At 59.9% G+C, this 227,600-nt stretch carries 218 protein-coding genes and 5 pseudogenes (2 of these 223 cut by a window edge); 106 read left to right on the plus strand and 117 right to left on the minus strand.

Features of this window, described 5'->3' with window-relative positions; genetic code table 11:
* Both AC07VV_RS06630 and ptrR read right to left on the minus strand, forming a co-directional pair.
* A protein-coding gene (locus tag AC07VV_RS06630) for a M24 family metallopeptidase (protein ID WP_119427389.1) crosses the window boundary here: on the minus strand, window positions 1–256 show its 5' end (the start). Its footprint begins 407 nt before the window's first position; the window shows 256 of its 663 coding nt (coding positions 1–256); it begins with the start codon at window positions 254–256; its stop codon lies beyond the left edge, outside the window.
* A gap of 95 nt (window positions 257–351) precedes the next feature.
* Window positions 352–1,233, minus strand: coding sequence for a putrescine utilization regulator PtrR (gene ptrR / locus AC07VV_RS06635; RefSeq protein WP_085711607.1), 882 nt, complete (start codon window positions 1,231–1,233; stop codon window positions 352–354).
* A gap of 103 nt (window positions 1,234–1,336) precedes the next feature.
* Here ptrR and AC07VV_RS06640 point away from each other — a divergent pair, with 103 nt between their 5' ends.
* On the plus strand, window positions 1,337–2,728 hold the full coding sequence (locus tag AC07VV_RS06640; RefSeq protein WP_495035731.1) for an aldehyde dehydrogenase family protein: 1,392 nt from the start codon (window positions 1,337–1,339) through the stop codon (window positions 2,726–2,728).
* 49 nt (window positions 2,729–2,777) lie between these two features.
* Here AC07VV_RS06640 and AC07VV_RS06645 read toward each other — a convergent pair whose 3' ends face one another.
* Window positions 2,778–4,310, minus strand: coding sequence for an MFS transporter (locus AC07VV_RS06645; protein WP_495035732.1), 1,533 nt, complete (start codon window positions 4,308–4,310; stop codon window positions 2,778–2,780).
* 73 nt (window positions 4,311–4,383) lie between these two features.
* A complete protein-coding gene (locus AC07VV_RS06650; protein WP_495035733.1) occupies window positions 4,384–5,214 on the minus strand; it encodes an oxidoreductase in 831 nt (276 codons plus the stop codon).
* A 130-nt stretch (window positions 5,215–5,344) separates the two neighbouring features.
* Here AC07VV_RS06650 and AC07VV_RS06655 point away from each other — a divergent pair, with 130 nt between their 5' ends.
* A complete protein-coding gene (locus tag AC07VV_RS06655; RefSeq protein ID WP_495035734.1) occupies window positions 5,345–6,250 on the plus strand; it encodes a LysR family transcriptional regulator in 906 nt (301 codons plus the stop codon).
* On the opposite strand, the gene AC07VV_RS06660 is transcribed toward AC07VV_RS06655, so the two are convergent.
* Together AC07VV_RS06660 and ydiJ are read right to left on the minus strand one after the other, a co-directional pair.
* On the minus strand, window positions 6,251–7,420 hold the full coding sequence (locus tag AC07VV_RS06660; RefSeq protein ID WP_495035735.1) for an acetyltransferase domain-containing protein: 1,170 nt from the start codon (window positions 7,418–7,420) through the stop codon (window positions 6,251–6,253).
* Between the two features lie 105 nt (window positions 7,421–7,525).
* Complete coding sequence (ydiJ, locus tag AC07VV_RS06665) at window positions 7,526–10,555, minus strand: D-2-hydroxyglutarate dehydrogenase YdiJ (protein ID WP_495035944.1); 3,030 nt, start codon at window positions 10,553–10,555, stop codon at window positions 7,526–7,528.
* 159 nt (window positions 10,556–10,714) lie between these two features.
* Between ydiJ and AC07VV_RS06670 the strand changes: the two genes are divergently transcribed.
* A complete protein-coding gene (locus AC07VV_RS06670) occupies window positions 10,715–11,599 on the plus strand; it encodes a LysR substrate-binding domain-containing protein (protein WP_096820109.1) in 885 nt (294 codons plus the stop codon).
* 81 nt (window positions 11,600–11,680) lie between these two features.
* Here the strand turns inward: AC07VV_RS06670 and AC07VV_RS06675 are convergent, their stop codons facing one another.
* The 5 genes from AC07VV_RS06675 to AC07VV_RS06695 form a co-directional block, all read right to left on the minus strand.
* Entirely contained in the window at window positions 11,681–13,294 is a 1,614-nt protein-coding gene (locus AC07VV_RS06675) for a GMC family oxidoreductase (protein WP_495035736.1), read from the minus strand.
* A 60-nt stretch (window positions 13,295–13,354) separates the two neighbouring features.
* Window positions 13,355–14,572, minus strand: coding sequence for a mandelate racemase/muconate lactonizing enzyme family protein (locus tag AC07VV_RS06680; protein WP_085731929.1), 1,218 nt, complete (start codon window positions 14,570–14,572; stop codon window positions 13,355–13,357).
* Window position 14,573: 1 nt separating this feature from the next.
* Window positions 14,574–15,908: an MFS transporter gene (locus AC07VV_RS06685; protein ID WP_495035737.1), complete on the minus strand. Its 1,335-nt coding sequence runs from the start codon at window positions 15,906–15,908 to the stop codon at window positions 14,574–14,576.
* Between the two features lie 82 nt (window positions 15,909–15,990).
* The gene (aldA, locus tag AC07VV_RS06690) at window positions 15,991–17,415 is read right to left on the minus strand and encodes an aldehyde dehydrogenase (protein ID WP_495035945.1); all 1,425 of its coding nucleotides are present in this window, start codon (window positions 17,413–17,415) and stop codon (window positions 15,991–15,993) included.
* 107 nt (window positions 17,416–17,522) lie between these two features.
* Entirely contained in the window at window positions 17,523–18,455 is a 933-nt protein-coding gene (locus AC07VV_RS06695; RefSeq protein ID WP_085711383.1) for a LysR substrate-binding domain-containing protein, read from the minus strand.
* 185 nt (window positions 18,456–18,640) lie between these two features.
* On the opposite strand from AC07VV_RS06695, the gene AC07VV_RS06700 reads away from it, so the two are divergent.
* The 3 genes and pseudogenes from AC07VV_RS06700 to AC07VV_RS06710 form a co-directional block, all read left to right on the plus strand.
* Window positions 18,641–19,819, plus strand: a complete 1,179-nt coding sequence (locus AC07VV_RS06700; RefSeq protein ID WP_495035738.1) for a hypothetical protein — start codon at window positions 18,641–18,643, stop codon at window positions 19,817–19,819.
* 139 nt (window positions 19,820–19,958) lie between these two features.
* Window positions 19,959–20,864 carry a LysR substrate-binding domain-containing protein gene (locus AC07VV_RS06705; protein WP_495035739.1) on the plus strand — a complete coding sequence of 302 codons (906 nt, stop codon included), beginning with the start codon at window positions 19,959–19,961 and terminating at the stop codon, window positions 20,862–20,864.
* Between the two features lie 70 nt (window positions 20,865–20,934).
* A pseudogene (locus AC07VV_RS06710) lies at window positions 20,935–21,184 on the plus strand (IS5/IS1182 family transposase); the annotation flags it as partial.
* On the opposite strand, the gene AC07VV_RS06715 reads toward AC07VV_RS06710, so the two are convergent.
* The 7 genes and pseudogenes from AC07VV_RS06715 to AC07VV_RS06745 all read right to left on the minus strand — a co-directional run.
* Window positions 21,119–22,390, minus strand: a complete 1,272-nt coding sequence (locus AC07VV_RS06715) for an MFS transporter (protein WP_495035740.1) — start codon at window positions 22,388–22,390, stop codon at window positions 21,119–21,121. The pseudogene AC07VV_RS06710 and the gene AC07VV_RS06715 sit on opposite strands and share 66 nt — an antisense overlap.
* Before the next feature lie 2 nt (window positions 22,391–22,392).
* A complete protein-coding gene (locus AC07VV_RS06720; protein ID WP_495035741.1) occupies window positions 22,393–23,373 on the minus strand; it encodes a HesA/MoeB/ThiF family protein in 981 nt (326 codons plus the stop codon).
* Window positions 23,366–24,799 (minus strand): ATP-binding cassette domain-containing protein, encoded by a 1,434-nt coding sequence (locus AC07VV_RS06725; protein WP_495035742.1) that lies wholly within the window; start codon window positions 24,797–24,799, stop codon window positions 23,366–23,368. Before AC07VV_RS06725 ends, AC07VV_RS06720 begins: the two co-directional genes overlap by 8 nt.
* Before the next feature lie 45 nt (window positions 24,800–24,844).
* Window positions 24,845–26,071: a hypothetical protein gene (locus tag AC07VV_RS06730; protein WP_495035743.1), complete on the minus strand. Its 1,227-nt coding sequence runs from the start codon at window positions 26,069–26,071 to the stop codon at window positions 24,845–24,847.
* A 180-nt stretch (window positions 26,072–26,251) separates the two neighbouring features.
* Complete coding sequence (locus AC07VV_RS06735; RefSeq protein ID WP_495035744.1) at window positions 26,252–27,223, minus strand: cupin-like domain-containing protein; 972 nt, start codon at window positions 27,221–27,223, stop codon at window positions 26,252–26,254.
* 91 nt (window positions 27,224–27,314) lie between these two features.
* Window positions 27,315–27,461: a hypothetical protein gene (locus tag AC07VV_RS06740; protein WP_495035745.1), complete on the minus strand. Its 147-nt coding sequence runs from the start codon at window positions 27,459–27,461 to the stop codon at window positions 27,315–27,317.
* 505 nt (window positions 27,462–27,966) lie between these two features.
* Window positions 27,967–28,462: pseudogene (locus AC07VV_RS06745) on the minus strand (IS5 family transposase); the annotation flags it as partial.
* 188 nt (window positions 28,463–28,650) lie between these two features.
* On the opposite strand from AC07VV_RS06745, the gene AC07VV_RS06750 reads away from it, so the two are divergent.
* The 3 genes and pseudogenes from AC07VV_RS06750 to AC07VV_RS06760 form a co-directional block, all read left to right on the plus strand.
* Window positions 28,651–30,381: an ABC-F family ATP-binding cassette domain-containing protein gene (locus AC07VV_RS06750; protein WP_495035746.1), complete on the plus strand. Its 1,731-nt coding sequence runs from the start codon at window positions 28,651–28,653 to the stop codon at window positions 30,379–30,381.
* Window positions 30,382–30,389: 8 nt separating this feature from the next.
* Window positions 30,390–30,567: pseudogene (locus AC07VV_RS06755) on the plus strand (IS5/IS1182 family transposase); the annotation flags it as partial.
* Window positions 30,543–30,674 (plus strand): annotated as a pseudogene (locus AC07VV_RS06760) (IS5/IS1182 family transposase); the annotation flags it as partial. The pseudogenes AC07VV_RS06755 and AC07VV_RS06760, both read left to right, overlap by 25 nt.
* A 50-nt stretch (window positions 30,675–30,724) precedes the next feature.
* Here the strand turns inward: AC07VV_RS06760 and AC07VV_RS06765 are convergent.
* The 5 genes from AC07VV_RS06765 to AC07VV_RS06785 form a co-directional block, all read right to left on the minus strand.
* On the minus strand, window positions 30,725–32,089 hold the full coding sequence (locus AC07VV_RS06765) for an MFS transporter (protein ID WP_495035747.1): 1,365 nt from the start codon (window positions 32,087–32,089) through the stop codon (window positions 30,725–30,727).
* 89 nt (window positions 32,090–32,178) lie between these two features.
* Window positions 32,179–33,612, minus strand: a complete 1,434-nt coding sequence (locus AC07VV_RS06770; RefSeq protein WP_495035748.1) for an NAD-dependent succinate-semialdehyde dehydrogenase — start codon at window positions 33,610–33,612, stop codon at window positions 32,179–32,181.
* On the minus strand, window positions 33,609–34,643 hold the full coding sequence (locus tag AC07VV_RS06775; protein ID WP_085731936.1) for an aldo/keto reductase: 1,035 nt from the start codon (window positions 34,641–34,643) through the stop codon (window positions 33,609–33,611). Before AC07VV_RS06775 ends, AC07VV_RS06770 begins: the two co-directional genes overlap by 4 nt.
* Before the next feature lie 10 nt (window positions 34,644–34,653).
* Window positions 34,654–35,166, minus strand: coding sequence for a formaldehyde-activating enzyme (fae, locus tag AC07VV_RS06780; protein WP_007950493.1), 513 nt, complete (start codon window positions 35,164–35,166; stop codon window positions 34,654–34,656).
* 304 nt (window positions 35,167–35,470) lie between these two features.
* A complete protein-coding gene (locus tag AC07VV_RS06785; protein ID WP_495035749.1) occupies window positions 35,471–36,676 on the minus strand; it encodes an NAD(P)/FAD-dependent oxidoreductase in 1,206 nt (401 codons plus the stop codon).
* Window positions 36,677–37,013: 337 nt separating this feature from the next.
* On the opposite strand from AC07VV_RS06785, the gene AC07VV_RS06790 reads away from it, so the two are divergent.
* Window positions 37,014–37,562, plus strand: coding sequence for an RrF2 family transcriptional regulator (locus AC07VV_RS06790; RefSeq protein ID WP_273538999.1), 549 nt, complete (start codon window positions 37,014–37,016; stop codon window positions 37,560–37,562).
* A gap of 79 nt (window positions 37,563–37,641) precedes the next feature.
* Here AC07VV_RS06790 and AC07VV_RS06795 read toward each other — a convergent pair whose 3' ends face one another.
* Complete coding sequence (locus AC07VV_RS06795) at window positions 37,642–37,977, minus strand: hypothetical protein (RefSeq protein ID WP_495035750.1); 336 nt, start codon at window positions 37,975–37,977, stop codon at window positions 37,642–37,644.
* Between the two features lie 228 nt (window positions 37,978–38,205).
* On the opposite strand from AC07VV_RS06795, the gene AC07VV_RS06800 reads away from it, so the two are divergent.
* Window positions 38,206–38,445, plus strand: coding sequence for a hypothetical protein (locus AC07VV_RS06800; RefSeq protein ID WP_065259780.1), 240 nt, complete (start codon window positions 38,206–38,208; stop codon window positions 38,443–38,445).
* Between the two features lie 52 nt (window positions 38,446–38,497).
* Here AC07VV_RS06800 and AC07VV_RS06805 read toward each other — a convergent pair whose 3' ends face one another.
* Window positions 38,498–38,686 (minus strand): DUF2188 domain-containing protein, encoded by a 189-nt coding sequence (locus AC07VV_RS06805; RefSeq protein WP_495035751.1) that lies wholly within the window; start codon window positions 38,684–38,686, stop codon window positions 38,498–38,500.
* A 220-nt stretch (window positions 38,687–38,906) separates the two neighbouring features.
* Here AC07VV_RS06805 and AC07VV_RS06810 point away from each other — a divergent pair, with 220 nt between their 5' ends.
* The gene (locus AC07VV_RS06810; RefSeq protein ID WP_495035752.1) at window positions 38,907–39,269 is read left to right on the plus strand and encodes an NUDIX hydrolase; all 363 of its coding nucleotides are present in this window, start codon (window positions 38,907–38,909) and stop codon (window positions 39,267–39,269) included.
* A gap of 1 nt (window position 39,270) precedes the next feature.
* Here AC07VV_RS06810 and AC07VV_RS06815 read toward each other — a convergent pair whose 3' ends face one another.
* The 3 genes from AC07VV_RS06815 to AC07VV_RS06825 all read right to left on the minus strand — a co-directional run bounded on the left by AC07VV_RS06815 (window position 39,271) and on the right by AC07VV_RS06825 (window position 41,617).
* The gene (locus AC07VV_RS06815; RefSeq protein WP_096820123.1) at window positions 39,271–39,513 is read right to left on the minus strand and encodes a DUF1652 domain-containing protein; all 243 of its coding nucleotides are present in this window, start codon (window positions 39,511–39,513) and stop codon (window positions 39,271–39,273) included.
* 123 nt (window positions 39,514–39,636) lie between these two features.
* Entirely contained in the window at window positions 39,637–40,536 is a 900-nt protein-coding gene (locus AC07VV_RS06820; RefSeq protein WP_495035753.1) for a polysaccharide deacetylase family protein, read from the minus strand.
* 133 nt (window positions 40,537–40,669) lie between these two features.
* Entirely contained in the window at window positions 40,670–41,617 is a 948-nt protein-coding gene (locus tag AC07VV_RS06825; RefSeq protein ID WP_495035754.1) for an ABC transporter substrate-binding protein, read from the minus strand.
* Between the two features lie 294 nt (window positions 41,618–41,911).
* Here AC07VV_RS06825 and AC07VV_RS06830 point away from each other — a divergent pair, with 294 nt between their 5' ends.
* From AC07VV_RS06830 to AC07VV_RS06845, 4 genes are all read left to right on the plus strand, one after another.
* Complete coding sequence (locus tag AC07VV_RS06830; protein WP_495035755.1) at window positions 41,912–42,895, plus strand: aliphatic sulfonate ABC transporter substrate-binding protein; 984 nt, start codon at window positions 41,912–41,914, stop codon at window positions 42,893–42,895.
* Between the two features lie 61 nt (window positions 42,896–42,956).
* Window positions 42,957–43,796, plus strand: coding sequence for an ABC transporter permease (locus tag AC07VV_RS06835; protein WP_495035756.1), 840 nt, complete (start codon window positions 42,957–42,959; stop codon window positions 43,794–43,796).
* 51 nt (window positions 43,797–43,847) lie between these two features.
* The gene (locus AC07VV_RS06840; protein ID WP_495035757.1) at window positions 43,848–44,528 is read left to right on the plus strand and encodes an SOS response-associated peptidase family protein; all 681 of its coding nucleotides are present in this window, start codon (window positions 43,848–43,850) and stop codon (window positions 44,526–44,528) included.
* Between the two features lie 290 nt (window positions 44,529–44,818).
* Window positions 44,819–45,091, plus strand: coding sequence for a hypothetical protein (locus AC07VV_RS06845; protein ID WP_085731946.1), 273 nt, complete (start codon window positions 44,819–44,821; stop codon window positions 45,089–45,091).
* A 46-nt stretch (window positions 45,092–45,137) separates the two neighbouring features.
* Here the strand turns inward: AC07VV_RS06845 and AC07VV_RS06850 are convergent, their stop codons facing one another.
* From AC07VV_RS06850 to AC07VV_RS06860, 3 genes are all read right to left on the minus strand, one after another.
* Window positions 45,138–45,284, minus strand: coding sequence for a hypothetical protein (locus tag AC07VV_RS06850; protein ID WP_169430743.1), 147 nt, complete (start codon window positions 45,282–45,284; stop codon window positions 45,138–45,140).
* Window positions 45,285–45,348: 64 nt separating this feature from the next.
* The gene (locus AC07VV_RS06855; protein ID WP_164872179.1) at window positions 45,349–45,660 is read right to left on the minus strand and encodes an AzlD domain-containing protein; all 312 of its coding nucleotides are present in this window, start codon (window positions 45,658–45,660) and stop codon (window positions 45,349–45,351) included.
* The gene (locus AC07VV_RS06860; RefSeq protein ID WP_045121617.1) at window positions 45,660–46,358 is read right to left on the minus strand and encodes an AzlC family ABC transporter permease; all 699 of its coding nucleotides are present in this window, start codon (window positions 46,356–46,358) and stop codon (window positions 45,660–45,662) included. Before AC07VV_RS06860 ends, AC07VV_RS06855 begins: the two co-directional genes overlap by 1 nt.
* A 154-nt stretch (window positions 46,359–46,512) precedes the next feature.
* On the opposite strand from AC07VV_RS06860, the gene AC07VV_RS06865 reads away from it, so the two are divergent.
* A complete protein-coding gene (locus tag AC07VV_RS06865) occupies window positions 46,513–46,899 on the plus strand; it encodes a DUF2784 domain-containing protein (RefSeq protein WP_096820132.1) in 387 nt (128 codons plus the stop codon).
* On the opposite strand, the gene AC07VV_RS06870 is transcribed toward AC07VV_RS06865, so the two are convergent.
* Window positions 46,896–47,417, minus strand: a complete 522-nt coding sequence (locus AC07VV_RS06870) for a DUF3087 domain-containing protein (RefSeq protein WP_495035758.1) — start codon at window positions 47,415–47,417, stop codon at window positions 46,896–46,898. The genes AC07VV_RS06865 and AC07VV_RS06870 overlap by 4 nt on opposite strands.
* A 211-nt stretch (window positions 47,418–47,628) precedes the next feature.
* Here AC07VV_RS06870 and ppnN point away from each other — a divergent pair, with 211 nt between their 5' ends.
* The 3 genes from ppnN (at window position 47,629) to AC07VV_RS06885 (ending at window position 50,230) form a co-directional block, all read left to right on the plus strand.
* Window positions 47,629–49,002 carry a nucleotide 5'-monophosphate nucleosidase PpnN gene (gene ppnN, locus AC07VV_RS06875; RefSeq protein WP_064597381.1) on the plus strand — a complete coding sequence of 458 codons (1,374 nt, stop codon included), beginning with the start codon at window positions 47,629–47,631 and terminating at the stop codon, window positions 49,000–49,002.
* Window positions 49,003–49,166: 164 nt separating this feature from the next.
* On the plus strand, window positions 49,167–49,901 hold the full coding sequence (locus AC07VV_RS06880; RefSeq protein ID WP_495035759.1) for a substrate-binding periplasmic protein: 735 nt from the start codon (window positions 49,167–49,169) through the stop codon (window positions 49,899–49,901).
* 107 nt (window positions 49,902–50,008) lie between these two features.
* Window positions 50,009–50,230, plus strand: coding sequence for a hypothetical protein (locus AC07VV_RS06885; RefSeq protein WP_096820138.1), 222 nt, complete (start codon window positions 50,009–50,011; stop codon window positions 50,228–50,230).
* Here the strand turns inward: AC07VV_RS06885 and AC07VV_RS06890 are convergent.
* The 3 genes from AC07VV_RS06890 to AC07VV_RS06900 form a co-directional block, all read right to left on the minus strand.
* Window positions 50,224–51,627 (minus strand): FAD/NAD(P)-binding protein, encoded by a 1,404-nt coding sequence (locus AC07VV_RS06890; protein WP_495035760.1) that lies wholly within the window; start codon window positions 51,625–51,627, stop codon window positions 50,224–50,226. The genes AC07VV_RS06885 and AC07VV_RS06890 overlap by 7 nt on opposite strands.
* A gap of 59 nt (window positions 51,628–51,686) precedes the next feature.
* Window positions 51,687–53,090 carry an LLM class flavin-dependent oxidoreductase gene (locus AC07VV_RS06895; protein WP_495035761.1) on the minus strand — a complete coding sequence of 468 codons (1,404 nt, stop codon included), beginning with the start codon at window positions 53,088–53,090 and terminating at the stop codon, window positions 51,687–51,689.
* Window positions 53,091–53,306: 216 nt separating this feature from the next.
* Window positions 53,307–53,870: a helix-turn-helix domain-containing protein gene (locus AC07VV_RS06900; RefSeq protein ID WP_096820141.1), complete on the minus strand. Its 564-nt coding sequence runs from the start codon at window positions 53,868–53,870 to the stop codon at window positions 53,307–53,309.
* 85 nt (window positions 53,871–53,955) lie between these two features.
* On the opposite strand from AC07VV_RS06900, the gene AC07VV_RS06905 reads away from it, so the two are divergent.
* The 7 genes from AC07VV_RS06905 to AC07VV_RS06935 all read left to right on the plus strand — a co-directional run bounded on the left by AC07VV_RS06905 (window position 53,956) and on the right by AC07VV_RS06935 (window position 61,096).
* Complete coding sequence (locus tag AC07VV_RS06905) at window positions 53,956–54,894, plus strand: DMT family transporter (RefSeq protein WP_495035762.1); 939 nt, start codon at window positions 53,956–53,958, stop codon at window positions 54,892–54,894.
* Between the two features lie 162 nt (window positions 54,895–55,056).
* On the plus strand, window positions 55,057–57,957 hold the full coding sequence (locus tag AC07VV_RS06910) for a monovalent cation/H+ antiporter subunit A (RefSeq protein WP_102620904.1): 2,901 nt from the start codon (window positions 55,057–55,059) through the stop codon (window positions 57,955–57,957).
* Window positions 57,957–58,301: a Na+/H+ antiporter subunit C gene (locus AC07VV_RS06915; RefSeq protein ID WP_096820144.1), complete on the plus strand. Its 345-nt coding sequence runs from the start codon at window positions 57,957–57,959 to the stop codon at window positions 58,299–58,301. Before AC07VV_RS06910 ends, AC07VV_RS06915 begins: the two co-directional genes overlap by 1 nt.
* Window positions 58,298–59,977: a monovalent cation/H+ antiporter subunit D gene (locus tag AC07VV_RS06920; RefSeq protein ID WP_495035763.1), complete on the plus strand. Its 1,680-nt coding sequence runs from the start codon at window positions 58,298–58,300 to the stop codon at window positions 59,975–59,977. Before AC07VV_RS06915 ends, AC07VV_RS06920 begins: the two co-directional genes overlap by 4 nt.
* On the plus strand, window positions 59,974–60,462 hold the full coding sequence (locus tag AC07VV_RS06925) for a Na+/H+ antiporter subunit E (protein WP_493072310.1): 489 nt from the start codon (window positions 59,974–59,976) through the stop codon (window positions 60,460–60,462). Before AC07VV_RS06920 ends, AC07VV_RS06925 begins: the two co-directional genes overlap by 4 nt.
* Entirely contained in the window at window positions 60,459–60,737 is a 279-nt protein-coding gene (locus tag AC07VV_RS06930; RefSeq protein ID WP_003225959.1) for a K+/H+ antiporter subunit F, read from the plus strand. Before AC07VV_RS06925 ends, AC07VV_RS06930 begins: the two co-directional genes overlap by 4 nt.
* Entirely contained in the window at window positions 60,734–61,096 is a 363-nt protein-coding gene (locus AC07VV_RS06935; protein WP_096820147.1) for a Na+/H+ antiporter subunit G, read from the plus strand. The genes AC07VV_RS06930 and AC07VV_RS06935 overlap by 4 nt, the downstream gene beginning before the upstream one ends.
* Here AC07VV_RS06935 and AC07VV_RS06940 read toward each other — a convergent pair.
* Window positions 61,093–61,533: a DUF3995 domain-containing protein gene (locus AC07VV_RS06940; protein WP_495035764.1), complete on the minus strand. Its 441-nt coding sequence runs from the start codon at window positions 61,531–61,533 to the stop codon at window positions 61,093–61,095. The genes AC07VV_RS06935 and AC07VV_RS06940 overlap by 4 nt on opposite strands.
* Before the next feature lie 94 nt (window positions 61,534–61,627).
* Between AC07VV_RS06940 and AC07VV_RS06945 the strand changes: the two genes are divergently transcribed.
* Window positions 61,628–62,014, plus strand: coding sequence for a DUF2946 domain-containing protein (locus AC07VV_RS06945; protein WP_273539971.1), 387 nt, complete (start codon window positions 61,628–61,630; stop codon window positions 62,012–62,014).
* A 93-nt stretch (window positions 62,015–62,107) separates the two neighbouring features.
* Window positions 62,108–64,240, plus strand: coding sequence for a TonB-dependent receptor (locus AC07VV_RS06950; RefSeq protein WP_495035765.1), 2,133 nt, complete (start codon window positions 62,108–62,110; stop codon window positions 64,238–64,240).
* Window positions 64,241–64,278: 38 nt separating this feature from the next.
* On the opposite strand, the gene AC07VV_RS06955 is transcribed toward AC07VV_RS06950, so the two are convergent.
* The 3 genes from AC07VV_RS06955 to AC07VV_RS06965 all read right to left on the minus strand — a co-directional run bounded on the left by AC07VV_RS06955 (window position 64,279) and on the right by AC07VV_RS06965 (window position 66,082).
* Entirely contained in the window at window positions 64,279–65,292 is a 1,014-nt protein-coding gene (locus AC07VV_RS06955) for an ABC transporter substrate-binding protein (protein ID WP_495035766.1), read from the minus strand.
* A gap of 116 nt (window positions 65,293–65,408) precedes the next feature.
* On the minus strand, window positions 65,409–65,606 hold the full coding sequence (locus AC07VV_RS06960) for a hypothetical protein (RefSeq protein WP_085731966.1): 198 nt from the start codon (window positions 65,604–65,606) through the stop codon (window positions 65,409–65,411).
* Window positions 65,607–65,611: 5 nt separating this feature from the next.
* On the minus strand, window positions 65,612–66,082 hold the full coding sequence (locus AC07VV_RS06965; RefSeq protein WP_495035767.1) for a hypothetical protein: 471 nt from the start codon (window positions 66,080–66,082) through the stop codon (window positions 65,612–65,614).
* 406 nt (window positions 66,083–66,488) lie between these two features.
* Here AC07VV_RS06965 and AC07VV_RS06970 point away from each other — a divergent pair, with 406 nt between their 5' ends.
* Entirely contained in the window at window positions 66,489–66,737 is a 249-nt protein-coding gene (locus AC07VV_RS06970; RefSeq protein WP_495035768.1) for a hypothetical protein, read from the plus strand.
* 6 nt (window positions 66,738–66,743) lie between these two features.
* On the opposite strand, the gene AC07VV_RS06975 is transcribed toward AC07VV_RS06970, so the two are convergent.
* The 4 genes from AC07VV_RS06975 to AC07VV_RS06990 all read right to left on the minus strand — a co-directional run bounded on the left by AC07VV_RS06975 (window position 66,744) and on the right by AC07VV_RS06990 (window position 71,009).
* A complete protein-coding gene (locus tag AC07VV_RS06975) occupies window positions 66,744–66,947 on the minus strand; it encodes a hypothetical protein (protein ID WP_096820153.1) in 204 nt (67 codons plus the stop codon).
* Between the two features lie 113 nt (window positions 66,948–67,060).
* Window positions 67,061–68,665, minus strand: coding sequence for a methyl-accepting chemotaxis protein (locus AC07VV_RS06980; RefSeq protein ID WP_495035769.1), 1,605 nt, complete (start codon window positions 68,663–68,665; stop codon window positions 67,061–67,063).
* A 228-nt stretch (window positions 68,666–68,893) separates the two neighbouring features.
* Window positions 68,894–69,298 (minus strand): TraR/DksA family transcriptional regulator, encoded by a 405-nt coding sequence (locus AC07VV_RS06985; RefSeq protein WP_007907888.1) that lies wholly within the window; start codon window positions 69,296–69,298, stop codon window positions 68,894–68,896.
* Window positions 69,299–69,752: 454 nt separating this feature from the next.
* Window positions 69,753–71,009, minus strand: coding sequence for a hypothetical protein (locus AC07VV_RS06990; protein WP_495035770.1), 1,257 nt, complete (start codon window positions 71,007–71,009; stop codon window positions 69,753–69,755).
* 354 nt (window positions 71,010–71,363) lie between these two features.
* Here AC07VV_RS06990 and AC07VV_RS06995 point away from each other — a divergent pair, with 354 nt between their 5' ends.
* Together AC07VV_RS06995 and AC07VV_RS07000 are read left to right on the plus strand one after the other, a co-directional pair.
* A complete protein-coding gene (locus AC07VV_RS06995) occupies window positions 71,364–71,969 on the plus strand; it encodes a glutathione S-transferase (RefSeq protein WP_495035771.1) in 606 nt (201 codons plus the stop codon).
* A gap of 2 nt (window positions 71,970–71,971) precedes the next feature.
* Window positions 71,972–73,162 carry a DNA alkylation repair protein gene (locus tag AC07VV_RS07000; RefSeq protein ID WP_495035772.1) on the plus strand — a complete coding sequence of 397 codons (1,191 nt, stop codon included), beginning with the start codon at window positions 71,972–71,974 and terminating at the stop codon, window positions 73,160–73,162.
* A 118-nt stretch (window positions 73,163–73,280) separates the two neighbouring features.
* On the opposite strand, the gene AC07VV_RS07005 is transcribed toward AC07VV_RS07000, so the two are convergent.
* The 5 genes from AC07VV_RS07005 to AC07VV_RS07025 form a co-directional block, all read right to left on the minus strand.
* Window positions 73,281–73,718, minus strand: coding sequence for a hypothetical protein (locus tag AC07VV_RS07005; protein ID WP_495035773.1), 438 nt, complete (start codon window positions 73,716–73,718; stop codon window positions 73,281–73,283).
* Between the two features lie 139 nt (window positions 73,719–73,857).
* Window positions 73,858–74,799, minus strand: a complete 942-nt coding sequence (locus tag AC07VV_RS07010; RefSeq protein WP_495035774.1) for an eCIS core domain-containing protein — start codon at window positions 74,797–74,799, stop codon at window positions 73,858–73,860.
* Window positions 74,800–75,117: 318 nt separating this feature from the next.
* The gene (locus tag AC07VV_RS07015) at window positions 75,118–75,774 is read right to left on the minus strand and encodes a DUF2931 family protein (RefSeq protein ID WP_495035946.1); all 657 of its coding nucleotides are present in this window, start codon (window positions 75,772–75,774) and stop codon (window positions 75,118–75,120) included.
* 10 nt (window positions 75,775–75,784) lie between these two features.
* The gene (locus AC07VV_RS07020; RefSeq protein ID WP_495035775.1) at window positions 75,785–76,441 is read right to left on the minus strand and encodes a DUF2931 family protein; all 657 of its coding nucleotides are present in this window, start codon (window positions 76,439–76,441) and stop codon (window positions 75,785–75,787) included.
* Window positions 76,441–77,970 (minus strand): phospholipase effector Tle1 domain-containing protein, encoded by a 1,530-nt coding sequence (locus AC07VV_RS07025; RefSeq protein WP_495035776.1) that lies wholly within the window; start codon window positions 77,968–77,970, stop codon window positions 76,441–76,443. The genes AC07VV_RS07020 and AC07VV_RS07025 overlap by 1 nt, the downstream gene beginning before the upstream one ends.
* A 118-nt stretch (window positions 77,971–78,088) precedes the next feature.
* Between AC07VV_RS07025 and AC07VV_RS07030 the strand changes: the two genes are divergently transcribed.
* Complete coding sequence (locus AC07VV_RS07030; RefSeq protein ID WP_495035777.1) at window positions 78,089–78,490, plus strand: hypothetical protein; 402 nt, start codon at window positions 78,089–78,091, stop codon at window positions 78,488–78,490.
* 66 nt (window positions 78,491–78,556) lie between these two features.
* On the opposite strand, the gene AC07VV_RS07035 is transcribed toward AC07VV_RS07030, so the two are convergent.
* Entirely contained in the window at window positions 78,557–78,919 is a 363-nt protein-coding gene (locus AC07VV_RS07035) for a DUF6124 family protein (RefSeq protein WP_192551939.1), read from the minus strand.
* Window positions 78,920–79,430: 511 nt separating this feature from the next.
* Between AC07VV_RS07035 and AC07VV_RS07040 the strand changes: the two genes are divergently transcribed.
* The 3 genes from AC07VV_RS07040 to AC07VV_RS07050 all read left to right on the plus strand — a co-directional run bounded on the left by AC07VV_RS07040 (window position 79,431) and on the right by AC07VV_RS07050 (window position 81,843).
* Window positions 79,431–80,009, plus strand: a complete 579-nt coding sequence (locus AC07VV_RS07040) for a DUF4337 domain-containing protein (protein WP_495035778.1) — start codon at window positions 79,431–79,433, stop codon at window positions 80,007–80,009.
* Between the two features lie 157 nt (window positions 80,010–80,166).
* Entirely contained in the window at window positions 80,167–81,270 is a 1,104-nt protein-coding gene (locus AC07VV_RS07045) for a hypothetical protein (protein WP_495035779.1), read from the plus strand.
* Between the two features lie 3 nt (window positions 81,271–81,273).
* A complete protein-coding gene (locus AC07VV_RS07050) occupies window positions 81,274–81,843 on the plus strand; it encodes a LemA family protein (protein ID WP_102622049.1) in 570 nt (189 codons plus the stop codon).
* A 120-nt stretch (window positions 81,844–81,963) separates the two neighbouring features.
* On the opposite strand, the gene AC07VV_RS07055 is transcribed toward AC07VV_RS07050, so the two are convergent.
* From AC07VV_RS07055 to AC07VV_RS07085, 7 genes are all read right to left on the minus strand, one after another.
* Window positions 81,964–83,202, minus strand: a complete 1,239-nt coding sequence (locus AC07VV_RS07055) for a DUF2599 domain-containing protein (protein ID WP_495035780.1) — start codon at window positions 83,200–83,202, stop codon at window positions 81,964–81,966.
* Between the two features lie 66 nt (window positions 83,203–83,268).
* The gene (locus AC07VV_RS07060; protein WP_495035781.1) at window positions 83,269–84,957 is read right to left on the minus strand and encodes a DUF2599 domain-containing protein; all 1,689 of its coding nucleotides are present in this window, start codon (window positions 84,955–84,957) and stop codon (window positions 83,269–83,271) included.
* A 155-nt stretch (window positions 84,958–85,112) separates the two neighbouring features.
* Entirely contained in the window at window positions 85,113–85,598 is a 486-nt protein-coding gene (locus tag AC07VV_RS07065) for a GNAT family N-acetyltransferase (protein ID WP_495035947.1), read from the minus strand.
* Window positions 85,599–85,611: 13 nt separating this feature from the next.
* Window positions 85,612–85,827 carry a DUF4287 domain-containing protein gene (locus tag AC07VV_RS07070; RefSeq protein WP_495035782.1) on the minus strand — a complete coding sequence of 72 codons (216 nt, stop codon included), beginning with the start codon at window positions 85,825–85,827 and terminating at the stop codon, window positions 85,612–85,614.
* A 104-nt stretch (window positions 85,828–85,931) separates the two neighbouring features.
* Window positions 85,932–86,801 (minus strand): tetratricopeptide repeat protein, encoded by an 870-nt coding sequence (locus AC07VV_RS07075; RefSeq protein WP_495035783.1) that lies wholly within the window; start codon window positions 86,799–86,801, stop codon window positions 85,932–85,934.
* A gap of 70 nt (window positions 86,802–86,871) precedes the next feature.
* The gene (locus tag AC07VV_RS07080; protein WP_495035784.1) at window positions 86,872–88,122 is read right to left on the minus strand and encodes an MFS transporter; all 1,251 of its coding nucleotides are present in this window, start codon (window positions 88,120–88,122) and stop codon (window positions 86,872–86,874) included.
* Window positions 88,123–88,221: 99 nt separating this feature from the next.
* Window positions 88,222–89,109, minus strand: coding sequence for a LysR family transcriptional regulator (locus tag AC07VV_RS07085; RefSeq protein WP_192558286.1), 888 nt, complete (start codon window positions 89,107–89,109; stop codon window positions 88,222–88,224).
* Between the two features lie 133 nt (window positions 89,110–89,242).
* On the opposite strand from AC07VV_RS07085, the gene AC07VV_RS07090 reads away from it, so the two are divergent.
* Window positions 89,243–90,892 carry a GMC family oxidoreductase gene (locus AC07VV_RS07090; RefSeq protein ID WP_495035785.1) on the plus strand — a complete coding sequence of 550 codons (1,650 nt, stop codon included), beginning with the start codon at window positions 89,243–89,245 and terminating at the stop codon, window positions 90,890–90,892.
* An 80-nt stretch (window positions 90,893–90,972) separates the two neighbouring features.
* Complete coding sequence (locus AC07VV_RS07095) at window positions 90,973–92,595, plus strand: MFS transporter (RefSeq protein WP_495035786.1); 1,623 nt, start codon at window positions 90,973–90,975, stop codon at window positions 92,593–92,595.
* Between the two features lie 50 nt (window positions 92,596–92,645).
* Here the strand turns inward: AC07VV_RS07095 and AC07VV_RS07100 are convergent, their stop codons facing one another.
* Together AC07VV_RS07100 and AC07VV_RS07105 are read right to left on the minus strand one after the other, a co-directional pair.
* The gene (locus AC07VV_RS07100) at window positions 92,646–93,014 is read right to left on the minus strand and encodes a DUF427 domain-containing protein (RefSeq protein WP_096820174.1); all 369 of its coding nucleotides are present in this window, start codon (window positions 93,012–93,014) and stop codon (window positions 92,646–92,648) included.
* A 154-nt stretch (window positions 93,015–93,168) separates the two neighbouring features.
* On the minus strand, window positions 93,169–94,575 hold the full coding sequence (locus AC07VV_RS07105; RefSeq protein ID WP_495035787.1) for a serralysin family metalloprotease: 1,407 nt from the start codon (window positions 94,573–94,575) through the stop codon (window positions 93,169–93,171).
* A gap of 279 nt (window positions 94,576–94,854) precedes the next feature.
* Between AC07VV_RS07105 and AC07VV_RS07110 the strand changes: the two genes are divergently transcribed.
* The 4 genes from AC07VV_RS07110 (at window position 94,855) to AC07VV_RS07125 (ending at window position 98,190) form a co-directional block, all read left to right on the plus strand.
* Window positions 94,855–96,798, plus strand: coding sequence for a DNA topoisomerase III (locus AC07VV_RS07110; protein ID WP_495035788.1), 1,944 nt, complete (start codon window positions 94,855–94,857; stop codon window positions 96,796–96,798).
* A 47-nt stretch (window positions 96,799–96,845) separates the two neighbouring features.
* A complete protein-coding gene (locus tag AC07VV_RS07115; protein ID WP_495035789.1) occupies window positions 96,846–97,349 on the plus strand; it encodes a GNAT family N-acetyltransferase in 504 nt (167 codons plus the stop codon).
* A gap of 45 nt (window positions 97,350–97,394) precedes the next feature.
* Window positions 97,395–97,685, plus strand: coding sequence for a hypothetical protein (locus AC07VV_RS07120; protein WP_176504837.1), 291 nt, complete (start codon window positions 97,395–97,397; stop codon window positions 97,683–97,685).
* A gap of 175 nt (window positions 97,686–97,860) precedes the next feature.
* Window positions 97,861–98,190, plus strand: a complete 330-nt coding sequence (locus AC07VV_RS07125) for a hypothetical protein (protein WP_339450143.1) — start codon at window positions 97,861–97,863, stop codon at window positions 98,188–98,190.
* Window positions 98,191–98,264: 74 nt separating this feature from the next.
* Here AC07VV_RS07125 and cynR read toward each other — a convergent pair whose 3' ends face one another.
* The gene (gene cynR / locus AC07VV_RS07130) at window positions 98,265–99,143 is read right to left on the minus strand and encodes a transcriptional regulator CynR (protein WP_495035790.1); all 879 of its coding nucleotides are present in this window, start codon (window positions 99,141–99,143) and stop codon (window positions 98,265–98,267) included.
* Window positions 99,144–99,263: 120 nt separating this feature from the next.
* Between cynR and cynS the strand changes: the two genes are divergently transcribed.
* The 4 genes from cynS to AC07VV_RS07150 all read left to right on the plus strand — a co-directional run bounded on the left by cynS (window position 99,264) and on the right by AC07VV_RS07150 (window position 101,665).
* The gene (gene cynS / locus AC07VV_RS07135; RefSeq protein WP_085731993.1) at window positions 99,264–99,728 is read left to right on the plus strand and encodes a cyanase; all 465 of its coding nucleotides are present in this window, start codon (window positions 99,264–99,266) and stop codon (window positions 99,726–99,728) included.
* Window positions 99,729–99,812: 84 nt separating this feature from the next.
* The gene (locus tag AC07VV_RS07140; protein WP_273538972.1) at window positions 99,813–100,049 is read left to right on the plus strand and encodes a DUF2790 domain-containing protein; all 237 of its coding nucleotides are present in this window, start codon (window positions 99,813–99,815) and stop codon (window positions 100,047–100,049) included.
* A gap of 11 nt (window positions 100,050–100,060) precedes the next feature.
* Window positions 100,061–100,720 (plus strand): carbonic anhydrase, encoded by a 660-nt coding sequence (locus tag AC07VV_RS07145; protein ID WP_495035791.1) that lies wholly within the window; start codon window positions 100,061–100,063, stop codon window positions 100,718–100,720.
* A gap of 171 nt (window positions 100,721–100,891) precedes the next feature.
* The gene (locus AC07VV_RS07150) at window positions 100,892–101,665 is read left to right on the plus strand and encodes an alpha/beta fold hydrolase (protein WP_495035792.1); all 774 of its coding nucleotides are present in this window, start codon (window positions 100,892–100,894) and stop codon (window positions 101,663–101,665) included.
* A gap of 47 nt (window positions 101,666–101,712) precedes the next feature.
* Here AC07VV_RS07150 and AC07VV_RS07155 read toward each other — a convergent pair whose 3' ends face one another.
* Window positions 101,713–103,215 carry an aldehyde dehydrogenase family protein gene (locus AC07VV_RS07155; protein WP_495035793.1) on the minus strand — a complete coding sequence of 501 codons (1,503 nt, stop codon included), beginning with the start codon at window positions 103,213–103,215 and terminating at the stop codon, window positions 101,713–101,715.
* A gap of 69 nt (window positions 103,216–103,284) precedes the next feature.
* On the minus strand, window positions 103,285–104,193 hold the full coding sequence (gene glsB, locus AC07VV_RS07160; RefSeq protein ID WP_096820185.1) for a glutaminase B: 909 nt from the start codon (window positions 104,191–104,193) through the stop codon (window positions 103,285–103,287).
* Between the two features lie 241 nt (window positions 104,194–104,434).
* Between glsB and AC07VV_RS07165 the strand changes: the two genes are divergently transcribed.
* Window positions 104,435–104,638, plus strand: a complete 204-nt coding sequence (locus AC07VV_RS07165) for an HvfA family oxazolone/thioamide-modified RiPP metallophore (RefSeq protein ID WP_085711459.1) — start codon at window positions 104,435–104,437, stop codon at window positions 104,636–104,638.
* A 57-nt stretch (window positions 104,639–104,695) separates the two neighbouring features.
* Window positions 104,696–105,211 (plus strand): HvfX family Cu-binding RiPP maturation protein, encoded by a 516-nt coding sequence (locus tag AC07VV_RS07170; RefSeq protein WP_495035794.1) that lies wholly within the window; start codon window positions 104,696–104,698, stop codon window positions 105,209–105,211.
* A 3-nt stretch (window positions 105,212–105,214) separates the two neighbouring features.
* Here AC07VV_RS07170 and AC07VV_RS07175 read toward each other — a convergent pair whose 3' ends face one another.
* On the minus strand, window positions 105,215–106,819 hold the full coding sequence (locus AC07VV_RS07175) for a L,D-transpeptidase family protein (protein ID WP_495035795.1): 1,605 nt from the start codon (window positions 106,817–106,819) through the stop codon (window positions 105,215–105,217).
* Window positions 106,820–106,971: 152 nt separating this feature from the next.
* Here AC07VV_RS07175 and AC07VV_RS07180 point away from each other — a divergent pair, with 152 nt between their 5' ends.
* The 4 genes from AC07VV_RS07180 to AC07VV_RS07195 all read left to right on the plus strand — a co-directional run bounded on the left by AC07VV_RS07180 (window position 106,972) and on the right by AC07VV_RS07195 (window position 110,207).
* A complete protein-coding gene (locus AC07VV_RS07180) occupies window positions 106,972–107,685 on the plus strand; it encodes a murein L,D-transpeptidase catalytic domain family protein (RefSeq protein WP_096820189.1) in 714 nt (237 codons plus the stop codon).
* A 167-nt stretch (window positions 107,686–107,852) separates the two neighbouring features.
* Entirely contained in the window at window positions 107,853–108,104 is a 252-nt protein-coding gene (locus AC07VV_RS07185; protein WP_085711463.1) for a DUF2790 domain-containing protein, read from the plus strand.
* A gap of 19 nt (window positions 108,105–108,123) precedes the next feature.
* Entirely contained in the window at window positions 108,124–108,795 is a 672-nt protein-coding gene (locus tag AC07VV_RS07190) for a heavy metal response regulator transcription factor (RefSeq protein WP_085732003.1), read from the plus strand.
* The gene (locus tag AC07VV_RS07195) at window positions 108,792–110,207 is read left to right on the plus strand and encodes a heavy metal sensor histidine kinase (protein ID WP_495035796.1); all 1,416 of its coding nucleotides are present in this window, start codon (window positions 108,792–108,794) and stop codon (window positions 110,205–110,207) included. The genes AC07VV_RS07190 and AC07VV_RS07195 overlap by 4 nt, the downstream gene beginning before the upstream one ends.
* Here the strand turns inward: AC07VV_RS07195 and AC07VV_RS07200 are convergent.
* Window positions 110,152–111,552 carry an MFS transporter gene (locus AC07VV_RS07200; protein WP_495035797.1) on the minus strand — a complete coding sequence of 467 codons (1,401 nt, stop codon included), beginning with the start codon at window positions 111,550–111,552 and terminating at the stop codon, window positions 110,152–110,154. The genes AC07VV_RS07195 and AC07VV_RS07200 overlap by 56 nt on opposite strands.
* Window positions 111,553–111,655: 103 nt before the next feature.
* Here AC07VV_RS07200 and AC07VV_RS07205 point away from each other — a divergent pair, with 103 nt between their 5' ends.
* Window positions 111,656–112,543, plus strand: a complete 888-nt coding sequence (locus AC07VV_RS07205; protein ID WP_495035798.1) for a LysR family transcriptional regulator — start codon at window positions 111,656–111,658, stop codon at window positions 112,541–112,543.
* Here AC07VV_RS07205 and AC07VV_RS07210 read toward each other — a convergent pair.
* Window positions 112,540–113,160 (minus strand): cell wall hydrolase, encoded by a 621-nt coding sequence (locus tag AC07VV_RS07210; RefSeq protein ID WP_495035799.1) that lies wholly within the window; start codon window positions 113,158–113,160, stop codon window positions 112,540–112,542. The two genes, AC07VV_RS07205 and AC07VV_RS07210, sit on opposite strands and share 4 nt — an antisense overlap.
* A gap of 201 nt (window positions 113,161–113,361) precedes the next feature.
* Between AC07VV_RS07210 and AC07VV_RS07215 the strand changes: the two genes are divergently transcribed.
* Complete coding sequence (locus AC07VV_RS07215; RefSeq protein WP_495035800.1) at window positions 113,362–114,213, plus strand: CAP domain-containing protein; 852 nt, start codon at window positions 113,362–113,364, stop codon at window positions 114,211–114,213.
* A 65-nt stretch (window positions 114,214–114,278) separates the two neighbouring features.
* Here the strand turns inward: AC07VV_RS07215 and AC07VV_RS07220 are convergent, their stop codons facing one another.
* From AC07VV_RS07220 to AC07VV_RS07235, 4 genes are all read right to left on the minus strand, one after another.
* Window positions 114,279–114,431, minus strand: a complete 153-nt coding sequence (locus AC07VV_RS07220; RefSeq protein WP_082302443.1) for a DUF2474 domain-containing protein — start codon at window positions 114,429–114,431, stop codon at window positions 114,279–114,281.
* Entirely contained in the window at window positions 114,418–115,434 is a 1,017-nt protein-coding gene (gene cydB / locus AC07VV_RS07225; protein WP_495035801.1) for a cytochrome d ubiquinol oxidase subunit II, read from the minus strand. The genes AC07VV_RS07220 and cydB overlap by 14 nt, the downstream gene beginning before the upstream one ends.
* Window positions 115,435–115,451: 17 nt before the next feature.
* The gene (locus AC07VV_RS07230) at window positions 115,452–116,867 is read right to left on the minus strand and encodes a cytochrome ubiquinol oxidase subunit I (protein WP_495035802.1); all 1,416 of its coding nucleotides are present in this window, start codon (window positions 116,865–116,867) and stop codon (window positions 115,452–115,454) included.
* Between the two features lie 109 nt (window positions 116,868–116,976).
* The gene (locus AC07VV_RS07235; RefSeq protein ID WP_495035803.1) at window positions 116,977–119,301 is read right to left on the minus strand and encodes an FdhF/YdeP family oxidoreductase; all 2,325 of its coding nucleotides are present in this window, start codon (window positions 119,299–119,301) and stop codon (window positions 116,977–116,979) included.
* Between the two features lie 356 nt (window positions 119,302–119,657).
* Here AC07VV_RS07235 and moaA point away from each other — a divergent pair, with 356 nt between their 5' ends.
* Window positions 119,658–120,656 carry a GTP 3',8-cyclase MoaA gene (moaA, locus tag AC07VV_RS07240; protein WP_495035804.1) on the plus strand — a complete coding sequence of 333 codons (999 nt, stop codon included), beginning with the start codon at window positions 119,658–119,660 and terminating at the stop codon, window positions 120,654–120,656.
* A 27-nt stretch (window positions 120,657–120,683) separates the two neighbouring features.
* Entirely contained in the window at window positions 120,684–121,583 is a 900-nt protein-coding gene (locus tag AC07VV_RS07245) for a bestrophin family protein (RefSeq protein WP_495035805.1), read from the plus strand.
* Window positions 121,584–121,616: 33 nt separating this feature from the next.
* On the opposite strand, the gene AC07VV_RS07250 is transcribed toward AC07VV_RS07245, so the two are convergent.
* From AC07VV_RS07250 to AC07VV_RS07260, 3 genes are all read right to left on the minus strand, one after another.
* Entirely contained in the window at window positions 121,617–122,903 is a 1,287-nt protein-coding gene (locus tag AC07VV_RS07250) for an ATP-binding protein (protein WP_495035806.1), read from the minus strand.
* Entirely contained in the window at window positions 122,904–123,611 is a 708-nt protein-coding gene (locus tag AC07VV_RS07255) for a response regulator (RefSeq protein ID WP_096820200.1), read from the minus strand.
* A gap of 139 nt (window positions 123,612–123,750) precedes the next feature.
* Entirely contained in the window at window positions 123,751–124,359 is a 609-nt protein-coding gene (locus AC07VV_RS07260) for a MiaE family protein (RefSeq protein WP_064597504.1), read from the minus strand.
* Between the two features lie 161 nt (window positions 124,360–124,520).
* Here AC07VV_RS07260 and AC07VV_RS07265 point away from each other — a divergent pair, with 161 nt between their 5' ends.
* Window positions 124,521–125,384, plus strand: coding sequence for a universal stress protein (locus AC07VV_RS07265; RefSeq protein WP_495035807.1), 864 nt, complete (start codon window positions 124,521–124,523; stop codon window positions 125,382–125,384).
* A 45-nt stretch (window positions 125,385–125,429) separates the two neighbouring features.
* Here the strand turns inward: AC07VV_RS07265 and AC07VV_RS07270 are convergent, their stop codons facing one another.
* Window positions 125,430–125,900, minus strand: coding sequence for a DUF1289 domain-containing protein (locus AC07VV_RS07270; RefSeq protein WP_192558304.1), 471 nt, complete (start codon window positions 125,898–125,900; stop codon window positions 125,430–125,432).
* 469 nt (window positions 125,901–126,369) lie between these two features.
* Between AC07VV_RS07270 and acnB the strand changes: the two genes are divergently transcribed.
* Entirely contained in the window at window positions 126,370–128,979 is a 2,610-nt protein-coding gene (acnB, locus tag AC07VV_RS07275; RefSeq protein WP_096820202.1) for a bifunctional aconitate hydratase 2/2-methylisocitrate dehydratase, read from the plus strand.
* Between the two features lie 67 nt (window positions 128,980–129,046).
* Here acnB and AC07VV_RS07280 read toward each other — a convergent pair whose 3' ends face one another.
* From AC07VV_RS07280 to AC07VV_RS07300, 5 genes are all read right to left on the minus strand, one after another.
* A complete protein-coding gene (locus AC07VV_RS07280) occupies window positions 129,047–130,699 on the minus strand; it encodes a SulP family inorganic anion transporter (RefSeq protein WP_495035948.1) in 1,653 nt (550 codons plus the stop codon).
* The gene (locus tag AC07VV_RS07285) at window positions 130,695–131,312 is read right to left on the minus strand and encodes a ParB-like protein (protein WP_096820203.1); all 618 of its coding nucleotides are present in this window, start codon (window positions 131,310–131,312) and stop codon (window positions 130,695–130,697) included. Before AC07VV_RS07285 ends, AC07VV_RS07280 begins: the two co-directional genes overlap by 5 nt.
* Before the next feature lie 136 nt (window positions 131,313–131,448).
* On the minus strand, window positions 131,449–132,729 hold the full coding sequence (locus AC07VV_RS07290) for an HAAAP family serine/threonine permease (protein WP_495035808.1): 1,281 nt from the start codon (window positions 132,727–132,729) through the stop codon (window positions 131,449–131,451).
* Window positions 132,730–132,984: 255 nt separating this feature from the next.
* The gene (locus AC07VV_RS07295; RefSeq protein WP_167443778.1) at window positions 132,985–133,155 is read right to left on the minus strand and encodes a hypothetical protein; all 171 of its coding nucleotides are present in this window, start codon (window positions 133,153–133,155) and stop codon (window positions 132,985–132,987) included.
* Window positions 133,156–133,203: 48 nt separating this feature from the next.
* Window positions 133,204–133,398, minus strand: coding sequence for a hypothetical protein (locus tag AC07VV_RS07300; RefSeq protein WP_064597508.1), 195 nt, complete (start codon window positions 133,396–133,398; stop codon window positions 133,204–133,206).
* Window positions 133,399–133,671: 273 nt separating this feature from the next.
* On the opposite strand from AC07VV_RS07300, the gene AC07VV_RS07305 reads away from it, so the two are divergent.
* From AC07VV_RS07305 to AC07VV_RS07315, 3 genes are all read left to right on the plus strand, one after another.
* A complete protein-coding gene (locus AC07VV_RS07305; RefSeq protein ID WP_495035809.1) occupies window positions 133,672–134,055 on the plus strand; it encodes a tautomerase family protein in 384 nt (127 codons plus the stop codon).
* A gap of 219 nt (window positions 134,056–134,274) precedes the next feature.
* Window positions 134,275–134,799 (plus strand): cysteine hydrolase family protein, encoded by a 525-nt coding sequence (locus tag AC07VV_RS07310; RefSeq protein WP_495035810.1) that lies wholly within the window; start codon window positions 134,275–134,277, stop codon window positions 134,797–134,799.
* A 139-nt stretch (window positions 134,800–134,938) separates the two neighbouring features.
* Window positions 134,939–135,907 carry a 2-hydroxyacid dehydrogenase gene (locus AC07VV_RS07315; protein ID WP_495035811.1) on the plus strand — a complete coding sequence of 323 codons (969 nt, stop codon included), beginning with the start codon at window positions 134,939–134,941 and terminating at the stop codon, window positions 135,905–135,907.
* On the opposite strand, the gene tssA is transcribed toward AC07VV_RS07315, so the two are convergent.
* The 5 genes from tssA to AC07VV_RS07340 are packed head-to-tail and all read right to left on the minus strand — an operon-like array spanning window position 135,904 to window position 143,408.
* Window positions 135,904–136,986: a type VI secretion system protein TssA gene (tssA, locus tag AC07VV_RS07320; RefSeq protein ID WP_495035812.1), complete on the minus strand. Its 1,083-nt coding sequence runs from the start codon at window positions 136,984–136,986 to the stop codon at window positions 135,904–135,906. The genes AC07VV_RS07315 and tssA overlap by 4 nt on opposite strands.
* Window positions 136,983–140,804, minus strand: a complete 3,822-nt coding sequence (locus AC07VV_RS07325; protein ID WP_495035813.1) for a type VI secretion system protein — start codon at window positions 140,802–140,804, stop codon at window positions 136,983–136,985. The genes tssA and AC07VV_RS07325 overlap by 4 nt, the downstream gene beginning before the upstream one ends.
* On the minus strand, window positions 140,801–141,565 hold the full coding sequence (locus tag AC07VV_RS07330) for a DotU/TssL family secretion system protein (RefSeq protein WP_495035814.1): 765 nt from the start codon (window positions 141,563–141,565) through the stop codon (window positions 140,801–140,803). The genes AC07VV_RS07325 and AC07VV_RS07330 overlap by 4 nt, the downstream gene beginning before the upstream one ends.
* Window positions 141,566–141,583: 18 nt before the next feature.
* Window positions 141,584–142,915, minus strand: a complete 1,332-nt coding sequence (tssK, locus tag AC07VV_RS07335; protein WP_495035815.1) for a type VI secretion system baseplate subunit TssK — start codon at window positions 142,913–142,915, stop codon at window positions 141,584–141,586.
* Between the two features lie 46 nt (window positions 142,916–142,961).
* Window positions 142,962–143,408: a type VI secretion protein gene (locus AC07VV_RS07340; RefSeq protein WP_495035816.1), complete on the minus strand. Its 447-nt coding sequence runs from the start codon at window positions 143,406–143,408 to the stop codon at window positions 142,962–142,964.
* Between the two features lie 228 nt (window positions 143,409–143,636).
* On the opposite strand from AC07VV_RS07340, the gene tssB reads away from it, so the two are divergent.
* The 11 genes from tssB to AC07VV_RS07395 all read left to right on the plus strand — a co-directional run bounded on the left by tssB (window position 143,637) and on the right by AC07VV_RS07395 (window position 157,067).
* Entirely contained in the window at window positions 143,637–144,179 is a 543-nt protein-coding gene (gene tssB, locus AC07VV_RS07345; protein ID WP_064117633.1) for a type VI secretion system contractile sheath small subunit, read from the plus strand.
* Window positions 144,180–144,208: 29 nt separating this feature from the next.
* Window positions 144,209–145,693 carry a type VI secretion system contractile sheath large subunit gene (tssC, locus tag AC07VV_RS07350; RefSeq protein ID WP_039767165.1) on the plus strand — a complete coding sequence of 495 codons (1,485 nt, stop codon included), beginning with the start codon at window positions 144,209–144,211 and terminating at the stop codon, window positions 145,691–145,693.
* 77 nt (window positions 145,694–145,770) lie between these two features.
* Entirely contained in the window at window positions 145,771–146,268 is a 498-nt protein-coding gene (locus tag AC07VV_RS07355) for an Hcp family type VI secretion system effector (protein WP_102622083.1), read from the plus strand.
* Between the two features lie 15 nt (window positions 146,269–146,283).
* A complete protein-coding gene (tssE, locus tag AC07VV_RS07360; RefSeq protein WP_495035817.1) occupies window positions 146,284–146,727 on the plus strand; it encodes a type VI secretion system baseplate subunit TssE in 444 nt (147 codons plus the stop codon).
* On the plus strand, window positions 146,711–148,504 hold the full coding sequence (gene tssF, locus AC07VV_RS07365) for a type VI secretion system baseplate subunit TssF (RefSeq protein ID WP_495035818.1): 1,794 nt from the start codon (window positions 146,711–146,713) through the stop codon (window positions 148,502–148,504). Before tssE ends, tssF begins: the two co-directional genes overlap by 17 nt.
* Window positions 148,468–149,493: a type VI secretion system baseplate subunit TssG gene (tssG, locus tag AC07VV_RS07370; protein WP_495035819.1), complete on the plus strand. Its 1,026-nt coding sequence runs from the start codon at window positions 148,468–148,470 to the stop codon at window positions 149,491–149,493. Before tssF ends, tssG begins: the two co-directional genes overlap by 37 nt.
* A 1-nt stretch (window position 149,494) precedes the next feature.
* Complete coding sequence (gene tssH, locus AC07VV_RS07375; RefSeq protein WP_495035820.1) at window positions 149,495–152,035, plus strand: type VI secretion system ATPase TssH; 2,541 nt, start codon at window positions 149,495–149,497, stop codon at window positions 152,033–152,035.
* Window positions 152,036–152,113: 78 nt separating this feature from the next.
* On the plus strand, window positions 152,114–153,301 hold the full coding sequence (locus tag AC07VV_RS07380; protein ID WP_495035821.1) for a hypothetical protein: 1,188 nt from the start codon (window positions 152,114–152,116) through the stop codon (window positions 153,299–153,301).
* Window positions 153,302–153,455: 154 nt separating this feature from the next.
* The gene (locus AC07VV_RS07385) at window positions 153,456–154,448 is read left to right on the plus strand and encodes a hypothetical protein (RefSeq protein ID WP_495035822.1); all 993 of its coding nucleotides are present in this window, start codon (window positions 153,456–153,458) and stop codon (window positions 154,446–154,448) included.
* Window positions 154,449–154,502: 54 nt separating this feature from the next.
* Window positions 154,503–156,512, plus strand: coding sequence for a type VI secretion system tip protein TssI/VgrG (tssI, locus tag AC07VV_RS07390; RefSeq protein ID WP_495035823.1), 2,010 nt, complete (start codon window positions 154,503–154,505; stop codon window positions 156,510–156,512).
* Window positions 156,513–156,524: 12 nt separating this feature from the next.
* Entirely contained in the window at window positions 156,525–157,067 is a 543-nt protein-coding gene (locus tag AC07VV_RS07395; RefSeq protein ID WP_102622090.1) for a toxin-antitoxin system YwqK family antitoxin, read from the plus strand.
* A gap of 1 nt (window position 157,068) precedes the next feature.
* Here the strand turns inward: AC07VV_RS07395 and AC07VV_RS07400 are convergent, their stop codons facing one another.
* The gene (locus AC07VV_RS07400; RefSeq protein WP_085732036.1) at window positions 157,069–157,464 is read right to left on the minus strand and encodes a DUF4280 domain-containing protein; all 396 of its coding nucleotides are present in this window, start codon (window positions 157,462–157,464) and stop codon (window positions 157,069–157,071) included.
* A gap of 190 nt (window positions 157,465–157,654) precedes the next feature.
* Here AC07VV_RS07400 and AC07VV_RS07405 point away from each other — a divergent pair, with 190 nt between their 5' ends.
* Window positions 157,655–158,722: a phosphotransferase family protein gene (locus AC07VV_RS07405; protein ID WP_096820222.1), complete on the plus strand. Its 1,068-nt coding sequence runs from the start codon at window positions 157,655–157,657 to the stop codon at window positions 158,720–158,722.
* Window positions 158,723–158,760: 38 nt separating this feature from the next.
* Entirely contained in the window at window positions 158,761–159,528 is a 768-nt protein-coding gene (locus tag AC07VV_RS07410) for an SDR family oxidoreductase (protein ID WP_085687598.1), read from the plus strand.
* Between the two features lie 45 nt (window positions 159,529–159,573).
* On the opposite strand, the gene AC07VV_RS07415 is transcribed toward AC07VV_RS07410, so the two are convergent.
* The 6 genes from AC07VV_RS07415 to AC07VV_RS07440 all read right to left on the minus strand — a co-directional run bounded on the left by AC07VV_RS07415 (window position 159,574) and on the right by AC07VV_RS07440 (window position 166,661).
* The gene (locus AC07VV_RS07415; RefSeq protein WP_495035824.1) at window positions 159,574–160,227 is read right to left on the minus strand and encodes a trimeric intracellular cation channel family protein; all 654 of its coding nucleotides are present in this window, start codon (window positions 160,225–160,227) and stop codon (window positions 159,574–159,576) included.
* Between the two features lie 876 nt (window positions 160,228–161,103).
* Window positions 161,104–161,346 carry a DUF1652 domain-containing protein gene (locus tag AC07VV_RS07420; RefSeq protein WP_192558318.1) on the minus strand — a complete coding sequence of 81 codons (243 nt, stop codon included), beginning with the start codon at window positions 161,344–161,346 and terminating at the stop codon, window positions 161,104–161,106.
* A 178-nt stretch (window positions 161,347–161,524) separates the two neighbouring features.
* Window positions 161,525–163,015 carry a helix-turn-helix transcriptional regulator gene (locus AC07VV_RS07425; RefSeq protein WP_495035825.1) on the minus strand — a complete coding sequence of 497 codons (1,491 nt, stop codon included), beginning with the start codon at window positions 163,013–163,015 and terminating at the stop codon, window positions 161,525–161,527.
* A gap of 77 nt (window positions 163,016–163,092) precedes the next feature.
* Window positions 163,093–163,983, minus strand: a complete 891-nt coding sequence (locus AC07VV_RS07430) for a LysR family transcriptional regulator (RefSeq protein WP_085711502.1) — start codon at window positions 163,981–163,983, stop codon at window positions 163,093–163,095.
* Between the two features lie 6 nt (window positions 163,984–163,989).
* On the minus strand, window positions 163,990–166,197 hold the full coding sequence (locus AC07VV_RS07435) for a xanthine dehydrogenase family protein molybdopterin-binding subunit (protein ID WP_495035826.1): 2,208 nt from the start codon (window positions 166,195–166,197) through the stop codon (window positions 163,990–163,992).
* Complete coding sequence (locus tag AC07VV_RS07440) at window positions 166,197–166,661, minus strand: (2Fe-2S)-binding protein (RefSeq protein WP_011334796.1); 465 nt, start codon at window positions 166,659–166,661, stop codon at window positions 166,197–166,199. Before AC07VV_RS07440 ends, AC07VV_RS07435 begins: the two co-directional genes overlap by 1 nt.
* A 118-nt stretch (window positions 166,662–166,779) precedes the next feature.
* Between AC07VV_RS07440 and AC07VV_RS07445 the strand changes: the two genes are divergently transcribed.
* The 9 genes from AC07VV_RS07445 to AC07VV_RS07485 all read left to right on the plus strand — a co-directional run bounded on the left by AC07VV_RS07445 (window position 166,780) and on the right by AC07VV_RS07485 (window position 176,161).
* Entirely contained in the window at window positions 166,780–167,670 is an 891-nt protein-coding gene (locus AC07VV_RS07445) for a LysR substrate-binding domain-containing protein (protein WP_495035827.1), read from the plus strand.
* A 229-nt stretch (window positions 167,671–167,899) separates the two neighbouring features.
* Complete coding sequence (locus AC07VV_RS07450) at window positions 167,900–168,829, plus strand: amidohydrolase family protein (RefSeq protein WP_007952852.1); 930 nt, start codon at window positions 167,900–167,902, stop codon at window positions 168,827–168,829.
* Window positions 168,830–168,833: 4 nt separating this feature from the next.
* Complete coding sequence (locus tag AC07VV_RS07455) at window positions 168,834–169,739, plus strand: amidohydrolase family protein (RefSeq protein ID WP_007952854.1); 906 nt, start codon at window positions 168,834–168,836, stop codon at window positions 169,737–169,739.
* A gap of 146 nt (window positions 169,740–169,885) precedes the next feature.
* A complete protein-coding gene (locus AC07VV_RS07460) occupies window positions 169,886–171,271 on the plus strand; it encodes a UbiD family decarboxylase (RefSeq protein ID WP_495035828.1) in 1,386 nt (461 codons plus the stop codon).
* Window positions 171,272–171,282: 11 nt separating this feature from the next.
* Window positions 171,283–171,906: a UbiX family flavin prenyltransferase gene (locus AC07VV_RS07465; protein ID WP_495035949.1), complete on the plus strand. Its 624-nt coding sequence runs from the start codon at window positions 171,283–171,285 to the stop codon at window positions 171,904–171,906.
* The gene (locus tag AC07VV_RS07470; protein ID WP_495035829.1) at window positions 171,903–172,952 is read left to right on the plus strand and encodes a CobW family GTP-binding protein; all 1,050 of its coding nucleotides are present in this window, start codon (window positions 171,903–171,905) and stop codon (window positions 172,950–172,952) included. Before AC07VV_RS07465 ends, AC07VV_RS07470 begins: the two co-directional genes overlap by 4 nt.
* 91 nt (window positions 172,953–173,043) lie before the next feature.
* Entirely contained in the window at window positions 173,044–174,399 is a 1,356-nt protein-coding gene (locus AC07VV_RS07475) for a nucleobase:cation symporter-2 family protein (RefSeq protein ID WP_249486727.1), read from the plus strand.
* Window positions 174,400–174,411: 12 nt separating this feature from the next.
* Entirely contained in the window at window positions 174,412–175,800 is a 1,389-nt protein-coding gene (locus AC07VV_RS07480) for an amidohydrolase family protein (protein WP_495035830.1), read from the plus strand.
* A gap of 151 nt (window positions 175,801–175,951) precedes the next feature.
* On the plus strand, window positions 175,952–176,161 hold the full coding sequence (locus AC07VV_RS07485; protein WP_096822539.1) for a hypothetical protein: 210 nt from the start codon (window positions 175,952–175,954) through the stop codon (window positions 176,159–176,161).
* Window positions 176,162–176,166: 5 nt separating this feature from the next.
* Here the strand turns inward: AC07VV_RS07485 and AC07VV_RS07490 are convergent, their stop codons facing one another.
* The 3 genes from AC07VV_RS07490 to AC07VV_RS07500 form a co-directional block, all read right to left on the minus strand.
* On the minus strand, window positions 176,167–177,087 hold the full coding sequence (locus tag AC07VV_RS07490; protein ID WP_495035950.1) for a DHH family phosphoesterase: 921 nt from the start codon (window positions 177,085–177,087) through the stop codon (window positions 176,167–176,169).
* A gap of 71 nt (window positions 177,088–177,158) precedes the next feature.
* Window positions 177,159–178,448 carry a Zn-dependent hydrolase gene (locus tag AC07VV_RS07495; RefSeq protein ID WP_495035831.1) on the minus strand — a complete coding sequence of 430 codons (1,290 nt, stop codon included), beginning with the start codon at window positions 178,446–178,448 and terminating at the stop codon, window positions 177,159–177,161.
* 30 nt (window positions 178,449–178,478) lie between these two features.
* Entirely contained in the window at window positions 178,479–179,963 is a 1,485-nt protein-coding gene (locus AC07VV_RS07500) for an NCS1 family nucleobase:cation symporter-1 (RefSeq protein ID WP_495035832.1), read from the minus strand.
* 620 nt (window positions 179,964–180,583) lie between these two features.
* On the opposite strand from AC07VV_RS07500, the gene hydA reads away from it, so the two are divergent.
* The 3 genes from hydA to preA all read left to right on the plus strand — a co-directional run bounded on the left by hydA (window position 180,584) and on the right by preA (window position 184,869).
* Window positions 180,584–182,023 (plus strand): dihydropyrimidinase, encoded by a 1,440-nt coding sequence (hydA, locus tag AC07VV_RS07505; RefSeq protein ID WP_495035833.1) that lies wholly within the window; start codon window positions 180,584–180,586, stop codon window positions 182,021–182,023.
* A 203-nt stretch (window positions 182,024–182,226) separates the two neighbouring features.
* On the plus strand, window positions 182,227–183,594 hold the full coding sequence (locus AC07VV_RS07510) for an NAD(P)-dependent oxidoreductase (RefSeq protein ID WP_495035834.1): 1,368 nt from the start codon (window positions 182,227–182,229) through the stop codon (window positions 183,592–183,594).
* Window positions 183,595–184,869, plus strand: a complete 1,275-nt coding sequence (gene preA, locus AC07VV_RS07515; protein ID WP_495035835.1) for an NAD-dependent dihydropyrimidine dehydrogenase subunit PreA — start codon at window positions 183,595–183,597, stop codon at window positions 184,867–184,869. It begins immediately after the preceding gene.
* A gap of 130 nt (window positions 184,870–184,999) precedes the next feature.
* Here preA and AC07VV_RS07520 read toward each other — a convergent pair whose 3' ends face one another.
* The gene (locus tag AC07VV_RS07520; RefSeq protein ID WP_495035836.1) at window positions 185,000–185,620 is read right to left on the minus strand and encodes a TetR/AcrR family transcriptional regulator; all 621 of its coding nucleotides are present in this window, start codon (window positions 185,618–185,620) and stop codon (window positions 185,000–185,002) included.
* Between the two features lie 194 nt (window positions 185,621–185,814).
* Here AC07VV_RS07520 and copC point away from each other — a divergent pair, with 194 nt between their 5' ends.
* On the plus strand, window positions 185,815–186,177 hold the full coding sequence (copC, locus tag AC07VV_RS07525; RefSeq protein ID WP_495035837.1) for a copper homeostasis periplasmic binding protein CopC: 363 nt from the start codon (window positions 185,815–185,817) through the stop codon (window positions 186,175–186,177).
* Window positions 186,178–186,180: 3 nt separating this feature from the next.
* Window positions 186,181–187,038, plus strand: coding sequence for a copper homeostasis membrane protein CopD (gene copD / locus AC07VV_RS07530; protein WP_495035838.1), 858 nt, complete (start codon window positions 186,181–186,183; stop codon window positions 187,036–187,038).
* Between the two features lie 2 nt (window positions 187,039–187,040).
* Here copD and AC07VV_RS07535 read toward each other — a convergent pair whose 3' ends face one another.
* Complete coding sequence (locus AC07VV_RS07535) at window positions 187,041–188,183, minus strand: HlyD family secretion protein (protein ID WP_495035839.1); 1,143 nt, start codon at window positions 188,181–188,183, stop codon at window positions 187,041–187,043.
* Complete coding sequence (locus AC07VV_RS07540) at window positions 188,180–189,835, minus strand: MFS transporter (protein WP_495035840.1); 1,656 nt, start codon at window positions 189,833–189,835, stop codon at window positions 188,180–188,182. The genes AC07VV_RS07535 and AC07VV_RS07540 overlap by 4 nt, the downstream gene beginning before the upstream one ends.
* A 150-nt stretch (window positions 189,836–189,985) precedes the next feature.
* On the opposite strand from AC07VV_RS07540, the gene AC07VV_RS07545 reads away from it, so the two are divergent.
* Window positions 189,986–190,936: a polysaccharide deacetylase family protein gene (locus AC07VV_RS07545; protein ID WP_495035841.1), complete on the plus strand. Its 951-nt coding sequence runs from the start codon at window positions 189,986–189,988 to the stop codon at window positions 190,934–190,936.
* Window positions 190,937–190,982: 46 nt separating this feature from the next.
* Here AC07VV_RS07545 and AC07VV_RS07550 read toward each other — a convergent pair whose 3' ends face one another.
* The 3 genes from AC07VV_RS07550 to AC07VV_RS07560 are packed head-to-tail and all read right to left on the minus strand — an operon-like array spanning window position 190,983 to window position 193,414.
* On the minus strand, window positions 190,983–191,783 hold the full coding sequence (locus AC07VV_RS07550) for a sulfite exporter TauE/SafE family protein (protein ID WP_495035842.1): 801 nt from the start codon (window positions 191,781–191,783) through the stop codon (window positions 190,983–190,985).
* Between the two features lie 9 nt (window positions 191,784–191,792).
* Window positions 191,793–193,037, minus strand: a complete 1,245-nt coding sequence (locus AC07VV_RS07555) for an NAD(P)/FAD-dependent oxidoreductase (RefSeq protein ID WP_495035843.1) — start codon at window positions 193,035–193,037, stop codon at window positions 191,793–191,795.
* 38 nt (window positions 193,038–193,075) lie between these two features.
* Window positions 193,076–193,414: an ArsR/SmtB family transcription factor gene (locus tag AC07VV_RS07560; protein WP_007952897.1), complete on the minus strand. Its 339-nt coding sequence runs from the start codon at window positions 193,412–193,414 to the stop codon at window positions 193,076–193,078.
* Between the two features lie 99 nt (window positions 193,415–193,513).
* On the opposite strand from AC07VV_RS07560, the gene AC07VV_RS07565 reads away from it, so the two are divergent.
* The gene (locus AC07VV_RS07565; RefSeq protein ID WP_495035844.1) at window positions 193,514–194,377 is read left to right on the plus strand and encodes an MBL fold metallo-hydrolase; all 864 of its coding nucleotides are present in this window, start codon (window positions 193,514–193,516) and stop codon (window positions 194,375–194,377) included.
* A 126-nt stretch (window positions 194,378–194,503) separates the two neighbouring features.
* Window positions 194,504–195,349, plus strand: a complete 846-nt coding sequence (locus AC07VV_RS07570) for a tyrosinase family protein (RefSeq protein ID WP_495035845.1) — start codon at window positions 194,504–194,506, stop codon at window positions 195,347–195,349.
* Between the two features lie 12 nt (window positions 195,350–195,361).
* Here AC07VV_RS07570 and bkdR read toward each other — a convergent pair whose 3' ends face one another.
* Window positions 195,362–195,850, minus strand: a complete 489-nt coding sequence (bkdR, locus tag AC07VV_RS07575) for a Bkd operon transcriptional regulator BkdR (RefSeq protein WP_007915088.1) — start codon at window positions 195,848–195,850, stop codon at window positions 195,362–195,364.
* A 185-nt stretch (window positions 195,851–196,035) separates the two neighbouring features.
* Between bkdR and AC07VV_RS07580 the strand changes: the two genes are divergently transcribed.
* The 5 genes from AC07VV_RS07580 (at window position 196,036) to AC07VV_RS07600 (ending at window position 202,243) form a co-directional block, all read left to right on the plus strand.
* Window positions 196,036–197,271, plus strand: coding sequence for a 3-methyl-2-oxobutanoate dehydrogenase (2-methylpropanoyl-transferring) subunit alpha (locus AC07VV_RS07580; RefSeq protein WP_007965287.1), 1,236 nt, complete (start codon window positions 196,036–196,038; stop codon window positions 197,269–197,271).
* A gap of 1 nt (window position 197,272) precedes the next feature.
* Window positions 197,273–198,331: an alpha-ketoacid dehydrogenase subunit beta gene (locus AC07VV_RS07585; RefSeq protein ID WP_007952909.1), complete on the plus strand. Its 1,059-nt coding sequence runs from the start codon at window positions 197,273–197,275 to the stop codon at window positions 198,329–198,331.
* On the plus strand, window positions 198,332–199,609 hold the full coding sequence (locus tag AC07VV_RS07590) for a dihydrolipoamide acetyltransferase family protein (protein WP_495035846.1): 1,278 nt from the start codon (window positions 198,332–198,334) through the stop codon (window positions 199,607–199,609).
* Window positions 199,610–199,613: 4 nt separating this feature from the next.
* Window positions 199,614–200,987: a dihydrolipoyl dehydrogenase gene (gene lpdA, locus AC07VV_RS07595; RefSeq protein WP_495035847.1), complete on the plus strand. Its 1,374-nt coding sequence runs from the start codon at window positions 199,614–199,616 to the stop codon at window positions 200,985–200,987.
* A gap of 236 nt (window positions 200,988–201,223) precedes the next feature.
* Entirely contained in the window at window positions 201,224–202,243 is a 1,020-nt protein-coding gene (locus tag AC07VV_RS07600; protein WP_096822558.1) for a branched-chain amino acid aminotransferase, read from the plus strand.
* Between the two features lie 52 nt (window positions 202,244–202,295).
* Here the strand turns inward: AC07VV_RS07600 and AC07VV_RS07605 are convergent, their stop codons facing one another.
* Entirely contained in the window at window positions 202,296–203,174 is an 879-nt protein-coding gene (locus AC07VV_RS07605; RefSeq protein WP_495035848.1) for a LysR substrate-binding domain-containing protein, read from the minus strand.
* Between the two features lie 106 nt (window positions 203,175–203,280).
* On the opposite strand from AC07VV_RS07605, the gene AC07VV_RS07610 reads away from it, so the two are divergent.
* Window positions 203,281–203,889 carry a LysE family translocator gene (locus tag AC07VV_RS07610; protein WP_495035849.1) on the plus strand — a complete coding sequence of 203 codons (609 nt, stop codon included), beginning with the start codon at window positions 203,281–203,283 and terminating at the stop codon, window positions 203,887–203,889.
* Between the two features lie 29 nt (window positions 203,890–203,918).
* Here AC07VV_RS07610 and AC07VV_RS07615 read toward each other — a convergent pair.
* The 3 genes and pseudogenes from AC07VV_RS07615 to AC07VV_RS07625 all read right to left on the minus strand — a co-directional run.
* Window positions 203,919–204,731: pseudogene (locus AC07VV_RS07615) on the minus strand (TIGR03915 family putative DNA repair protein); the annotation flags it as partial.
* A complete protein-coding gene (locus tag AC07VV_RS07620) occupies window positions 204,728–205,948 on the minus strand; it encodes a putative DNA modification/repair radical SAM protein (protein ID WP_495035850.1) in 1,221 nt (406 codons plus the stop codon). The gene AC07VV_RS07620 and the pseudogene AC07VV_RS07615, both read right to left, overlap by 4 nt.
* 88 nt (window positions 205,949–206,036) lie before the next feature.
* Window positions 206,037–206,792: an ArsR/SmtB family transcription factor gene (locus AC07VV_RS07625; protein ID WP_495035851.1), complete on the minus strand. Its 756-nt coding sequence runs from the start codon at window positions 206,790–206,792 to the stop codon at window positions 206,037–206,039.
* Between the two features lie 79 nt (window positions 206,793–206,871).
* On the opposite strand from AC07VV_RS07625, the gene AC07VV_RS07630 reads away from it, so the two are divergent.
* A complete protein-coding gene (locus AC07VV_RS07630) occupies window positions 206,872–207,972 on the plus strand; it encodes a cytochrome P450 (protein ID WP_495035852.1) in 1,101 nt (366 codons plus the stop codon).
* On the opposite strand, the gene dmeF is transcribed toward AC07VV_RS07630, so the two are convergent.
* The 4 genes from dmeF to AC07VV_RS07650 form a co-directional block, all read right to left on the minus strand.
* Window positions 207,969–208,895 (minus strand): CDF family Co(II)/Ni(II) efflux transporter DmeF, encoded by a 927-nt coding sequence (dmeF, locus tag AC07VV_RS07635; RefSeq protein WP_119427132.1) that lies wholly within the window; start codon window positions 208,893–208,895, stop codon window positions 207,969–207,971. The genes AC07VV_RS07630 and dmeF overlap by 4 nt on opposite strands.
* 11 nt (window positions 208,896–208,906) lie before the next feature.
* Entirely contained in the window at window positions 208,907–209,182 is a 276-nt protein-coding gene (locus AC07VV_RS07640) for a metal/formaldehyde-sensitive transcriptional repressor (RefSeq protein WP_102621998.1), read from the minus strand.
* A gap of 181 nt (window positions 209,183–209,363) precedes the next feature.
* On the minus strand, window positions 209,364–209,675 hold the full coding sequence (locus AC07VV_RS07645; RefSeq protein ID WP_495035853.1) for a helix-turn-helix domain-containing protein: 312 nt from the start codon (window positions 209,673–209,675) through the stop codon (window positions 209,364–209,366).
* A 3-nt stretch (window positions 209,676–209,678) separates the two neighbouring features.
* Complete coding sequence (locus tag AC07VV_RS07650; RefSeq protein ID WP_065258430.1) at window positions 209,679–210,002, minus strand: type II toxin-antitoxin system RelE/ParE family toxin; 324 nt, start codon at window positions 210,000–210,002, stop codon at window positions 209,679–209,681.
* Window positions 210,003–210,587: 585 nt separating this feature from the next.
* Between AC07VV_RS07650 and AC07VV_RS07655 the strand changes: the two genes are divergently transcribed.
* A complete protein-coding gene (locus AC07VV_RS07655; RefSeq protein ID WP_495035854.1) occupies window positions 210,588–210,959 on the plus strand; it encodes a DUF6124 family protein in 372 nt (123 codons plus the stop codon).
* Window positions 210,960–210,969: 10 nt separating this feature from the next.
* A complete protein-coding gene (locus AC07VV_RS07660) occupies window positions 210,970–211,251 on the plus strand; it encodes a hypothetical protein (protein ID WP_495035855.1) in 282 nt (93 codons plus the stop codon).
* Between the two features lie 87 nt (window positions 211,252–211,338).
* Here the strand turns inward: AC07VV_RS07660 and AC07VV_RS07665 are convergent, their stop codons facing one another.
* Window positions 211,339–211,677, minus strand: coding sequence for an FKBP-type peptidyl-prolyl cis-trans isomerase (locus AC07VV_RS07665; RefSeq protein ID WP_495035856.1), 339 nt, complete (start codon window positions 211,675–211,677; stop codon window positions 211,339–211,341).
* 160 nt (window positions 211,678–211,837) lie between these two features.
* Here AC07VV_RS07665 and AC07VV_RS07670 point away from each other — a divergent pair, with 160 nt between their 5' ends.
* Entirely contained in the window at window positions 211,838–212,914 is a 1,077-nt protein-coding gene (locus AC07VV_RS07670; RefSeq protein ID WP_495035857.1) for a diguanylate cyclase domain-containing protein, read from the plus strand.
* Between the two features lie 3 nt (window positions 212,915–212,917).
* On the opposite strand, the gene AC07VV_RS07675 is transcribed toward AC07VV_RS07670, so the two are convergent.
* The 3 genes from AC07VV_RS07675 to AC07VV_RS07685 form a co-directional block, all read right to left on the minus strand.
* Window positions 212,918–213,382: a hypothetical protein gene (locus AC07VV_RS07675; RefSeq protein ID WP_495035858.1), complete on the minus strand. Its 465-nt coding sequence runs from the start codon at window positions 213,380–213,382 to the stop codon at window positions 212,918–212,920.
* A 67-nt stretch (window positions 213,383–213,449) separates the two neighbouring features.
* Window positions 213,450–215,168, minus strand: a complete 1,719-nt coding sequence (locus tag AC07VV_RS07680; protein ID WP_495035859.1) for an ATP-dependent nuclease — start codon at window positions 215,166–215,168, stop codon at window positions 213,450–213,452.
* Between the two features lie 159 nt (window positions 215,169–215,327).
* Window positions 215,328–215,636: an RcnB family protein gene (locus AC07VV_RS07685; RefSeq protein ID WP_495035860.1), complete on the minus strand. Its 309-nt coding sequence runs from the start codon at window positions 215,634–215,636 to the stop codon at window positions 215,328–215,330.
* A 249-nt stretch (window positions 215,637–215,885) separates the two neighbouring features.
* Between AC07VV_RS07685 and AC07VV_RS07690 the strand changes: the two genes are divergently transcribed.
* Both AC07VV_RS07690 and AC07VV_RS07695 read left to right on the plus strand, forming a co-directional pair.
* Window positions 215,886–217,178, plus strand: coding sequence for an MFS transporter (locus AC07VV_RS07690; RefSeq protein WP_495035861.1), 1,293 nt, complete (start codon window positions 215,886–215,888; stop codon window positions 217,176–217,178).
* A 13-nt stretch (window positions 217,179–217,191) separates the two neighbouring features.
* Window positions 217,192–217,959, plus strand: coding sequence for a substrate-binding domain-containing protein (locus tag AC07VV_RS07695; RefSeq protein ID WP_495035862.1), 768 nt, complete (start codon window positions 217,192–217,194; stop codon window positions 217,957–217,959).
* On the opposite strand, the gene AC07VV_RS07700 is transcribed toward AC07VV_RS07695, so the two are convergent.
* Window positions 217,949–218,863 carry a LysR family transcriptional regulator gene (locus AC07VV_RS07700; RefSeq protein WP_495035863.1) on the minus strand — a complete coding sequence of 305 codons (915 nt, stop codon included), beginning with the start codon at window positions 218,861–218,863 and terminating at the stop codon, window positions 217,949–217,951. The two genes, AC07VV_RS07695 and AC07VV_RS07700, sit on opposite strands and share 11 nt — an antisense overlap.
* 164 nt (window positions 218,864–219,027) lie before the next feature.
* Between AC07VV_RS07700 and AC07VV_RS07705 the strand changes: the two genes are divergently transcribed.
* The gene (locus AC07VV_RS07705) at window positions 219,028–220,836 is read left to right on the plus strand and encodes a monovalent cation:proton antiporter-2 (CPA2) family protein (protein WP_495035864.1); all 1,809 of its coding nucleotides are present in this window, start codon (window positions 219,028–219,030) and stop codon (window positions 220,834–220,836) included.
* A gap of 139 nt (window positions 220,837–220,975) precedes the next feature.
* Here the strand turns inward: AC07VV_RS07705 and hcnC are convergent, their stop codons facing one another.
* The 5 genes from hcnC to AC07VV_RS07730 all read right to left on the minus strand — a co-directional run bounded on the left by hcnC (window position 220,976) and on the right by AC07VV_RS07730 (window position 225,895).
* Window positions 220,976–222,235 (minus strand): cyanide-forming glycine dehydrogenase subunit HcnC, encoded by a 1,260-nt coding sequence (gene hcnC / locus AC07VV_RS07710; RefSeq protein ID WP_495035865.1) that lies wholly within the window; start codon window positions 222,233–222,235, stop codon window positions 220,976–220,978.
* On the minus strand, window positions 222,228–223,637 hold the full coding sequence (hcnB, locus tag AC07VV_RS07715; protein WP_495035866.1) for a cyanide-forming glycine dehydrogenase subunit HcnB: 1,410 nt from the start codon (window positions 223,635–223,637) through the stop codon (window positions 222,228–222,230). Before hcnB ends, hcnC begins: the two co-directional genes overlap by 8 nt.
* Window positions 223,634–223,948 carry a cyanide-forming glycine dehydrogenase subunit HcnA gene (gene hcnA / locus AC07VV_RS07720; protein WP_096822653.1) on the minus strand — a complete coding sequence of 105 codons (315 nt, stop codon included), beginning with the start codon at window positions 223,946–223,948 and terminating at the stop codon, window positions 223,634–223,636. The genes hcnB and hcnA overlap by 4 nt, the downstream gene beginning before the upstream one ends.
* Before the next feature lie 245 nt (window positions 223,949–224,193).
* Entirely contained in the window at window positions 224,194–224,733 is a 540-nt protein-coding gene (locus AC07VV_RS07725; RefSeq protein WP_102622013.1) for a hypothetical protein, read from the minus strand.
* Between the two features lie 223 nt (window positions 224,734–224,956).
* On the minus strand, window positions 224,957–225,895 hold the full coding sequence (locus AC07VV_RS07730; protein ID WP_192558358.1) for a hypothetical protein: 939 nt from the start codon (window positions 225,893–225,895) through the stop codon (window positions 224,957–224,959).
* Between the two features lie 298 nt (window positions 225,896–226,193).
* Between AC07VV_RS07730 and AC07VV_RS07735 the strand changes: the two genes are divergently transcribed.
* Window positions 226,194–226,877: a response regulator transcription factor gene (locus AC07VV_RS07735; RefSeq protein WP_096822590.1), complete on the plus strand. Its 684-nt coding sequence runs from the start codon at window positions 226,194–226,196 to the stop codon at window positions 226,875–226,877.
* Window positions 226,855–227,600 carry the 5' portion of a sensor histidine kinase gene (locus AC07VV_RS07740; protein ID WP_495035867.1) on the plus strand. The gene runs 649 nt beyond the window's last position, so 746 of the gene's 1,395 nt are visible here — the first part of the coding sequence; its start codon is at window positions 226,855–226,857; its stop codon lies off the right edge, out of view. The genes AC07VV_RS07735 and AC07VV_RS07740 overlap by 23 nt, the downstream gene beginning before the upstream one ends.

The following is a 227,600-nucleotide window of genomic DNA, read 5'->3' on the forward strand; positions in this document are numbered from 1 at the left end:
CGCCTTCGGAGCGCTCCTTGAAGGTCTTCAGTGTGTTGGCACCGAAGCGGATCAACAGCGGATGCCAGATCCGGTCCATGCCCAGTTCAACGAGGATCTCTTTGCCACGGGCATGGGCTTCCGATTCGCGCATGCCGGGCTTGATCACCTTGGCGATCTCGTCCACGGCCTTCCAGGTCAACTGCTGGGCGTGGCGCATGGTTTCCAGCACAAAACGCTCACCTACTGCTTCTTTGCCGCTCAGGGCTGTGGTCATCGCTGATTCCTTCTGGCTAATCGCGCATCGCTTGCGCTGTATAGTTTTTTATATTGCGAAACAGGACGCCTAAGATACAACCATGACACAAAGTGTCAATTCTCTTCTGCACGCACCACGCCGCGCTCCTCGAGCAAGCGCACAAACATGCTCAGACTGCGAGACACCGTGCCCCGGCGCCACACCAGCCACGTGGTCAGATAGCGAAAATCCGCCGCCAGCGGCCAGACACTCACCGTCGCGCAACCGGGCATGCTCTGCAACATGCTGCGCGGCATCAGGGCCAGACCGGCGCCCGCACTGACGCAGGCGAGCATGCCGTGATAGGACTCCATTTCGAAGATCTTGCCGGGTACGGCAGCGTCGGTGCTGAACCATTTTTCGAAGTGATGGCGATAGGAACAGTTCGAGCGGAATGCATAGATGTTCTCACCATTCACGTCCGCAGCGCGTTTGATCGGCCCGTGATGAAGCGGCGAGATGATGACCATTTCCTCTTCGAACGCCGGGATGCCTTCCAGCGCCGGGTGCAACACCGGGCCGTCGACGAACGCTGCCGCCAGGCGCCCGGAAAGCACACCGTCGATCATTGTCCCGGACGGCCCGGTCGAAAGGTCCAGATCGACCTTTGGATGTTGCTGGTTATACGTCGCCAGCAAACCGGGAATGCGTACCGCCGCCGTACTTTCCAGTGAGCCCAGCGGGAACGCGCCTTGCGGTTCCTCGCCAGCCACCGTGGCTCGCGCTTCCTGCACCAGATCGAGAATGCGCCGTGCGTACTCGAGAAAACTCCAGCCGGCTGGCGACAGGCGCAAGCGGCTTTTCTCGCGGATGAACAGGTCGACGCCCAGATCCTCCTCCAACTGCTTGATGCGCGTCGTCAGGTTCGACGGCACGCGATGGATCTGCGCCGCCGCCGCACTGATGCTGCCGTGCTCGGCAACAGCCTTGAAGATTTCCAGTTGCACGAGATCCACAGTCATTCTCCAATCGTGAAAGAAACGATCTTTATTATTCAGTTTCCAGAAATCAAACGCCACCCTACTCTGAGCGCATCCACTGACCTCGCAGGACGATGCCATGAGCCCGATTTCCAGCCAGACCCACGCCATCTCGATCAACCCCGCCACTGGCGAGCAGATCGGTCACTACGCCTTCGAATCCGCCGAGGCCCTCGATGCCGCGCTGACCCGTGCCGCGTTCGGTTTCGGCAAATGGAAACGCAAGCCGCTGCAAGACCGCTCCCGCGCCCTGACCGCACTGGCCGGCGCCCTGCGTGACAGCAGCGAAGCGATGGCGACCATGATCACCCAGGAAATGGGCAAGCCGATCGCCCAGGCCCGTGGCGAAATCGAGAAGTGCGCCAAGCTTTGCGAGTGGTACGCCGAACACGGCCCGGCCATGCTCAACGCCGAAGCAACGCTGGTCGAAGGCGGCAAGGCGCGCATCGAATACCGTCCGCTGGGGCCGATCCTCGCCGTGATGCCGTGGAACTTCCCGATCTGGCAGGTCCTGCGCGGTGCAGTCCCGGCGCTGATTGCCGGCAACACCTACGTGCTCAAGCATGCGCCGAACGTAATGGGCAGCGCCTATCTGTTGCGCGACGCATTCACTCGCGCCGGTTTTGCCGATGGCGTGTTTGAAGTGATCAACGTCACCCCGGAAGGCGTGTCCACTGCCATCGCCGACCCGCGCATTGCCGCCGTGACCCTGACCGGCAGCGTCCGCGCCGGCATGGCCATCGGCGCGCAGGCCGGTGCTGCACTGAAGAAATGCGTACTGGAACTGGGTGGTTCCGATCCATTCATCGTGCTCAACGACGCCGATATCGATGAAGCCGTACAAGCAGCAGTGATCGGTCGTTACCAGAACTCCGGCCAGGTCTGCGCCGCCGCCAAACGCCTGATCATCGAAGAAGGCGTGGTTGAAGAGTTCACCCGCAAATTCGTCGAAGCCACCCGCCAGTTGAAGATGGGCGATCCGTTGTCTGCCGAGAACTACATCGGCCCGATGGCCCGCTTCGATCTGCGTGACGAACTGGATCAACAAGTGCGCGACACCCTGGAAGAAGGCGCCACCCTGCTGCTCGGCGGCGGCAAAGTAGAGGGTTCGGGCAACTACTACGAGCCGACCGTATTGGCCGACGTCACCGACCGCATGACCTCGTTCAAACAGGAATTGTTCGGCCCGGTAGCCTCGATCATCACCGCTCGCGACTGCGCTCACGCTGTGGCCCTGGCCAACGACAGCGAGTTCGGCTTGACCGCCACGATCTACACCGCCAACGTCGCCCTGGCCCAGCAGCTGACCAGCGAGCTGGAAACCGGTGGTGTGTTCATCAACGGCTACTCCGCCAGCGACCCGCGCGTGACCTTCGGCGGCGTGAAGAAAAGCGGTTTCGGCCGCGAGCTGTCGCACTTCGGCGTGCGCGAGTTCTGCAATGCGCAGACCGTGTGGCTGGATCGCCACTGATCCGCTGAAAAAAAGCCCGGAAGCGTTTTGCGCTTCCGGGCTTTTTCATTTACGCCGCAGCCTGTTGTGGTTCCGATACCGTCCGTTCCTTGCTCAACAGCCCTAACACCACGGCTGCCGACGCGAGGGTGATGATCGTCAGGATGTGCAGCAGATACTGGAACGCCGAGGCGTAACCCTGCACCAGCCGGTCGTTAGCCAACCCCGGAACTGTGTTGATCGCATGGGCCATGTCACCGGTCGTCACCCGGTGTGCAGTCTCGGCAATCAGCGCGGCGTCTGCTCCGCTGACCACTCCCTGCAAATCGGTATGCAGCAGCGAGGCAAGAATCGCCGCCACGCTGGCCAGTGCAATCCCCTCACCCGCCACCCGCACCGTGTTGAAGATCCCGGCCGCCATGCCGGCGCGCTCTTTCGGCACCACGCTGACCGACAATCCATCCATCAATCCCCACGGCAGACCCGCGCCAATCCCGATCAACACCATCGACACCACCAGCGCGAACTTCGGCTCGCCGACGTTGTACAAGCTCAGCCAGTGCAGCCCCACGGCGGCAATCAAGAAACCCACGCCCGACAAAATACCGGCCGAAACAAAACGGGCCATCGAAGCCGCAAGCATCGGCACCACCAGCATCGGCGCCGACAACGCCAGCAACAACAGGCCTGCATCGATTTCACTCAAGCCTTCGACGCCGATAAACCGCAGCGGCAGCATGACCACCAGCACGATGTAGCAAAAGCAGGTGCCAATCGGCAGCATCTGCACACCGATGAAGCGCGGAAAACGGAACAGGGTCAGATCGAGCATCGGGCGTTTGACACGCATTTCGATGATGACGAACAGCGCCAGCAACAACGCCGAAACACCCAACAGACCCACCACCAACGGACTGCCCCAACCGCTTTCGGGGGCCTGGATTACACCGAACGTGAACAGCGCCAGCATCGAACTGAACGTCACACTACCCGGCCAGTCGAGACCGGCGGCGTCGGGGTCGCGGGTCTCACGCATGCGCGGCAGACCGAAGACCATCGCAATCACACCGATCAACGCCGTGAAGACAAAGATCGCACGCCAGTTGAACGCCTCGATCAACGCCCCGGCCACCAACGGCCCGAACGCCAGGCCGATGCCAAACGTAGTACCGAGCATGCTGTAGGCACGGGTGCGCGCATGACCTTCGAATTCCTGCGCCAGCGCTGCCGAACCACTGGCCAGCGCCGCCGCCCCGGCCACGCCCTGAATCGCTCGTAAAACGTCGAGCCAGAACACCGAAGGCGCCAGACTCTGGGCAATCGACGCCCCGGTGAACAACAGCATGCCGGCGGTGAACAGGCGCTTGCGCCCATAGACATCAGCCAACGCCCCCGCCGCCATCAGCAGACTGCCGAACGACAACATGAACGCATTGGTGATCCAGGTCAGCGCCACCGGGCTACCGCCCAGGTCACGGCCGATGGCCGGCGTCGCCACCGCGCCACCGGTAAAACTTAACGGAAGGACCAGTGCCGACAGGCAAATGGCTGCGAGGATCAGCAGTTTGTCGCCCTCGCCATGGGGCTGGGAGATGGTTGTCATGATTTCATCCAATGAAAAGAGAATGAGGCTGCGATCAACAGAGCGCAGCCTGCGATGGCTTCAACGGGGGGAGTCAGTCCTTGAAGTCCGTGGACAGCGCCAGCGCATTCCACTCCGCCAGTTCCTGTGCCACCAATCGATTCTTCGCTTCGATCCGCGCGACGGTGTCGCTGCCCAATGCCAACCGTTGCGGCGGGTTCGGCGCATTGACCAGCGCCAGCATGGCTTCGGCAAACTTCACCGGATCGCCCGGCTGCGCATGGTTGGCGGCTTCGGCGAAAGTGCGCATCTTGCCGACGGTTTCGTCGTAGTCCGGCAGCACCAGCGCGGTCTTGACCAGCGATTGTTCATCGAGGAAGTCCGTGCGGAAGAAGCCCGGCTCGACCACCGTGACATTGATGCCCAATGGCGCCAGTTCCTGATGCAGCGCTTCGCTGATGCCTTCCACCGCGAACTTGGTGGAGCCGTAGACACCCCAGCCCATGTAGGCCTGATAGCCGCCGATGGACGAGATGTTGATCACCCGCCCGCTGCGCTGGGCGCGCATGTGCGGCAGTACGGCGCGAGTCACGTTGAGCAGGCCGAAGACGTTGGTGGCGAACAGGCGCTCGGTTTCGCTGGCGCTGGTTTCCTCCACCGCGCCCAGTACGCCGAAGCCGGCATTGTTGATCAGCACATCAATGCGGCCGAAACGCTTGATGCCTTCCGCCACCGCTTGGTGTGCCTCTTCTTCGCGAGTGACCTCCAGGCGCACCGCCAGCAGGTTCGGGTGCTCGCCGAGGCGGTCGGTGATGTCTTGCGGATTGCGGGCGGTGGCAATCACGGCGGCACCGGCACGCAGGGCATGTTCTGCGATGAGGGTGCCAAAACCACGGGAAGCTCCGGTAATCAGCCAGGTACGCATAGCAACTCCTCCTGTCAGTGACCCTGGCGTTATTGCCGGGCCTTCTCAATGAGTTGATGCGACTTTAAAGCCGTGCTACTGATGTGATAATCCCAACAAAATTACATGACTTTATGAAAGGCATTCATCAATGAAAAACCCGTCCACGGCGGATCTGTCGATCTTTCTGAGCATCGCCCAGCATCTGAATTTAAGTCGTGCTGCGGTGGATCTGGGCCTGACACCTTCGGCGCTGAGTCACTCGTTGCGTGCTCTGGAAAACCGCCTCGGCGTGAGGCTGTTCAATCGCACCACCCGCAGCGTTGCCCTGACCGAGGCCGGTGAGCGTCTTTACGCCCGGTTGAAACCGGCGTTTCGCGATATCGAAGATGCGCTTGAAGACCTCAACCATTTTCGCGACAAGCCTTCGGGCAATCTGCGCATTACCTGCGGGCGCCAGGCGTGCGAGCTGGTGCTGCTGCCGATTGCCAGCGAGTTCCTGCAGGCTTATCCGGACATTCGTCTGGAAGTGGTCGAAAGCGATGCGCTGCTGGATATCGTTGCCGCTGGATTCGATGCCGGCGTGCGTTTCGGCAATCGGCTGGAGGCGGACATGGTGTCTTTGCCCATCGGACCGAACATGCGTTCGGTGGTAGTGGGTTCGCCGGCGTTTTTCCAGCGGCATCCCGCGCCACAGAAACCGGAAGACCTGCATGCCCTGCCCTGCATCCGTCACCGGTTCCCGAGCGGTTCGATGTACCGCTGGGAATTCGAACGTGGTGGCATTGAACAGGAAATCGAAGTCAACGGGCCGCTGACCCTGGGCGATGTCAGCCTGATGGTCGGCCCGGCGCTGCAAGGCCTGGGACTGGCCTATGTGTTCGAAGACATGGTCAGCGAGCACCTCGCGGCCGGGCGTCTGGTGCAAGTGTTGGCGGACTGGTGCCCGTACTATCCGGGGCTGCATCTGTATTACCCGAGCCGGCGCCATGTACCGGCGCCGCTCAAGGCTTTCATCGACTTTGCCCGCAACGTTCGCGACGGTAAAACGGGATAGCTACAGATACTTCAACCAGGCGATGTCCCGTCGCCGAGCCTTCAATGCCGAGAACCAGCGCACGGCCGGAAACAACCCGACCGCCAGCACCATCGCCGCCAGCCACACCGCCGCCACCGTCGAGAAACCGAAATAACTGCCCTGATTGAGCCCGACCAATGCCACGCCAATCAGGTACAGCACCTTCAGCGCATACAGGTGCAGCAGATAGAAAAACATCGGCGCCGAACCGAACACCGTCAGCCAGCGAATCCAGCGTCGATCCTGCGCACGCTCGAACACCAGCAACAGCAGCAGCCCGACGCTCACCGTCAGCGTGATGAACAACAGCGACGGCGGGTACTTGGTGATGTTGAAAAAACTCATCAGGGTTTGCAGGCTGCTGTCATTGAGCGACCACGGTTTCTCGCCGTAACCGTTGACCAGCCGCAGCGCCACGAAACCCATCAGCCCGGCGATGCCAACGATCAGCAAACGCCGCTGGCGCACACCCGCATCGGCCATTCGGGCAAACCATGGCCCCAGCGCGTAACCCAGACCGATCACACCGATCCACGGCAGTAGCGGGTACGAAGTACGCAGGCGCAAAGATTCGCTGACTTCGATCCAGCCCCGGTCATGCAGGATTGCCCAAGGCACGTGCAGCGCCGACTCCGTTCCGAAGTGCAGACCGTCGAGCAGGTTGTGTCCGGCGATGATCGCCAGGCTCAGCGTCAACAATAGCCAGCGAGGCAGCCAGACCAGCAGCGACAGCGCGATCATGCTCAGGCCGATCGCCCAGATCACTTGCAGGTAGATCACGCTCGGCGGCAGCTGGAACGTCCAGGCGAAATTCACCAGGGTGAATTCGAGCACCACCAGGAACAAACCACGCTTGAACAGAAAGGCACTGACGTCAGCCTTGCCGTCGTACTTCTCCCCGAACAGCCACGCCGACAACCCGGTCAGCAGCACGAACACCGGCGCGCAGAGATGCGCCAGGGTGCGACTGAAAAACAGCGCCGGCTCGGTGCTGGCGATGTCCATCGGATCGGACACCTGACGATGCAGCAGAAAGGTTTCGCGCACGTGATCCAGCAACATGAACAGAATGACCAGGCCGCGCAGCGCATCAATGGACAGCAGCCGGCCAGTCGCCGGCGGGACGTTTCGGGGAACAGCAAGGGTCATGAAGGGTTCGCAATCGAGTGAAGAGTTCGACCGGGCCGTGTGCAAACGGCCCGACTATTTGCGTTACCTTATAACATGAAAAGTCGCTTCAATTGCTAACGGTTCTCAAGCCGTTTGCAGTTGCTCAAGCAGCACCTGCAACGGATGACGCACCGCCCGGTCGGCCTGGCGCTTGACTTGGCTGCGGCACGAATAGCCGGTCGCCAGTGCTTCGCCCCGCTCTGCCGGTGCCTCGATCTGCTTCGCCCAGGACTGCTCGTAAATCACCGCCGAGGTGTCGCGATTGCGCGCTTCGTGCCCGTAGGTGCCGGACATCCCGCAGCAACCGGTGGCCTGGGTTGTCAGCTTCAAGCCGACGCGTTCGAACACTTGCTCCCATTGCCGGGTGGCGGCGGGCGCGTTGGTCTTCTCGGTGCAATGCGCGAGCAGGCGGAAGCTTTCGCCATTCTGTGAATCCGTCCGTTGCGGCATGACTTTCAGCAGCCACTCCTGCACCAGCGCCACTTCCGGGCATTGCTCCATCCCCGGCACCTTGAGGTACTCCTGGCGATAAACCAGGGTCATCGCCGGGTCGAGCCCCACCAGCGGCACGCCGATCTCGGCCAGAGCACGCAATTGCCCGGCATTGCGCAACGCCGCGCGATTGAACGCCGAGAGGAAACCCTGCACATGCAGCGGCTTGCCGTTGGCGCTGAACGGCGCCAGATAAACCTGATAACCCAGTCGCGAAATCAGTTCGATCAGATCCGCCAGCAATGGCGCCTCGAAATACCGGGTGAACGCGTCCTGCACCAGCACCACACTGCGTTCGCGTTGCGCCTGAGTCAGCGCCGAAAGCACCTCGACCGACGCCGGTTGGACCTGCCAGCGACGCATGGCTGCGTGGAAATCGAAACGGCTGAGCAACGGCACATCGACCATGCCACCAAGGCGCTCGATCAAGCGACGGCTGAACGAAGCCCCCATCAAACCGTTGTAGAGAAACGGAATCCGCGCCATATACGGAATCGTGTATTCCAGCGAGGCAATCAGATAATCCCGCGCGGGCCGCAGGTAACGGGTGTGGTACAGCTCGAGAAACCGCGAACGGAAATCCGGCACGTTGACCTTCACCGGGCACTGCCCCGCGCAGGACTTGCACGCCAGGCAGCCGGCCATGGCGTCGTACACCTCGTGGGAGAAGTCTTTTTCCTGCGCACGGCTGTTGCGCCAGCGCTGCAGCAATGTGCTGAAAAACGGCGGACGACGACTGGCATCAGACAACACATCAACACCCGCCTCGCCCTGCAAACGCAGCCATTCACGAATCAGCGAGGCACGGCCCTTGGGCGATTGCGCACGCTGTCGAGTGGCTTTCCACGACGGGCACATCGCATCGTCGGGATCGAAGTTGTAGCAGGCGCCATTGCCGTTGCAGTGCATGGCCGCGCCGTAATCCTGCCAGACTTTCTCGTCGATCTGCCGGTCCAGTTCGCCGCGCAGAGTCACTTCGTCGATCTTCAGCAATGCCGCGCCGGGAATATTCGGCGTGGCAATCTTGCCCGGATTGAACTGGTTGAACGGATCGAACGCCGCCTTCAAGGCTTGCAACGCCGGGTACAGCTCACCGAAGAAGGCCGGCGCGTATTCCGAGCGCAGGCCCTTGCCGTGCTCGCCCCACAGCAGACCGCCATATCGCTGGGTCAGCGCAGCGACGCCGTCGGACACCGGTCGCACCAGTGCCGCTTGTTGCGGGTCCTTCATGTCGAGAATCGGCCGCACGTGCAGCACGCCGGCATCGACGTGGCCGAACATGCCGTATTGCAGATTGTGGCTGTCGAGCAGTTCGCGCAGCTCGGCGATGTACTCCGCCAGATGTTGTGGCGGCACGGCGGTGTCTTCAACAAATGGTTGCGGCCGCGCTTCACCGGCAACGTTGCCGAGCAAACCCACCGCTCGCTTGCGCATGCCGTAGACCCGATTCACCGCCGCGTGACCGACGGCCAGCGTATGGCCCAAGCGCTCGACTGTGGCGTCGGAGCCCAGGTGGCGGACAAAATCCTCGACCCGGCCTTGCAGTTCCTCGGGATCGTCGCCGCAGAACTCCACCAGATTGATCCCCAGCGTTGGCCGCTCGGCGCTTTCCGGGAAATACTCGGCGACGCCATGCCAGACGATGTCCTGCATCGCCAGCAACAGCACTTTGGAGTCGACGGTTTCGATCGACAGCGGCTTGAGCGCCATCAACGCCCGCGCATCGCGCAAGGCATCCATGAAGCCGGCGTAGCGGATGTTCACCAGCATCGTGTGCTTGGGGATCGGCAACACGTTGAGCTTGGCCTCGACCACAAACCCCAGCGAACCTTCGGCACCGCACAGCACGCTGTTGAGGTTGAAACGGTTGTCGGCCTCGCGCAGGTGCGCCAGGTCGTAGCCGGTCAGGCAGCGGTTGAGGTCGGGGAAGGTTTGTCGGATCAGTTCGCCCTGCTCATCGATGATCTGCCGCGCGCAACGGTACACCTCGCCGGCCCGCCCCTCACGGGCGCATTCCGCCGCCAGCTCACTTTCTTCCAGCGGACGGCCGTGCAATCGCTCGCCACCGCGCAGGACCATGTGCAATTCCAGAACATGGTCACGGGTCTTGCCGTAGGTGCAACTGCCCTGGCCGCTGGCGTCGGTGTTGATCATGCCGCCAACGGTGGCGCGGTTCGACGTCGACAGTTCCGGGGCGAAAAACAGCCCGGCGGATTTCAGTGCCGCGTTGAGTTGATCCTTCACCACACCGGCCTGCACCCGCACCCAACGCTGTTCAACGTTGATTTCGAGGATGCGGTTCATGTGGCGCGACAGGTCGACGACGATGCCATCGGTCAGCGATTGCCCGTTGGTGCCGGTGCCGCCGCCGCGAGGCGTAATCACGACTTTCTGGTAAGCCGGTTCGGCGATCAGGCGTGCCAGCAGCGCCACGTCATCGGCGTCGCGCGGGAATACCGCCGCTTGCGGCAAGCGCTGATAGATCGAGTTGTCGGTGGCCAGCACCACGCGGCTGGCGTAGTCAGCGCTGATTTCGCCACGAAAACCGTTGGTTTCAAGGGCTTTGAGAAAGTGTTGGTAATCGGTGTTCAACGCGGTGGAAGGCGACAGCTGGGCAATCATCGGGCGTGCAATCTCGGTCAAAAACGGGCCGTGTGGCGGTGAACAGTTGTGCGCAATGAATGATTGCGTCACGCTCCCGCCATCTCATAGGCCTTATGTTCATTGCAGAGCGATGCCGGGACAACCGTAAAATCGACCCGCAATCCATGACTAAAACGAATGAATCCGCGAACCCTCACCCCCTCGATGTCGTTGCTGCTGGCGTTTGAAGCCGCCGCACGCCATGAAAGCTACACCCGCGCCGCCCACGAACTGTCGCTGACCCAGAGTGCAGTCAGTCGTCAGGTGCAGATTCTGGAAAAGATGCTCGGCATGCGCCTGTTCAGCCGTGAAGGCCGCCGGGTGATCCTCACCGACGTGGGGCGCATGTATCAGCGCGAACTGTCCGAAGCCCTCGGGCAGATCCGCAGCGCGACGTTGCAGGCCATGGCGTTTGGCTCGGGGATTCACAGCCTGCGCCTGGCGACCTTGCCGACTTTCGGCTCGAAATGGCTGCTGCCGCGCCTGAAGGATTTCTACACCGCGCACCCGGGCATGACCGTGCACCTGCATTCGCGCATCGAAGCCATCGACTTCGACACCAGCGAAATCGACGCGGCGATTTGTGTCGGCGGCGGTGACTGGCCGGGGCTGACCGCCCACCGCCTGCACACCGAAGAACTGGTGGTGATCGCCAGTGCGCAATTGTCCGACGCCGAACGTCTCGCGGCCAACAAGGATATCGCCGGGCAGCTTCTTCTCAATGTCAGCAGCAATGCTCAGGCGTGGTCCGAGTGGTTCAGCCATCACGCCCTGCCCCATCGCAGCATGCGCATCGGGCCGAGCTTCGAGATGACCTCGCACTTGATCCAGGCCGTGCGCGCCAATATCGGCATCGGGCTGGTGCCGAGGATTCTGGTGGAGGATGAATTGCACAACGGTGAGTTGCTGCAACTGGGTGAACCGATCAGCAGCCGGCGCAGCTATTACCTGGTGTACCCGGCGCGTAATGAATCATTGGCGTCGTTGAAGGCGTTTCGGGATTGGCTGGTGCAGACGCTTTGAGAGGATGCCGGCCCGTAATGGGCCGGCATTCAAAGCCTAGTGCATGCTGGAAAGTGGCTTGCGATCAACTGTCACTGGGCATTACGCATCCTGCAGAATCAGATCCGCACCCTTCTCCGCCACCATCAGCACCGCCGCATGGGTGTTGCCCGACGTCACGTTGGGAAAGATCGACGCATCGACAATTCGCAGCCCGTCAAGGCCATGCACCTTGAGGCGCTTGTCGACCACCGAACTCTGCTCGTCCGCACCCATCGCGCAGGAGCCGCACAGGTGATAGATCGAGCCACAGTTGTCACGGAAGTACTGGAGCATCTGCTCGTCGGTTTCCACTGCCGGCCCCGGCAAAACTTCATCGACCGTGATGCCCCTCAATGACGGAGCGCCCATGATCTTGCGCATCAGGCGACTGCCCTGGATCACCTCGTCGATGTCCTTTTGCGTGCTCAGGTAGTTCGGGTCGATCAACGCCGCATCACGGGGATTCTTCGAAGCAATCGTGATGTGACCACGACTGGTCGGGCGGCACGGGTTAAAGCACAGCAGGAAACCTGAATACGGCTCGGGCTTGAGGCTGGCCTTGTTGTTTTTCGGAATCTGGTACGACAGCGGATTGAAATACAGCTGCAGGTTCGGATGGCTCTGCTCCGCGTTGCCACGGAAGAATCCGCCAGCCTGATTGACGCTCATCGCCAGCGCGCCCTTGCGGGTCAACAGGTACTTCACGCCGAGTTTGAACTGGCCGAACAGCGAGCTCAGCTCATCGTTCAGGGTCGGGATATTGGCCTTGTAGTAGTAGCTGACGCACAGGTGATCCTGCAGGTTCTGCCCTACCGCCGGCAGGTGTTTCACCACCGGAATCTGATGTTTCGCCAGCAAGGCACGATCCGCCACGCCGGACAGTTGCAGGATCTTCGGCGTATCGACCGCACCAGCGCACAGGATCACTTCCTTGCGCGCCGTGAAGGTCCTCACCACGCCATGCTGGGTGATGGAAATGCCGGTGGCGCGCTGCTGGCTTTCATCGAACAGGACACGGTCGACCAACGCGTAATGCTCGACCGTCAGGTTCGGCCGGCTCAGCGCCGGGTGCAAATGGGCGAAGCTGCTGGAGCTGCGCTGACCGTTGCGAGTGTTGACGTCATAGATGCCCGCGCCTTCGAATTTCGGCCCGTTGAAATCGTCGCTGCGTGGATAGCCGAGCTCATCGCAACCCTTGAGAAACACGTCGCAGATCGGGTGGGTCTGGCCGGCCATCGGGGTGATGCTGATCGGGCCGCTGCCGCCGTGGTATTCGCTGTCGCCCAGCGGATGGTTTTCCAGTTTGCGGAAGTACGGCAGCACATCCTTGAAGCCCCAGCCATCGTTGCCGTTGGCCGCCCAGTCGTTGAAGTCATGGGCCTGACCACGCACGTAGATCATCGCGTTGATCGAACCCGACCCGCCCTGGACCTTGCCGCGCGGGGCGTAGATTTCGCGATTGCCCAACTGCTTCTGCGGCTGGCTGTAGTACATCCAGTTGAAGGTCGGGTTGTAATACATTTTGGCGAAGCCGACCGGGATCTTGAACCACAGGGAACTGTCCTTGCCGCCCGCCTCCAGCAGCAGCACCGTGTGTTGGCCCGAGGCCGAGAGCCGATTGGCCAGCACGCAGCCAGCGGCGCCTGCGCCAGCGATGATGTAGTCGTATGTCATGCACGGTTACCGCGTAAGTCTTTTTATCGAACCCGCCCGTAGCCGGGCGGGGAAATCCCGTCAGCCCTTGGCCGGCGATGTGTCTTTGACGTCGGCCGGGGTCGGGGCCATTTGCAGGTGCAGGCGCTCGCCGGTGTACGGCGAATGCTTGCGCACCACGTCCATGTTCAGCTCCACGCCCAGGCCCGGCTCGGTGGACGGAATGATGTAGCCGTCCTCCCACTGCAACGGTTTTTTCAGGACCTCGGCGTGGAAGCCGCCCCAGGTCTCGATGCTTTCCTGGATCAGGAAATTCGGCGTACAAGCCGCGAGCTGGAAACTCGCTGCAGCACCAATCGGCCCGTTGTACAGATGCGGGGCGATTTGCGCGTAATAGGCTTCGGCCATGCTGGCGATCTTCTTGCCTTCGAGCAGGCCGCCGCAGCGCGCCACGTTCATCTGCAGAATCGACGCACCGCCGGCCTGCAACAGCTTGAAGAACTCGTACTTGGTGGTCAGGCGCTCACCAGTGGCAATCGGAATGCTGGTCTTGGCCGCGACTTGCGCCATGGCTTCTTCCTGGCCCGGCGGCACTGGCTCTTCGAACCACAGCGGGTCGTACTTCTCCAGGCGTTTGGCCAGGCGAATTGCCGAGGACGGAACCATTTGCCCGTGGGTGCCGAACAGCAGATCGCATTTGTTGCCCACCGCTTCGCGAATCTTGCGGCAGAAGGTTTCGCAGCGCTCCAGCACTTCCAGCGAGATCTGGTGCCCGGAGTACGCGGTGTACGGCCCGGCCGGGTCGAACTTCACGGCGGTAAAGCCCTTGTTCATGTTGTCGATGGCGCATTCGGCGGCCAGGTCCGGATCGTCGTAGTCGTACTCGCCACGGCTGTTGACCGGATACAGGTAGGTGTAGGAACGCAGGCGTTCGTGGACCTTGCCGCCGAGCAGTTCGTAGACCGGTTTGTTCGCGGCCTTGCCGATGATGTCCCAGCAAGCCATTTCCAGGCCGCTGACCACGCCCATCATGGTCAGGTCGGGACGCTGGGTGAAACCGCTCGAATAAGCCTGACGGAAGAAACGTTCGATGTGGTGCGGGTCCTGATTCAGCAGGTAGCGTTCGAACACGTCTTCGATGATCGGCAGCATGGCTTTGGGGCCGAAGGTTGCAGCGTAGATCTCGCCGACGCCTTCGATGCCGCAGTCGGTCTTGAGCTTGACGAACAGCCAGTACATGCCGCCGATGTGCGGTGGCGGTACAGCAACGATATGGGTTTCAAGGGCGACGATTTTCATCTCAGGCACCTGTCTTGTTCAAAGAGGTCTTGTTCAAGGATTTGCGATTGATCCGGGCACGCAGGGTCACGGCAGCCAGGGTGCCGATCAGACCGATAGCGGCGATGTAGCCGAAGTACAGCTGGTAGCCGAGGGCACCGGGGAAATGTTCAGTGAGGTAGCCGTTGATCAACGGGATAAAAGCATCCGGCATGTAACCGACCACCGAGACGATGCCGATGGCCAGTCCGGTGATGCGCAGCGGAATGTTGCAGCTGTCGAGGATCGCCCAGTACAGACCGCGAATCGCGTAGGTCATCAGGCCGATGAAAATCACTGTCGCGATCAGCAACCCCATGCTGTTGAGCGCCGGGAACACGATCAGCCCGACAATCGCCAGACTCGCCAGCAACAGCGCGACGATCAGTACCGAGATGTTCGAAAACTTGTCTCCCAGCCAGCCGCCACCGATGCCGCCGATCGGGCGCATCCACAGTTTGATGGTGGTGATGGTCCCGGCCATCACGGCGGTCAGGCCGCTGCCTTGCAGGTAGTCCGAGAAGCTGTAGGTGGCCCAGAAGATGTGATAACCGCAGAACACGATCGCGGTGACCAGCCACAGCTCAGGGATCTTCACCAAAGTCGCCAGATCAGTGAACAGGTTGAACTTACCCTTCTCCACCGGCGGCGTGTCCTCCATCGACTTCGGGTCCTTGATCAGCACCAGCACACAGCCGATGGCAATACAGGTGAAGGCGTAGAGGTAAACCACGTGCTTGAAACCTTCGGCGGTGGACTCGCCACGGGTTTCGGTGGCGTAGGCGAACAGCCCCAGCGCGACCGTCGCCAGCAATGCCTCGACCAACCCACGCCCGCCATCGAGGATGCCGAAGAATCGGCCCTGCTCGGTGTGATGGGCAATCATCTTCACGCGCTTGAGCACCGAGGCCCAGAACGTCAGGCCGGTGGTCAGACCCCAGCAACCGAAGATGATCATCAGCCCGGTCATCGACGGCGCCGTCGAGTACCACAGCCCCAGCACGCCGGTGGCCACCAGCGAGAAGAAAATCAGGAAACGCGGCGCGATACGGTCGGCCAGCCAACCGCTCGGCAAGTAGCTGAGGAGAAAGATCGTGCCAAGCATCGAGTACAGATAACCCAGCTCGCTGTGGTTGATCTGGAACACCTCGAGCATGGTGGTCTGGTAGACCTGGCGCAGGTACAGAATCGGATAGATCGCACCGGCGGCGAGCACCAGCAACATCAGTTGGAAATAGCGACTTCCCTTGTCGCTCTGGCTTTTCGAAGCCGAGTTGGAACCCTGAACAGCGGCAGCAGAGGATGCATGCTTGGACATTGAAGTGACCTCGGGCGACCCGTGCTCCGGGCGCCCCTGATAATTGTTTTTATAGGTGTAGCGTGAGGCGTGATGCGGTGGATCAGTACTTCATGACCACGAGTCGGGTCTGGGTGAATTCGAGCATGCCGTGCTTGCCGTCATCGCCGCCCAGGCCCGAGCGTTTCCAGCCGGCGTGGTAGCCCTGGTACGGATCGGCCGGGGTGCGATTGACGTACAACTCGCCGGCTTCGATGGCGTTGGCGACTTTCTGCGCGGTGCGGTAGTTCTCGGTGTACAGCACCGACGACAGGCCGAACTGGTGGTCGTTGGCCATGGCCAGCGCTTCGTCGATGTCGCGGTACTTGAGCACCGGCAGCACCGGGCCGAAGATTTCTTCCTGGACGATTTCCATGTCCTGACGGCAGCCGCTGAGCAGCGTCGGCGGGTAGAAATGCCCCGGGCCTTCAGGCAGCACGCCGCCGCTTTCGAGAACGGCGCCGTCGGCAATCGCGCGCTCGACCATGGCGTGGATGTTCTTCTGCGAACTGGCGTTGACCAGCGGGCCCATCAGGCTGGCGTCTGTGGCGCGGTCGCCGAACTTCACGGCAGCGATTTTCGCTTTGAGCAGCGCGAGGAAGCGGTCGTGAACGCTTTCCTGCACGTAGACCCGCTCCACCGCCGTGCACAACTGGCCGCAATGGGTGGTCTTGGAGGCGATGATTGCGCTCGCGGCGGCTTCAAGATCAGCGTCGGCCTCGATGATTGCCGGGGTCTTGCCGCCCAGTTCCAGCGACGGCTTGGCGATGTTGGTCTTGCAGTAATCGAGGACGATGCGCCCAGCGTTGACGCTACCGGTCAGGGTGATCAGGCCCACGGCTTTATGCGTGCAAACGGCTGCGGCGGTGGCGTGATCCATGGTCAGGATGTTGATCACACCGGCCGGCATGCCCGATTGCACCACGGCTTTGGCGATTTCGAATGCCGAGGTCGGGGTGTTGTTGCTCGGACGCACCACCACGGTGTTGCCAGCAATCAGCGCCGGAGCGATTTTGCGCAGCAAGGTGTAGACCGGGTAGTTGAACGGAATCAGGCACGCGACGACACCAATCGGCTCGCGGTGCAGGAACAGGTTTTCGTCGGGACTGTCGCTGGGAATGATCTCGCCTTCGATACGGCGCGCCCATTCGGCGTGGTAACGGGTGATCTGCGCGGCATAGCGGGCTTCGTTGCTGGCGTCGCTCAGGCTTTTGCCGGATTCGGCGGCCAGTGCGGCGCCGATGGCTTCGGCGCGATCTTCAAGGGCCGCAGCGAACGCTCGCAGGTGCTCGGCACGCTCGATGCTGGTGAGTTTGCCCCAGGTCTTCTGCGCCTTGGCGGCGGCATCGACTGCTGCCGTGGCTTCTTCGGCAGTGGCGGCCGACACCTGGCCGATCAACGCTTCGGTGGCCGGGTTGTAGACCGCGATCAGCGCCGCGCTGGCCGGCTCGATGAAGTGGCCGTTAACAAAATTTCGCTCGACTCGCATGTGCATCGCCCATCGTTTGTTTTTATCGATGCCGCCAGTCTTGTCATCGACAGCGGGTTCAACAAACGATTTATCCGGCGATCAAACATTCGAAAAAGGCACGTTACTCAGAAAATCGCCTTCGAAGGCTCAAGCTGGCGCTGCGCCAGCCAGATCTCTTCCTGCAACCACTGACTGAACGCCTGCAATTGCGGCATCTGCGTCTGTTCCGGGCGGGTCACCAGCCAGTAGGACTGGTGGCCTTCCACATGCACGTTGTGCACTTGGGTCAACTGCCCGCTGGCCAGCTCCGAGGCGACCATGTGCCAGTCGGCAATGGTGATTCCCAGACCATCGACCGCCGCCTGAATCGCCAAATCCAGCAGGTCGAATTCATAACCGCCCTGGGTATCGACACCGCTGATGCGCGCCGCGTCGAGCCAGTGTTTCCAGGTCAGGTAGCGCTGGTCCTCCCGGGCCAGCACATGCAACAGCGTCAGGCGATTGAGGTCGATGCCCTGATCGCCGCCCTCCCGCGCATACAGGGTCGGCGCGCACACCGCGATGTGCCGTTCCTGAATCAGCAGTGAACTGTCGAGCCCGTCCCACTCGCCGTCGCCAAAACGGATCGCGCAATCGAGGGTGCTGGTTTCCGCGAGACTGTCCTGCAAGCGGGTGGTGATGCTCAGCTCCAGCTCCGGATGCTGCTCGCGCAAACGCCCCAGGCGCGGCATCAACCAGCGGCTGGTGAAGGTTGGCGGTGCGTTGATGTGCAAGCGATTGGCGTGGGTTTTCTGCTGAATGCTGCGCACGGTCAGCTCGATCTTGTCGAACGACTGATGTAGCGCCCGCAGCAGAATCTTGCCGGCACCGGTCAATTCGAGATGGTGATGGCGGCGCTCCAGCAGACTCTCGCCGAGCTGCTCTTCCAGTTGCCGCACCTGACGGCTGACCGCGCTCTGGGTGACGTTGAGCAACTCGGCGGCGCGGGTGAAGCTGCCGGTGCTGCCGGCCACTTCGAATGCTTTGAGTGCATTCAGGCCGGGCATTTTGCGTTTCATACAAGGCACTCGAAAACCACTGACAAGGCGCAAAGCATCCCACGACATTGGCGAATTGTCCTACAGGATTTTCTGAGTAACATGCATTCGATGCAGGTTTCCCCACCGTTTTTATCGTTTGTTCAACAACCCGCAGATGGCAAAACTGCGCGGCATCTCTAATAAAAACAATCGAGAGCCGCTCCATGCCCTTCCCAGCCTCTTTGCGCCTGCGCACAACCTCAATCGCTCTGTTCTGCAGCTTTGCCGCCCCGGCCATGGCGGTCCAAGTCACCGACAATCTCGACCTTGGCGGCGCCATTCGTGCCCGCTGGGACGTGGACCCGGATCGCGACATCCAGAAGTTCGGCCTCGACACGGTGTTCCTCAGCGCCAAGTACAACTCCGATTCGTGGATCGGTGAGGCGCAGTACCGCTTCTACGGTCGCTCCTACCCGTACCAGTACACCAAGAACTACGGCGACATCCGTTTCGCCAAGTTCGCGTGGGTCGGCTACAAGTTCAATCCCGACCAGCAAGTGCAAGTGGGCCTGAACACCGTACCGTTCGGCTTGCAGCCGTACTTCGGCAGCACTTTCTACGAAACCCTGGGCAACGTCATCGGCCTGGAAGACGTGCAACAGATCGGCACCAAATACATCCAGCAAAGCGGCGACTGGAACATCCAGGCCGGTTACTACCTGCGTCCGGCCTGGCAAGGCAAAGGCACCAGCAAAGGCGTGACGTATTCGAGCGTGGTGTCCGAAGCCGACAGCTACGTGGCCGACGGCAGCAACAACCAGGAACGCAACACCGTGGTGCTGCGAGTAGCCAGGTCGCTGGATCTGGGGCCGTGGAAATCCGAGGTCGGGATCTCCGGCCTGACCTCGAGCATCGAGAACAAGGACACCAACAATGACGGCCGGCGCAACGCCGTGGCCGTGCACTACATGGGCAAGAACGGCCCCTGGGGTGTGCAGTTGCAGGCGGCGCGGCAGCAGATGTCGCCGCGCAACCCTGGCAGCGATGAAGTGGTGACCCTCGGTGGCTACGACGGCACTTACAACGTCGCCAGTCGCGGCAATCTGTACGTGGCTGATCTGAGTTACGACGTGGGCGGCAAATACTTGTTTGACCAGATCAGCGGGATCAAGCTCTACGCCAACTACAGCGCCTTCGACAAGTCTGCCAGCGGCTTCAAAACCTCCGAGCGGATGATCCTTGGCACCTCGTTCTCGGTCAGCAAGTTGTGGGTCGCGACCGAATGGCTGTTCGGCAAAAACGATCCGTACATAGGAGGCAGCAGCTACACCCAGAGCCTTGGCGCGGGGGGGCTGGATCAGTGGGAGAATCAGTTATATGTGAACGTCGGGTATTACTTCTGACGTTCGAAAAAATCGCAGCCAGGGCTGCGATTTTTTTTGCCTGCCCGTTGCGAATTCACCTTGCATCCGCGCCGCCCCGATAGTCAGATAGCCCTCACCCCAAAACTACAAAAACCGCCCGATCCGGAGTCCCGCCTCCATGCGTCAACTGCCCTCGCTCAACACCCTGCGTGTGTTCGAAGAAGTCGCCCGCCATCGCAGTTTCAGTCAGGCCGCCATCGGGCTGAACGTCACCCAGGGCGCGGTCAGTCGCCAGATCAAACAGCTTGAAGACTACCTCGGCGTGGCGCTGTTCGTGCGCACGCCTCAAGGGCTGTCGCTGACCGAAGCCGGCAGCAATCTTTCCCCGCATCTGGCCGAGGCCTTCGACCACATCGAGCGCGCCTTGCAAGCGGTGCGTGTGCCGAATCTGCGCCAGCGTTTGAAAGTGCTCGCACCGCCGACATGGGCCACACGCTGGCTGTCGCCGCACCTGCGCGCGTTCTGTCAGCGCTACCCGGACATCAACCTCAGCGTGACCAACCAGATCGGCCACGACAGCCTCACGGAAGTCGACTGCCACATCCGCTTCGGCCTCGCGGCAGCGCCCCACTGCGCCAGCCAATTGCTGGTGATGGAACGGCACATCGCAGTGGCCAGCCCGGAGCTGTTCAACGGCGATCAGCCGCCGGATCTGCGGGAATTTCCATTGCTGCACATCCTGCACGACGGCAAGCGCTTGAAGGTCTGGGAGAACTGGCTGGCAGCCATGGGCCGGGATGACATCGATGCCGGGCAAGGGCTGGAATTCAGCACCCTGGACCAGGTGATCCACACCACGCTGGCCGGCGGCGGCCTGGCGGTAATCGACCGACAGATGATCGAAAAGGAACTGGCCAACGGCAGCCTGCTGCCGATCACCCCGATTGAGGTGATCGGCCCTTATGGGTATTGGCTGGATGTGGCGAATGACAAGCAGGGGTTGTCGAAGGTGAAGCTGTTTACCGAGTGGCTTGATTCTGTACGAAATCCCTTGAAAAACACTCAGTGGACTCCCGAGAGTTGAGATTCCTTAGAGTTCGCAGCCATCGAAGAAAGGAATTCATTGATGGCAGAGCGGTATGAACTCTCCGATACTGCAACCGGTAATCCCACTGCGCAGCATGAAGTTGCAAGCCCAAACCGGGTTCACCCAGAATGTTTGACCGCCCCAAGTATCGGCAGCGCAACATCATCGAGCGAATGCTCGGCTGGCTGAAGGAAAACCGCCGTATCCTTACGCGCTTCGACAAACTCGCAACAAGTTCAGCGGCGATGGTCTTACTGGCTTGTGCCATGCGGTGTTTGAGCTTCTTGTTTTTTCAAATGAATTTTTTGCCCACCTAACAGCAATGTTGTCCCTACGCCAAATAAGCCAACAAAACACGTAGCTGCAACTATAATCAAAGTCAATGAGAAACCGTATAGATCCAATAGCCCACCAAAAACAGTATAGGAAATGCCGATAATAACGGAGTTAACTAAGTTTGCAACAGAGAGGCAAGATGCACGGATGCGCGACTCAACATTATCATGAATATAGGTTTCATATGAGGTCTCATAGATGGCAGGGAGCGACATAATTAGTAGAAATATTACAACTGAAGCGATTGTTCCGATGTCCAATGACAAAATAAAAAGAAGAAAAGTAACAATAACAGTAGTAGTGAACGCAATGATGCCGAGAGAGAACCTGGAACAAATAAAGCCGGCAGCCACGAACATGCCCGCCGATATAGCTTCAACGGCAGCATAAATACCAGCAATGACAGGAACTTCCAAGCCCTGCATAGAAAAAAATGGCTGACCATAGATAAACAAAGGGATTGTTGAAAGCTCGAACAAAGCATATCCAATAAATAAAGGCATAAGAAGAGCGCCTTTTTTAGAGCGAAAAAAACCAATTAACAAAGTGAAAATCCCCTCTGTTTTTTTGTCGCTCATAACGTTTGCTTTATTGGTACTCAGTGAAATAGACGGGAGCTTGATTTCGGGAATGAGTGTTACAACAATAGCGCCAAAAAGCTTTGATATCGCAAAGAAAATATATACGCTATTCCAAGACCAAGTGTCTTGCAATACGCCACCCAGCAGCATGGACAACCCTAATGATACTGCTCCAATGGCACGGGCACGCGATAGTATTTTAGGATACTCTTCAGCTCGATTTTCAGCTAGTAAGTTATCATACAATAACGCCCTGTCTGAACCGGAGCCCATAGCGATACTCGCGCCGAATAGGCAAAATATAATTGCGAAAGGAATAAAAGATGAAAACAGCAAAAAACCAATACCACTTATACATAACCCTAAGAAACCGATCATAAGAGAAACTTTGCGGCCATATCGATCTGCGAGCAAACCAGATGGAATTTCCAACGCTACGGAAGAAAAGAATAAAAAAGATTGAAGAACACCTATCTCCCCCTGTGTAATACCAAGTTGCAGCAAGTAAAGCACGAACAAACTTCTCTGAACATCCATGTTCATAAAAATTGACAAGGAATAATATAAATTATCATTTTTGTTTTTGAAATTACTTAATGCGCCCATTTTTATTCAAATACCTGTTTTTTTGTAAATTCAAAAGAGTTGAAATTTAAATTTAATGTGCATGCATCTGTTTTTGAAGGCCCCAATTTTGCCAAATACTGAAAAGCTTCCCACGCGATAAAGTTGGCAACAATCGAATTTGTTATTCCATTGGACGGAAACCGTGCAGGAACAATTGTTTTTTTACAAACGCTGCGCACCTCTCTTATCCAGCGTAAATAGGCCTGAAATGAAGATCTCTTTTTGAGAAGCGGCCCAAGGATACCGTTGTTAATACCAACGGCACCGAACAACGCCGATGTGCCTGCTTTTACTGCTGCGTTAGCGACGTAACTCTGAATAGCCCCTTTAGGCTCATCAGCGCAACAGATTATTAAATCCGCACCCTTCGCCAACTTCGCCAACTGTCTGCTGGACGTTATCTCAGCTATAACGGATGTTGCATCGATTACTTTTTGATTTTTCATTAATCGCTGAGCAAGTATGTCTGCTTTATATTGACCAATATCGTCTGAACCAAAAACAAATTGGCGATTAAGATTGTTCATGCTCACTGTGTCGAAATCAATTAAAACAAAAGATCCCACACCCGAACCGGCAAGACTTTGTGCGACTAAAGCTCCTGTACCACCGCATCCAACAACTACTATTGATGAGTTTTTTAGCATCTGGCTCATTTCTTGATTTGGTGCAACAGCCTCATTCCACGACCACTGCATAGTCTGTAACGGCGTCATCCCACAAGGCGGGGCAGTATGAATGAGATTAGCATCTCTTAGTTTTCGAAGAAGGCTTCCTTCTGGTTCATTACCAAACTCTGCTGCTACGCCCACTGTACTCAACAGATGAAGTAGATTAGCAGTCTCAGGACTAGGGGAATTGATACTTTTTATGCCATTCTCTGTGATCAATTTAAGTTGATTGCCATCACTAAGAACAACGACGTCACCACGCAACACCCATAGACTTTCTTTCTTAAGCAAGGTGGGAGTCCTCTTTTATATTCGTATCAGCTATATTTTTAACAAACATAGCCATAGGTCTATAAACCGTTTCAGCCAACATCATGGGCAAGACTTCATTGCTGGACTTGGAGTAAAGTTTTAGAAAAATGGATTTAATAAAGCTAATCGACTCAGCGGAGGTATCCAAGCCAGATATTTTTCTTTGAAAGAGCGCCAGACGCAAACTTTTTTCACTGGCTGCATCTACAATCAGCGCCTTCAATATTTTCTTTTCTTCATCTGTGAGTTCTTGCCAGAGTTGACTGCACTCCACATTCAGGTGAAGTGACTTTTTTTTATTTTTCTGTCGTGGCTCAACGAATGCTTGAAGCAAGGTCTCTGCGTGGCTCATTGTTTCAAACGGGCTATTTAACCGTTGATAATTTGCAAGAACAGGGAAAGAGTAATATGAAGAAAACGCAGACCATGATAATAGTATTTTTGTATTGGCGTTAGGAATGACATCTAATGCCTTGGTTAGTCCAATGCCGCGATACTGTGGATGTACAATAACCCGGAATGATTGCAATACATACTTATTAATGTCTGAAAACACAGGAAATATGTCAAACGCTTTTGGCCACGGGCGAATACATAAATTAACACCCACCAACTCTCCTTTAGAGTAAGCGGTGACAACATGATCAACTAAAGGCGCTAACATATCAATGTCATTCGGGTTGTCATTTTCATAATGATAGCGAGAAAGTTTTTTATAATCGTCCAAAGTGCCTTTTTTAATTTCTATTTCCAGGCGATTTAATATATTCGTGTTTTTTGGTTTTTTATTAACAACACGATGCTCTCCATTAGAAAGAAGTTTGATATGAATATCAGGATTCAAGAAGTCGACAATGTCATCATGGCAACTTGCAATAAAAGCGCTTTGCTTATTGGAGCGAAGGATTTTCCCTAAATTCATGGCAACAATTAGAGCTGTGCGCCTGTCCAAACGAGTAGTAAATTCGTCAAGGATAAGTGGCCCTGTTCCCTGGAGTAGGGCTAACGCAATAAGAAAGCGTTCTTTTTGTCCATCAGATAGGTGAGAAAATGGGCCAATCAATATACGTGGTTCTCCCAACCCAAATTTTGAAAGATAGCGGATGACCTCACCTGCATCTCCACACGATATAATTTCCGCGATAGATTTCTCTTTATCAATGTCGCTTTGTATTTCTCTAACGCTTGAAAAATGTCGAGAAATATCTTTTAAAAGCAAACTTTTACCAACGCCACTTTCCCCTGTTATTATAACAATTCCGCCTGTAGGAATATCTAACCTTGATAGCGGCTCCATCCACCCGTCTTCGGACAGGCCAAAAGTTCTAATTATATCTTCGCAAACCTTGCTCGAACCATTTAGCGGGGGAATATGTAAATCCACTTTTGCATGTATCATATTCATAACGTCGCCCTCATTAGCTGCATAGTTGCAATGGGTATAGCAATTTTAAAAATCAACATTACTCAAGCAAATGCTTGGAATCGCACCAACTATCACGCCCGGGCATAATTCATCCAATAAATCATCAAGCAGTTGCCTATGCGCATTGCTAAATACAGATGACTTTAATGTATTAACATATAATTGCTGTGCTTGTGATTCACTTCGCCAGGCCGGACACAATATTAATGATGCATATCTACCCCAAGCATCATCAGTTGGTCCAGAAACTATCATTAGTCGCATAGCAGCTTTAACTTTAGGCGCTGAATAGCTGTCAGAAATGGGGGTGCACGATATACCATTTTTATGAAGAGTCGTCGCAATAGACCAAGCTACTGTTGCATTGGGATAATAATCGGAAAAAGCCAGAGTAAGACCATTTCTCGATGCTATCGGCGACCATTCTAAAGGTGTTAAATTTCTTAGCGGCACTGGATCATCAGATAGTGTGGAGGCTCTTGCCCAACCTACGTGCTCTCCGCAGTTGGTGTTTTCTAGAATATTTTTAATTTCTTTGCGAAGTAATTTCTTGTCATCTCCAATAAGCTCGCCTGAGAAAACAAGAATAGCTCTAAGAGATGTTTTCTTAACGATACGCTGTCCATTTGCTGAAGGCATGGAGTTAAATGGAGTAGCGGTGTCTGCTGTCTGATTAATAATTCCTTTTTCATAAAGAGTGATATTCTCTTCAGGATTGCGAACAACTTCTATGAGAATAGGAGGGATGCTGTCGTGAGGGCAAAAAGCCTCCCATCTATTAGGGGCAATTTCACAAACTTGTCGGGCCCCTGGCCATCTATTAGTACGAAACGGTATCCAAGCAGGAGAGGATAGCAATCCTTCAAAGGCTGGAACTTTTTCCTGAAACCTGATAATGGCACTTCCATCTTGCGCTAACCCTAACGTTGCTTTACTCATGATTAGATGACGGACAATGACATCGTGGCTAGCGAGATGATTAAGCCCATTCAGATAGTCTTTTCCTGAAATATTACCCAGGTGACGACTGCTATTAACATTGGGAGAAAGGATATAGGTATGCCCCTCATCTTTAGTATTTATATCACAGCCGCCTTCTATACTCACGTTTGGGAGTGGCGTATATAATGGCGCTCTTGGAGGAAGCGCTCCCAAACTCGCTAGTTGTAGCGCCCCATAGTTTCGAGGAGACTTTAATGACCCAGGAGGCGCGTCCACAGCAATTCTGATTAATTTATTTTTGTCCGTCACACAGCCGCCTTGCTTAGTGCCAGTTTGTCAGGAATGTCGGGGGTATTATTTTTTTGTGGAGCGCGTTGCTTAAGAGGCTCTGAATAACATTTGTCGCAAGAACAGCGAGCAAAAGATTATTTGGTTAATTCGTTGTCAATCTTGATATTTTTAATCTGCCGCCCCTTAACCACTAGAACTCTACTGATGATAACCACTTAGGTAATCTTCAGATTTTTTTGCTGACTTCTTAAGAAACACAATATAATTTTTTTCATGCTCAACAAACCCCCCGATCTTATGAGATAAGGGTGGGGGTAGTGTCTTTTCTGCTTTATATAATTCTTCCCTGGCCGCCCTTCCCAAGTCTTCGATTTTACTTAATAAGGGTAGAACGAATCCTCGCATTTGTTGTTCAAAAAGTGGAAATCTATAGGTGTCCACATGTAAATTTTGAACAGCAATAGTAAATCCACAGTTGATTACGTTATGCCACCAACCAGGGGGAATATATAATGCATCACCTGCCGATATTGCACCTTCAAAAATATCGGCACCGTGCTTAAGTACTTCATTAGCAACGCAAGGATTAAATAAATCTTGTCCATTCGAAACTGCAAACGTGTGAGAGGGCGATACCAAGCGAGCTTTTTTTTCACCCACAATCACTGTCAACACAGAATTAACAAAAAAAGAATCTGTATGGAGAGGGCTTGATACATGTTGATAGCCAATAAGCAAATTTGTCGGCGGTATTGAAATCGAAGGTGGAAGTTTGTATAACCAATTATCAGGAAAACAAGGCAGTTTCATGTCTATATCATCTAGAAGTTCAGGAAATTCTTTATGATATATCCACCCACCCAAATAGGGTAACTCGCCATCATTATCAAAAGGATTATTTTTTTCTGCTAAACATATATACTCCCCCAGAGGCATTTTAGTTTGGTCTTTATAAAGCTCTTGTCGTTTAGTCTTGTAATAACAGACAGGCACTTTAATGTGCCCATATGTATTTTTGAAAAAATCGGCAGACCAGCGCCTAATGGCAGGCCAATCACTAGCCATTCCTTTTAGAATGACTGGCCTTTCATTCATAAGGTAATTTTTTTGGAAAAAAACCGCATTACTAGCATCAATGCTTTCAAGAAGAGTTATATTTTTATTTTTCAAAGGAACAATCCTTGTTCAATACATTGTGTTGGCTTTTAAAAAAGGTCAAACATAATGAATGACCTTTTTTTATCATAGTCCTAGCGAACTATTAACAGCGGCCGAAAACGGCTTGAAGCATCAGTTCATCATCTGCTAAATCCATGAAGAAAGAGACATCTTCATTTTCGCTCGCGGCAGAAAAAGCATTAGGGTTGTCCGATTCCAATACATACTCGATCACTTCTTCATTTTTCATTTTGTATTCTCATTAGTTAAAAGATGAGGTAGTAACAGTTTTAGATTAAGCAGCCACTGATTAGTTTTGATTTTCGGTCAGAAATCAAGCAGGAGGCCCTATTTTCTGAGGGAGAAGCTGCGCAATTTCCGAACTAGTCAGCGCCTTGCTGAATAAAGACCATATTCCAGTATTGCGCAAATGCACACTTTGTAAATGCATGTGTCAGTCGATCCTAGATAGGAGAAATAGCTGCTGCAATTCGCCCGTTGCGGTAAAAAGATGGCAGCCGCAGAGAGTTGGTGCTGCGCCTGCCCTTTCCGATACGGTGCTGCGCCATTTCTCGTCACGAACTAAGCGCGGAAGAGCGCGGCACCATTTGCGTCATGATATTCAGGGGCTGAGCGTCGGATTACATGGATCAACTGGGAGTTGAACCGCAACTGAAAGGTCTGTGGTTGTTACTTGGTTTTCGTGGGGTGCTGGAAGGCTCCATCCTCAATGAGGTTGAGCTGGCAGAGTATCGTCGGTGCAAAGAGGCGATGTCGCTGGCTTGCACACCTGACAGTAGAGAATTCAGCGTTGCGCCAAGGGCATCGCACAGCATGTGGATCTTCGTCGTCAACCCGCCCCGGCTGCGCCCGAGCGCATGATCCTGCGGTTCTTCAGACCCCTTTTTTCTCAGTACCGGTAGAGGGTCGAGTTGCCCGTACTGCCGTGGAGTCGATCATCCAGGTTTCCAGATCGATCAACCCTTGCTCGTTCAACCTGATGTGAAGCCGCTTGAGCATCAGGTTGAATGCCCCGCAATTTCGCCAATCTCGAAACCGCTGATAGACCGTTGACCATGGGCCAAAGCACTCGGGCATATCGCGCCACGCAGCCCCCGAGCAGAGTACCCAGAGCACGCCGTCGAGCATCAGCCGATCAGCTACGCGAGGTCGGCCGGTCCGACGTTTTTCCACAAAGAGATCAGCGACCAGATCCCAGGCCGCATCGGAGAGTTCATACCGCTTTGCCATCAATGGATTCCTTTCTTCAATGGCTGCGAACTCTAAGGAGTCTCAGCTCTCGGGAGTTCACTGTGTGTTTTTCAAAAGATTTCGTACAGAGCCTAGAAAACCCGGAGTGATTCATTATCGACTATCGTCAGTATTTTTGACGCTCGGTATTTCTATTTCCACGTTTGTAAACTTGAGCAAACCTGATAATGACTACCCTACTTTCTTCACAATCTATCAGTCACGATAATACCTTTGGCCCTTTGTTTGCCGATATTTCCTTCGGCCTTAAAAAAGGTGACCGTATCGGCCTGATTGGTCATAACGGTTGTGGCAAAAGTACCCTGCTGAGAATCCTCAGCGGCGAACTCACTGCAACTTCGGGCACCATTACCCTGTCAAGCCAATGCCGGATGGCACGGGTTGAACAGCATTTGCCCCCCGACCTGAACGCTTACACTCTCCTCGAGGCGGTGATCAATCATGCTCCAGACAGTTTGCATCAATACGAACGCTGGCAGGTCGAAGCGCTGCTGGCCAGTTTGGGGTTTGATGAAGCTACTTGGAAACTGACTGCCGGAACGCTCAGCGGAGGGCAGCACACGCGCCTTCTGCTGGCCCGTGCACTGATCCAACAGCCGGACTTATTGTTGTTGGACGAACCCAGTAACCATTTAGACTTGCCCACGTTACTTTGGCTTGAGCACTTCCTGAAAACATGGGGGGGCAGCTTTGTCTTGGTATCCCATGACCGCAGCCTTTTAGATAACGTCACCAACTGCACATGGGTATTGCGCGACAAGACCCTGCAATTTATTCGACTACCCTGCACGCAGGCGCGTGAAGCTCTAGCAGAGAAAGATATAGCAGATGCCCACCGCCGTCAGGCCGAGCAAAAAGAGATTGACCGAGTTGCAAAAAGCGCTAAACGGCTGGCAATCTGGGGCAGCGTCTACGATAGCGAGAAGCTGGCGCGCAAAGCTAAACAAATGGAGAAACAGGTCGACCGGATGAAGGATGACCAGACTCAGGTCACTGCCGGTACTCAGTGGCAGTTGCGTCTTAATGGTGAAGCGTTAACAGCCGACCGTTTGTTAGAGCTATCTCATTTGCAGGTTCGGCCTGCGTTAGATGCGCCAGTGCTGTTCGAACTGGACGAAGTCCGGGTTAAATGCGGTGACCGGATTGCACTGGTCGGCCGCAATGGCTGTGGTAAATCTTCTCTCCTGCATACCTTATGGCGAGCCTTCTGCTGTCCAGAGACAATGAAGGATGGGGTGGTGTTCCACCCTAAAGTACGCGTCGGTTACTATGATCAGAACCTGCAGCAGCTGCGTGATGATGACACCTTAAACGAAGCACTTGTCCCTTTTTCGTCGCTTACAGAGGACCAGAGGAAAATGGCACTAATTAGTGCCGGTTTCCCCTACCTGCGCCATCAACAAAAGGTGAGTACCCTGAGCGGCGGCGAGCGTTCACGGTTGTTGTTTATCGGTCTCACACTGGCAAACTATTCGTTGTTGTTGCTTGATGAGCCGACTAACCACCTGGATATGGAAGGCAAAGAGGAACTGGCGGAAACGCTGAAGATGTTCAGCGGCGCTGTATTGCTGGTTTCTCACGACCGCACACTGATTGAGCAAAGCTGTAACCGTTTCTGGTTAATAGATAAACATAGGCTGAAAGACTGGCACGCTCTAGCGCCAGTGTATGCCAATCTGGCAGATGCTCATGTACCCGCCACATTAGCCGCGCCGTTACAGGGTGAACAATCGTTTGTATTGCCAGAAACAGAAGAGCTCCTATTGGCGACTCTGTTGGATCTGGAAAGTAAACTAGAGGAGGATCTAGCGCGTAAAGCCAAGCACCAAAAGCCTGAGTTACAGCGCGAGTGGCAGCAAAAGATTGCTCAGCTCGGCGCTCTGCTAGATTTAGGGTAGAGCGTGGAGCACGGCCAAGCAGCTTTAAACATCAGGACAAAGGCAGCGAGCTGTTCAGGGTCAGGCGCAATCCGAATACGCCAAGGCGCAACCGCATGCCACGTCGAGCATCTCTTCCAGGTGATCAAGGCTCGCTTCAATCACCGTAACTTTGGTCACCACGGGCTGCCAGCATCATCGAGCGAATGCTCGGCTGGCTGAAGGAGATCCGCCGCATCGTTACGCGCTTTGACAAACTCGCAACAAGTTATGCGGCGATGGTCTCACTGGCTTTTGACATGCGGTGTTTATGACATTTCCGAATAGAGCCTAGGGGTTGTCAGCAACCCCTGACCTGCACTCATCAGACGGGGGTAGCGACTTTCCCGACCGCCCCTACCCCGACTTCCACCGGACTCTGCGCCTTGCACGCCTGACTCAACGTCAACGACTTGGTCTCCGGCGCCCAAGCCCACGACAGCAACGCACCGATCGCCAGGATCGCCGCAAGAATCCCCATGGTCGGGCTCAACCCGATCCCCGCCACACTCACCGGCAACAGGAACGTACTGACCGCCGAACCCAAACGACTCACCGCCGTCGCCAGACCAATTCCGCTGGCCCGCACCTCCGTCGGGAAGCTCTCCGCCGGGAACACGCCCACCAGGTTGCTGACCGCCGACAACACCAGCGTGAACAAGCCGAACACCAGCACCATCAGCCACGCCGCGCTGCCCGGCAATACCGCCAGCAGAAACAACGCCACCGCGAGGATGATGAACGAGTTGATCAGGAACCCGCGCCGGGTGAATTTGATCGTGCACCAGATGCCGATCAACGCGCCGAGGATCAGCAGCATGTTGAGCATCAGTTCAGTGCCGAAGCCTTCGGCCAGGCCCATCTTCTGCAGGATCGACGGCAGAAAAGTGTAGATGGCGAAGTACGGCATGACGATGCAGACGAAGAACAGGCAGTTGAACGCCGTGCGCTTACGGTACTCGGGGCTGAACAGCACCGCGTAGCCCGAGCGGGTTTCCGTGGATTGGGTCTCGTCCAGCTCGACGTTGTCGCCCAGGTGTTTTTTGACGATCGCACGGGCCTCGGCCACGCGGCCCTGATTGACCAGCCAACGCGGTGATTCCGGCGTACCGATCCGCGCGATCAGAATCAACGCGGCGGGGATCGCCGACGACGCCAGCATCCAGCGCCAGGCATCGTCCCCGAGGCTGAGCATCGCGGTGCCAACAAAGGTTGCCGCGACGTAGCCGAAGGTCCAGATCACGCTGAACGAACCCAGCAACACGCCGCGATGCTTCTTCGGTGCAAACTCGGCGAGCATCGCGTGGCCGACACTGAAATCGCCACCCAGGCCGATGCCGATCAGCACCCGACACAGGAACAGGCTCATGGCGGTTTCAACGTAGAACTGCATCACCGACGCGATAGTGATCAGCACGAAACTGACCAGGAAGATTTTCTGCCGACCGACCTTGTCCGAGATCCAGCCGAAAAACAGACTGCCGAGAAACAGCCCGATCAGCGCCGACGCACCGATCAGGCCCTGCCAGAATGCATCGAGTTGCATCTGTGGACTGAGCAAGGTGAACGCGATGCCGATCAGGCCAAGGATGTAGCCGTCGGTGAAGTGCGCGCCGAAGGTCAGGCCGGCGATCTTGAGGTGGAAGCGCCCGATGGGCAAGTCATCGATCTTTACGGGTTGAGCGGACATATTCGTCTCCAATTGTTGTTATTGACGGAGAAACGGAAAGCTCTTGGAGGAACCTTGCGGGAGTCAGCGCCCGCAAGGTTCGGGGAGGTCTAGAGACCGCCCATCAACAGGTATTTGATCTCCAGATAGTCATCCAGACCGTACTTCGAACCTTCACGCCCAAGGCCCGATTCCTTGATGCCACCGAACGGCGCCACCTCCGTGGAGATGATCCCTTCGTTGATGCCGACCATCCCGGCCTCCAGCCCTTCGGCCATTCGCCAGACGCGGCCGATGTCGCGGCTGTAGAAGTACGCCGACAGACCGAATGGCGTGTCGTTGGCGCGCGCCAGCACTTCGGCTTCGTCCTTGAAGCGGAAGCACGCCGCCACCGGGCCGAAGGTTTCGTCCTGGGCGATCAGCATGTCGCCGTTGGCTTCGGTGAGGATGGTCGGCTCGTAGAACGTGCCGCCCAGCGCATGACGACGACCGCCGCACAACAGCGTGGCGCCCCTCTCCAACGCATCACTGACGTGGGCTTCGACCTTGGCCAGTGCGGCGGCGTTGATCAGCGGACCTTGCTCGGTGTCACCGTCCAGCGCACTGCCCACGCGCATCGCCGCCACGGCTTCGGCGAGTTTGCCGGTGAAGGCTTCGTAGACGCCGTCCTGAATGAAGAAGCGGTTGACGCACACGCAGGTCTGCCCGGTGTTGCGGAATTTCGAGGCCATCGCGCCTTTGACGGCGGCATCGATGTCGGCGTCGTCGAAGACAATGAACGGCGCGTTGCCGCCCAGTTCCAGCGAGACCTTTTTCAGTGTGTCGGCGGCCTGGCGCATCAGCAGTTTGCCGGTGCGGGTGGAACCGGTGAACGACAGCTTGCGCACCACGCTTGAAGCTTGCAGCGCACCGCCGATGGCCACTGCATCGCCGGAGACGATGTTGAACACGCCCGCCGGAATCCCGGCCTGCTCGGCCAGTACCGCCAAAGCGAATGCCGACAGCGGGGTTTCTTCCGACGGTTTGAGAATCATCGTGCAACCCGCCGCCAGCGCCGGGCCGACCTTGCGGGTGACCATCGCCAGCGGGAAGTTCCACGGGGTGATGGCCGCGACCACGCCAATGGCTTCCTTGGTCACGATGATCCGCGCATCGGCCTTGTGGCTCGGGATCACATCGCCGTAGGCACGCTTGGCTTCCTCACCGAACCACTCGAGAAAACTCGCGGCGTAGACCACCTCGCCTTTAGCCTCGGCCAACGGTTTGCCTTGTTCGCGGCTGAGCAAGGTCGCCAGTTCCTGCTGGTTGGCGAGCATTAGATCGCTCCAGCGCTTCAGGCGCTGACTGCGCTCCTTGGCGGTGAGTTTGCGCCACGCCGGCAAGGCGCGGTTGGCGGCTTCAATGGCAAGATTGGTTTCCTCGGCACCGGCCTTCTGCACCTCGGTGATCAACTCACCATTGGCCGGGTTGCGCACCGGATAGGTTGCGCCGCCCTGGCCCCACTGACCGTCGATGAAGTTGCCTTGACGAATCAACCCGCTCATGCCACCGCTCCCTGCAACGTGAAGCGTTCATGCCCCGGACGGGCCGTGCGCAGGATGCGTTTGCCGGCGGTGTAATCGTTGATCACGTCGCACGGGGTGTAGTTGCGCTCCAGTTCGTGAAGCTCTTCGGCATCGAGTTTGGTCTCCAGCGCGGCCAGTGCGCTGTCGAACTGTGCGGTGGTGTCGGCGCCGACCAGCATGCAATCCACACCCGGGTGATTGGCGACCCAGGCCTGGGCGATCTGCGCGTTCGACACGCCACGGGCACGGGCCACGCGCTGCACCGAATGAGCGATCTCGAACGAGGCTTCGTCGCTGTACATCTGCTGGGTGAAGAAGTCGGTCTGGTTGCGGGTCGATTGCACATCACCGGTCAACAGGCCACGGGCCAGCGGGCTGAACACCGACACGCCGATGCCCTGATCGCGGCAGAACGGAATCATCTCGCGCTCTTCTTCGCGGTAGGCGCAGTTCAGCTGCAGCTGCATGTTGATCGGCTTGACCCAACCGTTGCGCTCGCAGGCCATGAGGATTTTCGCCAGTTGACCGGTGAGCATGGTCGAGACACCGATGTAACGCGCCTTGCCGGAACGCACGATGTCGTTCAGTGCGCCCATGGTTTCTTCGACCGGGGTGTTCACATCGAAGTAATGCAGCATGAACACATCGACGTAGTCCATATCCAGACGCTTCAGCGAGGCATCGATGCTGTCCATGATGTGCTTGCGCGAATGGCCGCTGGCATTGATTGCATTGCGGGTGCCGTAGCCGACCTTGGTGGTGATCACCAGGTCTTCGCGACGGGCCAGGCGCTTGACGATGCGTCCCACCACTTCCTCGCCGACACCGGCGGAATAGAAGTCCGCCAGGTCGATGAAGTTCACGCCGTTGTTCAGGGCGTGGGCGACGATCGGTTCGCTTTGTTTTTCATTGAAGATCCACGGTTTCCAGTCCGGGGTGCCCATGTTCATGGTGCCCAGGCACAGGCGGGAGACTTGCAGGCCGGAGTTGCCCAAACGGATGTATTGCATGGCGCGGACCTCAGGCTTTTGGCGTGTAGAAAGGGTTGCTGATGTGGTTGACCACATCCTTGAGCTGCGCGGTTTCCGGCTTGCCGGTCAGGGCGGCGCGGATCGCGGTGCGGCAGGCGTTGTAGTTGTTCAGGTAGACCGCATCGAGGTCATCGCAGGCCGGGTTGACCCAGTTGGCGGTGACGATCGCCCATTCGTCTTCGGCTTCCGGCGGCAGCGTGCCGTCGAGCAACGCTTCGAGCACAGCCTTGGCGATGCCGGCCTGGGAAGCGCCCCACGTCGCGTTGCCGTGCAGATCGCTGCTGATGGCGGCCTTGTTGACGTACAGGGTCATCGGCTTGACGGGGATGTTCGGCTGGGCGATCACCATGAACGGGCAATGGCCCTGGCTCGGCGATGCCAGGCTGTTGGCGAACGCCTGCCCCGCCGGGCCGTTGCGCGGGCCGATCAGGATGTTGATGTGCGCGGCGTTCACGCCCGGGCCTTCGAAACCTTCACCGATGTACAGGTCGAGTTCTTTCATCAGTCATTACTCTTTGCGATGCAGAGGGATTTTTTGGGGTGATCGACAGCTCACGCCGGCCGAATGGCCAACGGGATCAATAACGGACGTGGGGAGACGCGGAGGGAGAATCGGGACATGGCTGCAAACGCTCTCTGGTTGTTATTGATGAGCTGTGTTTGCGATTTTTTAACACCGGGTATCGGGGCACCCGTAACCATTAAAAATCATGGGGCAATGACTTTTAGTCATAGCCTTGATGCAGGTAAAAAAGTGCGGGCGAAAAAAATCCCGCTCGGGAGCGGGATTTTTCAGACTGCGCGGATTACGCGACGACAGGAATCATCGGATCTGCAGCCGCCAGCGCGATGGCACGGTCAGCCGCCGGTGGATAGATCCACTGGGTGTTGATCTGGGTCTTGAGCGACTTGCCCTCCTCCTTCACCAGTTTCACCTGACGATCCCAACCCTCGGTGTACACCGCGCCCCAGGCGCCGAGATCGAGGCAGGTCACGTATTTCGGCTGGCTGTACGGCGTCGGATCGACACCCAGAATCTGCGCCGCGACGTTGTTGCCGGCGTGACGACCGAGGGAAATCGCGTGCTGGCAGGTCATCAAGGCGAAGTTGCCGATATCGTCGGTGGCCGCATACGCCACGTCGCCCGTGGCAAAGATGTCGTCCTGGCCGATGACTTTCAGGTGTGCATCGACATGCAGGCGACCCTGGCGATCACGCTCGGCAGGAATCTGCTCAGTCAGGGTGCTGGCGCGCACGCCAGTGGTCCAGACCACGGTTTTTGCCTCGATGCGCTGACCGTCCGACAGGGTCACGCCGTTTTCGTCGACCGAGAGCACCGACACGCCCAGTCGCCATTCAACGCCCAACTCCGTGCTCGCTTCAGCAATCGACACGCTGATGGCCTCGCCCATGGCCGCACCGACTTTCTGCCCACGGTCGACGATGATCACCTGTACATCAGCCTGCTCGCCCAGCACTTCCCGCAGACGCGCCGGCATTTCGGTTGCGGTTTCGATGCCGGTAAAACCGCCGCCGGCGACCACCACGGTGTTGCGCGCCGGGCTGGCAGGCTGATCGGCCAGCGACTTGAGGTGGTTTTCCAGGCGAATCGCCGCCTCGATCTGGTCAACGTCAAAGGCGTGTTCTGCTACGCCAGGGGTGTCCGGCAGAGCCAGGCCACTGCCGGAAGCCAGTACCAGTTTGTCGTAGTGGAAAACCTGAGCGGTGCCGTTGGCATCGGTGTAGCCCACGGTTTTGGCGTTCACGTCGATGTTGTTCGCGGCGCCCTTGATGAAGTTGACACCCACCGCGTCGAACAGATCGCCCAGCGGCGCGGCCAGTGTGTGGGCATTCGGCTCATAGAAACGTGGACGCACGCGCAGTTCCGCCTGCGGCGCCAGTACGGTTACATCGATGTTGTCCCGATTGTGAATGTCCACCAGACGTGTGGCGCTCAATGCCGTCCACATGCCACCGAAACCTGCGCCGATTACCAGAATGTGCTGTTTCATTGTTGTCTCCAGGCCCGAAGCCAAGTCGTAGAAAGAGGATCAAGAATTCACGTTTATCGGGAGTCGGCACGCTTGTGGTTTCTGAAAGCGCTGAACGCTGCTCACCGGATAACGGCGACTCTATTGGTCGCCGTTACATCCAACAAGTCAGATTATCCGATCATTCGAATCGAGATTATCGATAACTAACAGGGCCTCTTCTGACGACACAAAAACCATAAAAATCGCCAGACACCGAGAATCAAAGGGCTTGGAGGCAAAGATTCACGCGCTCATCACATTTGTCCGCCACGAATTACCCTGTTAACATCTGCGACAATTACAGTCGGAGATAGCTATGTCGCTTTACAGTGCGGGCGTCGAGTACGGCATCCATTGCCTGGCGTTTCTGGTGGGCAGCGGCGGTGACAGTCGCGAAGCGAGCGTGCGCGACCTGGCGGACTTGCAAGGGGTGCCGCTGGATTACCTGGCGAAGATCTTCACCAAGCTGGCCAAGGGCAAACTGGTAGTGGCGACCGGCGGCGTACGCGGCGGCTTTACGCTGGCGCGCCCGGCGGATGAGATCACCCTGCTCGATATCGTCAACGCCATCGACGGCCCGAAGAACATTTTCGAATGCCGCGACATCCGTGGGCGCTGCGCGCTGTTCGACGGCTCACCCCCGGAATGGGCCGTGGACGGAACGTGCTCGATCCACGGGGCAATGATGGTTGCGCAAAAGCGCATGGAAGAAGCCCTCGCCCAGCAGACCATTCTCGACATCGCCAGAAAGGTCGGGCGCAAGGCACCGGCAGAGTTCAACAGTCAGGTGGAAAACTGGATGCAGGATCGTCGCGACAAGAAGACCGGCGGCTCGGGCATCCCGCTCACCGACATCACCGACTGAGCCATTCCGGCAGGCAGGCGAAAAAAAAGCAGAAACCGATCACACGGTTTCTGCTTTTTTCATTTCGGCCGTTCTGCCCTCAGAGGCAATCACGCACCGATTTGCGCAACGAGCCGGACTTGGCCCACGGCGGCCCCTGGTACAGCGACACGCGGCTGCCGTCCTTGTACTTGACGATATCGAGAATCTCGTCGGCGGTGACGATACTCGGCGCCTTGATCCGGTAACCGTTGGAAATCGCGACCTGCGAGGTCTTGGGAATATCCTGCTGCCACAGCGGCAACACACATGCGGCGTAGTCCTTGGGAGCCTTGCCACTGACCTTGCTGAAGTTCGGTTCGCCCGGCACCAGTGATGCCGGCAGTGAACAACCGGCCAACGTTGCCATCAGCAGGCCCCCGATCAACATCCGCATATTGAATCCTTCATTTTAAAAAAAGCGAATTTACCTTTTAACTGTTCGAACATCCATCGTGGCGCAATGCTTTGACCCCGAAAACCGGGCTCTGCGGCGCCGCAGCAGACTATTACTCCGACCAACGGCAGCTTGTTCACGCCCGTTCAGCTCACTGACCAGAACCACTTGCCCTGCTCCCGGAAAATGCGGCTACTATTTTCTACCGAGAATGCTCCGGAGGTGATCATGCGGCTCAATGAATACGAACACGAACTTCAACGTGACCTGCAAAGCGTGGCGTCGGATCTGAGATGGTCGGCCGTCGACCTCAAGCGCATTGCCGAGCAGTTGCGCAAATCCGGCAACGAAGCGGATGCGCAAACCGTGCTCAGGTCCTGCGAGGTGCTGCAAAGCGATGAAGAACGTTTGCAACTCTATGCCAGGGAAGTGAAGGCCCGCGCCATCAGCCGAACGAAAGTCCACTGACACACCACAACAAAAAGCCCCGGACAACCCGGGGCTTTTTCATTGCAGGCCTTCAGCCTGTCTTGCGGCCGCGCGTGCGGCTCTTGTAACCCGGAAGTGCAGCGGCATACGCCAGTGCCTCCTCCCGGCTGGCGAAAGACGCCAGTCGATCACCCTGCGTGCAGACCCTCCACGGGCCGTTGTTCACACTGAGTACGTCGTAGCCGTTCATGTGCATTCTGTTCAGTATCGCCATGCTCATAGGCACCTCCTGTCGACTATCGATAGTCCAACTGCACGTTTTTACCTTACACCGGGTACAACGCCGTGTGCCGACCAGACGTCGCCCCACGTCGGCGTCAAGTGTCTGGCACTTTTGCGCCTTTCGACCACTCAGACATTACGAGCGCGTCTAAACCACGGCACGGCTTGAATATTGCATTTTCATGACCGATTTATGACAACCGGCAATCGGGTAACAAATGAAAGTACGTGCAACCATCATCTGCGAGCAGGATCGACACATTCTCCTGGTGCGCAAACCCCGATGCCGCTGGAATTTGCCGGGGGGCAAAGTCGAACTCGGGGAGACCAGGGCCGACGCCGCGACGCGTGAACTTGAGGAAGAAACCGGCCTGCTCGCCGATGGCATGCTGTATCTGATGGAGTTGGAGGCAGGCGGCACGCGCCACCATGTCTACGAGGCGTCGGTGCTAAATATTGATGAAGTACGGCCACAGAACGAGATCATCGATTGCATCTGGCACCCGCTGAACGCGGTACAGAACCTGAGTGTCAGTGAGGCGACCCTGCAAATCGTCCGCGCCTTTCAGCGCCGGCTCTGAGTCAACCGGCGAACGCCCGGCGCCCGGCACTCATTTCAGTGCGCAACTCACCGATGAAGTTGGAGATGTCACGAATGGTGACCAGATGCTCCGGTGACACGCCGTTGAGCAGCAAATCGACACGCCCGCTGTCCGGTTCGTAAACCTTGATCTGCAACAAGCCCTGCCCCGTTTCCGTGCAGTCACAGTAAAGGGGCGAAAAGCCGGATTCGACGATGCGGCAAATGTCGGCAATGGCAAGCATGGGCGGACGCCTCGCAGGCGATGGATCGGTCGATCGATTGAGCATAGATGAGCTTTTTCGACCCTGCGCGAGCACCCAGCCGCAGAAAATGCCAACCGCTTCACATCTTTCGCGCGATACCGATCAGTTGGCGTCGCGGCCCCAGATCCAGTTCCAGATCCCCGGCAGGCGCACCGGATCCGAGCTTTTCTGAACCGTTCGCGCCAGCGCTGCTTTCTCCAGTTGCGCGTGATCGTCGTAGAACGGTTTATCGGCCAGATGCACCCCTGTGGCAGCGGCACTGTCGAGCAGGATCTGCAGATACTCGCGGGCATGCCGCGCTGTGTAGCGGTTGAGGTCATGGAACGTCACCACCACCGGGATCACCCCGTCCACCGTCGGCAGTTCGCCGAGGGCGATCCGCTCGCGCACCTCCGACAGCTGACGCAGCATGTTGGCGCGGCGCCTGGGGCTGCCATTGAAGCCCCAGATCTTGCCGTCATTGGCGCTCAGATCCGTAAGCAATACATGCAGGCCGTGTAACTGATAGGCCGCGAACGTACGTTTGTCGTAATTCCAGAATGGCGGGCGCAACAGCACCGGTGGCGCGCCGGTGATCGCGGCGATGTCCGCCGTGCCGTTGGTCAGTGACGTTTCGAGTTCCTGCGGATCGAGCGATCGGTGATTGGTGTGCCAGTGGGTGGCGGTGTGAAAACCCAGAATGTGCCCTTCATCGTGTTCGCGATGCATGATCCGCCGGCCGATCTCGCTGTTGCCGGCCCTCGGCGCACGAGTCTGGACGAAAAACACGGCTTTGATGTTGGGCTGCAACGGGTTGTCTTTCAGGCTGTCGAGCACGGTTTCGGTGGGGTTGTAGAAACTCGAAGCACTGGGGCCGTCATCAAAGGTCAGCAGAAACCTGACCGGTGCCTGCGCATCCAGCCGTGATCGGGTTTGCGCGGTCATTTCGATGGGAGCAGCAATGCAGCCGGCCAGCCCGGTGATGAGGGTCACAGCGCAGAAGAGCTTGAACCAGTGTTTCATGTTTTGCCTTGAGCCCGACCGTCGCGGTCACGTTGTCGATTGGCAAAACTCCCTCGCCGCTACTGCCTCCCTGCGGCCCACCGAAATGGGCCGAGGTTGGATAAAGATAACAGGGTTTGGTTCCGGCGCTCGCTCAGCGCGCCAGTGCCTGCTGGAACGAGGTATCGATGATGCCTGCCGTGACCAGCGGAGCCGGCAGCGCCTTGACCTTGAACAGGAAATCCGCGGTGCCTTGCAGGTCGGCAGCGGCTTGCTGATCAACCGGGCCGACGGTCATGTGCGCCTGGCGCAACCAGTGCCGCGACACTTCCTGATCGAGATTGGCCTTCTTCGCCCACAGATCCGCGTACTCGTCGGTGTGGCTGTCGACCCAGGCCCGAGCCAGTTTCAGGCGCCCGAGAAAGTCGGCGATCGCCTCGCGCTTGCTATCGATGGATGGCGCGGAAGCCGCGATGGCGCTCAAACCCGGCATCAGGTTTTTCACGGTCAGAATCGGTCGCGCACCGGAAAACACGATCTGCTGGGAAATGTACGGTTCCCACACCGGGAAGGCATCGATGCTGCCCTGAGGCAAAGCAGCCGCGGCGTCGATCGGCATCAATTTGACGAAGTCGACGTAGTTTTCCGGCAGGCCGCCCTGCTCCAGCGCTCGCAGGGTCAACTGCTGGCTCCAGGCGCCCGGCCAGTAGGCGACTTTCTTGCCTTTCAAATCCTCGATGGTTTTTACCGGCGAATCCTTGGGCACCAGCAGCGCGATAGTGTCCGGGTTCTGCCGTGACACGCCGATCAGTTTCACCGGCGCCTGTTTGGCGGCGAGGAACAGAAAGCCCGAGTCGCCGAGAAAGCCCAGGTCCAGCGAGCCGGTCTGCAATGCCTCGGCCAATGGTGCCGCAGCCTGGAAGTGTTTCCAGTCGACGGTGTAAGGCGCGTCCTTCAGCACGCCGGATGCTTCCACCGAGGCGCGGATGTTGTAGTAATTCTGGTCACCGACGTGCAGGACCACAGGTTCGGCTGCGTAAGTCAGAGGCGATGTAATCATGGCGCTGGTCAACGCGGCGCGTAGGAAACGGGAGAGCTTCATGGCGAGTCCTGCAAAGGGGATTTTTTATAGACCATAACGCTCTTACAAATCGGATTTGAAATTCGATTAGCGCATAAGCTCAGCACTGTCGATGAGCGCTGTTTGTCTGGCAACAGTGGCGCGGCACAGTGTTTTCCCTGCAACAGTTCAAAACACACAAACCCTCTCAAAACCCCATAAACACAGGGTTTTGGGCACATGGCACAGAGCCTGCAATATTCCATTCATGCAGGAAGCATTCGATAAAAATATCTTTTTGGACATAAGAATCTGTTGCTTTGCCGGAGCGTGCCCATGAAATCCCGCTTACCGTTTTCCCGCGTCAAAACGCTGCTCGCGGCCTGCGCTGTGGCCCTGAGCCTGCAACCGCTCGCCCACGCGGCGGAAACCCCGCCCGCCGAAGTGCATCTGGACTACGCCTATTACTCGCCGGTCAGCCTGGCGCTCAAGCACTTGGGTTATCTGGAAAAAGCCCTGCCCCAGAGCAAGGTCAGTTGGGTGCTGAGCCAAGGCAGCAACCGCTCGCTGGAATACCTCAATAGCGGTGGCGTGGACTTCGCGTCATCAGCCAGCCTCGCGGCGGTGCTGAGCCGTGCCAACGGCAGCCCGATCAAATCGGTGTACGTCTACAGCCGCGCCGAGTGGACCGCGCTGGTGGTGCGTAAAGACTCGCCGTACCAGACCGTCGCCGACCTCAAGGGCAAGAAAATCGCCGCCACCAAAGGCACCGATCCGTACCTGTTCTCCCTGCGCAGCCTGCAACAGGCCGGGCTGAAAAAGGACGACGTGGAGCTCGTGCACCTGCAACACCCGGACGGCCGCACCGCTTTGGAGAAAGGTGATGTCGACGCCTGGGCCGGCCTCGATCCGCACATGGCCGCCAGCCAGGTGCAGGCCGGTTCACGCCTGCTGTATCGCAATCGCGACTTCAACAGCTACGGCGTGGTCAGCGTCACCGAGCAATACGCCAAGGAACACCCACAAACCATCGAAACGGTGATCAAGGCCTACGAACAGGCCCGCGAGTGGTCGGTGAAAAACCCGGACGAACTGGCCCGACTGCTAGCCAGCGAATCCGGCCTGCCGCTGGATGTGGCCAAGCTGCAACTGTCGCGCACCGACCTGAGCAGCCCGCAACTCACCGCCAAGGACGTGCTCGCCTCGAAAGCCGCGGCGCCGATTCTGGTCTCCGAAGAACTGGTGCGCCGTGGGGTAAATGTCGATCAGGTGATCGATCAATTGATCGACACCGGTTTCCAGCAAGTCGCCGCCCAGTAACCAATCGGGCTCACAACAAGTCCGCGCCCGTCGCGGATTTGTCGTGAGCGGAGAACCGTCCATGAGCAATGACCTGCCCGCCCGCCTGGCCGCGCCGCTGCCGCGCCGACAAACCCTGCCGTTGAATCCGCTCTGGCGGCGGCGCCTCAAAGGGCTGGCCCTGCCGCTGCTGATCGTGATCGCCCTGGAGATCATCGTGCGCGTCGGCTGGCTGCCGTCCTATCAGATGCCTGCGCCGAGCGAAGTCGCGCTGACCCTGACTGATCTGGCCGAAGGCGCACTGTGGAAACACATCGGTGCCAGCCTGATCCGCGTGCTGATCGGGTTTGCCATCGGCGCAAGTCTGGCGCTGGTGTTTGCCGCGTGGGTCGGTCTCAGCCGGGAGGCCGAGGCTTATCTCGAACCGACCTTCGCCGCGCTGCGCTCGATACCGAGCCTGGCGTGGGTACCGCTGTTGCTGTTGTGGCTGGGCATCGACGAGACCTCGAAAATCGTCCTGATCGCTATCGGCGCGTTCTTCCCGGTGTACGTCAACGTGGTCGCGGCGATCCGCAATATCGACCGCAAACTGGTGGAAGTCGGCCACATCTATGGCTTCAGTCGACTGCAACTGGTGCGCCGGATTCTGCTGCCCGCCGCCCTGCCCGGCCTGTTCACCGGGCTGCGCAGCGGCATGAGCCTGGCGTGGATGTTTCTGGTGGCGGCCGAACTGATCGCGGCAACCAAAGGCCTGGGTTACCTGTTGAGTGACGGGCGTGAAACCTCGCGCCCGGACATCGTGTTGGCGGCAATTATCGTATTGGCGCTGCTGGGCAAACTCAGCGATGGCTTGCTCGCCGCCCTCGAACGCCGCTGGCTGGTCTGGCGCGACACCTTCACCGGTCAGGGCAGCAAGGACTGATCCGCACAACTAAGCTGAACCTTCAGGCAGTGTTCGTCGGAGGTTCGGCCGATGTGCGGAAGACTTTCGCAATACCGCGGCATCCACGATTTCGTTGCAGTGCTGAGCATTCCCGATGCGCTGATAAATCACGTCGGCGATGCACCGCTGGCACACTACAACGCGGCGCCCACCACTGCGCTGGCTATTCTTCATCAACATGAACAACGCCTTTACGCCGACAACTTGCGCTGGGGCTGGCGGCCGCACTGGGCCAAGGATCGCGCGGCGCCGATCAATGCGAGAGTGGAGAAAGTAGTCCACGGTCCGTTCTTTCGAGCGATCTGGCGTCATCGCCTGATTGTGCCGGTCGACAACTGGTTCGAGTGGGTCGACGGGCCGGACAAGAGCCGTCAACCCTGGCTGATCCATCGCGTCGATCATCAACCGGTTTTCTGCGCCGCCATCGGCCAGTTTCCGACACCCGATGCGCAATCGAGGGAAGACGACGGTTTCGTGATCATTACCGCCGACAGCGAAGGCGGCCTGCTCGATCTGCATGATCGCCGGCCCATCGTATTGTCCGCCGAGGGGGCGCGGGAATGGCTCGATCCCGCCACGCCTGTGGAGCGCGCTGAGCAAATGTTGCTGTTCGAAGGGTTGGGCAGCGAGGCCTTCGAATGGCACAAAGTCGGCAAAGCTGTCGGCAACTCACGCAATCAGGGCGCGGAATTGATTGAAGTGGTGACCTAAATATTGTCCGGGGTGACACGTCTATCAAATAGTCGGAAGGTGCGAATCAGATTGATGCCACAGTGCAAGTGAAAACCGTTCGTTACAGTCAGTGTTTCAATCTCGAAACATTCATTGAATCAGTCGTTTGATTAAAACCAACCGCCTGTCTGACATTTCAATCGTCATACATACATTTAGTAACACTACAGATAGCATGCGCGCCGCATTTCCTATTGGCATACCAGTTGACCAAAGAGTCAACAAACCGGGAATACCCTACAAACTTACAAGCCTTGCAGAGAACTAAGTTGCGCGACGATTTTGCAATCAAACAGGCCAACGGCCTGGAGTGTATTTATCTGTCCATGACAGAACGCTTTCAACTCGACTGTTTTATCGCCCACTACATAAAGACTCGAAACCTGCGTGACGTACCCGAGATCGACCGCATCCTGCGCGCCACTCTCCAAAACTATCCCTGCCACCCGCCGGTGATGGTCAACGAGCTGAATGCCTGGATCGACAAGACCTTGGGTTATCGGGCTTCACACCCCGATTTCACACAGCTGGACGATCTTTGATGAAACGAAAAAGCCCCGCAATCGCGGGGCTTTTTCGTGGTAGCGCTTAAGGTTTGAGCGGGCGTTCCTGGTCGCGATCAGACAACTCGCGGCTGTCGTCATGTTTCCAGGTCTGCTCCTTGTGTTTCTCCCGCTCGATCTCTTCTTCGCTCGGTTCTTCATCTTCTTCGGGACGTTTCTGCTCGGTTGCCATGTTCACCTCGCTGCCATAAGTCGTCAGTCATCCTTACAGCGTAGAACAGATTCAGACAGGCAACTTACAACCACCAGCGCAACAGAAAGAAGAACGCCATACTCAATAGCATGCTAAGCAACGTATTACGCGTGTAGATCACTAGTCCGATGGCGACTAAAGAACTCAGCAAATAGGGATTGTCCCACTGCAAATTCAGCTGTTTATCCGGCATGAACACGATTGGTCCGCAAATCGCGGTCAACATCCCCGGTACGGCGAAACCCAGAAATTGCCGTGCGTTACTGCTCAAACGCACCGGCAAGCGCGGTTCGAGAAATACGTAGCGGTTGAGGAACACCAGAATCCCCATGCCGAAAATCACTGCCCAGACCATCATGTGCGCTCCCGATACAGCTTGTTGCAGATAAACCCTGCGGTCATTCCCGCCAGCCCCGACAGCACCAGCGCCGACCCCCACTGCCAATAACTGAACAGCACCGAGCAGAACAGCGACACAGCCACGCAAACCACGGTCGGCACGTTGCGCACCACCGGGGTGATCAGGGCGATGAAGGTCGCGGCAATCGAGAAGTCCAGCCCCAGATGCTCAAGCCCCGGAATGCTGCTGCCGAGCACGATGCCGGCCAGGGTGAAGAGGTTCCAGGCAATATAGAACGTCAGGCCGACGCCGAGGGCATACCAGCGGTTGAACTGCTGGCGATCGTGCTGACTGGTCAGGGCGAACAGCTCGTCGGTGAGCAGAAAGCCCAGGCCGATGCGCCAGCGACCCGGCAACGGCGAAATCACATGGCGCATGCTCATGCCGTAAAGCAAATGCTGCGACGTCAGCAGCAGCGTGGTCAGCAGAATCGAGAAAATCCCGGCTCCGCCCTTGAGCATGCCGATCGCCACCAGTTGCGCAGCACCAGCGAACACGATGCTCGACAAGCCCTGCCCTTGCAGCGGCGTGAGGTTGGCTTCGATCGCCATGGAGCCGGCCAGCAGCCCCCACGGCGCGGTCGCCAGGGATAACGGCATGATCGCCGCGGCTCCGCGAAGAAAGGCACTGCGCGGCATTAATGAGTCAGACATAACGCTCTTCAACCGTGAGACAAGACTCCGGACTCTGCCAGCAAAGGCGCTTTGCTGGCTTGAACAATCTTGCGCAGTTGTCAGAAATCTCCCAGCCGCGAGCCGCCGACCGGCGTACCATTGCAGCCATTCACATTTGCGTCAGGGAGACGACATGTTGTATCGAATTGCCGCCGACGGGCTGGTGCTGTTTCACCTATCGTTCATTCTGTTCGTGCTGTTTGGCGGGCTATTGGTGCTCAAGTGGCACCGAGTGGCGTGGCTGCATCTGCCGGCCGCAACCTGGGGCGTGATGGTCGAGGTGTTGCACCTGACCTGCCCGCTGACCTACTGGGAAAACCTGATGCGCCACGCTGCCGGGCAAACCGAGTATGCCGGCGGCTTCATCGAGCATTACGTCTGGCCGATCATCTACCCGGCGGGGCTGACCCCGCAGATTCAGTTGGCGCTGGGCAGCGTGGTGCTGGCGATCAACCTGCTGGTATACGGGCGTCTGATCCGTCAGTGGAAACTGCGTCGCGCCGCCCGCATTCCGTTTTAACGCGTTTTCAAGGTTTCCAGCCAGGCCGGATCGAGGCGCGTCTGATCGGTGTCCAGACCGAGCGCCTCCATCCGAGCCTTGTGCGCCTCGACTTCCCGATGCAATTGCGCATGATCGCTGGAGTTGCCGTCCAATTCGTGCATCTGGGTCAGGCCAAGGTGATAGAAACGCAGTACTTTCATCGCCGTCGGATCCCCCTTCTCGACCGCCGCCGTCACCTGATGCATGACGTTGGTGACGCTCATCAAACTGCGCTTGAGCCGCCAGCCGTACACCGCCGGGGCCATCCAGGTCTGATTCCAGAAACGCCCGCGCAACAACCCCGCCGTCAGCAGAAATGCGCCGAACACCCCGCCGACATTGAACCGCAGGTTATCCCCGCCCGGCTCGCCGAACAGCGCCACCGCCACGGTCGAAAACGCCATTGCCAGCACCAGGAACAGCACCGCGATGATCAACGTGCTGCGCCGGGTCTGCTGGCGATAAGTGATGGCATCGATCGGTTGAATCTCGAACATCGCGACAGGCTTCCATGGCTTGAAATAAAAAGAGGCCGGCGCATTATCGCCTCTGAGGCGGATTTAGCTATGCTGGAGCTCCTTTTCATCTTTTCAAAGTCCAACGGGGACATGGCGATACCACGCAGATCGTGCCATCTTCATTCATGGATACACACTATTCGGATGCCATTGGCCAGGCCGGCAATGACATCGTTTTAAGGATCACTGCATGACCCAACGACACGTAATCAATGCCTCGGTCAGCCCAAAAGGCAGCCTGGAAACCCTTTCCCAACGTGAAGTTCAGCAACTGAGCCAGGCCGGAACCGGCAGCACCTACACCCTCTTCCGCCAGTGCGCCCTGGCAATCCTCAATACTGGCGCCCATGTCGACAACGCGAAAACCATTCTGGAAGCCTACAAGGACTTCGAAATCCGCATCCACCAGCAGGATCGCGGCGTGCGCCTGGAACTGCTGAACGCCCCGGCCGATGCCTTCGTCGACGGCGAAATGATCGCCAGCACCCGGGAAATGCTGTTCAGCGCCCTGCGCGACATCGTCTACACCGAGAACGAACTCGATGCCCTGAGCATCGACCTCAGCACCTCGCAGGGCATCAGCGACTACGTCTTCCACCTGCTGCGCAACGCGCGCACCCTGCGTCCGGGCGTCGAGCCGAAGATCGTCGTGTGCTGGGGCGGCCACTCGATCAACACCGAAGAATACAAATACACCAAGAAAGTCGGCCACGAACTGGGCCTGCGCAGTCTCGACATCTGCACCGGTTGCGGCCCCGGCGTGATGAAAGGCCCGATGAAAGGCGCAACCATCGCCCATGCCAAACAACGCATCCACGGCGGCCGCTATCTGGGCCTGACCGAACCGGGCATCATCGCCGCCGAAGCGCCGAACCCGATCGTCAATGAGCTGGTGATCCTGCCGGACATCGAAAAACGCCTGGAAGCCTTCGTCCGCGTCGGCCACGGCATCATCATCTTCCCGGGCGGCGCCGGCACCGCCGAAGAGTTCCTGTACCTGCTGGGCATCCTGATGCACCCGGACAACGCCGGCCTGCCGTTCCCGGTGATCCTGACCGGGCCGAAACATGCCGCGCCGTACCTGGAGCAACTCGACGCTTTTGTCACCGCCACCCTCGGCGAAGCAGCGAAACAGCACTACGAAATCATCATCGACGACCCGGCCGAAGTGGCGCGGCAGATGACGGCTGGCCTCAAAGCCGTGAAGCAGTTCCGCCGCGAACGCAACGACGCGTTCCACTTCAACTGGCTGCTGAAGATCGACGAAGGCTTCCAGCGTCCGTTCGACCCGACCCACGAAAACATGGCCAACCTCAAGCTGCACCGCGACCAGCCGCCCCACGAACTGGCGGCCAACCTGCGCCGCGCGTTTTCCGGGATCGTCGCCGGCAACGTCAAGGACAAGGGCATTCGCCTGATCGAGGAACACGGGCCGTATCAGATCCGTGGCGACGCCGCGATCATGCAGCCGCTCGATCTACTGCTCAAAGCCTTCGTCGCCCAACACCGGATGAAACTGCCGGGCGGCGCGGCGTATGTGCCGTGCTATCGCGTGGTTTCCTGACCGCAATCGATGCAGTTTAACCATGAGGGAGTGAGCTCGCTCCCTCATGGCTCATCGACACTACCGATCCGCCCTGCTCTCTGACACAAAAGCCCCGCTGATTCCCCACGACAGCCGTCATGTGGGCGTACTAAGCTGGGCGATTGTTTTTTCAGGGACGATCCATGAAACGTTTTGCCGCCTGCCTGCTGTCTCTTCTGGCCCTGACGGCCAATGCGGCAGATCTGCAACTGCTCACCGACAACCATCCTCCACTGCATTTCCTTCAAGGCGACCAACTGGTGGGCTTCGGCGTGGATGTGGTTCAGGCCCTGGCCGCGCAGACCGGCGATCGCATTCACTTGCAACAAGTACCGCTGCTGCGCGCCCTGCGCATGGCCAGCGATACCCCGGACACCGGGGTATTTACCGTCCTGCGCACCGACGCACGCGACGACCGCTACCAATGGGTCGGACCGCTGATCGAAGTCGAAACCGCGCTCTATGCCCACGACAATTTTCACCCACCGGTACGCAGCCTGCGCGAGGCCGATCACCTGGGCCGAATCACCGTGCCACGCAAATGGCTGGTCTACAGCTATTTGCAGGAACAGGACCTGACCAACCTCTACGGCGTGGAAACCCCGGAACAAATGATGCGTCTGTTCAGTCTCGGGCGAACCGACTTCGTGGTCTCGGACACGCTGTCCAGTGCATCCCTCGCCCGCGAGCAAGGCATGGAGCCAGGTCGCTTGCAGTACCAGATGCCGTTGATGAAACAGGACACCTACATCGCGTTCTCGCGACAGACTGATCCGAAGCAGGTCGCACGCTGGCAACAGGCGCTGGATACGCTGCGCGCCGACGGTCGCCTGGAGAAAATGCGCCAGCGCTGGCTGAGCAATACCCTGCCGCGCTGATCACGCATCAACGCCTTTGATAACAACTATCTGAAAAGGTGTTTTTTCTTCTGGCGCCCGTGGCCATAAAGTGGCGGTCATCTTCTTCCCGTTTTCTGGTGCACCCCATGAAAGACTTCATTGCCCTCGGGTTCATCGTCGCGCTGATCGGCGCCACTTCAGCGATTGCCAACGCCCACGGCAACGGGCACGTCGTTGCCATGACCAGTGTCGGTCAGTCCGGCACGTTGAACGTCGATACCGTCGGCCTTGGCAGCGAAGCCACGGGCAGCCTGGAACAGACGCTCTACGTTGCGCAGAACGCCTCCGAGTACGGTTACGACTATTGAGCCACCAGCCGCGCCGCCAAGGCCTTGGCCTGCGACGCGACATCGGTCACTGCCGTACTTTCCCACCACATCCCCCTCAGTGGCGGGCCCATCGCGAACAGTCTTTGTGACACCTTTCCCTGCGCATCCAGCACCGCGCCGTCCACCGTCGCCGCAATCCCCAGCGCCAATGGCCCCGGTTGCACCAGCCCACGGGCCAGCAACTGCTGCGGCAAGGGCCGGTCTACCCGGCGCCAGTCATACTCGATACCACTGGAATTGATCAGCGCCGCGCCTTGTACTACGCGTGTTTCATTTTCGCCCCGACGACGGATGCGAATGCCAACACCACCGCCCGACACTGGCTCAAGAACTTTATAGGACGCGGCGTGAATACGCAGACGCCCCTCTTTACGTAGACGCTCGACCAGCTCCGCACTCAGCGGCGGCGAACGATGGTGATGGCTTTCCCACCACGGCCGCACATGCCGCACGAATTGCCGGCGTTGCACATCGCTTGCCTGGCTCCACAGTCGACCGATATGCGCGCGCACCGTATCCAGCGGTGCCTGCCAGTCGATGCCTTGGGCGGTTGCGTCCTGGCAATGCCGGCGCAATTCGCGCAGTAACTGCCGGGGCGTACGGAGGTTGTGGTCCTCGGCGAGAAAGTCCACCCACGCCGGCGGCTGTCGACGCACATGGGGCAGCAGCCCGTGCCGGGAAAACACCTCGATCGGCCCGCGATGCCCGGCCTGCTCCAGCGAGACCACGGCATCGACCATGGTCAGGCCGGAGCCGATGATCAGCACCGTGGATTGCGGATCGAGCTGGCGCATGGCGCCCACATCCCACGGGTCGAGCGCGGCGGCATTGAGGCCGCTGGACTGCTTTTGCGGCGTACGGGCGGCGGGGAACATGCCGGTGGGGAGCACTGCAAAAGCGCCTTGCAGTCGCTGGCCGTCGCTCAAGGTGAACTGCACCGAATCAACTGAAGCCTGTACATCAATCACCTCTGCGCGCACGTGCTCAACCGTCGAACCATGCTGCGCGCCCACCTGCTGCGCTTCGGCCAGACGCTGCTGCACATAGACACCGAACAGTCCCCGTGGCGGAAACAGTTCGCTGACCGGCACATGTTGCTGATCCGACTCGGGCCAACCGCCACCGGCAATGTGATCGGTCAGCCATTGGGTCAGGTCATCGGCATTGTCCGGATCAACGCTCATCCGTGCGGCATTGCCATTGAGCGTGTGGCCCAGTTCAACCGCGCTGTACGCTTCACCCCGGCCCAATTCGGCCCGAGGCTCGATCACCAGAATCCGTCGCCGCCCCGGCAGGCGCAGCAATTGCACCGCCAGCATCGTGCCGCTGAGGCCGCCGCCGACAATCAGGATGTCGGCCTTATCGGTTTGAGTCATGCCGTTCTCGCAGCAGAGGGTTTGCTCAAGTCAGTGTCGTGCAGACGCCGCGAGCGAGTCTAGACAGACGCAACCTTTTTCTCCTGCCGATGCAGCTCGCCGAGGTTTCGATAGCCGCTGCCCGGATGGATCTGCGGCAACCTCGGCCCTTCGCCAAACAGCTTCTCGCGTAACGTCCCCGGCGCGTATTCGGTCTTGTAGACGCCGCGCTTCTGCAGTTCCGGAACCAGCAACTCCACGGCGTCGATGAAGGTTTCGTGGGTCAGTGCGTAGGCCAGGTTGAAGCCATCGACGTCGGTTTCGTCGACCCATTCCTGCAACAGGTCAGCGACGGTTTCCGGGCTGCCGACGAACAACGGGCCGAAACCGCCGATCCCGACCCAGTCGGCCAGTTCGTTCGGCGTCCAGACCTTGTTCGGATCCGCCGTGGAAAACGCCTCGACTGCTGATTGAATGGCGTTGGTGTGTACGTGTTTGAGCGGTTCGTCCGGTTTGAAGCGGCTAAAGTCGATACCCGTCCAGCCGGAAATCAGCGCCATCGCGCCCTCGTAACTGACCCAGGATTTGTATTCTTCGAACTTGGCTTTGGCCTTGGCGTCGGTCTCGCCGAGGATCACGGTTTGCAGGTTGAAAATCAGGATCTTCGACGGATCGCGCCCGGCCTCGGCGGCGCGGCGGCGAATGTCGGCCACGGTTTTCTTGAGCAGCACTTTCGACGGCGCAGCGACGAAAACGCACTCGGCATGCTCGGCGGCAAACTGCTTGCCCCGGCTGGAAGCGCCCGCCTGATAGAGAACCGGCGTGCGCTGCGGCGACGGTTCGCAGAGGTGAATGCCCGGCACCTGGAAGTGTTTCCCGTGGTGGCGGATCTCGTGGATCTTGTTCGGGTCACTGAAAATCCGCCGTTCGCGATCCCGCAGGATCGCGCCCTCTTCCCAACTGCCTTCCCAGAGCTTGTAGCAGACCTCCAGGTATTCCTCGGCGAAGTCGTAGCGCGCGTCGTGTTCAGTCTGGGCTTGCTGGCCGATGTTCTTTGCACCGCTCTCCAGATAAGACGTGACGATGTTCCAGCCGGCGCGGCCCTTAGTCAGGTGATCGAGGGTCGACAGGCGTCGGGCGAATGGATACGGATGTTCGAAGGACAACGAAGCGGTCAGACCGAAACCCAGGTGCTCGGTCACCAGTGCCATCGGCGGGATCAGTTGCAACGGATCGTTGACCGGCACCTGCGCCGCCTGCCGGATGGCCGCCTCGCCGTTGCCGTTGTACACGTCGTAGATGCCCAGCACGTCGGCGATGAACAAGCCGTCGAACTTGCCGCGCTCGAGGATTTTCGCCAGATCGGTCCAGTACTCCAGATCCTTGTACTGCCAGGAACGATCCCGAGGGTGAGCCCACAGGCCCGGTGACTGATGGCCGACGCAATTCATGTCGAAGGCGTTGAGACGGATTTCACGGGGCATCAGACGGCACTCCCGATTTTCAGGAGGCATTTGGAGGTGTGATTTGAGGCGATCATGTGAGGCGACTCCGTGGTTTCCGGATGAGGATCCAGAACCCTTAGCAGGAGTCATGCCTGAATATATTTTCGTTATTTATCAATAGATTGAGATAACAACCTAAAGCAGTCTGCACGCAGAATAGAGCAAACTGCTTATCAGCTGTCGGCCCTGCAACAGTCAGATCACCACATTACGCACGAACCGCGCCGCGACTTCCCCATCGTTGCGATAGGTGTGCGGCTGGTTGCTGGCGAACATGAAAAACTCGCCGGCTGCGATGTGCTGGGGTTGATCGCCAAGCATCAGCGTCAGGCAGCCTTCAAAGACGAAAATCTGCTCGCTCCAACCTTCGGCGTCCGGTTGCGAGGGATAGACCTCACCCGGTTGCAGGCACCATTCCCACTGCTCCACCGCGCGGGTGGCGTTGGCTTTGGACAGCAAAACGGCTTTGCTGCCGGGAATGCTGCCGGCCCAGGCGAGTTCGTTGATACGGCCCGGATCGCGGTTGTCCGGGGCCTGGATCAGATCGCTGAACGCCACTTCGAGGGCTTCGGCCACTCGGTCGAGGGTGGTCAGGCTGACATTCTTTTCGCCGGCCTCGATAGCTACCAGCATGCGCCGGCTGACCCCGGACTTTTCCGCCAGCGCGGTCTGGCTCATGTCGGCGGCGTGGCGCAGGCGTCGGACGTTCTGGCTGACGTGTTGCAGGACTGAAGCCCGTTGTACAGAATCTTTGTGCACTATATTGCTCACTGGCTGGGGTTGGGCAGTATACTGCGCAACATTTGGCGCATTGTGCGTCGCCTCTTCAAAAGTGCGCAAGGTCATGACGTCAGCCAACTCCCCCCAAACTCCCCTGCGGTTTTCCCGGTTCAGCAAAGCCGAATGCGTGCTGGTGCTGATCACCATGCTTTGGGGCGGCACTTTTTTGCTGGTGCAGCACGCCATGACCGTCAGCGGGCCGATGTTTTTCGTTGGTCTGCGCTTTGCCGCAGCGGCGAGCATCGTCGCGCTGTTTTCCTGGAAACACCTGCGTGAGCTGACCTTGTTCGAACTCAAGGCCGGCGCCTTCATCGGCGTGGCGATCATGCTCGGCTATGGCTTGCAGACCGTTGGCTTGCAGACCATCCCCAGCAGTCAATCGGCGTTCATCACCGCGTTGTACGTGCCGTTTGTGCCGCTGCTGCAATGGCTGGTGCTCGGTCGCCGTCCCGGTTTGATGCCGAGTATCGGGATCATGCTGGCGTTTACCGGGTTGATGCTGTTGTCGGGGCCGTCCGGCGCTTCGCTGAATTTCAGTCCCGGTGAAATCGCCACACTGATCAGCGCCATTGCAATAGCGGCCGAAATCATCCTGATCAGTAACTATGCCGGGCAGGTCGATGTGCGCCGGGTAACGGTGGTGCAACTGGCGGTGACCTCGGCGCTGGCGTTTTTGATGGTGGTACCGACCGGTGAAGCGCTTCCGGATTTCTCGTGGCTGCTACTGAGCACCGCTCTGGGGCTGGGCGCGATGAGCGCAGCGATTCAGGTGGCGATGAACTGGGCGCAGAAAAGCGTTTCTCCGACCCGTGCGACCTTGATCTACGCGGGTGAACCGGTCTGGGCCGGGATCGCCGGTCGGATTGCCGGTGAACGTCTGCCGGCGATTGCATTGGTGGGGGCCGGGTTGATTGTGGCGGCGGTAATCGTCAGCGAGTTGAAGACCAAGGGCAAAGCCACGTCGGACCTCGAAGAAGAGCTGAGCCGCGAAACCGAGCACTGATCGAACCCACGCTCCGGCGTGGGTTCGCGCGATTCCCCTCCCTGAAACAATGTGAACCAAACAATTTCCGGCTACTTTGTAGGATTCAGAGACATCCTCGCGTTTGGTGATCCGGGAGCTGGCACGTATGATGCTTCACAAACTTCCGCAGATTAGAAGCCTATGTCCCTGATAGTTCTACTGCTTCTGCCTTTTGTGGGCAGCTGTCTGGCAGCCGTGCTGCCGCACAACGCACGTAACGCCGAATCCCTGTTGGCAGGCCTGGTCGCTTTGATCGGTACTGTCCAGGTTGCCTTGCTGTTCCCGCAAATCGCCCATGGCGGCGTAATCCGTGAAGAGTTCATGTGGCTGCCCAGCCTGGGCCTGAACTTCGTCCTGCGCATGGACGGCTTCGCCTGGCTGTTCTCGATGCTGGTGCTGGGCATCGGCACCCTCGTTTCCTTGTATGCCCGTTATTACATGTCGCCGGATGACCCGGTGCCGCGTTTCTTCGCGTTTTTTCTGGCGTTCATGGGCGCCATGCTCGGGCTGGTGATCTCGGGCAACCTGATCCAGATCGTGTTTTTCTGGGAGCTGACCAGCCTCTTCTCGTTCCTGTTGATCGGGTACTGGCACCACCGCCACGACGCGCGGCGCGGCGCCTATATGGCTCTGATGGTCACCGGCGCCGGGGGATTGTGCCTGCTGGCAGGGGTCATGATCCTCGGCCATGTGGTCGGCAGCTATGACCTGGACAAGGTCCTGGCCGCCGGTGATCAGATTCGCGCACATGCCCTCTACCCCATCCTGCTTCCCCTCATTCTCATCGGCGCCCTCAGCAAAAGCGCCCAGTTCCCCTTCCACTTCTGGCTGCCCCACGCCATGGCGGCGCCGACACCGGTTTCGGCCTATCTGCACTCGGCGACCATGGTCAAGGCCGGGGTCTTCCTGCTCGCGCGGTTATGGCCGTCGCTGTCCGGCAGCGAAGAATGGTTCTACATCGTCAGCGGTGCCGGCGCCGCAACGCTGTTGCTCGGCGCGTACTGCGCGATGTTCCAGAACGACCTCAAGGGGCTGCTGGCCTACTCGACCATCAGCCACCTCGGCCTGATCACGTTGCTGCTGGGCCTGAACAGTCCGCTGGCAGCGGTCGCGGCGGTGTTCCACATTCTCAACCACGCGACTTTCAAGGCTTCGCTGTTCATGGCTGCCGGGATCATCGACCACGAAAGTGGCACCCGCGACATCCGCAAGCTCAACGGTCTGTTCAAACTGATTCCGTTCACCGCCACTCTGGCGATGGTCGCCAGTGCGTCCATGGCCGGCGTGCCGCTGCTCAATGGTTTCCTGTCGAAAGAAATGTTCTTCGCTGAAACCGTGTTCATCAACGCCACGGCGTGGGTTGAAGCCGCGCTGCCCATCGTGGCGACCATCGCCGGTACGTTCAGCGTTGCGTATTCGCTGCGTTTTACCGTCGACGTGTTCTTCGGCCCGACCGCCACCGACCTGCCGCACACCCCGCACGAGCCGCCGCGCTGGATGCGTGCACCGGTTGAGCTGTTGGTGTTCACCTGCCTGCTGGTGGGGATTTTCCCGGCCCAAGTGGTCGGCCCGTTGCTGGCCGCCGCGGCATTGCCGGTAGTGGGTGGCGTGCTGCCGGAATACAGCCTGGCGATCTGGCACGGTCTCAATGCCCCGATGATCATGAGCCTGATCGCCATGTCCGGCGGCATCGTGGTCTATCTGTTGCTGCGCAATCAGCTCAAGCGCGGCCGTTTCAAATTCCCGCCGCTCGTAGGTCGTTTCAACGGCAAGCGCCTGTTCGAACGCAGCCTGGTGGCGATGATGCGCCTGGCCCGACGCCTGGAGCGGCGGATCGGCACCAAGCGCCTGCAAACGCAGCTGTTCCTGATGGTATTGGCGGCGGTGCTCGCCGGGCTGATCCCGATGCTGCACAGCAGCCTGAGCTGGGGCGACCGGCCAAAGATCCCCGGTTCCATTGTGTTCGTGACCCTGTGGCTGCTGGCAATCGCCTGCGCCCTCGGCGCCGCATGGCAGGCCAAGTATCACCGTCTCGCCGCTCTGACCATGGTCAGCGTCTGTGGCCTGATGACCTGCGTGACCTTCGTCTGGTTCTCGGCACCGGACCTGGCCCTGACGCAACTGGTAGTCGAAGTGGTGACCACGGTGCTGATCCTGCTGGGCCTGCGCTGGCTGCCACGGCGGATCGAAGAGGTTTCGCCGCTGCCAAGCAGCCTGCGCAAGGCCCGGGTGCGGCGTCTGCGCGACTTGCTGCTGTCGATTGCCGTCGGCGGCGGCATGGCGCTGCTGTCCTACGCGATGCTGACCCGGCAGACCCCGAACGACATTTCCTCGTTCTACCTGAGCCGCGCCCTGCCTGAAGGCGGCGGCAGCAACGTGGTCAACGTGATGCTGGTGGACTTCCGTGGTTTCGACACCCTCGGCGAAATCACCGTACTGGTGGCCGTAGCGCTGACGGTATTCGCCCTGCTGCGACGCTTCCGCCCACCGAAAGAAAGCCTGCAACTGCCAGCCCAGCAACGCCTGCTGGCGCCGGACGTGGTCACCGATCTGGTCAACCCGCGTTCGGCCAGCGACACCGCACTCGGCTTCATGATGGTGCCGGCGGTGCTGGTGCGCCTGTTGCTGCCGATTGCGCTGGTGGTGTCGTTCTACCTGTTCCTGCGCGGGCACAACCAACCGGGTGGCGGGTTCGTCGCCGGCCTGGTGATGTCGGTGGCGTTCATCCTGCAATACATGGTCGCCGGCACCCAGTGGGTCGAGGCGCAAATGAGCCTGCGACCGCTGCGCTGGATGGGCACCGGGTTGCTGTTCGCTACGGTCACCGGTCTCGGCGCGATGCTGGCGGGTTATCCGTTCCTCACCACGCACACCTGGCATTTCAGCGTGCCGGTGCTGGGTGACATCCATATCGCCAGCGCCTTGTTCTTCGACATCGGCGTGTATGCGGTGGTGGTCGGTTCGACGCTGTTGATCCTCACCGCCCTCGCCCACCAATCGGTCCGGGGTCACAAAACCGCTGCCATCAAAGGAGCCGTCTGATGGAAGAAGTCATCGCAATCGCCATCGGAGTGCTCGCCGCCTCCGGCGTCTGGCTGATCCTGCGCCCGCGGACGTTCCAAGTGGTCATGGGCCTGTGCCTGCTGTCCTACGGGGTCAACCTGTTCATCTTCAGCATGGGCAGCCTGTTCATCGGCAAAGAGCCGAATATCAAGGACGGCGTACCGCAGGACCTGCTCAATTACACCGACCCGCTGCCTCAGGCGCTGGTGCTGACGGCCATCGTCATCAGCTTCGCCATGACCGCGCTGTTCCTGGTGGTACTGCTCGCTTCACGGGGCCTGACCGGCACCGACCATGTGGACGGCCGGGAGCCCAAGGAATGACGGCGATGACTCACCTGATCGCTGCGCCGATTCTGCTGCCGCTGCTGACCGCCGCCATCATGCTGATGCTCGGCGAGAAACACCGGCCGCTGAAGGCCAAGATCAACCTGTTCTCAAGTCTGCTAGGCCTGGGCATTTCTGTGCTGTTGCTGCAATGGACCCAGACCACCGGCGTACCCGGTTCCATCGGCGTCTACCTGCCGGGCAACTGGCAAGTGCCGTTCGGCATCGTGCTGGTGGTCGATCGACTGTCGGCCTTGATGCTGGTGCTGACCGGCATCATCGGCGTCAGCGCCCTGCTGTTCGCCATGGCGCGCTGGGATGGCGCAGGCTCAAGCTTCCACGCGCTGTTTCAGATTCAGTTGATGGGCCTGTACGGCGCGTTCCTGACTGCAGATCTGTTCAACCTGTTCGTGTTCTTCGAAGTGCTGCTCGCGGCGTCCTACGGTTTGCTGCTTCACGGCTCGGGCCGGGCACGGGTGTCGTCGGGGCTGCATTACATCTCGATCAACCTGTTGGCCTCGTCGCTGTTTCTGATTGGCGCGGCGCTGATCTACGGCGTCACCGGCACGCTGAACATGGCCGACCTCGCAATGAAGATTCCGCTGGTGCCGGAGGCCGACCGTGGCCTGCTGCATGCCGGCGCGGCGATTCTGGCGGTGGCGTTCCTGGCCAAGGCCGGGATGTGGCCGCTGAACTTCTGGCTGGTGCCAGCCTATTCCTCGGCCAGTGCGCCGGTGGCGGCGATGTTCGCGATCATGACCAAGGTCGGCGTCTACACCTTGCTGCGCCTGTGGACACTGTTGTTCTCCGGGCAGGCCGGCGCCTCGGCCTACTTCGGCGGCGACTGGCTGATCTACGGCGGCATGGCGACCATGCTCTGCGCGGGCGTGGCGATCATCGCCGCGCAACGCCTGGAGCGCATGGCCAGCCTGAGCATTCTGGTGTCGGCGGGGATTCTCCTGTCGGCGGTGGGTTTCGCCCAGCCGAACCTGATCGGCGCGGCGCTGTTCTATCTGGTCAGCTCGACACTCGCGCTGAGTGCGCTGTTCCTGCTGGCGGAACTGATCGAACGTTCGCGCACCGCCATCGAAGTACCGCTCGAAGACGAAAACGAGTTGCTGCCGCGTCCGCAGCAATGGCAGCCGCCGGTCAAGGGCATCAACCTCGACGACGACCAGAAAGCCGTCGTCGGTCAGGTGATTCCGTGGACCATGGCCTTCCTCGGCCTGAGCTTCATTGCCTGTGCGCTGCTGATCATCGGCATGCCGCCGCTGTCGGGGTTCATTGGCAAGCTGAGCCTGATCGGCGCTCTGCTCAACCCGTTGGGACTCGGCACTGGCGAACCGATCTCAACTGCTGCCTGGGCGTTGCTGGCACTGCTGATCCTCACCGGTCTCGGCTCGCTGATGGCGTTCTCGCGACTGGGTATCCAGCGCTTCTGGTCTCCAGAGGAACGCCCGTCGCCGGTGCTGCGCAAACTCGAATGCGTGCCGATTTTCCTGCTGCTCGGTCTGAGCATCGCCCTGACCTTCAAGGCTGAGCCGCTGCTGCGTTACACCCAGGCCGCCGCAGACGCCCTGAACAACCCGCAGCAATACGTGATGGCGGTGCTAGGTACCCGCGCCGTGCCAAGCCCGGAAGCCAAGGCTGCGCTGCTGGAGGTGCAACCATGAAGCGTCTGTTTCCTGCGCCATGGCTGTCGCTTGCGCTGTGGCTGCTGTGGCTGGTGCTGAACCTGTCGATCAGCCCCGGGAACCTGTTGCTGGGAGCGGCACTGGGTTTCTGCGCACCGCTAATGATGCGCAAACTGCGCCCGCAACAGATCCACATCCGCCGGCCCGGTGCAATTTTGCGCCTGTTCCTGCTGGTCGGGCGTGACGTGATCATCTCCAATCTGGCGGTGGCCTGGGGCGTGCTCAACGCCGGTCGTCGCCCGCCCCGCTCACGCTTCATCAAGGTGCCGCTGGACCTGCGCGATGCCAACGGTCTGGCGGCGCTGTCGATGATCTGCACGGTAGTGCCCGGCACGGTGTGGTCGGAACTGGCGCTGGATCGCAGCATTCTGTTGCTGCACGTCTGGGATCTGGATGACGAGGCGCAATTCATCCAGCACTTCAAGGTCACTTACGAGCGGCCGTTGATGGAGATTTTCGAATGAGCCCGCTGCTGTCGAATGCGATTCTGCTGACGCTGTTTCTGTTCTCGCTGGCGATGGTACTGACGCTGATTCGCCTGTTCAAAGGGCCGTCGGCACAGGACCGGGTACTGGCGCTGGATTACCTGTACATCGTCGCCATGCTGATGATGCTGACGCTGGGAATTCGTTACTCCAGTGACACCTATTTCGAAGCGGCGCTGCTGATCGCGCTGTTCGGCTTCGTCGGCTCGTTTGCCCTGGCGAAATTCCTGCTGCGTGGCGAGGTGATCGAATGAACGCTGAATTGTCTCTGTGGGTGGAAATCCCAGTGGCGATCCTGCTGGTGCTCAGCGGCGTGTTTGCCCTGATCGGCGCAGCAGGGCTGTTGCGGATGAAGGATTACTTCCAGCGCATGCACCCGCCGGCGCTGGCCTCGACCCTCGGCGCGTGGTGCGTGGCGCTGGCGTCGATCATCTGTTTTTCCGCGCTCAAGTCCGGGCCGGTGCTGCACGCGTGGCTGATCCCGATTCTGCTGTCGATCACTGTGCCGGTGACCACGCTGCTGCTGGCGCGTGCGGCACTGTTCCGCAAACGCATGGCCGGCGACGATGTGCCGGCCGAGGTGAGCAGCCGACGCACCGAGAGCGGCAGCTAGATCCAGGCAACAGCCAACAGCCCGGCTCCCAGAATCAGACACAACGGTGAGTAAATCCAAGTGTCGAGCCGGGCAAACCGCGAACCTTTCACTTCCTTGAAAAAGCCCACCAGTTCCGAATCGCCAATCGCCCTTGCAAACATCAGCAGCGCAATCGCGCTGATCACCCACTGCAACGCCCAGTGATGCACTGGCGAAAACCACCAGCCCACCCTCATACACACCAGTGCGGCAATCAGTAGCAGGGCTGCCGCCACCGCCAACGTGATCCAGCCTGAAGGCTTGAACGCCGGCCTGAGCGTCAACCCGCCGTTATCCACCGGAACCTGCGGCACCACCGCCACAGCAGCCCATTCTCCACCCATCGCCCAATACACATGCATCAGGCTGATCACCGCAAATATCGTCACCAGCCATTGAGCCAACACAAAGGTCATGGTCGAAAATCCTTTCAAGGGACTTGAACAAAACATCCTAGTCGGCATTTTTACATGTGCACGACCGGTCAGCGGTGCGGTAAAGTGCCGCCCCATGAAATTCACCCGTACCGATCGTTCACTGCTGGCCTGGATGCTCTATTGCTGCGTCCTGTTCAACGTGTTCGCCTGCAGTATCGGTCACGGACAAATGGTCGGGATGCAACTCAACGGTATCGGTGGCCAGTTCTGCGCCGTCGACCCGAGCACCCAGGCGCCACTTGCGTCCAATCCTTCCGAAGAAAAACTGCCGACCCTGGCCAAAGCCTTTGGCTGTCCGCTGTGCTCCACCGGCGGCATGGGCCCGGCGTTCAACTCCAGCCTGACCCTGGCGATCCTGCCGGAACAACACAGCCCGCCGCTGCCGGTCATTGTCAGCGCCGACCTCCCTGCCCGCTTCACCTGGCCTTCGGCCAACCCCCGCGCCCCGCCGCTCGCCTGAGTGTCTTTGCCTTTTTGATTTGTCAGCCCACTGCGCCAACGCGCGGCGTTCGCCTGTGCGCTGACTCCTAGACAAGCATTCAGGATTCAATCGATGAAACAACTTACCTTGCTGGCGAGCCTGTGCGGCTGCCTGTCCGTCAACGCCTGGGCACAATCCACCGTGGATCTGGCGCCGATCACCATTGACGGCGAGTCCGCCGCCGAACCGGGGCTGAGCCTCGACCAGTCCAGCGGCATGGCCTCACGCCTCGGCTTGAGCGTACGCGACACCCCGGCCTCGGTAGCCATCGCCAACCGCAACGACATCGAGCGCCACGGTGCGCAGAACTTCCAGGACGCCGCCAACACCCTGCCCGGCGTCAACGCCAGTGCACCGCCGGGGTTTGGCGGATTCGTGTCCTATCGCGGTTTTACCAGCAGCCAGATCACCCAGATGTTCAACGGCATCAACGTCTCCGGCGGACTGGCGCGGCCGGTGGATTCGTGGATTTATGACCGGGTGGAGCTGGTCGGCGGCCCGTCATCGCTGATCAACGGCGCCGGTTCGGTGGGCGGCTCGCTGAACTACGTGACCAAACTGGCGACGCGCGACGAGCAAGCCGCCGAAGGCCGAGTCAGCTACGGCACCTACGACACCACCGAAACCGCGTTCGGCCTCAACCACGCCCTCAGCCAGCCCGACGCCGACGTGCAGCATTACGCGCGCCTCGACGTCAGCCACAACACCAGCAACGGCTACATCGACCGTCAGGAACGCGATGCCTGGAGCATGGCGTTCTCGCTGCTCAGCGACCTGACGCCGAACCTGTCGCACACCCTGGCCCTGGAATATCAGGACGAACACGAAGACAGCCCGTACTGGGGCACCCCGGTGCTCAACCCCAAGGCCGGCGAGTTGAAAATCGACCGCCACAATCGCTTCAACAACTACAACGTCGAGGACGGCCGCTACGAGCAACGGACGATCTGGGTGCGCTCGATCATCGATTACCGGATCAATGACAGTACCACCCTGCGCAACACGCTCTATCACCTCGACAGCCAGCGTGATTACCGCAACCTCGAAACCTACCAGTACAACGCCGACAACAGCGCCGTGAACCGCTCCACTGCGTATCAAGTGCGGCATCAGGGTGAGCAGGACGGCAACCAGTTCGAACTGCGCCACGACAACACCCTGTTCGGCCTCGACACCACCTGGTCCGGCGGCTTCGAGTACAAAGTCAACCAGACCACCAACTCGCCGCTCAACGTCAACGGCGCGAGCACCGTGGACCCGAACAATTATCGCCCGGGGCATTTCTACGACATTCCGGGGACGAAACCTGGATTTGTCAGCGACAAGACCAACGAGGTCACCACCAAGGCGCTGTTTGCCGAAAACCGCCTGGCACTGACTGACAAACTCTCGTTGCTCACCGGCCTGCGCTATGACGACATCGACCTGGACGTGACCAACCATCGCACGGTGACGGCGAGCAACCCGCGCCACCTCAAGCGCAGTTGGGAACCGGTCACCGGGCGCGTCGGCCTGACGTATCAGTTCATTCCGTCAGCCAATGTCTACGTGCAATACAGCACCGCCGCCGAGCAACCCGGTGGTACTCAGGACTTCGATGTTTCAACGGGCAAGCAATGGGAAGTCGGCAGCAAGTTCGAGTACCTGAACGGGCGCGGTTCGGCGACGGTCGCGGCTTACACCATCGAGCGCAAAGACTTTGCCGTCACCGATCCACTGGACCCGACCAACAGCATTCCGGTCGGCCAACAGACGTCCAAAGGTATCGAGATTGCCAGCTCACTGCGGATCACCGACAAGCTGCTGGCCGAGGGTAATTTTGCCTGGGTCGATGCGCAATACGACGAGTTCAACGAGAAGAACGCCGCCGGCGTGGTGGTTTCACGCAAGGGCAACACGCCAACCAATGTGCCGGATCGGATCGGCAATCTGTGGCTGACCTATGACTTCTCCCCACAGTGGCAAGGCGGGGTTGATGCGCGGTATGTGGCATCGGTGTATGCCGACAATGCCAACACCATGACCGTGCCGTCGTACACGTTGTTCGGGAGTTTCCTCAGCTACAAGGTCGATACGCACACCACCGTCACCGGCCGCGTGCGCAACCTGACCAACGAGGTGTACGCCGAATTCGCCCACGTGTCGCCGGCTTACTACCTGGGTACACCGCGCACCTTTGAACTGGCGGTGCAGACCCGGTTCTGACTCAACCTGGCGAGGGAGCAAGCTCCCTCGCCACATCACTACAAACCTGCCTGAACCTTGTCCGCCACATCCTTCGGCAACCACGCCTGCCACACATCCGGATGGGCCTTCATGAACGCCTCCGCCGCTTCCCGTGGCGGGGTGTGTTTCTCGCTCATATCAGCCAACGCCTTGTTCAGATCCTCGATCGGAAAATCAACCTTGCTGAAGAACGCCGCGATCTGCGGGTATTGCTTCTGAAACGGTGCAGACACCCCGATCGACAGTTTCGAAGCCAACGAACGGGTCGGTTTCGGGTTGGGATTGTCGGCGTCGGTCAGGGTCTTCCAGGCTTCGGCGTCGAACGGTGGCTCTTCCAGTTGCACCAGTTTGAACTTGCCGAGCAACGGCGTCGGCGACCAGTAATAGAACAGTACCGGTTTGCCCCGGCGAATTGATGAACTGATTTCGGCATCCAGCGCCGCACCGGAGCCGCTGCGGAAATTGGTGAAGTCATCCTGCAGCCCATAAGCCGTGAGCTTCTGCTTGTTCACCACTTCCGACGTCCAGCCGATCGGGCTGTTGAGGAACCGCCCCTTGCTCGGGGTTTCCGGGTCCTTGAAAACGTCCTTGTACTTCTTCAGATCACTGACGCTGCGCAGGTCCGGCGCCAGTGGTTTGATGCCTTTGGCGGTATCGCCCTTGATCACGTATTCCGGCACCCACCAGCCTTCGGTGGCACCCTTGACCGTATCGCCCAGGCTGGCGACCTTGCCTTCAGCCTCGGCCTTGACCCACACCGGGCTGCGCCCCGCCCACTCCTCGCCGATGACCTGAATATCATTGTTGGCCAGCGCGGTTTCCAGGGTAATGGTGGTGCCCGGCAATGTGTCCGTCGGCAGGCCATAACCCTTCTCGACGATGATCCTCAGGACATCGGTGATCAGACTGCCGCTTTCCCAGTTCAGGTCGGCGAAGTGAATCGGGGTCTGCGCCGCATTGACCGCCGGCACCGCAGCCATCAAGCCGAATGTGGCCATAAAAGCGGCCAGCAACCGTCGAAATCCGTTCATGCTTTTGCACCTCGTGCTGTTCACAGCAATAGCAGGAAGGCCTGGGGCCTCTGAATACTCAGTCAACTGACTGTAGACGAGGTTCCTGCTTTTTCAGGGGCATGACACGGACGAGGCTACTTTTCAGACATTTCCTTCAAGCGTTGAAGCTCGCGTCTGACCATGCTGGCGTATTCAGCAGGCTGCAAAGCGTAGATCTGCGAGGCGACCCAACCGAGCCAGGCACCCTTCAATTCGGCCTTTGCATCGAACAGGCGCCGGGCTTCGTCGCGGGCGCTGTCGAGGTTCTGCAAATGGAAATCGGCGCGACTCACGCCCGTCACTCGCTGGCCTTGAAGGTCACCAGTTCGCCCTTGCGCCACTTGGCGGCCTTGGCGGTGACGGCCTTGAGGGTCTTGGTCAGGCCTTCCTGCAGCTGCTCATTGGCGGCGAACACCGTAACTGCGCTATGGCCTTCCTTGAATACGATGGCAAAGCCGTCGGCCGTGGTGACGAAGGCATAGTCGCCCAGGCCGTACACGGTCATTTTGATCTCGCGAAAACGGATGTCCATCTTGCCGCCTTCACGGCTGGGCAGTACCGAAGCGCTGAAATGATCGCCGACCTTGAGCTTGAGGCCGGGCTTGTCGTCGACCACCAATGCGCTTTCGGTGTCGATTTCGGCAACGTAAATGCCTTCGGCGTTTTGCTCGGTGATGTAAACAAAACGCGATTGAAACTGCTTGACCAGCTTTGCCCGCAAATCACCCAGCACGAACAAAGCATGCATATCGAGGTTACTGACTGCCAAAGAAACATCCCCACACTTGAAAGAGTGCCGCACGCGAAAAACGCGCACGACATTAAAAACGGCCAGGCCGATGGTGTTGCGCAATGACTCGAATAAAAGCCTGAACGAGCCAAGTGCTCATTCAACGCGAGGTTCACAAGACTACTGGAATGCCACTCGCGAAACCTGCAAAGACGTTCTCCAAATGTTGAAGGAAAACGCCTCACGGTCGGCCAGAGAAAACTGACTACGAACTTTAGGGAAAAAACTCACCAAGAAAAGCACTTTTCCGACATATCGCACGCAAAAAATTGCTTTAGATAACGTCATGCCGTCAACAGGTGTTGGCGATTCTAGAGCAGCGACGCTGCTCGCGACTACCCGCAACCGTCTGTAAATGCGGGTCAATCCATGAAAAGGACTTCATATGTGCACTTTGACGCATTTTGCCGTGGCCCACGACCTGCCCTTTGTCTTGAGTTCCCCGAGCCTGGAGGCGGACTCCGAAGCAGCGCCATGTGGCCGGGAGCCATTGTTCCAGGTGGTCCCAGCCGGCAACGCCTTTTTCCACATCAGGGAAAAGTCGACAGGTCGCGTCAGAGGTTTCCGTGAGGATCACAACGCAGCCTGTGCCCTCGCCCGATCGCTGGAGTCGCGGGCAGCACACGGCCATTAAGCGCAATCAGTGCAGGCTGTCAGCGGATTCGGCACCCAACTGCGCAAGCCACGCAGCCCTGCACTCCTCCGCCTCGCCACGACTGGCGAAAGCCGTACCCCGGCGCTCGCCATTGAGCAGCACCACCCAGCAGACGCTTTGCCCCATCGCACGCAGCCCGGCCGGAACACCGCTGCCGATCATCACCGCGACATCGACTCTGCATTGCATGCTGACCTCCCGAATTCATTAGCAACCTAACTATGCAGGCATGTTAATGATTTCGATCAAGAGGAAAAAGCAACGCTCGTGCACAGCTTAATTGCAGTTCCGGCAACAATGCCTCAACGCGGGCGCTCCGGTTTGTAGCCAAGGCGCAACCCGCCCCAGTGTCGCCCCTTGACCGTGATCGGCACCGACAAATCGTGCATCAACTCGCCGGTATCGCGGGTGTAAGTCTGCAACAGCACCGGTTGCTGATGGCTGCCGCAGCGTATGCCGGTGCGGTCGGCGAACTTGCGTTTGGTGCGGTTGTGCACGGTATCGGTCGGCACATCGCCGGTCAGCGGTTGGCTGAATACCTGATTGTGGGTCGGTACATAACCTTGCTGCGTGCAGGCGATGGCGAACACCAGACCTTCATGGCGCGGCAACAGTGGCTCCTGAATCGCCGGCAGCACCTGATCGGTGTAGCGGTCGAAACGAGTCTGGAACTTGGCAGGCTGAGTGTTCGGGATCGGCTGGTACTGGCGATCGAACAAGTCTTCGAGACTGATCCGGCCCTGCTCGATATCGGCCTCGAAACGCGCGGCAATCTGGCTCGCACCTTCTCGGGCCAGGTCGTAGATGCGCTGGTGATAGTCATCCAGACCGACTTCGGCCAGGCGTTCGCTGATGGTTTCCGCCTGCCCCTCCATCTGCACCGCCGCCTCGGCCAGGCGCCGGGTCTGCTGATCGCTGATCGCCAAATCGCTACGCATCTGCTCGATGGCGGTGAACAGACTGTCGAGTTGCTCGCGGTTAGTCTCTGCGCCCCGAGCGATTTCACCGACCTGGGTTTCAACCCCGGCAGCCAGTCGCGCGATGTTTTCCAGGTGCTGACCGGTGTGTTCGACCTGCTCGACGCCCGTATGCAGATCGTCGGAGAGCTGGCGAATCTGCTCCACCACCTGCGCCGTGCGCTGCTGAATGTCGGCTACCATCTCACCCACTTCACCCGTGGCCGTCGCCGTACGAGCCGCCAGACCGCGCACTTCATCCGCCACCACCGCAAAGCCACGGCCGTGCTCGCCGGCACGGGCGGCTTCAATAGCTGCGTTCAGTGCCAGTAAGTTGGTCTGACTGGCGATGGACTGAATCACCAGGGTCACGCGCTGAATGTCATCACTGCGCTGACTCAAGGCTTCGATGAGTTCACGACTGGCATTGGCGCGCTGACTGAGTTGATGCATGCGCGAAATGGAATCGACCAGTTCGGTCCGCCCCGCCGCACTGCTGTGATGGGCTTCGCTCGCGGCGCTCAGCGCTTCACGGCTGAGTTGGGAAGTGGCTTGTTCGGTGGCAATCATCACTTCGGCGTTGTTGACGATCTGCGCGGCCCCGTCGAGTTGCGATTGCAGCTTGCCGGCCAGTTCCTTGACGGAAAACGCCACGCCGGCGGCTGACAGCGCGTTATGACTGGTGGTGTAGGAAAGATCGCGAGTCAGCTCGGACATCGCATTGCTGCTATCGACCGGTTGCGCATCGGGGACCGCGCGGGAGCGCAGGCGCGGCAGCCAGACGATCAGTACCGCCAGCGGCATCCCCACGTATAGCGGCCATTCGCCCAGAGTCATCCCGGCCAGCAACAGCATCAGGGCGATGCTTTGCAGGGTCGGCGTCAGCCAGCGATTCTTCGGCAAAACAACTGGTGCAGGCAGAGCCGCAACCAGAGATCCATCTCTCGTCATTTCGTTACCCCACGCTTGTTCTCATTGTTGTGGCTGCATTAAACGCCACTACAAGGCCATTATCCATGGTCCGTTAGTCGTGGGTCTGTGGCAGGTCAATGGAACGGTGCGGGGATTTCCGGCAGACGAGAAAAAGCAAAGATCGCAGCCTTCTGCCGCTTTAAATAAAAGCTGCAGAAGGCTGCGATCTTTTCGCGACGACCCACACTGAAGGGGTCGCCTCAGGAATCAGGCCTGACGCTGGTGCTTGTCGATCTGCTCGTGACGCTCTTGAGCTTCGATGCAGTACTTGGTGGTCGGGCTGATCAGCAGGCGTTTCAGGCCGATCGCCTCGCCGCTGTCGTCGCACCAGCCAAAGCTGTCTTCCTTGATACGCTCAAGGGCTTGTTCCAGTTGAGGCAGCATGCGCTGGTCGCGATCGATCGCGTTTACCAGCCAGGTGCGCTCTTCTTCCACCGAGGCGGCGTCCGCCGGGTCAGCCGGGGTGTCCAGGCTCTCGATGGCAATACGGTTCTGCTCAATGCGCTCATGGGTTTCGACTTTCATGTTCTGCAACAGCTCGCTGAAGAAAGCGTGTTGCTCGGCATTCATGTAGTCATCTGCCGGCATGGCCAGCAACTTGTCCTTTGTCATTGATATCTCTATAAAAAAACGTGCATTAAGGCGAATTAGGGAGCGTTCCGGCGAACCGCCTGCGGTCATCGGAAAGGCATCGTTTATTGCAAACGCCACCCGGCACTCAATTTACGAAGGGGCGGCAGTCTAAGGCCCGTTTGAGGCCTCAGCAACTGTAAATACAGGGAATTTGTCCGACAAAGCCCGGAAAGTGCTCTGACACAGGCTTCACGGCGGTCATCGGAGTGCGTTTATAGCAAGAAATTCAGTCGAGCGGATGTATATAGAAGACAAACGGCGGATGGCCGCGGCGGTTTGTCGCATTTTTCAGCCTTGAAGCGCTGTGCGGAGCATCGCTCACGCCGCAAGGTCAAGATTAAAGACTCAGGAGACTCACGAACAAACGGGATTCGAAAACTGAGCCTGTCGATTGGTCTTGTACTTGGCGACAGGCTTCGCGAATGGTTGAAAATCAACGTTGATTTTGAGTCGTCGAGAGCGACTGCGAAGACTGTTCAGACGATTGCTGCTTGCCCTTCTTCCGAGTGTCAACGACCGCTGAAGTCGGAACGATTTCTACCGCTCTCAGCATGAGGGCGGGGCTCTTAAGGGCACCCAACGACTCAATGCTGTAGTTGATTCCGCGGTATCCAATCGCTACCGGCTGGGCAAACGACTGACGAAAAGTCACGCCCATCGCGGAGGATTTGACCACGGCGCCAGTCACTCCGGGCAAGTCCGGTGCAACTTGAGTAACCTGCTGACGCAACTGCGTGTTCACCTGCGCCAGCTGGGCTTCCACTTTATCGACTTCGGCTTGTTCGGGCGCGCTCACCGCGGCGGTATTACCTTCCGTTTTCGGCTGATCGGCCTTTTTCCCAGCGCTTGCTCGAAGTTGGGTCAGTTGCGCTTCCAGACTCTTTTTCCGATCACTCAGGTCGGACATGGCCAGGGTCAAGGCGGAAAACGTTGCGCCCTTCCCCTCCCCCGTGGAAACGGTCACATCAATGGATCTCGCAAGATAAACATCGGTCACGAGCACCAGAGCCGCGGGCAGATCGTCGGTGCTTTTGTTGCCGGCCTGTAACGACTCGGCGGCCTCTTGCATCATCTTGCGATCGGCATCGCTGTAGCGTTTCGGTGCCTCCACATCGAACTTGCGCCTGGCCTCCAGATAAGTGACGCCGTAGGTTTCCGCCGCTGGAACCGAGTAAGACACGCTGTATTGCGAGCGGCGCCCGCCGCCGAACGATGCCGCAAAAGCACTACCGGTGGCGTTAGCGCCCACCTCGTTTTCAGCCAATGAGGCAAAGGTAAAACCGGGAAACGCCACCTGGCTGTTGATCACCCTGTCACGAATCTTCAATGGCAACACTTTGGCGGTCTTGACCTTGTCAGTGCCCGAGCCACTTTCTTCATTGTCGGAGGATTGGAACATGATCGTCGGCGCCGACCGGTATAACTCCTCGCTCAGATCAATGTGATCGATACGTACCGACCCCAACACATAATCGGCTGGATCAAACTTTTGTCCTTTGGCGACGGCGCGGGCAATGAAGACATCGCCCACCTCAAACTGAGAGCGAGGCGGATAAATCGCGCGAATCCCTAACTGCTCAGTGTTCGCCGTCCAGTTTTGCGCCACTACACCTGGCGCGGGCTTCGAACTGCCACAACCGGTCAATGCCATCCCTACCAGGCAAACAATCCAATGTCTGGAACGCTTCATGCGATACCACTCCTGCAGTTTCAAAAAGCCTGACCCGGCGCATCGCTTGCGCACGGGTCTGCACCTCAACGATTTCGGGAACATGGATTAGAGAGAAGCCAGAGAGACGAGTGCGGAATCAGAAGACCTGAACTCGTTCGAACTTTCCATCCATGGTCGATGCTGGCACTTTGCACTATTCCTGCGCCAAAACCACGCGCAAGATCGATATTTCCCGACGCAGCACCTCTGTTTGAATTCTGTGTCGCTCACCTCATGCAAAAATGAGATACAGGCAAGTAGTCAGTCCACAGGCTTTGCCGCTAAATTCGTCATCCATCGATACAACATGTTGTCTATCCCAGGGAGCTGCACATGAAACTGATCGGAATGCTCGACTCACCCTACGTGCGCCGCGTGGCGATTTCCGCCAAGTGCCTCGGGATCGAACTGGAACACGACCCGGTGTCAGTGTTCCGCCACTTCGAGCGCTTCCAGCAGATCAACCCGGTGGTCAAGGCGCCGACCCTGGTCCTCGACGACGGCGATGTGCTGATCGACTCGACACTGATCCTCGACTACCTCGAATCCCTGTCCGGCAAAACCCTGCTACCCACTGACCTGCCACACCGCGTAAAAGCCCTGCGCCTGATCGGTCTAGGCCTCGCCGCCTGCGAAAAAGCCGTGCAGCTCTACTACGAACGCAACCTGCGCCCGGCCGACATTCAGTATCAGCCGTGGGTCGAACGCGTCGAAGGCCAGCTCGCCGCTGCCTTCACCGCGCTGGAACACGAACTGCAAAAACACCCGTTGCCCACCGACGGTACTCTCCAGCAGGACGGCATCACCCTCGCCGTCGCCTGGAGCTTCACCGGTCTCGTCGTCCCCGACCAGATCGACGACCAACGCTTCCCACGCATCGCCCAATACACCGCATACGCCGAAGGCCTCCAAGCGTTCATCAACACCCCGATGACCTGACCATGAGCACAACCGAAACCACCGCCCCGGCCCTGAAAGAAATCTTCAACGCCGAACGCCTGCAACACATCGCCACAGAAATGAGCGCCGTGTACCCGGCGTTCAAGGCCAAGGCATTTCTCAAGCACGCCAACGACGGCCTCGCCGACCTCTCGGTCATGCAACGCATGGCTCGCGTCAGCGAAAGCCTGCACGCCGTGCTGCCACTGGACTACGAAGATTCCCTCGACGTACTACGCGAACTCGCTCCGCGACTGAACAGCGGCTTCGTCAGCATGAGCCTGCCGCACTACGTCGCAAGCTACGGCGCGCACGCGTTCGACACCTCGATGGAGGCCCTGAAGTACTTCACCACCTTCGGCTCCTCCGAATTCGCCATCCGCCACTTCCTGCGCAGCGACCTGGAGCGCTCGCTGGAACTGATGCACGACTGGGCGCGAGACGAAAACCACCACGTCCGAAGACTCGCCAGCGAAGGCAGCCGCCCTCGCCTGCCGTGGTCGTTTCGGCTGGAACCGGTGCAGGCAAATCCTCAATTGGCCGCCGGGATTCTTGATCGGTTGAAGGCGGATGAGAGTTTGTACGTGCGCAAGTCTGTGGCGAATCATTTGAATGACGTGACCAAGGAACATCCGGAGTGGGTGCTGGATACGGTTGAGGGGTGGTCGCTGGATAACAAGCACACGGCCTGGATTGCCAGGCATGCGTTGCGGAGTTTGATCAAACAGGGGGATTTGCGGGCGCTCACTGTTATTGGTGCAGGAGCCAAGGCTGAGGTTGAATTGCTGGATGTGAAGGCTGAACCGGCGGTTGTGCGGCTTGGGGAGACGATCACTCTGTCATTCACCGTGCGGTCGTTGGTGCCGGTGGAACAGCGGTTGGTGATTGATTATGCGATTGACTATGTGAAGGCGAATGGCGGAACTTCGGCCAAGGTTTTCAAGTTGAAGACGTTGGTGTTGGCGGGGTTTGGGAGTGAGGTTGTGGCGCGCAGGCAAGTGATCAAGGATTTCACTACGCGCAAGCATTATGCGGGGGAGCATTCGGTGCATTTGATGGTTAATGGGGAGCGGTTGGGGAGTACTGCCGTTAATATCCTCACCACCACTATACCTAGGCGTTCGCCGTCACAGACACGCAGCAGCGTGCCGGTCACAAATCAATCCAGCGTGACGGCTAACCCCTCTGTTTAGGGGACGTTATGAATGTCCGCAAAGTGTCGATCTCCGACGGTTCCAGCAGACAGCTATTGGCCGCTTTCTGCTTAGCGAGGTGGATGGCTCATGGTCAAGAGAGGTCACTCGGGCGCACCTAGCCTATACGCCCGAAGTGAACCAAAAAAAGCAATACTACTAAAAACACGAACAATACAAAGACTGGCGCCATGTAAGTGTAAAAAGCGTATGCAGGAAGTTCGTAGCGCGCAAAGTATTCTCGCTCCAGATAGTTGAGAGATACAAGCACCCCTCGTATCTCTCGCCAGCGTTTTAAATAATGATTTATATTGAGTGCGTACATAACAAATACCAACACCACTACCAGCACAGTTAGTGAAAATGCTTTTACATCACCTAATGTTCCTCGTGCCTGGGATGAAGTAAGCAACCATCCAAGCGCAGCCAGATATGCAGTAACATTCTGTGCCAGGCGGGCTTCAATCGCATCATAATAGGCTTTAACCATTGCTATACATTGATCGAAGCGATCCTTGTCGGTGCCTGATGTCGCCGGAGGTAATTGATCTGCCATTTAATCACTCCATTAAAATGGGGACTGATTTATTTTCTGAAAACTCACCAGCCTCCTTCATCTGAAAACACACTTTGACCATGACTTCAAAGCCACCTCGATGCAGTTACTCGACAGACATCCCATCGCGTGTGCTGTTCTACTGCCACTGATAAGCTGCAGCAACTCCAACTACTAAATGCCCAGGTGGAGAAAGTAACGGGCCCGATTGACCAGGCCCAAAAATGCACGTTGGCGCATTGCATGGAAACTGGAATGTGTACCCGTCCATCAGCCTACGCAGTATGACGCCAGATACCACAATAGGTACGGGACATAAATTACCCGTTGTATTGGAGTTATTATCGATCCAGATGCATTGTTGCGGCTGAATCGCTTGACGTGCAGCCTGGTTTATCTCTGTCCAGTTAATTTGCTGTGACGTTTGTGAAGCGGCCCCGTTATAACTCCATGTCTGCAGGTTCCCCTGATCTGTCGATTGGATACTGGCATAAATGCGGCCAGCATTGCTTCTGGCCTGAGATTCAAGACCATTCCAGTCATATGAGTATTGGAATGCAAAAGTATCAATCCCCATCTGATTATATTGAAGAGTGTGTGTGAGCTCATGCGCCCACAGCTCGACATTTCTCGTCAGATCTACATTTGCAAACACAATTACATCATCGTACGTAATAGCGCCCTCTTGATCAAACCAGTTTTTTAGCGCGCCATCAAGGCTAATGCCTCCAGCTGTCGTCCAAGATACCTTATTAAGGATTCCCGGAGGGAAGTATGGCGAAAGCTTATTCTTTATATCATCAGGGATCGGTTGGGTCCCCCTATTTAAGGCTTGGCCTCTGGAAAACCTTATAGCCTCAGCCAGAATTGGCGCGACTGGATTTAACATTGCCTGCCCAACATCTTTGGGCAAGTTCTGAATCATTGGCGGAATTGCATTTATATTCGGTGGCTTTATTGAAACGCTACCTCGATTCACATCAATATCAATTCCGGTTATCTCGCTAAGCCAACTGGCCTGCGCGTCGCTTAGCGCCAGGGCAACGATTAACCCAACGTACATCCGAAGCATAGTTTTCATCACTCCACTCCCTTGTGACTGTGCGGACGTTTTTTTTGCCGGACTACACCTTTGTTATATATCTAACTTATTATTGCGACAGAAACACACCTGACGGTCAAAGTGAGTGTAGATGCGCAATGACAAAATTGCTCTGCTCCCCACAACCCTAGCGACGCCCCAATGCAAAATAATGGAACAGATAATGGGATAGGTTTGTTTTTGACAATATTGCTTAGGCTGATAGTGCTGAGCATCGGATAACTGCTCAAAATGGGGACGTATTTATTTTTCAAGAAATCGTCCGTCTCTTTACCCCCCTCCCCCAACCTCCACTCATTACCAACTGCCGTATGGAATGCCGAATCTTTCGATATATTGCTTAGATTTTTCACTGACAGGGTAAGCGAAACGCCCTTGGCTCTTGCCTTGACTTGGCCCCAACGGCTCAATCTTAGCTTGCGCCCTTGCCACTTTGATCGGGTGATGACAAGAGTCTCTAACCCACACTTGCACAACTCCGCCCGGCGCCAACCCCAGATAAACCGAAGAAATATAGGTAGCCGTTTGCTCCGGCGTTTTCTCGCATCGCTGGTTGACCGACATCAGCATCAATTGCCTGGCTTCTTCGGGTATATCCACCCAAACACGATAGGTCTGTGGCTCCACGATAGATTGCCACCGAACAAAAATTCGTTTGGGAAGATCGACACCTACCACTGCTTTTGCAGAACTACCTACGCCGTGCCAACCTTTGGCGGACTCTGTGCCATCCTCTGGTTGCCCGCCCGACGCCGATCCAGAGCCCGTGTGCAGGAACGTTCTTCCTTTGATGTCTTCCACAGCGGTGTCTTCAACCCAGACCTTCATGTAGCGGGGTTCGGTAAAGCCGAGCTCCCACCATTCGGACTTGGGATCATTTTCGCCTGACAATGGATCAGTCAAATGACAACCAGCAATCAACAGCAGGCATAGCAAACTTATGAATTGCCTCATTTGCTGACAGCTACCAACTTCCGTACGGAATGCCAAATTTCTCGATGTAGCGTTGCGACTTCTCACTCACCGGATATGCGTAACGACCTTGGTTCTTACCCTGACTCGGACCTAGCGTCTCGATCTCGGCTTGGGCCCGTGCCACTTTCACCGGATGGTGGCACGAGTCTCTGACCCAGACTTGTACAACCCCACCGGGAGCCAGCCCCAGATAGATAGAAGCGGAATAGCTCGCTTGTTCCTTCGGAGTTTCCGGGCAACGCTGATTGACCGACGCCTTCATTAATCGTCTAGCCTCCTCGGGTACGTCCAACCAGACACGATAGGTCTGAGGTTCGACTATCGATTGCCACCTTACGTAAATGCGCTTGGGGAGATCGGCACCAATCACTGGTTTTGCAGCAGCACCCACCGCGTGCCAGCCTCGTGCAGACTCTTTACCGTCCTCAGGCTCCCCGCCAGCGGCCGTACCTCCCCCCGTACGCTTGAACAGCTTGCCGTTTATATCTTCGACGGCGCTGTCCTCCACCCACACTTTCATGTAGTAAGGCTCAGTAAACGCGAGCTCCCACGACTCGGACTTAGGGTCGTTTTTCGCAGACAGTGGATCCGCAGACTGGCATCCAGTCGTGAACAAAGCACAAAGCAGGGTTACAAGAACTCTCATTACCAAAGCGTCCAATCAGGTACGTGGGGATGCAGCACGCGGATGGTGTCGGCCGTCGGGGCGTTGATGTATACCGCATTTATTCCGCTGCCATCTCTGCGACCGAGTGGATGGTTCCAGTTTGCGGACATGTGAATGTACTTGAGTTTCAGCAGTTGCTCCTCTTCAAGCGTGGTGCTGTAGTCACCCGCAACGAACCGATCACACAAAGTTTGAAGTTCTGCCGGGATGGTCAAGTCGGGCGTGTCAGGAATATCGTTGAAGCGAACGCCTTTCTCTTTTGCCAGATGGTGCATCACTCTCAGGTAAACCCTGGATAGCATGCCACTCACCGGACGCCTCAGCTGTACAGCTGCGTAAACACGTTTAGCGCTTGGACTCAGCCGATCCTGCGGACTGTTCGGCACGATAAGAGCTTCAGGAGTCACAACCTCAAGCATGTCTGCAGGCCATCCCTTGGATAACCACTGGTTTCTAACGTTAACCGCATCCCTATAGATCGAGGTAGTCACGACGTCGGTGTTCAGGGGCACGATGAGTGTTTGCATCGGGCTTACAAGAACACATTCCTGCGCGTCCTCCAGATACCCCCCACCGATGTCGGAATGCACTCCAGGCAGAGCAATCTCCAGATGATCCGGCTTGACGCGACTGAGTGCGAAGTTGGCTCTGCGTTCATCACGAGCAACCAACTGAACGACATCAGTGAAAAAGCGACGATCAAGGTAAAGTTTGATACCCGTCGCGATTGGGCTTTTGATATCTCCCAAATTTGACCAACCGGCTATCGAGGGTACTGTATCGAATAAGCCGATAAACCCCATATTGATATCGCTTTTGTATTGGTCATTGAATTTGGAGCTGAGGGCTCTGGGCAGATTTCGCAACACATGACCGAGAGGACCGCGACTGCCACGAACAATTTCGTTAGCAAAATGACGTGCGGCAGCCGCACCACGGCTGAAACCGAACGTATCAAACGTCAGTGAGGTGATTTCACTGTCTGGGTTATCTTCCAGGACTCGATTGATTGCTTGTTGAATCATAGGAAACGAGGATTCGACTCGCCCGGCAACTCCTGTCTCCCCTCGACCCGTACCGGCACCGAATGTGCTGTCTTTTTCTCCGGATCGAGTACCGATACCTTCGACGTAGACAACGCGAGAGGCTCGTCCCGATTGTGCTACCGGAACTGCGTCGTACAGCTCACTGAGTTTTTTGATGTTACTGACATCATTGCCATAACTACTATCCGGATCGCTCATATACGGCTTGCAGCTTGCATCGATATCTTTAGCCGCAATCGGATGATGAGCGCCGCACAGAAGTCCGGCCGCAGCATTGTTGGCATTGTTTCCCGTGCCATCGAAGAACACTCCGATCCGCAGGGCTATGCCGATTTTTTCAGGCTCACGCGCAGGCTCTTTCCCGTGTTTCTCATACTCAGCCCAACGCTGGGCATGAATATCGACGGGTTTGGTGCCTGTGTTGCGGAAATTTTTTGGCGGGTTGGGAACGTAGCCACTCAATCCTTGATTCCTTGTTCTGATCCTTTGAGAACGGGCTGGAGGGTGACAGTCGGAACGAGGTGACGCAAGGCGTGGCCCTGTGCCAGCGCTTGGTTTCCAGCAATGGTGGCGCCACGCCATGAATGATAAGGTTCAGCCTCAAAATCACGGACGACACCTCGTGCATAAACGATCTCTTGCTGCAGCAGCGATAACCTTCACCATCAGTCTTTCCGCTCTTGCCTCTCCTGTGCCGCAGGAAGAGCTCGAAGAGTGCCAGCGAATAGAAAACTCGGCCAAACAGGTCATGAAGAGCAGGCAGCAAGGCGCGCCCATGGCTTCGGTGTGGGAACTGGCCGAAGCGGCAGGCAAGCAGAGCGAGTATGTGGGTGAGTTGTTCAAGACGCTGATTCGTGAGGCGTACGAGATTCCGCAGTACTCAAGCGAGAGCTTGCAGAAGAAAGCGATCAGCGATTTCCATTCCAATTTCTATAAGGCTTGCATCGTGACGGCGGAAAAGCGAGCCGGCGCAAACGGCTGAACTCAGGAACAACAAAGGGAGCAGATTCAGGTAATGGATCTGCTCCCTTTTACTTGAGGACAGCCTCTACGCTTTCAGCTCTACCTTATCCAGCGCCTGATTCACGGCCAGCCCTGCGACCATGACCACTTGCGCGATACCCAGAGCGGTCTTGCGATGAGCGGGCTCGAGGATCGCGGCGAAGTTGCTGAGCATTTCGCTGGCGGAATCGAGGGATTCGCTGGCGTTGGCCAACAGGGATTCACTGTTGTAGGCGGGGTTGGCCAGGAACATGGGGTCGTGTGTGGTGTGGCTGCCCATGATGCGTTGTTGCGGGGTCAGGTAATGATCGAGGGCGCGTTCGGCGGCTTCGTTCAGGGTTCGGGAATCGGGGAATTGGTAGGGTGAGACTGGATCGGTTTCTGGCGGATTCGGTGTTGGTTTGATCATGGTGAAACTCCTAATTATTGATACGGAGCCTTCACCCTCGCTACCAAACGAAGGGTGGCGGCCAATACGCGGGTTGGTAGACCGGTAACTAGGAACCCGGCGCACCCGAAGGTGCCCTGCGCATGGCCACCATTGAGCAGAGACCCGAAGAGGTCTGCGAACGATGCGCTATGCGACTAGTTAACTCGGGCTACCAAACCCGATCACTGTTTTTCAGTGACCCGGAAACGATAAAACCCGTGCCCCAGACGCACAAGCCGGCGGATTCTGTCTTAGGTGTAGGGCGTGGCGCAAGGCGTTGTGGGCATCGGGATGTGACGAGAGGCATCTCATAAACAGGCCACGTGTTTCGTGTTTAATTTCTGACAAAAGAGAGTGTTTCGCAGTCCGACGGGAACACGTAAATCAGGCCGTCCGCTTTCACCCAAACACCACCAGTCCCCTGTGTCTAAAAAACCGGCCACCCTGCATAATCCGCGCAAATTCCTCCATCGACCCAAGTCCGACCGTCATGCCTGAAGAGTTCGAAGTCCCCAGTCCTCACGAACAACACGTTGAACACACCACCCATCATGCCCATGCACAAGGCGATCGCTTTGCCAGCAAGGTTGCGGTCATGACGGCGATCATGGCGACGGTTGGCGCCCTGATGAGCTATCAGGCCGGCTCAACGGAGAGTGAGGCCGCCATGGACAAAAACAACGCGGCCATCCAGAAGACCGAAGCGGCCAACGAGTGGAATTACTACCAGGCCAAGTCCAGTCGGCAGAACCTGTCGGAGCTGGCCAGCCATCTTCCGGGGCTGGATTCCGCTCACTATGTTGCCGAGGCGCGGCGCTATGGGGAGCAGAAAGAGGACGCCCGCAAAAAGGCGGAAACACTTGAACAACAGGCGCGAGAGTGGGACGAGAAGTCTGAGCAGGTGCTACATCAGCATCACCGCTGGGCCCAGGCCATGACAGCGATTCAAATCGCCATTTCACTGGCGGCCATCACCTTGCTGACGCGCAGGGAATGGCTCAGGCGCGTCTCGTTTGGGGCTGCAGGTTTGGGCGTCATGTTGGGTTCGCTGGCCTGGCTGCATATTTGAATGCGGCAGTGAGACGTCTGCCGGTTGAATCCACAGCCCGAAGCCGTCATTGCATGACAATGGTAACGTCCACTCTTTATCAAAATTCCTGAGAGATTATGAATAGAATCAAATCTTTTGTGAGTCTTCTACCTTGCTCTCGTTGATGGATGTCTACATGCCCAACACATCGCAGAACGCGAGATTAAATAAGTTGCTGGCCGTCAGCGAAGCCAACCTTGACAGGGCTAGATCCAAGGAGGACCTATTGGGGGTGATCCAAGAGTTCGCCTTGTTCAATGGCCCGCTCAAGTTCAATTACACACGCGCATGGTGGTTTTTCGGCACTGGCATGTTATTGATTGCGAGCACTGTGGCCCTTTATGGGTATCTGGATTCCCGTAACGTCGCTTCTTTTTTTTACCGGCTGCAAATTGATCCCGTCTTGTTCGGCATGGGCTCTGGCTTGCTTGGCATCGTGTCTGCCATTTGGAGTCTGCTATGGATGAAATCCAAATCTGATCGCTTGCCTGCACTCAGTAGCAAAATTGCTCGACTGTCATCCTACTTCCACAACGGATTGACTCACCTGCAAGAAGACTCGAGCTTGACCCTCAAAAAGCTGGATGCGCAGTTTAGTGATTACTGGCGGGGCAACTACAGCCGCGAGTTGATCGATTCGATGCAGGGTGTATTTACCGGCACGCTCCGCAACCTCCCTTACGAGTACCACCGGCTGCACTACATCAACAAACGAACGGAGAAAACCACTGTTACCGACGACCAGGGAAAAACAAAAACGGAGACTCGAGTGATTTATGACCATTACGACAGGTACAGTCTGGTCATCGACTTTCCATGGGTCACCGAGGTATCGGTCAGATCTGATGATCAGTCAGAGAACGACTATCCGTGCCGCATGGACACAGCTTCTCCGGATTTTAATAAAGCGTTTCGTTTGACGGGTGGCAGCGAGATGCTCTGTGCGAAATTCATCAAGCCTTCGACGGTGCTCCACTTGCTGAAGCTGTTCAACATCCTCCATCGTCCGAACCTGGAGTTCGCCGACAGTGGAAAGCTCTGCCTGAGCTTCGCGGATAGCGACCTGCTGGCGTTCGGTACTCAATATTCGCTGTCTTCACCCAACGAGTTTTACGCAGAAATTTCTGCTGGTGTCGATCTGCCACGCCTGATGTCTGCGCTCCAATGGAGCCATGCACTCAGTGAGCTGCACGATGACAACTTTACCTCCTCTCTCCCAAAAAACCGCCAAGAGAAGTAAGACATGGACATCCCACTCGCCCTCTCCGCCATTATCGCTGCAGTAATAATCGTGACGGGCTTCGTCATCTACAACGGCATTATCGGGGGGCACAATCGAGTACAACGTGCCTGGGCGGACGTCCTCGTTTACGAACGCCAGAAGACGAAGATTCTCGATCAACTGCAAAAGGTGCTCGCAGACTTCATGGTCTTTGAGGCCAGCCTCCTCGAAAAAATAGCCGGCCTTCGCAGCGCGGTCAAAAGCCTTCCTGCCGGAGCGGACGGCAATGCCCTCGCGACCGTTGAAACCGCCACGAAGGCGCTGATGGGTGGCTTGCACATCGCGTTTGAGGCTTACCCTGATCTGAAAGCATCGGAAGCGGCGAACAACATGATGCGTGAAATTGCCGAACAGCAAGAGAATGTCGGCGCGGCCATCACCATTTACAACCGGAACGTCGAGCTGTTCAACAACTCCATCGAAATGTTCCCTGGCTCGGTCATCAATGGCCTGTTCAACAAGAAATCTCCGGTTACGCCGTTCTCCGATAGCGAAGCTTCGCAAGGTTTCTCTTACACCCCGAATCTCTGATCCGCGTGATGCTCTGATCGTCCATAAGGGTGATGGACGATCAGAGCGGCTCCCCCAATATCTCCTCCAGCCTGCCGATACCCAAGGCATCGGCAGACAGGGATCCACCACTCAACAAACTCAGTAAGGATTACACCGCTGAGCCACCGCCGTCGCCTGATCCACATACGGCCGCGCAGGCTCAAGGTTCCACTCCGGCTTGTTCCTCACAGGCTTGCCATCGAACGACGCGGCCAAGTGACAAACCAGTTGCCGGCGCAATGACCCGCCATTGACGCTGTACATCCGCCATTGCTCGTCGTCTTTGTGTTTGTTGTACAGCTCGGCAAACATCCGGTCGGTCTGGTCATCCTTGATCGCGCGTCCACAAGCGGTCGGCACGACTTGCAGCGACCAGGTCTTCGGCCCGAGTTTCGGGTCGTCGCGTTGGGCCCAGGTGCTGGATTCGATGTACTTGTCGCAGAACTGTTGGGCCGGTGGCGCCGCGGTCTGGATGCACGAGAACGTAGCCTTGCTGGTCGGCGTTTTTGGGAAGTCGATCTTGACGATGTTGCGGTCCTTGCCGGTCTTGGCTTTGTAGTCGCGTTGGTTGGCCAGAGCGTCGTTCAAGCCTCGTTGGTCGCTGTAGAAGAAGGCCAGGATCGGCAGCTCATCGGTCTTCGGATTGCCCAGGCGCAGTTCGGTCTGGGTCTGGAATTCACGGGTGTTGATGACGCGTCGGGCGCCCATGAAGTTCTGGAACGCGTTGACCCGATCCTGGCTGCTCATCGGGTTGCGCATGTTGAAGCCGCATTGCAACTGGTCTTGCTTTCGGTCGTTGTTGAACTTGGTGAAGTGCGCGACCCAGGCGTTGACGTTGGTGATCGGCGGGGCCATGGACTGGCAGACCGCTTCGGTCTGACTGGTGTTCTTGTTGTTGCCACAACCCCGGTCGTCGCGAAAATCGGTCCAGGCATCGTTGGGGAACGCGCAGTAAACGTGCACCGGATTTTCCGGGTCACGCACCATGTCGACCGGGGTGATGATGTAGCCGTTCTGGGTGCTCATGCCGGGGTCTTCGTAGCTGATGCCATCGGCCCGCATGTAGGACGCGGCAAACGTGCCCAGCTCGACCGCTTTGGGGCTGGGGTTCCAGACATCCCACTTCTGCCCTTTCGCCGGGTCGGCGCGGTGAGTACCGCGAATCAGCAATCCCGAACAGTCCGACGCCGGGTCTTTGCCGCAACTGACGGTGGTGTTGTTGTACAAGCTTTCAACGCGCTTCAGCGTGTCTTCGCAGGACTCGGCATTGGCCGAGGTCGCGTGCAGAAACAACGGAACCGCAAGTAATGGGACGATCCTGCTCCAGCGTTCTTTCATGACGTGTTTCTCCCTGATTGTTCTTCTCGTCTTCCCTGCTCAATGACGCCCGGTACCCGGCGGGGCTTAGCGCGTGACCGGATTGCACCCTGCCGCACGGGTCTCGCTGTCCGAAAGCGCAGGCCGGAATGGTTCAAGATTCCACGGTGTCTTGGCGCGGTAATTCACCAGTACGCAGCTCAATTGCTGACGCATGCTCCCGGCGGATTTCTCATTGTCGCGCCAGTTGCCATCGGCGCCTCTTAGGGCGAACAACTGCTGATACAGGGCATCGATCTGCTCATTGGGTAACGCGCGCCCTGCGGCTGTCGGCACGACGCTCAAGGTCCATTCGTCCTGACGGGTGCCCGGGTCGTAGCGTTTGACCCAGTCGGCGGAAGCGATGTACTGCGGTGCCTTGACCGGCAGCGGGTTGCAACCGGCCTTGGCGGCTTCCTGAGGAGTGACAACGGGGCGGAACGGTTCCAGATTCCACTCGGTCTTGCCTGGGTAATTCTGCACCAGACAACTGAGTTGCTGGCGCATGCTGCCGGGGGATTTTTCGTTGTCGCGCCATTGGCTGTCGGCACCGCGCAGGGCGAACAGTTCCTTGTACAACCCTTCCTGATCGCTAGCCTGAATCGCCTTGCCCTGAGCGGTCGGCGTGACGTTGAGCGTCCATTCGTTCTTGCCAGTGCCGGGGTCGTGGCGCTCGACCCAATTGGCCGACGCAATGTAGCGAGACGTCACGGGTGCTGGCTGGCCGTTGCCGGCGGTCGTCAGATCAATCGCCTGATCCGCCGCGACATAGCTGAAGCGCTGCTCCGGCGGCTTGGTGAAATCCAGCCGCAGGATCGGCACGCTGTATCCCTGGGCCTGAAGTTTCTTCTGGAAATTGCGCGCGCTGTTCAGGCCGTCCTCCGGCTTGGGTGGCGCCTGATCGCCGCGAGTGGCGAAGTTCTGGGTGCTGTTGACGTTGTAGATGAAGGCGTCGATGTACTTCATGTTTTCGCTGCCATCGTTGGTGGCCGAGGCATTCTTCAACATGAATTCGTTGACCTGTGCGCTGAAGGCAAAGGGGTCTTTGTTGGTGGTGTTCACCCGCGATTCGTGGACGCGAATCATCGCATTCCAGTCGCTGGGTTTTTCCGCGTTCCAGGAGCACTGGCCGTACTGGATCGGCCCTTTCATCAGCCCGGTGTACTTGTTGGTCCACTGCTCGGCAGTGCTCACCCCGGCCTCCGCGCAGGTGCCGTAAGCCAGCGCGGCGTTCTTGTTGTTCATGGTTGCCTGGGCGGCGCGCGGCGGTTCGCGGCTGTCGAAGAAGCCACAGCCATACCACTTGCGCTCGGGCCCAGTGCCGCCATCGAACGCGTAGATGCAGGTGAAGCCTTGCTCCTTGACCGGCAGTTGCAGCGCCGCTGCATCGGTGGGATTGCGCAGGATGAAACCGGCCGGGTGAATGAGGATGCGGGTGCTCAGATCCTTGCGAATCCACGAGTAGGACGTCGCGCCGATCTTGATCGCGTAAGGGCTGTAGTCCCACGGGTTGAACGGCCCGTCGTTGACCATGCGCAACGTCACGCCGCTGCAGTAGTAATGCCCGCGAGCGGCGCCGGTGTCAGGCTCCTGGCACGCATCCTTGAGGGTGTTGTAGTTGCGGTTGATCCGGTTCAGGGTTTCCAGCGGGTCGAGCGGTGGCTGGGCAGCCACTGCGCTGAATGCGAGGGAGGCGAAAAACGTCAGGAAAAAGGGCGAACGAACGGCTGCGCGCATAACCGACACTCCTTGTCGTGCGAGATGAGACTTCCTTCAAAGGCAGCGTAGTTAGCACATTCTGTGCGGTCAAACCGATGGGTAAACAGTGTTCGAAAATGCACTTGAAAAAGGGGCCAGCGAACCGACAGCCCCCTCGTAACAAGAGACATGCATCAGACAGGGACTCTACTGCGCCGCATGTGAATCAACGCCGTCCGCCCGCCATTCGGCGAGGCGCGCTCCTCGATATCAAACGGCACAAACCCGAGCGTCGGATACAGCAGCAATCCCGCCGTATTTTCGTTGAAACAGGACAACTGCACCTCTCGGGCCTCCCAGCGCTCGAAGGCCAGTTCAGTCATGCTCTCGACGATAAACCGGGCCACGCCTTTGCCCCGCGCACTCGGCGCCACGATCACATTGCCGATGCAGCAAATGCCCTGGCGCTCGGCGCGATAGAAGTTGGCAAACCCGACTATCTCGCCCTCCGCCTCGACAACCGTGGAGTCGAAGCGCTGGCTGATCGCGGCGTTCATCTGCGCTTCCGTCAACGGAAATTCCGCCTTCGGGAACATGAAATACAACTCCTGGACGCCTTGCGGAAAACTGCAAATGGTCTTGACGTCATCGGCCTTCACTGGCCTGTGGTTCAAGTTCATGGCTGCCCTGCCCTCACTGTTTACCGCTTGCCAGATGATGGGCGACCAGCGCGTTTGCATGCCCGTGGCCTATGCCGTGTTCGGTCTTGAGCCAGTCGACCAGTTCCATGTGTTTTTTGTCGGTGATACTGGCGAGAAGCTTCAGCCAGTGATCGATGGGCTGGCCGTACTTTTTTTCAATCGAGGGAAAGTAGGATGCCGGGCCTTTCACTTTTGCGTCTTCGCTCATGCTGCAAGCTCCCTGGGATCACGACGGAGTGTCGGATAACGCTCCTTGTCGTCGAGCGATAGATTGGACGCCAAACGCTGGCCCGGCAAGTGCACCCGGTTGTCTCAGTTCAAACCTGCCCTGACGGGAAACTTTGATGACCAGGACTCTTGTCCAGCCTTCATTATCGGCTCGGCGGGAAAGCGGTAATTGCCAAAGGCCTCGAGCACGGCTTGATCGACAGCGGCGTTTCCCGAACTATCGACCAATATGATTTCGGGCACCAGCGAACCGGGTTTGCCTTTGATTTCCAGCGTGACGGGGTTACTGGCGGAGCCGGGTCTGATCTGTTTCTTAAGGGCAAACTCCATGTCGCCCACCGCTCTGGAGAGGCTATTGCCAGTGCTCTCATACCAGACTTCGTTGTAGCGCTTGACCTGCTCGGCCGTCATGGCCAGACCTTGAGCACGAACTCGCTGAACGCCTTCCCATGGGTTGTCGCCGACGTATCGGCTGGCATTCAGGTAATGCGTCATTGCACCGGACAGATCCTGTGGGCCACCTTTGCCCTCCTCCATCAAGCGCGCCAACCGGGCATCACTGTACGCACTGCCAGATTGCACTCGCTGATACAGCCGCCGCGCTTCACTAGCGTCTGCCACTTGACCGCTGCCCTCTTCCGCCATGCGCGCGAGCTGCTCGTAGCCGGCGGTATCGTGCGCAGCAACAAGCTCATAAATAGCTTTGGCCTTACGAACATCTTGCGGCAGCCCACGGCCAAACTCATACAGCACGCCAAGCGCAATCTGGCATTGCGGATTGCCGTTGTCGCTGGCCTCGCGGATGTATTCGACCCAGTCTTTGGGGATGTCTTTTGTCGTGGCGAATATCTGGCATCGCATGCCGGCCAAGCTTTGTTCTTGAGGCGTTGGCGGGGTGGTTTTACAGCCTGCGACGAGGGTCACCAGAGCCAATAAAGCAACTGCCTTGTTCATGGAATCTGTCCGTTGAAAGTATACGAACTCCATCGGCCGTTTTTTTGAGAAATTGAACCCGGATCAGAGATCAGGGTACGACGGCACTCGGCTGCCGGGTTGCTTCAACACCAGACCGCTGCACTGTCTCCGGCACCGCCACCCAAAGCAGCACCAGCGCCGCCATCGCCACCGCCGCCAATGTCAGAAACGCAGCGCTGTACCCTGCTTCCTGAACCACAACCCCCGCCAGGCTGTTGCTCAACGCCGCGCCCAGACCGAACACCGTCGAAATCGCCCCAAGGCTGACATTGAAATGCCCGGTGCCCAGCGTCAGGTCTTTCACCACCACCGGAAACAGCGCGCCGAAAATCCCCGCGCCAACGCCATCGAGCAACTGCACCGAAACCAGCCACCACGGATCGTTCGACAGCACATACAACACGCCACGCAATGGCAGGATCAGGAACCCAGCCAGCAGCAACGGCTTGCGCCCCCACAGATCGGCCTTGGCCCCAACCAGCAACGCGACCGGCACCATCACCATTTGCGCCGCGACGATACAGGCGGACGTAAGCGGCGTGGCCATCTGCAGATTGGCCTGCGCCAGTTTCTGACTCACCAGTGGCAGCATCGCCGCGTTCGCCAGATGAAACAGCGCACAGCAAATCGCGAACATCAGCAGCGGCCGGTTGGTGAGCAATACGGAAAGCCCCGAAGGCTGCTTGCCCTGCCCTGTCTCGCTGGGCTCCAGACCTCGGGCGAGATCGTGGTCAATGGCGTCGGCCGATACGAACGAGACGGTAATCACACAGGCCAGCGCCATGACTGCCATCAAATAAAACACGGCAACCGGACCGAACAGGTACGCGGACAAACCGGCCAACAGTGCGGCGAAGGCGTTGCCGGCGTGGTTGAAGGTTTCGTTACGTCCGGTTCTGCGCGTAAACGCGCGAGGTCCGGTGATCCCGAGAGTGATCGCGCAGATGGCCGGGGCGAAGATCGAAGCGGCAGCGGCACTGATGGCTTGCGTCACGGCCACGAGGCTGAATGAAGTCACGAACGGCAGCAGCAGACAACTTCCGGTGACCACCAGTGCAGCAATCGCAATCAGCGCCCGTTTGAAGCGTGTGCCGTCGACCAGCGCACCTGCCGGAGTCTGTGTGATGAGCGCGGCGATCCCGGCAATCGTCATGACCAGCCCGATACTCGCCGGCTCCCAGTGGTGAACCGCCAACAGATAAATTGCCAGATAAGGCCCGAGCCCGTCGCGTACGTCGGCGAGGAAGAAATTCAGGCTGTCGAGGGACAGATTATTGCGGCGATCGAGGTGAGTAGCCACGGGTAACGTCTTCGTTGTCGAGGTTCTGCGAAATGACTCAACCTCCGCAAATCGAATGACCCTTTGCCGGGTGTTTTAGTTGCATGAAACAGCCGTCCGTTACTGCCCCATCAACAGTTCGCGCTCGCCTTCACACAACCCCACGACGTAATCCCAAACCACCCGCAACCGCACCGACTTGTGCAACTCCCGCCGCGTACTGATCCAGTAACTGCGCTCGATGCTCTCGTCCGGCAACAGCGCCACCAGATCCGGATCGGCCGCCGCCATATAACAAGGCAGCACCGCAATCCCCAACCCCGAGCGCGCCGCCTGCTGCTGGGCGATCACGCTGGTGCTGTGAAACACCACCCGCGGATTGCGGCAGAAGCTGTTGAGAAACATCAGCTCCTGACTGAACAGCAGATCATCGACATAGCCGATCCATGCGTGCCGTCCTAGATCCTCGCGACTGCGCAGCGGCGGCGCATTGTCGAGGTAAGCGCGGCTGGCATAGAGCGCGAGCCGGTAGTCGGTGAGTTTGCGGGTGACCAGCATGTCCGCCGCCGGCCGTTCCAGGTGAATGCTGATTTCCGCCTCGCGATTGAGGATGCTGACGAAGCGCGGCACCGCCACCAACTCCACTTCCAGCCCCGGATAGCGCTCGAACAACCCGATCATGCGGCTGGCGAGGAACATGATGCCCAGCCCTTCCGTCACGCCGACGCGGATCTTGCCCAGCGGCGCGGTGGACTGGGTGATTTCTTCCTGAGCCAGCAGCGCAACGTTTTCCATCGCTTCGGCGTGTTTGAGCAGTGCTTCCCCCGCCGGAGTCATTTCATAGCCTTGGGCGTGCTGGACGAACAGCGCGGTGCCGAGGCTTTTTTCGATGGCCTCGATATGCCGGGCGACGGTGGCGTGCGTGGTGTTCAGGCGGCGGGCGGCGGTAAGCAGTCGGCCGCTGCGTTGCAACTCAAGAAAGAACCGCAGGTCGTTCCAGTCGAACATGGCTTGTCCTTGTCGGCTATCGTCAGGAAGCGCTGTTTGAAAACGCACAGCGGCTGCGCAAAAACTAACATTCTTTTGACGAAAGCTAACAACTAGGATGACTGACAACAAAAACAATAAGCGAGGTCAGGGAATGCAGACTTCCCTCGATGAATTCGATTACATCGTGGTCGGCGCCGGGCCGGCCGGGTGTTTGCTGGCCAATCGGCTGTCGGCGGATCCGCAGCAGCGCGTGCTGTTGCTGGAAGCCGGCGGGCGCGACAACTATCCGTGGATTCACATCCCCGTGGGTTACCTGTTCTGCATCGGCAACCCGCGCACCGACTGGTGCTTCAAGACCGAAGAACAATCGGGCCTCAACGGCCGTGCGCTGAGTTATCCGCGCGGCAAGGTGCTGGGTGGCTGTTCGTCGATCAACGGCATGATCTACATGCGGGGGCAGGCCAACGACTACGACGGTTGGGCTGCCGAGGGCAATCCGGGCTGGGCCTGGAATGACGTACTGCCGCTGTTCAAACAGAGCGAAAACCACTTCGCCGGCGCGGCGGATTTCCATGGCGACCAGGGTGAATGGCGGGTCGAACGCCAGCGCCTGTCGTGGCCGATTCTCGATGCGTTTCGCAGCGCTGCCGAACAGAGCGGTATCGCCAGCATCGATGACTTCAACCAGGGCGATAACGAGGGTTGCGGTTACTTTCAGGTGAACCAGAAGGCCGGGGTGCGCTGGAATGCGGCGAAGGCGTTTCTGAAGCCGATTCGCGATCGGGCCAATCTCACGGTGTTGACCGACGTCGAGGTGGATCGCGTGCTGTTCGAAGACGGTCGCGCCTCAAGGGTCAGCGCACGTTGGCAGGGTCAGGAAAAGCGCTTCAAGGCGCGCAAGGAGATCGTGTTGTGTGCCGGCTCCGTGGGCTCGCCGAGCATTCTGCAACGCTCCGGGGTCGGGCCGCGTCCGCTGCTGGAAAAGCTCGGAATCGGCGTGGTGCATGAACTGCCGGGCGTCGGCGGCAATCTGCAGGATCACCTGCAACTGCGGCTGATCTACAAACTGGAAAACGCCCGCACTCTCAATCAGATTGCCGGCAGCGTGTGGGGCAAGATGGGCATGGGCCTGCGCTATCTGTATGACCGCAGCGGGCCGTTGTCGATGGCGCCGAGTCAGCTGGGCGCGTTTGCCCGCTCGGGGCCGGAACAGACCTCGGCCAATCTCGAATACCACGTGCAGCCGCTGTCGCTGGAGCGTTTTGGCGAACCGCTGCACAGCTTCCCCGCGTTCACCGCGTCGGTGTGCGATCTACGTCCGCAGAGCCGTGGCCGGGTCGAGATTCGCTCCGTCGATCCGCAAACAGCGCCACTTATCCAGCCCAATTACCTGAGCCATCCCGAAGACCTGCGCGTGGCCGCCGACGCGATTCGCCTGACTCGCCGCATCGTCAGCGCCCCGGCCCTGCAAGCCTTCAACCCGGTGGAATATCTGCCTGGCGCCAGCCTGCAAACCGAAGAACAACTGCACGAAGCGGCGGCGAAGATCGGCACGACGATTTTCCACCCGGTCGGCACCTGTCGCATGGGCAATGACGCGGACGCGGTGGTCGATGCGCAATTGCGCGTGCACGGTGTGCCCGGTCTGCGGATTGCCGATGCGTCGATCATGCCGCGCATTACCTCGGGCAACACCTGTTCGCCTACGCTGATGATTGCTGAAAAAGCGGCACAGCTGATCCTCAACCCAACCGCCCGGAGTTTTCCCGCCGAAGAAAAAGCACTGCCCGCACTCTCTTGACCAAAGGAATAGCGGCGCCAGCCCACGAGGTCGGCGCCGACAGTGGAACAACAAAAACAATCACTGTGAGGGATACCGATATGTCAGAACACGTTCAGCCACTGGACGCCGTGCGCAGCACGGACGCCAGCCCCGATACCCGAAAGGTCATCTTCGCCTCGTCCCTGGGGACGGTGTTCGAGTGGTATGACTTCTTTCTCTACGGCGCCCTGGCGGCGGTGATCAGCAAGCAGTTTTTTGCCGGGGTCAACGACACCACGGCATTCATCTTCGCGTTGATGGCGTTTGCCGCAGGCTTCATCGTGCGGCCGTTCGGGGCGCTGGTGTTCGGTCGGTTGGGGGACATGATCGGGCGCAAATACACGTTCCTTGCGACCATCATTCTGATGGGCGTGGCGACGTTCGCGGTGGGCCTGCTGCCGACCTACGCCAGCATCGGCATCGCGGCACCGATCATTCTGGTGATACTGCGCATGCTGCAGGGCCTGGCCCTCGGCGGCGAATACGGCGGCGCCGCGACCTACGTGGCGGAACACGCGCCGATCGGCAAACGCGGGTTCCACACCAGCTGGATTCAATCCACCGCGACCCTCGGCTTGCTGCTGTCACTGCTGGTGGTGCTCGGTTGCCGCTACTTCACCGGTGATCAGTTCGAAGTCTGGGGCTGGCGCATTCCGTTCCTGCTGTCGATCGTGCTGCTGGGGATTTCCACCTGGATTCGCCTGAGCCTGCACGAGTCGCCGGCCTATCTGAAGATGAAAGAGGAAGGCAAGGCCAGCAAGGCGCCGATCCGCGAATCCTTCGGCAAATGGGAAAACCTCAAAGTCGTGCTGATCGCGCTGTTCAGCATCAACGCCGGGCAAGCGGTGACCTTCTATGCCGCGCAGTTCTACGTGCTGTTCTTCCTCACCCAGTTCCTGAAAATGGATCCGGCGGTGGCCAACAGTCTGCTGATCATCAGCGTGGTGATCGGCGCGCCGTTCTTCATCATTTTCGGCTGGCTGTCGGACAAGGTCGGACGCAAACCGGTGCTGATGCTTGGTCTGCTGCTTGCTACTGCGCTGTACTTCCCGATCTTCAAATCCCTGGCCCACTACGCCAACCCGGCCATCGACCACGCCAGCCAACAGGCGCCGATTACCGTGGTGGCAGACCCGGCCACCTGTACCTTCCAGTTCGATCCGGTGGGCAAGGCCAAATTCGACAGCCCGTGCGACAAGGTCAAGACCTTCCTGGTCAAGCAAGGCCTGCCCTACTCCAGCGTCGCCGCCCCGGCAGGCAGCGCGGTGCAGGTGAGCGTCGGCGATGTGAAACTCGACGGTTTCGACGAGGCATCACTGCGCGGCGCGATTACCCTCGCCGGCTACCCGCAACAGGCTGACATGCAGCAGATCAACAAGCCGATGATCGTGGCCCTGATCGTCGCGCTGATCATCATCTCCGCCATGTGCTACGGCCCGCTCGCGGCGTTGATGGTCGAACTGTTCCCGACCCGCATCCGCTACACCTCGATGTCCTTGCCGTACCACATCGGCAATGGCTGGTTCGGCGGTTTCCTGCCAACCGTGTCGTTCGCGCTAGTGGTGTACACCGGGGATATTTTCTATGGGCTGTGGTATCCGGTGCTGATTACCGGGGTGAGCCTGGTGGTGGGAATGATTTGTCTGCGTGAGACAAAGAATATCGACCTCGACAAGAACTGATCCTTGATCAGGGTGGCGAGGGTTTCACACCCTTGCCACACCACTGAATCTCAGACCTCCGCCTCCAGCAATTCAAACTTCACCTGATCGGGATAGAACGCAACGTAATCCTTGATCTGGCTGACCGAAATTTTCGGATGTTCGTACGTCCACACCGCGTTCGCCCCCTCATGCCCGGGCACTTGCAGACTGAAATAATTGGCGTCGCCCTTGTACGGGCAATAACTCGTATGGTCGGTGCGGGCGAAGTATTTTTCGTCGATGTCTTCGCGGGGGATGTAGTAGACCGGCGGGTAATTGGCTTCGAGCAGCACCAAAGCTCGGGCCGAGGCGGCGACTTGTATGCCATGGAACTTCACCAGCAGGCAGCCTGGCTGCTCGGCGATGGTGATGACGGGACTGGGACCGGAGGTTTTCATCGGTTTCTCCTGACAGCAGCGAAGGGAGCGCTTCAGGTATAACCCATGCGGCCGGATCTCGTCGGGTTCGCAGCCGAACGGTTTTTTCCGCTCACAAAAAAAACGCAGCCGGCGAAGGCTGCGGTTTTCCGGTTTCAGATTTTCCGGTTTCAGATCAGGCGACGATATCGGTCGCCACGGCCTGGCCCACCACACCCACTGCGAAGTCCACCGAGCCCTGGCCCGTCAGGTCGATCATCAGGCTGGTCTGGTTGGTCTGTTCGAAGTACGTGAGGATCGCGTCGCCCGCGTGCCCGGTGAAGCCGCTGACGAAGTTCAGCGTGGCTGCGCCCGAGGCGAAACCGGCGATGCCCGACAGGTCGATCTTGTCCAGGCCGCTGGTGAAATCCATGATCCAGTCCGGCGCGGTCATGGTCGAATCGCTGGCAGCGCCGAACACAAAGGTGTCTGCGCCTTCACCGCCCCACAGCGAATCACCGCCGCCACCGCCGTAGATGATGTCGTTGCCGGCACCGCCGATCAGATCGTTGGCCGCCGCGTTGCCGATCAACAGGTCATTGCCCGAGCCGCCCACAGCGTTTTCAACGGTCACGCCATACGCGATGGAGACGTTGCCCACCAGGCCGCCGACGTCGGAGAACGAACCTTCGTTGAGGTTGATCTTCTGGTTCTGGCTAAAGCCGGAGAAGTCCAGGGTGTCGTTGCCGCCGCCGTCCCACACCGAGAACACCACTTTGGAGGTGTCCGAAGTAGCGCTGTAGTAGTCGCGGTCGGCGTTGGAGTTGAAGCCGTACACGGTGTCGTCGGCACGGGTTTCCAGGTTGGCGCCATAGAGTTTCTGCACGGCGACGATGTCGTCCAGCAACGGTGCAGAGGCGTAGGCGCCGCTGCCGTCCTTGCTGAAGTTCTGGTCGGTGTTGGCTTCGCTCCAGTAGCTCATCAGGCTGTAGCCACGGGTGTCTTCGGCGTACTTGGCGTCGCCGTAAGTCGGGTTGCCATTGCCGGCGTTGTAAGCGCCCGGGTGCGACAGGCCGAGGGTGTGGCCGATTTCGTGGGTCAGGGTCTGGCGCCCGTAGTTGTTGGTGTCGGGAGTCTTGTTGACCTGGTACTTATCGTTGATCAGATACCACGACTGGCCGTCATAGCTGCTGCCCTGCGGCAGGTAGGCGAATGCCGCGCCGCCGGTGCTGACATCGTAGTTGCCGAAGGTCATGTGACCGTCGCCGCCCTTGCCTTCGGTGAAAGTGACTTTGGCCACGTCCGACCACGATTGCATCGACAGGATGGCCTGGTCTTTCTGCTGAGCGCTGAACTCGCTGAAGTTGCCGAGTTTGGGGTTGTAGTTCGACGGTTTGTCGGTCAGGAACGAATAGGTCAGATCAATCTTGCCGTCAGCGTTCTTGTCTTGCCACGACATGCCCTTGCGCAGGATTTCGTCGGCGGCCTGGTCGGCGGTGAACGACGGTTTGCCGTTGATGGTCCCGGTGCCACGGTCATACAGGTGGCTGAAGGTGTCGACCGCGGTGAAGGCGCTGGTGGCCTGGGAGGAAGGTTGAGACATGGTGTACGTCCTTGTTTCTAAAGAGTCAGTGTCAGACAGAAAAACGGCGATCTTCTGGCGAGATCGTCCTGTCACTCGCCCTGTTGAGGCAGATTGAACCTGCCACAGCCGCCAAGGGGGGCGCTAATCAATTTCTCGATAGCGTCCCCGATTGCCCCGGCGACGGCTGTCATGACCGGCAATCCTTTTATCTGTATATCCATACAGATAAAAGTTGCCCCTTCGCCCGACTCAGGCCATTCTGTGCGCCTCTTCGGGCAATGATCGACGACGGTGGTTATGCGGCTGTACCTCTGTGAAAAACCTTCCCAGGCCAAGGATATTGCGGCCGTGCTGGGCGCCAGGCGCCGAGGCGACGGCTGCTGGCTGGGAACGGACATCACGGTGACCTGGTGCATCGGCCACTTGCTGGAAACCGCCCCGCCGGACGCCTACGACGCACGCTACAAGCGCTGGGTGCTGGCGGACCTGCCGATCATCCCGGACAAATGGAAAATGACCGTCAAGCCGCGCACTGCCAGCCAGTACAAAGCGGTCAAGCGCCTGCTCGGCGAGGCCAGCGAACTGATCATCGCCACCGACGCCGACCGCGAAGGCGAGATGATCGCCCGGGAACTGGTAGAGCATTGCCGCTATCGCGGGCCGATCCGCCGCTTATGGCTGTCGGCGCTGGACGAAGCATCGATCCGCAAGGCCTTGGCGGCTCTGAAGCCGGGCGCTGAAACCTTCAGCCTCTATCACTCGGCATTGGGGCGTTCTCGGGCAGACTGGCTGATCGGGATGAACATGAGTCGCCTGTTCACTCTGCTCGGCCGGCAATCGGGCTATCAAGGCGTATTGCCGGTGGGCCGGGTGCAGACACCAACCCTGCGGCTGGTGGTGGATCGCGACCGCAGCATCGCTGACTTCGTGCCGGTGGCGTACTGGGCCATCGATGTGCAACTGCTGCACAACGACACGGCGTTCACTGCGCAATGGCGTGCGCCAAACGACGCCTGTGATGATCAGGATCGCTGCCTCAATCAGGCCCTCGCTCAGCAAGCGGCTGCGGCGATCAGCAGCGCCGCCAGCGCCCGGGTGGTCAAGCTGCGCACCGAGCGCATGCGCGAAGTGGCGCCTCTGCCCTTCGATCTCGGCACCTTGCAGGAAGTCTGCTCGAAGAAGCTCGGCCTCGGAGCCCAGGAAACCCTCGACATCGCCCAGGCCCTCTACGAAACCTACAAAGTCATCACCTACCCGCGCAGCGATTGCGGCTACCTGCCCGTGAGCCAGCACAGCGAGGCGCCGGGGATTCTCGCGGCGCTGCGTCAGGCTGATCCAAGCCTCGACGCCTTGCGCGAGCATCTGGAGCCACAGCGCCGCTCTCGCGCCTGGAACGACGCCAAGGTCAGTGCCCACCACGGCATCATCCCCACCGCCGCCGCGAAGAATCTCGAACGCCTGACCGGCAAGCACCGGGCGGTCTACACGCTGATTCGTGCGCGGTATCTGGCGCAGTTCCTGCCCAATCATGAATACGACCGCACCCAGGCCGATTTCGATTGCGCCGGTGAAGCCTTGCGTGCCATCGGCAAACAGATCATCGAGCCGGGCTGGAAACGCGCACTACCGGAAGCACTGGCCCCGGCCAAGGGCCGTGAAGCCCCTGCGCCGCAAACCCTGCCGACGCTGACTCAAGGCGCCGAGTGCGCCGTGGCTGACGTGAAGCTCAAGGACCTGTGGACGCAGCCGCCCAAGCCCTACACCGAAGGCGATCTGATCAAGGCGATGAAGAACGTCGCCAAACTGGTGGAAGACCCGCTGCTCAAACAAAAACTCAAGGACACCACCGGCATCGGCACCGAAGCCACCCGTGCTTCGATCATTCAAGGCCTGCTGGATCGCGGTTATCTGGTGAAAAACGGCAAGGCCCTCGCCGCCACGCCCGCGGCGTTCAGCCTGATCGACGCAGTACCACGAGCGATTGCCGACCCCGGCACCACGGCGATCTGGGAACAGGCGCTGGACATGGTGCAGAGCGGCGAGATGAGTCTGGAAGAGTTCGTCACCAAACAGGCCGCGTGGATGAGCAAGCAAGTGACCCGTTGCGCCGGGCTGAGCCTGACCATCAGCGGCCCGCCCCCTGCCGGCAAGGCCGCTGCACCGTGGAAGAACAAGCGCAAGACCACTCGGCGAAAAACCACCGGCACCAGCAAACGTGCGGCGAAACCGGCAGCCAAATAGCCCGCTGCGCGCTACTGTTTCTGCAGTGATTGTCAGGAGGCTGCGGCATGTCTGTCATCGAACTGCGCGTCGCCCGGCGCGACGAACTGGACACCATCGAAAACCTGATGCAGTTCTACACCTACGACTTCAGCGAATGGCTGCCGCTGAAGCTTGCCGAGCATGGTTTCTTCCCGATCCAGTTGAAGGACGATTACTGGCGCCAACCGGCAACCCGGCCGTTCCTGATCCACGTCGACGGCGAACTGGCGGGGTTCGTGACCGTCGATGACCACCTCCTCATCGAAGGCGCCGACTACAACATCGGCTATTTCTTCGTCAGCCGACGCTGGCGTGGCCAAGGCGTCGCGCAGTTTGTCGCCTCTGCCCTCTTGAGCCACTTGCCCGGTCAATGGCAGATTTTCCATGTCGACGCCAACCTGCCTGCGCAGCGGTTCTGGGCCAGGGTCATCCCCGCGGTGAGCGGCGGCGACTTCACTCGCCAGCAGAAAACCGTAGACGGTTACCCCTGCACGTTCTACTGCCTGCGCAGCCCTTCCCACGTTGCCTGAACGACCCTTTTCTCATTCCAGAATGACTTTGTCCGACAATATGTAGTGACCAAAAATAATCACTACAAAACCGTTGACGGCGTCGTTTTGCTTTTGCATGATGCAGACGTCTCCCCGATCGGGAGCACTGGCAACACGCTTGAGCAAGCTCGTCTGACCGCCGAGCTGTTTTTTCCGGATACACGCTGCCCACAAGGCAGATTGAAGAAGCTGACCTGGCCTGAACGTCCAGTACAAGGACGAGAAGCGCTGGCGAAAATTCTCAAGACGCTTGTGGTCGACCCTGAAAACGTCGTCAAGGAGCCTCCCGGTTTTCGCTGCTTCTCCTCGTTGTGACGCTATTGCGTAGCAGTTATTCAACACGACTACATGCAACAGATGCATGACCCCGTACTTCACACGGGCGACCGCTGACGTCCTGGTTTCGGTGCCAGGGATCAACTAACCGATGGGCTACCTGTATTAGCGAATCAACTTTGAAAGATCACCAGACTGGTCAAGGGGCAAAATCATGAATCTGAACAATCAACCAACTATCGAAGAACTGGCTCGTATGTTCGCTGCGCAAAAAGACAGCCACGACAGCCATATTCTGTGGATCAGCAAGTCGGGTCAGGTGCATATCGACTGCCTGTCGCCCCATGCTGGTGAAGAAGAGTTCGACCAGAACAACCAGAACCTGCTGGCCCGCCTGAAGATGTACCGCCGCGGCCACGGCTATGTCGGCAAGAAAGCCGCGGCCGACAAGGACTTCATCGGTAATGTTCTGCAAACGCTGAAACAGGCGTGGGACTCGATGCAGAACAAGAACGAAGTTCGGGTGATTGATCGGTTCTACTGAGTTCTAACCTCAATAAACAAAAGGGCCTGCCTCCGATAAGGAGCAGGCCCTTTTTTATTGATCACCCGCAATGTTCATGAACGGGTTTCCAACACCATCTCCATGAACGCCACCGCCGCCGCACTGTGATAATTGTTCTTGCGCCGCAACAACGCCGCCCCCCGCTGCGGCGCCTCACTCTCGACCCGCAACCGGCGCAACGCCCGATCCTCGGTCGCAATGGCCTCCGGCAACATGGTCGCAATCGGCGCATGCCGGATCACTTCCAGCAATGTACTCACGGAGTTCACCTCGATCTGCACCTTGGGCGTGATGCCGTGCTGACGGAAATACTCGTCGATCGACAGCCGTGTGATGAAGTCCGGCGCCAACAGAGCGAAATCCAGCTGCGCAATGTCATCCGGCGTCAGCACTGCAGCGCTTTCATACAAAGGATGCTCACGCCCGACCATCACCCCCAGCGTCTCGACAAACGCCGGAACGCATTCAATGTCCGGATTGCGCACTGGTGTGAAAGCAATCGCGATATCCAGCGAGTCATCCGCCAGTCCGGCCTCGATGTCATCCATCGACAGCTCGAAAATTTCCAGGTGAATCCCCGGATATCGCGCCACGAAATCGCGCACCAACGGCCCCACCAGATACGCCATGAAGGTCGGGGTCATGGCCAGGCGCAGCGAGCCTCGGGACAGATCCTTCACGTCATGCAACGCGCGCTTGCCCGCCTCCAGCTCCACCAGCACCCGTCGTGCGCATTCGATGTAGGCCTGGCCGGCGTCAGTGGGTTTTACGGAGCGCGAGGTGCGGTCGAACAGATCCACACCGAGGCTTTCCTCCAACTGGCGGATCTGTTGCGACAGGGTCGGCTGCGACACGTGCAGCGCCTCGGCTGCCCGGGTGAAGCCGCCGTGATCGGCCACGGCCAGCAGGTAACGCAAATGTCGCAGCAGCATGGGACTCTCCATCTATAGGCAGTGCTTATGCTTGGCATTGTATATCGGTCTTGGACGCTATGGATCAATCGGCAGAAGATGAACCCCACACAGCAAGCCAACCCCGAAAGGAGAAACACCATGCAATCTCAAGCCTACAACGACAGCCGCATCGCCCTGACCACTCGCGCCCTGGATGCCAAGGCACAGAAAAACCTGTCGTGGCAGGACCTGGCCGACGGCACCGGCCTGAGCCTGGCCTACGTGACCGCCGCCCTCCTCGGCCAGCACCCGCTGCCAAAAGCCGCCGCTGAAGTCGTGGGCGACAAACTGCAACTGAGCGCCGAAGACGTCGCCGCCCTGCAAATCATCCCGCTGCGCGGCAGCCTCGATGGTGTGCCGACCGACCCGACCATCTACCGCTTCCACGAAATGATCCAGATCTACGGCACCACCCTGAAGGCACTGGTTCACGAACAGTTCGGCGACGGCATCATCAGCGCAATCAACTTCAAGCTCGACATCAAGAAAGTCGAAGACCCTGAAGGCGGTTCCCGCGCCGTGGTCACCCTCGACGGCAAGTTCCTCCCGCTGCGTCCGTTCTGATCCATCCCGAGCCCGCACCCCGCGTGCGGGCCCGCCCAAACCTGAATTGCCAAGTCGTCACCACATCCGTCTGGAGGCTGCCCCATGCAAAAAATTCTGTTGTCCCTGGCCCTGCTCGCCGGCCTTTGCGCTCAAGCCCAGGCCAGTGAAGAAGCTGTCGCCTACCGCTACGGCATGCAACTGGACATCGCGCAGGTCGTGAGCATCACCCCGGTCGCCGACGTCTGCGGCGTGGTACCGGTCGAAATGACCTACCTCGACAGCAATGGCGCAAAACACATTCTTCAATACAGCGAGTTCGGCACTGGCTGCTCCAACTGAGAGGACACACCATGAAAAACCTGATCGAAGGATTCCTGAAGTTCCAGAGCGAAGCCTTTCCGCAACGCACTGAACTGTTCAAATACCTGGCGACTACCCAGACCCCGGGCACGTTGTTCATCACCTGCTCCGACAGTCGTGTAATTCCGGAACTGCTGACCCAACAAGAACCCGGCGAACTGTTCGTGATCCGCAACGCCGGCAATATCGTGCCGTCCTACAGCCCGCATCCGGGTGGGGTTTCGGCGACGGTGGAATACGCGGTGGCCGTGCTTGGCGTGACCGACATCGTGATCTGCGGCCACTCCGATTGCGGCGCCATGACCGCCATCGCCCAATGCAAATGCATGGATCACCTGCCCGCCGTCAGCGGCTGGCTGCAACACGCCGAGTCGGCGAAAGTGGTCAACGAATCGCGACCACACGCCAATGACGCGGCCAAGCTGAGTTCGATGGTGCGCGAGAACGTGATCGCCCAACTGGCGAACATTCAGACCCACCCGAGCGTGCGTCTGGCCCAGGAAAAAGGTCTGCTGAACCTGCACGGCTGGGTGTACGACATCGAGACCGGCTCCATCGATGCCTTGAGCGCCGACCGCCGCACCTTCGTCTCGCTGGCCGAGCAACCATCGACGTGCGCGGTGTATGGCCAAACGGTCAATGCCGCCTGAACCGAACGCCCCGCACCTGCCGGGGCGTTTGCTTTGTATCAGCGTGTAGCCAGCACCCTGCCAGACACAGTTCCATGCACCCGCACCGGAAGGCGGACACATCAGCGATACAGCGTGCGCCTTGAATAAGCCCTGACGTTGCATCCCTCCTCCCGACACAAGGAACATTCGATGAACAAGCTGTTTGCAGGACTGGCCCTCGCCGCCGCCATGGCCGGCGCCACCTCGGCGATGGCCGCCGAGAAACCAACCGTGGTGCTGGTGCACGGAGCCTTTGCCGATTCCAGCAGCTGGAACGGTGTGGTGAAGATTCTGGAAAAGGACGGTTATCCGGTAATCGCGGCGGCCAACCCGCTGCGTACGCTCAAGGGCGATGCGCAATCAGTCGCCGATGTGCTGGCCGGAATCAAGTCGCCAGTGGTGCTGGTCGGCCACTCCTATGGCGGGCCTGTGATCAGTGAAGCCGCGTACGGCAACGCCAACGTCAAGGCGCTGGTGTATGTCGCGGCGCTGGCGCCCGAAGCGGGTGAAACCGTGGCCGGACTGGCCGGAAAATTCCCCGGAAGCACCCTCGGCCCGACCCTCGCGCCGCCCGTTGTACTGAAGGATGGCGGCAAGGATCTGTACATCCAGCAGGACAAGTTCCACGACCAGTTCGCCGCCGATGTTCCAAACGCTGACGCAAAACTGATGGCCGCTACCCAGCGCCCGGTCACCGAGGCCGCGCTGAACGAGGCAGCCAGCGAGCCGGCCTGGAAAACGATTCCGTCGTGGTTCGTGTACGGCGACAAGGACAAGAACATCCCGCCACAAGCCATGGCGTTCATGGCCGAACGGGCGCACGCCCAAAAGACCGTGGTGGTCAAAGGCGCGTCCCATGTGGTGATGGTGTCGAATCCGAAAACCGTGGCCAGCCTGATCGAATCCGCCGCCACCGCCAAGTGAAACAACAACGCCGCACCTGTCATTGCGACAGGCGCGGCGTTTTGGTTTTAGCGTTTTACGCCCAGATCGACCTGGGTCATGCGGCTGCGCACGGTGAACACACCGTCACCCGAAAGAATCGCGCTACGGGCGAACAACCGACCGCTTTCCCAGTTCGAAAGCCCCAGTTCCGGCTTGTTCAGCGCGTACTGGCCGTCGACCCAACGGGTAATCCCGTTGCCCACGAACGGCGCATTGACCGCGCTGTAGAAACGCTCCTGAACCGCCGCGTCTTCGCTGATCAGCGACACCGTAAACTGCGGGCTGTAACGGTTGAACAGCGCGATGGCCTGATCCAGATCATCGACGATCATCAGGCTGGTTTCCGGGGTCTCTTCCCACTCCCACTCGCGACCCAGTTGTGCCTCGGGCAATGGCTCGGCCAGGGCTTCGGTCTGGTAACCCTCGGCGCGATAGACCTCGACCGTCGCGTTCTGCCAGTCGCTCGGCAGGTAGCTTTCGCTGCCTTCGACGATGTGCAATTTGCAGCCCTGAGCGCGCGCGGTGCCGGCCTGCTGCAAGGCATCGAGGAACAACGGCACCAGTTCAGCGGCACGCTCGCGCTGGATCAGGCAGACGTTGAGGGTGTTGCAGACCTTGCGATCCAGCGAGTTACGTACCACAGCGGCAAAACGTTTTGCGTCGGCATCGCGATCGGCGATCAGCCACGCGCCACCGGTGCCGTGCAGGCTGACGGCGGTACCGGCCTGCTGGGCGATGCTGCCCAACTGGCTGACCGCACGGCCCGATCCACGGGCCACCGCCAGCGACAGACGCCGGTCGGCGAACATCGCCCAACCGGCGGCGTGGTTGACGCTCTCGACCAGCGACACCGCACCCGCCGGCAGTCCGGCATCGGCCAGCGCCGGGTTCAAGGCGTGGGTGACGATGGCTTGTGCGGTGCCCAACGCATCGCTGCCAATGCGCAGCACGGCGGTGTTGCCGGTGCGCAGTACGCCAGCGGCGTCGGCGAAGACGTTCGGCCGGCCTTCGAACACAAACGCGACGATGCCCAGCGGCGACACCACTTGCTCGACCTTCCAGCCGTCGTGTTCGACGCTGCTGATAACCTTGCCGCGCGTGGCCGGCGCATCACGCCAGGCGCGCAGGCCGGCGATCATGTCGCGGCGCATGCGCTCGTCGGCGAGCAAACGAGTGGTCGAACGACCGCGCGCCTTGGCCCGTTCGATGTCAGCGAGGTTGGCAGTTTCGATCAGCGCCCAGGCGTCCGGGTTTTCCAGGCGTTGGGCAAACAGATCGAAGAAGCGGCTGATGGCCTCATCCGACACCGCAGACAACGCAGTAAACGCCGCCGCTGCACGCTCGATCGCATCCGAAGCCGCCTGCTGGTCCACCACGGGAATCAGCAACAACTCGCCACTCACCTGCTCCACCAACAGGTGGTCGCCGGGTCGGAAACGCTCGGCCAGTTCGGGGCTGACCACGGTGACGCGGTTACCGGCGAAAGGGATGGGCGTGCCAGCGACGAGACGTTCGAGCGCGAGAGACATGGAGCGGATTCACCATATTGAGGGCGGCCGGAAAATGTATAGCTTGCCCACCCTCAAAGCAACACAGGCTCAGAACACCGACCAGCCGATCCGCGAGCTGAGCATTTCCAGCGCCGCCATCCCCGCCAGCGAGTTACCCGCCGCGTTGAGCTCCGGCGACCACACGCACACCGTGAATTGCCCCGGCACTACGGCAACGATGCCGCCACCGACACCGCTCTTGCCCGGCAAGCCGACGCGGTAGGCGAAGTTGCCGGCTTCGTCGTACAGGCCGCTGGTGGCCATGATGGAGTTGACTTGCTGGGTCTGGCGGCGGGTGAGGATCTGTTCGCCGCTGTGTTTGCAATAACCGTCGTTGGCCAGGAAGCAGAACGCCCGGGCCAGGTCGATGCAGCTCATGCGCAACGCGCAGTGGCTGAAGTAGCTGCGCAGCACCGCTTCGACGTCGTTGTGGAAGTTGCCGAAGGATTGCATCAGGTAGGCCATCGCCGCGTTGCGTGCGCGGTGCTGGTATTCAGACTCGGCCACTTTGCCGTCGACCATCACCTGCGGATTGCCCGACAACCGACGCACGAAATCGCGCATCGACAACGCCGGTGCGGCAAAACGTGACTGGTTGATGTCGCAGATCACCAGCGCCCCGGCGTTGATGAACGGATTGCGCGGACGGCCGCGTTCGAATTCCAGCTGCACCAGCGAGTTGAACGGCTGGCCGGACGGTTCGTGGCCCAGGCGTTCCCAGATCGCCTCGCCGGAGTGTTCGATGGCCTGCACCAGGCTGAACACCTTGGAAATACTCTGCACCGAGAACAGTGTCTCGGCATCGCCGGCGCAATACATCTCGCCGTCGTTGCCGTACACCGCGATGCCCAGTTGATCGGGCGGCACGGTGCCGAGGGCGGGAATGTAGTCAGCCACCTTGCCCTGCCCGATCAGGGGCCGGACAGCGTCAAGGATCTCGTTCAACAGCGCTTGCATGCCGGGTCTCGAAGTCTCGCCCCATGGGATTGCGGGGACACCGTGGCTAGACGCTGCGCCCGCCAGCCGAATCACACCGCGTTTGTGTATCGCACTGTATACGACGCGGCGACGGACACACCACGCGCACAAATCCCCCCGTTCGCGACACATCACCGATACAGCCCGACGTTCAAATGAACCTGTCGATCGGCAGCCCCGATCAATCCTTTGAACTCACATTTCGTATCGGAGAATCACCATGACCAAACTCTCGAAAACCTCCCTGACGCTCGGCCTGCTGCTGGCCGGTGGCCTGGCCCTGTCCAACGCGGCTTCGGCCTCCGAAGCCTTCAGCGTCAAGCAACTGGATCACGGCTACAGCCAGACCCAGGCCCAGGCCGACACCCCGGAAAAAACCTCGGAAGGCAAATGCGGCGAAGGCAAGTGCGGCGCAGGCGAATAACCCTCTTCACGGGGCACGCCGGTGTCCCGTTTTCCCTTGACTGAACGGAGCCATCCCATGACCACTGCTCTCTCGACGGCCGTCAAAGGCCTGCACCTGAATCTTGATCGCGCAGGCCAATGGCTGGCGCCGCTGACCCTGCGCCTGTTCATCGCCTGGGAGTTTTTCGAATCGGGCCTGGAGAAATTCAACGGCCAGAACTGGTTCGAAGACATTCAGGACCGTTTCCCGTTTCCCTTCGATCACTTGCCGGCGACGCTGAACTGGGAACTGTCGATGTGGGCCGAACTGATCTGCGCGCTGGCGATCCTGATCGGATTCGGCACGCGGATCTCGGCGATTTCACTGATTGTCGTGACGGTCGTCGCTACCGCCGCCGTGCACTGGCCGGCAGACTGGTCGTCGTTGAGCGAACTGGCTCAGGGTTACGCGATCACTAACAAGGGCTTCGGCAACTTCAAGCTGCCGGCGATTTACCTGGCCGCGCTGGTGCCGCTGGTGTTTGCCGGGGCCGGCAAGTTGAGCGTGGATGCGTGGCTGGCGCGAATCTTCTGGAAACGCGCCAGCCGTTGAAGATCAATGCGCCCGGTCAAGGCCCGCCAACAACGCGCTGTCACGGCTGTAGATGTCCGGCGCGTAGAGCACGCGGCCCTTCCCGTCGACCTGTGCCGTCCAGTAAGTCATCAGGATCGGCACCGGGTTGCTCAGGCGGAATTCATGGGTAGCGCCGGTGGCGAGCAAGGTGTCGGTACGGGCCCTTTCCGCCGGGCTTAGCAGGAAGTCGCGCAGTTTCATCGGATGCTCGACCCGCACACAACCGGAACTGAACGCCCGCGGCCCCTTGTCGAACAGCGCCTTGCTCGGCGTGTCGTGCAGGTACACCGAGAACGGGTTCGGGAAGCGGATGACCATTTGCCCCAGCGGATTGCGCGGCCCGGCGTCCTGACGCAGGAGGATATTGCCGGGGTTGTCCCAGTCGATGTCGGCGGCGGCCAGCGGCTGGCCATTGGCGTCGAGCACTTGCAGGTTCTGACGGCTGAGGAAGGTCTGATCCTTGCGGATTGCCGGCAGCTTGTCTTCTTTCCAGATGGTCGGCGGCACGGTCCAGGTCGGGTTCAGCGTCAGGCGTGTGACCCGGGATTTAAGCAGCGGAGTCTGGCGCTCGGCGCGACCGACCTGAGTGCGGGTCTGCCACACCGGCTCGCCGCCCTGGTACAGGGTCAGTTCGGCAGCGGCGACGTTGACCAGCAAACCATCGGGCTCCATGTCCTGGGCCAGCCAGCGGAACCTTTCAAGGTTGACCCGCAGCTGCTCGCGACGTGTCAGCGGGCTGATATTCATCTCGGCAATCGTCCCCGGCCCGACCACACCGTCAGCCTGCAACGAATGGTTGGCCTGGAAGCTTTTCACGGCTTCCACCAAAACACCGTGATAGGCGTTGTCCGGCGTGCCGACCACACTGCTCAGATAACCTTCGCTGTACAGCCGCTTGGCCAGTTCCGGTACGCGTTTGTCTTCCATGTCCGGGCGCAGCAGCGGCCCGTTGCCCACCGATTGCCAGTGCGGCAAGGCTTGCAGGCGTTGCGCGGCATAGAGGTGACGCAGATTCTGATATTGCGCCAGGTTCGGCCGCGCCAGATCGAAGGCCGCCGCCATGTCATGCATGCCCGGCACGGCGATGGCGAGCAGTTCGGCCTGACGGTCACGCGGCGTTTCGTCGGCGTGCCACAACGGTTCGAAATGCGATTGCAGCAGGCGACCGTAATGCAGGTCCTGCAAGGCTTGCAGGTAGTTGCGACTGATGTCGATGTCGGCGCACAGATCGCCGTCCAGCGGAACTGTTTCTGCGACCGGATAGCGTTTCGGATTGAGGCCATCATCGGCCAGCAGCTGCAATTGCGCGTGCAATTGCGGCAATTGCCCGGCCGCCGCCCACACCGGCAGCCAGTCCTGCTGCTGATAGAACGCCTGCAACTGTTCGAGCGCCGGGCCGCCGAGACGGGCGGCAATTGCCGGGCAGGCCTGAGGCAGGCTGATCAACGCGGCCTGCAGCGGGCTTTGCGGCTCGACAGGCATTTCTGCCGGCAGTGTCGGGAGTGCCGGCAGAGGCTCATCGGCACAAACGACAAACGGCGCAGCGAGCAAACAAATGCTCAAGTAGCATGCGTACTTTTTGAACAACTGCTTTACTCCAATCCATGGCCGTCTTGATTGACGGTCAACCTTACATCAGGTGCGGTGATACAGTCAGGTCCGATTCGCGGGCCTGCCGGGGACGACTGGACGTCAGGAGCCAAAGTGCCAAACATGTAACCAGTGAGGACTCACTTTAAATGTTGACGTTTTTGCGCCGACTTCTGCTGACTGCCACTGCCATCGGGCTGGTGACCAGTCAGGTTTTTGCCGCCGGCACCTCGCAGCCGGTTCTCTACAACAGCCTCGCCCACGCCGCTCCGGAACTCAATCCCCAGGCGCTGAAAGGTGCCTTGAACGCCATGCAATGCGCAATCAACAACGGCGCGAAGCAGTCCCGTCACCTGGCGATCATCGATTATTCGCAACCGTCCACCGAGCGACGCCTGTGGATCTTCGACCTGACCAAGAAAAAACTGATCCTGCGCGACCTGGTCGCCCACGGATCGATGTCCGGTGATAACTTCGCCACCCGGTTCTCCAACCGCGAAGGCAGTTTTCAGTCCAGCCTTGGACTGTTCCGCACCCAGGAAAGTTACGAAGGCACCCACGGTTATTCGTTGCGCATGGACGGTCTGGAACCGGGCGTCAACGACATGGCCCGTGACCGCGCCATTGTGATCCACGCCGCCGACTACGTGAATCTGTTCTGGAGCAAACGTACAGGCCGTCTAGGCCGCAGCCAGGGTTGCCCGGCCGTACGCCCGCAAGTTGCCAGACGTGTGATCGACAGTCTGAAGGACGGCCAGTACATGTTCTCCTGGTACCCGGACCAGCACTGGCTGAAGTCCTCGCCGTACCTCAACTGCCAGCCGCAACAGATCGCCAGCATCCTCAGCACCCACGGCAGCTGAAAATATTCGCTGTAATAATCATCCCCTGTTCCCACAGGGGATTTGTGTTTTCAGGGTTTCATTACAGCTTTGTCATTGAGTTGTCGGTTTGCCGAGCGGATCGCTCGGTAGCCTGAAGTTGTTCCGGCATCACTGCCGATCCACTTCACCGACCCGAGTGACTCATCATGAAAACCCTGATCCTTGCCTTCACCGCCCTCCTCGCCACTGGCACTGTGTTCGCCGCCGAAATGCCGGACAACACGGTCATTCACGACACCAACGGCTTCTACGTGCACCTGGATGTCGACAAAGTCCTCTCCAGCACCGATATTTCCCAGGCCTGCGGCGTCATTCCCGCACGACTCAACTACCTCGACCACCAGGGCCGCGAACATGTGCTGGACTATCAAGTGCAAGGCAGCGGTTGCACCAACTGACCAGTGAGGCGCAGTGCCCATGAATATCCTTGTCGTCGAAGACGAACCCAAGGCCGGCAATTACCTGCTCAACGGTTTGCAGGAACTGGGTTACAACGTAAGCCTGGCCCGGGATGGCGCCGACGGTCTGCACCTGGCGCTGGAACACGACTTCGACGTGATCGTGCTGGATGTGATGATGCCGAAAATGGATGGCTGGGAAGTTCTGCGCCGGCTGCGCAAGGAGGCCGACACGCCGGTGCTGTTCCTCACCGCCCGCGACGACATCGCCGACCGGGTCAAGGGTCTGGAACTGGGCGCCGACGACTACCTGATCAAGCCGTTTTCCTTCGCCGAGCTGGTGGCGCGTCTGCGCACCCTGACCCGGCGCGGGCCAATCCATGAAGAAGAGCAATTGCAGGTGGCCGACTTGCAGATCGACGTGCTCAAACGCCGGGTCACCCGCGCCGGCAGCCGGATCACCCTGACCAACAAGGAATTCGCCCTGCTGCAACTGTTCGCCACCCACACCGGCCAGGTGCTGTCGCGCTCGCTGATCGCCTCCCGGGTGTGGGACATGAATTTCGACAGCGACACCAATGTGGTCGATGTCGCCGTGCGCCGCCTGCGGGCAAAGATTGACGACCCGTTCCCGCTCAAGCTGATCCACAGCGTGCGCGGCATCGGCTACCGCTTCGATACCCAGCCATGAAAATCACCGGCACATATTCCCTGACGTTGCGCCTGGCGCTGGTCTTCGCCGTGCTCGCCTTTGCTGCACTGGCAGGCCTGGGCGCGGCGCTTTACAACCAGCTGGAAGAACAACTGACCCGCCGCGACGACATCCAACTGGTCAGCCGCATCGATCAGTTGCGCACCATCCTCAACGACAGCAACACCCTGGAGTTGATCAAGAACAAACCGGCGCTGTTCCAGAACATGCTGGGCAACCGCGAAGCGCTGTTGACCATCGGTGCGCCGGGGAAACCGCCCTTGTTCGTGGTCAACCCCAGCGACCTGGCACTGCCGAGCGTGCCCGCCGTGCCGGTCGACCATGTCATGGCCCTCAACGACGTACAGCATCTGCCAAGCCTCAACGGCGTGCCGTTCTCGGCGGTGGCGGCCAGTATCGACTCCGGCGACCAGGGCAATCTGCAGGTGCTCATCGCCAAGGTGATGAGCGAGCGCACGGCGATGCTCGCCAATTACCGGCTCAGCGTGTACGGCCTCGCATCATTGGCCGCGATTGTGCTGGCACTGGTCGGCTGCCTGCTGGTGTATCGCGGCCTGCTGCCGTTGCGGCGGATTGCCCGGCATGCCCACGGGATCGGCATCGCCAACCTCGGTGAACGCCTCGACCGCCACGGCACGCCCCGGGAATTGCAGCCGATGATCGAAGCCTTCAATGCGATGCTGGACCGGCTCGACAGAGGTGTTGCGCAACTGAGCCAGGTCTCCACCGACATGGCCCACGAACTGCGCACGCCGATCAACAATTTGCTCGGTGAAACCCAGGTCGCCCTGCAACAGCACCGCAGCGTCGACGCCTATCAACAGCTGCTCGCCTCCAACGTCGAAGAACTCGAACGGCTGGCACGCATGCTCGACAACATGCTGTTTCTCGCCCGCACCGACCCGGCCAGTGCCTTGAGCCAGCGTCAGGAGCTGGACGCCTGCGATGAAATGCAGCGCATCGCCGATTACTTCGAAGGCCTTGCGGCGGATGTCGGCGTCACCATCGAGGCCCGTGGCAGCGGCGTGATCTGGGCCGAACCGATGTTGCTGCGCCGGGCCCTGGCCAATCTGTGCGCCAACGCGATCAAGTACGGCGCAGCGGATTCGACGATGCAGGTTGAAGCCATGGCCGAGCCGGATGGCAGCTACCTGCGGGTACGTAATCACGGGGCAACAATTCCTGCCGAACACCTGTCGCGGCTGTTCGAGCGCTTCTACCGCGTCGATCCGTCCCGCGAGCGTTCGGCCCAATCCAACGGTCTGGGCCTGTCGATCGTCGCGACCATCATGCAATTGCATCAGGGCCGCTACAGCGTCAGCAGCGTTGAGGGTGTTACCTGCTTTGAGCTGTTCTTTCCTGCGCGGGAGACGCGAGACGCAGGTGTGTGAGGGCTCCGAGCGCAAGCGCCGCGAGCATCAACGTCGTGGCAACGCCGAAAGTCATGTGCAAACCGCTCGCGATGACCGCAGCCGTCGCCCGGGTCGGATCGTCCGTGGCCAGGGCAAACACCGCACCCATGGCCGCCGCCCCGGTGATCAACCCCAGATTGCGTGACAACCCGAGCATGGCCGACACCACCCCGTGTTGATCCTGCCCGACACCCGCCATCAGCCCAGTATTGTTGGCGGCCTGGAACAGCGCATAACTCAATGCAACCACCGTTATCGGTAACACATAGGCAAGCAGTCCCAGACTCACCGGCAACAGCGCCAGCAAACCGCAACCGCAGGCCAGTCCGAGCAACGCGCCCGGCACCATTCGCCGCGCCCCGAAACGATCCACCAGACGCCCGGCCGGCACGCCACTGAACGCCGCCAGCAACGGCCCGACCGACAACACAAGTCCGACCTGAGTGCTGCTGAGCCCCAAGCCTCGACTCAGGTAAAACGGCCCGACCACCAGCGTGGTCATCATCACCGTGGTCACCAGCAAGGTCAGGGCGAGACTGCTGCTGATGCGTGAATCGGTGAACAACGACAAATGAATCAGCGGCGCCCTGCTCTTCTTCTCGATCAGGATGAACAGCCCCAATCCCAACAGACTGATCAGCAACAACGTCTGGGTGAATCCCTCAACCGTCATCGCCAGTGCATAGGTCGCCAGCGTCAGCATCAGCACCGCGGTGCCGGGATAATCAAACGCAACTGGCTTGCGGGCGATTCGATCCTTGGGCAGATAGCGATACACCAGCCATGCGTTGAGCAAGCCCAACGGTACATTGATCACAAAGATCGACTGCCAGCCGACATGCGCCATCAACAGCCCACCGAGCGAAGGCCCGAGGGTCGTGCCGGTCGCCGACATCGTAGCGAGCAACCCCATCGCACTGCCGGCCCGGGCTTTGGGCACTGCATCGGCCACCAGCGCCACGGTCAACGCGAACATGATCGCCGCGCCCACGCCTTGCACCGCCCGCGCGCCGATCAGCCAGGCAAGGCTCGGCGCCAGTGCGCATGCAAGGGACGCAGCGGTAAAGATGCCGATGCCGATCAACAGCAAGCGCCGCCGCCCGAAGCCGTCACCCAGCCGTCCGACGCTGACAATCAAGGTGGTGACCGCCAGCAGATAGGCCAGCACGATCCACTGCACTTCCTGAAACGTCGCATCGAAGGCCGCCGCCAGGGTCGGCAGTCCGGCGTTGGCAATGCTGGTGTCCAGCGACGGCATCAACATCGACAGCGCCAGACTGGTCAGCGCCCAGCGGGCTGAAGGGCTCAGGGGTTCTCGGTGCATGGGGGGACTCACAGGGCAAAGGTCATGGGCATAGCCTGAGCCTCGACAATACAAGGCGCAAGACGCATGCTTTGCACTTGATACCTGCATGGAACGCCATGTCATGACTGCACCGGACCTGAACCTGTTGATCACCCTCGACGTGCTGCTGAGCGAAGGCAGCGTGGCCCGCGCCGCCACGCGCCTGGGTCTGAGTCCGTCCGCCATGAGCCGGGCGCTGGCCCGACTGCGGGAAACCACGGGGGATCCGCTGCTGGTACGTGCCGGTCGCGGACTGGTGCCAACCCCGCGTGCGCTGGAGTTGCGCGACCGGGTCAGCTATCTGGTACAGGAAGCCGAAGCGGTTCTGCGTCCGGCAGAAGTGCTCGATCCCGGCCAGTTGCGGCGCACCTTCACTCTGCGCAACACCGACGGGTTTGTCGAAACCTTTGCCGCCGCCCTGCTCGCCCGCATCGCCGAAGAGGCGCCCGACGTGCGACTGCGTTTTGTGCAAAAGGCTGACAAGGACAGCACACTGCTGCGCGAAGGCCGGGTGGATCTGGAAACCGGCGTGGTCGATGACAGCACCGACCCGACGTTGCACAGTCGCATCCTGTTCCGCGATCAGTGGATCGGTGTGGTGCGTGAGGGGCATCCGTTGAGCAGCGGCAAGGTCAGCGCCAAACGCTTCGCTGCAGGCCAGCACATTCTGGTGTCACGACGCGGGCGCAGCAGCGGCCCGGTGGACGAGGCGCTGCTCGCCTTCGGCCTGACGCGGGACATCGTCACTTCGTTCGGCGGCTTTTCGGCAGCGCTGACGCTGGTCCGTGAATCGGACCTGATCGCCACCGTTCCGGAACGTCACACCAGCAAACTGCGCACGGGTCTGCACAGTTTCGCCCTGCCGTTGCGCATGCCGGACATCAGCGTGTCCATGCTCTGGCATCCACGCATGGACGCCGATCCGGCGCATCGCTGGTTGCGCAATTGTGTGCGAGAGGTTTGCGCCTAGCGCGCCTCCCCGTCCTTGGGTTTGTAAAACAGGAATTTCCCGGTCTCGGCGGTCTTGGTGTACTTCTTCGCCCAGCTCGGGTCGACGTTGTGGTCATGAAAATACAGCGCGCCATGGGTGCGATCCGTGAGCTGGCGGTTCAGCGCCTTGCCGGCAATATCCTTGGCCAGCGCATATTCGGCGTCTTCCTTGACCTGATCCGACTTGCCGTCGCACCACCAGGAAAACTGGCAACTCTTGGTTTCCGAGCCCTGCTTGACCACTTCGCACACGGTGCCGGGGAAGCCGTCGTGGCCGAGACGATTCATCACCACATTGGCCACGGCTTCCATTTCCGCCGTGTCCTTGCCCTTGGCTTCCCAATAGATGCTGCGCGCCAGGCAGGTGATCGGGTCGTCCAGCGGCGCGGTGCCGGCCGGGTCGACGGCTTGCACCTCTTTCGGGGTGATGGCTTCGGACTTCGGCGCCGGGGGCGCGTCGGGTTTGTCGGCAGCCTTTTCTTCCAGTACCTCGGCTTTCGCTTCGGCCTTTTCCTTGATCGGTGCCTGATCGGTGGCCAGCACCGCGCCGCTCAGCAGGGTCAACACAAGACAACAGATCAGCCCGTGCAATTTCATGATCGATTCTTCCGGCAGCGCCCGTTGCGGGCAAAGTGTTACGTGGCTGAGACGCCCGGTTTCCGGGGACTTCGCAGAGTGTAGACGGCAGAATCCGGCGCAACGTTCCGTGCTGAAAACCACACCATGAAGAAAAAAGACATTGCACGACCCCGGGGCGTTTCGCGCATCATGGGCGCACTCAGCCCAAGGGAGATTTCCATGCGCTTCATGCCATCCGTTCTGCGACTCGCCGTGTTGTCCACGGGACTGGCGTTGGCCACCTCGGCCATGGCCACCGAAGAGTCGCAACTGGTCGAGTCGATCAACAGCTACCGCAGCCAGCCGCAGCGTTGTGGCACTCAGGCGTCCAGCGAATTGCCGCCGCTGTCGGCCGACCCGCGCCTGATTCTGCCAGCCACCGGCGTCGTCGATCTGCAACAGGCCATGGCCAGCGCCAGCTACCCGATGGTCAATGTGCAGGCGATCACCCTCAACGGCCCTCGGGATGCGGCATCGGCGATGAAGGCGATTCAGGAGAGTTTCTGTCAGGTGGTGCTGGATCCGCAGTTCGTCGATATCGGCGTCAGCCGCGCCGACCGTGACTGGCGCATCACGCTGGCGCGACCACTGCTGTCGGCGCGTCTGGGCGATGGGCAAGCCGAAGGCCAGAAGTTGCTGACACAACTCAACGCCGCCCGCAGCCAGCCACGCCAGTGCGGTGGCCAGGCCTTCTCCGCCGCCGCGCCGCTGGCGTGGAACGCCGTGCTCGGCGGTGTGGCCCAGGATCACAGCCGTCAGATGGCCAACAACAATTATTTCGACCACAAGGACCGCGACGGCCGTACCCCCGGCGACCGCGCCGAACTGGCCGGCTACAGCGGTCAGCAGGTCGGCGAGAACATCGCCGCCGGGCAGGATACCGTGCAGAAAGTCGTCGCCGGCTGGCTCGCCAGCCCCGGTCATTGCGCCAACCTGATGAACCCGCAGTACCGGGAACTGGGTGCCGCTTACGCAGTCGATCCGAAGAGCAGCGCCGGCATTTACTGGACGGCGATGTTTGGCGGGGAATAAACCTCAAGGCACCCTCCCATCAGGAGGATGCAAAAAACCGGAGCCAGGCTCCGGTTTTTTTATGCTCAGTGAGTCCTCATCCCCGCCGCATGCATCGCCAGTTTCAGCAGACTCGCCACCACCGCCAGCGACACCACGCTGCCGGACCAGATCAGCAGCAGCCAGCCCAGACGTTTGTACCAGCGGCTCTTCACTTCACGCATTTCAATGGTAGCCATCGCCGATCCTCACTTTGCCGCGGAACACGTAGTAGTTCCAGAAGGTGTACATCAGGATCACCGGCAGGATGAACAGCGCGCCGATCAGGGCGAACAACTGGCTGGTGGCCGGTGATGCCGCCGCCCACAGGCTGACCGAGGGCGGGATGATGTTCGGCCAGATGCTCAGCGCCAGCCCGATGTAACCGAGGAACATCAGCACCAGGGTGAACACGAATGGCCAGTGGGTGTGCCGCTGACGCAGCGAACGCAACAGCCCGAACAGCGACAATGCCGCCAGCACCACCAGCCCCGCGAACACGGTCAGGTGTGCATGGTTGAACCAGCGAGTGGCCAGTTCCGGGTGCAGTTGCAGCGTCCACGCGCCGATCATCACCACCATCGCCAGCAGCAGCCACGCCAATGGACGGCTGTAGTGACGCATCCGCGACTCGAGCATGCCTTCGGTTTTAACCAGCAGCCAAGTGCTGCCCAGCAAAGCGTAAGCGACCACCAGACCGACGCCGCAGACCAGCGGGAACGGTGCGAGCCAGTCCAGACCGCCACCGGCAAACTGCCGATCCACCACGGGGATCCCGGCCACATACGCGCCGATCACCACACCTTGGGAGAACGTCGCCAGCAGCGAACCGCCGATGAACGCCCAGTCCCACAGATAGCGTTTTTCCGCCGGCGCCTTGAAGCGAAACTCGAACGCCACTCCACGGAAGATCAGCCCCGCCAGCATGAAGATCAGCGGCAGATACAGCGCCTCCAGAATCACCCCGTAAGCCAGCGGAAACGCGCCGTACAGCGCCGCACCGCCGAGCACCAGCCAGGTTTCGTTGCCGTCCCACACGGGTGCGACGGTGTTCATCATCACGTCGCGTTCCTGCTCGTCGCTGATCAGCGGAAACAGGATCCCGAGGCCCAGATCGAAGCCGTCCATGATCACGTACATCATCACCCCGAAGGCAATGATCACGCCCCAGATCAACGAGAGATCGATACCTTGAATACCCATGACTCAACGCTCCTTTATCAGTGGATCCGGGTCGCGGATTCGAGGTTGTCGGTGACCGCCGAGAGAGGCCGGCGCGGGGTCTGTATCTGGGCGCCTTCAGGCGGGTGTTCGTGGTGCGGCTGCGGGCCTTTGCTCACGAGCTTCATCATGTAGCCGATGCCCACGGTGAACACCGAGCAGTAGATGACAACGAACAGCGCCAGCGAGGTACTCATCTGCGCCACCGAGTGATGGGACGCGGCGTCATGGGTACGCATCAGGCCGTACACCACCCACGGCTGACGCCCGACTTCAGTGGTGATCCAACCCGCCAGCAACGCGACCAGACCACTCGGCCCCATCAACAGCACCAGACGCTGGAAGCCGCGATGACGGTAGACCTTGCCATTGCGCCGCAACGCCAGGCCCAGCACGCCGACCAGAATCATCAACATCCCCAGCCCGGCCATCACCCGGAAGCTCCAGAAAATCACGGTCGAGTTCGGCCGGTCTTCTTTCGGGAAGCTCTTGAGCGCCGGGATCTGCTTGTCGAGGCTGTGGGTGAGGATCAGGCTGCCAAGGTACGGAATCTCGATGGCGTATTTGGTCTTCTCCGCCTGCATGTCCGGGATGCCGAACAGCACCAGCGGGGTCGGTCCGTTGTCGGCGTTTTCCCAGTGACCTTCGATGGCGGCGATTTTCGCCGGTTGGTGTTCCAGAGTGTTCAAGCCATGGGCGTCACCGACCACCGCTTGAATCGGCGCCACGATCAGCGCCATCCACAGCGCCATGGAAAACATCTTGCGCACCGGTTGGGTGTCGTTGCCGCGCAGTAAATGCCAGGCCGCCGAAGCGCCGACAAAAAACGCCGTGGCCACGAACGCGGCAATCGCCATGTGCGCCAGACGGAACGGGAACGACGGGTTGAACACGATGGCCAGCCAGTCCAGCGGCATCACCCGGCCGTCGACGATTTCGAAACCCTGCGGGGTCTGCATCCAGCTGTTGGAGGCGAGAATCCAGAAGGTCGAAATCAGCGTGCCGATGGCGACCATCACCGTGGCAAAGAAGTGCAAGCCACGGCCCACGCGGTTCCAGCCGAACAGCATCACCCCGAGAAACCCGGCCTCGAGGAAGAACGCGGTCAGCACTTCATAGGTCAGCAACGGCCCGGTGACGCTGCCGGCGAAGTCGGAAAACCCGCTCCAGTTGGTGCCGAACTGGTACGCCATGACCAGACCCGACACCACGCCCATGCCGAAGTTGACAGCGAAGATCTTCGACCAGAAATGGTAGAGATCGCGGTAAGTGTCGTTATGGGTTTTCAGCCACAGGCCTTCGAGCACCGCCAGGAAACTCGCAAGACCAATGGTGATCGCCGGAAAAATGATGTGGAACGAAACCGTGAACGCGAATTGAATTCGCGCCAGGTCCAGTGCCTCCAGGTTGAACATGATGATGTCCTCATCAAGGCTGAAAAGCGGCAGCACACGGCCGGGCCACCGCCAGGCGCGAACGCCTGCAGCCAGTCAAATTGCAAAAGGGTTGGATCGCGTGAGTCGGTCAGGCCACCGACGACGAAATCAGGTTGCTCGCCTCGGCCGCTTCGAGGCGGATCGCCACGAACTTGGAGGTCGGCGTGTAAGTGCGATCACCGTAGCTTTCCAGCGGCACCAGCGGATTGGTTTCCGGGTAGTACGCAGCGGCTTGCCCCGCTGGAATGTCGTAGGCGATCAGGGTGAAACCGCTGACCCGACGCTCGCGCTCGTCATCCCACAGCGCGACCAGATCAACCTTCTGCCCCGGTTCGAAACCGAGCCGGCGGATGTCCTGCTCGTTGGCGAACACAACGTCGCGCATGCCGTAGACTCCGCGATAACGGTCGTCGAGGCCGTACAGCGTGGTGTTGTACTGATCGTGGGAACGCATGGTTTGCAGGATCAGATGCGGTTTGACCGGCAGGTTACGTACGCCTTCGCTGATCAGATGCTCGGGCAGCACGCACGGGGTGAACTGGGCTTTACCGGATTCGGTGTTCCAGACACGGTCGGAGGCGTCGTTGCCGAGGTGGAAACCACCGGGGATCAGCAGCTTCTCGTTGAAATTTTCGAAGCCCGGAATCACGTCGGCGATCAGGTTGCGGATGCGACCGTAGTCGCCCACCGCCCATTCCCAGTCGATCGGGTGTTTGCCCAGGGTCGCGGCGGCAATCCCGGCAATGATCGCCGGCTCGGATTTCAGATGCGCCGACTTCGGCTTCAACTTACCGAACGACAAGTGCACCATGCTGAAGGTGTCTTCCACGGTTACGCCTTGCGGACCTTCGGCCTGCACGTCGATATCGGTACGGCCCAGGCACGGCAGGATCAGCGCATCACGCCCGGTCACCAGATGGCTGCGGTTGAGCTTGGTCGAGATGTGCACGGTCAGGTCGAGTTTGCGCATCGCCTCGTGGGTGCGCGGGGTGTCCGGCGTGGCCTGGGCGAAGTTGCCGCCCAGACCGATAAACACCTTGGCTTCGCCACGTTCCATGGCACCAATCGCCATGACCGTGTTGTGGCCGTGCATGCGCGGCACCTTGAAGTTGAAGCGCTTTTCCAGGGCGTCCATCAGCTCTTTCGGCGCCAGTTCGTTGATGCCCATCGTGCGGTCGCCCTGCACGTTGCTGTGGCCACGCACCGGTGACAGCCCGGCACCCGGACGGCCAACGTTGCCGCGCAGCAGTTGCAGGTTGATGACTTCCTGCAGGGTCGGCACCGAGTGCACGTGCTGGGTCAGGCCCATGGCCCAGCACATGATCACGCTCTTGGCGCGGGCATACATGCGCGCTGCCAGTTCGATGTCATGCAGCGGCACGCCGGACTGTTCGACGATGTGCTCCCAACTGGTTGCATCGACTTCGGCGAGGTAGCTGTCGAGGCCCGAGGTGTGCTCGGCAATGAACGCGTGATCGAACACCGGTTCGCCGCCCGAGGCCTGGGCTTCACGTTCCCATTGCAGCAGGAACTTGACCATGCCGCGGATCATCGCCATGTCGCCGCCCAAGGCTGGACGGAAGTACGCGGTGTTGGTCGCTTCCCAGCCGTTGCTGAGCATCTCGATCGGGTTTTGCGGGTTCTGGAAACGCTCCAGCCCACGCTCCTTGAGCGGGTTGATGCACACCACCTGCGCGCCGCGCTTCACCGCTTCACGCAGCGGTTCGAGCATGCGCGGGTGGTTGGTGCCGGGGTTCTGGCCGATCACGAAAATCGCGTCGGCGTGGTGCAGGTCTTCGTAGACCACCGTGCCTTTGCCGACACCCAGGGTCTCGCCCATGCTCACCGCACTGGCTTCGTGGCACATGTTCGAGCAGTCCGGGAAGTTGTTGGTGCCGTAGGCGCGGACGAACAACTGATAGAGAAACGCCGCTTCGTTGCTGGCGCGACCCGAGGTGTAGAACTCGGCCTCGTGAGGCGATTTCAGGCCTTTGAGGTGCTTGGCGATCAGCGCGAACGCCTCGTCCCAGGTGGTTTCCACATAGCGATCGATCCGCGCGTCGTAACGCATCGGATGGGTGATACGGCCCTGATATTCGAGCCAGTAATCGCTTTGCTCGGTCAGCGTCGACACCGTGTACTTGTTGAAGAATGCCGGATCGACCAGGCGGCCGGTGGCCTCCCAGTTCACCGCTTTGGCGCCGTTCTCGCAGAACTTCAGCATGCTCGCGCCAGGTGCTTCACCCCAGGCGCAACCGGGGCAGTCGAAGCCGCCGTTCTGGTTGGTCTTGAGCATGGCGCGGATGTTTTTCAGGGCGTTTTCACTGCCCAGCCAGTTCTTGGTGAGGCTGATCACAGCGCCCCAACCCGCAGCGGCGCCCTTGTAGGGTTTGTAACGGTCGACTTGTGACATGGGACTTCTCCATGACGATGCACACAGGCAAAAACCTGATCGGGTTTAAACAGCGACGACTGACTTTCAAGTTCAAAAGCGGTCGTTTCGTTTGACGGGGCCAAGGATATGAACCGCTGCAAAAACTTGTCTAATCGCTATTAATGACTGCGTTATCGAAAGCATCTATCACGGCGTTAAACCCTTTAAATACGGGCACTTGCAAAACTAAGAAGCGCAAAAACCTGAATAATTATTTCATCATCGACAGCATCAATCGGCCGGTCATTAATAGTGATTGGACGCTGTCATAAGTTGCTCATAACCTGCGCCGACCCAATCCCTTCAATAGCGGATTTCACCCAAGCGAGGCTGTCATGTCAGAGCGCGTCTTGATCGATGGTTACAACCGCCGCGTCGACTACCTGCGCATGTCGGTCACCGACCGCTGCGACTTCCGCTGCGTGTATTGCATGGCTGAAGACATGCAGTTTCTGCCACGCCAACGGGTACTGACGCTGGAGGAGATCTATCAACTGGCGCAGAGCTTTGTCGCACTGGGCACCCGCAAGATTCGCCTGACCGGCGGTGAGCCGTTGATTCGTCCCGGTGTCGTCGGGTTGTGCAAGCAGATCGCTGCCCTGCCCGGCCTGCGCGAGTTGTGCCTGACCACCAACGGTTCGCAGCTCGTCAAACTCGCCAGCCCGCTGTTCGACGCCGGGGTCAAGCGCCTCAACGTCAGCCTCGACAGCCTCGATGCCGCGCGCTTCAAGCAGATGACCCGCACCGGCGACCTGGCACAAGTGATCAACGGCATCGATGCCGCCCGCGAGGCCGGATTTACCCGCACTAAACTCAACTGCGTGGTGATGCAGGGCCGCAACGATCACGAGATCAACGACCTGGTGCAGTTCGCCATCGAACGGGATCTGGACATTTCCTTTATCGAGGAAATGCCGCTGGGCATCATCAGCGAACACAGTCGCGCCGAGTCGTTCTTTTCCAGCACCCAGGTGCGCGAAAAGATCGCCGAACGCTACACCCTGATCGATTCCGCCGAGTCGACCCAGGGTCCGTCGCGCTACTGGCGGCTGGCGGAGGCACCGCACATTCGGCTGGGGTTCATTTCGCCCCACAGCCACAATTTCTGCGGCACCTGCAACCGGGTGCGGCTGACGGTGGAGGGGCGTTTGCTACTGTGTCTGGGGAACGAGCATTCGGTGGATTTGAAAGCGGTGCTGCGCGCCCATCCGGGTCAACCGGAGCGGCTGGAGAAAGCGATCATCGACGCGATGAAGCTCAAGCCTTACCGGCACAACTTTGAAGTGAACGACGACGTGCAAGTGGTGCGTTTCATGAACATGACCGGCGGCTGAACCGCCACGTTTTCAAGGCAAAAAAGCATGATCATCCGGCCCAAGATCAATCAGTTCGCCGTCCTGTTTACCCTCAAGGGTTCGATTGCCAAGCGCATCGCCCTGCGCACCCTGATGGTCACGCTGCTGGCGTCGGCCATCGTGCTGGTGGAAATGCTCCACCCGAGCAACTTTACCAAGGTCAACGCCACGCCGTTCACCTTGCTCGGTCTGTCACTGTCGATCTTCATGAATTTTCGCAACAACGCCTGCTACGACCGCTGGTACGAAGCGCGCAAAGCCTGGGGTGAGGTGATCGTGCATGTGCGCTCGGTGATTCGCGAAACCCATGTCATCCGCGAATCGGCGCAGCGTCGACTGTTGCTGCTGAACCTCTGCGGTTTCGCTCACGCGTTGAATGCGCGGTTGCGCCGGGAAGACGAAGCCGCCGCCAGCGCCGAGTGGATCACCCCGCAACACGATGCACAGGTGCCGGACTACAGCGGGCGCATCCTGCAAACCGTCGGCCAGCAATGTTCCGACCTGCATGAGGCGGGCGATCTCAGTGAATGGCGCTACATGCTGTTGGCCAATCACCTGACCAGCCTGACTCAGGCACAAGCGGTGTGCGAGCGGATCAAGAACACGCCGCTACCCTTCCCTTACACCTTGCTGCTGCACCGCACGATTTACCTGTTCTGCATCCTGCTGCCGTTCGCCATGGCCGAACCGCTGGGCTGGCTGACACCGCTGTTCACGGCGATTGTCAGCTACACCTTCTTCGGTCTGGATGCGATTGCCGATGAGCTGGAAGACCCGTTCGGCCGGGATGAAAACGATTTGCCGACCGATGCGCTGGTGCGGGGTATCGAGCGGGATATTCTCTCGGAACTCGGTGTCGAGCCTTTGCCTCCGGCACTGAAACCGGTGGACTACGTGCTCAGTTGATTGAATACCTCCCCTTGGGGGGAGGAAAAGTGATCAATCCTGATGCGCCCAGGTCATGCGGAACGACGCGCCGCCCCACGGTGAATCACCGACCTCTACACGGCCGCCATGGGACTGCGACACCCGTCGCACCAACGCCAGTCCCAAGCCGAAGCCGCCGGTGCGGCGGTCGCGACTAGCGTCCAGGCGCGAGAACGGTTCGAAAATCTTCTCCCGACCGGCCAGCGGCACACCCGGGCCGTCGTCATTGACCTGCACTTCGTATTGATCGCCGATGCGCACCAGCGACACCTCGACCCGCTCCTCGGCATAACGAATGGCATTGCGCAGCAGATTGATCACCGCCCGCGCCATGAACCGCGGCTCGATCCGCACCTCTTCGACCCGGCATTCGCCGATCAGCAGTTGCACACCGGCAGCCTCGGCTTCCAGGGCCACACTGCCCACCACACTGTCGAGCCAGTTGGCGGCCTGAATGTTTTCACGGGTGATGACCGTCGCGCCGCGTTCGAGGCTGGCGTAGGTCAGCAGCTCGGAGACCATTTCTTCCAGCTCGCCAAGGTCGGCGTACATGTCGGCGATCAGTTCGCGGTTCTGACTGGCGTCCGGTTGTTGCTTGAGCTGGTCGAGCTCGAACGACAGCCGGGCAATCGGCGTGCGCAGTTCATGAGACACGGCATTGGTCAATTCGCGCTGATTGGCGATCAGGCCTTCGATGCGCGCCGCCATCAGGTTGAAGTGTTCGGCCAGATCGCGAATGTTCGAGCGTTTGGAGAGCTGGATGCGCGATGACAGGTCGTTGTCGCCAAAACGCTCGGCGGCCAGTCGCAGTTTTTCCAGATCGCGCCAGTGCGGACGGACCCAGAAGTACAGGACGATGCCGAGCAGCACCGCCAGCATCAGATAGGCCGCTGCGATGTAGAATGGCATCAGGCTCGGCTCGGGCGGCAATTTGATGCTGAGTACCTGCGAACCACCGTCGATGTTGCTGATGAACTGGGTGTAGTTGTCGCGAATCACCAACAGGTTCTGCGCCAATTCAGCCTTTTCCTCGGGCGTCAGGGCCAGTTGATCGGACTCGATCAGGTTCAACGTCAGCCCGTAATGCGGACGCAACGCCTCCAGTTGCGCCTCGCGCGCCGCACCTTGCTGGTCACGCATGTGCTCGATCAGCGACCAGGCCTGGCCGCGCACCGCCTCGCGGTTGTAGGCCTGCATCTGGTTGTCGAGCAACGCGTTGAAGGTGTGTTCGACGGTTTGCAGCGCCGCCACCAGCCCGACTGTCATCACCAGAAACAGTCCCAGAAATAACCGCAGCATCTACAGCTCCCACGCGAACGGATTGAACAGATAGCCCTTGCCCCACACGGTCTTGATGCACACCGGTTCGCGGGGATTGTCCTTGAGTTTGTTGCGCAACTTGCTGATGTATACGTCGACGCTGCGATTGAGGCCATCGAAAGCGATGCCGCGCATGCGGTTGAGAATGTCATCGCGCGACAGGATATTGCCGGCGGCACTGGCCAGCAGCCACAGCAGTTCGAATTCCATGGTGGTCAGCTCGATCAACTCGCCCGCCAGACGCACTTCGCGGCAACTGCGATCAATGATCAGATTGCCGAATTCCAGCGAGCTGACCACGCCGCTGTCCGGCACTTGCCGACGTTGTAGGGCACGCAGGCGCGCCAGCAGCACCGGCGGCTTGATCGGTTTGATCACGTAGTCATCGGCCCCGGACTCCAGGCCCAGAATGTGGTCGAGGTCGTCTTCCTTGGCGGTCAGGATGACAATCGGCGTGTCCGACACGCTGCGGATTTCCCGGCACACGTGCAGGCCGCTTTGCCCCGGAAGCATCAGGTCGAGCACCACGACTTTGGGCTTGAATTCGAGAAACGCGGCCACGGCCAGATCGCCACGATGCACGGTGCGTACCTCGTAGCCGTGTTGTTCGAGAAAGTGCGCGATCAGCGCGGCCAGGCGCTCATCGTCTTCCACCAGCAGGACTCTGCCAAAACCCAGGTTATCCATAACAACCGTCGCCAACCCTCAGTGAAGTGGGCGCCATTATGGCGGCATTCGCGGGCCAGACGTTTATCGCAGGCAGCAAAAACCGGCCACTTGGGCCGGTTTTCGTTGATGTTTCATACTCTTAAGAGTTTTTAACAATTCATGCCGCGACGGGCACGCCGCTGTGGAAACGGAATTCCTCGTCCGGCGATTCGATCAGGTCCTGCTCGGCGGCGCGGACTTTCTCGATCACCTGGGCAATGTCCTTGGCGTCACCGTACTGGTAGGCCAGTTTCAGGTAACCCTGGAAATGCCGGGCCTCGCTTTTCAGCAGGCCGAAGTAAAACTTGCCGAGTTCTTCGTCCAGATGCGGCACCAGTGCTTCGAACCGCTCGCAACTGCGCGCTTCGATGAAGGCGCCGACCACCAGGGTGTCGACCAGTTTCACCGGTTCATGGCTGCGCACCACTTTGCGCAGGCTCGAGGCATAACGGCCGGCGTGGAGTTGGCGCAATTCGATCTTGCGCCGTTTCATGATGCGCATGACCTGTTCGTGGTGCACCAGCTCTTCCCGGGCCAGACGCGACATCATGTTGATCAGATCGACGTGGGAATGGTACTTGGCGATCAGGCTCAACGCGGTGCTGGCGGCCTTGAACTCGCAGTTCTTGTGGTCGATCAGCAGGGTTTCCTGATCGGCCAGCGCGGCTTCAACCCAGGCGTCAGGCGTGCGGCAACCAAGGAATTCGTGGATTTCGGGAAGGATCATGGGGCTCACGGTCAAAAGGTGTTCGAGCGAAGGGCGCCGATTATACCGGCCTGCCCGCAGACCACCAGCCGCCTGCGTTGATATGCATCAAGTCGCAGACGGATGAGCAGCAACTATAGTTTTGTGCAACGCCGTGCCTTTTCATTGCTGGAGACTCACTCATGCAAGCCATTCGCAGCATTCTGGTGGTCATCGAACCCGAACACGCGGAAAGCCTGGCGCTCAAGCGCGCCAAGCTGATCGCCGGGGTGACCCAGGCCCATCTGCACCTGTTGGTCTGCGACAAGAAGCACGATCACGCCGGCATGCTCAGCGTGCTCAAGTCCGCGCTGCTGGCGGACGGCTACAGCGTCACCACCGAACAGGCGTGGAACGAGAGCCTGCACGAAACCATCATCGACGTTCAGCAAGCCGAAGGCTGCGGGTTGGTGATCAAGCAGCATTTTCCCGACAGTTCGCTGAAAAAAGCCCTGCTGACCCCGGCGGACTGGAAACTGCTGCGCCACTGCCCTACTCCGGTGCTGCTGGTGAAGACCTCGGCCTCCTGGAAAGACCGAGTGATTCTGGTGGCGGTCGATGTAGGCAATGCCGATGGCGAGCACCGCCACCTGCACACCACCCTCATCGATCACGGCTATGACATCGCGAGCCTGGCCAAGGGGCATCTGCACGTCATTACCGCCCATCCGTCACCGATGCTGTCGGCGGCGGACCCGACCTTCCAGCTCAAGGAAACCATCGAGGCGCGCTATCGCGAGCAATGCCGGGCGTTCCAGGCTGAATTCGATGTCGACGACGAGCACTTGCATGTCGAGGAAGGCCCGGCGGATGTGCTGATTCCGTTCATGGCGCACAAGCTGCAGGCCGCCGTGACCGTGATTGGCACCGTGGCGCGCACCGGGTTGTCAGGGGCGCTGATCGGCAATACCGCCGAAGTGGTGCTGGATGCGCTGGAGAGTGATGTGCTGGTGCTCAAGCCGCAGGAGGTTGAAGACCATCTGGTGGAGTTGGCGGTGAAACATTAAGCATTGTTGTCATCCTGTGGCGAGCGTGTTCGCCACAGGTAACGCTCACTCGCCCAGCGCATCCTTCAGGAAACCGGGCGCGATGTAGCGCTGATAGTGCGCTTCCGACAGCAGGAAAAATTCCCGATCAATGGCATCGCGCAGTTCCGGCAGGTTCCAGTCGCGAAACTCCGGCAGCAGCACCATCCCGTAGGCTTCCAGGTTAATGATCACCCGCGCGCCCCGGGCGATCAGCTGATAGGCCCAGCAATATTCCGATTGGTGCGGCACGAAGCGGATCTTGCGCTGTTCCAGTTGCAGGCGCAGCCGCGCCGGGTCGAAGACCTCGACCTTGCTGGCCATCACTTGTGACAGCAATTGCTCAAGACGCAACCACACCGCGCGTTTTTCTTCCTCGTTGTAACCGTTCCAGTGGATCACTTCGTGGTGGAAACGCTTGCAGCCACGGCACACCAGATCACCGTAAACAGTGGAGCAGAGGCCGACGCAGGGGGTCTTGATGGTCTGATTGGGCATAGAATGGGCAAAACACTTGAAACGCGGAACAGGTCGGCATGTTAGCCCTTTGTCCGGCATTCATCACCCCTCAAACGTCAGGGACAAGTGCTGGATCAAGGTTTGCCCCACCCGCGCACAACGCAACCAAAGTCCAATAGAGCGCGACTTACCTTTAAAATTTTTTTGCCGTAGAATCAGCCAGCCTTTTTAGGCGCCAATGTCCGTTAGAAGCTGTTTTCAAAGCGTCACGAGCACAGTCGTTCCTTCAGAGCGGTGTTGGCGTAAGGTTTTTCCAGCGGGGAAAAGCCATACGCCAACCCTCATCAGCTCCCCGTTCTGCAGGCGTAAAACTTTGAAAGCAGCTTCTGTAAGGAATTGCCGGTAATTCTGGCCGAACGACCCACAACGTCGTGAGGAGCATGAGTACGGCAATTTCGGGATGAGCGTCCCGGACACCCATTTGGGACCACTGATGAGGGTAATAACTGTGCTTGAAGCCTACCGCAAACATATCGAAGAGCGTGCAGCCCTGGGTATCGTTCCCCAGCCGCTTAACGCCGAACAAACTGCAGGCCTGGTCGAGCTGCTGAAGAATCCTCCGGCTGGCGAAGAAGCTTTCCTCGTTGACCTGATCACCAATCGCGTTCCACCAGGAGTGGACGAAGCCGCCTACGTCAAGGCCGGCTTCCTCTCTGCACTGGCCAAGGGCGAAGTCTCCTCCCCTCTGCTGGACAAGAAGCGCGCTGTAGAACTGCTCGGCACCATGCAGGGCGGCTACAACATCGTGACCCTGGTAGACCTGCTGGACAACGCCGAGCTGGCGCCAGTGGCTGCCGAAGAACTCAAGCACACGCTGCTGATGTTCGATGCCTTCCACGACGTGGCTGAAAAAGCCAAGAACGGCAACGTTCACGCCAAGGCCGTGCTGCAATCCTGGGCTGACGGCGAGTGGTTCAAGAAGCGCCCTGTGCTGGCCGACAAGATCAGCCTGCGCGTCTTCAAGGTGACCGGCGAAACCAACACCGACGACCTGTCCCCTGCTCCAGACGCCTGGTCGCGTCCAGACATCCCGCTGCACGCCCTGGCCATGCTGAAAATGGCCCGTGACGGCATCGTTCCGGACGAGCAAGGCAAGACCGGCCCGATGAAGCAGATCGAAACCATGCGCGGCGAAGGCTTCCCGATCGCCTACGTCGGTGACGTGGTCGGTACCGGTTCCTCGCGTAAATCCGCGACCAACTCGGTCCTGTGGTTCTTCGGCGACGACATCCCTTACGTGCCGAACAAGCGCGGTGGCGGTTTCTGCTTCGGCAGCAAAATCGCTCCGATCTTCTACAACACCATGGAAGATGCCGGCGCACTGCCAATCGAGTTCGACGTATCGAACATGAACATGGGCGACGTGATCGACCTGTACCCGCACGCTGGCAAAGTCTGCAAGCACGGTACCGACGAAGTCATCACCACCTTCGAAATGAAGACCCCGGTTCTGCTGGACGAAGTCCGCGCCGGCGGCCGTATCCCGCTGATCATCGGCCGTGGCCTGACCGAGAAGGCTCGCGCCGAACTGGGTCTGCCTGCGTTCGACCTGTTCAAGAAGCCGGAAGCTCCTGCTGAAAGCACCAAGGGCTTCACCCTGGCGCAGAAAATGGTCGGCAAGGCTTGCGGTCTGGCAGAAGGCAAAGGCGTTCGTCCTGGCACCTACTGCGAACCGAAGATGACCACCGTAGGTTCTCAGGACACCACCGGTCCAATGACCCGTGACGAACTGAAAGACCTGGCGTGCCTGGGCTTCTCCGCTGATCTGGTGATGCAGTCCTTCTGCCACACCGCGGCTTATCCAAAGCCGATCGACGTGACCACCCACCACACCCTGCCTGACTTCATCATGACCCGCGGCGGCGTTTCCCTGCGTCCGGGCGACGGCATCATCCACTCGTGGCTGAACCGCATGCTGCTGCCGGACACCGTGGGTACCGGTGGCGACTCGCACACCCGTTTCCCGATGGGCATCTCGTTCCCGGCCGGTTCCGGTCTGGTCGCGTTCGCCGCTGCTACCGGCGTCATGCCGCTGGACATGCCGGAATCGATCCTGGTGCGCTTCAAAGGCAAAATGAAACCTGGCATCACCCTGCGTGACCTGGTTCATGCCATTCCTTACTTCGCTATCCAGAACGGTCTGCTGACTGTCGAGAAGAAAGGCAAGAAAAACGCCTTCTCCGGCCGCATCCTGGAAATCGAAGGCCTGGAAGGTCTGACCCTGGAACAGGCTTTCGAACTGTCCGACGCCTCGGCCGAACGTTCGGCTGCCGGTTGCACCATCAAGCTGTCGAAAGAGTCGATCACCGAGTACCTGAACTCCAACATCACCCTGCTGCGCTGGATGATCGGCGAAGGCTACGGCGATGCGCGTACTCTGGAACGTCGTGCTCAAGCGATGGAAGCCTGGGTTGCCAACCCGGAACTGATGGAAGCCGATGCCGACGCCGAATACGCCGAAATCATCGAAATCGATCTGGCCGACATCAGCGAGCCTGTACTGTGCGCGCCGAACGACCCGGACGACGCCCGTCTGCTGTCCAGCGTTGCTGGCGAGAAGATCGACGAAGTGTTCATCGGTTCGTGCATGACCAACATCGGTCACTTCCGCGCTGCCGGTAAACTGCTGGATCAGGTCAAGGGTCAGCTGCCAACCCGTCTGTGGCTGTCGCCGCCGACCAAGATGGACGCTCACCAACTGACCGAAGAAGGCTACTACGGCATCTACGGCAAGGCCGGCGCACGCATGGAAATGCCAGGCTGCTCGCTGTGCATGGGTAACCAGGCACGCGTTGAGCCGAACAGCACCGTGGTGTCGACTTCGACCCGTAACTTCCCGAACCGTCTGGGCGACGGTGCGAACGTCTACCTGGCTTCGGCCGAGCTGGCGTCCGTGGCTTCGATCCTGGGTCGCCTGCCGACCGTCGAGGAGTACATGGAATACGCTGGCAAGATCGACAGCATGGCGGCCGACGTTTACCGCTACCTGTCCTTCGACCAGATTGCCGAGTTCCGTGAAGCTGCTGCGAACGCCAATATTCCGGTCGTTCAAGCCTAACGCTGCAACGCAATGAAAAACGCCGCCCATCGCAAGATGTGCGGCGTTTTTTTATGCCTCCGGAAACTCATGCATTGAGCTTGAGTGCCTGCTGTACCGCCTCGTCCACACTCAAACCGCTCAGCAGTACCTGCTCGCGTTCCAGTTCTGGCAATTGCGCCAGCACGGTCTGCGCCTCATGTTTGAGGCGCGCCAGAATCAACAGTTTGTCCTCGGCCCGTACCTGCAGGAAGAACGCTTCCAGCGCTTCGATGCTGGTGCCGTCCAGGTCCGGCGATTCTTCCAGACTCAGGATGATCGTGTGCACCGCTGCCGGCGCATGACGGGCCAAGCGCAGCGCGCCGCCGAGAATGCGCTCCACATTGGCGAAAAACAGCGCCTCACTTGGCCGCACAATCAGCACGCAGGGGATTTCCCGGGCATCCGGATGGCGCTGCACGTCGACATAGTCGTGACCACCGCCCATTTGCCCCAGCACCTGGATATCCGCCGATGACATCTGTTTCAGCATCAGCACCACGCTGATCGCCACCGCCAATAGCAAACCGTCGAGCACGCCCAGTACCAACACCGCCGCCACGGCGCAGATCACCAACAAGCGATCGCGGCGCCAGATGAAGTAGCGGCCCAGTGGTTGCAGGCTCAACGCCCGTCCCAAGGCGTGAATCACGATGGCGGCCAGCACCGGTTCCGGGGTCAGGGCGATGTACGGCAGCACCGTCAACACGATCAGCAGCACCACTGCCGCCGCGACAATACCCGCCAATCGCGATGTGGCGCCTGCCGCTTCATTGGCCGATGTTGCCGAATACCCCGCTCCGGCCGGCATGCCATGAAACAGCCCCGACAACAGATTGGACGCGCCTAGAGCCAACAGATCGCGGTTCGAAGAGACCTTGTCGCCGTGCTTCAGGGCAAACGAGCTGATCGAGCCATAAGACTCGGCATACAGAATCATCACCATGGCAAACGCCAGCTCCCCGAGGCGCAGCCAGTCGGCAAACGGCATGTTTGGCAGGCGTGGCACCTCCAGCGCCAGATCGATGACCCCGATCAGTTTCACCCCGTGAGCCGGCAGGTTCAGCCATTGACTGGCGACAATGCCCAACGCCACCACGATCAAACCGCCCGGCACCCTGCGAAAACGGGCGCAGAGCATCAATAACAGCAACGCCACCACCGCGACCGCGGCACCCGCCAGGTTCCATTGCGGCCACTGCTCCAGCAACTGCGGCAGGAAGCGGATCAGGTTGCTGTCGGTCAGGTGGATATCGACGACACTTGCCACCTGTTTGAGGATGATCGTCACTGCCAGCCCCAAGGCAAACCCACGCAACACCGGTTTGGCAATGAATGAAGTGACGCTCCCGAGCTTGAACAGCCCCGCCAACAGAAACAGCACGCCGGTCATCAACACCAGACCGACCGCCAGGCTCAAACGCAATGCCGGGTCGCCGCCGGCCAGCGAAGCCGTCGCCGCTGCCAGCACCGCTGCCGAGGATGAAGTGGCCGAAACCACGGCAAACCGACTGGTGCCCATCAGCGCGTAACACAACAACCCAGCGAACAGGGCAATTACCCCCGCTTGGGGCGGCAATGCAGCGATGCTGGAATACGCCACGGCTTCGGGCAGCAACAGACCAGCAATCGACAATCCGGCCAGCAAGTCCTGACTACGACTTTGTACTTCGGGTCGGGAAGAAGCACTCAGGGGTTCAATTGACAATCGGACCCACCCACCCCGGCAGATACCGAGCCTCCTGGCTGCGCGCCAGGTTCATGGCCTTGGTCTGCAATTTCGGACTCAGGTCGTTGATCTGGTCGCTGGCGATGCGGCTGCGAAAGAAGTCCGCCCAGAGGAATTCGCTGTAAGGCGTGGCGTCCTTGGCGTAGCCACCGGCCCGGCGCAAGCGTCCGGCAAGGCTGCGATAAGGATCGTCCTGCAGATCGACTATGGATTTGGGAATGGCTTCGAAGGTGCGCCTGGCACCGCGTCCATCATAGGGATGTGCCCACTGGTTGAAGTTCATCACGCTCCAGAACGTCACCGGGTCGACAAAGGAAAGGTCCTTGAGCACCAGCAAGGAAGCCTTCTTGACCTCTTCCTCGATCAGCGCAAGACCGAAGTGGTGGTGATCGACAATGTAATAGACGCCTTCAGGCCCGAGCACACTGGGGAACCAGTGATTATCCAGCGCTGCCGCCCGCTCCTTGCGTTTGAGTTTCTTCCATTCCTGGCGCTTGTCGGCAACTTCGGCGAGGCCGACCGTGAGCTGGGTGGGATGGAGTTTTTCCAGTTTGGCGCTGATCAGTTGCGGTCGGGCACGGGGCATGAGGCATCTCCGGGAAAAGTGCCTTTCAAGCGTAGCCGTTTATGCCTTGGGATGCGTGCCCTGGATCAGGCACTGGGAAGGTCTTGCAAAAACGGGGGCGAATCGCTCGCCCCCGCTTGGTGCTGCTGGTCTGGAATCAGGCCGTCAGCGAGTAGATCAACGCCGAAATTGCCACCAGGCCGACAGCGGTGACAAACACGTTCGACGCCTGGCCACGATAGCGGGCCATTGCCGGCACTTTGCGGATCGCATACATCGGCATCAGGAACAGGATCGCCGCGATGACCGGGCCACCGATGGTCTCGATCATGCCGAGGATGCTCGGATTCAGGGTCGCCACGATCCAGCACACCACCAGCATGAACGCCGCAACAATGCGGTCCAGTGCCTTGGCGCCCGGGCGCTTGCCGCTCTTGACGATCAAACCTTTGAGGCCTTCGCTGGCACCGATGTAGTGACCGAGGAACGACTTGGAGATGGCCACGAACGCAATCAACGGCGCTGCGAAAGCGATGGTCGGGTTGCTGAAGTGGTTGGCCAGGTACGACAGGATCGACAGGTTCTGCGCCTTGGCTTCAGCCAGTTGCTCCGGCGACAGGGTCAGCACGCAACTGAAGACGAAGAACAGCACCATCACCACCATCAGCAGGTGGGCACGGCACAGGATCTGCGAGCTGCGCTCGTCGGCGTGAACGCCGTAACGACGCTTCTGGTCCACCGCGAAGGCCGAGATGATCGGCGAGTGGTTGAACGAGAACACCATCACCGGAATCGCCAGCCACAGCGTGTGCAGCAGCGCCGACGGCGCCGGCACCTGCGAAGCGGTGGACAGGATGCCGCCGTTCCAGTGCGGAATCAGGTACACGGCGAGGAACAGCAGCGCAACGATGAACGGATACACCATCAGGCTCATGGCCTTGACGATCACTTGTTCGCCGCAGCGCACCACGGCCAGCAGGCCGAGGATCAGCACGAACGACAGCAGCGCGCGCGGTGGCGGCGTGATGTGCAGTTGGTGTTCGAGGAAGCTGGCGACGGTGTTGGTCAGGCCAACGCTGTAGATCAGCAGGATCGGGAAGATCGCGAAGAAGTACAGCAACGTGATCAGCGCACCGGCCTTGATGCCGAAATGCTGTTCCACCACCTCAGTGATGTCGGCGCCTTCGCGACCGGAGAGCACGAAACGGGTAAGACCGCGGTGTGCGAAGAAGGTCATGGGGAAGGCCAGCAGCGCGAGAATCACCAGCGGCCAGAAGCCACCCAGACCTGCGTTGATCGGCAAAAACAGGGTACCGGCGCCGATGGCCGTCCCAAACAGTCCCAACATCCAGGTAGTGTCATGGCGATTCCAGCTCGACAGTTGCGCTGGTGCTGCCGCTTCAAAGCGTTGTTCGACGCTATTGGCCTGATCATTCATCCGGTCGGATCTCCGCATTCCGGTCACTTGCCACTCGGTCAGGACGCGTCGGAAAAAACCGACAGACATGCTCCGGCCGAAACAGGGGCGCGATTCTCCGCGATAAATGAGCGGAAGCAAAGACTTAGCTGAGGAATGGTTGTGCGGAGCAGATTGGACGGTTGTCGTTTTTGGGAAAAATCCTGTCGGCGCCAGATACGTATAATGTCGTTTTATGGCAAGTACCGGCGCCGAATGTGCCATGGGGAAACCCGATCAAATCGATCGGGCCAACATGAAGCCAAGGGACATGCAAAAGATGCCCAGACCCAGCAAGCCCCAGATCGGGCGCATTTCTTTCCTGTTTTTGATCCGTATTTTTTCGGCCCACTCATCGTGTTCCCGCTCCAGTTGTTCCATTCTGGCTTTGGCGTCATAGGTGCTCATGTTGATTTCCTTTTGGGTCATGTGTCCGAAGATTGCGAAAACGAACGCTCAAAACTTGAAAAAGACGCCCGCCAATGCCGCGCTTGCCGTTAACACGCCGGCCACTACCGCGACTGGATAAAAATATGTCTCCCATTTCAGCTTCTTTTCTTCCGCCAGAAGTTTTTGCCGTTCAGCCACAAGTTTTCGCGTTTCGTTATGCAGCCTGTCGAGTTCCAGGTTTTCACGGTTGTTCTGAAGCATTGGCCTTCCTTGGCTGATCGCAATTTCCGTCCAGGCCGCCGCTCCATCCTGAAGAACGCGCCCTGTCCTGCTCTCTATGGTTTCGTGCTTCACATCTCGCCGTATAGCGGATAAATCCGGCAGCACTCGTAGGCAACATCCGTAAATCCCGCAGGACGGAGCGTTCATTTCCTAACGTTCTTAAACAGCCTCACCGAATGGCATTTTTCGGCTATACCCAATGGCGAACCGACTGACAGCCGCTTCCAGTCCCCTGCCCCAAGGAGCCTTTTCATGCCCCTCGTCCGTGTCGAACTCAAGAAACACCCCGACCCGACCTTCGCCAAACGCGTCGGCGAACAGATCTACGCCGCCATGCGCAACACGATCAATGTCCCGGAGCACGACAACTTCCAGATCCTGGCCGAGCACGACGGCGAGCATTTCATCTTCGATACGCAATACCTGGGGATCCAGCGCAGCGACCAACTGGTGATCATTCAGATCACCCTCAATGAGGGCCGAACGCTGGAGCAGAAAAAGGCGCTGTACCAGACCATCGCCCAGAACCTGAACACGCACCTGTCGATCCGTCTGGAGGATGTCTTCATCAATCTGGTGGAGGTGAAGAAAGAAAACTGGTCGTTCGGCAACGGCATCGCCCAGTACGCCAGTTGATGCACCTGTTGACAGCCCGCTGACGCCGCCAGCATGATCGGCCCCATGAACCTTTGCGCGTTGCACCTCACCCGTACCACCACGACCGCCATCGGCGGGTCGTGGTGTTTGCGCCTGAGGTAAATCCAGCGCAGCAAACCCAAGGCCCCGCCAGCAATGGACGGGGCCTTGTTGTTTCTCCCGTCCGTGCGGCACGTTTTGCATCCAAGGAGAAGCACCATGCCCGCAGCACTGTTGATCATCGATATGCAGGTCGGCCTGTTCCAGGGTCAGGAAAAACCCCACGACGGCGAACGTATGCTCGCCAACATCCAGCACTTGATCGCCCGGGCACGCCAACGACAAGTGCCGATCTTTGCCGTGCGCCACACCGGCCCGCAGGGATCCCCGATTGCCGCTGGCAGCGCGTTCTGGCAGTTATTGCCAGCACTTGAGCTGGACGCTGCAAACGCCACCCTCATCGACAAATCCCGCCCCAATGCCTTCTTCGGCACAGATCTGGCTCAACAACTCGACGCTGCGAAAATCGAAGATCTGTACATCGTCGGCATGAAAACCCAGTTCTGCATCGACAGCACCTGCCGCGCCGCTGCCGATCTGGGCTTCAAGCCATTGCTGGTGGCCGATGCCCACACTTGCATGGACACACCCGCACTACCGGCCCAAGCGATCATCGAGCACCACAACGCAACCCTCGGCGCGGCGTTCGCGCGGTTGATCAACACTGCCGACGTTGCCTTCTGACGAAGCGCCTGCGCGCTCCCCGTATCAGCTCCTACACTGGCTGGTGCGGGGCAGTGCCGGCCATTGCCAAACCGCTCTGGAATCAGCACTCTGACACGACTTTCGCGACCGACACGCCGACGATCACAGGAGCCGAGCAATGCCCGCCACCGTTCTGGTACTGGTTGAAACCATCAATGACTACCTGCCCATTCTCGAACGACAGGGCTTTCACCTGATCCTCGCCCCGACACCCGCCGAACGCGCCCAGGCCATTGCCACCCATGGCGCACGCATCGACGCGGTGCTGACCCGTGGCCCGCTGGGGTTGTACGCTGAAGAAATCGCTGCACTGCCCGCGCTGAAAATCATCTGCGTGATCGGCGCCGGCTACGAACAGGTGGACCTGCAAGCCGCCAGCAACCGTGGCCTGACCGTGACCAACGGCGCCGGCGTCAACGCCTCATCGGTGGCCGACCATGCCATGGCGTTGCTGCTGTCGCTGGTACGCGACATTCCGCGCTGCGATGCCGCCGTGCGCCGTGGCGAATGGCCGAAGATCATGCGCCCGTCCCTGGCGGGCAAGCGCCTCGGAATCCTCGGCCTCGGCGCGGTGGGGATGGCCATCGCCAAACGGGCGAACCTGGGTTTCGACATGGAGATCAGCTACCACAACCGCCAGGTGCGCAGCGATGTGCCCTACGCCTTCTGTTCGACCCCCACCGAACTGGCGCGAGCCTCGGACTTTCTCATAGTCGCGACGCCCGGCGGCATCGGCAGCCAGCATCTGGTGACCCGTCCTGTGCTGGACGCGCTGGGCCCCAAAGGCTTTATCGTCAACATCGCCCGCGCCAGCGTGATCAACACGGCGGACTTGATCACGGCACTTGAACAACGGCGAATCGCCGGCGCCGCGCTGGATGTGTTCGACCACGAACCCCGGGTGCCGGATGTGCTGAAAACCTTGAGCAACGTGATTCTCACCCCGCACGTCGCCGGGCTCTCCCCGGAAGCCACCCAGGGCACCGTCGAGCTGGTAGGGAAAAACCTGGTGGCGTTCTTTGCCGGGGAACCGGTGCTGACACCGCTGACACTGCCGCCGAAGCAGAACAACCAGCGCGTGCACTAAAGCACGCCGAGCAACGTCCACAGCCGCCGCGATTCGGCGTCGGCCGAGATCAACTCGCCGAGCAGTTCGCTCAACGGTTTGTTCCCCCACTCCACCCCGCGCCGGATCAGGTATGGCACGGGGCTGTGAGGTTCGGTGCGGGCCAGGTATTCGGCGATCAGCAGCAATTGCCGATAGGCCTCTTCGCGGTTCGCCGGCTCACGAAAGACCTGCGCCGCCACGGGCGCTTCATCATCCGGTTGCGCCTCCTCCACGGGGGCTTCGACAGGGGCGACCGGCGCCGGTTTTTGTGGGTGCATGGCGATGAACTCCTGAACCAGTTTCAGCAGCGCTTGAATGATGTCCTGCAAGGGCTGCAACCCCGGCCCTTGATCGCCCAGATACGTATCGCTCCAGGCGTTCAGGCGCTGCAGGTGTTGCTGGCTCAGCAGCAGGTTGCCCTGTTGGCGCAGCCAGAACGCCAGTGGCGTGGCGCGCACCTGATCGCTGAGTTTCTTCTGTTCATTGCGTGCGGTTTCCGCCGAGGCTTTGGCATTCTTGCTGTCGTTGACCTGCACCTGCTGCACCTTCAAACGGCGCCAGGTTTCCAGGTTGTATGCCTCGAAATCGCTGTTGTGCGAACCGAACAGCGGCACCCGGGTCAGCAGCACTTCACTGTACCGACGCACCAGCCACTCCAGCGGAATCACCCGCCACGACTGATCACCCTCCTCGGCCTGCGGGTGCAACTGTTCGGGATAGCGCTCACACAATCCGGCGATCAGCGCCAGGCTGCCGGGCAATCCGTCCAGCCCTTGAAGGTGCAGCCAGGCCTCGCCGAGCCAGGCGCTGAGCATCAGGTCCTTGCTGCGCTCGATCAGCAACGTCGTGGTGAGTTTTTCCACTTCCGGCCAGTTCGCCTGTTTCAGCGTCGATTGCCAGACCCCGGTCGGCAGACTCGCATCGTCCTCGCGACGCAGGTCGCGCAATTGATCGAACTCGCGTTCGTAACGCAGATCCGCACCACACGGCGCGTCGGCGCTGATCGGTGCGAGCAACTGATCGATCAGGTCCGGCATGGTTGCAGATGGCAGGCTCACAGGCCCTCCTCGCGGGATTCAATGGCGGCGGTGGTGCCGGTTGCCTGAAACGGCGAGCGCGGCGCCCGGGTCGGCAACGGTGGAATCGACAACGGCAGCTTCGAGCCCTGGCTCATCAACGACAGACGCACGAACATCCGGGTGAACTCCGTGGTGACACTGTCGTTGAGCGCGGTGACCGGCAGGCGCAGGGTCAGCGGAAAGTCCGTGTAATCCATGCTCGGCTGACGCTGGACCGAGAAGTGCGCGCGCATCAACCGTAGCAACGACCATGGCCCGCCGTACTCCCAGCCCGCCTCCATGTCCCGCACCACCAGGTTCGGTTGCAGCGGATCGTTGACCGGGCGCTCGCGACCGTTGCGCGCCCAGCGCAGGGTCAGGCGGATCGGCTGGCCGACCATCCAGCGCAGGTTCGGCTGCTCGGCGGCGGGATAATTGATTTGCTGACTGCCGGCCAGCAAGCCCCCGGCGATCACCTGATCGGCACCGCGCTCATCGTCGCGATCGGTGCGCCAGCGAACGTCCATCTCGACACCGAGAATGCCGCTCTTGTCACGTACGAACAGCGGGGTCAGCCACAGGTTTGCCTGCTTCAGACGATTGAGAAAATCTTCCGCCGCCAGTCGTTCCGGGGTCTGGCTCAGCACCAGTCCGGCCTGGGCAACCGGCAAGCGTTTGTCGATGATTTCCAGAAAATGCTGCACCCGCGCCGGGTCGGCATCCTGCGCGTGCAAACCGTTGGCAAACGGGAAGCGATCGGCCAGGTACTGATTGAAATAGTTGGCCAGCTCATTCCACGCCGCCGCGGCCTGCTGCTGTTGCAGGTACTGGCAACGCTGCATGGCCGACTGTTGCAACTCCACCGCACGCATTGCCAGAGTGCCGCGCCCGCCCGCCAGATTGGCGGTCTGTAACACCTGCACGCAGGAGCCGGTGTCCATGTCGATGAAATCGCGGCTGACCAGTTGCTCGATCTGCGCCGGCGAACTGGCCGGATTCGAATCCTTGTACTTGAGCAGTTCGTCGTTAAGTGCGCTGAACTGGGTCACCCGTTCGTAATCCAGCGCCGACAGATTGCCCTGCTGGGTCATCAGCCACTGCAACGCCGATGTGCGCCGCTCGGTGATGCCGAGCATGGTGTTGAACTGCTGCTTGAGGCTCAGCTTCAAATCCTGCACATCGCTGGCGCCGTACAGTTGCAGACCGAGGTTTTTCGAGCCGTCCCACTGACTGATTTCAGTCCGTCCGCCGAACAACGGTTGTGCGGTGATTTCATCCAGACCGTTGACGATCTGCGCCATGGCCCGACGGTTCAACGCACCTTGCAGACGCGCCGCCAGATCGCTGCGATGGACCTCGACAAACGCCTTCTGCAAAGCCATGGCCTGCTCGGCCTGCACATTGAACACGGCGTAGGGATGCGTCTGGTCGTTATGATCCTTCAGGCTCAGCCACATGGCCTGCGCCGCCGCGCCTTCAGCTGCTTGCAGCAATGCACCGCGATAAGCCGGGGGAATGCGCGGCAGTTCTTCGGCGACATAACTCTTGTAGCTGGCGAAATAGTTGAGCGAGGTGTTGAGATCGTCGCCATCAACGGTCTGGCCTTGCAGGTTGACGTTGTCTTCGGTGGCGCGCATCGCGATGGACACGAAGTCGCGCTTGAACAACGCCTGCACCGCGTTATTGAGTTTCACCACTTGATCCTGCAACGCCAGTTGCCCGCTGCCCTGCTGCACCAGCAAGTTGCCGCGCGAACCGACCTGAGCGATCCACTGATCGCGGAAACTCTGCTGCAACTTGCCCGCCTGGGCGTCGAGTTGTTGCTCGACCGCAGGCCCGAGCAACGTGCTCTTGCGCACCTTGTCGAGAAATTCGCGGTAGCCCGGCACCAGTTCCTGACCCTTGCCGCGGCTCCAGGTCGAATTGGTCAGGGCGATCGCCGCTTGCAGGTCGTCGATCAGCGCGCGCAGGTCTTCCAGCTCGCTAAGGCTGTTGCCACTCCCGGCCTCAAGCCGTTCCAGGTGCAGCTTGAGGTAGCCGGCCTTGCTGACAAAGTTGTCGGCCAGGAAATACTGGTCGAGCCAGCGCTCCATCAGTCCGTTGAAGTTGCTGACGATCAGCGGCCGCTCGACACTCAGATCCAGCGCCTGCAAGTCACCGTTGTCCCCCGCCGCCAGCAGCCGGTTGTAGTAAGCGGCGTGGGGCACCGTCGCCGCGTTGAGGTTGAGCGACAGCGCGTTGTTGCTCAGTTGCACCAGATCGTCCAGCGGTGCCCGCTGATTGTTCTGCACCTCAGCGAACAACTGGTTCTGTTGCTCCAGGCGCAGCGCCCGGTCCACCAGGTCCGTGGCTTTCTGGTAGTTCTGCCACTGGGACGGGTCTTCGCTTTCGACGCTGTTGCGCCGATCCGCCACGCGGATCGCCTTGATCTTCGCCAGCTCCGCCACCAGCAACGCATGCAGCGGCTGAACCATATGACGCTGGGCAGCCTGGAACACCGCCCGTTCGATCTTCACGTCCACAGAAGAAATCCACGAAGACGGAAACGCCAGCGACACGTAGTGCCAGTGCGGCGCTTTTTCCAGTACCCGCCAGAAGCTCTGCACGTTGCGTCGGGTCGGCTCGACGCGGTGTGCCTCATCGGTAACCGTGACGTAGCTCTTGTGCGCGCCCTGCATCAGCCGCGCCAGTTCATGGGCATCCTTGACCGACTGGTTCCACACCCAGAACATCGCCAGTGCCCAGACGACCCCGACCACCAGCGCCACGCCGGCCGTCAGCCGTTGCCAACGCTGACGCAGGCGCAACAGGCGCGGCACACCCAGCGCCAGACCACGTTCGCCGACCAGCCGCTGGCGCCACAACTGACGCATGAACACGCTGCGCTGCAAGCCGCTGTCATCGGCGCTGAACCCGTCGAGCGCATCCTCGCAGGGTTGATTGGCACTGAAATACACGCCGCGAAAACACGGTGCCTCGCCCTGCGCATTGCCCTGGAACACCGGTTCCAGCACGTTCTGCAGACCCCGTCGCAGGGTTTCGAGACGCTCCGGCAAGGCATACAGGTCAGCACTCAAATGCCCGGACAAGGTACCGAGTTCGATCACCGCTTCGGCGACGGCACGGTGCAGGCGATCCAGCGCCTGATCACTCCACTGCCCCTGCCACACCGCATCCCGCGCAAACGGCGATGACCAGCCCAGGGTGCGTTCGCGTGCCTCATCCGGCAGCGCACTGATCAGGTCCTGAAATCCCGGCAGTTCCTCAAGACCGGTGACAATCACGTACACCGGCACACTCAGGCCGAAGCGCTGCAGCAGATCGATGAAGCGTCGGCGCGCCGCAAGCCCCAACTGCGTCGCCTGCTCCAGATTACCGAGACGACTGACCGGCACGGTCCAGATCACCCCGTCGAGCGGACGCTTGCTGCGCAGGCTCAGGATCAAACCGAGCAGTCGCCACCAGCCGCCACGTTGCAGATGCATGCCGTCTTCCGGCAGAAACAAGCCTTGGGGCACCACCAGCACCGCACCTTCCGGGTCCGACCACCAACGGCCGAACCAGGCCGGTTTGTCGGTGGGTTGCAGGCGCCACTCGGTCACCAGTTGCGTGCCCTGGACCTCATCACCGAGCATCAGCAACCATGGCAACTGATAGCGATCGTGAGTGCCCTGCTCTTGCTCCATGTGCCGCACCGCAAGATAGAAGCTGCGGATCGCCGCGCCGCTTCGAGTGCGCAGCCACCACACCGCCACCCCGACGATCACCAGCAGCAACACCACCGCGACCACCCACGCGACGATCGTCAAGGTACTCATGAGTCTTGCTCCGGCGCCACCATCGAGTCGGTGGTTTGCAGCACCGGTTCCAGTTCGGAACGAATGTCGCTCCACAAGAACTGGCCGACCCCGGTCAGCAACAGCACCATCGCCAGAATGCCCAACGCCAGACGAAAGCCGTCCGGCAACGCCGTGCGCACCGGCAGTTGCAGGGGCGCGACCAGCGACGGCTGCACCAGTCGTTCGCTGACATCGTCGTAACTGGCCTCGTCCTGCCAGGCAAAGGTGAACAGGGCCAGCCGCCACTTTTCCAATTGCGCCTGACTGTGCTCGCCACGCAGACGCCCATGAAAACCGAGGATCAGGCATTGCAGGTAGACGTTGGCGAGGTCACGGGTGGTGGGTTGCTGCTCATCGAGCAGGGTTTGAATCGCCGCCGGTACCTGCTCACCCGCCTGACGGCTGGAATACAGGCGCGACTCCAGCGGCTTGTCCTGCCAGGCGCCCTGGCCCGGCCATGGACTGAACAGCAGGGTTTCATCGACCAGCGCAACGAAGGCGTACACCAGCGCCTTGACCTGTTCGGTCGCCGAATCGCCGACCCGCGAAAACGCCGTGCGCCACAGCCGCTGTGAAGCCTGGGTGGACAGTTCGACCACGGTTTCGACCAGCGCCGCATCGTCCTCGATGTCCTTGGGTAACTGGGTCCAGTCCAGTTGCCATTGCTGCCACGTCTGACGGAACGCGCTGCTCAACGGTGCGTCCTGCAACCCAAGGCTTGCGGCACTTCCTTGCGACATACGGCGTTCCTTGTGTGATCAGGCACTTTCACTGTTCTGGGCGACAAACAGCACCACTTGCCACGGACTGCTGGTCAACCGGGTGGCCGGCGCGGCGATCATCAGCGGCAATTGCGCGTCGAACCAGTTGCCTTCGGCCGTCACCACAAACAGTCGGGTGTCGTCGCCGACGCTGTAGGCCACTTGCTCACTGCGGCTCATCGCCTGATGCGTCAGGCCGCTCATGCGCTGGCGGCTGAGCAAGGCGATGTGCGGCGCCGAGGCGATGATCGCGCCGCGAAGCCACTCGCCGGCCGCCTGTTCGCTGGCACCGTTGGGCATGCGCAGGCCGATGACCAGCCGCTGACGGGGCTGCTCGTCCGGCAACTGAATGGAGAAACTGTGCTCGCTGCGTTCGAAAGCGATGCTGCGGTAACCGGCGCGGATCAATTCCAGGGTGGTTTCCAGCCAATCGAGCAGCGGCTCGTAACCGCGCTGCAACTCGAAAAAATCCAGCGGCACAAATGACGGCACGCCCGCCAACGGATCCAGCGCCGACCACGCGCCGGCCAGCCCCAGCAACTGCACGTACAAACCCTGTGGATGGGCAATGCGACTGTTCAGCGAACCTTCGACTTCCGGCAGTCGCGTCCATAACGCGGTCAGTTGGCGGCGAATCTCCAGCGCATCGTCCTGATTGCCGGACTGTTGTGCCTGACGCAGACGCCCGCCCAGGAACAGACATTTCTCCCGGGCTCGCGCGCAGAGTCCGGCAATGCGCCGACCCAGTGGCGACTCCGGTAACAGGACCGACGTCGGTGGTGTGTAGGGCAACGGCAGAAAGCCGCCGCCCTCCTTGCGGATTTTCAGCAGCGGCAGGCAGATCGAATCGGCCTTGTTCAGCTGAGTGCACAGACGCGGATTAGGTCGCCACACCGTGATCGATTCGGGAAACTCACCGCTGGTGAGGTCCGGCAGCGCCTCGCCGACCACCGACTGCAATCGCCCTTTGAGCGGCAGCAGTTGACCGGCGCGCCACAACGGACTGATCGCCAGGTACACGGTGACGGTCGCATCGTCGGTTTCGTTGATCGACGGGCCGACATCCAGCTCCAGCAAAGGTCCGACACCCGCCTGCAGATTGACCGGCAAACCGTCCGGCATCGTCCCTTGCAACGACAGCACCCGCACTACCCCGGCGCTCATCGCCGACGGATCGAACTCCATGTGACTGACACCAAAGAACCACGGATTACACGCCTGGGCCAGATGCGCGCCGAGCGCCTCGGCCCGCAGGCCCTGCAACTGAAAATGCTGTGGCAGCAATTGCATGCCTTCATGCCAGCAGACCGCGTCAGGTAGCAGACTCATACGACTCCCTTCGACTGCACCGCGAACCGGCGGCGGACGGTGTGTTTCAGTTTTCCTTGCTGACCAGGCTCATCTCGCGGCTGTCGAACTTGAGCCAGGCATCGCTCTGATCGTCCAGCCGCAAGCGGTGCGCTCCGGGTGTGTTATAGCTGGCGAAGACTAAAAGTCCAGCCGCCCGCTTGCCCCCCAGCGGGAAGGGTTGGCGGTCGATGAATTGCCCCGGCACCAGCTCCAGTCCCCACACGCTCATCAGCTGACGATAGTCGCGCTGGTACTGCTCGCGCCCGGCGAACCACTGTTGGGCGCTGATGCCCGACAGTTGCTTGAGCAGATCCGGATCGTTGACCGCGATGAAATCCACGGCAATCGGTGTGTCGTCATTGGCCTTGGGCGCGACGTCGAGGGTCAGGCTGTCGAGGTCGACTTTCGGCCCGAAGAACGAACAGCCCGCGAGCAGCACAAACCCGAGTGTTAGTAAAAGTCGTGCAGACAAAATGAATTTTCCTTTTCGCGAGACAGTCCAAAAATGTTTTTCGCTTGCATTTTTATAGACCTGTTCTAGCGTCTTGGGTAGTTCGGTTCCTACAGCCGAATGTGGAAGGTTTGTCAAAGGAACGACAGGTCATCTGCCTCCCTTTCTAACCTGTGGTCCAGCAAGGGAAAGCGATGAACGGGCCTCCCCGATGCATTGCGCCCGCTCATCGCATCGGAGTCCGCCGACATGGCAGAAAGTACCCAGCACAAGCTCGACCGGGTTCGCCCGCCTCGAGTGCAAATCACCTATGACGTCGAAATCGGCAACGCCATCGAGAAAAAGGAATTGCCGCTGGTCGTCGGGATCCTGGCCGACCTCTCGGGAAAACCGCTCGAACCATTGGCAAAACTGACTGAACGGCGTTTCACCGAAATCGACCGCGACAACTTCAACGAAGTGCTCGCCTCCATCGGCCCCCGCGCCACGCTGCAAGTCAACAACACCCTCAGCGGCGACGACAGCAAGCTCAACATCGAGCTGAACTTCAAACACATCGACGATTTCGACCCGGTCAAGGTGGTAGAGCAAGTCACCCCGCTGCGCCGCCTGTTCGAAGCCCGTCAGCGCCTGCGCGATCTGCTGACCAAACTCGACGGCAACGATGATCTGGACAAGCTGTTGCGCGATGTCATCGCCAACACCGAAGGCTTGCAAGAGATCAAATCGGCCCGCCCGGACACCGCTACCCCGGCAGCTGATGCCGAGGCTCCGGCCGAACCGCAAGCCTGATCGTCCACCTGACCGAGGAAGAATTCGCCATGCCCGCCGCCGCCCAGAATCAAGCCAGCGAAAATGCTGCTGCCGAGACTTTATCCCTGCTTGACCGGATCATCGCCGAGGGCCGAATGGCCCATGACGACAGCCAGCAGGACTACGCCCGCGACATGCTCGCGGAATTCGCCACCCAGGTACTCGACGAAGGCATGGCCATCGACAAGGACACCGTGGCGATGATCAACGACCGCATCAGCCAGATTGATGAGCTGATCAGTGCCCAGCTCAACGAAGTGCTGCATCACCCGGACCTGCAAAAACTCGAAGCGTCCTGGCGTGGCCTGCACATGCTGGTGCAGAACACCGAAACCAGCACCCGGTTGAAACTGCGCCTGCTCAACGTGACGCAGAAAGAGCTGCAGAACGACCTGGAAAAAGCCGTCGAGTTCGACCAGAGCGCCCTGTTCAAGAAGATCTACGAAGAGGAATACGGCACCTTCGGTGGCCACCCGTTCAGCCTGCTGGTGGGTGACTACACCTTCGGCCGCCACCCGCAGGACATCGGCCTGCTGGAGAAACTGTCGAACGTCGCTGCAGCCGCCCACGCCCCGTTCATCGCTGCCGCCAGCCCGCGTCTGTTCGACATGAACAGCTTCACCGAACTGGCTGTGCCGCGTGATCTGTCGAAAGTGTTCGAGAGCCAGGAGCTGATCAAGTGGCGCTCGTTCCGTGAGAGCGAAGACTCGCGCTACGTCTCGCTGGTGCTGCCGCACTTCCTGCTGCGCCTGCCTTACGGCCCGGACACTTCGCCGGTGGAAGGCATCAACTACGTCGAAGACACCAATGGCACCGACCACAGCAAATACCTGTGGGGCAACGCCGCGTGGGCGCTGTCGCAACGCATCACCGAAGCCTTTGCCAAGTACGGCTGGTGCGCGGCGATCCGTGGCGCTGAAGGCGGCGGCGCGGTCGAAGGCCTGCCGGCGCACACCTTCCGCACCAGCTCCGGCGACCTGTCGCTCAAATGCCCGACCGAAGTGGCGATCACCGACCGCCGCGAGAAAGAGCTCAACGACCTCGGTTTCATCGCCCTGTGCCACAAGAAGAACAGCGACATCGCGGTGTTCTTCGGCGGCCAGACCACCAACAAGTCCAAGGTCTACAACACCAACGAGGCCAACGCCAACGCACGAATCTCGGCGATGCTGCCGTACGTGCTCGCGGCCTCGCGTTTCGCCCATTACCTGAAGGTGATCATGCGCGACAAGGTCGGCAGCTTCATGACCCGCGACAACGTGCAGACCTACCTCAACAACTGGATCGCCGACTACGTGCTGATCAACGACAACGCGCCGCAGGAGATCAAGGCGCAGTACCCGCTGCGTGAAGCACGGGTGGACGTTACCGAAGTCGCCGGCAAACCCGGTGCCTATCGCGCGACCGTGTTCCTGCGGCCGCACTTCCAGCTGGAAGAACTGACGGCATCGATCCGCCTGGTCGCGACCCTGCCGCCTCCGGTAGCCGCCTGACCCGCATACGCCCGCAGGATGTTCCTGCGGGCGCTCCCCCGTTTGTCTAGCGCGACACCCTTCAGGAGTTTCAAGCGATGGATGCAATCATTCTCGACCTCGGCGGCGACATCAAAGGCGACAGCCTGCTCGAGGGCTACAAGGACAAGATCGAAGTCATGTCCTACAGCCACAACGTGGCGATGCAGGTGACCAACGACGTCAGCAACTCGGAGCGCACCTCCGGCCGCCCTCATATCGGCGAGTTCACCCTGACCAAATTCGTCGACAGCTCGACGCCCTCCCTCAATGAATATTGCTGCGCCGGCAAACCGATCCCGGAAGCCAAGATCACCATCGGCCGCAACGCCGCCGAGGGTAGCGGGCAACTGATGCCGTTCATCATCTACACCCTGACCAACGTAGTGCTGTCCAACGTCAGCGTCAGCGGCGGTACCGGTGGCAAACCGGTGGAAACCATTTCCCTGAACTTCACCAAGATCAAATGGGAACTCACGGCGCAAAAAGACGACGGCACCAAGGAAGGCACCGCCGGCACGGTCTGGGACCTGGCGGCCAACAAGGCCAGCAAGTAACCGGTCGCCCTCGCCATGGCTGGCACCGGCATCCGCGCACCGCTGTTCGAACGCCTCGCCTGGAGCGAGGCCGACGAGCCGCCGGAGTTCGATCGGCAGGATTTGCTCGACTCGGTGCACACCGAGCTCGGGCGCCTGTTCAACACCCGCCGTGGCCCGCGCGCATTGACGGTGCCCCCCAGCGTGATCGACTACGGCATCGCCGACTGGAGCGCTCTGCAACAGCAACGCAGCGATGACCGCCGTCGCCTGGCGCGGGACATTCGCGAGGCCATCACCCATTTCGAACCGCGCCTGCTGCTGGGCGAGGTTCAGGTCAATCCCCTCCCCGAACAGCCACAGCGATTGAGCATCCGCCTGCTCGGCGAATTGCGCAGCGGCTCGCAGCACTGGCCGGTGGCATTTGTCATCGAGCCCGGCAACGAAGGGCTGGAGGTGCGCCATGAGCGACTCGATTGACCCGCAACTGCTCGACTATTACCAACGCGAACTGACCTGGTTGCGTCACGCCGGCAGCCAGTTTGCCGAACGCTATCCGAAAGTCGCGCGGCGGCTGGAACTGTCTCCCGGTGAATGCCCGGACCCGCACGTCGAGCGATTGCTCGAAGGTTTCGCCCTGCTCGCGGCGCGCCTGCAACGGCGTCTGGATGACGACTACGCCGAGTTCAGCGATGCCTTGCTGGAACAGCTCTATCCCTTGGCCGTACGCCCGCTGCCGTCCTGCGCCATCGTGCAGTTCGAGCCGGACCCGAGCAAAGGCAAAATCGACGGCGGCTATCCCCTGCCCCGGGACACGCCGCTGTTCGTCACCACCAGCAAGGGCGAAAGCATTCACTTTCGCACCAGTGCCGCCGTGCGGCTGTGGCCCATCGATGTGACCGAAGCGCTGTTGCTCGGCAGCGACGAGGCCCAGGCGCTGACCGGTGTGGCGCAGTCCCGTTCGGCCTTGCGCCTGAGCCTGCGTTGCCTGGGTGAAAGCCAATGGTCCGAGCTGGAGATCGAAAGCTTACGCATTCATCTGGCAGCCTCACCGGTGATCAACGCCGGGCTCTATGACCTGCTCGGCGCCCATGCGGTGCAGGTACTCGCAGGCTCGCCGGGGAGTATTCCGGCGAAGGTGAAGGGACTGCCGCAGATCGTCGGGTTCGCTGACGACGAAGTGCTGCTGCCGGACGAGGACGGCGTGCACCCGGGCATGCGTCTGTTGGCGGAATACTTTGCCTTCCCGGAGAAATTCCACTTCTTCGACCTGCCGCTTTCTGGTGTTTCCAGCGACAGCCAGACGCTCTACCTCTACATCGTTTTCGACCGTGCGCCGGCCGGCCGATTGCACCTGCAGGCCAGCGACATCGCGCTGGGCTGTGCGCCGGTGATTAATCTGTTCCCGCGAACCTCCGAGCCGCTGCGCCCCGACGGCACCCGCAGCGAGTACCGACTGGTCGCCGACAGCCACCGGGAAAACAGCGTCGAGATCCACAGCATCCGTGGCATGCGCGCCAGCTCCAGCGCTGGTGTGCAACGCCTGCCCGCCTATTACGGCAGCCAGCACAGCGGCGGCGATCAACAGCGTTACTGGCATGCGCGGCGAGTCAGCGGTCAGTCGCCAAACCGGCTCGGCAGCGATCTTTTGGTCAGCGTGGTCGACACCCGTTTTGAACCACAAACCGACTTGCCCGACTACAGCCTCACGGCCGAGCTGCTGTGCACCAACCGGCATCTGGCCCAAAGCCTGCCAGCCGGCACACCACTGGGATTCGAACGGCCGGGCCCGGTGGCGTGGGCACGCCTGCGCAATCCGCCGAGCCCGCAGAGTCTGCCGCGACTGGACGGCGATTCGCGCTGGCGGCTGGTGTCGCAATTGACCCTCAATCACCTGTCGCTGGTCGAGGGGCCACAGGCGCTGGACGCACTGAAGGAAATTCTTCATCTGCATAACCTGCGCGATGAAGCCAGCGCCCTGCGCCAGATCGACGGCTTGCTGAGCCTCGCCTGCGAACGGGTGATCGGCCACGTCGGTGCCGATGCCTGGCGCGGCTGGCGCAACGGACTTGAAGTGCAATTACAGCTTGATCCGCAGCATTTCGTCGGCAGCAGCGCAGTACTGTTCTCGGCGGTGCTCGCGCAATTCTTTTCGGTGTACGCCACGGCCAATCGCTTTGTGCGTACGGTGCTCATGCAGGCTGACAAGGAGATCAAGGCATGGCAACCCCAAGCCGGCATGCCCCTGTCGCTCTGACGCTGGGCCAGCGACTGCGCCGCGATCCGCAGGCATTCGAATGGTTGCAGGCGTTGCTGCTGCTGGAGCGCGAACAGCCGCAGGCCGATTCCCTCGGCTCGGGTACGTCGCCGCAGGCCGAAGCGTTGAAATTGCGCGGGCCGTTGACGCCCGTGTTCGCCGCCAGCCAGATCGAAAGCCTTGAGGAAAAACCCGGTGAACCGCTGACGCTCAACTCACCGATGTTCGGACTCGGCGGCCCCGATGGCCCGCTGCCCTACGCCTATCAGGAATGGCTGCAACAACGGGCCCGGGCCAAGGATCACGCGCCCGCCGAGTTCCTCGACCTGTTCCAGCATCGGCTGCTCAGCCTGCTGTACAAGGTGATGCGCAAACACCGGATCGCCCTTGGATTTACCACGCCCGGCGCCTCGCCGGTGCAAGCGCAATTGCGAGCGCTGACCGGGTTGCTGCCCAAGTCGTTGCAGGAACGCCAGGCGATTCCCGACTGCGCCGTTCTGGCCTGCACGGCGTTGTACGCCGATGGCCGCCGGTCGCTGGCGGGGTTCGCAGCCATTGTCCGCGAGCAATTTGCCGTGCCGGTGGAACTGAGCGCGTATGAAGGCGCGTGGCGTGAGATTCCGGCCGCCAGCCGCAGCGTCATGAAGGCCGGCGGACGCAATCTGCAACTCGGTCGCACCGCCGTGGCCGGTATTCGGGTCTGGGATGAACATGCCGGGATTCGCCTGACGCTCGGCCCCTTGTCCTCCGCGCAGGCCGGGCGCTTTTTGCCGGACGGCGAAGCGCACCCGGCACTGGCCAGCCTGGCAGCGCTGTATTTCGGCCCGGATCTGGACGTGAAACTGGTGATGCTGGTACGCGGCGCCGGGCCGATGAAACTCGGTCGCCAGACCCCGGCGTTGTTGAGCTGGAACGGCGGTTTGCAACGGCAGGCCAGCCTTGCAGTACAACGGATCGAAACCCGTCTTCGTCAGCTGGAGATCACCTGAAATGGAACTGGCCAGCCTGATCGGACGCCTCAACCCGGACAACCGCCGCGCCCTTGAACGCGCCGCGCAACGATGCCTGCAACGCGGGCATCACTTTGTCGAGATCGAGCATTTGTTGCTGGAGTTGCTCGACATCGAGGGCGGAGACTTTGCCTTTCTGCTGCCGCGTTTTGGATTGGAGCGGGATGCGCTGACAGCCGAGATCAACAAGGCGCTGGATCTGTTCAAGGCTGGCAGTACCCGCACGCCTGCGCTGTCTTCGCACACGCTGGGATTATTGGAAGACGCCGTGGTGCAGGCCAGTGTGCTGGGGATCGACAGCATTCGTTCCGGGCTGTTGTTGCTGGCGCTGATCGACCGTGACGAACGCCGCAGTCTGTTGCTCAACAGTGCTTCGTCACTGCTGCGCATTCCAAAAGAAGCCCTGCGCGCGAACCTGCTGGAGTGGACGGAGAACTCCCGCGAGCACGCAGGCCCGCGCTCTGTCGCCTCTGGAAACCCTGCGCCACGGCAGGACTCGGTGCTCGATCAGTACACCCAGGACCTGACCGCCGACGCCCACGCCGGGCGCATCGACCCCATCGTGGGTCGCGACGGCGAAATTCGTCAGTGCATCGATATTCTTTTGCGGCGCCGGCAAAACAACCCGATTCTGGTCGGCGCACCGGGCGTGGGCAAAACCGCCGTGGTCGAAGGCCTGGCACTGCGCATCGCTGCCGGGGACGTGCCGCCCTCCTTGCAGGAAGTCAGCCTGCGGGTGCTCGATCTCGGTCTGTTGCAGGCCGGGGCCGGGGTCAAAGGGGAATTCGAACAACGGCTCAAAGGTGTGATCGACGCCGTTCGCAGCGCCGACAAGCCGATCATCCTGTTCATCGACGAAGCCCACACACTGATCGGCGCTGGCGGAGCCGAGGGTGGCAGTGATGCGGCCAACTTGCTCAAACCGGCACTGGCCCGAGGCGAATTGCGCACCCTCGCCGCCACGACCTGGATGGAATACAAGAAATACTTCGAGAAAGACCCGGCCCTCGCCCGCCGCTTCCAGCTGGTGCAGGTCGAGGAACCGGACGAAATCACCGCCGTGGAAATGCTCCGTGGCGTGGCCGCCAAACTCGAACAGCACCATGGCGTGCAGGTGCTGGATGCGGCGATCCATGAAGCGGTGAAGCTCTCGCACCGCTACATTTCTGGCCGTCAGTTGCCGGACAAAGCCATCAGCGTCCTCGACACCGCGTGCGCCCGGGTCGCCCTCGGTCAGCACGACGTGCCGCCACCCCTGGAGAGCTTGCGCCATCGTCAGCAAAGCCTGAAAGAAGAAGTCGAACGCCTGCGCCGCGAACAGGCCACGGGGCTCGATCACCGCGAACGCATCACCCTGCTGGAAAGTGAGTCGAAGACCAACGTCCAGGCGATCCGCGAACTGGAAACCCGCTGGAGCGAAGAGCGCGTCGCCGTGCGCGAACTGCTCGACACCCGCCGCGAATTGCTCGACCTCAGTGAACGCGCCGACAGCGACAAGCCCGATGAAGCCACGGACAGCCGCATTGATCATCTGGCCGCCGAACTGCTGCGCCTGGAAGCCGGGCTCGATGCGATTCGCCAGGACGATCCGCTGGTGCCCGAACAAGTCGACAGCAAAACCGTCGCTGCCGTGATCGCAGGCTGGACCGGCATCCCCGTCGGAAAGATGCTCGCCGACGAAGCCCATGCCGTGCGTACCCTCGGACAGCGCATGGGCTTGCGTGTGATGGGCCAGAAAACGGCACTCGCGACCATCGCCCAGCGCCTCCAGGCCTACCGCGCCGGGCTCACCGATCCGCAAAAACCGGTCGGTGTGTTCTTGCTGGTCGGCCCCACTGGCGTTGGCAAAACCGAAACCGCGTATGCGCTGGCCGACGCGCTGTACGGCGGTGAACGCAACCTGATCAGCATCAATCTCTCGGAATATCAGGAAGCCCACACCGTCAGCCAACTCAAGGGCGCCCCTCCGGGTTACGTCGGTTATGGCAGTGGCGGCGTGCTGACGGAAGCGGTACGGCGCAAACCGTATTCGGTGGTGTTGCTGGACGAAATCGAGAAGGCGCATCCGGATGTGCTGGAAGCGTTCTACAACGTCTTCGACAAGGGCTTGATGGAGGACGGCACCGGGCTGGTGGTGGACTTCAAGAACACCGTGATGCTCGCCACCAGCAACGTCGGTGCCGAACTGTTGCTCGATACGCCCGTGTCACAGATCGGCTCTGAAGCCTTCAACGAAGCGCTGCACAAAGTCCTTTTGCAAGCCTTCCGCCCGGCGTTTCTGGCCCGCATGACGGTGGTTGCGTATCGACCCCTGGATGAAGCGACGCTGGAAGGGATTGTGCTCGCCAAGTTGGAGAAGTTGCGTGGCCGTTACAAAGCCGCGACCGGCAAACAGTTCGAGTTTGATTCGGGAATTGTGAAAGCGGTACTCGCCAAGTGCAGCGCGGCGGGTGCGCGGGATGTCGAGAATGTGTTGATGACGCAGGTGACGGGGAAGTTGGCGGAGTGGGTGCTGGAATAAACGGCGCCAGTGTCGCCGTGGCGACATCAACCGAAGCTGGCAAGCGAAAACGTCTGGGACAAGTAAAGGAATACGAGCATGCCATACGGAGAGCAGCTTTCCATTCACCCTTGCGAAGTCAAACCCTCTTTGCAACCCCTTCAGGCCAGCATCAGCCGCCTGATCATCTGTATCAGGGCTACTGAAAAAGCGCGAAAGGCGGCGCTGGAAGCCAGAAAAAACCTGCTGGTCTACCAGCATCTGGTGATAGAGGACAACAAGAAAGCCCGCCAGACCTACCTGCGCGATGTCTACCCTCAGGAGCTCAAAATGATCGGGGTAACGATCCCCACGTTGCATGCTCGAATGCACAATATCGCGATCGTCGAGGAGAGCGGCATCTATGTCAGTCTCGCCGGCAGCAAAGTAAAGATGTTCGATATCCTGACCGGGGACGCCGCGTTTGAACGAATCGCCGACGCGGAGGGGCTGCGCCGCCATGTCTATGCAAAGAAACGCGGCCTTCTCTCCGAAAAGGAAAAGCACTACGTCAAGGACCATTACCAGCGTTTTACCCGACGCTACGCCTATGTGGAAAAACCATGGGACGTTTTCGAAATACTCCTTAGAGACGGGCGCCTCATAGGTAAAAATGTGCCCGGCCTGGAAGGCGATCCTCGAAAGAAAACCGCAAGTGTTATGCAGAAGTACGACTTCGCCGAGTCAATGCACGACCCGCGCATGTCCATTCGTGAACTGGCGTTCGTCAATCAGGAGGATGGCAGTACCGTGCAGCGTGGCCTTCCGTTGGGATCAACGCCAAAATCGCTCCATGGCAACGAGGGCTATCGTTTCGGGAGATTCGATGGCGTGCTGCTGCAAGTGGATCTGGCCAGGATTCCGGAGCATGAGGACTACCTGCTGCTCAACCTCTACTGCTTCGATGCCCAGCGCAGTACGGCGGAAAACCCCACGATAGGCCTGGTGACATACAACCTCAGGCGCAAGGCAGAGGGTGTAGCGCGTAAAGGCGATCAAGCGAAGGCCACCGCCGAGCAAAGCAAGGAACACACCGATGCCAGCACGCAGAAAAATCGTGAACTGCTGCTGCTCACCCTGCCCTTGGAGGCAATCAGCACTGTTTGTTTTCACAGCGCTCTGAAGCTTCAAACCCATGGCGATGCAGTGAAGAAGCTGATTGCTAAAGCCGGCGGTGTCGTCGATGTCCCCACGATACATGTGCCACATTGCGCGACATTTGAAGAAGAGCTTTTCCCCAATGATTAATCAAAGAATGGAATCAATCGGGACAGATTTTTTTGCAGGTGAATCAAAGCGTCGAACAAGTAAATCCACCCCTTTTTCGCTTTTTTTCAAAAGACAAAAAACATAAGCCCGTGACGGCGTCGAACCAACTGCGAAATGAAATCGGGATCCTGAAATGCCTCTAAAAATAATGATCTGGAATGCTCAGCATTTTGACCACCAGAAGGGTGTCTCTTCCGTGGCATACCGAGATAAAAAATCGTTTGTCGATCATTATCTGGCCGACGGCACAATTGACCTACTGGTGTTACTGGAGTCCGGAAAAACAGGGGCCCCCAATCATTCGCTGGCGACGGAACTTCAAAATAAATACACCTTGCTTGCTGCTGCCGCACAGGAGGACGGTGTCAAAAAAGACACTACCCTTGGAATCATGGTATTTGTCAAAAACGACCAACTCGCCAACTTTACAGCCCTTGCCCCCCTGGCACTGTCCTCTACAGAACAGCGCAATGCGGCTGTTATTCGCCATATCGCAAGTGGTTATGGCCTGGCGTTCTATCACGCCAATGCCTCCTTCCGAGCCATGCCAAATATTGTTGACACCGTCGACTTCATCCAGCGCAACCTGAGGCCTCTCGGACTCACCAAGCTTGGTTTCTTTGGCGGAGATTTGAATATTGACTGTAAATTCGCTCATGACTCTCTAAGCCATCGTCCTGCCGTCGCCCAAGAACCAGGTAACGAGTACACACGATTCTTCGTACCCTCAAAGCGCACGCCCGGTTATACAGATAACGCTCGCGTATTACTGAAGCTTGAGCCCCAAGGCAGTGGCTACACCCACGCGAGCATCAAACCCGTCTGGGTTCTCAGCGCAAAGAGCAAAAAAGCGCAAAGCAGACATAACACAGCGCGAAAAACCGGAAGCGTCCTCAAGAAAGAACCGCTCATTTATGATTTGGCAAAGTACGTCACACAAGTACGCATGCTTGATTTTGCCTATGTAGATAGTCGAACCGACTGGGAAGCCACCTGCGACGCGAGTATTGACGTACCGGATGGTAGAACAACTATTCCTGAAAAACCTCGCCGATTCAGTAAAGGTAAGGAAATGCGCAGCGATCACTATCCAGTGATCTTTACCTATCAAGGCAGTTTTACCTAGTGCCGCGAAAATGCACGTTCTTGGGTAAACGAGTCATTTTCGTCGAGGTTACCGATGCCCCGCTCCACCGACAGCAACACGACCCTTTCCCTTACCTCCGCCTCTCTGTCAGCGCTTTTCCCTGAGTCGCTGTCGGGCGATGAAACGCTCAACACACTGAGCGCACAAACCCTCAACGGCCTCAACGACGGCACGTCCCTCACCCTGACCAGTGCCATCGCCACGCACGTCACCACCACCCTGCACAACGACGCCCAACTCCGTCCCTTCGACGCACTGGTCGCCGAAATCCGCCAACTCCCTGCCGACGCCACCGCCGAGCGCTATCAACTCGTATTGCGTCCGTGGCTCTGGTGGCTGACCCTGGCCAGCAACAACCGGGTGTTCCAGAATCTCGCCACTTCGGACATCGTCACCACAATCTTCAAGGCCCACGGCTTCACCGATTTCAAACTCTCGCTGACCGGCAGCTACACCCTTCGCGAGTACTGCGTGCAATACGGCGAATCAGACTTCGCCTTTGTCTCTCGCCTGCTGGAAGAGGAAGGCATCTTCTGGTTTTTCACCCACGAGGACGGCAAGCACACGCTGGTGCTCGGCGACAGCAACGACGCCTTCGTGCAAATTCCCAACGGGCCGAAGGTCAAGTATCTGGGTCAGCAAATGGGCGAGCGTGAGCTGCACGGCATCCGCTCCGGCCAGGTGTGCGTGCAGGCTGTCGCGGGCGTGTATCGAGCGACGGATTACGAATTCACCACACCGACCACTTCACTTTATGGCCAGGCCGAAGCCGTGGCCGGGCCGCGCTCTATCTACGAGCATCCCGGTGGTTACAACGCCAAGGCTCGGGGTGATGCGCTGACCAAACAACGGGTCGACGGTTTGCGCAGTGAAGAGAAACGTTTCGTCGGCGAAAGCGATTGCCGCTGGCTGATCCCGGGCCACTGGTTCACCCTCGACGGCCACGATGATGCGAGCCTGAATATCGATTGGGTGGTCACGCATGTCACCCACGACGCCAGCCACGAAAGCTATCGCAACCGCTTCGAAGCAATCCCCAAAGCCACGCCGTTTCGCCCGCAACGCACCACGCCAAAACCGCGCATGCATCCGCAGACCGCCATCGTGGTCGGCAAGTCCGGCGAGGAGATCTGGACCGACGAGTACGGCCGGATCAAGTTGCAGTTCCCCTGGGATCGCGACGGCAAGAACGATGAAACCAGTTCCTGCTGGGTGCGCGTGGTGCTGCCGTGGAGCGGCAAGGGGTTCGGCATGCAGTTCGTGCCGCGCATCGGCCAGGAAGTCATCGTGACCTTTATCGACGGCGATCCGGATCGGCCGCTGGTCACCGGATGCGTCTACAACGGCGACAACGCCCTGCCCTATGCCTTGCCCGCCAACCAGACCCAATCCGGGATCAAGACCCAGTCATCCAAGGGCGGCGGCGGTTTCAACGAGCTGCGTTTCGAGGACAAGAAGGACGCCGAAGAGGTGTTCCTGCAAGCGCAGAAAGACCTGAAGATCAACGTGCTCAACGACACCACCGCCACCGTCGGCCACGACGAAACCCTCACAGTGCAGAACGCTCGCACCCGCACGGTCAAGGACGGCGATGAAACCGTGACGCTGGAGAAAGGCAAACGCAGCGTGACCATCCAGACCGGCAGCGACAGCCTCGATGTGAAGGACAGCCGCACCGTGAAGGTCGGCGCCGACCAGACCCACAGCACCGGCGGCAACTACACCGACAAGGTCACGGGCGATTACAGCCTGACCGTGGACGGCAACCTGACAATCAAGGTCAGCGGCACCCTCACGCTGCAAAGCGGCGGCAGTTTCACGATCAAGAGCGGCGCGGATCTGGCGACGTCCGCCAGCACTTCGATCACCCAGAAGGCCGGCACTGCCATGACCAACCAGGCCGGCACCTCGCTGGACAACAAGGCCGGAACAACATTGACCAATGATGCAGGCATCAGCCTGACCAACAAGGGCGCGGCCTCGCAGACCGTGGACGGCGGCGGCATGCTGACCATCAAGGGCGGGCTGGTGCAGGTCAACTGACAAGGAGAAGCCATGGCGATCACACCGCTGGATTTGCAGCAGGATGACAAACACCTCAAGGGGCGTCTGCAGGACGGGCAACTCGATGGTCCATTGAGCATCAAGGATGACGGTCGCCAACAGGCAGACCTGAATTACAGCCAGGGCGAATTGCAGGGCACGTCCCTGCTCTATCACCCCAACGGCAAGGTGTCGGCGCAGATGCCGTTCGTGCGCGACAAACTGCAGGGCATCGCCAGCTTCTATGCGCCCGAAGGCTGGTTACAGCGCAAGGCCACCTACCGGCGCGGGTTATTGCATGGCGAGGCGTTCAACTACTTTCCCGACGGGCAAGTGGCGGAGGCCGAGTTCTATCGCGACGGCGTGCGTGAGGGGCGTTATCAGCGCTTTCACCCCAACGGCAAACCGGCGGTGGATGCGCGCTATCTGAATGGGCAGTTGATGGAACCGGAGCAAGGGTTTGCCGAGGACGGGCGGCCGCTGGATGCCGATGGCAAGCCGATTTCCCGGGTGCGCTGGTGGTTTCGCAAGTGGACGGATCCGGCGCAGGCCTGACTCAGGGAATCAACATCTGCATCTGCCCCGGCATCACGATCTTGATCACCCCCGCCCAGTTGCACATCAATGTGCTGTTGGCATCGATCGCCGGCATCCCGCCCAACAGCAAGGTCGGCGCGCCGCCGGGGATCCACGGCGAGGCGGTGGCGGGAATGCACGGCATCGGCGTCAATACGCCCAACGCGGCAGCCGTGGCAGCGGCGACCATCGGGTTGGCCATGCTCATGCACATGCCGAACGTGGTGACGTTGACCAGCGGAATATGATCCATGATGTTCGCCGCCGGCATTCCGCCGGTCAGCGTGCGGTTGACCGGCAGCACGTTGAGCACCGCCGGCGCGGCGCCGAAACTGCATTGCAGGGTGGCGCTGGCACAGACTTGCGGGCAGCCCATTTCAAAGCTCCTTTCTGAACAAGGCATTCGCGCTAAACCTTAGTCGCCTGCGGCCCGCCGCGCACATTCCCAAAGGTGATTATCGTGCAACACGCTAACCTATAAGACCGAACCGCGCTTGTGACCGCCCGAGCGCGCCATTAGATTAGCCAATGATGTCTGGCCTCCAAAATAAGCAGAAGGGATAAGCATGGCGCTTACTGACCAGTCCACCCGTATCCGCTCTGGCGAAGAACTCGATGCCAGCCTGATCGATCCGTACCTCAAGGCGCACATTCCGGGCCTGACCGGCACGCCGCAGATCAGCCAGTTTCCCGGCGGCGCGTCGAACCTGACCTACCTGCTGGAATATCCGGACCAGGAATTCGTCCTGCGCCGTCCGCCATTCGGCCACAAGGCCAAGTCCGCCCACGACATGGGCCGCGAATTCCGCATCCTCAACCAGTTGCGCGACGGCTTCCCGTATTGCCCGAAAGCCTACGTGCACTGCACCGACGATTCGGTGATCGGCGCCGAGTTCTATGTGATGGAACGGGTCAAGGGCATCATCCTGCGCTCCGACCTGCCGCCGGAACTGGGCCTGGACTCAGCGAAAACCGAAGCCCTGTGCAAAAGCTTCATCGACCGTTTCGTTGAGCTGCACCGGGTCGATTACAACGCCTGCGGCCTCGGCGATCTCGGCAAGCCTGAAGGCTACGTCGCCCGCCAGATCAAAGGCTGGAGCGAACGCTACGAAAAAGCCCTGACCCCGGACGCACCGCACTGGGAAAAGGTCAAAGCCTGGCTCAACGACAAGATGCCGGCCGATCACCCGACCTCGAGCATCGTGCACAACGACTACCGCTTCGACAACGTCATCCTCGACCCGAACAACCCGATGCAGATCATCGGCGTACTCGACTGGGAACTGACCACCCTCGGCGATCCACTGATGGACCTGGGCAACACCCTCGCCTACTGGATCCAGGCCGACGACCCGGCGCCGGTGCAACTGATGCGCCGCCAGCCAAGCCACGCCCCGGGCATGCTGACCCGCCGCGAATTCGTCGACTACTACGCCGAGCGTTCGGGCATCCAGATCGACAATTTCGACTTCTACTACACCTACGGCCTGTTCCGCCTGGCCGGCATCGTGCAGCAGATCTACTACCGCTTCTTCCATGGCCAGACCCAGGACAAACGCTTCGCGCAGTTCATTCACATGAACAAACTGCTGGAGCACATGAGCCTGCAGGTCATTGCCAAATCCAGCCTCTGATGACGGCGTTATAACAAGGCTTACTACAAGGGAATCCCATGTCCAAGACTCAGTTGTTCGACCTCGACGGCAAGATCGCTTTCGTCTCCGGCGCCAGCCGTGGCATCGGTGAAGCCATCGCCAAACTGCTGGCCCAGCAAGGCGCCCATGTGATCGTTTCGAGCCGCAAACTCGAAGGCTGCCAGCACGTGGCCGACGCCATCATCGCCGCCGGCGGCAAGGCCACAGCGGTCGCCTGCCACATCGGTGAAATGGAACAGATCAGCCAGGTCTTCGCCGGGATCAAGGAACAGTTCGGGCGCCTGGACATCCTGGTCAACAACGCCGCGACCAATCCGCAGTTCTGCAACGTGCTGGACACCGACCTCGGCGCCTTCCAGAAAACCGTCGACGTGAACATCCGCGGCTACTTCTTCATGTCGGTGGAAGCCGGCAAGCTGATGCGCGAAAACGGTGGCGGCAGCATCATCAACGTGGCGTCGATCAACGGGATTTCGCCGGGGATCTTCCAGGGCATCTACTCGGTGACCAAGGCCGCCGTGATCAACATGACCAAAGTCTTCGCCAAGGAATGCGCGCAATTCGGCATCCGCTGCAACGCCCTGCTGCCGGGCCTGACCGACACCAAATTCGCCTCGGCGCTGGTGAAGAACGACGCGATCCTGAAACAGGCCCTGACGCAGATCCCGCTCAAACGCGTAGCCGACCCGAGCGAAATGGCCGGTGCCGTCCTGTACCTGGCGAGCGATGCCTCGAGCTACACCACCGGCGTGTCGCTGAACGTGGACGGCGGCTTCTTGTCTTGATCCGCCGCTGACGCAAAAGAAAAGGCAGCCCTTGGGCTGCCTTTTTCATGCCTCCAGAACCTTCGGCAACTGCCAGCCGAAATGCACCGACAACAACCTCAACAACAAACACGCCGCCCCCGCCAGCAACGCCGCCGCCACTGGCGGAACCCCCAGCCTGCGCCCGATGATCAACACGGCCGCGCCGACAAACGCCGAACTGGCATACAAATCCGCCTGCAACACCACCGGCACCCGCGCCAGCACGATGTCGCGCAGCACCCCGCCACCGACGCCGGTAATCGTGCCCATCAGCATGGACACAAACGGCGAAATGCCGAAATTCAACGCCTTCTGCGCCCCGGCCACGGCAAACAGCGCCAACCCCGCCGCATCCAGCACGATCAGGGTCGACCCGGACCAGCCCAGCACCTGCTCATGAAAAACAAACGCCACCCCGCCCATGGCAAACGCCAGCGCCGGATAGCGCCAGTCAGCCACAGCCTTGGGCGGCGTCGCACCGATCAACAGATCACGCGTCACCCCGCCGCCGAGTGCGACGATGAAGGCAATCACCATCACCCCGAGCAGATCGAGCTGACTGCGCATCGCCGCGATAGCGCCTTCAACCGCAAACACCGCGGTGCCGACCAGATCGGCCACCAGCACAATCCGCTCGACCCGCGCCTTCACAGGCGCCCGGGCTATTGAGTGACGCAACGGGTCGTTGAGATGTGTCGAGTCACTTGACCGTCGGCATACGCATCACCGGCGACCTCAGTCGCTTCGATCACCTGACAGGTGCGTTCAGGTGGTGGAGGCGGCGCGGCCGGCGGAGGGGGTGGAGGACTGGCGCAGCCACTGAGCAGCACCAGACCGAAAGCCGACAACAACGAAAAACACACGCGTTTCCCAGGATTGTTCATAGGATGACCCGCGATGAAAGGAAGAAAACTCCCGTTGCCGAGCGTGAAAATGCCCGGTTATGGAAACCGAACCACTCATTCCTTATAGACCAGTGGGCTGCGAGTGCCAGTGAAATGGCTTGAACTGGTGGGATTTGCTGTCGATTTTTGGGATGAGTAGCTATCAATTGAACGAGTCGACTGATCCGTCGCCACCGCTGACAAGCCAGTGCCCACAAGTTAACGTCAGATTGGGACGCAGAGCGTCCCGGGCTGCATTCCCACGCGGAGCGTGGGAACGATCAAAGCCACCCGCAACCCGCAACCCGCTCCTCACCACTCAACACGATGAGCGTTAGCTCAAGTACCGCTTTTGATCGCAGGGCCCGTCGGCAGGCTGAGTGGAGGGATTGATCCGGGGGTGGGCGCGTAGCGCCGTTCGACGAAGTCGAACACATCGAGAGGAGGTGCAGCGAAGCAAACCGTAGGCGATGCCCCCGGATCAATCCCGGAGCGAAGGAACCCGAGCCACAGCGAGGGCCGTACGTCAGGGTAAAGACTTTTTGGTTACTTTTGAGGCGTTTGTCAAAAGTGACCCGCCGTAAGGGCGGAACCCTAAGAAGCCGTTACCGCAGCAACGGATATTCACCCAAACCACCCCAGAACATGGTCGGCCCAAAGGCCGCCAAGTTCACCCCGGCGACCGCAAAGAATTACTCTCAAGCTCATACCGCAACTCATCAACCAAACCATCCACCGCCTCATCCGTCCGCAAGGCATCCAGACTCAACCCACTGATCACCAGATCCACCCGCCCCGAAACCGGCTCATACAACTTCACAGTAAGCGAATGATCCCCATCCACCACACACTCACAAGCCAACGGCGAAAAACTACGCTCAAGCCGAGCCCGCAACTGCGCCAGATAAATCATCGCGCCAGCTCCACACAGCCAGACTCAACAACCAACAACACATTCATAAAGGGCTGATCCATTAGCAGGTTCCAAAGAGACACGATCACCAAAAAATGCATCGCACCTCACCAGACTAAGAACACCCCGCCCGATCAGACACCCGAATTTGCACCCCATGAACTAGTGCATTTGCACCTTACCGCTGCCCCCGGCCGCCCCCCGAAAACAACCCACGCTCCCGAGCCCAGACAATCGCCTCGCTGCGACTGTGCACATCCAGCTTCGAATACACCGTCGCCACATGATTGCGCACCGTGTTCGGCGCCAGTTTCAAGCGCGCAGCAATCTCCTTGTCCGCCAACCCCTCACAGATCAGCCCCAGCACATCGCGCTCGCGAGCCGTCAGATCAGTGAACGACACACTCGGCAATTGCGGCGAATTGACCTTCTTCACATTCGCCAGTTTTTCGATCAGCGTACGGCTGAACCACGACGCATCCTTCATCACCTCTTCAATCGCCGCCACCAGCTCAAGCTCGGTGCGCTTGCGCTCAGTGATGTCCATCAGCACCAGCAGATAGCACACCGTGTCCTGAATGTTGACGGTGTCGGCGGACACCGCGCACTCCAGCAATTCGGCGTCTTTCTTGCGGATCCGCATATCGACGCGATCGACCCGGCCGGTCTTCTCCAGCGCCGCCAGCAACCGGGCGCGTTCCGCCGGTTCATCGATGAAGTCCAGTTGCGCGACGGTTTTGCCGAGCACCTCCTCGCTCCCGTAAGCGAGGGTATCGAGAAAGGCCTGATTGACGTCGATCAGCCGCTGCTCGTCGGCACTGCAAATCAGGATCGGCACCGGGGTCAGGCGGAAGGCCTTGGCGAACCGCTCTTCACTTTGGCGCAAGGCGACTTCGGCCTTGTGCCGGGGCTCCATGTCGACGAACGAAAACAGCATGCAGTCCTCGTCATTGAGCACCAGCGGCTGGCCGGCGACGATCACCTGTTTGCTTCCACCGTCCGGCAAGCGCAACTCAGCCTGCATCTGCGGAATGGTCGCGACATCCCGCAAACGCTGGATCGCCAGGTCCTTGCGCTCAGCCTGTTCGAGAATATCCAGCTCATAAGTCGAGGCGCCGATCACCTGATCGCGGATGTAGCCGGTCATCTCCAGAAACCCCGAATTGACCTTGATGTAACGCAGATCGCTGAGGCGGCAGATCACCGCCGGCGCCGGGTTGGCATTGAAGGTTTTTTCGAAGCGCTGCTCGGCGTTGGCCCAATCGGTGACGTCGCTCATGATCAGCACCAGCGATTCGGTATCGCCGTCGCGATCGGTCAACACCATGCTGCGCACGCTGTGCACCCAGGTGCGCTCCTCATCGTTACGCGGAGTGACTTCGACCAGCACGTCGCTGAAGGTTTCGCCGGCCGCCACGCGGCTGATCGGGTACTGCTCCAGCGTCAGCGTGTGATTGTTGCGATAACGCAGATTGAATCGCTCGACGTATTCCCCGGCATTGATGCCCAGCTCGCCGATGCGACTGACGCCATGCATCGCCAGCGCGGCTTCGTTGGCCCAGAGAATCGTCTGGTCGAGTTCCAGCAGAATCACCCCGTCGGACAGCCCGGCGATGATCTGCTGCAACTGACGGCGATTGGTTTCGGTGGTCAGGACGTCCCGGCTCATTGGTTCTCCACAAGTTCGCGCATGTGAAGTTTACGACCGCAGGCCGTTGTGATCGTGCCGGGCAACTTTGTGCCTGATTACCGCGATGAGTGATCGACCAGCTCGCGCAGCGTATCGAGAAACAGCTTGAGCACCGGCGAGGCATCGTCCGCCCGATACGTCGCGTACAGCGGCACTTGCGGCAGCGCCGGGGTCAGGCGCCGGAACACCAGCCCGGCCGGAGCCAACTGCTCGATCGATGCGGGTAACAGCGCCACACCGAACCCGGCGCGGACCAGACTGAGCAAAGTCTGCACCTCGATCACCTGTTGGCGGATCTGCGGGGTGAACCCGGCTTGAATGCAGCACTGGTAGAGAAAATTGGCGAACCGCGACTGCTTCAATTCCAGCGCCACGAACGGTTCCTGCGCGAGGTCGGCGGGCGCCAGCACTTCGCGCCGGGCCAACGGGTGATCCGCCGGCATCACCACATGGATCGGCTCGTGGATCAGCAATTCATTGCGCAGCTGCGGGTCGTCATAACCGACGCGGAATACGCAGGCGTCGATGCGTTTTTCCTTCAACGCCTTGACCTGGGCCGCCGGGGTCATTTCATGCAGGCGCCAGGTGACCTGCGGATAGCGCTCGCGAAACAGATGCAGCGCTTTGGGCAGCACGCCAACCATCACCGAACTGATCATGCCGATTTCCAGCTCGCCGAGTTGTCCGCGCCCGGTCTGGCGGGTCAGGTCCAGCGCCCGCTCAAGTTGTTCGAACACCAGCGGCGCCTGCTCCTTGAGCATCTGCCCCGCCGCTGTCAGCTCGACCCGGTGATGACTGCGCTCGAACAGCGGCGTGCCCAACTCCTCCTCCAGCAAGCGAATCTGCTGGCTCAGCGGCGGCTGGCAGATGTGCAGCCGCTCGGCGGCGCGGCCGAAATGCAGCTCATCGGCCAGCGCCATGAAGTACCGCAGCAATCGCAGGTCCATGGCGGTTTACCCCAGGTTCAATGGCGTGGAACGCTGACGCACCCCGGTCAGGCTGAACAGCGCATTGGCAATCGCCGGGGCCACTGAAGGACTGCCAAGCTCTCCCACACCGCCCGGTTTGTCCGGCTGGCCATCGAGCACGAGGATGTCCACGGGCGGCATGTCTGACATGCGGGTGACGCGATAGTCGTGGAAGTTGCTCTGCACCACCCTGCCCTGCTGGATGTCGAGGCGGTCGAACAACGCATGGCCGAGGCCCCACATCAGCCCGCCGTAGATCTGTTCTTCGACCCCACCGGGCGACACCGCCAATCCGCAGTCGACCACACAGGTCAGCTTCTCGACCCGCGCCTTGCCGTCCACCTTCGCGACCCGCGCCACCACGGCGATGAAACTGGTGTAGCCCTGATTGGTGGCGATCCCCAGCGCCGTATCCGGCGGCAATTTCTGACCCCAACCAACGCGTTCGGCCGCCTGCTTCAGCACCGCGACATGCCGTGGTCGCTCCTGCATGTTGGCCAGCCTGAACGCCAGCGGATCTTCACCGGCCGCATGGGCCAGTTCATCCATGAAGCTTTCCACGGCGAACACGTTGGGAATGAAACTGACCGAGCGATACCAACCGCTGGGCACGTTGCTTTCGTGCTTGACCCAGTTCAGTTCCAGATGCGGCGGACGGTAGGCAAAGTCCCACGCGGTGATCGCTTCGGTGGTGCTGTAATCCATGTGATCCGGGCGCTCGAAATAGCCCGGCTCCCACTGCTCCGGCGAGGCCGGCGACACTGCATGCAGTTGCAGCGCCGTGAGTTTGCCTTGGGCATCCAGTGCACCCTTCACCCGATGAAGCGTGGCCGGGTGATTGAACAGCGCGTGCATTTCGTCTTCGCGGCTGTTGAGCAGTTTCACCGGCACGCCAGTCTTCTGCGCCAGATACGCGACCTCGAACAACCAGTATTTGGCTTCCCGCGCACCGAAGCTGCCGCCAGACACCAGCTCATGAATGGTGACCTTGTCCTTGGCGATGCCGCACACGGTTTGCGCCGCTTCCAGCGCCGACGAGGGCACCTGCACCCCGCCCCAATAAGTGATTGCCTTGTCCTTGACCTGCGCGGTGATGCAGATCGGTTCCAGCGGGTTTTGCGCCTTGTAGGGCATCGTGTAATCGGCTTCGAGCAGCTTCGCCGCACCCGGCCATTGTCCGGCGACATCGCCCTGGGCCATGGCTTTGACGGTTTGCGTTGCAGGGTCGCCGATCGCTGCGATCTGTGCCTTGGGCAGCTCGGTGCTGTCGAAGCCGGCCAGCGGGGAATCGCTCCACTGGATCGCCAGCAACTTGCGTCCCTGCTGCGCGGCCCAGAACGTTTCGGCCAGCACCGCGACACCTTCGAGGTTGCCGCCGAGCACGTCCGGACGTCCCGGAATCGCGATCACTTTGCGCACGCCCGGCACTTGCAGCGCAGCCGCTGAATCCACCGCGACAACCTTTGCGCCCACCACCGGCGCGCGCTGAATGACTGCCACCAGCATCCCCGGCAATTGCACGTCGATGCTGTACTTGAAACGCCCGCAAACCTTGGCCGCCGCATCGCGTTTGTGGCGAAGTTTGCCGATGTATTTGAACTGTGCCGGATCCTTCAGCGTGACGTTTACCGGTGCCGGCAGATGCGCCGCCGCGCCGGCCAGTTCGCCGTAGCCGAGGCTACGTTTGCTCGACGCGTGCACGACCCGGCCTTCTTCGGTGGAGCAGCTGTCGGGACTGACTTTCCACTGCTGCGCCGCCGCACTGATCAGCAACGCCCGGGCCGTGGCGCCGGCCATGCGCAGGCGATCGTATTCCAGCGACACACTGGTGCTGCCGCCGGTGGAGAAGACTTTCCAGACCGGATGAATGTAGGTTTCAAAGAACGGATCTTCCGGGGTGATGACCTGCACCGTCATCGGGTTCACATCCAGTTCCTCGGCCACGCACGCGGCCAGCGCCGTCTGGGTCCCGGTGCCGGAATCGTGCTTGTGCACCACCAGTTTCACCGTGCCGTCGGGCAGCACGCGCACCCAGGCGTTGGGTTCGAATTCAGCGGCCGAGGTTTTCGGTTCAGTCGCCGCCGTACCGGAAGGCAGGTACAGCGCAATCGCCAGGCCGGACGCCACCGTCACCGCCTGCTTGAGAAACACCCGGCGCGAGGGTTCATGAAGGGTTCCGTCGATGAGGCTCATCACGCCTCCTTCGGCGCATTCGCCGCACGTTTGATCGCTTTGTTGATGCGCCCGTAAGTGCCGCAGCGGCAGATATTCCCGGACATGGCGTTGCGGATCGAGTCGTCGTTGACCGGTGCTCCGGTGTTGAGCAGCGCGGCGGCGGACATGATCTGTCCGGATTGACAGTAGCCGCATTGCGGCACATCTTCGGCGACCCAGGCCAGTTGCAGCGGATGGCTTTCGCTGGGCGACAGGCCCTCGATGGTGGTGATGCTGTGGCCCGCGACGGCGGCCAGCGGCAACTGGCAGGAACGCACCGCAACGCCGTTCAGGTGCACGGTGCAGGCACCGCACAGGCCCATGCCGCAGCCGAACTTGGTGCCGGTGAGTTTCAGTTGATCACGCAACACCCATAACAAGGGCATGGAGGGGGACGCCTCATCCAGCTCGCGTCGTTCGCCGTTTACCGTGAATGCAATCATTGTCAGGCTCCAAAAGAGCGGCCCGTCTTTGTGCGGGCCTGGTGACCGATTATTGGAACCCCCGGCAACGCGCGGCCAGCGACGATTTCTGCCAACTGGTGTAAGCAGGACTAACAACATGTACAAGCGATACCCGTCGGTGCAGTCCATGAGTGCGTTCATCCATGCAGCGCGCAGCGGCAGTTTCTCCAGCGCCGCGCGCAAGCTCGACCTGACCCACAGCGCGATCAGCCAGCAGATCCGTGCCCTGGAAGAGTTCATCGGCCAGCCGCTGTTCGTGCGCGAAGGCGGCGGCAGCAACCTGACCGACGCCGGGCAGTTGTTTGCCAGTGTGTTGTCGGATGGTCTGGCGCAGATTGATCGGGCGTTGTCTTCGGTGAAGAACCGCAGCGTGGCCCAGCGTCTGACTCTCGACGTCGATAGCGAACTGGCGCAGAGCTGGCTCAATCCGCGCCTGCCACAACTGCTCGACGGCTTGCCGGATTACGAAGTGACGATCCTTTCGATGCCGCGCAGTGATCGCAGCACGTTCGAACGGGTGGACCTGTCGCTGCGTTATGGCTATGGCGACTGGGACGATTGCGAGATGACGCAGATTTGCGGGGATCGCGTATTGGCGGTGGCGTCCCCTGCGCTGCTGGAACGGCATGGTTTGCAGGTGCCGCTGAGCCCGGCGCAGATTCTTGAGTTGCCTTTGCTGGGGTATACGCGCAGGTCGTGGATTCCGTGGCTGGATGCTGCGGGTATGCCGGCGGTGGAGCCTGCTGCTCGCGTCGTATTTGATAACGCGGCGAATCTCATTGCGGCTGCCGAGGCGGGTGTCGGCGCAGGACTGGTGCGTGGATTATTGGCTGCCGATGCGTTGCGCAGCGGGCGGCTGGTGGCGTTGAACGAGGCGCAGATTGCGGCGCATTACAACCTGTATGCGGTGTGGCCGCATGGGCAGGTCGAGCGGGTGGCGCCTGTTGTTGAAGTGATCAAGCAGTTGGCCCTCCGAACACAATCCTGACGCCATCGTTGGCAAGCCCATATCGAACAGGTATCACCACCCCACCCAATTAATATTGTACGAACCCTCCCCCGCCTTCCAATACTCGCCTCAAGCAACCACCCACCCGGGCCGGATGCGAACAGGCGAGGGAATGCGCGAGTGCTGCGCATAGAAACGGCCGATTGCCCGGGACGTGGATGCTGTGAGCCGCAAGGCTCCCTTCCCCGCTATCAGGAGATCGACTTCAATGATCATCGATATCAGCTGCTATCCCACGGATCTCGTGGACCTCGCCTGGAGGCATGACGGTGACCCGTTCACCGGCGAGCGTCTGCTGGAGATGATGGATGGCCCGTACATGGTCAACGGCAAGCCTCGCCGCATCGACAAAGCCTTCATCCAGCCACCGCAGGGCAACACCATTTACACCTGGACCGACGGCGAACTGTCGGGCCGCGAATCCATCGACGCCTACATGGCCTACACCCTGAAAATGGTCCAGACCTACCCGGACCGTTTCATCGGCTGCTTCGTCTACAACCCGCGTTGCGGCGTGGAAAACGGCGTCGAGGCAATCGAGCGTTACGTGAAAGAGCACGGTTTCAAGATGGTGCAGATGCAGGCCAACATGCATGCCTACCGGCCTGACCGTGCGCTGGACTGGGTGCGCCCGGCCTTCGAGAAATGCGCCGAGCTGGGCATTCCGGTCAAGTTGCACACCGGCGACGGACCCTACAGCATCCCGTCGGAATGGGTGCCGATGATCAAGGAATTCCCCAACGTCGATTTCATCATGGCCCACTTCGGCGTGCAGACCGGCGGCGTCTATGTGTTCGAACCGATGCAGTGGGCGATGGAGCTGCCCAACGTCTACTGCGAGTCCGGCTGGTGCCTGCAATCGCGGATCGTCGAGTTCGCCAAAGTCCTGCCGACCCACAAAATCCTGTTCGGCACCGACACCCCGCCGAACGAACCGGGCATGTGGCTGCGCCTGCTCGAAGTGCTCTGCCATGAGCCGCCGCAGGGCCTGAACCTCGACGAGGACACCCTCGAAGACTACCTGGGCAACAACACCGCACGGATGATCGGCCTCGAGCCGTCCCCGCCGCCGCGTTCCGTTTCCGAAGCAGAGGCGCAACTCAAGCGCCCCGTCACCACCCAACTGGCCAGGAGCTGAACCGATGATCATCGACACCCATCTGCACCCCACCAATCTGGTCGACGAGGCCTGGCGCCACACCGGCGAACCGTTCACCGGCGAGCGCATGCTCAAGCTGATGGACGGCCCGTACATGATCAACGGCAAGCCGCGCCGGATCGACATGGGCTTCATCCAGCCGCCACCGGGCAACACCGGTTATCGCGACGGCAACCGCCGTGGCCGTGAGGGCGTGCGTGACTACATGTCGTACGTCGCCGAGCTGTGCGTGAAGTACCCGGACCGCTTCATCGGCAACTTCAACTTCAACCCGCGCTGGGGACCGGAAAACGGCGCGGCAGAGCTGGAATTCCACATCAAGGAATACGGCTTCAAGATGCTCAAGCTGCACGCCAACATGCACGGCTATCGCCCGGACCGGGCACTGGACTGGCTGCGTCCGGCGATGAAAGTCTGCGCCAAGTACAACATCGTGGTGCTGATCCATACCGGCGACGGTCCGTACACCATTCCGACGATGTTCTACCCGATCATCCGCGAGTTCCCGATGGTCAATTTCATCATCGGTCACTTCGGCATCCAGACCGGCGGCAACTACTCATTCGAGGCGTTCTGGATGGCGATGGACACGCCGAACGTGTACTGCGAATCCGGCTGGTGCTTCCAGTCGCGGATCGTCGAGTTCGCCAAGGAGCTGCCGCGCAACAAGATCGTGTTCGGCACCGACTCGCCGCCGAACGAACCGGGCATGTGGCTGCGCGAGCTGGAAGTGTTGTGCTCGCCGGCACCGCAGGGCCTGGGGATCGACGAAGATCACCTTGAGGATTACCTGGGCAACAACATCGCCCGGCTGTGCGGGATCGAACCGACCCCGCCGCCCAAGGACCTGGCCGAGGCGGACATTCGTCTGACCACGACCTATCTCTAAACAGGTTCTGACCCGGTTCCAACCCAGCCACACAGCGATTTTACAGGCGCGAAGATGACCCGGCGTTCGCTCGACCGGCAGGCCAACGGCTTGTCGATCGAACGCCACCCTCACCCCTGCGCGCCTGCTTTTTACGAGGTGAAACCATGACCCGTTCGACGCTCGGCGACTCTCAGGATTTTCACGTATTCATCGACGCCTATCGCCGCCAGTACCCGGACGATGTGCTGACCGTCACCCAACCTCTTTCTGCCGATCAGGACGTCACCGCCCTGGTCGATGCCCTCGCCGCCCAGGGCCGCGACCCGCTGCTGATCTGCGAACACGTCGGCAACCTCGGTGTGCCAGTGGCGACCAATCTGTTCGCCTCCCGTCAACGTATCGCCCGGCTGTTCGGTGTCGGCGCCGCGCAATTGCACGAAACCTTCCAGACCCGCGCCAACCAGCCAATCCCGCCGCGCTACGTCGAAACCGGCCCGGTGCTCGACGAAGTCTTCGAGGGCGAAGCACTGGACCTGGCGCTGCTGCCGATGCTCAAGCATTTCGACAGTGATCGCGGTCCGTACATCACCAACGCAATCATCATCGCCGAGGACCCGCAGACCGGCATCGCCAACATGAGCTACCACCGCTCGATGCGCCACGCCCGTCAGGCCTTAGCCACCAGCCTGCACTCGCGCGGGCACCTTTGGCGGATGTTGCAGACCGCCCGTGAACGCGGCGAAGAATTGCGCGTGGCCATGGTGGTCGGCGCGCACCCGCTGTTCATGCTCGCCGCCGCTGCACGCCTGCCCTATGGCAGCGATGAACGCGCGGTGGCCGGCGGGCTGTTCGGTGCGCCGCTGGAACTGGTCAAGACCCCGCGCTACGGCATCGGTGTGCCAGCGTATGCGGAGTTTGTACTGGAAGGCGCAATAGACCCGGCGGCCTATGCCGAAGAAGGCCCGTTCGGCGAGTTCAGCGGCTATTCCTCGGATCGCTCGACCAATAACGTGCTGCGCGTCGACACCCTGTTACGGCGCAAGGACGCCTGGCTGGTGGACGTGATGGGCGGGCGCTACGCCGAACACCTGACCCTGGCGCGGCTGCCCCGTGAAGCGGAAATGAGCGAGAAGCTCAAGGCACGTTTCCCCGCCGTCACCGCCGTGCATTACCCGAACTCCGGCACGCATTTTCATTGCTACGTGGCGCTGGATCAGAGCCGCGACGGCGAGGCCCGGCAGATCATGCTGGCCCTGCTCGGCTGGGATCCGTACCTGAAAACCGTGATCGCGGTGGACAGCGATATCGACCTCACCGACGACAGCCAGGTGCTGTGGGCACTGGCCACGCATTTCCAACCGCACCTGGATATTTTCACGATCGACGGTTTGCCCGGCAGCCCGCTGGACCCGTCGTCCTCGGTCAATGGCACCACGTCGCGCATGGGGCTGGACGCCACGCGTGGCTCCGGGTTCGACGGGATCAAGGCGCAGCTCGATCAGGACGTGCTCGAACGCGCGCGGCACCTGCTTGAAGGTCTGCCATCTTGAACCGCCAGCGGATGGTAGTCGGCATCAGCGGCGCGTCCGGGTTCATCTACGGCGTGCGCCTGCTGGAGTTGCTGGCCGAGCTGAACATCGAAAGCCACCTGATCATCAGCCGCGCCGCGCTGCTGACCATGGCTCACGAAACCGACTACAAACTGGCGGACGTCACCGCCCTCGCCAGCCATTACCACCGCGCTGATGACGTGGCTGCCGGGATCGCCAGCGGTTCGTTCCGCTGCCTGGGCATGGTGGTTGCGCCCTGTTCAATGAGGACGCTGGCGGAGATCGCCACCGGCACCTCATCGGGGCTGATCGGCCGCGCCGCCGACGTCACCCTCAAGGAACGCCGCACCCTGGTGCTGATGGCCCGCGAAACGCCGCTGACCCTCGCCCACCTGCGCAACATGACCGCCGTCACCGAGATGGGCGGGATCATCGCCCCGCCGGTGCCGGCCTTCTATGCCCGCCCCGACAGCCTGGCGCAAATGGTCGACCACAGCCTCGGCCGCGTCCTTGACCTGTTCGGCCTCGACGCCGGCACCGCACTGCGCTGGGGTGAAACCCCGGCCTCCAGACAAAATCAGCCTCACTCCCCTTCATCGTGCACCGGTCTGTCACTACCAAGGAGCCTCACATGAACACCCCCTTCAACGCCCCGACCCCGAACACCAAAATCCCGGTCACCATCCTCACCGGATTCCTCGGTGCCGGCAAAACCACCCTGCTCAATTACATCCTCAAGGAGAACCACGGCCGCAAGATCGCGGTGATCGAAAACGAGTTCGGCGAAGTCGGCATCGACGGCGATCTGGTGCTCAGCTCAGAGACCGAAGAGATCTACGAAATGGTCAACGGCTGCGTCTGTTGCACCGCCGAAGTCCGCGAGGATCTGGTGCGCATCGTCCGCGAACTGGTGGCACGCCCGGTGCGGCTCGACCACATCCTGATCGAGACCAGTGGTCTGGCCGACCCGTACCCGGTGGCCCAGAGCTTCTTCATCAACGACCCGATCGCCGAGGAAGTCGAACTCGACGCCATCGTGACCATGGTCGATGCCAAGCACATCGCCCAGCACCTGGAAGACCTGCAACTGGACGGCGTCGACAATCAGGCGGTGGATCAGATCGTCTGCGCCGACCGCATCGTGATCAACAAGGTTGATCTGGTCAGTTCCGAAGAGGTGGAAACCCTGCGCGGCCAGATCCGGGGATTGAATGCCACGGCGGATCTGGTGACCTCCACTCACGCTCAGATCGACCTGTCGAAGATCCTCGGCATCGGCGCCTTCGAATGCACGCAGAAGCTGATGGAAATCGGTGCGGATCAGCACGATCACGATCACCACGACCATGACCATCACGCTGAAGAGCCCGATCACGAGCACGACCCGAGCGTGTCTTCGGTGGGCATCGCCGTGGACGGTGCCGTCAACCTGATGGCGTTCCACCGCTGGATCAGCGAACTGCGCAGCGCCCAGGCCGACAACCTGTACCGCATGAAAGGCGTGCTGGCGGTGGCCAACGAAGACCAGCGCTACGTGCTGCAAGGCGTGCACAGCCTGGTGGAGTTCCGCGCCTCGACCGCGTGGGGCACCGAGCCGCGCTCGAGCAAGATCGTGTTCATCGGCCGCGACCTGGATCGGGCGGCGCTGAATCAGGGCTTCGCCGCCTGCCTGGCCGGCTGAAACCCGGCATCGGAGCCGGTGGATGGCGGTTCCGGTCACACAGAACGAATACCCCTCTGTACCGAATAACAACAGCTAGAGGTGATTCCCCATGTCGTCAGCCAGTTCCTCCTCCACCGTCCACCCTGTCGACCGCGTCCTGCCGGTGCGACAGATGCTCACCCTCGGCCTGCAGCACATGGCCGTCTCGTACATCGGCGCCATCGCCGTGCCGTTGATTGTCGCCAGTGCCCTGAAGATGTCCCACGCCGACACGGTGGTGCTGATCAGCACCACGCTGTTCTGCTCGGGCATCGCCACCCTGTTGCAGACCGTCGGTTTCTGGAAGTTCGGCGTGCGCCTGCCGATTCTGCAAGGCGTGGCGTTCAGCAGCGTCGGCCCGGTGATCGCCATCGGCAGCAACCCGGAGGTGGGATTCGCCGGGGTCTGCGGGGCGGTGATCGGCGCAGGGATTTTCACCCTGCTGATGGCGCCGTTCGTGGGCCGCTTGCGACGGTTTTTTCCGCCGGTAGTCACCGGTTGTATCGTCACGGTGATCGGTTTGCAGCTGTTCCCGATTGCCTATGAGTGGGTCGGCGGCGGGCGCAACGCGAGCAATTTCGGCGCTCCGGCCTTTCTCGCCGTGGCGGTGGTGGTGCTGCTGACGATCCTGCTGGTCAACCGCTATGGCAGCCCATTGCTGCGCAACATGGCGGTGCTGGTGGGGATGCTGGTGGGTGCCGGTCTGGCTTACGGCCTGGGCATGGGCAACTTTCACAGCGTCGAGGACGCGCCCTGGCTGACCGTGCCCTACCCGTTCTACTTCGGCCTGCCGACCTTCAGCCTGATCCCCATCGCCACCATGGTCGTGGTGATGATCGTGCAGATGGTCGAATCCATGGGGCTGTTTGTGGCCATTGGAGACATTGTCGACAAACCGGTAGACGACAAACAGGTGATCAACGGCCTGCGCGCCAACGGCCTGGCCAGCACCATCGCCGGGATGTTCGCCGCGTTTCCGTTCATTGCCTTCATGGAGAACGTCGGGCTGGTGATCCTGACCGGCGTGCGCAGCCGCTGGGTCGTGGCGATCAGCGGCCTGCTGATGTGCTCGATTGCCTTGGTGCCGAAGGCCGGGGCGATCATCGCCTCGATGCCAACCGCCGCGCTGGGTGGTGCCGGCATCGCGATGTTCGGCGTGGTCGCGGCGGCCGGCATCCAGACCCTGGCCAAGGTCGATTACGAGCGCAATCGCTACAACGTGCTGATCGTCGGTTTCACCATCGCCGCCGCCCTGGTGCCGGTGCTCGCCCCGACCCTGTTCAAACAACTGCCCGAGTGGTCACAGCCGTTCCTGCACAGCAGCGTGGTCATCGCCTGCCTGGTGTCGGTGCTGCTCAACGCGGCGCTCAACGGCGTCAGCGTGCCAGAAACCACACCCGGCAAATCCGCCTCGCACATCCTCTGACTGGAGCTGCCCATGACTCAACTTCAAAACATCCTGATCAAGCACCCGGTGGCGGTGATGACCGGCCTGCGCGGCCCCCGTGCCCGGGCCGGCGCCGTGGACATCCGCGTGGTCAACGGCCGGATCGCGGAGATGGCCGCCAACCTTGAGCCGCAACCCGGTGAACGAGTGATCGACGCGCGAAATTCGGTGGTCTACCCGGGCTGGATCAACACCCACCATCACCTGTTCCAGAACCTGCTCAAAGCCGTGCCCGAAGGCTTGAACCAGGATCTGCAAGGCTGGCTGGCGAGCGTGCCCTATCCGCGCCTGAATCGCTTTACCCCGCAACTGGCGCGGATCGCCGCACGGCTGGGAATGGTCGAGTTGCTGCTGTCCGGCGTCACCACCTGCGCTGATCACCATTACCTCTACCACGCCCACGGCAGCACCGAGACCGGCGACTTGCTGTTCGACCTTGCCGAAGAGTTCGGCCTGCGTTTCGTACTATGCCGTGGCGGTGCGCTGGAGTCGGCGAGCGCGCATCCGGGCTTCTCGAAAACCGCGCTGCAACCGGAATCCCTGGAACAAATGGTCGGCGATATCGAACGGCTGAAATCGCGCTACCACCAGGACACCCCGGATGCCTTGCGCCGGGTGGTCGTAGCGCCGACCACACCGACCTTCTCGCTGCCGCCAACGCTGCTGCGCGAACTGGCGCACACCGCCCGGGGCATGGGACTGCGTCTGCATACGCACCTGTCGGAAACCCAGAACTACGTGAACTTCTGCCGCGACAAGTACAACTGCCTGCCGGTGGAATTCGTCGCCGAACACGAATGGCTCGGCCCGGACGTCTGGTTCGCCCACGCGGTGCACCTGCAACCGGGTGAGATCCGCATGCTCGCCCAGACCGGCACCGGCGTCTCCCACTGCCCCGTCAGCAACGCCCGGCTGGGCAGCGGCGTCGCGCCGATTCCGCAGATGTACGAGGCCGGCGTGCCGATCTCCCTCGGCGTCGACGGCGTCGCCTCCAACGAGTCCGGGAGCATGGTCGGCGAAGCCAACACCGCCTGGCTGATCCACCGCGCCGAACAAGGCGCCTCGGCCACCACCGCCGAAGACGTCATCCACTGGGGCACGGCCGGCGGCGCGCAAGTGCTCGGGCTCGGCGCGGTCGGCACACTGGAAGTGGGTCAAGCGGCGGACCTGGTGATCTACAGCCTTGACCATCCTCGGTTCTATGGTTTCCACGACAGCGCCGTCGCAACGGTCGTTGCGGGTGAGCCGATTGCCGTGAAATACAGCCTGGTGGGCGGGCGGATCGTCGTCGACAACGGAGTAATTCCGGGGCTGGATATCGAGCGGATGCGGGCCGAGGCCTGGGAGGGTGTACAGGCGATGATGAAGGTCGACGATTGATGCATCACCCGGTGGGAGCGGCGGTGCGACGATTGGTCTCGTCAGCTCTCATCGGCGGCATTCGCGACTTCCGGCTTTCTCGACTAACGTTAGTACCTCATCGGATTGAGCCCCTGCCAGCTACACCGGGCTCTTGATCAAGGAGAGACTGATGACATCCAACCGCCTCATCGAACAGACCTATCGCACCTGGTCCAGCCCCATTCTGCTGGAGCTGAAAAAGCGCGAGCACCAGATGGCGCCAGCCGAACGCCAGGCGCTTGAGAATGTGCTGGTGGAAAGACGATTGCTGGACGTTGGCAACCCGAATGGCGTTGAACGACGAAAAGGCGCGGCGAGTAAAACCGACAATCCCGGGTAATCACTTCACCCGCCTGAGTTTGCGTTCAGCCCCAGGCTCAGTAGCTCCTTGCGCAAGATCGAGGGCTTTCGAACCGCCAATCCAGCCTGCCATTCCATCGGCAGCAAACGACTCAACTTCTGCTGGCTGACCACGGGTTCGGCCAGCAAACAACTTTTGCGTTGGCTGATGCAGATGACGTTCAGCAACCAGTCATCACCCTGCCCGTCCATCCAGCGGCAAATCTCGCTGCGATACTTCTCGATCAGCGCGTCGGCGTCCCACACGGTCATCTGCGCGAAAACCTCGGGCAACCGGCTCTCGGGTTTCATGCGTTTGAGATCGGCGGCCAACGCAGCAGAAATCTCTGATTCGATGGCCGCCTGACATTCGAGGAAGTATTGCCCAGGCCAGTCCGCCGTGAGCTTCCCGTGTGGCGCGAGTTCGGCGTAGGCATCGATGTCCGCCGTTGTGGTCATCTGCCCGGTGAAATTCAGCGTGTTGTCCAGAATCGCCGTGGCCAGCAGCGCGGCGCTTTGTTCGCTGATCCTTGGCACCAAGCCTGCGGCTTTCCAGCGCTGAAACACCTGAGTCGCTGCCGCGCCGATCGGGCGGATGTCGGCGGCCGATCCAAGTGTCTGTGCCCAATGGTCTTCGAAGCCCGGATGATGGTCGATGACTTCCACCACCCGATCGAGCGCGACCATCGGGTCGAAATGGTGGTAATCGGAGACGTCGACCAGAATGAACTGATCGTTGGAGGTCGGGTGGTAGTCGTGCAGCACCGCGCCCCAGCCGAGCACGGTGTTCGAAACGCTGGCGTTGGTTTTTGCGCTACTGACGGCGCGGGCGGGAATGCCTTGCAGGTTGAGCAGTTCTGCGTAGGCGATGCAGCAGGCGTAGGCGTCGATGTCCAGATACGCCGAGCCTGAGGTGATGACTTTGATGGGCGACATTGCGCGTCCCTGACTTCCTTTTCAGGGGCGGCAACGTCGCACGAACAGATGACAGTTTGAAGTCAGGCGGCGCGCTGCCCTCCCGCCACCGCCACCGCCGCCGAAGCCGCCAGCATCGCCCGCAGCAACACCGCACAGCCGGCCGCCAGGTCGTCCGGCGCGGCGTTTTCGATTTCGTTGTGGCTGATGCCACCTTCGCACGGCACGAAGATCATCCCGGCCGGGCCGAGCTCGGCGAGGAAGATTGCGTCATGGCCGGCGCCGCTGACGATGTCCATGTGCGACAGGCCCAGACCTTTGGCGGCGCCACGCACGGCTTCGACGCAGCCTTTTTCGAAGTACAGCGGCGGGAAGTCGGCGGTCGGGGTCAGTTCATAGGTCAGGCCGTGTTCTTCGCACGTCGCTTCGATGACTTGTTTCACCTCGCTGATCATCGAGTCGAGACGTGCCGGTTCCAGATGCCGGAAGTCGAGGGTCATGCGCACTTCGCCGGGAATGACGTTGCGCGAGCCCGGATAGGCTTGCAGGCAACCGACCGTGCCGCAGGCGTGAGGTTGGTGGCCGAGCGCCGCGCGGTTGACCGCGCCGACGATGACCGAGGCTCCGACCAATGCATCCTTGCGCAGGTGCATCGGGGTCGGGCCGGCGTGGGCTTCGACGCCGCGCAGTTTCAGGTCGAACCACTTCTGGCCCAATGCGCCGAGCACCACGCCGATGGTTTTCTGCTCGTCTTCAAGGATCGGTCCTTGTTCGATGTGTGCTTCGAAGTAGGCGCCGACCTTGTGTCCGCTGACCTTGCGCGGTCCGGCGTAGCCAATGGCGTTCAGCGCTTCACCAACGGTCACACCGTCGGCATCGACCTTGGCCAGGGTTTCTTCGAGGGTGAACTTTTCCGCGAACACGCCAGAGCCCATCATGCACGGGGCGAAGCGCGAGCCCTCTTCGTTGGTCCAGACCACCACTTCCAGCGGCGCCTCGGTTTCCACGCCCAGGTCATTGAGGGTGCGCAACACTTCGACCCCGGCCAGCACGCCAAAGCAGCCGTCAAACTTGCCGCCGGTGGGCTGGGTGTCGATGTGGCTGCCGGTCATCACCGGCGGCAGGTTCGGATTGCGGCCGGGGCGACGGGCGAAGATGTTGCCGACTTCATCGACCGTGACGCTGCAACCGGCGTCCTTGCACCACTGCACGAACAGGTCGCGGGCCTGGCGGTCGAGGTCCGTCAGGGCCAGGCGACAGACTCCGCCCTTGACCGTGGCGCCGAGTTTGGCCAGCTCCATGAGCGACGCCCACAAGCGGTCGCGGTTGATGTGCTGATGGGTCGATTGCAGAACGTCTACGGCTGCGTTCATGGGGATCTCCTCAGGCAGTTCTTATGGGAATTACAACGGCGATTTGACGACCACCGGGTTGGTCCGCATCGCGCACAACCCGTAATAGATCAATCCGCCCAGCGCCGAGCCGGTGAACCAGCCGTAGCTGTAAAACCAGCTGAATGCGCTGCTGCCCAGCGACAACAGGGTCAGCACCACCGGCACGCCGAACGCGATGAACCCGGCCCAGTTCCACGCGGGATAGATGTCGTCGCGGTACAGGCCGGCCAGATCCAGTTGCTGTTTCTTGATCAGGAAATAGTCCACCACCATGATCCCGGCGATCGGCCCGAGCAGGCTGGAATAGCCCAGTAGCCAGTTGGAATACACGGTTTCCAGGCTGACATCGGAGACGATCAGCCCGAGCTTTTTCAGCAGCTCATGGCCCATCAGCGCCAGCCCGACGAACCCGGTGAGGATCACCGCCTTGGTGCGGTTGATCACCTTGGGCGCGATGTTCTGGAAGTCGTTGGTTGGTGAAACGATATTGGCGGCGGTGTTGGTCGACAGCGTGGCGATGATGATCAGCGCCATGGCCACCGCGACCCACACCGGGCTCTGGATATGGCCGATCAAAGTCACCGGATCGGAGACGCTGACACCCACCAGTTTCACCGAGGCGGCGGTCATCACCACACCCAGTGCAGCGAACAGGAACATGGTCAGCGGCAGGCCGAAAATCTGCCCGAGGATCTGATCCTTCTGGCTGCGGGCATATCGGCTGAAATCGGGAATATTCAGCGACAGGGTGGCCCAGAAGCCGACCATCGCTGTCAGCCCGGCGGCGAAGTAGCTGACTACGCTCGCGCCCTCGGGCCGCTTCGGCGGAATCGCCAGCAACTCGGTCATCGACACATTGGGCATGGCCCACACTAGCAACCCGATGCCGACCGCCACCAGCAGCGGTGCCGACAGGGTTTCCAGCCATTTGATCGACTCGGCGCCCCGGATCACCACCCACAGGTTCAACGCCCAGAAGATCATGAAACCGATCACCTCCCCCGTCCCACCAAGGGATTTCCAGCCCTCGAAAATCGAGCCGAGAAACAGGTGAATCGCCAACCCGCCGAACATGGTCTGGATGCCGAACCAGCCGCAAGCCACCAGCGCCCGGATCAGGCACGGCACGTTGGAGCCGAGAATCCCGAACGACGAACGCAGCAACACGGGAAACGGAATCCCGTACTTGGTGCCGGGAAACGCATTGAGCGTGAGAGGAATCAGGACGATGACGTTGGCAAACAAAATCGCCAGCAAGGCTTCACCGACGGTCAGACCAAAGTACGCGGTGAGCACCCCGCCGAGGGTGTAGGTCGGCACGCAGATCGACATGCCGATCCATAACGCGGTGATGTGCCATTTGTTCCAGGTTCGTTCGCGCACCTTGGTCGGTGCCATGTCGTGGTTGTAACGGGGACTGTCGAGGACGTCGCTGCCGGCTTCGAGTTCGAACAAGCCGTCGCGCTCGATCACTTGCGATCTGTTCTGTTGCATGGCCGCTCCACTGTTCTTCTGATTTTTTTTTGCTCATCAGACGGCTGCACATACAGGTGCGAGCCGGGCGATGGCCGGAGGAACTGACAACTTTCATGCACCGGCCATGGTGTCAGCGGCGGCATCAATAAACGTGCCGGGTGCCCCGCTTGCGCATCGGGCCGTGCTTTTAAAACTTTGTAACTGACTGATGTTGATCAGTTTTAATTATTTACCTTATGAGGCCGCGAAAACTTGACTGAACACTCAGGCTAAATGCCAGGCAAGTTGTCCGAACTGTCAGGACTCAATCTGGTGCACTGCACTTTTTTTCGTCGTGGGCGATCAACCGCAGCTCAACTTCAAGCGGCTGATTTCACATAGGAAATCTTGCTCATATTTCCAACCTGTCAAGTGCGTCAAAATGGTGAAGCGCCTCACCATTTTGGTGATTTCGTATTTTTATCGTTATTTATCAACAATTTAAAACTGTCATAAGCTTATAAAAAATAATCTTGATCAATTGCTGAACTGCGACTAGCGTCTATTCCTGACAGTGCTGACAAGATTAAGCATTCGGCGCTGCAAACAATAAAACACTAGAACCGGCACAAGTCGGTCATGCCTGCGAGGAACTCGGAATGTCTCTGTTGATCCGTGGCGCCACCGTTGTTACCCATGATGAAAGTTATCGCGCCGATGTCTATTGCGCTGACGGCGTGATCAAAGCCATTGGTGAAAACCTGGATATTCCCGCCGGCGCCGAAGTGCTCGACGGCAGCGGCCAATACCTGATGCCCGGCGGCATCGATCCACACACCCACATGCAACTCCCGTTCATGGGCACCGTGGCCAGCGAAGACTTCTACAGCGGCACCGCCGCAGGCCTGGCCGGCGGTACCACGTCGATCATCGACTTCGTAATTCCCAATCCGCAGCAGTCGCTGCTCGAAGCCTTTCATCAGTGGCGTGGCTGGGCGGAGAAGTCCGCGTCGGACTACGGTTTCCACGTCGCGATCACCTGGTGGAGCGAGCAAGTCCGCGAGGAAATGGCCGAACTGGTCAGCCATCACGGGATCAACAGCTTCAAGCATTTCATGGCCTACAAGAACGCGATCATGGCCGCCGACGACACGCTGGTGGCGAGTTTTGAACGCTGCCTGGAACTCGGCGCCGTGCCGACCGTGCACGCGGAAAACGGCGAGCTGGTCTATCACCTGCAGCGCAAGTTGATGGCCCAGGGCATCACCGGGCCGGAAGCGCACCCGCTGTCGCGGCCATCGCAGGTCGAAGGGGAAGCCGCGAGCCGGGCGATCCGCATCGCTGAAACCATCGGCACACCGCTGTACCTGGTACACGTCTCGACCAAGGAAGCCCTCGACGAAATCACCTACGCCCGCAGCAAAGGCCAACCGGTCTACGGCGAGGTGTTGGCCGGACATCTGTTGCTGGACGATAGCGTCTACCAGCACCCGGACTGGCAGACCGCCGCCGGTTACGTGATGAGCCCGCCGTTCCGTCCGCGCGGGCATCAGGATGCGCTGTGGCATGGTTTGCAAAGCGGCAATCTGCACACCACCGCCACCGACCATTGCTGTTTCTGCGCCGAGCAGAAAGCCGCCGGGCGCGATGATTTCAGCAAGATCCCCAATGGCACCGCCGGAATCGAAGACCGCATGGCGGTGTTGTGGGATGAAGGGGTAAATACCGGGCGGTTGTCGATGCAGGACTTCGTCGCCCTCACCTCCACCAACACCGCGAAAATCTTCAATCTCTATCCGCGCAAGGGTGCGATCCGCGTCGGCGCCGATGCCGACCTGGTGCTGTGGGACCCGCATGGCACCCGCACCATCTCCGCCAAGACCCACCATCAGCAGGTGGACTTCAACATCTTCGAAGGCAAGACCGTGACCGGTGTGCCAAGCCATACCGTCAGCCAGGGGAAATTGGTCTGGGCTGATGGCGACTTGCGCGCCGAGCGCGGGGCGGGCCGGTATATCGAACGGCCGGCGTATCCGGCGGTGTTTGATTTGCTGAGCAAACGGGCGGAATTGCATCGCCCGGTTCCCGTGAAACGCTGATCCCAGGATTACCGATGATCGTTCCCACGTCGAGGCGTCGAACCGTCTGCGTGGGAATGCCTCAAGGGACGCTCTGCGTCCAGTGACGCGGAGCGTCACGGCTGCATTCCCACGCGGAGCGTGGGAACGATCAACACAGACAACACAAAAAACCACTGCCCGACAGAGGCAGAAAACCTCAAATAACCGTGAGGCAAAAAACCGTGATCGAGACCCTGAATCATCTCCCGCACCCGCACGAAAGTGCGGCCGCCCTCGCCGGCCATTTCACCGATCTGGCGCCACCGCTCAACGACCGTCAGGCGCATCTGGAAGCCTCGCGCTGCCTGTATTGCTACGACGCGCCGTGCGTGAATGCCTGCCCGAGCGAGATCGACATTCCGTCGTTCATCCGCAACATCCATCAGGACAACGTGCCGGGCGCCGCGCAGAAAATCCTCTCGGCGAACATCCTCGGTGGCAGTTGCGCCCGAGTCTGTCCGACCGAAATCCTCTGCCAGCAAGCCTGCGTGCGCAACAACGCCCACGAATGCGCGCCGGTGCTGATCGGCCTGCTGCAACGCTACGCCGTGGACAACGCGCACTTCACCGAGCACCCGTTCCAGCGCGCCGCCGCCACCGGTAAACGCATCGCCGTGGTCGGTGCCGGCCCGGCGGGTTTGTCCTGTGCTCATCGCAGTGCGATGCACGGGCATGACGTGGTGATTTTCGAAGCGCGGGAGAAGGCTGGCGGACTCAACGAATACGGAATCGCCAAGTACAAACTGGTCGACGACTACGCCCAGAAAGAGCTGGAGTTCCTCCTGCAGATCGGCGGCATCGAAATCCGTCACGGCCAGAAACTCGGTGAGAATCTGACCCTCAGCGAACTGCACCAACAATTCGACGCGGTGTTCCTCGGCCTCGGCCTGAACGCCAGCAAGCAACTCGGCCTGGCCCACGAAGACGCACCCGGCCTGCTCGCCGCCACCGACTACATCCGCGAACTGCGCCAGGCCGATGACCTGTCGCAACTGCCGCTGGCCGAGCACTGCATCGTCCTCGGCGCCGGCAATACGGCTATCGACATGGCCGTGCAAATGGCCCGTCTTGGCGCCCGCGACGTCAATCTGGTCTATCGCCGTGGCGCGGCGGACATGGGCGCCACCGGCCATGAGCAGGACATTGCCAAGGCCAATCAGGTTCGACTGCTGACCTGGGCGCAACCGGACGAAGTGCTGCTCGACGCTCAGGGCAAGGTGCGCGGCATGCGCTTCGCCCGTACGCATCTGGTGGAAGGTCGCCTGCAAACCACTGGCGAGACGTTCGAACTGGCCGCCGATGCGATCTTCAAAGCCATCGGCCAGGCCTTCGACGGCAGCGCCCTCGCCGACCCGCTGGCCCGCGAACTCAAACGTCAGGGCGAACGGATTCAGGTCGATGAAAACCTGCGCACCAGCATCCCCGGCGTGTATGCCGGCGGTGACTGCACCAGTCTCGATCAGGATCTGACCGTGCAAGCGGTGCAACACGGCAAGCGCGCCGCCGAGGCGATCAACGCTCAACTGATGCTTAATGTGGAGGCTGCGTAAATGGCCGATCTCTCGATTGTCTTCGCCGGCATCAAAGCCCCCAATCCGTTCTGGCTGGCCTCCGCGCCGCCGACCGACAAGGCCTACAACGTGGTGCGCGCTTTCGAGGCCGGCTGGGGCGGTGTGGTCTGGAAAACCCTGGGGGAAGACCCGGCGGCGGTCAATGTGTCGTCGCGTTATTCGGCGCATTACGGCAACAACCGCGAAGTGCTGGGCATCAACAACATCGAACTGATCACCGACCGCTCGCTGGAAATCAACCTGCGGGAAATCACCCAGGTGAAAAAGGACTGGCCGGATCGCGCGCTGATCGTGTCGCTGATGGTGCCGTGCGTTGAGGAGTCGTGGAAACACATCCTGCCGCTGGTGGAAGCCACCGGCGCCGACGGCATCGAGCTGAACTTCGGTTGCCCCCACGGCATGCCTGAACGCGGGATGGGCGCGGCGGTCGGTCAAGTGCCGGAGTACGTCGAGCAGGTCACGCGCTGGTGCAAGACCTATTGCTCGCTGCCGGTGATCGTCAAGCTCACGCCGAACATCACCGACATCCGCGTCGCCGCCCGCGCCGCACACCGGGGTGGCGCCGATGCGGTGTCGCTGATCAACACCATCAACTCGATCACCAGCGTCGACCTCGAACACATGGTCGCCCTGCCCACCGTCGGCAGCAAAAGCACCCACGGCGGTTACTGCGGCTCGGCGGTCAAACCGATAGCGCTGAACATGGTCGCGGAAATCGCCCGTGATCCGCAGACTCAAGGCCTGCCGATCTGCGGCATCGGTGGCATTGGCAGCTGGCGCGATGCGGCGGAGTTCATTGCACTGGGCAGCGGTGCGGTGCAGGTGTGCACGGCGGCGATGCTCCACGGGTTCCGGATTGTCGATGAGATGAAGGATGGCTTGTCGCGGTGGATGGACAGTCAGGGCTACGCCAGCATCGCCGAGTTCTCCGGGCGTGCGGTGGGCAATACGACCGACTGGAAGTACCTGGACATCAACTATCAGGTCATCGCGAAGATCGATCAGGAGGCGTGTATCGGTTGCGGGCGGTGCCACATTGCCTGCGAAGACACGTCACACCAGGCGATCAGCAGCCTGAAACAGGCCGATGGCACGCACACCTATGAAGTGATCGATGATGAGTGTGTGGGGTGCAATCTGTGTCAGATCACCTGCCCGGTGGCGGACTGCATCGAGATGGTGCCGATGGAGACGGGCAAGCCGTTTCTGGACTGGAATCATGATCCGCGGAATCCGTATCACGTCAGCCCTTGAATGATCGTTCCCACGTCGAGGCGTCGAACCGTCCGCGTGGGAATGCAGCCATGGATGCTCTGCGTCCGCTTCAGAGCATGACGCAGAGCGTCACCGGATGCGTTCCCACGCAGAGCGTGGGAACGATCAGTTACGGCTCCAACCCGATCCCCCGCAAAATCACACTCGTCACCGTCTGCACCGCCCGCTCGAACTGCATGTCCGACAACGGCTGATGCTCATTCAGAATGTTCACCTGGTGATCGAAGTCGGCATAGTGCTGGGTCGACGCCCAGATCATGTACAGCAAACTCGACGGTTCCACCGGCAGAATCCGCTTGTCCTCCACCCACTGCCGAATCTTCGCCTCTTTCATCTTCGCCCAGTCGTACAGGCTGACATCCAGCGCCTCGCCCAGGGTCGGTGCGCCGTGGATGATTTCGTTGGCCCAGACTTTCGAGCCGTAGGGTCGACTGCGCGAGTGGTTCATCTTGGCGCGGATGTAGCTGCTGAGCACCACGCGCGGATCATCGAACATCTCGAAGCACAGCGCGTCCTGCTTCCACACTTCCAGCAGGTCGAACAGCACCGCGCTGTACAGCTCGCTCTTGGTGCTGAAGTAATAATGCAGGTTGGAACGCGGCAATTGCACTTCGGCGGCGATGTCGGCCATGGCGGTGCCACCGAAGCCTTTTTCGGCGAACACCTTTTCCGCCGCCAGCAGGATCTTGTCGACGTTGCTGCGGCGGATTTCGATCTTGTGATTGCCCATGAGGGCTCCCTGAAGACAACGTTGTTGAAGACTAGCATCCGCTCTGGGCAAGGGGCGACAGCCGAGAACGATTCTTCACACACCCGAGCATTTTTCTGGTTTAGGATCGCCACCCGCCTCCTTGTCTCACCTCAAGGCAACGTGCACGGCACACCCTATACTGTCCGCCGTCACTCACTGAAAAGGGATTGCCCATGAAGCTGAAAAACCTGTTCACCGCCGGCGCGCTGCTCGCCTCGCTGGTCGTCACGTCCCAGGCCTTCGCCCACGCGCATCTGAAAAGCCAGACCCCGGCCGCCGACAGCACCGTCGCCGCGCCTGCGGACCTGCGTCTGGTGTTTTCCGAAGGCGTCGAAGCCAGCTTCACCAAAGTCATCGTGACCCACAATGGCGCGCCCGTGAAGGTCAAACCGCTGACCACCGAAGGCGACAAGAAAACCCTGATCGTCACGCCCGAAGCACCATTGACCGCTGGCGAATACAAGGTCGAATGGCACGCGGTGTCGGTCGACACGCACAAGAGCGAAGGCGCCTATCAGTTCAAGGTTGGCCAGTAATTCATGAGTGAAGCGCTGGTGTTGTGCCGGTTCCTGCATTTCATCGTGGTGTTGATGCTGTTCGGGGCCTGGCTGTTCCGGCCTCTGCTGCTCAAGGGTGAAGCGCCGGCACTGGATCGGCACCTGGCGCGGCTGGCCCGTTGTCTGGCGGCGGTTGCGCTGGCCAGCGGTGTTGCCTGGGCGTTGCTGATCACCGCGAGCATGGCCGGTTCAGCCGCTGCGGCGTTCGATCCGGACACCGTCGAATTGGTGCTGGGTCGCACGTTTTTCGGTCAGGTCTGGCGCTGGCATCTGCTGATCAATGCACTGCTATTGGCGTTGCTGTTAACTCCGTGGCGATCGATCCGGCCATTGCGGCTGGGCCTGAGCGCGTTGCTGCTGATGACCCTCGCCCCGGTCGGTCACGGGGCCATGCTCGACGGCTTCAGCGGCCAGATGCTGATCCTCAATCAGGTGGTTCACCTGACGTGCGTCGGCGCCTGGCTCGGTGGGTTGCTGATGCTGGTGATGATCCTGCGCCAGTCCGGCGAAACGGTTCGTGAGGTCCTGCAACGGTTCAGCGGGCTCGGCTACGTGCTGGTCGCCGGCCTGTTGATCACCGGGCTGATCAACGTGCGCGTCCTCACCGGCCAATGGTGGCCGACGCCGCTGTTTTCGGGGTTTGCCCTGATCCTGTTGATCAAGGCATTGCTGGTGTTTGGCATGCTGGGGCTGGCGCTGTTCAACCGCTTGCGCATCAGCGTTTGCGAACAACGGATCGACACCCTCAAGCGCAGCGTCATGCTCGAATGGTTGCTGGGGATCGGTGCCGTGGCGGCCGTGTCCGTGCTCGGCACCCTGCCGCCGATGATCGCTGCCTGACGTCAGTGTTTCAGGGTATCGCCCGCCGCCGTATCGATGCTGACCACCACCGACATCCCCGGCCGCAGCCGCTCGCTCTCCTGCTGCCCCGGATCGATGGTGATGCGCACTGGCACCCGCTGAGCGATTTTCACGAAGTTGCCGGTGGCGTTGTCGGCCTGCAACAACGCAAATTCCGAACCGGTGCCAGGTGAGATGTGCTGCACATGACCCGTGAACTTGCGGTGATTCAAGCCATCGACGGTGAACGTCACCGGTTGCCCGACCCGCACGTTGTCCATCTGGGTTTCTTTCATGTTGGCGATCACCCACTTCTGATCCGGTACCAGTGCCATCAACTGCGCCCCGGAACTGACATAGGCGCCGAGGCGCACGCCGATCTGCCCGAGCTGGCCGTCGCGCGGGGCGATGATCCGGGTGTTGGACAGATCGATCCGCGCCAGTTGCACCGCCGCCTCGGCGCTCGCCACCGCCGCTTCCAGCGAGCCGCGATTGACGATCACCGTTTGCAGATCCTGCCGGGCGATTTCCAGATTGGCCTTGGCCTGGGCCACCGACGCGATGCCCTGCGCATTGGCGGCCAGCGCCACGTCCATCTCGCGCTTGGAGACGGAGCCGTCATTAACCAACGCCGTGTTGCGTCGCAAGTCAGCCTCGCTTTTGCGTAACTGTGCCTCGCTATCGGCCACCACCGCCTGCCGCAACTTGATCGTCGCTTCGGCGCTGTTGCGCTGCTGTACGACGTTCGCCAGCGAAGCTTTCTGCACCGCCAGTTGCGCCAGCGACTGATCGAGACGCTGCTGATAAATGCGGTCATCGAGACGCACCAGCAAATCGCCCTCCTTCACAAACTGGAAGTCCTGCACCGGTACTTCAAACACATAACCACTGAGCTGCGGACCGATGATCGTCACCAGCCCCCGCACCAAGGCGTTTTCAGTGGTCTCGACCGCGCTGCTGAACGGCGGCAACTGCCAGGCGTAGAGCACGATCAGCACACCGACGATGGCAATCGCGGCAAAACCCAGCGACGAGATGATCCGCACCCGCAACGAGCGCGGCTCGGTGTTCGGTGATGACGGCGGCGCCTCCCCCTCGGGAGTGGCGGCGATGGCATTGGTAGTCGTTGTGGTCGGTTCGGTCATGAAGAAGTGGCACCGCTGGAAGGTACGGAAGGTGTCGGGGCGACGGCTTTGGTGGTGCTGATCAGCCACAGCGCACGGAGGGAAATCCAGATCATGGTCAGGATCGCGATCACCGCAATCAGCATGAACACATCGTTATAGGCCAGCACGTTGGCTTCGCGGGTGGCGGCGTTGGCCAGGCTGCGAATGCCTTGCAGGTTGCGCAGGCTCGGGTCCGTGATCACGGAGCCAACCGCGGAACCACCGCTCTGCACCCGGGCAGCCACCAACGGATCGGACAGCACCAGTTGCTCGACGATATGGCTGGAATGGAATTTCTCGCGCACGATCTGGAACGTCCCCAGCAACGCCGCACCGATCAGGCCGCCGAGGTTGTTGCAGATCCCGAACAACACCGAAAAACTCACCAGATTGCGCGGATTGGTCAGCACGTTGCGCGTGCCCAGAACCATGGTCGGCCCGAGGAAAAAGGTGCTGCCGAACGCCAGCAGGAACTGGCTGAAATACAGGTTCTCGGGGCGGGTCAGGTTGTTTGAAGAGCTGTCGATGATCGAACCGGTGGCCATCAAAGCCAGCGAGACGATCAGCGGCATCAGCAGGTGCTTCGGGTCGATGGTCAGCGCACTGGTCAGCAGCCCGGCGACGCTGCCGATCAGCATCACCACGTAGAGGCTGTGCAACTGCTGGCTGCTCATGTTCAGGTTCTGCATGAAACCGACGGCGCCGGTGGACTGTTCCGAGGTCACCATGCGAATCAGGATCACCGCCAGCGCCAGGCGGATCATTACCCCGCTGCCGAGCCAGCGGGTCATCAACATCGGGTTGCTGCGGTTGTGTTCGATGGCCAGCCCCGCGAGGATCAAGGCAATCGATGCGGCAAGGGCGATGCCGATCCAGTCGGCTTCCAGCCACCAGTCGATCCGGCCCAGGGACAACACGGCGCACAGCAAAGCCACGCCGCTGGCCAGGATCGCAAAGGTGAGGAAATCGAGGGGCTCGAAGGTCTTGAAGCGGTCACCCGGCGGCAGTTTGAGCATCAGTACGCAGCCCAGCGACAGCAGCGCCATGCCCAATTCGAACAGGTACAGGCCGCGCCATTCGGCGATTTGCAGCAGGTCTTCGGAAAACAGCCGGGCCAGCGGTAAGGCCAGTTGTGAAGTGCCGAGGCCCAGCACCAGCGCCTTCATCCGCCATTTGGCCGGGAACGCCTGCACCATGTAATACAGGCCCAGCGAGCTCAACGCCGCGCCGACCATGCCGTGGGCGGCGCGCACGGCGATCGCCGAATTCAGGTCATTGACGAACAAATGGCCGAAGGTCACCAGCGCATACAAAACCAGGAACACCTCGGTGAACGCCCGCAACCCGAACTGTTGGCGAAACTTCACCAGCAGCAGGTTCATTGACACGTTGGTCATCACATACGCCGCTGGCAACCAGGCCATTTCAGCCGTCGTCGCCCCAATCGCCCCTTGCAGGTAAGGCAGGTTGGCGACCACCAGCGAATTGCCCAAGCCACCGGTCAACGCCACCAGCAATCCCACCAGCGCATAGGCCAGGCGCTTGGGATTGGAGTGCAACGGCGTCGAGGGTGATCCGGGCAGACTGGGCCTCTCGTGAGGCTGCCAGTCGCGCGGGGCGTATTGATTCATTGAAAGGCCTTGTGCCGGAGATGGCATCAGTGTGCCGGGGTCGCCGGGATTCGTAAATTTTGTTTAAAGGTCATCTCGCCCGCAGCGGATTTTTCCCAAGCGTAGCGAATGCCAACCTTGCCGCACTTCTCAACCTGCAAGGTGCCCGTTATGACCACGCCCCGCTGGCAACGCTCCCCACGTCTGCTGAAAAACCTGCTGGCAGCCGCCCTGTTGCTGCCCGCCCTTTCTTTCGCCCAGGAACGCCCGTGGCCGGACGGCTCGCAACTGGTGATTTCGGTGTCGATGCAATTCGAAACCGGTGGCCAGCCCGAAGGCGCCGAAAGTCCGTTCTCCGGCACACCGCTACCCAAAGGCTACCCGGACCTGCCGGCGCAGACCTGGTTCGATTACGGCTACAAGGAAGGCTTGTGGCGCATGCTCGATCTTTGGGATCGCACCGGCATCAAGGTCACCTCCCACGTGGTCGGCGAAGCGGCGCTCAAGCACCCGGAACTGGCCAAGGCCATCGCCGAACGCGGCCATGAACTGGCGGCTCACGGCATGCGCTGGGCCGACTCGTACAACATGAACCACGCCCAGGAAAAACAGTTCATCGGTGATGGCGTCGCAGCCGTGGAAAAAATCACCGGCCAGCGCTCGGTCGGCTACAACGCCAACTGGCTGCGGCGCAGTCCCAACACGTTGAAGGTGCTGCAGGATCTGAATTTCACCTACCACATCGACGACGTCAGCCGCGACGAACCCTTCGTTACGATGGTTCGTGGGCGCAAATTCGCCGTGGTGCCTTACACCCTGCGCAACAACGACATCGTATTGATCGAAGGCCGGCACTTCTCCGCCGAGCAGTTCTATCAGCAACTGGTGCTGGAATTCGATCGTCTCTACGCCGAAGGCGCGAACAAGCGGCGGATGATGTCGGTGAGTCTGCACGACCGCATTGGCGGCACGCCGGCGATGGTCGAGGTGATGGAACGCTTTATCCGTTACGCGCAATCGCATCCGAAGGTGACATTCATGCGCAAGGATCAGATTGCCCAGGTGGTGCTGACCGAGAAAAACCCGCTGATCGACAACACCGAGGCGGCGTACAACCAGTGACAAAAAAATCGCAGCCAAGGCTGCGATTTTTTCTCTGCTCAACGACTCACGCCCGCAGCAGCATGTAAGCCGCGACCACCAGGCACACACTGGCGAATCCCACCTGCAACGTCCGCGCCGGTACCCGCGCGCAAAGTTTGCGGCCGACGATCATGCCGACGATGCTGGCCACGATGAATGCCGCACCCAAATGATCGATCCGCACCCCGGCATGGAACGCGCCGATCACGCCAATCGCGGAAATCAGGCTGATGACCATCAAGGACGTGGCGACGATCCCGCGCATCTGCACATCGGTCAGTTGCTTGAACGCCGGCACGATCAGAAACCCGCCGCCAACGCCCAACAATCCGGACACCACGCCGGTGACAGCACCCAGCGCCGCGAGGGTCGCGGTGCATTTGGCGGTCCAGTCGAAACGTCCGGTCTGTTCGTTGAGCATGCAGTTCTTCTGCCCCCAACTGGCGTGGCCATGATCGCTCGGGCCCGGCTCCTGGCGTTCGCGGCGCAGCATGCGCCACGCCACCATCACCATCAGCAGGCTGAACAGGATCATCAGGATCTTTTCCGGCAACTGATGGGCGAAGTAGATGCCCACCGGCGAAAACACCGCGCCAAGTGCCGCAATCAACAGCGCCGCGCGATAACGCACCAGACCATGACGCAAGCCATCAATCGCGCCGACCGCCGCTGCGCTGCCCACGGCAAACAACGCCACCGGCGCCGCTTGCGTCATCGTCCAGCCCAGCCCGAGCACCAGCGCCGGCACTGCGAGAATCCCGCCACCGGCCCCGGTCAGACCGAGGATCAACCCCATCACCACGCCAAACAGACTTGCCAGCAACATAGAGTGTTCTCAGTCGACTTTGGACAGGCTGGTCAGCCATTCACGGCCCTTGAGCATGCCGTGCCAGTAGAACCACGGCAGCAGGGTTGCCTTCAGCCACCACGCGGAACGGCGCGGCACGGTCGGATCGAGGGGAAAGGTCGGCAGCAACTTGCCGCCGTAACCGAACTCGGCGAGGATCACCTTGCCCTTCTCCACCGTCAGCGGGCAGGAGCCGTAGCCGTCGTATTTCAGCGGCAGCGCCAGTTCCTTGCGCAACGCCAGCAGGTTTTCCGACACCACCACGACCTGCTTGCGCACTGCCGCTGCGGTTTTCGCATTGGTGGTGCCGCAGATATCGCCCAGCGCAAACACCTCGGAATAACGCGGATGTTGCAGCGTGTGCGGGTTGACCTCGCACCAGCCAGCGGCGTCGGCCAGCGGACTTTGCGCGATGAAGTCCGGCGAAACCTGCGGCGGTACCACGTGCAGCAAGTCGAAGGTTTTCGCCTGACGGGTGACGTTGCCGTCCGCGTCCTTGCTGTCAAACCAGGCGGTTTTCGCCGGGCCGTCGACCTTCACCAGATTGGAATTGAACGCCAGCCGCGCGTTGTATTTTTCGATGTATTTCATCAGCGGCGGCACGAAGGTCGCCACGCCGAACAGCGTGGCGCCAGCCAGGTTGAATTCAACCTCGACCTTGTTCAATACGCCCTTCTTGAGCCAGTGGTCGCAGGACAGATAGAGCGCCTTCTGAGGGGCACCGGCGCATTTGATCGGCATCGCCGGCTGAGTGAACAACGCCTTGCCGCCGCGCAGTTTCTGCACCTGTTCCCAAGTGTATTGCGCATGCTGATAGCTGTAGTTGGACGTCACACCGTGCTGGCCGAGACTTTCCTGCAAGCCTTCGATCTTCTCCCACGCCAGGCGCAGCCCGGGGCAGACGATCAGGTTCTGATAGGTGACGGTGCGTTGATCGTTGAGGGTGAGACGGCGCTGGTCGGGGTCGATGCCGGTCACTGCCGCCTGAATCCATGTGGCCTGACGCGGCATTACCTTGATCATCGGTCGGGCGGTGTCTTTGGCGTCGTACGCGCCACCGCCGACCAGCGTCCACGCCGGTTGGTAGTAATGCTGGGCACTCGGTTCGATCACCGTGATTTTCAGGCCGGGATCACGCTTTAGCAGGCTCGCGACAAAGCCGATACCGGCGGTGCCGCCGCCGATGACCACGATATCTGCACTGATGGATGGGCCCCAGTGTTGATCGTTCATTGCTTGTTCCTTATTGCTGCACGCAAGGATAGCCGGGTCTATTGCGCCCAGCTTTTGAGCACGGCTCCGCAGTAGAGTCCGGACAGGGTTTTCATCACCTGGATGACTTCATGACTGGCGAGACCGTAAAAAATGTACTTGCCTTCACGACGGGTCGCGACCAGCCCTTCATCACGCAGGATGCCCAATTGCTGGGACAGGGTCGGCTGGCGCACGCCGGTCATTTTCTCCAGCTCGCCGACGTTGCGTTCGCCCTGGGTCAACTGGCACAGGATCAACAGCCGATCCTCGTTGGCCAATGCCTTGAGCAGCGAACAGGCCTTGGAGGCCGAGGCCCTCAGCTGGGCAACTTCACATTCGGTCAGACTGGATTGCATTTGCAGGATGCCTTCAACGTCACTTAAGCTGCGAACATTATGTGTTTACATAAAGTGTTGCAACCCTGACTTTCCACCTTCCTGCACAGGACCGTGTCCATGCCCGCGCTGATTGAAGCTTTCCTCGACCCCGCCTCTTCGACCTACAGCTACGTGGTCTACGAGGCCGATGGCGGGCAGTGCGCAATCGTCGATCCGGTACTCGATTACGACGGCGCCGCCGGCCGCACCTGCACGGCCCAGGCCGACAAGATCATCGCCTTCGTTCGTGCTCACAATCTGCAAGTGCAATGGCTGCTGGAAACCCACGCCCACGCCGACCACCTGTCCGCCGCGCCTTATCTGCGTCGTGAACTGGGCGGCAAGATCGCGATTGGCGAATCGATCAGCAAAGTGCAGAACGTGTTCAAGGCGCTGTTCAACCTCGAGCCGGAATTTCGCGTCGACGGCTCGCAGTTCGATCACCTGTTCGCGCCGAACGAGTCGTTCAGGATCGGCAACCTCAAGGCCACCGCCCTGCACGTCCCCGGCCACACCCCGGCGGACATGGCCTACCTGATCGACGGCGAGCAGATCCTGGTCGGCGACACGCTGTTCATGCCCGACGTCGGCACCGCCCGTTGCGACTTCCCTGGCGGCAACGCGAATCAACTGTTCAATTCGATCCACAAACTGCTGGCCTTCCCCGCCAGCGTGAAGCTCTACGTCTGCCACGACTACCCGCCGCAAGGTCGCGCCTCACAGTGCCAGACCACTGTCGGCGAACAACGAAAAAGCAATATCCATGTGCATGACGGCGTCGACGAAACCGCGTTCGTCGAGATGCGTACAAAACGGGATGCCGGGTTGGGCATGCCGACGCTGTTGCTGCCGGCGATTCAGGTGAATGTGCGGGCGGGGAACATGCCGCCGGCGGAAGGTAATGGCGTTGTCTACCTGAAGATCCCCATCAACTCTGTGTAGGAAAAACTCAATTCAAGAACCAGGGATTGCGGTTTTCGTACCTGTCGCGTCGAACTCGATGAACTGGGCGTTCTTTCAGCCAGCAGGCAGACTTCATGGGCAATCAACCCATGGAGATTTGGCAATATGGATATTCGCCGTAACCACCGGGATCTGTCCCGGGAAGAGAAATCCGCCTTCATCAACGCGGTTCTGACGCTGAAAAACAACGTAAACAGCGTGCTGCGTCCCGGTCAGCAAAGCCGTTACGACGACTTTGTACAGATACACAAAAACTCAATGGGACGCGGCAACCCACTCGTTCCAAACCCGCATCAAAGCCCCTTGTTCTATCCGTGGCACCGGATCCTGATTCGCCAGTTCGAGCTGGCGCTCCAGGCCGCTGTCGATGACCCCCGCATCACGCTGCCTTATTGGAACTGGCAAATCGGCGGCGCCGACAACCCGTTCACTTCGAACTTCATGGGCGGCAATGGCGACAACACCCAGAACCTGCTGGTAACAACCGGGCCCTTCTCCAGTACTCAGTCGCCATTCATTGTCTCCGTATGGGACGAGGGATTCGGTAACGCTGGCGTGCGCCGCAATCTAGGAGCGGCGGGTGCCTTGCCGTCACCAGAAACCGTCATTTCGGCGCTGAACAGAACGTCCTACTGGATGGAGCCGGGCGGTTGGGAAAACTTTTCCGAGCGCGAACTGCACAATCCCGTACATGCCTGGATCGGGGGCAGCATGATGGAGGCGTCCTCCCCCAACGACCCGATATTCTTCCTGCACCATTGTTATCTGGACCTGCTTTGGGAGCGCTGGAGACACCAGCATCCGAGCGTTCCCTCTTTTCCGCAGGACGACCCGAGTAGCTCGACACTGGTCTTCCACCCGGAAAACGAACTCGCTCCCTGGCCCCAGAGCTTTACCATTCAGCAGGCACTTTCCACCGAAGAACTGGGTTATCAGTACGAATATCTGTGAACTGCATCGGGCTCAGTTGCCTAGCGTCAAACCATTAGCAGGCAGCGGCAACGCCGTCTTGTAGCGCACCTGCTTGAGCGCAAAGCTTGACCGGATATTCGCCACACCGGGGACTTTGGTCAGAAAGTCCATCATGAAGCGTTCAAGCGACTGAATGGTCGGCACCAGCACCCGGATCAGATAGTCCGGGTCGCCGGCCATCAGGTAGCACTCCATGACTTCCGGACGGTCGGAAATCGCCTCCTCGAAATGTTGCAGCGCCTCTTCTACCTGCTTCTCCAGGCTGACGTGGATGAACACATTGACGTGCAACCCGAGCAAGTCCGCATCCAGCAGGGTCACCTGCTCGCGGATCAGTCCCAGTTCCTCCATCGCCTTGACCCGGTTGAAGCACGGAGTCGGCGACAGGTTGACCGATCGGGCCAGGTCGGCGTTGGTGATGCGCGCGTTCTCTTGAAGGCTATTGAGAATGCCGATGTCGGTACGGTCCAGTTTGCGCATGAGACAAAACCACCTGTTTTTTATGTTTATGCAGAATTTCTATCTGCAAATGATCTCCAGTGCAACGAAACAGAGAGAAATATTCTTCTTGCCCGGGCCTATGATTGTTGTAGGACAAGATTTCTTTTATCGAAGAATGACTGCCAGCTCACTACAAGAAATTCACAAGATCGAGCGTAGAAGCCATGACCCAAGCGTATGAACCGCTGCGTCTGCACGTCCCTGAACCCTCGGGCCGCCCAGGCTGCAAAACCGATTTCTCCTACCTGCATCTGACCGATGCCGGCACGGTGCGCAAACCTTCCATCGACGTTGAACCCGCCGACACTGCCGACCTGGCCCGTGGCCTGATCCGCGTGCTCGACGACCAGGGCAACGCCCTCGGCCCATGGGCCGAAAACGTGCCGGTCGAGATCCTGCGCAAAGGCATGCGTGCCATGCTCAAGACGCGGATCTACGACAACCGCATGGTGGTCGCCCAGCGTCAGAAAAAAATGTCGTTCTACATGCAAAGCCTTGGCGAAGAAGCCATCGGCAGCGCCCAGGCTCTTGCCCTGAATATCGACGACATGTGCTTCCCGACCTACCGCCAGCAAAGCATCCTGATGGCCCGCGACGTACCGCTGGTCGACCTGATCTGCCAACTGCTGTCCAACGAGCGCGACCCGCTCAAGGGGCGTCAGCTTCCGATCATGTACTCGGTCAAGGACGCCGGTTTCTTCACCATCTCCGGCAACCTCGCCACCCAGTTCATTCAGGGCGTGGGCTGGGGCATGGCCTCGGCGATCAAGGGCGACACCAAAATCGCCTCGGCCTGGATCGGTGACGGCGCCACCGCCGAATCGGACTTCCACACCGCCCTCACTTTCGCTCACGTTTACCGTGCGCCGGTGATCCTCAACGTGGTCAACAACCAGTGGGCGATCTCGACCTTTCAGGCCATCGCCGGTGGTGAAGCCACCACGTTCGCCGGACGCGGCGTCGGTTGCGGCATCGCTTCCCTGCGGGTTGATGGCAACGATTTCTACGCGGTCTACGCCGCCTCCGCCTGGGCTGCCGAACGCGCCCGCCGCGGCCTCGGCCCGACCATGATCGAATGGGTCACCTACCGCGCCGGCCCGCACTCAACCTCCGACGATCCGTCCAAATACCGTCCTGCCGATGACTGGAGCCACTTCCCGCTGGGCGATCCGATTGCCCGCCTGAAACAGCACCTGATCAAGGTCGGCCACTGGTCGGAAGAAGAGCACGCCGCCGTCAGCGCCGAGCTCGAAGCCGAAGTGATCGCCGCACAGAAACAGGCCGAACAGTACGGCACCCTCGCCGGCGGCCAGATTCCAAGCGCCGCGACCATGTTCGAAGACGTCTACAAAGAGATGCCGGAGCACTTGAAGCGCCAGCGTCAGCAGTTGGGGATCTGACATGAACGATCACAACAACAATATTCAGTTGGAAACCGCCATGACCACGACCACCATGACCATGATCCAGGCCCTGCGCTCGGCCATGGATGTGATGCTTGAGCGTGACGACAACGTTGTGGTGTTCGGCCAGGACGTCGGCTACTTCGGCGGCGTGTTCCGTTGCACCGAAGGCCTGCAGACCAAGTACGGCACCTCGCGGGTGTTCGACGCGCCGATCTCCGAGAGCGGCATCGTCGGTGTAGCCGTGGGCATGGGCGCTTATGGCTTGCGTCCGGTGGCGGAAATCCAGTTCGCCGACTACGTGTACCCGGCGTCCGACCAGATCATTTCCGAAGCCGCCCGCCTGCGTTATCGCTCGGCCGGCGAGTTCACCGCGCCGATGACCCTGCGCATGCCTTGCGGCGGCGGCATCTACGGCGGCCAGACCCACAGCCAGAGCATCGAGGCGATGTTTACTCAAGTCTGCGGCCTGCGCACTGTCATGCCTTCCAACCCGTATGACGCCAAAGGCCTGCTGATCGCCTCCATCGAGAACGATGACCCGGTGATCTTCCTTGAGCCAAAACGCCTGTACAACGGCCCGTTCGACGGCCACCACGACCGCCCGGTAACCCCGTGGTCGAAACACCCGGCCGCACAAGTGCCGGACGGTTACTACACCGTGCCGCTGGATGTCGCCGCGATCACCCGTCCGGGCAAGGACGTCACCGTGCTGACCTACGGCACCACCGTGTACGTGTCGCAAGTCGCCGCCGAAGAGTCCGGTGTGGACGCTGAGGTCATCGACCTGCGCAGCCTGTGGCCGCTGGACCTGGAAACCATCGTCAAATCCGTGAAAAAAACCGGCCGTTGCGTCGTGGTTCACGAAGCCACCCGCACCTGCGGTTTCGGCGCCGAGCTGGTGTCGCTGGTGCAGGAGCATTGCTTCCACCACCTGGAAGCGCCGATCGAACGCGTCACCGGTTGGGACACCCCCTACCCGCACGCGCAAGAGTGGGCGTATTTCCCAGGGCCGTCCCGAGTGGGCGCGGCGCTGAAACGGGTCATGGAGGTCTGAATGGGCACGCACGTTATCAAGATGCCGGACATCGGCGAAGGCATCGCAGAAGTAGAACTGTCGCAGTGGCACGTCAAGGTCGGCGATCTGGTCGTTGAAGACCAGGTGCTGGCGGATGTGATGACCGACAAGGCGATGGTCGACATCCCGTCGCCGGTCCACGGCAAAGTCATTGCACTCGGCGGTCAGCCGGGTGAAGTGATGGCGGTCGGCAGTATTCTGATCAGCATCGAAGTGGAAGGCGCAGGCAATCTGAAGGAGTCCGACAAACCGGCTCCTGCTCCTGCGAAAGAACCTGTTGCACCCAAAGTCGAAGCCGTCGCTGAAAGCAAACCTGCTATTGCCGCGCCGCGTCCGGCGGCTGCCGTTTGCCAGGGCCCGATGGTCGCCCGCGAAGCCGATGAGCGCCCACTGGCCTCGCCGGCCGTGCGCAAACACGCGCTGGATCTGGGCATTCAGTTGCGTCTGGTGCGCGGTTCTGGCCCGGCCGGTCGTGTATTGCACGAAGACCTCGACGCCTATCTGGCGCAAGGTCAGTCGAACGCTTCGGCGCCGGTCGCCGCCGCGTACGCCCAGCGTAACGATGAAGAACAGATTCAGGTTATCGGCATGCGCCGCAAGATTGCCCAGCGCATGCAGGACGCCACTCAGCGCGCCGCGCACTTCAGTTATGTCGAAGAAATCGACGTCACCGCGATTGAAGAACTGCGTGCACACCTGAACGAAAAACACGGCGCCAGCCGTGGCAAGCTGACCTTGCTGCCGTTCCTGGTGCGTGCACTGGTCGTCGCCCTGCGCGATTTCCCGCAGATGAACGCCCGCTACGACGACGAAGCCCAGGTCATCACCCGCCTTGGCGCGGTACATGTCGGCGTCGCCACCCAAAGCGATGTCGGCCTGATGGTCCCGGTGGTGCGTCACGCCGAGGCTCGCAGCCTGTGGGACAGCGCGACGGAAATCTCGCGTCTGGCCACCGCCGCCCGCAATGGCAAGGCGAGCCGCGATGAGCTGTCCGGCTCGACCATCACCCTGACCAGCCTCGGCGCCCTTGGCGGCATCGTCAGCACCCCGGTGCTGAACCTGCCGGAAGTGGCGATCGTCGGTGTGAACAAAATCGTCGAACGGCCAATGGTCGTCAAAGGCCAGGTGGTGATCCGCAAGATGATGAACCTCTCCAGCTCCTTCGATCACCGCGTGGTCGACGGCATGGACGCGGCGCTCTTCATCCAGGCCATTCGTGGTCTGCTCGAACAACCCGCGACCCTGTTTGTGGAGTGATGGCATGCAATCTCTGAACACCACGCTGCTGATCATCGGCGGCGGCCCTGGCGGTTACGTGACGGCCATTCGCGCCGGGCAACTGGGCATTTCGACCATTCTGGTCGAAGGCGAATCGCTGGGCGGCACCTGCCTCAACATCGGTTGCATCCCGTCAAAAGCGCTGATCCATGTGGCGGAGCAATTTCACCAGACTCAACACCACAACCAGCATTCGGCACTGGGCATCAGCGTCTCCGCGCCGACCCTCGACATCACCAAGAGCGTCGAGTGGAAGGACGGCATCGTCGATCGCCTGACCACCGGCGTTGCCGCGTTGCTGAAGAAGCACAAGGTTCAGGTCATCAACGGCTGGGCCAAGGTCATCGACGGCAAGACCGTGGACGTCGGCGACACCCGCATCCAGTGTGAACACCTGGTGCTGGCCACCGGCTCGAAAAGCGTCAACCTGCCGATCCTGCCGATTGGCGGGCCGATCATTTCGTCGACCGAAGCACTGGCGCCGAAGTCGGTACCGAAACGCCTGATCGTGGTCGGCGGTGGTTACATCGGCCTGGAGCTGGGCATTGCCTACCGCAAGCTCGGCGCCGAGGTCAGTGTGGTCGAGGCGCAGGATCGCATCCTGCCGGCCTACGACGCCGAACTGACCCAACCGGTGCACGATGCGCTGAAGCAACTGGGCGTGAAACTGTACCTGAAACACAGCGTTCTGGGCTTCGACGGTACATTGCAGGTGCGCGATCCGAACGGCGACACCCTGAACCTGGAAACCGATCAGGTGCTGGTGGCGGTCGGTCGAAAACCCAATACCCAGGGCTGGAACCTCGAAGCGCTGAACCTGGACATGAACGGTTCGGCGATCAAGATCGACAGCCGTTGCCAGACCAGCATGCGCAACGTCTACGCCATCGGTGACCTGAGCGGCGAGCCGATGCTGGCCCACCGCGCCATGGCCCAGGGCGAGATGGTCGCCGAGCTGATCAGCGGCAAGACCCGCGAATTCAACCCGACCGCCATCGCTGCCGTGTGCTTCACCGACCCGGAACTGGTGGTCGTCGGCAAGACGCCGGATGAAGCCAAGGCTGCCGGACTGGACTGCATCGTGTCGAACTTCCCGTTCGCAGCCAATGGTCGTGCGATGACGCTGGAATCGAAAACCGGTTTCGTTCGCGTGGTCGCCCGTCGGGACAATCATGTGATTGTCGGTTGGCAGGCGGTGGGTGTTGGCGTATCGGAACTGTCGACTGCATTCGCGCAAAGCCTGGAAATGGGTGCGCGACTGGAGGACATCGGCGGCACCATCCACGCACACCCGACGCTGGGTGAAGCGGTGCAGGAAGCGGCGTTGCGTGCCCTCGGGCATGCGTTGCACCTGTAACTTTCGGTCGCAGATCGTTCCCACGCTCCGCGTGGGAATGCCTCCACGGACGCTCCGCGTTCGGCTGTTGGGACGCAGAGCGTCCCGGACTGCATTCCCCCGCAGAGCGTGGGAACGATCAAAGGCAGAGATTTCGGGCTGCGAAACCGCTCAAGAATGAAGTATTGTTGTGCCCATCCAAAAAAACGTCAGAAGCCTTGAACCGTTTCGACGGTTGTTAAGTGATAGAGGGTGTCATGGGTAACGAAAGCATCAATTGGGACAAGCTGGGTTTTGATTACATCAAGACCGATAAACGCTATCTGTCGTACTTTCGCAACGGCGAGTGGGACAAAGGCACCCTGACCGAAGACAACGTGCTGCACATCAGCGAAGGCTCCACTGCCCTTCACTATGGCCAGCAATGCTTCGAAGGCCTGAAGGCCTATCGTTGCAAGGACGGCTCGATCAACCTGTTCCGTCCGGACCAGAACGCCGCCCGCATGCAGCGCAGCTGCGCCCGCCTGCTGATGCCGCATGTGTCCACCGAGCAATTCATCGAAGCGTGCAAGGACGTGGTTCGCGCCAACGAGCGTTTCATCCCGCCTTACGGCACCGGCGGCGCGCTGTACCTGCGTCCGTTCGTGATCGGCGTGGGTGACAACATCGGCGTGCGTACCGCGCCGGAGTTCATCTTCTCGGTGTTCGCGATCCCGGTAGGCGCCTACTTCAAGGGCGGCCTGACCCCGCACAACTTCCAGATATCCTCCTTCGACCGCGCCGCGCCACAAGGCACCGGTGCCGCCAAGGTCGGTGGCAACTACGCCGCCAGCCTGATGCCGGGTTCCCAGGCCAAGAAAGCGCACTTCGCTGACGCCATCTACCTGGATCCGCTGACCCACAAGAAGATCGAGGAAGTCGGTTCGGCCAACTTCTTCGGGATCACCCACGACAACAAGTTCGTGACCCCGAACTCGCCGTCGGTACTGCCGGGCATCACCCGTCTGTCGCTGATCGAACTGGCCAAGTCCCGTCTGGGCCTGGAAGTGGTCGAAGGCGACGTGTTCATCGACAAGCTGTCGGACTTCAAAGAAGCCGGTGCTTGCGGTACCGCTGCGGTGATCACCCCGATCGGTGGCATCAGCTACAACGACCACCTGCACGTGTTCCACAGCGAAACCGAAGTCGGCCCTGTGACCCAGAAGCTCTACAAAGAGCTGACCGGCGTGCAGACCGGCGACGTCGAAGCTCCAGCAGGCTGGATCGTCAAGGTTTGATCTGACGGCCAGATGCACAAAAGCCCCCATCGAGTGATCGATGGGGGCTTTTTCATGGGGTCTGTTTTTGCAGCCAAGCCAGAAACACCTGAGCCGATGCAGACGCCTGTGGTGCAACGCCGTAGTAGTAACGTGGCAACGGCATTCGCAGATCGGGCAGCGGGCAGACCAGTCGACCACTCGACAGATGCGTGCCCAGCAACGTGGTCGGGCACAGGGCAATGCCCTCACCCGCCACGGCAGCCTCCAGCACCCGATGCATGTAATCGAACTGACGAATGTCCTGGCTCGCACTCTGACTCTCGCCAAAACGCAGCGCCCAGTGGTGCCAGTCCTCACGCCGGGCCCTGACGGTCAGCAAGGTGTGCCGGCCCAGATCGGCAAGCTCCGCCAATGGGATTCGCTCGATCAGCTCAGGCGCTGCCACCATCAGCAATTCATCCTCGAACAGCGGGTGCGACTCGATGGTCGGCGCCCAGTCGTCACGACCACGGCGGATGACGATGTCGAAGCTGTCCTGTGCAGGATCCGGGGAGCGGGTCTGGGTGATCACCTGCGGCTCGATGTCCGGATGCTCTGACATGAAGGCATCCAGCCGGGGCATCAGCCACAACTGGGCAAAGGACGGTCGGGTGTTGATGGTCACTGTCGGCCGTGCTGCCTGCTGTCGCAACTCGGCAGCAGCGTCGGCGATCTGCGCCAGACCGGCGTTGACCTGGTGATAGAAACGCTGGCCTGCAGGCGTCAGCAACGATTGCCGGATGCGCCGTTCGAACAGCAACACACCCAGGTGTTCTTCCAGCAATTTGATGTGTCGACTGACAGCACTGTGACTCACGTGCAGCTCTTCGGCCGCCAGCGTGAAACTCTGATGACGGGCGGCGACCGCAAAGGCACGAACCGCATTGAGCGGCGGGAGTGATTTGTTCATGGGTCTAATTTAGTCACGTATGCGCTGCATTTAAAGCGTTTGTCACACGTTCGTTGCCACGCCAATCTGCCCGCACGCCCAATCCCGCGCCCCAACGGAGCCAGACATGCACAGTTACGGACTCTTTGTACTCTTCGCCACCCTGACCATTTTGAGCCCCGGCCCGGGTGTGGTGCTGACCCTGTCCAACGCCGTGCGTCTGGGCTGGGCCGGCGCGGTGCCGGGGATTCTGGGGATTGCCTCGGGAGCCTTCGTGGTTGCCGCCGTCAGTGCAACCAGTGTCGGCCTGATCCTCAGCGCCTCGGCGACTGCCTTTACCGTGCTCAAATACGCCGGCGCAGCTTACCTGTTGTACCTGGGTTTCAAGAGCTGGCGTTCGGATCGTTTCCGTACGCTGCAAGACGTCCGACCTTCCCGCCCGAGTTACCGCTTTCTGGAGGCCGCGTCCCTGCAATTTCTCAATCCCAAAGCCATCTTCTTCTTTCTGGCAGTGTTCCCGCAGTTCATCGACACCACACAGGCTTTCCTTCCGCAGTTCTTCAAACTGGTGGCTTCTTACGCCGTGCTGGTGATTCTGGTGCACGGCAGCTATGCGCTGCTCGCCAATGCCGCCAAAGGCTGGCTGTCGAGCCCGAAAGGTTCATGGCTGGCAGCGAAAGTCTCGGGCGTGACCTTTGCCGGTTTTGGTCTGTTGATGGCTTCGGCAACTCGCTGAACAGACGGCGGATGCTCCACCTGTTTCAACGCAATACGTTTACCGCCGCGCCCCGCAATCCCGCCGGCCTGCCCGTTCTGCTGCTTGCCCATGCGTGCCTGGGTAATCAATCCAGGGATCAATTCTCCCTCCGGCAGGTTCTTCCAGAAGCGCATGGGCAAGTGCCCTTGCATGACCTTCTCGTTCAACCGCGCCGGGTTGAAGATGTGGCTGTAGTACGCCAGCCACAGCTCACCCTGCGGATCGTCAACGTTCTGCGCCAGTTGCTGCCATTCCACCGGGCACTTGCGATGATGAATCAGTTGTTCGCCATCGTAGTAAACCCCGTCGCGCGGGGTGGCGATCAGCCAACGATGCCGGCCCATGCGCCCGATGAAGTGTTCGCTGGCGCTGTGCAGAATGTCGTGGGCCGGTTCGTGCCACGCCACGTATTGCGGGCCCGGCAGCTCTGGCGCTCGCTCGATGAAGCGCACGAACGCATGCAAATGATGGGCTTCACGCTGCACCTGCTTGATCCGCCGCTGCAACTCGCTGCCCAGTTTGTCGCCGGCCATCATTGCCGTGCGATCGCCGTGGCTGACCCGCCACAGCACTTCATACAGCAGACTCCAGCGCTGATCGCCACGGTAGCGTGACGCTTGTTCCAGGGTGTCGAGCAACGCACGCGGAATCCGCGCCTGAAACGGTCCCTGCCCTTCAGGCACCGACACGTCACTGGCAAACAGATCACTCACCCCTTCCGACGCCCAGCTCACCAGACTCGGATCGATTTCATGGCTGAGCAGCCAGCGCGCCTGTTGACGCCAGGTGTCGAACAGGTCGTCGCAATCGAGATTGATCATCCCCACAACCCCATCTGCTGCGGCATCGGTCGGTCGCGCAACTGCTGATAGAGCATCTGGCTGGTGACCTCCGCCTGCTGCGGGTGGTAATCGCTGGTGATGATGAACGGTTTGGCCTTGGCCAGCACACAGCGCATGCGGGCTACGTCCTCGTAGCGAATGCGCCGCTGTCGACGCAGCTCCACCAATCGCTCGGTGGTGCGCAGGCCAATGCCGGGAATGCGCGAGATCAACGCCGGTTCGGCGCGGTTGAGATCCAGCGGGAACACCTCGCGATTCTGCAACGCCCAGGCCAGTTTCGGGTCGATGTCCAGCGCCAGATTGCCCGGCCCCTGAAGCAACTCACCGGCGGTGTAGCCGTAACTGCGCAGCAGAAAGTCGGCCTGATACAAACGGTGCTCACGCATCAGCGGCGGTGCGGCCAAAGGCACGCTTTTCGGGCTGTCGGGAATCGGGCTGAACGCCGAGTAATACACCCGGCGCAGACGGAAGTTGCCATACAACGCCTGAGCGCTGTGCAGGATGGTGCTGTCGTCGGTGTCATCGGCACCGACGATCATCTGTGTGCTCTGCCCGGCCGGGGCGAACTTCGGTGCGCGGGGTTCGTTAAGCACGGTCTGCACGCCGGTGTAGATCGTGTTCATCGCCTGCTTGATCGAACCGATGTGCTTCTCCGGCGCCAGCGTCTGCAAACTGGCATCGGTGGGCAATTCGATGTTGACGCTCAAACGGTCGGCATAACGCCCGGCTTCTTCGATCAGCGCAGGATCGGCTTCGGGAATGGTCTTGAGATGGATGTAACCACGGAATTCATGCTCTTCACGCAACAGCTTGGCGACGCGCACCAGTTGCTCCATGGTGTAGTCCGCCGAACGAATGATCCCGGAGCTGAGGAACAACCCGCTGACGCAATTGCGCCGGTAGAAATCCAGGGTCAGCGTCACCACTTCCTCGGGCGTGAAACGCGCACGGGGCACATCGCTGGAGCGGCGGTTGACGCAGTATTGGCAGTCGTAGAGGCAGAAGTTGGTCAGCAGAACCTTGAGCAGCGACACACAGCGCCCGTCCGGTGTGTAGCTGTGGCAGATGCCCATGCCATCGGTGGAACCCAGCCCGCTCTTGCCCTCGGAACTGCGCTTGGGCGCGCCACTGCTGGCGCAGGAGGCGTCGTACTTGGCGGCGTCGGCGAGGATGCTGAGCTTGTCGATGAGTTGCATGGCACGGACCTTATACTGTTCGCATATACAGTATAGAGTCCACCCATGGGTCACAAGCTGTAAAACGACCCTTCGTCAGTCAGGCTTATTACAGTCGGCTGTCAGCTGCGATAGTCGAGGATTTACGCACCGGGACAGGCTGCATCGCGTCAGGCCATTGCACCCCGAATCGCGCCGCCATTTCCTTGCGCCCCGTCGCCGTCAACGTCAGCGCCCGACTGTCCAGATCCTGCATCACCCATTTGCGCTTCAACGCGGTCTGCAACAACGCCGCTCCAAGCGATCCGCCCAGATGCGGCCGGCGCATGCTCCAGTCCAGGCACGGGCAGGCAAAGCGTCGGCGCATGGTCGACAGATCTCTGATCTCAATGCCCAGCCCTTCAAGCAGCGTCTCTCCGCTCTCGCTCAAGCGGTAGGCCTGCTCATCGGTTTCCACCAGCCAACCGCCCTCCAGCAACCGGTCATGCAGCAACACCGCCAGCGTGCCGGCCATGTGGTCGTAGCAAGTACGGGCGAATTGCAGGCGATCCGGTGTGTGGGGTTTGAAGGCCGGCGCGGGGTTCTGACCGATCACCATCAGCGCTTCGAGCGCCTGGGCCACGCGCTTGTCGGCGAGGCTGTAATAGCGGTGGCGGCCCTGCACATGCAGGCGCACCAGCGCCAGATCCTTGAGTTTGGCCAGGTGCGCACTGGCGGTCGAGGCGCTGACGTCGGCGAGGCTCGCCAGCTCCGTAGCGGTGCGGGCGTGGCCGTCCATCAGCGAGCACAGCATTTTGGTTCGCGCCGGTTCTGCGATGGCGGCGGCCACTTGTGAGACGCCGATGTCTTGATGTTCTGCGTGCATATTTCGCTCCCGGACGAATCATCGCCCTCAAGGACTGGAGATAGTAGCAACACTTTCCCCTCCGACAAGGTTGCGATCCATGGACCCGATCATCGCTGCGACTCACGCCGATCCCTACCCTTACTACGCCGAACTGCGCGCGGCGGGCGGGCTGACCTTTCATCTCGGACTGAAACTGTGGGTCGCCAGCAGCGCCCGGGCGGTGTGCGCGGTGCTGGCACATCCGGATTGCCGGGTGCGTCCGGTGCAGGAGCTGGTGCCCAAAGCGATTGCCGACGGCATGGCGGGCAAGGTGTTCGGCCAGTTGATGCGGATGAATGATGGTGAAGGTCAGCGTTGTCCGCGTTCGGCCATTGAGCCACCGCTGGGGTTGATTGATCAGGGAGAAATCAAGGCTCTGGTGTCTGCACGGCTGATCACAAACGATGCCGACGGCCTATATAAGGCAATGTTTCGCGGCCCGGTGTGCGTGATTGCAGCGTTGCTAGGATTCACTCCGGCACAAGCGCGAGCAATCAGTGAGCTGACGGCGGATTTTGCAGCGTGCCTTTCACCATTGAGCAATGACCTGCAACTGGCGGCAGCTCATCGAGCGGCTGAGCAATTGCACGGTTACTTCATTGAATTACTGACGGAGCCAAACCCGTTTCTCGCCGACATTCAGCAGCGCTTTTCAGGCGAAGAAGACGCACTGATCGCCAACCTCATCGGCCTATGCTCGCAGACATTCGAGGCCACCGCTGGCCTGATCGGCAATGCGCTGGTGGCGTTGCAACGTCAGCCTGAACTACGCGACACCGCAGTGGATTCGCTGCTCGCCGAAGTCCAGCGCTTCGATCCATCGGTGCAGAACACCCGCCGATTTGTGGCAAACAGCTGCGAAATCGACGGCGTGCGCTTTGAAGCGGGCGACGTGATTCTGGTGCTGCTCGCCTCAGCCAACCGCGACCCGGCACTGAATGAAACCCCGGATCACTTTCTGCCGGATCGCCCGAACCGCCGCAGTTTCACGTTCGGCAGCGGTCGGCATCAATGCCCGGGGCAAAGGTTGGCGATGACCATTGCCAGCGCCACAGTCAGTGAAATCCTCGTTCATGACTTCGATCCGGGGCGGTTGACCTGGCATTACCGCCCTTCGCTGAATGGGCGAATTCCGCTGTTCAGCGAAGTACAGGTTTAGGCGCTGCGCAATTCGATGGTCAGGTGCGATAGCTCATGCACCGGAGCCAGCCGCTCGCGAATCGCCTCGGCAGTCACGCCCGCAGCCGCCACCACGCTGACAATCGCCGCACGCGCCTGCGGGCCGACCTGCCAGACGTGGAGGTCGCTGATGCGCACGTCGTCGCTGGTTTCCAGCAGTTCGCGGATCTCCTCGGCCACCGGTTCATCGGTGGTGTCGAGCAGCACGGCGGCGCTGTCACGCATCAGGTTCCAGGCCCATTTGGCGATGACGATGGAACCGACGATGCCCATCACCGGATCCATCCACACCCAGCCCAGATAGCGACCGGCAAGCAGCGCGGCAATCGCCAGCACCGACGTCAACGCATCGGCCAATACGTGCACGTAGGCTGAACGCAGGTTGTTGTCGTGATGGTGGTGATGGCCATGATCGTGGCTATGGCCGTGGTCATGATGACCGTGATGGCCGGCCAGCAGAAAGGCGCTGAGCAGGTTGACGCCCAGGCCGACCACGGCAATCAACGTTGCTTCGCCGAACGCCACACTGGTGGGCTCGAACAGGCGGAAAACCGACTCCCCGGCGATGCCCAGCGACACCAGCCCCAGCACCATGGCCGAGGCAAAACCCGCCAGATCACCGACCTTGCCGGTGCCGAAACTGTAACGCCGGTTGTTGGCGTTGCGCCGGGCAAAACCATAGGCCGCTGCAGCGATGCCCAAGGCGCCGGCGTGAGTCGCCATGTGGAAACCGTCAGCCAGCAGCGCCATGGAACCCGTGAGATAACCGGCAGCAATTTCGCCGATCATCATCACGAACGTCAGCGCCACCACCCACAAGGTGCGGCGGGCATTGTCGTCGTGGGACGCGCCGAGGAACTGGTGATCGTGGGAAAAGTCGTCAGACCGAGTCGTCAGATTCATGGGGTCGGTGCTCACTTGGAATAACGGCGGATGGCTTGCAGCAACTCTTCCACGCCTTGGGCGCGGGCTTCGTCGCTGAGGTCGGGATGGGCGACATGCTCGCGGGCGTGGGCCTCAATGAACTGCTCCATCAAGCCGTTGACCGCGCCGCGAATCGCCGCCATCAGGTGCAATGTCTTGGCACAATCGGCCTCGGACTCCAGTGCTTTTTCGACGGCCTGAACCTGCCCGGCAATGCGCCGGACGCGGTTGAGCAACTCGCCTTTGTGTTCGTGCGTGTGCGACATACCTATACCCCCTACCCCTATATGGCGAGCATAGTCGCTGTTCGGATCGAAAGGGGCAAGGTCTGTTTTCGACCGTCCGTCGCGGCTTGAGATTTTGACGTGAAAGGATTGAGGCGGTGCGTCAGACGGCACCGCCTCTAGAAGGCTTTTCAGATGCAGGGCCGTTGGGAGCTCTCGCCTGTCAGGCCCATTGCAGTGGCGGGGTCAACGTGAAACAGAGGTCTACTTCCAGTTTTGCAGCAGCCGACAGATTGACCAACGCGTCCAGAGAAAACTTGTCGATTTTGCCGTTGAGTACGTCGTTGAGGCGCGGCTGAGTGATGCCAAGTCGCTTGGCCGCGTCCTTTTGGGGAAGCTCCCAGGCACGAATCGTTTCACAAAGCGTGCGCATCAGTTTGGCCCGCAGGCGCATGTTGGCCGCTTCCTGCGGCGTGTCTTCCAGTGCATCCCAGACGCTTGCGAAACGCTGGGAAGAGTTTTGATGATCCGTCATGGTTCAACCTATTTCCTGGTATCTGGCCCGTGCCAGTTCTATGTCTCGCGTCTCGGTTTTGCGCGTGGTCTTTTGCAGGGCGTGCAGCACATAAATCGCGTCAGGCCGGTTGACCACATAAAACACTCGAAACGCCCCTGAATCCTCGGTGATTCTGATTTCATTGACGCCCCGCCCGACTGTTTTCATGGGGCGCCAGTCAAAGGGTTCGTCGCCCTGTTGCAACAGATCCAATTGGAATCCTGCAGCTCTGCGAGCATCGAGGGGAAAAGCTCTCAGATCCTTGAGCGCACTCCCGACAAATACCACGTCCTTGTGTCTTGGCATTGGCTTCTCCTGTGTTGGAAGGAAAAGCGTAATAGCCCGGACAGAATCGTGTGGCGGCGGTGTGTTGCAAGGAATGGCAGCGATCACATACCAGCAGACTATATCGAAACCGATATAAATCAAGTTTGAATTGGCTTATCTGACATTTGGTATCACAAAGCAGAATTTCGCGAGCCAGCACCCCTGATAAGCCGACACAGACCCCCTGTGGGAGCGAGCTTGCTCGCGAAGGCGGACTGAAAAATGACGCATCATTTTGCCCCCATCCGGGAGGCTACATCGCCTTGCGCCTTTGCCTACAACTACGCCAGAATCCGCCGGCTTGTGCGGTTTTGAGGGCGTCGGTAACTTGGTTCGCATCACTGAATGGTCAGTGATCGGGTTTAGTCGCTCGATGATTTCTCAAAACGTTGCATGTGCTCCAGACAGTCAGGTGACCTTCACCTGCACTCTATGGCGGCTGTGTGCAGGGCACCCTCGGGTGCGCCGGTTTTGGGAAGTCACCGGTCGACTAACCTGCGTACAGCTGCCACCTATTCGTTTAGTCGCGAGGTGGTGTCGGCATCACTTTGAGACTTTCCAGAAATGTTCAAATACGTACCCGACCCACCCGAAACTGACGTACCCAACGAGTCCGACCCGACTTCGCCCTACTCCTCCACCGATTCAAAAAAACTCCACGAAGCCGCCGAGCGCGCCCTCGACCATTACCTGAAGCCAACCGCCCCGAAACAACACTGCCCCGGCCGCATGTTCCTCGTCGCCCCCGACATGGATCAGCATTCCCTGCTGGCCCACGCCTGCGAATCGATGGCCTCGGCCAGCGTGATGCTCAGCGACTTCGCCGCGTTGCTGGACCCGCCCTACCGCAGTACCGTCCTGGGCATCGCCCAAGTGGTGATGTGTGGCGAACTCGCCGTGAACCGGGCGCTGGACACTCTCGATGCCACGACCTGAGGAACACCCCATGGAAAGCAAATCCGATGCACACGTCGTCGCCGCCCTGATCTCCATCGGCCTCAACGAAAAAGACAGCCAATGGGCCGAAAAGGCCTGCCTGCTCCTGCTCGAAAGCGAAAGAAAATCCATCGTCACCGCCGCCCTCGAAGCCCTCGTCCAACTCGCCCGCGATCACGGCAAACTGGACCGGAACCGCGTAATGCCGGCACTCCACAGTGTAAAACGCAGATTTCCGAGCCTGACCAGCACGGTTGCCGCATCGCTGGATGAGATGGCGATGGCTGCGTAACGCCTCAGGTAAAAGGGCAAGAAAAAACCCGCTGGCTCCGTGAAGGGAAGCAGCGGGTTTTATGACTTCAGATGTAACGCGGAGCAATCAATCCTCCCGCGTCAAAACCTCGAGCAACTCAATCTCGAACACCAGATTCGAATTCGGCGGGATCTTGCCCATCGTCCGCTCGCCGTAACCCAGATGCGCCGGCACTAGCAGCTTGCGTTTACCGCCGACCTGCATGCCCATGATCCCTTGGTCCCAGCCCTTGATCACCCGGCCCGTGCCGATCACGCACTGGAACGGTTTGCCCCGGCTCCAGGAAGAATCGAACTCGGTGCCGTCTTCCAGCCAACCGGTGTATTGGGTGGTGATCAATGCGCCTTTGACGGCGACTTTTCCGTCGCCCGGCTGAAGATCGATTATCTGCAGTTCATCATTCATAACATTCACTCTATTGTTCCGCTGGCCGCCGTTTTCCCAGAAATGCCGGCCATTGGCAACCGTTTGACCCAAGGTTGCCGCTGTTTCCGGCGTTGGCCGTGAATTAAGATAGCGACACGCCATCACTCCCGGATCGATACGCCATGACAGCACCGCTTGAATGACTCAACTCTGGATCAGCTTCGCCCTTGTCGTTGTGTTGATGGTCGTGATCGCCGTGCTGATTCGTCGCGAGCGTGCCCTGCGTCGGCAGCTCGGCGAATACCGTGAACTGCTCACTCGCGCTGCCGAAGGTCAGAACATTCACCAGGATGGCGATGCCGAACGCTTCAAGCGCAGTCAGTATTTCGCCCGGATCGGCACCTGGGATTGGGAAGTCGACACTGACCGGCTCTATTGGTCCGACGCAATCTTCGGCATGTTCGGCTTCAAGATCGGCGAAGTGACGCCCTCCTACGCCTTGTTCTGCTCCTGCGTCCACCCGGACGACCGCGCCAAGGTGCGCGCCGGGGAATTGCGCTGTCTGGAAACCGGTGAGAATCACGACGAGGAATACCGCGTGGTCTGGCCCGACGGCACGATTCGCTGGCTAAGAGAAACCGGCAACGTGGTGAAGAACGACCACGATGCGATGATCAAGATGATGGGCGTGGTGCGCGATATCACCGAAGAAAAAGCTTCGGCCAGCTACCTCCAGCACCTGGCTCACTTCGATCCGCTGACCGGTCTGCCCAATCGGCTGGTGTTGGAAGAGCGCCTGTCGGAAGCGTTGGAACATGCGCGCGCCACCACGACTCGGGTGGCGCTGGTGTTCGTCGACCTCAACGGTTTCAAAGCCATCAACGACCGCTACGGCCATGCCGCCGGCGACCGCGTTTTGATCACCACCGCCACGCGCCTGAAACGCATCCTGCGGGTCAGTGACACCGTCGCGCGTATCGGCGGCGACGAATTCGTGGTCATCCTGCAAGGCCTCGCCCCCGGCCTGAATCTGCAGGACGAAGCGCGCAGCATCTGCCAGAAAATCTTCATCGAACTGTCCCCACCGATCACCATCGGCAACGACCAGCGCCACATCGGTACCAGCCTCGGCGTCGCCGTGTTCCCCGACCATGCGCCGACCATGGACCGGCTGCTGCACATTGCGGATCTGGCGATGTATGAGGCCAAGCGCAGCGGGAATAATCAGTATCGGTTGGGCGGCGGGCAGACGCTGACTCACAGTCGGGTCGATTGAATCTCAGCGTTCAGGTGTACCGAATACAACGCCATTGAAGGTATGCGTGCAGCACTGGCAGTTGGGCGTCATGTCTTCGGCTTTCAGGGCGGGATTGACGATTTGCAGGCGCTTCTGTTCATCGACATACAGACCATTGAAGAAACTCGACTCACCGAGTCGCACAATTTCTTCCCGGTCACTTTCAAGCACAGCGACCATCCAGAACACCGGTTCCTGTCGATCCAGCCGCGACACAGCCTCACTGAAAATCTCGTCCCAATCACCACCGACACGCGACAGCAGAAAGCGAAACAACGGCGTGTAATCGTAGCCATGATGCTTGATGCCATGCATCGAGCCGCGTATAGCCTCGCTGCGGATTTCAGCCTTGGTGTTTCGCTGATGCCGGTAATGCCCGCCCGGGTTGTTGCGCCAGACGTTGTGCGCCGTGGTGTTTTCTTTGCGGTAAAGGGGTTTCTTGTCCAATAAAAATCTCCATTGAATCGACTAGTTTCATCGCAAAAACTTAGTACCACTCAGACAGAAACCGCCGTTACATTTTTACTGCTTCAAAAATATCATCTTGTGAAAAATCGCCACCTGAGTCATCAATGAAATTCCAATACCGAATACGGCGACATATTTCAGTCATCTGCTCATTTATCTCAGGTCTAAAATCAAGATTTCGCCGCGTAAACGACTCAACATATAACTTAGCCTTTTCCACTTTATCAGCAAATGCTAATGCACGAGTAGCCCGATGCCTTTGTAGAAAATCGAGTATATTTTCATAGGGCCCGATTTCCCCTATATCGCTCAATTGATTAACCGCCGAAAAAGCCTCTTTTGGAATATAATTTTCAATTTCCCTGCATTTAGTAACCCAGCAGTAACCACCCGAACCCTCTAGATCTTCTTTTGCACGTACCACACGCCTTTTAAGCGACCCATCCTCATTACGATAATCTCCATCACACACTAAAATCGCATTCCGGTTAATCCTAAGAACACTCAACACTTCGCCATCACTCGATTTAGGCAGCGACATATCGAGATGAGCCAATAAACTACCACCAAAAAAAGCAAACTGATAATGAAGACCTTCGCAAAGCGTGCCAGCGCTCCAGATTTCTATAAATTTTTTAATATAAATCCTATCAGAAGGCCCCTCCACCCATACGATACCATTGGCTTGCAAAAGATCACTTGCCTTATTCCCTAAATCTGAAAGGATACCGTAACCATGCAAACCATTCGATATCACTGTGCCAAACACCTCATCACCATCTTTTTGAATGTGATTAATCTGTGCATGCGGCGAGCGGCTGTAGGCATCAATTGCAATATTAGAATGCGTAGTTATAAACATATGACAACCAAACTTTACCGCAAACCCCTCAAGGTATCGAAATAATTTCCGCTGCAAGCTTGGGTGTAGATTATTCTCCAACTCCTCAAAGGAGAATATGTACTCCTGAACTGGAACGCCTTCAAGAACAGGACGCACCAAAAGATTTAGCAGAACTAGAATAACTGTCTTTAATCCACTACCGGATTGAGAAAGCGGGTAAAGCCTCGCCTTCTCCTCTGCTAAGTAAACCTCCCATTTGTTATTTATTTTATGATACTTCGTTGTCATTTCGACAAATTTTGTATCAGGACTGAAAATCTCATTCAAGGACACAAGTAATTTATTTGTAATCAATCCCCAATCACTTTCAGAATGATGAGACAGCGCATGAATAATTTTCGTAGCGCCCACGCCATTCGCAGTAAACCCTAAATCATCATCATCAACTTCCGGAACAATATCGCGATCTGCCCGCAACCTAACGTGTTTCTTACACAACACTTGCGGTACGGGATAATAATCCCCTTCAAACTCGTACCTAAACAGATTGGTAGAATAGCGCTGCTTAAGAATACTTTCTTGAGACTCAGTTATTTCACGATCAACCCCCACATAATGAGGCCAATCAGCATTTTCGACATAACAAACAACTGCCTCCTTTAAATGCGCATGCTGAAACTCATTAAAATCCAAGTTCCAGAATGCCCGTTCATTCAGCGTTTCAAATAGCTCAACCTCCGGAAACTCAGTATTTTCCAAACCCTCTTCATTACACAGCGCGTCCAATATCTCAAGAAATGTTGACTTACCTACATTATTTCTGCCGACTAGCAAATTGATGGGCTTGATGGTGTGAAAGCTTGCGCCACGTTCTTTGAAGCACTTATGGTTTTTTACAGAAAACCCAAAATTTATAGTCATACAAGCTCATCTAACTCTCGACAAAAAAACATTTTGCCATCATCCCTCATAGCATTACCAACTCCCAAAGCCATTTCTTTCGACAACACTTATCGGTAACGGGAAGGCAGATGCGCGGTGTCGTGGCTTAAATACACTCCCGCGCAACTCTAAAGACGACTAACGCTCTACGGGCTGAATCGCCACAATCGTCCCATTAGTAATCATCACCATCACGTACTTGTCATTCATCTGGACCCATTGCGCCTGTGGCTCGGGCTGCTTGAGGCCTTTCTGTTTCCAGTTGTTGATGGCTTTTTCGCTGCGCTGGTAGACGTCCGGAGCGCGGTCGTTGACCTTCAGTTCGCGGCCGTCGATGGGCGAACGTTCGACGGTGTCGGTCGAGGTTGGCGCCGCTTGAACGAGCGGGCAGATCCCGGTGATGCCGGCGACGAGGGCCAGGCTGGCGATCAGGGTCTTGTTGTTCATCGGTGAACCTCCTTCAGATAAGTGATACCTGAACTCCGACTGTGGGGTTCTGGAATCATTCCTTGTTTCTTGATGATGACGGATTCGAAAGTGTAGTCGCCCCTCAGACGCATTGATCCGGTACACGCATCAATCCATGCCAACTATGCAATTAACAGATCGATCCCCCTGCGCCACTATCCGCCCCAATAAAAACCGTGCGCCGCCTCCCCCGTCGCGCACGTCATAAAAGCGGTGGAGTATTTTTCGATGACAGCCTCAATCCCACACGGCGGCTCGCGGGCCGGCGCCATTTTCCGGGTCACCTCGGGCAACTTCCTCGAACAGTTCGACTTCTTTCTGTTCGGCTTCTACGCCACGCAGATCGCGGCGGTGTTCTTTCCGGCGAGCAGCGAGTTCGCTTCCCTGATGATGACGTTCGCGGTGTTCGGCGCAGGCTTTTTGATGCGTCCGCTGGGGGCGATCGTGCTCGGTGCGTACATCGATGACGTCGGGCGTCGCAAAGGTTTGATCGTCACTCTGTCGATCATGGCCAGCGGTACGATCCTGATTGTGTTGGTGCCCGGATACGAAACCATTGGTCTGTTTGCCCCCGCGCTGGTGCTGGTCGGGCGGTTGCTGCAGGGCTTCTCGGCCGGTGCGGAACTGGGCGGCGTTTCGGTGTATCTGTCGGAGATCGCCACGCCGGGCCGCAAAGGTTTCTTCACGGCCTGGCAGTCGGCCAGCCAACAGGTTGCGATCATCGTTGCCGCTGCGCTGGGCTTTGCCTTGAACCAGTGGATGGCACCGGACGTGATTGCCGATTGGGGCTGGCGGATTCCGTTTTTCGTCGGGTGCATGATCGTGCCGTTCATCTTCCTGTTGCGCCGCAACCTGGCGGAAACCGAAGAGTTCGCCGCCCGCAAACATCGCCCGAGCATGAAAGAAGTGTTCCGCACCCTCGGCCAGAACTGGGTCGTGGTGGTTGGCGGAATGTTGATGGTTGCCCTGACCACCACCGCGTTCTACCTGATCACCGTGTACGCGCCGACATTCGGCAAAACCGTGCTGCACCTGAGCACGTCGGATGCGTTGCTGGTGACTCTGCTGGTGGGCGTTTCGAACTTCTTCTGGCTGCCAATTGGTGGCGCGTTGTCCGACCGGATTGGTCGTCGTCCGCTGTTGATCGCCATGTCGCTGCTGGCCCTGGCCACCACGTATCCGGCGCTGTCGTATCTGGTGCAGGCGCCGAGTTTCAGCCACATGCTGATGTCGCTGTTGTGGCTGTCGTTCATCTACGGCATGTACAACGGCGCGATGATTCCGGCGCTGACCGAGATCATGCCGGTGGAGGTTCGCGTGGCTGGTTTCTCGCTCGCCTATAGCCTGGCGACAGCGGTGTTCGGCGGGTTCACACCGGCGATGTCGACCTTCCTGATCCAGTACACCGGCGACAAGGCTGCGCCGGGTTACTGGATGAGCGTCGGCGCGCTGTGTGCGTTGTGCGCGACGCTGTATCTGTATCGCCGTGCGGGCGGTCGTCTGCAACCGGCCGTCGCCTGAGGAGCCAGCCAACATGAAAAAGCTCTTCAATCTGACCGCCCTCGCCCTCCTTGCTTTCAGCGCATTCGCACAGGCCGAGGAGCTGCGGGTGATGACCTCCGGCGGTTTCACCGCAGCCTACAAAATCCTCGGGCCGAAATTCGCCGCGAACACCGGCAACACCCTCGACACCATCCTCGGCCCGTCGATGGGCAAGGCCCCGGAAGCGATCCCCAATCGCCTCGCCCGGGGTGAACAGGCCGATGTGGTGATCATGGTCGGCTACGCCCTCGACGACTTGATCAAACAAGGCAAGGTCGACCCGGCTTCTCGGGTTGAACTGGCGGATTCGCGGATCGGCCTGGTAGTGCGCGAAGGCGCGCCGAAACCGGACATCAATGATGTCGACGCCTTGAAGAAAACCCTGCTCGACGCCCAGTCGGTGGCCTATTCCGACAGCGCCAGCGGCGTGTACATCGAGCAGCAGTTGTTCAAGAAACTGGGCATCGAAGATCAGCTGAAACCGAAGGCGAAGATGATCCCGAAAATCCCGGTGGGTTCGGTGGTCGCGACCGGTGACTATCAACTGGGCTTCCAACAGGTCAGCGAGTTGTTGCCGGTACCGGGTGTGACGTATGTCGGGAAGATTCCGGAGTCGGTGCAATCGGTGACGCGTTTTGCAGCGGGGATTCCGGTCGGTGCGCAGCATCCGCAGGAAGCCAAGGCGTTGCTCGCCTACCTCGCGGCACCTGCCGCCCAGGCCGACGTGCAAGCCACCGGGCTGGATTCGGTCAAGCGTTGACCTTCGGCGGCTGGACTTTCATTTCCACCACCAGCCGCTCCAGTTCCAATGCCGCCGGGGTCAATGTCCGACCCCGACGCTTGATGATGCCCACGCTGCGCATCACTTGCGGATCGGTCAGCGGCACCCGCGTCAGGATCGGATGATCCGCTGCCGGCATCGCCATCAACGGCACCGCCGCCACCCCCAATCCCGCTTCCACCAGACCGATCATCGTCGTCACGTGCAGGGTTTCGCAGATGCTCGGCCGTTGCGGTACCACTTTCGCCAGCGCCTGATCGAGCAAAAAACGATTGCCGGAGGTCTTGTCCAGCGAGATGTAATCCTGCTGGTAAAACTCGTCCCAACTGACGCTGCTGCGTTCGGCCAACGGGTGATCGCGACGGCAGGCCACCACGTAGCTTTCCTGCACCAGCGGCTCGAAATCCACGCCCGCCTCCTGAGTGCCCATGAAGCTCAGGCCGAAATCCGCCTCGCCGTTGACCACCGCCGTCAGCACGTCATGGGCGCTGGAGTCGAGGACTTTGACTTTGATGCGCGGGAACTGCTGGTGATAGCGGGCGACCACACGCGGCATGAAGTAGTACGCCGCAGACGGCACGCAGGCCACGGTGACGTGGCCCTGCCGGTTCGAGGCGACCTCGCTGATGCCGAGCAACGCCACGTCCAGATCATCCAGCAAGCGCTCGACACTCGGCATGAAGCCGCGCCCGGCCTGGGTCAGGCTGACTTTGCGTGTGGTGCGCTCGAACAGCTTTACGCCGAGGGCGTCTTCAAGCTTTTCGATGCGTCGGCTCAGGGCCGGTTGCGAGATGCGCACGGTGTCCGCGGCCTTGCGGAAACTGCCCTGCTCGACCACTGCGCGAAAGGCTTGCAGGTCGTTGAGGTCGAAGTTGATGGCCATGGGAGACTCGAGAGGAATTGATTCGCTGAGGCTATGAATGTAACCAATTGATGCAAATTGTTACAGGAGCACATGTGCTCAAGCAGGGTCTGCGGTAGATCTGTAATCGTTTCAGCCTTTATCCTTGTCGCCCCCCGCCGTACCGCGTTACTGGAGTTCCGCTCATGCCCCATGAAGGCAATCTGTTGCAAGCCGCTGTCGTGTTTCTGTTCGCGGCGGTGCTCACCGTTCCCCTGGCCAAGCGCCTGCAACTGGGCGCAGTGCTCGGTTATCTGTTTGCCGGGGTCATCATCGGCCCGTCGGTGCTGGGCCTGATCGGCAATCCGCAAAGTGTCAGCCATATTTCGGAACTGGGCGTGGTGTTGCTGCTGTTCATCATCGGTCTGGAGCTTTCGCCGCGACGCTTGTGGGTGATGCGCAAATCGGTGTTCGGCGTCGGTCTGGCGCAGGTGCTTTTGACCGGTTCGGTGATTGGCGTACTGGCGTTGTCTGTGTTCGGCCAGCCGCTGAACAGCGCGATAGTGCTCGGCCTCGGTCTGGCGCTATCGTCCACCGCGTTCGGCCTGCAAAGCCTGGCGGAACGCAAGGAACTGACCAGCCCTCATGGTCGGCTGGCGTTTGCGATTCTGCTGTTCCAGGACATCGCTGCAATCCCGCTGATCGCTCTGGTGCCGATGCTCGCGGGCGTCGATCACCACACCAGCACCGCCGACGACGTGCGCCACAGTTTGCAGGTCTTGGGCAGCATCGCCGTGGTGGTGATCGGTGGGCGTTATCTGTTGCGTCCGGTGTTTCGCGTGGTAGCGAAAACCGGCCTGCCGGAGGTTTCTACCGCTACCGCGTTGCTGGTGGTAATCGGCACCGCGTGGATGATGGACATGGTCGGCGTATCGATGGCGCTGGGGGCGTTTCTCGCCGGGTTGCTGCTGGCGGATTCGGAATACCGCCATGAGCTGGAAGCGCAGATCGAACCGTTCAAGGGGCTGCTGCTGGGGCTGTTCTTCATCAGCGTCGGCATGGGCGCCAACCTCAGCCTGCTGCTTAGCGCGCCGATCACGGTGCTGGGGCTGACGCTGTTGTTGATTGGTTTGAAGTTGCCGCTGTTGTTTGTGGTCGGGCGTCTGGCGGGCGGGTTGAGCAAAGTCAGTGCGATTCGCCTCGGTATCGTTTTGGCGGCCGGCGGTGAATTTGCGTTCGTGGTGTTCAAGATCGGTCGCGATCAAGGTTTGTTCGAACCGCGCCTGTACGACCTGCTGGTGCTGACCATCACCCTTTCGATGGCCGTCACGCCGTTGCTGCTGTTGATCTGCGCACGGCTGGTCAGCCCGAAGGTGCAGCCGGTGGAGGTGCCGGAGAAATTCCGCCAGATCGACACCGACACCCCACGGGTGGTCATCGCCGGCATGGGCCGGATGGGCCAGATCGTGGCGCGGATCCTGCGGGCACAAAACATCAAGTTCGTCGCGCTGGATACCTCGGTGGAAACCATTGAGTTGTCGCGCAGTTTCGGCGGCGTGCCGGTGTTCTACGGCGACCCGATGCGCCCGGAAATCCTCAGCGCGGCCAAGGTCGGTGAAGCGGAATATTTCGTGATTGCCACGGACGATCCGGAGACCAACATCAAGACCGCCGAAGTCGTGCGCAAGCTCTACCCGCACATGAAAATCATCGCCCGGGCACGTAACCGGCAGCACGTTCATCGCCTGGTGGATGTCGGCGCCGATCCGATTCGGGAGACCTATTACTCCAGTCTTGAAATGAGCCGTCGTACGTTAGTGGGCCTCGGTTTGACCCAGGCCCAGGCCGATGCACGGATCAAGCGCTTCAAGCACCATGACGAACAGGTGCTCGAGGCTCAGCACGCAGTGTACGACGACGCGGCCAAAGTGCTGCAGACCGCACAGGAAGCGCGGGCGGAACTGGCCCGACTGTTCGAGTCGGATCAACTGGAAGAACAATCGGGCAAGTCCTGACCTGACCCTGATCGTTCCCACGCTCTGCGTGGGAATGCAGCCCGGGACGCTCCGCGTCCCTCCTGGAGCTGGAACGCGGAGCGTCCCTTGAGGCATTCCCACGCGGAGCGTGGGAACGATCTCGTGGGAGCCAGCAGGTTCAGGCTATCTCCAGCTCCCTCTCTTCTTTGGCCGGCACCCCTTCAAACCGATCCGCCAGAAACGGCGTGATGTCCAGCGGCAGCGGTTCATCGTTGACCAGTTTGTCCAGCAACACCCCGGTGATCGCCGACGTCAGCACGCCAGTGCGGAAGTGCCCGCAGGCGTTGAGGTAACCGTCCACCCCGGCCATCGGCCCGAGAATCGGCAACTCATCCGGCGAGCCCGGCCGCAACCCGGCCCAGGTGCGCTTGAGGTTGATGTCCGCCAGTTCCGGCAGACAACGCACGGCGCCCTGCACCAGCCCGGCGATTTCCGGCCAGGTGGTGGTGACGTCGAAGCCTTTGTCCTCGGTGGTGCTGCCGATCAGGATCTCACCGTTGTCCTTCTGCGCCATGTAGCAATCGCTGGTGGTCAGGCAACCGTTGAGGATTTTCGGCAGGCGTTCGGTGAGCAGAATCTGGCCTTTCACCGGCTTCACCGGAATGCGTACGCCTGTGGCCCACTCGCTCAAGTCTGCCGCCCACGCGCCCGCCGCGTTGATCAGGGTCTTGCAGTGAAACACCCCGGCCTCGGCTGTCTGCACGCCAGTCACCCGCGTGCCGTGATGCAGAACGCCGGTGATGTTGGTGTTGACGTACATGTCCACGCCATTCTGCCGGGCGCCTTCGGCGTAGGCGTCGGCCAAGCGGAACGGGCTGACCTGGTGGTCGCAGAGAAACTCCAGCGCGCCGCGTGCTTCATGGCTGACGCTCGGCTCGGACTCGCGCAACGCCGCCTGATCGAGCCAGCGCACCTGATCGGCCAGGTGCGGAATGCAGCCGACGATGTGCTCGGCGTACAACCGGTCTTCATCGTCATAAATGACGAACTTGAGCCCGGTCTTCTCGAACTTGAAGTCCATCCCGTGGTTGTCTTTCAGCTCACGGTGCAGCGCCGGGTACAGCGCGTTGGACTGCAAGGCGAAGTCGAAGAACGAGGGCGGCAGGATGTGCGGCGTGCTGGAGTCCACCGCCACCGCCGCGCCCTGGGTTTCGCGCTTGCGGTTGGCCGACATCATGCGGAAAAAAATCACCCCGCAACCCAGCCCCACCGACTCGCCAATCGCCCACAAACCGCCGGCCGAGGCACGAGTCGCATTGCCCGGACGCTTGGCGTCGATCATCGCGACCTTGAGGTTTTTGCGCTTGGACAACTGATAGGCGATGGACGCGCCGATCACACCGCCGCCGGCGATGACCACGTCATAGAACTTACTCATGGGAAACGGCCTCCGTGCCGAGGGACTGGAACGCGGAAAAAGGAATCGGATCGACCGGGAAACGCGGCCGCAACCAGCCGACATCCTTGCGCCCGGTGGCCTGGCGCAAACGGTCGCTGCAATAGCCGACGCACATCCGCCCCTGACAGTCGCCCATGCTCACGCGGGTACGCATTTTCAGGCTGGCGATGTCTTGCACGCCCTGTTCCAGCGCCCGGTCGATGTCGGCGCGGGTCGCGTGTTCGCAACGACAGATCACCGTGTCGGCGGCCGGCAATGCGATCTGCCCGACACCGCGTTCGGTGTAGCGATCCACCGCCGCGCGGAAACGCACGATGGCTTTGAGTTTGCTCAGGTAACGGTCGCGGCGGACCCGCGCCAGTTCCTCTTCCAGCACTCCGCGTTGCAGCAGGATCGAGGTGGCGGCGATCTTGCCGGCCAGCATCGCCGCTTCACCGCCGCGAATCCCGCCCATGTCACCGGCCAGATGCACATGCGGCTCGCTGCTTTGCTGCCAGATATTGGCGTTGGCGCGCAGGTAGCCGTCGTCGCTGAAGCCGTGGTCCAGGCCCATCTGCTGACTCAGTTGCGTGCGCGGAATGAAGCCGTAGCCGACCGCGAGCGTCTTCGCTTCGAAGCGTTCGACGCGGCTCATGTCCGGCTCCCACGTCGCCGAGTACGGCGCCACACTGATGCTTTTCAGCTCGCCTTCGCCATGCGCCTCGACCACGCCCCAGCCGTAGTTCATCGGGATGCCGTGCAGTTTCAGGTAGGCGAGCATGCTCAAACCGTCGAGGAACAGTTGCGGCTTGTTCAGCAGCGCCAGGCTCTCCTTGGCAATCTTGCCGAACGCGCAGGCCTCGTAGACACCGGCAACACTCACACCTGACGCGTGCAACTGGGTCGCCACCAACGGCAACAGCGGGCCGGTGCCGGCGATCACCACCGGCCCCTGGGGTTTGACCACGCCGCTTTTGATCTGCAATTGCAGGCCGCCGAGCATGATCACGCCGGGCAGCGTCCAGCCGGGAAACGGTACGCTGCGCTCGTGACAACCAGCAGCCAACAGCAGTTGCGGGTAGCTGATTTCGTGCAGTCGCTCGTCGCCATCGAGCACCACCAGCGAGCGGGTGCCTTCGGCGCCGACCACACGGTGATTCAGGCGCACGTCGATCAGCCCGGCCTGCTCCTGGAAATCGCCGTGCAGTTTGGCCAGTGCTTCGGAATAGCGCGGCCCCAGATAATCCAGCTGCACGCCGTCACGCAGCGGCCCGCGATAAACCACACCACCAAGGCGTGATGCCTCTTCAAGCAATGTGCTGCGCACACCATGGCGCGCCAGTTCGATGGCCGCCGCCATGCCCGCCGGCCCACCGCCGACGATGACCGGATGCTGGCTCATAGTGCCTCCTGACCGTGAATGCGGTTGGCTTGGGTTTCGATGTGCATGCCGTCACGCACCACGGTCTGGCAGGCACGGCGTTTGTGCCGGCCGTTGATTTTCACCAGGCAGCACTGGCACACGCCCATCCCGCAATAGGCACCGCTGATCTGGTTGTGATCGTTGCGCGCGACCTGGCGCACGCCGAGAGACTGAATGACGCTGAGCACGGTTTCGCCGATGGCGGCGGTGACCGGTTGGCCGTTGATGTGGACAGTCATATCCGCCTGCGCCAAGGGCTGGATATCGAAGGTTCTTTCTAGGCAGTGCATTGCGATGATCATCCGTGAAAAGTTCAGGTGAGGTTGAAACAGCTCCTTGCTGCACTACACCTTGCCGACACGTGGGGGTTATCTCTCTCTATCGGGCCGGCAGGTTGGTTCCGCTCGCGCAGCAACGTGCGCGCAAGCAATGTAGTCGATCCAGCGGCAAGGGCCTGGAAAATTCACGGTAGGGGATATCGCGCAGAAGAATATTGATCCAGGCCATGGAAATGACTGTACGGTTCTGCCGCCGATCAGTTGGAAAACACGAACTGCCCTTTGATCTTTTTCGAACCGATGAAACCGAGGTCAGGGAACAGCTTGGTTTTCAGCCACACGACAAAATAGACCATGGCCAATGTGAGGCCGACGCCGATCAGGGTGGAGATCGGGTCTTCGGCGTAGTCCTTGAACAGGCGTGAAACCTGGCTGAGCGTAAGGATCACGAAGACGGTGTAGGTCTGAGCGGAGTATTTGTAGAAACCCCAGGCAAACAGCAGCGGGATACCGCCACCGATCAGCATGAGTGTCAGGGCCAGGCCGATGCCGGAGTCCCAGCCCAGGACAAATCCGGCGAGCGCGCCGAGCAATGCCTGAATGCAGGTCAGCACGATCAGGATCGTGACCTTGCGTGCATACTGGCGGCGCAGCGCCGGGTCAATGCGTGAACCAATCCAGTAAGCCAGCACCCGATCCTTGACCGCCCCGCCCGAAAACGCCTTGAAGGTTTCGGTCTTCGAGCGCCCGGCGTCCAGCATCTCATCCAGCTGCCGTTTGATTTCCTTCTTGTCCAACGTCTTCATCCTTAAACAGAAATGCAAGCGGCCGATCCGCTTGCGGCGTCGATTCTGGCTGCTGGCCCTTTAGAAAGCAAAAAGCCGCTTCCACCCGAAGGTGGAAGCGGCCGAGGCACAAGCCCCAGAGGGATCAGTGCACGAACAGAGCGATCAGAATGATGATCGGGATTGGCACGCCGAGGAAAAACAGCAGTAGTGAGCGCATGGTGATTCTCCTTGATTAACGGACCGGAGGCAGTGTGGTCGTGGTGTAGGTTTCGACTTCAACGTACTCGACCGCATCCCGGCGGCGACCGCCGAAGGTGGCCGACAGACTGGCGAAGAACGCACCGGCCAGCAGCGCGATGAACATCCACAGCGAGGTCCAGGCAGCGACTTTGGCGGCGGTGTCAGCGGCTTGCTGAGCCTTGACCTTGGCGTCGGCAATGGCTTTTTGCGTACGAGCGTAGATTTCATCGACGCGACGTTCGGCGTCGGCCTGGGTCAGGTTGGTACGTTGCGCGACCAGTTGCGCAAGGTAGGTGCGATCCTCGGGGCTGAGCTGACCGTTGGCCAGGCTCTGGGCGAAGATCCGAGTCACGGTGCCGCGAGCGGCGTCATCGCTGACCGCAGCAGGACGGTCATCGCGGAACAGACTGTCGACGAAGTAACCATACTGATTACTGTCGGTGTTCGCCGCTGCAGTCCCGGCCGCCTGAGTCATGGCGCTGGCCGCGCCACCGGCGACACTTGCACCGGCCTGCACACCGCCGCTGACGATGCTGCTGACCGAGCCGACCACCAACGTAGCGGTGACCAGCGTGGCCACGCACCAGGCGAGGAAGCCATGGGCGGTGTCGCGGAAGTACACCTCGTCACCGTGCATGTTCGCCCACTTCACCCGCAGGCGACCGGCGATGTAGCCGCCCAGGCCGGAAGCGATGATTTGCGTCGCCGCCAGCCAGACGATTGTCGAAATGCCCAGGCCCTTGGCGCTGACGCCCTCCCCGGCCCACGGTGAAACAGCGGAGAAGCCCAGACCGAAACCGAGCAGTACCAGAATCAACGACAGTGCCGCAGCGGCTGCGGCCCCGGCGAAGATCGCGCCCCAGGACACCCCTGAGACGTTGCTCGACTCGCCTTCGAAGGCAGGATAAAACCCATCAGAGGATCTATTCATTGTTGTTCTGCTCCCGGCATGAAAAATGGTGTTACAACTCGTCAGCAGATGAATTGCAGTGACCGTGCCAGTCGCCAACATTAAATAAATCGTTGAAATTCAATCTCTTAAAAAGACTGAACTTCCCAGGACCATGCAATTTGCAACAACGGTCCGATATCAGCGGGTTTTATGCATTGGCACAAAAGCCCGGTCATTTGAGTTTGTATCAACTACAACATGAAAGTTAATTTAAAGCGTTATTGCAAAATCTTGGCAAAATGCTGCCATTCCGTTTGAACCGATCAGCAGGCCCACCATGACTCGCATCTTGACCATCGAAGACGACGCCGTGACCGCCCGGGAAATCGTCGCCGAACTCAGCAGCCACGGCCTCGACGTGGATTGGGTCGACAACGGCCGCGAAGGCCTGGACCGCGCCGTCAGCGGCAACTACGACCTGATCACCCTCGACCGCATGTTGCCCGAACTCGATGGACTGGCCATCGTCACCACTTTGCGCACCATGGGTGTGTCCACGCCGATCCTGATGATCAGCGCGTTGTCCGACGTCGATGAGCGCGTGCGTGGCCTGCGCGCCGGCGGTGACGATTACCTGACCAAGCCGTTCGCCACCGATGAAATGGCGGCCCGGGTCGAAGTGTTGCTGCGCCGGCAGCACAACGGCGGCACTCAGCCGACCACTCTGCGCGTGGCGGACCTTGAGCTGGACCTGATCAGCCATGAAGCCAGCCGCGCCGAGCAGGTGCTGACGCTGCTGCCCACCGAATACAAGTTGCTGGAATTCCTGATGCGCAACAGCGGCCAGATCCTGTCGCGGATGATGATTTTCGAGGAAGTCTGGGGCTATCACTTCGACCCGGGGACCAACCTGATCGACGTCCACATCGGTCGCCTGCGCAAGAAGATCGACCCGCCGGGCAATGTCCCGTTGATCCGCACGGTGCGAGGTTCGGGTTATGTCATTGCCGAACCCGTCTGACGGTTGGCGTTCCTCCAGCAGCCGGTTGCTGGCGCTTTACAGTTCGTTGTTCGTGGCCTGGAGCGGGATCCTCATGGGGGTCATGTATTTCGAGGTGTCCGGTTACCTCGACAACCTGGCCAAGCATTCGCTGATGCAGCGTCAGCATCTGTTTTCGCACTTTCGCGGCGAGCAACTCGAAGATGCACTCGCTGCCAGCATGACGTTCGATATCCGCGGCATCGATGCCTACGGCCTGTTCGCCGCTGACCACACCTACCTCGGCGGAGCTTTGCAGCAGATGCCTGCGGGCCTGCCGCTGGACGGCAAGATCCACGAATTGCGCGACTGCTCCGAATCCGACGATCCGACCCTGCCCGCCGACAGTTGCGATGCGGTCGCCACCCCGACCCGCGACGGTCGCTGGCTGGTGCTGGTGCGTGACAACGGTTCGCTGTTCGCCGTGACCCGAATCATTCTGCGTGCATTGCTCTGGGGCGTTTCGCTGACAATCGTACCGGGGGTCATCGGCTGGCATTTGCTGCGGCGTCGGCCGTTGCGACGAATTCGCGCGATTCAGGCCAGTGCCCAGTCGATTGTCGCCGGAGACCTGACTCATCGATTGCCCGTGTCCAATCGCCGCGACGAACTGGACATGCTCGCCGCCATCGTCAACGCCATGCTCGATCGCATCGAGCGTCTGATGAACGAAGTCAAAGGCGTGTGCGACAACATCGCCCACGA

Source organism: Pseudomonas sp. GW821-FHT02C04, assembly GCF_059421845.1.

Coding starts and splice junctions, on each gene's coding strand:
- AC07VV_RS06640 (WP_495035731.1), top strand. CDS start 1,337: ATGAGCCCGATTTCCAGCCAGACCCACGCCATCTCGATCAACCCCGCC.
- AC07VV_RS06645 (WP_495035732.1), bottom strand. CDS start 4,310: ATGACAACCATCTCCCAGCCCCATGGCGAGGGCGACAAACTGCTGATC.
- AC07VV_RS06650 (WP_495035733.1), bottom strand. CDS start 5,214: ATGCGTACCTGGCTGATTACCGGAGCTTCCCGTGGTTTTGGCACCCTC.
- AC07VV_RS06655 (WP_495035734.1), top strand. CDS start 5,345: ATGAAAAACCCGTCCACGGCGGATCTGTCGATCTTTCTGAGCATCGCC.
- AC07VV_RS06660 (WP_495035735.1), bottom strand. CDS start 7,420: ATGACCCTTGCTGTTCCCCGAAACGTCCCGCCGGCGACTGGCCGGCTG.
- ydiJ (WP_495035944.1), bottom strand. CDS start 10,555: ATGATTGCCCAGCTGTCGCCTTCCACCGCGTTGAACACCGATTACCAA.
- AC07VV_RS06670 (WP_096820109.1), top strand. CDS start 10,715: ATGAATCCGCGAACCCTCACCCCCTCGATGTCGTTGCTGCTGGCGTTT.
- AC07VV_RS06675 (WP_495035736.1), bottom strand. CDS start 13,294: ATGACATACGACTACATCATCGCTGGCGCAGGCGCCGCTGGCTGCGTG.
- AC07VV_RS06680 (WP_085731929.1), bottom strand. CDS start 14,572: ATGAAAATCGTCGCCCTTGAAACCCATATCGTTGCTGTACCGCCACCG.
- AC07VV_RS06685 (WP_495035737.1), bottom strand. CDS start 15,908: ATGTCCAAGCATGCATCCTCTGCTGCCGCTGTTCAGGGTTCCAACTCG.
- aldA (WP_495035945.1), bottom strand. CDS start 17,415: ATGCGAGTCGAGCGAAATTTTGTTAACGGCCACTTCATCGAGCCGGCC.
- AC07VV_RS06695 (WP_085711383.1), bottom strand. CDS start 18,455: ATGAAACGCAAAATGCCCGGCCTGAATGCACTCAAAGCATTCGAAGTG.
- AC07VV_RS06700 (WP_495035738.1), top strand. CDS start 18,641: ATGCCCTTCCCAGCCTCTTTGCGCCTGCGCACAACCTCAATCGCTCTG.
- AC07VV_RS06705 (WP_495035739.1), top strand. CDS start 19,959: ATGCGTCAACTGCCCTCGCTCAACACCCTGCGTGTGTTCGAAGAAGTC.
- AC07VV_RS06715 (WP_495035740.1), bottom strand. CDS start 22,390: ATGGGCGCATTAAGTAATTTCAAAAACAAAAATGATAATTTATATTAT.
- AC07VV_RS06725 (WP_495035742.1), bottom strand. CDS start 24,799: ATGAATATGATACATGCAAAAGTGGATTTACATATTCCCCCGCTAAAT.
- AC07VV_RS06740 (WP_495035745.1), bottom strand. CDS start 27,461: ATGAAAAATGAAGAAGTGATCGAGTATGTATTGGAATCGGACAACCCT.
- AC07VV_RS06750 (WP_495035746.1), top strand. CDS start 28,651: ATGACTACCCTACTTTCTTCACAATCTATCAGTCACGATAATACCTTT.
- AC07VV_RS06765 (WP_495035747.1), bottom strand. CDS start 32,089: ATGTCCGCTCAACCCGTAAAGATCGATGACTTGCCCATCGGGCGCTTC.
- AC07VV_RS06770 (WP_495035748.1), bottom strand. CDS start 33,612: ATGAGCGGGTTGATTCGTCAAGGCAACTTCATCGACGGTCAGTGGGGC.
- AC07VV_RS06775 (WP_085731936.1), bottom strand. CDS start 34,643: ATGCAATACATCCGTTTGGGCAACTCCGGCCTGCAAGTCTCCCGCCTG.
- fae (WP_007950493.1), bottom strand. CDS start 35,166: ATGAAAGAACTCGACCTGTACATCGGTGAAGGTTTCGAAGGCCCGGGC.
- AC07VV_RS06785 (WP_495035749.1), bottom strand. CDS start 36,676: ATGAAACAGCACATTCTGGTAATCGGCGCAGGTTTCGGTGGCATGTGG.
- AC07VV_RS06790 (WP_273538999.1), top strand. CDS start 37,014: ATGTCGCTTTACAGTGCGGGCGTCGAGTACGGCATCCATTGCCTGGCG.
- AC07VV_RS06795 (WP_495035750.1), bottom strand. CDS start 37,977: ATGCGGATGTTGATCGGGGGCCTGCTGATGGCAACGTTGGCCGGTTGT.
- AC07VV_RS06800 (WP_065259780.1), top strand. CDS start 38,206: ATGCGGCTCAATGAATACGAACACGAACTTCAACGTGACCTGCAAAGC.
- AC07VV_RS06805 (WP_495035751.1), bottom strand. CDS start 38,686: ATGAGCATGGCGATACTGAACAGAATGCACATGAACGGCTACGACGTA.
- AC07VV_RS06810 (WP_495035752.1), top strand. CDS start 38,907: ATGAAAGTACGTGCAACCATCATCTGCGAGCAGGATCGACACATTCTC.
- AC07VV_RS06815 (WP_096820123.1), bottom strand. CDS start 39,513: ATGCTTGCCATTGCCGACATTTGCCGCATCGTCGAATCCGGCTTTTCG.
- AC07VV_RS06820 (WP_495035753.1), bottom strand. CDS start 40,536: ATGAAACACTGGTTCAAGCTCTTCTGCGCTGTGACCCTCATCACCGGG.
- AC07VV_RS06825 (WP_495035754.1), bottom strand. CDS start 41,617: ATGAAGCTCTCCCGTTTCCTACGCGCCGCGTTGACCAGCGCCATGATT.
- AC07VV_RS06830 (WP_495035755.1), top strand. CDS start 41,912: ATGAAATCCCGCTTACCGTTTTCCCGCGTCAAAACGCTGCTCGCGGCC.
- AC07VV_RS06835 (WP_495035756.1), top strand. CDS start 42,957: ATGAGCAATGACCTGCCCGCCCGCCTGGCCGCGCCGCTGCCGCGCCGA.
- AC07VV_RS06840 (WP_495035757.1), top strand. CDS start 43,848: ATGTGCGGAAGACTTTCGCAATACCGCGGCATCCACGATTTCGTTGCA.
- AC07VV_RS06850 (WP_169430743.1), bottom strand. CDS start 45,284: ATGGCAACCGAGCAGAAACGTCCCGAAGAAGATGAAGAACCGAGCGAA.
- AC07VV_RS06855 (WP_164872179.1), bottom strand. CDS start 45,660: ATGGTCTGGGCAGTGATTTTCGGCATGGGGATTCTGGTGTTCCTCAAC.
- AC07VV_RS06860 (WP_045121617.1), bottom strand. CDS start 46,358: ATGTCTGACTCATTAATGCCGCGCAGTGCCTTTCTTCGCGGAGCCGCG.
- AC07VV_RS06865 (WP_096820132.1), top strand. CDS start 46,513: ATGTTGTATCGAATTGCCGCCGACGGGCTGGTGCTGTTTCACCTATCG.
- AC07VV_RS06870 (WP_495035758.1), bottom strand. CDS start 47,417: ATGTTCGAGATTCAACCGATCGATGCCATCACTTATCGCCAGCAGACC.
- ppnN (WP_064597381.1), top strand. CDS start 47,629: ATGACCCAACGACACGTAATCAATGCCTCGGTCAGCCCAAAAGGCAGC.
- AC07VV_RS06880 (WP_495035759.1), top strand. CDS start 49,167: ATGAAACGTTTTGCCGCCTGCCTGCTGTCTCTTCTGGCCCTGACGGCC.
- AC07VV_RS06885 (WP_096820138.1), top strand. CDS start 50,009: ATGAAAGACTTCATTGCCCTCGGGTTCATCGTCGCGCTGATCGGCGCC.
- AC07VV_RS06890 (WP_495035760.1), bottom strand. CDS start 51,627: ATGACTCAAACCGATAAGGCCGACATCCTGATTGTCGGCGGCGGCCTC.
- AC07VV_RS06895 (WP_495035761.1), bottom strand. CDS start 53,090: ATGCCCCGTGAAATCCGTCTCAACGCCTTCGACATGAATTGCGTCGGC.
- AC07VV_RS06905 (WP_495035762.1), top strand. CDS start 53,956: ATGACGTCAGCCAACTCCCCCCAAACTCCCCTGCGGTTTTCCCGGTTC.
- AC07VV_RS06910 (WP_102620904.1), top strand. CDS start 55,057: ATGTCCCTGATAGTTCTACTGCTTCTGCCTTTTGTGGGCAGCTGTCTG.
- AC07VV_RS06915 (WP_096820144.1), top strand. CDS start 57,957: ATGGAAGAAGTCATCGCAATCGCCATCGGAGTGCTCGCCGCCTCCGGC.
- AC07VV_RS06920 (WP_495035763.1), top strand. CDS start 58,298: ATGACGGCGATGACTCACCTGATCGCTGCGCCGATTCTGCTGCCGCTG.
- AC07VV_RS06925 (WP_493072310.1), top strand. CDS start 59,974: ATGAAGCGTCTGTTTCCTGCGCCATGGCTGTCGCTTGCGCTGTGGCTG.
- AC07VV_RS06930 (WP_003225959.1), top strand. CDS start 60,459: ATGAGCCCGCTGCTGTCGAATGCGATTCTGCTGACGCTGTTTCTGTTC.
- AC07VV_RS06935 (WP_096820147.1), top strand. CDS start 60,734: ATGAACGCTGAATTGTCTCTGTGGGTGGAAATCCCAGTGGCGATCCTG.
- AC07VV_RS06940 (WP_495035764.1), bottom strand. CDS start 61,533: ATGACCTTTGTGTTGGCTCAATGGCTGGTGACGATATTTGCGGTGATC.
- AC07VV_RS06945 (WP_273539971.1), top strand. CDS start 61,628: ATGAAATTCACCCGTACCGATCGTTCACTGCTGGCCTGGATGCTCTAT.
- AC07VV_RS06950 (WP_495035765.1), top strand. CDS start 62,108: ATGAAACAACTTACCTTGCTGGCGAGCCTGTGCGGCTGCCTGTCCGTC.
- AC07VV_RS06955 (WP_495035766.1), bottom strand. CDS start 65,292: ATGAACGGATTTCGACGGTTGCTGGCCGCTTTTATGGCCACATTCGGC.
- AC07VV_RS06970 (WP_495035768.1), top strand. CDS start 66,489: ATGTGCACTTTGACGCATTTTGCCGTGGCCCACGACCTGCCCTTTGTC.
- AC07VV_RS06975 (WP_096820153.1), bottom strand. CDS start 66,947: ATGCAATGCAGAGTCGATGTCGCGGTGATGATCGGCAGCGGTGTTCCG.
- AC07VV_RS06980 (WP_495035769.1), bottom strand. CDS start 68,665: ATGACGAGAGATGGATCTCTGGTTGCGGCTCTGCCTGCACCAGTTGTT.
- AC07VV_RS06985 (WP_007907888.1), bottom strand. CDS start 69,298: ATGACAAAGGACAAGTTGCTGGCCATGCCGGCAGATGACTACATGAAT.
- AC07VV_RS06990 (WP_495035770.1), bottom strand. CDS start 71,009: ATGAAGCGTTCCAGACATTGGATTGTTTGCCTGGTAGGGATGGCATTG.
- AC07VV_RS06995 (WP_495035771.1), top strand. CDS start 71,364: ATGAAACTGATCGGAATGCTCGACTCACCCTACGTGCGCCGCGTGGCG.
- AC07VV_RS07000 (WP_495035772.1), top strand. CDS start 71,972: ATGAGCACAACCGAAACCACCGCCCCGGCCCTGAAAGAAATCTTCAAC.
- AC07VV_RS07005 (WP_495035773.1), bottom strand. CDS start 73,718: ATGGCAGATCAATTACCTCCGGCGACATCAGGCACCGACAAGGATCGC.
- AC07VV_RS07010 (WP_495035774.1), bottom strand. CDS start 74,799: ATGAAAACTATGCTTCGGATGTACGTTGGGTTAATCGTTGCCCTGGCG.
- AC07VV_RS07015 (WP_495035946.1), bottom strand. CDS start 75,774: ATGAGGCAATTCATAAGTTTGCTATGCCTGCTGTTGATTGCTGGTTGT.
- AC07VV_RS07020 (WP_495035775.1), bottom strand. CDS start 76,441: ATGAGAGTTCTTGTAACCCTGCTTTGTGCTTTGTTCACGACTGGATGC.
- AC07VV_RS07030 (WP_495035777.1), top strand. CDS start 78,089: ATGAATGATAAGGTTCAGCCTCAAAATCACGGACGACACCTCGTGCAT.
- AC07VV_RS07035 (WP_192551939.1), bottom strand. CDS start 78,919: ATGATCAAACCAACACCGAATCCGCCAGAAACCGATCCAGTCTCACCC.
- AC07VV_RS07040 (WP_495035778.1), top strand. CDS start 79,431: ATGCCTGAAGAGTTCGAAGTCCCCAGTCCTCACGAACAACACGTTGAA.
- AC07VV_RS07045 (WP_495035779.1), top strand. CDS start 80,167: ATGCCCAACACATCGCAGAACGCGAGATTAAATAAGTTGCTGGCCGTC.
- AC07VV_RS07050 (WP_102622049.1), top strand. CDS start 81,274: ATGGACATCCCACTCGCCCTCTCCGCCATTATCGCTGCAGTAATAATC.
- AC07VV_RS07055 (WP_495035780.1), bottom strand. CDS start 83,202: ATGAAAGAACGCTGGAGCAGGATCGTCCCATTACTTGCGGTTCCGTTG.
- AC07VV_RS07060 (WP_495035781.1), bottom strand. CDS start 84,957: ATGCGCGCAGCCGTTCGTTCGCCCTTTTTCCTGACGTTTTTCGCCTCC.
- AC07VV_RS07065 (WP_495035947.1), bottom strand. CDS start 85,598: ATGAACTTGAACCACAGGCCAGTGAAGGCCGATGACGTCAAGACCATT.
- AC07VV_RS07070 (WP_495035782.1), bottom strand. CDS start 85,827: ATGAGCGAAGACGCAAAAGTGAAAGGCCCGGCATCCTACTTTCCCTCG.
- AC07VV_RS07075 (WP_495035783.1), bottom strand. CDS start 86,801: ATGAACAAGGCAGTTGCTTTATTGGCTCTGGTGACCCTCGTCGCAGGC.
- AC07VV_RS07085 (WP_192558286.1), bottom strand. CDS start 89,109: ATGTTCGACTGGAACGACCTGCGGTTCTTTCTTGAGTTGCAACGCAGC.
- AC07VV_RS07090 (WP_495035785.1), top strand. CDS start 89,243: ATGCAGACTTCCCTCGATGAATTCGATTACATCGTGGTCGGCGCCGGG.
- AC07VV_RS07095 (WP_495035786.1), top strand. CDS start 90,973: ATGTCAGAACACGTTCAGCCACTGGACGCCGTGCGCAGCACGGACGCC.
- AC07VV_RS07100 (WP_096820174.1), bottom strand. CDS start 93,014: ATGAAAACCTCCGGTCCCAGTCCCGTCATCACCATCGCCGAGCAGCCA.
- AC07VV_RS07105 (WP_495035787.1), bottom strand. CDS start 94,575: ATGTCTCAACCTTCCTCCCAGGCCACCAGCGCCTTCACCGCGGTCGAC.
- AC07VV_RS07110 (WP_495035788.1), top strand. CDS start 94,855: ATGCGGCTGTACCTCTGTGAAAAACCTTCCCAGGCCAAGGATATTGCG.
- AC07VV_RS07115 (WP_495035789.1), top strand. CDS start 96,846: ATGTCTGTCATCGAACTGCGCGTCGCCCGGCGCGACGAACTGGACACC.
- AC07VV_RS07125 (WP_339450143.1), top strand. CDS start 97,861: ATGAATCTGAACAATCAACCAACTATCGAAGAACTGGCTCGTATGTTC.
- cynR (WP_495035790.1), bottom strand. CDS start 99,143: ATGCTGCTGCGACATTTGCGTTACCTGCTGGCCGTGGCCGATCACGGC.
- cynS (WP_085731993.1), top strand. CDS start 99,264: ATGCAATCTCAAGCCTACAACGACAGCCGCATCGCCCTGACCACTCGC.
- AC07VV_RS07140 (WP_273538972.1), top strand. CDS start 99,813: ATGCAAAAAATTCTGTTGTCCCTGGCCCTGCTCGCCGGCCTTTGCGCT.
- AC07VV_RS07145 (WP_495035791.1), top strand. CDS start 100,061: ATGAAAAACCTGATCGAAGGATTCCTGAAGTTCCAGAGCGAAGCCTTT.
- AC07VV_RS07150 (WP_495035792.1), top strand. CDS start 100,892: ATGAACAAGCTGTTTGCAGGACTGGCCCTCGCCGCCGCCATGGCCGGC.
- AC07VV_RS07155 (WP_495035793.1), bottom strand. CDS start 103,215: ATGTCTCTCGCGCTCGAACGTCTCGTCGCTGGCACGCCCATCCCTTTC.
- glsB (WP_096820185.1), bottom strand. CDS start 104,193: ATGCAAGCGCTGTTGAACGAGATCCTTGACGCTGTCCGGCCCCTGATC.
- AC07VV_RS07165 (WP_085711459.1), top strand. CDS start 104,435: ATGACCAAACTCTCGAAAACCTCCCTGACGCTCGGCCTGCTGCTGGCC.
- AC07VV_RS07170 (WP_495035794.1), top strand. CDS start 104,696: ATGACCACTGCTCTCTCGACGGCCGTCAAAGGCCTGCACCTGAATCTT.
- AC07VV_RS07180 (WP_096820189.1), top strand. CDS start 106,972: ATGTTGACGTTTTTGCGCCGACTTCTGCTGACTGCCACTGCCATCGGG.
- AC07VV_RS07185 (WP_085711463.1), top strand. CDS start 107,853: ATGAAAACCCTGATCCTTGCCTTCACCGCCCTCCTCGCCACTGGCACT.
- AC07VV_RS07190 (WP_085732003.1), top strand. CDS start 108,124: ATGAATATCCTTGTCGTCGAAGACGAACCCAAGGCCGGCAATTACCTG.
- AC07VV_RS07195 (WP_495035796.1), top strand. CDS start 108,792: ATGAAAATCACCGGCACATATTCCCTGACGTTGCGCCTGGCGCTGGTC.
- AC07VV_RS07200 (WP_495035797.1), bottom strand. CDS start 111,552: ATGCACCGAGAACCCCTGAGCCCTTCAGCCCGCTGGGCGCTGACCAGT.
- AC07VV_RS07205 (WP_495035798.1), top strand. CDS start 111,656: ATGACTGCACCGGACCTGAACCTGTTGATCACCCTCGACGTGCTGCTG.
- AC07VV_RS07210 (WP_495035799.1), bottom strand. CDS start 113,160: ATGAAATTGCACGGGCTGATCTGTTGTCTTGTGTTGACCCTGCTGAGC.
- AC07VV_RS07215 (WP_495035800.1), top strand. CDS start 113,362: ATGCGCTTCATGCCATCCGTTCTGCGACTCGCCGTGTTGTCCACGGGA.
- AC07VV_RS07220 (WP_082302443.1), bottom strand. CDS start 114,431: ATGGCTACCATTGAAATGCGTGAAGTGAAGAGCCGCTGGTACAAACGT.
- cydB (WP_495035801.1), bottom strand. CDS start 115,434: ATGGGTATTCAAGGTATCGATCTCTCGTTGATCTGGGGCGTGATCATT.
- AC07VV_RS07230 (WP_495035802.1), bottom strand. CDS start 116,867: ATGTTCAACCTGGAGGCACTGGACCTGGCGCGAATTCAATTCGCGTTC.
- AC07VV_RS07235 (WP_495035803.1), bottom strand. CDS start 119,301: ATGTCACAAGTCGACCGTTACAAACCCTACAAGGGCGCCGCTGCGGGT.
- moaA (WP_495035804.1), top strand. CDS start 119,658: ATGTCAGAGCGCGTCTTGATCGATGGTTACAACCGCCGCGTCGACTAC.
- AC07VV_RS07245 (WP_495035805.1), top strand. CDS start 120,684: ATGATCATCCGGCCCAAGATCAATCAGTTCGCCGTCCTGTTTACCCTC.
- AC07VV_RS07250 (WP_495035806.1), bottom strand. CDS start 122,903: ATGCTGCGGTTATTTCTGGGACTGTTTCTGGTGATGACAGTCGGGCTG.
- AC07VV_RS07255 (WP_096820200.1), bottom strand. CDS start 123,611: ATGGATAACCTGGGTTTTGGCAGAGTCCTGCTGGTGGAAGACGATGAG.
- AC07VV_RS07260 (WP_064597504.1), bottom strand. CDS start 124,359: ATGATCCTTCCCGAAATCCACGAATTCCTTGGTTGCCGCACGCCTGAC.
- AC07VV_RS07265 (WP_495035807.1), top strand. CDS start 124,521: ATGCAAGCCATTCGCAGCATTCTGGTGGTCATCGAACCCGAACACGCG.
- AC07VV_RS07270 (WP_192558304.1), bottom strand. CDS start 125,900: ATGCCCAATCAGACCATCAAGACCCCCTGCGTCGGCCTCTGCTCCACT.
- AC07VV_RS07285 (WP_096820203.1), bottom strand. CDS start 131,312: ATGCCCCGTGCCCGACCGCAACTGATCAGCGCCAAACTGGAAAAACTC.
- AC07VV_RS07290 (WP_495035808.1), bottom strand. CDS start 132,729: ATGAATGATCAGGCCAATAGCGTCGAACAACGCTTTGAAGCGGCAGCA.
- AC07VV_RS07295 (WP_167443778.1), bottom strand. CDS start 133,155: ATGAGCACCTATGACGCCAAAGCCAGAATGGAACAACTGGAGCGGGAA.
- AC07VV_RS07300 (WP_064597508.1), bottom strand. CDS start 133,398: ATGCTTCAGAACAACCGTGAAAACCTGGAACTCGACAGGCTGCATAAC.
- AC07VV_RS07305 (WP_495035809.1), top strand. CDS start 133,672: ATGCCCCTCGTCCGTGTCGAACTCAAGAAACACCCCGACCCGACCTTC.
- AC07VV_RS07310 (WP_495035810.1), top strand. CDS start 134,275: ATGCCCGCAGCACTGTTGATCATCGATATGCAGGTCGGCCTGTTCCAG.
- AC07VV_RS07315 (WP_495035811.1), top strand. CDS start 134,939: ATGCCCGCCACCGTTCTGGTACTGGTTGAAACCATCAATGACTACCTG.
- AC07VV_RS07325 (WP_495035813.1), bottom strand. CDS start 140,804: ATGAGTACCTTGACGATCGTCGCGTGGGTGGTCGCGGTGGTGTTGCTG.
- AC07VV_RS07330 (WP_495035814.1), bottom strand. CDS start 141,565: ATGTCGCAAGGAAGTGCCGCAAGCCTTGGGTTGCAGGACGCACCGTTG.
- tssK (WP_495035815.1), bottom strand. CDS start 142,915: ATGAGTCTGCTACCTGACGCGGTCTGCTGGCATGAAGGCATGCAATTG.
- tssB (WP_064117633.1), top strand. CDS start 143,637: ATGGCAGAAAGTACCCAGCACAAGCTCGACCGGGTTCGCCCGCCTCGA.
- tssC (WP_039767165.1), top strand. CDS start 144,209: ATGCCCGCCGCCGCCCAGAATCAAGCCAGCGAAAATGCTGCTGCCGAG.
- AC07VV_RS07355 (WP_102622083.1), top strand. CDS start 145,771: ATGGATGCAATCATTCTCGACCTCGGCGGCGACATCAAAGGCGACAGC.
- tssE (WP_495035817.1), top strand. CDS start 146,284: ATGGCTGGCACCGGCATCCGCGCACCGCTGTTCGAACGCCTCGCCTGG.
- tssF (WP_495035818.1), top strand. CDS start 146,711: ATGAGCGACTCGATTGACCCGCAACTGCTCGACTATTACCAACGCGAA.
- tssG (WP_495035819.1), top strand. CDS start 148,468: ATGGCAACCCCAAGCCGGCATGCCCCTGTCGCTCTGACGCTGGGCCAG.
- tssH (WP_495035820.1), top strand. CDS start 149,495: ATGGAACTGGCCAGCCTGATCGGACGCCTCAACCCGGACAACCGCCGC.
- AC07VV_RS07380 (WP_495035821.1), top strand. CDS start 152,114: ATGCCATACGGAGAGCAGCTTTCCATTCACCCTTGCGAAGTCAAACCC.
- AC07VV_RS07385 (WP_495035822.1), top strand. CDS start 153,456: ATGCCTCTAAAAATAATGATCTGGAATGCTCAGCATTTTGACCACCAG.
- tssI (WP_495035823.1), top strand. CDS start 154,503: ATGCCCCGCTCCACCGACAGCAACACGACCCTTTCCCTTACCTCCGCC.
- AC07VV_RS07395 (WP_102622090.1), top strand. CDS start 156,525: ATGGCGATCACACCGCTGGATTTGCAGCAGGATGACAAACACCTCAAG.
- AC07VV_RS07400 (WP_085732036.1), bottom strand. CDS start 157,464: ATGGGCTGCCCGCAAGTCTGTGCCAGCGCCACCCTGCAATGCAGTTTC.
- AC07VV_RS07405 (WP_096820222.1), top strand. CDS start 157,655: ATGGCGCTTACTGACCAGTCCACCCGTATCCGCTCTGGCGAAGAACTC.
- AC07VV_RS07410 (WP_085687598.1), top strand. CDS start 158,761: ATGTCCAAGACTCAGTTGTTCGACCTCGACGGCAAGATCGCTTTCGTC.
- AC07VV_RS07420 (WP_192558318.1), bottom strand. CDS start 161,346: ATGATTTATCTGGCGCAGTTGCGGGCTCGGCTTGAGCGTAGTTTTTCG.
- AC07VV_RS07425 (WP_495035825.1), bottom strand. CDS start 163,015: ATGAGCCGGGACGTCCTGACCACCGAAACCAATCGCCGTCAGTTGCAG.
- AC07VV_RS07430 (WP_085711502.1), bottom strand. CDS start 163,983: ATGGACCTGCGATTGCTGCGGTACTTCATGGCGCTGGCCGATGAGCTG.
- AC07VV_RS07435 (WP_495035826.1), bottom strand. CDS start 166,197: ATGAGCCTCATCGACGGAACCCTTCATGAACCCTCGCGCCGGGTGTTT.
- AC07VV_RS07440 (WP_011334796.1), bottom strand. CDS start 166,661: ATGATTGCATTCACGGTAAACGGCGAACGACGCGAGCTGGATGAGGCG.
- AC07VV_RS07445 (WP_495035827.1), top strand. CDS start 166,780: ATGTACAAGCGATACCCGTCGGTGCAGTCCATGAGTGCGTTCATCCAT.
- AC07VV_RS07450 (WP_007952852.1), top strand. CDS start 167,900: ATGATCATCGATATCAGCTGCTATCCCACGGATCTCGTGGACCTCGCC.
- AC07VV_RS07455 (WP_007952854.1), top strand. CDS start 168,834: ATGATCATCGACACCCATCTGCACCCCACCAATCTGGTCGACGAGGCC.
- AC07VV_RS07460 (WP_495035828.1), top strand. CDS start 169,886: ATGACCCGTTCGACGCTCGGCGACTCTCAGGATTTTCACGTATTCATC.
- AC07VV_RS07465 (WP_495035949.1), top strand. CDS start 171,283: ATGGTAGTCGGCATCAGCGGCGCGTCCGGGTTCATCTACGGCGTGCGC.
- AC07VV_RS07470 (WP_495035829.1), top strand. CDS start 171,903: ATGAACACCCCCTTCAACGCCCCGACCCCGAACACCAAAATCCCGGTC.
- AC07VV_RS07475 (WP_249486727.1), top strand. CDS start 173,044: ATGTCGTCAGCCAGTTCCTCCTCCACCGTCCACCCTGTCGACCGCGTC.
- AC07VV_RS07480 (WP_495035830.1), top strand. CDS start 174,412: ATGACTCAACTTCAAAACATCCTGATCAAGCACCCGGTGGCGGTGATG.
- AC07VV_RS07485 (WP_096822539.1), top strand. CDS start 175,952: ATGACATCCAACCGCCTCATCGAACAGACCTATCGCACCTGGTCCAGC.
- AC07VV_RS07495 (WP_495035831.1), bottom strand. CDS start 178,448: ATGAACGCAGCCGTAGACGTTCTGCAATCGACCCATCAGCACATCAAC.
- AC07VV_RS07500 (WP_495035832.1), bottom strand. CDS start 179,963: ATGCAACAGAACAGATCGCAAGTGATCGAGCGCGACGGCTTGTTCGAA.
- hydA (WP_495035833.1), top strand. CDS start 180,584: ATGTCTCTGTTGATCCGTGGCGCCACCGTTGTTACCCATGATGAAAGT.
- preA (WP_495035835.1), top strand. CDS start 183,595: ATGGCCGATCTCTCGATTGTCTTCGCCGGCATCAAAGCCCCCAATCCG.
- AC07VV_RS07520 (WP_495035836.1), bottom strand. CDS start 185,620: ATGGGCAATCACAAGATCGAAATCCGCCGCAGCAACGTCGACAAGATC.
- copC (WP_495035837.1), top strand. CDS start 185,815: ATGAAGCTGAAAAACCTGTTCACCGCCGGCGCGCTGCTCGCCTCGCTG.
- copD (WP_495035838.1), top strand. CDS start 186,181: ATGAGTGAAGCGCTGGTGTTGTGCCGGTTCCTGCATTTCATCGTGGTG.
- AC07VV_RS07535 (WP_495035839.1), bottom strand. CDS start 188,183: ATGACCGAACCGACCACAACGACTACCAATGCCATCGCCGCCACTCCC.
- AC07VV_RS07540 (WP_495035840.1), bottom strand. CDS start 189,835: ATGAATCAATACGCCCCGCGCGACTGGCAGCCTCACGAGAGGCCCAGT.
- AC07VV_RS07545 (WP_495035841.1), top strand. CDS start 189,986: ATGACCACGCCCCGCTGGCAACGCTCCCCACGTCTGCTGAAAAACCTG.
- AC07VV_RS07550 (WP_495035842.1), bottom strand. CDS start 191,783: ATGTTGCTGGCAAGTCTGTTTGGCGTGGTGATGGGGTTGATCCTCGGT.
- AC07VV_RS07555 (WP_495035843.1), bottom strand. CDS start 193,037: ATGAACGATCAACACTGGGGCCCATCCATCAGTGCAGATATCGTGGTC.
- AC07VV_RS07560 (WP_007952897.1), bottom strand. CDS start 193,414: ATGCAATCCAGTCTGACCGAATGTGAAGTTGCCCAGCTGAGGGCCTCG.
- AC07VV_RS07565 (WP_495035844.1), top strand. CDS start 193,514: ATGCCCGCGCTGATTGAAGCTTTCCTCGACCCCGCCTCTTCGACCTAC.
- AC07VV_RS07570 (WP_495035845.1), top strand. CDS start 194,504: ATGGATATTCGCCGTAACCACCGGGATCTGTCCCGGGAAGAGAAATCC.
- bkdR (WP_007915088.1), bottom strand. CDS start 195,850: ATGCGCAAACTGGACCGTACCGACATCGGCATTCTCAATAGCCTTCAA.
- AC07VV_RS07580 (WP_007965287.1), top strand. CDS start 196,036: ATGACCCAAGCGTATGAACCGCTGCGTCTGCACGTCCCTGAACCCTCG.
- AC07VV_RS07585 (WP_007952909.1), top strand. CDS start 197,273: ATGAACGATCACAACAACAATATTCAGTTGGAAACCGCCATGACCACG.
- AC07VV_RS07590 (WP_495035846.1), top strand. CDS start 198,332: ATGGGCACGCACGTTATCAAGATGCCGGACATCGGCGAAGGCATCGCA.
- lpdA (WP_495035847.1), top strand. CDS start 199,614: ATGCAATCTCTGAACACCACGCTGCTGATCATCGGCGGCGGCCCTGGC.
- AC07VV_RS07600 (WP_096822558.1), top strand. CDS start 201,224: ATGGGTAACGAAAGCATCAATTGGGACAAGCTGGGTTTTGATTACATC.
- AC07VV_RS07605 (WP_495035848.1), bottom strand. CDS start 203,174: ATGAACAAATCACTCCCGCCGCTCAATGCGGTTCGTGCCTTTGCGGTC.
- AC07VV_RS07610 (WP_495035849.1), top strand. CDS start 203,281: ATGCACAGTTACGGACTCTTTGTACTCTTCGCCACCCTGACCATTTTG.
- AC07VV_RS07620 (WP_495035850.1), bottom strand. CDS start 205,948: ATGCAACTCATCGACAAGCTCAGCATCCTCGCCGACGCCGCCAAGTAC.
- AC07VV_RS07625 (WP_495035851.1), bottom strand. CDS start 206,792: ATGCACGCAGAACATCAAGACATCGGCGTCTCACAAGTGGCCGCCGCC.
- AC07VV_RS07630 (WP_495035852.1), top strand. CDS start 206,872: ATGGACCCGATCATCGCTGCGACTCACGCCGATCCCTACCCTTACTAC.
- dmeF (WP_119427132.1), bottom strand. CDS start 208,895: ATGAATCTGACGACTCGGTCTGACGACTTTTCCCACGATCACCAGTTC.
- AC07VV_RS07640 (WP_102621998.1), bottom strand. CDS start 209,182: ATGTCGCACACGCACGAACACAAAGGCGAGTTGCTCAACCGCGTCCGG.
- AC07VV_RS07645 (WP_495035853.1), bottom strand. CDS start 209,675: ATGACGGATCATCAAAACTCTTCCCAGCGTTTCGCAAGCGTCTGGGAT.
- AC07VV_RS07650 (WP_065258430.1), bottom strand. CDS start 210,002: ATGCCAAGACACAAGGACGTGGTATTTGTCGGGAGTGCGCTCAAGGAT.
- AC07VV_RS07655 (WP_495035854.1), top strand. CDS start 210,588: ATGTTCAAATACGTACCCGACCCACCCGAAACTGACGTACCCAACGAG.
- AC07VV_RS07660 (WP_495035855.1), top strand. CDS start 210,970: ATGGAAAGCAAATCCGATGCACACGTCGTCGCCGCCCTGATCTCCATC.
- AC07VV_RS07665 (WP_495035856.1), bottom strand. CDS start 211,677: ATGAATGATGAACTGCAGATAATCGATCTTCAGCCGGGCGACGGAAAA.
- AC07VV_RS07670 (WP_495035857.1), top strand. CDS start 211,838: ATGACTCAACTCTGGATCAGCTTCGCCCTTGTCGTTGTGTTGATGGTC.
- AC07VV_RS07680 (WP_495035859.1), bottom strand. CDS start 215,168: ATGACTATAAATTTTGGGTTTTCTGTAAAAAACCATAAGTGCTTCAAA.
- AC07VV_RS07685 (WP_495035860.1), bottom strand. CDS start 215,636: ATGAACAACAAGACCCTGATCGCCAGCCTGGCCCTCGTCGCCGGCATC.
- AC07VV_RS07690 (WP_495035861.1), top strand. CDS start 215,886: ATGACAGCCTCAATCCCACACGGCGGCTCGCGGGCCGGCGCCATTTTC.
- AC07VV_RS07695 (WP_495035862.1), top strand. CDS start 217,192: ATGAAAAAGCTCTTCAATCTGACCGCCCTCGCCCTCCTTGCTTTCAGC.
- AC07VV_RS07700 (WP_495035863.1), bottom strand. CDS start 218,863: ATGGCCATCAACTTCGACCTCAACGACCTGCAAGCCTTTCGCGCAGTG.
- AC07VV_RS07705 (WP_495035864.1), top strand. CDS start 219,028: ATGCCCCATGAAGGCAATCTGTTGCAAGCCGCTGTCGTGTTTCTGTTC.
- hcnC (WP_495035865.1), bottom strand. CDS start 222,235: ATGAGTAAGTTCTATGACGTGGTCATCGCCGGCGGCGGTGTGATCGGC.
- hcnB (WP_495035866.1), bottom strand. CDS start 223,637: ATGAGCCAGCATCCGGTCATCGTCGGCGGTGGGCCGGCGGGCATGGCG.
- hcnA (WP_096822653.1), bottom strand. CDS start 223,948: ATGCACTGCCTAGAAAGAACCTTCGATATCCAGCCCTTGGCGCAGGCG.
- AC07VV_RS07730 (WP_192558358.1), bottom strand. CDS start 225,895: ATGAATAGATCCTCTGATGGGTTTTATCCTGCCTTCGAAGGCGAGTCG.
- AC07VV_RS07735 (WP_096822590.1), top strand. CDS start 226,194: ATGACTCGCATCTTGACCATCGAAGACGACGCCGTGACCGCCCGGGAA.